Source organism: Autumnicola lenta (assembly GCF_031846515.1).
GTDB lineage: Bacteria > Bacteroidota > Bacteroidia > Flavobacteriales > Flavobacteriaceae > Autumnicola > Autumnicola lenta.
The window spans coordinates 1-179932 of the sequence record NZ_JAVRHO010000007.1 but is presented as its reverse complement, the minus strand read 5'-3'; the positions used below and the strand labels follow the sequence as shown (position 1 = coordinate 179932).

The 179932-nt window shown below is 38.3% G+C and carries 157 protein-coding genes, 3 tRNA genes, 1 other RNA gene, 2 pseudogenes and 1 riboswitch; of the genes and pseudogenes, 73 read left to right on the top strand and 90 right to left on the bottom strand.

Annotated elements, in window-relative coordinates; translation table 11 throughout:
• The first annotated feature begins 373 nt into the window (after nucleotides 1–373).
• The 4 genes from thrS to rplT all read left to right on the top strand — a co-directional run bounded on the left by thrS (nucleotide 374) and on the right by rplT (nucleotide 3686).
• Nucleotides 374–2320 carry a threonine--tRNA ligase gene (gene thrS / locus RM545_RS06930; protein ID WP_311494585.1) on the top strand — a complete coding sequence of 649 codons (1947 nt, stop codon included), beginning with the start codon at nucleotides 374–376 and terminating at the stop codon, nucleotides 2318–2320.
• Between the two features lie 23 nt (nucleotides 2321–2343).
• Entirely contained in the window at nucleotides 2344–2895 is a 552-nt protein-coding gene (infC, locus tag RM545_RS06925; RefSeq protein ID WP_311484962.1) for a translation initiation factor IF-3, read from the top strand.
• A gap of 113 nt (nucleotides 2896–3008) precedes the next feature.
• Nucleotides 3009–3206, top strand: coding sequence for a 50S ribosomal protein L35 (gene rpmI, locus RM545_RS06920; RefSeq protein WP_011708523.1), 198 nt, complete (start codon nucleotides 3009–3011; stop codon nucleotides 3204–3206).
• Nucleotides 3207–3341: 135 nt separating this feature from the next.
• Entirely contained in the window at nucleotides 3342–3686 is a 345-nt protein-coding gene (gene rplT, locus RM545_RS06915) for a 50S ribosomal protein L20 (RefSeq protein ID WP_311484959.1), read from the top strand.
• A gap of 129 nt (nucleotides 3687–3815) precedes the next feature.
• Here the strand turns inward: rplT and RM545_RS06910 are convergent, their stop codons facing one another.
• From RM545_RS06910 to tgt, 10 genes are all read right to left on the bottom strand, one after another.
• Nucleotides 3816–5864 (bottom strand): cation:proton antiporter, encoded by a 2049-nt coding sequence (locus tag RM545_RS06910; RefSeq protein ID WP_311494584.1) that lies wholly within the window; start codon nucleotides 5862–5864, stop codon nucleotides 3816–3818.
• Nucleotides 5865–5884: 20 nt separating this feature from the next.
• Complete coding sequence (locus RM545_RS06905; protein WP_311494583.1) at nucleotides 5885–6319, bottom strand: secondary thiamine-phosphate synthase enzyme YjbQ; 435 nt, start codon at nucleotides 6317–6319, stop codon at nucleotides 5885–5887.
• Nucleotides 6320–6868: 549 nt separating this feature from the next.
• Nucleotides 6869–7372, bottom strand: a complete 504-nt coding sequence (locus tag RM545_RS06900) for a DUF4411 family protein (protein ID WP_311494582.1) — start codon at nucleotides 7370–7372, stop codon at nucleotides 6869–6871.
• Nucleotides 7369–8496 (bottom strand): ImmA/IrrE family metallo-endopeptidase, encoded by a 1128-nt coding sequence (locus RM545_RS06895; protein ID WP_311494581.1) that lies wholly within the window; start codon nucleotides 8494–8496, stop codon nucleotides 7369–7371. The genes RM545_RS06900 and RM545_RS06895 overlap by 4 nt, the downstream gene beginning before the upstream one ends.
• Nucleotides 8497–8619: 123 nt before the next feature.
• Nucleotides 8620–9438, bottom strand: coding sequence for an amidohydrolase family protein (locus RM545_RS06890; RefSeq protein ID WP_311494580.1), 819 nt, complete (start codon nucleotides 9436–9438; stop codon nucleotides 8620–8622).
• Nucleotides 9439–9442: 4 nt separating this feature from the next.
• Nucleotides 9443–10627, bottom strand: a complete 1185-nt coding sequence (locus tag RM545_RS06885) for an asparagine synthetase B (protein ID WP_311494589.1) — start codon at nucleotides 10625–10627, stop codon at nucleotides 9443–9445.
• Nucleotides 10628–10757: 130 nt separating this feature from the next.
• Nucleotides 10758–12317: a replicative DNA helicase gene (gene dnaB, locus RM545_RS06880; protein WP_311494579.1), complete on the bottom strand. Its 1560-nt coding sequence runs from the start codon at nucleotides 12315–12317 to the stop codon at nucleotides 10758–10760.
• A gap of 167 nt (nucleotides 12318–12484) precedes the next feature.
• The gene (locus RM545_RS06875) at nucleotides 12485–13438 is read right to left on the bottom strand and encodes an acetyl-CoA carboxylase carboxyltransferase subunit alpha (RefSeq protein WP_311494578.1); all 954 of its coding nucleotides are present in this window, start codon (nucleotides 13436–13438) and stop codon (nucleotides 12485–12487) included.
• Nucleotides 13439–13536: 98 nt separating this feature from the next.
• A complete protein-coding gene (locus RM545_RS06870; protein WP_311494577.1) occupies nucleotides 13537–14613 on the bottom strand; it encodes an LptF/LptG family permease in 1077 nt (358 codons plus the stop codon).
• 1 nt (nucleotide 14614) lies between these two features.
• Nucleotides 14615–15745 carry a tRNA guanosine(34) transglycosylase Tgt gene (gene tgt, locus RM545_RS06865; RefSeq protein WP_311494576.1) on the bottom strand — a complete coding sequence of 377 codons (1131 nt, stop codon included), beginning with the start codon at nucleotides 15743–15745 and terminating at the stop codon, nucleotides 14615–14617.
• Nucleotides 15746–15921: 176 nt separating this feature from the next.
• Between tgt and RM545_RS06860 the strand changes: the two genes are divergently transcribed.
• From RM545_RS06860 to RM545_RS06850, 3 genes are all read left to right on the top strand, one after another.
• Complete coding sequence (locus RM545_RS06860; RefSeq protein ID WP_311494575.1) at nucleotides 15922–16767, top strand: transketolase; 846 nt, start codon at nucleotides 15922–15924, stop codon at nucleotides 16765–16767.
• A gap of 123 nt (nucleotides 16768–16890) precedes the next feature.
• Nucleotides 16891–17844, top strand: coding sequence for a transketolase family protein (locus tag RM545_RS06855; protein ID WP_311494574.1), 954 nt, complete (start codon nucleotides 16891–16893; stop codon nucleotides 17842–17844).
• A 116-nt stretch (nucleotides 17845–17960) separates the two neighbouring features.
• The gene (locus tag RM545_RS06850) at nucleotides 17961–18563 is read left to right on the top strand and encodes an outer membrane beta-barrel protein (RefSeq protein ID WP_311494573.1); all 603 of its coding nucleotides are present in this window, start codon (nucleotides 17961–17963) and stop codon (nucleotides 18561–18563) included.
• An 80-nt stretch (nucleotides 18564–18643) separates the two neighbouring features.
• On the opposite strand, the gene RM545_RS06845 is transcribed toward RM545_RS06850, so the two are convergent.
• Complete coding sequence (locus RM545_RS06845; RefSeq protein WP_311494572.1) at nucleotides 18644–19603, bottom strand: FKBP-type peptidyl-prolyl cis-trans isomerase; 960 nt, start codon at nucleotides 19601–19603, stop codon at nucleotides 18644–18646.
• A gap of 78 nt (nucleotides 19604–19681) precedes the next feature.
• Here RM545_RS06845 and RM545_RS06840 point away from each other — a divergent pair, with 78 nt between their 5' ends.
• From RM545_RS06840 to RM545_RS06830, 3 genes are read left to right on the top strand one after another with little or no spacing between them, the layout of a single operon-like run.
• Nucleotides 19682–20080, top strand: a complete 399-nt coding sequence (locus RM545_RS06840) for an RNA-binding S4 domain-containing protein (protein WP_311494571.1) — start codon at nucleotides 19682–19684, stop codon at nucleotides 20078–20080.
• Nucleotides 20064–20657, top strand: coding sequence for a methyltransferase domain-containing protein (locus RM545_RS06835; protein WP_311494570.1), 594 nt, complete (start codon nucleotides 20064–20066; stop codon nucleotides 20655–20657). Before RM545_RS06840 ends, RM545_RS06835 begins: the two co-directional genes overlap by 17 nt.
• Entirely contained in the window at nucleotides 20657–21157 is a 501-nt protein-coding gene (locus tag RM545_RS06830) for a phosphoribosyltransferase family protein (protein WP_311494569.1), read from the top strand. Before RM545_RS06835 ends, RM545_RS06830 begins: the two co-directional genes overlap by 1 nt.
• On the opposite strand, the gene RM545_RS06825 is transcribed toward RM545_RS06830, so the two are convergent.
• Nucleotides 21152–21670 carry a shikimate kinase gene (locus RM545_RS06825; protein WP_311494568.1) on the bottom strand — a complete coding sequence of 173 codons (519 nt, stop codon included), beginning with the start codon at nucleotides 21668–21670 and terminating at the stop codon, nucleotides 21152–21154. The two genes, RM545_RS06830 and RM545_RS06825, sit on opposite strands and share 6 nt — an antisense overlap.
• 125 nt (nucleotides 21671–21795) lie before the next feature.
• Between RM545_RS06825 and RM545_RS06820 the strand changes: the two genes are divergently transcribed.
• From RM545_RS06820 to RM545_RS06785, 8 genes are all read left to right on the top strand, one after another.
• A tRNA-Lys gene (locus tag RM545_RS06820) sits at nucleotides 21796–21868 on the top strand.
• A gap of 116 nt (nucleotides 21869–21984) precedes the next feature.
• Nucleotides 21985–22057: transfer RNA gene (locus RM545_RS06815), tRNA-Lys, on the top strand.
• 138 nt (nucleotides 22058–22195) lie between these two features.
• Nucleotides 22196–22278 (top strand) — tRNA-Leu (locus RM545_RS06810).
• Nucleotides 22279–22920: 642 nt separating this feature from the next.
• Nucleotides 22921–23820 (top strand): MerR family transcriptional regulator, encoded by a 900-nt coding sequence (locus tag RM545_RS06805; protein WP_311494567.1) that lies wholly within the window; start codon nucleotides 22921–22923, stop codon nucleotides 23818–23820.
• Nucleotides 23821–23828: 8 nt separating this feature from the next.
• Nucleotides 23829–25292 carry a phytoene desaturase family protein gene (locus RM545_RS06800; protein WP_311494566.1) on the top strand — a complete coding sequence of 488 codons (1464 nt, stop codon included), beginning with the start codon at nucleotides 23829–23831 and terminating at the stop codon, nucleotides 25290–25292.
• Nucleotides 25293–25296: 4 nt separating this feature from the next.
• Nucleotides 25297–26136: a phytoene/squalene synthase family protein gene (locus RM545_RS06795; RefSeq protein ID WP_311494565.1), complete on the top strand. Its 840-nt coding sequence runs from the start codon at nucleotides 25297–25299 to the stop codon at nucleotides 26134–26136.
• 6 nt (nucleotides 26137–26142) lie between these two features.
• On the top strand, nucleotides 26143–26592 hold the full coding sequence (locus RM545_RS06790) for a sterol desaturase family protein (protein ID WP_311494564.1): 450 nt from the start codon (nucleotides 26143–26145) through the stop codon (nucleotides 26590–26592).
• Nucleotides 26593–26609: 17 nt separating this feature from the next.
• Nucleotides 26610–27743 (top strand): lycopene cyclase family protein, encoded by a 1134-nt coding sequence (locus RM545_RS06785; RefSeq protein WP_311494563.1) that lies wholly within the window; start codon nucleotides 26610–26612, stop codon nucleotides 27741–27743.
• A 5-nt stretch (nucleotides 27744–27748) separates the two neighbouring features.
• Here the strand turns inward: RM545_RS06785 and RM545_RS06780 are convergent, their stop codons facing one another.
• Both RM545_RS06780 and RM545_RS06775 read right to left on the bottom strand, forming a co-directional pair.
• Entirely contained in the window at nucleotides 27749–28309 is a 561-nt protein-coding gene (locus tag RM545_RS06780; RefSeq protein WP_311494562.1) for a TlpA family protein disulfide reductase, read from the bottom strand.
• 178 nt (nucleotides 28310–28487) lie between these two features.
• A complete protein-coding gene (locus RM545_RS06775) occupies nucleotides 28488–29252 on the bottom strand; it encodes an XRE family transcriptional regulator (protein ID WP_311494561.1) in 765 nt (254 codons plus the stop codon).
• Between the two features lie 282 nt (nucleotides 29253–29534).
• On the opposite strand from RM545_RS06775, the gene RM545_RS06770 reads away from it, so the two are divergent.
• Entirely contained in the window at nucleotides 29535–29891 is a 357-nt protein-coding gene (locus tag RM545_RS06770) for a hypothetical protein (RefSeq protein ID WP_311494560.1), read from the top strand.
• A gap of 129 nt (nucleotides 29892–30020) precedes the next feature.
• On the opposite strand, the gene RM545_RS06765 is transcribed toward RM545_RS06770, so the two are convergent.
• The 4 genes from RM545_RS06765 to RM545_RS06750 form a co-directional block, all read right to left on the bottom strand.
• Nucleotides 30021–32288: an aconitate hydratase gene (locus RM545_RS06765; RefSeq protein WP_311494559.1), complete on the bottom strand. Its 2268-nt coding sequence runs from the start codon at nucleotides 32286–32288 to the stop codon at nucleotides 30021–30023.
• Between the two features lie 300 nt (nucleotides 32289–32588).
• Entirely contained in the window at nucleotides 32589–33542 is a 954-nt protein-coding gene (locus tag RM545_RS06760; protein WP_311494558.1) for an AAA family ATPase, read from the bottom strand.
• A gap of 10 nt (nucleotides 33543–33552) precedes the next feature.
• On the bottom strand, nucleotides 33553–34983 hold the full coding sequence (locus RM545_RS06755; protein WP_311494557.1) for a peptidylprolyl isomerase: 1431 nt from the start codon (nucleotides 34981–34983) through the stop codon (nucleotides 33553–33555).
• Nucleotides 34961–35821, bottom strand: a complete 861-nt coding sequence (locus tag RM545_RS06750; RefSeq protein ID WP_311494556.1) for a peptidyl-prolyl cis-trans isomerase — start codon at nucleotides 35819–35821, stop codon at nucleotides 34961–34963. The genes RM545_RS06755 and RM545_RS06750 overlap by 23 nt, the downstream gene beginning before the upstream one ends.
• A 386-nt stretch (nucleotides 35822–36207) precedes the next feature.
• Between RM545_RS06750 and RM545_RS06745 the strand changes: the two genes are divergently transcribed.
• A complete protein-coding gene (locus tag RM545_RS06745; RefSeq protein ID WP_311494555.1) occupies nucleotides 36208–36729 on the top strand; it encodes an OmpH/Skp family outer membrane protein in 522 nt (173 codons plus the stop codon).
• A 72-nt stretch (nucleotides 36730–36801) separates the two neighbouring features.
• Here the strand turns inward: RM545_RS06745 and guaB are convergent, their stop codons facing one another.
• The 9 genes from guaB to ggt form a co-directional block, all read right to left on the bottom strand.
• Complete coding sequence (gene guaB / locus RM545_RS06740) at nucleotides 36802–38274, bottom strand: IMP dehydrogenase (protein ID WP_311494554.1); 1473 nt, start codon at nucleotides 38272–38274, stop codon at nucleotides 36802–36804.
• Between the two features lie 126 nt (nucleotides 38275–38400).
• The gene (locus tag RM545_RS06735; protein ID WP_432264576.1) at nucleotides 38401–40878 is read right to left on the bottom strand and encodes a TonB-dependent receptor domain-containing protein; all 2478 of its coding nucleotides are present in this window, start codon (nucleotides 40876–40878) and stop codon (nucleotides 38401–38403) included.
• The gene (locus tag RM545_RS06730) at nucleotides 40814–42178 is read right to left on the bottom strand and encodes an HTTM domain-containing protein (protein WP_311494553.1); all 1365 of its coding nucleotides are present in this window, start codon (nucleotides 42176–42178) and stop codon (nucleotides 40814–40816) included. The genes RM545_RS06735 and RM545_RS06730 overlap by 65 nt, the downstream gene beginning before the upstream one ends.
• A 6-nt stretch (nucleotides 42179–42184) precedes the next feature.
• Nucleotides 42185–43291: an imelysin family protein gene (locus RM545_RS06725; protein WP_311494552.1), complete on the bottom strand. Its 1107-nt coding sequence runs from the start codon at nucleotides 43289–43291 to the stop codon at nucleotides 42185–42187.
• A 50-nt stretch (nucleotides 43292–43341) separates the two neighbouring features.
• Entirely contained in the window at nucleotides 43342–44556 is a 1215-nt protein-coding gene (locus tag RM545_RS06720) for a DUF4856 domain-containing protein (protein ID WP_311494551.1), read from the bottom strand.
• Nucleotides 44557–44682: 126 nt separating this feature from the next.
• Nucleotides 44683–45546 (bottom strand): hydroxymethylglutaryl-CoA lyase, encoded by an 864-nt coding sequence (locus tag RM545_RS06715; RefSeq protein WP_311494550.1) that lies wholly within the window; start codon nucleotides 45544–45546, stop codon nucleotides 44683–44685.
• 116 nt (nucleotides 45547–45662) lie between these two features.
• Nucleotides 45663–46688, bottom strand: a complete 1026-nt coding sequence (locus RM545_RS06710; protein ID WP_311494549.1) for a quinone-dependent dihydroorotate dehydrogenase — start codon at nucleotides 46686–46688, stop codon at nucleotides 45663–45665.
• Nucleotides 46689–46924: 236 nt separating this feature from the next.
• On the bottom strand, nucleotides 46925–49798 hold the full coding sequence (locus RM545_RS06705) for a TonB-dependent receptor (protein ID WP_311494548.1): 2874 nt from the start codon (nucleotides 49796–49798) through the stop codon (nucleotides 46925–46927).
• A 97-nt stretch (nucleotides 49799–49895) separates the two neighbouring features.
• Nucleotides 49896–51596, bottom strand: a complete 1701-nt coding sequence (gene ggt / locus RM545_RS06700) for a gamma-glutamyltransferase (protein ID WP_311494547.1) — start codon at nucleotides 51594–51596, stop codon at nucleotides 49896–49898.
• 93 nt (nucleotides 51597–51689) lie between these two features.
• On the opposite strand from ggt, the gene pepT reads away from it, so the two are divergent.
• From pepT to RM545_RS06685, 3 genes are read left to right on the top strand one after another with little or no spacing between them, the layout of a single operon-like run.
• Complete coding sequence (pepT, locus tag RM545_RS06695; RefSeq protein WP_311494546.1) at nucleotides 51690–52934, top strand: peptidase T; 1245 nt, start codon at nucleotides 51690–51692, stop codon at nucleotides 52932–52934.
• Between the two features lie 19 nt (nucleotides 52935–52953).
• Nucleotides 52954–53289: a DUF1801 domain-containing protein gene (locus tag RM545_RS06690; protein WP_311494545.1), complete on the top strand. Its 336-nt coding sequence runs from the start codon at nucleotides 52954–52956 to the stop codon at nucleotides 53287–53289.
• A gap of 24 nt (nucleotides 53290–53313) precedes the next feature.
• Nucleotides 53314–53550, top strand: coding sequence for a YdeI/OmpD-associated family protein (locus RM545_RS06685; RefSeq protein WP_311494587.1), 237 nt, complete (start codon nucleotides 53314–53316; stop codon nucleotides 53548–53550).
• 132 nt (nucleotides 53551–53682) lie between these two features.
• On the opposite strand, the gene yajC is transcribed toward RM545_RS06685, so the two are convergent.
• From yajC to nusB, 3 genes are read right to left on the bottom strand one after another with little or no spacing between them, the layout of a single operon-like run.
• Nucleotides 53683–53991: a preprotein translocase subunit YajC gene (yajC, locus tag RM545_RS06680; protein ID WP_311494544.1), complete on the bottom strand. Its 309-nt coding sequence runs from the start codon at nucleotides 53989–53991 to the stop codon at nucleotides 53683–53685.
• An 11-nt stretch (nucleotides 53992–54002) separates the two neighbouring features.
• Nucleotides 54003–54461: a DUF1573 domain-containing protein gene (locus tag RM545_RS06675; RefSeq protein WP_311494543.1), complete on the bottom strand. Its 459-nt coding sequence runs from the start codon at nucleotides 54459–54461 to the stop codon at nucleotides 54003–54005.
• A 50-nt stretch (nucleotides 54462–54511) separates the two neighbouring features.
• Entirely contained in the window at nucleotides 54512–55456 is a 945-nt protein-coding gene (gene nusB, locus RM545_RS06670) for a transcription antitermination factor NusB (protein WP_311494542.1), read from the bottom strand.
• 395 nt (nucleotides 55457–55851) lie between these two features.
• Here nusB and RM545_RS06665 point away from each other — a divergent pair, with 395 nt between their 5' ends.
• From RM545_RS06665 to RM545_RS06650, 4 genes and pseudogenes are all read left to right on the top strand, one after another.
• Nucleotides 55852–57609, top strand: a complete 1758-nt coding sequence (locus RM545_RS06665; RefSeq protein ID WP_311494541.1) for an ABC transporter ATP-binding protein — start codon at nucleotides 55852–55854, stop codon at nucleotides 57607–57609.
• A gap of 72 nt (nucleotides 57610–57681) precedes the next feature.
• A complete protein-coding gene (locus RM545_RS06660) occupies nucleotides 57682–58068 on the top strand; it encodes a PUR family DNA/RNA-binding protein (protein ID WP_311494540.1) in 387 nt (128 codons plus the stop codon).
• A gap of 157 nt (nucleotides 58069–58225) precedes the next feature.
• Nucleotides 58226–58435: a hypothetical protein gene (locus RM545_RS06655; RefSeq protein WP_311494539.1), complete on the top strand. Its 210-nt coding sequence runs from the start codon at nucleotides 58226–58228 to the stop codon at nucleotides 58433–58435.
• Nucleotides 58428–58879, top strand: a pseudogene (locus RM545_RS06650) (PIN domain-containing protein). Before RM545_RS06655 ends, RM545_RS06650 begins: the two are co-directional and overlap by 8 nt.
• Nucleotides 58880–58969: 90 nt before the next feature.
• On the opposite strand, the gene RM545_RS06645 reads toward RM545_RS06650, so the two are convergent.
• Nucleotides 58970–59305: a tRNA-binding protein gene (locus RM545_RS06645; RefSeq protein WP_311494537.1), complete on the bottom strand. Its 336-nt coding sequence runs from the start codon at nucleotides 59303–59305 to the stop codon at nucleotides 58970–58972.
• A 74-nt stretch (nucleotides 59306–59379) separates the two neighbouring features.
• Here RM545_RS06645 and RM545_RS06640 point away from each other — a divergent pair, with 74 nt between their 5' ends.
• Both RM545_RS06640 and RM545_RS06635 read left to right on the top strand, forming a co-directional pair.
• The gene (locus RM545_RS06640) at nucleotides 59380–59937 is read left to right on the top strand and encodes a thioredoxin family protein (RefSeq protein ID WP_311494536.1); all 558 of its coding nucleotides are present in this window, start codon (nucleotides 59380–59382) and stop codon (nucleotides 59935–59937) included.
• Nucleotides 59938–60055: 118 nt separating this feature from the next.
• Nucleotides 60056–60697 (top strand): peroxiredoxin, encoded by a 642-nt coding sequence (locus RM545_RS06635; protein ID WP_311494535.1) that lies wholly within the window; start codon nucleotides 60056–60058, stop codon nucleotides 60695–60697.
• 57 nt (nucleotides 60698–60754) lie between these two features.
• On the opposite strand, the gene RM545_RS06630 is transcribed toward RM545_RS06635, so the two are convergent.
• The 6 genes from RM545_RS06630 to RM545_RS06605 form a co-directional block, all read right to left on the bottom strand.
• The gene (locus RM545_RS06630) at nucleotides 60755–61300 is read right to left on the bottom strand and encodes a YfiT family bacillithiol transferase (protein WP_311494534.1); all 546 of its coding nucleotides are present in this window, start codon (nucleotides 61298–61300) and stop codon (nucleotides 60755–60757) included.
• A gap of 116 nt (nucleotides 61301–61416) precedes the next feature.
• On the bottom strand, nucleotides 61417–62349 hold the full coding sequence (locus tag RM545_RS06625) for a peptidylprolyl isomerase (RefSeq protein WP_311494533.1): 933 nt from the start codon (nucleotides 62347–62349) through the stop codon (nucleotides 61417–61419).
• 131 nt (nucleotides 62350–62480) lie between these two features.
• Nucleotides 62481–64106 (bottom strand): amidohydrolase, encoded by a 1626-nt coding sequence (locus RM545_RS06620; protein ID WP_311494532.1) that lies wholly within the window; start codon nucleotides 64104–64106, stop codon nucleotides 62481–62483.
• Between the two features lie 93 nt (nucleotides 64107–64199).
• Complete coding sequence (locus RM545_RS06615; RefSeq protein ID WP_311494531.1) at nucleotides 64200–65324, bottom strand: hypothetical protein; 1125 nt, start codon at nucleotides 65322–65324, stop codon at nucleotides 64200–64202.
• 244 nt (nucleotides 65325–65568) lie between these two features.
• The gene (locus RM545_RS06610) at nucleotides 65569–67314 is read right to left on the bottom strand and encodes a porin family protein (protein ID WP_311494530.1); all 1746 of its coding nucleotides are present in this window, start codon (nucleotides 67312–67314) and stop codon (nucleotides 65569–65571) included.
• A gap of 111 nt (nucleotides 67315–67425) precedes the next feature.
• On the bottom strand, nucleotides 67426–70440 hold the full coding sequence (locus RM545_RS06605; protein ID WP_311494529.1) for a tetratricopeptide repeat protein: 3015 nt from the start codon (nucleotides 70438–70440) through the stop codon (nucleotides 67426–67428).
• A 159-nt stretch (nucleotides 70441–70599) separates the two neighbouring features.
• Here RM545_RS06605 and RM545_RS06600 point away from each other — a divergent pair, with 159 nt between their 5' ends.
• On the top strand, nucleotides 70600–71283 hold the full coding sequence (locus RM545_RS06600) for a cell division ATP-binding protein FtsE (RefSeq protein WP_311494528.1): 684 nt from the start codon (nucleotides 70600–70602) through the stop codon (nucleotides 71281–71283).
• A gap of 974 nt (nucleotides 71284–72257) precedes the next feature.
• Here the strand turns inward: RM545_RS06600 and RM545_RS06595 are convergent.
• From RM545_RS06595 to RM545_RS06585, 3 genes are all read right to left on the bottom strand, one after another.
• Nucleotides 72258–72518: a YgjV family protein gene (locus RM545_RS06595; RefSeq protein WP_432264575.1), complete on the bottom strand. Its 261-nt coding sequence runs from the start codon at nucleotides 72516–72518 to the stop codon at nucleotides 72258–72260.
• Nucleotides 72519–72587: 69 nt separating this feature from the next.
• On the bottom strand, nucleotides 72588–74390 hold the full coding sequence (gene typA / locus RM545_RS06590; protein WP_311494526.1) for a translational GTPase TypA: 1803 nt from the start codon (nucleotides 74388–74390) through the stop codon (nucleotides 72588–72590).
• Nucleotides 74391–74702: 312 nt separating this feature from the next.
• Nucleotides 74703–75188: a DinB family protein gene (locus tag RM545_RS06585; protein WP_311494525.1), complete on the bottom strand. Its 486-nt coding sequence runs from the start codon at nucleotides 75186–75188 to the stop codon at nucleotides 74703–74705.
• 222 nt (nucleotides 75189–75410) lie between these two features.
• Here RM545_RS06585 and kdsA point away from each other — a divergent pair, with 222 nt between their 5' ends.
• On the top strand, nucleotides 75411–76229 hold the full coding sequence (gene kdsA / locus RM545_RS06580; RefSeq protein ID WP_311494524.1) for a 3-deoxy-8-phosphooctulonate synthase: 819 nt from the start codon (nucleotides 75411–75413) through the stop codon (nucleotides 76227–76229).
• Nucleotides 76230–76723: 494 nt separating this feature from the next.
• On the opposite strand, the gene RM545_RS06575 is transcribed toward kdsA, so the two are convergent.
• Nucleotides 76724–77509, bottom strand: a complete 786-nt coding sequence (locus tag RM545_RS06575; RefSeq protein WP_311494523.1) for an endonuclease/exonuclease/phosphatase family protein — start codon at nucleotides 77507–77509, stop codon at nucleotides 76724–76726.
• A gap of 169 nt (nucleotides 77510–77678) precedes the next feature.
• Here RM545_RS06575 and RM545_RS06570 point away from each other — a divergent pair, with 169 nt between their 5' ends.
• The 10 genes from RM545_RS06570 (at nucleotide 77679) to RM545_RS06525 (ending at nucleotide 85611) form a co-directional block, all read left to right on the top strand.
• Complete coding sequence (locus RM545_RS06570) at nucleotides 77679–78320, top strand: hypothetical protein (protein WP_311494522.1); 642 nt, start codon at nucleotides 77679–77681, stop codon at nucleotides 78318–78320.
• Entirely contained in the window at nucleotides 78321–78635 is a 315-nt protein-coding gene (locus RM545_RS06565; RefSeq protein WP_311494521.1) for a winged helix-turn-helix domain-containing protein, read from the top strand.
• Between the two features lie 61 nt (nucleotides 78636–78696).
• Nucleotides 78697–78981: a hypothetical protein gene (locus tag RM545_RS06560; RefSeq protein WP_311494520.1), complete on the top strand. Its 285-nt coding sequence runs from the start codon at nucleotides 78697–78699 to the stop codon at nucleotides 78979–78981.
• A gap of 21 nt (nucleotides 78982–79002) precedes the next feature.
• Nucleotides 79003–79767 carry an oxygenase MpaB family protein gene (locus tag RM545_RS06555; protein WP_311494519.1) on the top strand — a complete coding sequence of 255 codons (765 nt, stop codon included), beginning with the start codon at nucleotides 79003–79005 and terminating at the stop codon, nucleotides 79765–79767.
• A gap of 29 nt (nucleotides 79768–79796) precedes the next feature.
• The gene (gene creD / locus RM545_RS06550) at nucleotides 79797–81176 is read left to right on the top strand and encodes a cell envelope integrity protein CreD (protein ID WP_311494518.1); all 1380 of its coding nucleotides are present in this window, start codon (nucleotides 79797–79799) and stop codon (nucleotides 81174–81176) included.
• 131 nt (nucleotides 81177–81307) lie between these two features.
• A complete protein-coding gene (locus RM545_RS06545; protein ID WP_311494517.1) occupies nucleotides 81308–81955 on the top strand; it encodes a DUF1361 domain-containing protein in 648 nt (215 codons plus the stop codon).
• Nucleotides 81942–82334 (top strand): ribosomal maturation YjgA family protein, encoded by a 393-nt coding sequence (locus tag RM545_RS06540; protein WP_311494516.1) that lies wholly within the window; start codon nucleotides 81942–81944, stop codon nucleotides 82332–82334. Before RM545_RS06545 ends, RM545_RS06540 begins: the two co-directional genes overlap by 14 nt.
• 729 nt (nucleotides 82335–83063) lie before the next feature.
• Nucleotides 83064–83463: a transfer-messenger RNA gene (gene ssrA / locus RM545_RS06535) on the top strand.
• Nucleotides 83464–83575: 112 nt separating this feature from the next.
• Entirely contained in the window at nucleotides 83576–84673 is a 1098-nt protein-coding gene (locus tag RM545_RS06530; RefSeq protein ID WP_311494515.1) for an AbiH family protein, read from the top strand.
• A 578-nt stretch (nucleotides 84674–85251) separates the two neighbouring features.
• Complete coding sequence (locus RM545_RS06525) at nucleotides 85252–85611, top strand: hypothetical protein (RefSeq protein WP_311494514.1); 360 nt, start codon at nucleotides 85252–85254, stop codon at nucleotides 85609–85611.
• A 236-nt stretch (nucleotides 85612–85847) separates the two neighbouring features.
• Here the strand turns inward: RM545_RS06525 and RM545_RS06520 are convergent, their stop codons facing one another.
• Together RM545_RS06520 and RM545_RS06515 are read right to left on the bottom strand one after the other, a co-directional pair.
• Nucleotides 85848–86114: a hypothetical protein gene (locus tag RM545_RS06520; RefSeq protein ID WP_311494513.1), complete on the bottom strand. Its 267-nt coding sequence runs from the start codon at nucleotides 86112–86114 to the stop codon at nucleotides 85848–85850.
• A 198-nt stretch (nucleotides 86115–86312) separates the two neighbouring features.
• Nucleotides 86313–87029: an SOS response-associated peptidase gene (locus RM545_RS06515; RefSeq protein WP_311494512.1), complete on the bottom strand. Its 717-nt coding sequence runs from the start codon at nucleotides 87027–87029 to the stop codon at nucleotides 86313–86315.
• Between the two features lie 122 nt (nucleotides 87030–87151).
• On the opposite strand from RM545_RS06515, the gene RM545_RS06510 reads away from it, so the two are divergent.
• Together RM545_RS06510 and RM545_RS06505 are read left to right on the top strand one after the other, a co-directional pair.
• Nucleotides 87152–87340: a hypothetical protein gene (locus RM545_RS06510; RefSeq protein WP_311494511.1), complete on the top strand. Its 189-nt coding sequence runs from the start codon at nucleotides 87152–87154 to the stop codon at nucleotides 87338–87340.
• A 26-nt stretch (nucleotides 87341–87366) separates the two neighbouring features.
• Entirely contained in the window at nucleotides 87367–87729 is a 363-nt protein-coding gene (locus RM545_RS06505; RefSeq protein WP_311494510.1) for a helix-turn-helix domain-containing protein, read from the top strand.
• A gap of 108 nt (nucleotides 87730–87837) precedes the next feature.
• Here the strand turns inward: RM545_RS06505 and RM545_RS06500 are convergent, their stop codons facing one another.
• The 5 genes from RM545_RS06500 to RM545_RS06480 all read right to left on the bottom strand — a co-directional run bounded on the left by RM545_RS06500 (nucleotide 87838) and on the right by RM545_RS06480 (nucleotide 89896).
• Nucleotides 87838–88041 (bottom strand): hypothetical protein, encoded by a 204-nt coding sequence (locus RM545_RS06500; RefSeq protein ID WP_311494509.1) that lies wholly within the window; start codon nucleotides 88039–88041, stop codon nucleotides 87838–87840.
• A 131-nt stretch (nucleotides 88042–88172) separates the two neighbouring features.
• Entirely contained in the window at nucleotides 88173–88739 is a 567-nt protein-coding gene (locus RM545_RS06495; protein WP_311494508.1) for a hypothetical protein, read from the bottom strand.
• A 52-nt stretch (nucleotides 88740–88791) separates the two neighbouring features.
• Nucleotides 88792–89175, bottom strand: coding sequence for a hypothetical protein (locus RM545_RS06490; RefSeq protein WP_311494507.1), 384 nt, complete (start codon nucleotides 89173–89175; stop codon nucleotides 88792–88794).
• Nucleotides 89176–89259: 84 nt separating this feature from the next.
• Entirely contained in the window at nucleotides 89260–89580 is a 321-nt protein-coding gene (locus tag RM545_RS06485) for an SH3 beta-barrel fold-containing protein (RefSeq protein WP_311494506.1), read from the bottom strand.
• Nucleotides 89581–89599: 19 nt separating this feature from the next.
• Nucleotides 89600–89896, bottom strand: a complete 297-nt coding sequence (locus RM545_RS06480; RefSeq protein ID WP_311494505.1) for a hypothetical protein — start codon at nucleotides 89894–89896, stop codon at nucleotides 89600–89602.
• 160 nt (nucleotides 89897–90056) lie between these two features.
• On the opposite strand from RM545_RS06480, the gene RM545_RS06475 reads away from it, so the two are divergent.
• Together RM545_RS06475 and RM545_RS06470 are read left to right on the top strand one after the other, a co-directional pair.
• The gene (locus RM545_RS06475) at nucleotides 90057–90335 is read left to right on the top strand and encodes a helix-turn-helix domain-containing protein (protein ID WP_311494504.1); all 279 of its coding nucleotides are present in this window, start codon (nucleotides 90057–90059) and stop codon (nucleotides 90333–90335) included.
• A gap of 313 nt (nucleotides 90336–90648) precedes the next feature.
• The gene (locus RM545_RS06470) at nucleotides 90649–90891 is read left to right on the top strand and encodes a hypothetical protein (RefSeq protein WP_311494503.1); all 243 of its coding nucleotides are present in this window, start codon (nucleotides 90649–90651) and stop codon (nucleotides 90889–90891) included.
• Nucleotides 90892–90963: 72 nt separating this feature from the next.
• On the opposite strand, the gene RM545_RS06465 is transcribed toward RM545_RS06470, so the two are convergent.
• The gene (locus tag RM545_RS06465; protein ID WP_311494502.1) at nucleotides 90964–91524 is read right to left on the bottom strand and encodes a hypothetical protein; all 561 of its coding nucleotides are present in this window, start codon (nucleotides 91522–91524) and stop codon (nucleotides 90964–90966) included.
• An 863-nt stretch (nucleotides 91525–92387) separates the two neighbouring features.
• Here RM545_RS06465 and RM545_RS06460 point away from each other — a divergent pair.
• From RM545_RS06460 to RM545_RS06450, 3 genes are all read left to right on the top strand, one after another.
• Nucleotides 92388–92966, top strand: a complete 579-nt coding sequence (locus RM545_RS06460) for an SHOCT domain-containing protein (protein ID WP_311494501.1) — start codon at nucleotides 92388–92390, stop codon at nucleotides 92964–92966.
• Between the two features lie 22 nt (nucleotides 92967–92988).
• On the top strand, nucleotides 92989–93564 hold the full coding sequence (locus RM545_RS06455; protein WP_311494500.1) for a hypothetical protein: 576 nt from the start codon (nucleotides 92989–92991) through the stop codon (nucleotides 93562–93564).
• Between the two features lie 76 nt (nucleotides 93565–93640).
• Nucleotides 93641–94132, top strand: a complete 492-nt coding sequence (locus RM545_RS06450) for a lipocalin family protein (protein ID WP_311494499.1) — start codon at nucleotides 93641–93643, stop codon at nucleotides 94130–94132.
• Between the two features lie 44 nt (nucleotides 94133–94176).
• On the opposite strand, the gene RM545_RS06445 is transcribed toward RM545_RS06450, so the two are convergent.
• The 12 genes and pseudogenes from RM545_RS06445 to RM545_RS17625 all read right to left on the bottom strand — a co-directional run bounded on the left by RM545_RS06445 (nucleotide 94177) and on the right by RM545_RS17625 (nucleotide 104678).
• Nucleotides 94177–96423 carry a hypothetical protein gene (locus tag RM545_RS06445; RefSeq protein WP_311494498.1) on the bottom strand — a complete coding sequence of 749 codons (2247 nt, stop codon included), beginning with the start codon at nucleotides 96421–96423 and terminating at the stop codon, nucleotides 94177–94179.
• Nucleotides 96424–96463: 40 nt separating this feature from the next.
• Entirely contained in the window at nucleotides 96464–96757 is a 294-nt protein-coding gene (locus tag RM545_RS06440) for a hypothetical protein (RefSeq protein ID WP_311494497.1), read from the bottom strand.
• Nucleotides 96758–96868: 111 nt separating this feature from the next.
• A complete protein-coding gene (locus RM545_RS06435; protein WP_311494496.1) occupies nucleotides 96869–97183 on the bottom strand; it encodes a hypothetical protein in 315 nt (104 codons plus the stop codon).
• A gap of 83 nt (nucleotides 97184–97266) precedes the next feature.
• Nucleotides 97267–97842 carry a terminase small subunit gene (locus RM545_RS06430; RefSeq protein ID WP_311494495.1) on the bottom strand — a complete coding sequence of 192 codons (576 nt, stop codon included), beginning with the start codon at nucleotides 97840–97842 and terminating at the stop codon, nucleotides 97267–97269.
• A gap of 60 nt (nucleotides 97843–97902) precedes the next feature.
• The gene (locus RM545_RS06425) at nucleotides 97903–99780 is read right to left on the bottom strand and encodes a toprim domain-containing protein (protein WP_311494494.1); all 1878 of its coding nucleotides are present in this window, start codon (nucleotides 99778–99780) and stop codon (nucleotides 97903–97905) included.
• Nucleotides 99780–100406, bottom strand: a complete 627-nt coding sequence (locus RM545_RS06420) for a DUF6291 domain-containing protein (protein ID WP_311494493.1) — start codon at nucleotides 100404–100406, stop codon at nucleotides 99780–99782. Before RM545_RS06420 ends, RM545_RS06425 begins: the two co-directional genes overlap by 1 nt.
• The gene (locus RM545_RS06415; RefSeq protein WP_311494492.1) at nucleotides 100393–100755 is read right to left on the bottom strand and encodes a hypothetical protein; all 363 of its coding nucleotides are present in this window, start codon (nucleotides 100753–100755) and stop codon (nucleotides 100393–100395) included. Before RM545_RS06415 ends, RM545_RS06420 begins: the two co-directional genes overlap by 14 nt.
• Nucleotides 100756–100759: 4 nt before the next feature.
• Nucleotides 100760–101044: a helix-turn-helix domain-containing protein gene (locus RM545_RS06410; protein WP_311494491.1), complete on the bottom strand. Its 285-nt coding sequence runs from the start codon at nucleotides 101042–101044 to the stop codon at nucleotides 100760–100762.
• A gap of 107 nt (nucleotides 101045–101151) precedes the next feature.
• Entirely contained in the window at nucleotides 101152–102573 is a 1422-nt protein-coding gene (locus tag RM545_RS06405) for a hypothetical protein (protein WP_311494490.1), read from the bottom strand.
• A complete protein-coding gene (locus tag RM545_RS06400; RefSeq protein ID WP_311494489.1) occupies nucleotides 102573–103838 on the bottom strand; it encodes a phage integrase SAM-like domain-containing protein in 1266 nt (421 codons plus the stop codon). The genes RM545_RS06405 and RM545_RS06400 overlap by 1 nt, the downstream gene beginning before the upstream one ends.
• 355 nt (nucleotides 103839–104193) lie before the next feature.
• Nucleotides 104194–104433: pseudogene (locus RM545_RS06395) on the bottom strand (SOS mutagenesis and repair protein UmuC); the annotation flags it as partial.
• Nucleotides 104418–104678: a DinB/UmuC family translesion DNA polymerase gene (locus tag RM545_RS17625; protein WP_432264574.1), complete on the bottom strand. Its 261-nt coding sequence runs from the start codon at nucleotides 104676–104678 to the stop codon at nucleotides 104418–104420. The pseudogene RM545_RS06395 and the gene RM545_RS17625, both read right to left, overlap by 16 nt.
• A 387-nt stretch (nucleotides 104679–105065) precedes the next feature.
• Between RM545_RS17625 and RM545_RS06390 the strand changes: the two genes are divergently transcribed.
• From RM545_RS06390 to RM545_RS06355, 8 genes are all read left to right on the top strand, one after another.
• Nucleotides 105066–105827 (top strand): LytR/AlgR family response regulator transcription factor, encoded by a 762-nt coding sequence (locus RM545_RS06390; protein ID WP_311494487.1) that lies wholly within the window; start codon nucleotides 105066–105068, stop codon nucleotides 105825–105827.
• Nucleotides 105828–105945: 118 nt separating this feature from the next.
• Nucleotides 105946–106707 carry a hypothetical protein gene (locus RM545_RS06385; RefSeq protein ID WP_311494486.1) on the top strand — a complete coding sequence of 254 codons (762 nt, stop codon included), beginning with the start codon at nucleotides 105946–105948 and terminating at the stop codon, nucleotides 106705–106707.
• A 10-nt stretch (nucleotides 106708–106717) separates the two neighbouring features.
• Nucleotides 106718–107128: a hypothetical protein gene (locus RM545_RS06380; protein WP_311494485.1), complete on the top strand. Its 411-nt coding sequence runs from the start codon at nucleotides 106718–106720 to the stop codon at nucleotides 107126–107128.
• A gap of 16 nt (nucleotides 107129–107144) precedes the next feature.
• Nucleotides 107145–107669 carry a nuclear transport factor 2 family protein gene (locus RM545_RS06375; protein ID WP_311494484.1) on the top strand — a complete coding sequence of 175 codons (525 nt, stop codon included), beginning with the start codon at nucleotides 107145–107147 and terminating at the stop codon, nucleotides 107667–107669.
• A gap of 34 nt (nucleotides 107670–107703) precedes the next feature.
• Nucleotides 107704–108645 carry an NAD-dependent epimerase/dehydratase family protein gene (locus RM545_RS06370; RefSeq protein WP_311494483.1) on the top strand — a complete coding sequence of 314 codons (942 nt, stop codon included), beginning with the start codon at nucleotides 107704–107706 and terminating at the stop codon, nucleotides 108643–108645.
• 29 nt (nucleotides 108646–108674) lie between these two features.
• The gene (locus tag RM545_RS06365) at nucleotides 108675–109457 is read left to right on the top strand and encodes a hypothetical protein (protein ID WP_311494482.1); all 783 of its coding nucleotides are present in this window, start codon (nucleotides 108675–108677) and stop codon (nucleotides 109455–109457) included.
• Nucleotides 109458–109490: 33 nt separating this feature from the next.
• On the top strand, nucleotides 109491–109895 hold the full coding sequence (locus RM545_RS06360; RefSeq protein ID WP_311494481.1) for a RidA family protein: 405 nt from the start codon (nucleotides 109491–109493) through the stop codon (nucleotides 109893–109895).
• Between the two features lie 51 nt (nucleotides 109896–109946).
• Nucleotides 109947–110786 carry a nuclear transport factor 2 family protein gene (locus tag RM545_RS06355; protein WP_311494480.1) on the top strand — a complete coding sequence of 280 codons (840 nt, stop codon included), beginning with the start codon at nucleotides 109947–109949 and terminating at the stop codon, nucleotides 110784–110786.
• Nucleotides 110787–110837: 51 nt separating this feature from the next.
• On the opposite strand, the gene RM545_RS06350 is transcribed toward RM545_RS06355, so the two are convergent.
• Nucleotides 110838–112799 carry a histidine kinase dimerization/phosphoacceptor domain -containing protein gene (locus RM545_RS06350; protein ID WP_311494479.1) on the bottom strand — a complete coding sequence of 654 codons (1962 nt, stop codon included), beginning with the start codon at nucleotides 112797–112799 and terminating at the stop codon, nucleotides 110838–110840.
• Nucleotides 112800–113347: 548 nt separating this feature from the next.
• On the opposite strand from RM545_RS06350, the gene RM545_RS06345 reads away from it, so the two are divergent.
• The 3 genes from RM545_RS06345 to RM545_RS06335 all read left to right on the top strand — a co-directional run bounded on the left by RM545_RS06345 (nucleotide 113348) and on the right by RM545_RS06335 (nucleotide 118838).
• Nucleotides 113348–114457, top strand: coding sequence for a nickel-binding protein (locus RM545_RS06345; RefSeq protein ID WP_311494478.1), 1110 nt, complete (start codon nucleotides 113348–113350; stop codon nucleotides 114455–114457).
• 163 nt (nucleotides 114458–114620) lie between these two features.
• The gene (locus RM545_RS06340; protein ID WP_311494477.1) at nucleotides 114621–116015 is read left to right on the top strand and encodes an FAD-binding oxidoreductase; all 1395 of its coding nucleotides are present in this window, start codon (nucleotides 114621–114623) and stop codon (nucleotides 116013–116015) included.
• 498 nt (nucleotides 116016–116513) lie between these two features.
• Nucleotides 116514–118838: an outer membrane beta-barrel protein gene (locus tag RM545_RS06335; RefSeq protein WP_311494476.1), complete on the top strand. Its 2325-nt coding sequence runs from the start codon at nucleotides 116514–116516 to the stop codon at nucleotides 118836–118838.
• A gap of 240 nt (nucleotides 118839–119078) precedes the next feature.
• Here the strand turns inward: RM545_RS06335 and RM545_RS06330 are convergent, their stop codons facing one another.
• From RM545_RS06330 to RM545_RS06320, 3 genes are all read right to left on the bottom strand, one after another.
• Nucleotides 119079–119240, bottom strand: coding sequence for a transposase (locus RM545_RS06330; protein WP_311494586.1), 162 nt, complete (start codon nucleotides 119238–119240; stop codon nucleotides 119079–119081).
• 66 nt (nucleotides 119241–119306) lie between these two features.
• On the bottom strand, nucleotides 119307–119474 hold the full coding sequence (locus tag RM545_RS06325) for a hypothetical protein (protein WP_311494475.1): 168 nt from the start codon (nucleotides 119472–119474) through the stop codon (nucleotides 119307–119309).
• A gap of 408 nt (nucleotides 119475–119882) precedes the next feature.
• On the bottom strand, nucleotides 119883–120170 hold the full coding sequence (locus RM545_RS06320) for a DUF4372 domain-containing protein (protein WP_311494474.1): 288 nt from the start codon (nucleotides 120168–120170) through the stop codon (nucleotides 119883–119885).
• 281 nt (nucleotides 120171–120451) lie between these two features.
• On the opposite strand from RM545_RS06320, the gene RM545_RS06315 reads away from it, so the two are divergent.
• Nucleotides 120452–122797, top strand: a complete 2346-nt coding sequence (locus RM545_RS06315; RefSeq protein ID WP_311494473.1) for a glycosyltransferase — start codon at nucleotides 120452–120454, stop codon at nucleotides 122795–122797.
• A 3-nt stretch (nucleotides 122798–122800) separates the two neighbouring features.
• A complete protein-coding gene (locus RM545_RS06310; RefSeq protein ID WP_311494472.1) occupies nucleotides 122801–123814 on the top strand; it encodes a glycosyltransferase family 4 protein in 1014 nt (337 codons plus the stop codon).
• Nucleotides 123815–123829: 15 nt separating this feature from the next.
• Here RM545_RS06310 and RM545_RS06305 read toward each other — a convergent pair whose 3' ends face one another.
• From RM545_RS06305 to RM545_RS06280, 6 genes are all read right to left on the bottom strand, one after another.
• Nucleotides 123830–125296: a glycoside hydrolase family 130 protein gene (locus RM545_RS06305; RefSeq protein WP_311494471.1), complete on the bottom strand. Its 1467-nt coding sequence runs from the start codon at nucleotides 125294–125296 to the stop codon at nucleotides 123830–123832.
• A gap of 486 nt (nucleotides 125297–125782) precedes the next feature.
• Nucleotides 125783–128428 (bottom strand): PAS domain S-box protein, encoded by a 2646-nt coding sequence (locus tag RM545_RS06300; RefSeq protein WP_311494470.1) that lies wholly within the window; start codon nucleotides 128426–128428, stop codon nucleotides 125783–125785.
• A 303-nt stretch (nucleotides 128429–128731) separates the two neighbouring features.
• Nucleotides 128732–128921: riboswitch (cobalamin riboswitch) on the top strand.
• Between the two features lie 222 nt (nucleotides 128922–129143).
• Entirely contained in the window at nucleotides 129144–130730 is a 1587-nt protein-coding gene (locus tag RM545_RS06295) for a PepSY-associated TM helix domain-containing protein (RefSeq protein ID WP_311494469.1), read from the bottom strand.
• 3 nt (nucleotides 130731–130733) lie between these two features.
• Nucleotides 130734–131033: a hypothetical protein gene (locus RM545_RS06290; protein ID WP_311494468.1), complete on the bottom strand. Its 300-nt coding sequence runs from the start codon at nucleotides 131031–131033 to the stop codon at nucleotides 130734–130736.
• Nucleotides 131033–131365 carry a hypothetical protein gene (locus tag RM545_RS06285; RefSeq protein ID WP_311494467.1) on the bottom strand — a complete coding sequence of 111 codons (333 nt, stop codon included), beginning with the start codon at nucleotides 131363–131365 and terminating at the stop codon, nucleotides 131033–131035. The genes RM545_RS06290 and RM545_RS06285 overlap by 1 nt, the downstream gene beginning before the upstream one ends.
• A gap of 50 nt (nucleotides 131366–131415) precedes the next feature.
• Nucleotides 131416–132132, bottom strand: coding sequence for a hypothetical protein (locus RM545_RS06280; protein ID WP_311494466.1), 717 nt, complete (start codon nucleotides 132130–132132; stop codon nucleotides 131416–131418).
• Nucleotides 132133–132391: 259 nt separating this feature from the next.
• On the opposite strand from RM545_RS06280, the gene RM545_RS06275 reads away from it, so the two are divergent.
• From RM545_RS06275 to RM545_RS06255, 5 genes are all read left to right on the top strand, one after another.
• Nucleotides 132392–132736 carry a hypothetical protein gene (locus RM545_RS06275; RefSeq protein ID WP_311494465.1) on the top strand — a complete coding sequence of 115 codons (345 nt, stop codon included), beginning with the start codon at nucleotides 132392–132394 and terminating at the stop codon, nucleotides 132734–132736.
• A 507-nt stretch (nucleotides 132737–133243) separates the two neighbouring features.
• Nucleotides 133244–133393 (top strand): hypothetical protein, encoded by a 150-nt coding sequence (locus tag RM545_RS06270; RefSeq protein ID WP_311494464.1) that lies wholly within the window; start codon nucleotides 133244–133246, stop codon nucleotides 133391–133393.
• A 560-nt stretch (nucleotides 133394–133953) separates the two neighbouring features.
• A complete protein-coding gene (locus RM545_RS06265; protein WP_311494463.1) occupies nucleotides 133954–135444 on the top strand; it encodes an efflux transporter outer membrane subunit in 1491 nt (496 codons plus the stop codon).
• 18 nt (nucleotides 135445–135462) lie between these two features.
• A complete protein-coding gene (locus RM545_RS06260; RefSeq protein ID WP_311494462.1) occupies nucleotides 135463–136674 on the top strand; it encodes an efflux RND transporter periplasmic adaptor subunit in 1212 nt (403 codons plus the stop codon).
• Between the two features lie 5 nt (nucleotides 136675–136679).
• A complete protein-coding gene (locus RM545_RS06255; protein ID WP_311494461.1) occupies nucleotides 136680–139808 on the top strand; it encodes an efflux RND transporter permease subunit in 3129 nt (1042 codons plus the stop codon).
• A gap of 349 nt (nucleotides 139809–140157) precedes the next feature.
• Here the strand turns inward: RM545_RS06255 and RM545_RS06250 are convergent, their stop codons facing one another.
• The 3 genes from RM545_RS06250 to RM545_RS06240 form a co-directional block, all read right to left on the bottom strand.
• A complete protein-coding gene (locus tag RM545_RS06250) occupies nucleotides 140158–141258 on the bottom strand; it encodes a sensor histidine kinase (protein WP_311494460.1) in 1101 nt (366 codons plus the stop codon).
• Nucleotide 141259: 1 nt separating this feature from the next.
• Nucleotides 141260–142024, bottom strand: a complete 765-nt coding sequence (locus RM545_RS06245) for a LytR/AlgR family response regulator transcription factor (RefSeq protein ID WP_311494459.1) — start codon at nucleotides 142022–142024, stop codon at nucleotides 141260–141262.
• A 245-nt stretch (nucleotides 142025–142269) separates the two neighbouring features.
• Nucleotides 142270–142824 (bottom strand): hypothetical protein, encoded by a 555-nt coding sequence (locus RM545_RS06240; protein ID WP_311494458.1) that lies wholly within the window; start codon nucleotides 142822–142824, stop codon nucleotides 142270–142272.
• A 416-nt stretch (nucleotides 142825–143240) separates the two neighbouring features.
• Here RM545_RS06240 and RM545_RS06235 point away from each other — a divergent pair, with 416 nt between their 5' ends.
• The 3 genes from RM545_RS06235 (at nucleotide 143241) to RM545_RS06225 (ending at nucleotide 145307) form a co-directional block, all read left to right on the top strand.
• Nucleotides 143241–143363 carry a hypothetical protein gene (locus RM545_RS06235; RefSeq protein WP_311494457.1) on the top strand — a complete coding sequence of 41 codons (123 nt, stop codon included), beginning with the start codon at nucleotides 143241–143243 and terminating at the stop codon, nucleotides 143361–143363.
• A gap of 49 nt (nucleotides 143364–143412) precedes the next feature.
• The gene (locus RM545_RS06230; protein ID WP_311494456.1) at nucleotides 143413–143922 is read left to right on the top strand and encodes a hypothetical protein; all 510 of its coding nucleotides are present in this window, start codon (nucleotides 143413–143415) and stop codon (nucleotides 143920–143922) included.
• A gap of 167 nt (nucleotides 143923–144089) precedes the next feature.
• Entirely contained in the window at nucleotides 144090–145307 is a 1218-nt protein-coding gene (locus tag RM545_RS06225) for a DUF4126 domain-containing protein (RefSeq protein ID WP_311494455.1), read from the top strand.
• Nucleotides 145308–145602: 295 nt separating this feature from the next.
• On the opposite strand, the gene RM545_RS06220 is transcribed toward RM545_RS06225, so the two are convergent.
• A complete protein-coding gene (locus RM545_RS06220) occupies nucleotides 145603–146691 on the bottom strand; it encodes a PQQ-dependent sugar dehydrogenase (protein WP_311494454.1) in 1089 nt (362 codons plus the stop codon).
• 391 nt (nucleotides 146692–147082) lie between these two features.
• Between RM545_RS06220 and RM545_RS06215 the strand changes: the two genes are divergently transcribed.
• The 3 genes from RM545_RS06215 (at nucleotide 147083) to RM545_RS06205 (ending at nucleotide 152561) form a co-directional block, all read left to right on the top strand.
• Nucleotides 147083–147619, top strand: a complete 537-nt coding sequence (locus RM545_RS06215) for a hypothetical protein (RefSeq protein WP_311494453.1) — start codon at nucleotides 147083–147085, stop codon at nucleotides 147617–147619.
• Between the two features lie 728 nt (nucleotides 147620–148347).
• Complete coding sequence (locus tag RM545_RS06210) at nucleotides 148348–148899, top strand: T9SS type A sorting domain-containing protein (protein WP_311494452.1); 552 nt, start codon at nucleotides 148348–148350, stop codon at nucleotides 148897–148899.
• 5 nt (nucleotides 148900–148904) lie between these two features.
• Nucleotides 148905–152561, top strand: coding sequence for a DUF8740 domain-containing protein (locus RM545_RS06205; protein WP_311494451.1), 3657 nt, complete (start codon nucleotides 148905–148907; stop codon nucleotides 152559–152561).
• Between the two features lie 124 nt (nucleotides 152562–152685).
• On the opposite strand, the gene RM545_RS06200 is transcribed toward RM545_RS06205, so the two are convergent.
• Entirely contained in the window at nucleotides 152686–161400 is an 8715-nt protein-coding gene (locus RM545_RS06200) for a malectin domain-containing carbohydrate-binding protein (RefSeq protein ID WP_311494450.1), read from the bottom strand.
• Nucleotides 161401–162050: 650 nt separating this feature from the next.
• On the opposite strand from RM545_RS06200, the gene RM545_RS06195 reads away from it, so the two are divergent.
• On the top strand, nucleotides 162051–165113 hold the full coding sequence (locus RM545_RS06195) for an NHL repeat-containing protein (protein WP_311494449.1): 3063 nt from the start codon (nucleotides 162051–162053) through the stop codon (nucleotides 165111–165113).
• An 83-nt stretch (nucleotides 165114–165196) separates the two neighbouring features.
• Here RM545_RS06195 and RM545_RS06190 read toward each other — a convergent pair whose 3' ends face one another.
• Genes RM545_RS06190 through RM545_RS06125 form a run of 14 tightly spaced genes read right to left on the bottom strand, consistent with a single transcriptional unit; the run spans nucleotide 165197 to nucleotide 179852 of the window.
• Complete coding sequence (locus RM545_RS06190; RefSeq protein ID WP_311494448.1) at nucleotides 165197–166042, bottom strand: hypothetical protein; 846 nt, start codon at nucleotides 166040–166042, stop codon at nucleotides 165197–165199.
• A gap of 56 nt (nucleotides 166043–166098) precedes the next feature.
• Nucleotides 166099–166677 (bottom strand): HAD family hydrolase, encoded by a 579-nt coding sequence (locus RM545_RS06185; RefSeq protein WP_311494447.1) that lies wholly within the window; start codon nucleotides 166675–166677, stop codon nucleotides 166099–166101.
• A gap of 60 nt (nucleotides 166678–166737) precedes the next feature.
• Nucleotides 166738–167337 (bottom strand): WcaF family extracellular polysaccharide biosynthesis acetyltransferase, encoded by a 600-nt coding sequence (locus tag RM545_RS06180; protein WP_311494446.1) that lies wholly within the window; start codon nucleotides 167335–167337, stop codon nucleotides 166738–166740.
• Between the two features lie 15 nt (nucleotides 167338–167352).
• Entirely contained in the window at nucleotides 167353–168537 is a 1185-nt protein-coding gene (locus tag RM545_RS06175) for a glycosyltransferase (protein WP_311494445.1), read from the bottom strand.
• Nucleotides 168534–169709 carry a glycosyltransferase gene (locus tag RM545_RS06170; RefSeq protein WP_311494444.1) on the bottom strand — a complete coding sequence of 392 codons (1176 nt, stop codon included), beginning with the start codon at nucleotides 169707–169709 and terminating at the stop codon, nucleotides 168534–168536. Before RM545_RS06170 ends, RM545_RS06175 begins: the two co-directional genes overlap by 4 nt.
• Before the next feature lie 6 nt (nucleotides 169710–169715).
• A complete protein-coding gene (locus RM545_RS06165) occupies nucleotides 169716–171029 on the bottom strand; it encodes a hypothetical protein (RefSeq protein WP_311494443.1) in 1314 nt (437 codons plus the stop codon).
• Nucleotides 171030–171055: 26 nt separating this feature from the next.
• Nucleotides 171056–172312, bottom strand: coding sequence for a glycosyltransferase family 4 protein (locus RM545_RS06160; RefSeq protein WP_311494442.1), 1257 nt, complete (start codon nucleotides 172310–172312; stop codon nucleotides 171056–171058).
• 5 nt (nucleotides 172313–172317) lie between these two features.
• On the bottom strand, nucleotides 172318–173346 hold the full coding sequence (locus RM545_RS06155; protein WP_311494441.1) for a glycosyltransferase family 4 protein: 1029 nt from the start codon (nucleotides 173344–173346) through the stop codon (nucleotides 172318–172320).
• Between the two features lie 7 nt (nucleotides 173347–173353).
• Complete coding sequence (locus tag RM545_RS06150) at nucleotides 173354–174289, bottom strand: NAD-dependent epimerase/dehydratase family protein (protein ID WP_311494440.1); 936 nt, start codon at nucleotides 174287–174289, stop codon at nucleotides 173354–173356.
• A gap of 32 nt (nucleotides 174290–174321) precedes the next feature.
• A complete protein-coding gene (locus tag RM545_RS06145; RefSeq protein ID WP_311494439.1) occupies nucleotides 174322–175470 on the bottom strand; it encodes a hypothetical protein in 1149 nt (382 codons plus the stop codon).
• Nucleotides 175471–175482: 12 nt separating this feature from the next.
• Nucleotides 175483–176412, bottom strand: a complete 930-nt coding sequence (locus RM545_RS06140; protein ID WP_311494438.1) for a glycosyltransferase — start codon at nucleotides 176410–176412, stop codon at nucleotides 175483–175485.
• A complete protein-coding gene (locus tag RM545_RS06135) occupies nucleotides 176409–177602 on the bottom strand; it encodes a glycosyltransferase family 4 protein (protein ID WP_311494437.1) in 1194 nt (397 codons plus the stop codon). The genes RM545_RS06140 and RM545_RS06135 overlap by 4 nt, the downstream gene beginning before the upstream one ends.
• A 46-nt stretch (nucleotides 177603–177648) precedes the next feature.
• Complete coding sequence (locus RM545_RS06130) at nucleotides 177649–178503, bottom strand: hypothetical protein (RefSeq protein ID WP_311494436.1); 855 nt, start codon at nucleotides 178501–178503, stop codon at nucleotides 177649–177651.
• The gene (locus RM545_RS06125; RefSeq protein ID WP_311494435.1) at nucleotides 178500–179852 is read right to left on the bottom strand and encodes an MATE family efflux transporter; all 1353 of its coding nucleotides are present in this window, start codon (nucleotides 179850–179852) and stop codon (nucleotides 178500–178502) included. The genes RM545_RS06130 and RM545_RS06125 overlap by 4 nt, the downstream gene beginning before the upstream one ends.
• Nucleotides 179853–179932: the final 80 nt, after the last annotated feature.

Here is a 179932-nt window from a genome sequence, read left to right as displayed (position 1 = left end):
GTTCCGGCTTTATCCGCTTTCGCGGATTAAGCCACCATCCCTTGAAAAAAGGGAAGGAGCTATATGCGTGGAAAAAAATACAACACTTTAACCTTTTAGACTTTTCACTTTTTCACTTTTTCACTTTTTTTGCGTTAGGGATAGCAGCGGTATCCTTATAGCGGGATATTTGCCCAAATTTGGCAATTATCGGCACTCATTATTATATACCTTACTGGTCCCCCCACTCCAAAAACCGCTATAAGATTTAGCGGATAGCCCGGCCGCGACCTTTTCTGGGAGCGGAAACGCCCAGATTAATATTTTCCCCAACTTCTATATTGCGCAACCAAGTTCAACGGCTTATCTTTGCTCTTCTAATTAAAAATGAGACATGATTAAGGTAACTTTGCCAGACGGCAGTATCAAAGAATTTGAAAAAGGCGCTACTCCAATGGATGTCGCGAACAGTATTAGTACGGGATTGGCCAGAAACGTGATTTCGGCGAAATTTAACGACAAAATTGTGGAATCGTCTACGCCTTTGACTACAGACGGCGCCCTTACCTTATATACATGGAATGACGATGAAGGAAAAAAGGCCTTCTGGCACTCGACTTCTCACGTGATGGCGCAGGCTATCGAGGAACTTTATCCAGGTTCTAAACTTACAATCGGGCCGGCCATCGAAAATGGCTTTTATTATGATGTGGATTTTGGGGAGCATAAGCTTTCTGAAAATGACTTCGGAAAAATTGAAAACAAAATGTTAGAGATTGCCCGCGGAAAGCACGATTTTAAGATGCGGGAAGTTTCCAAGGCAGATGCTCTTGATTATTATAAGAAACAGGATAATCCGTTTAAAGTTGAATTGATTGAAAATCTTGAAGACGGAACGATTACATTTTGTGATCATTATACTTTTACTGACTTATGCCGCGGCGGACATATTCCGAATACCGGAATCATTAAGGCGGTAAAACTGATGAGTGTTGCCGGTGCATACTGGCGTGGCGATGAAAAGAAACCTCAACTTACCAGGGTTTACGGTACTTCTTTCCCAAAACAAAAGGAGTTAAAAGAGTATTTGGAACTTCTGGAAGAAGCTAAAAAGCGGGATCACCGTAAATTAGGACGGGAGCTGGAGCTTTTCACTTTTTCGCAAAAAGTAGGACAGGGATTACCTTTATGGCTACCAAAAGGTGCTGCTTTGCGTGAACGTCTTGAAAATTTCCTGAAAAAAGCACAGAAAACTGCGGGATACGAGATGGTTGTGAGTCCGCATATTGGTCAAAAGGAGCTATATGTAACTTCCGGGCATTATGCAAAATACGGGGAAGACAGTTTTCAGCCAATAAAAACTCCGAATGAGGGAGAGGAATTTTTGCTGAAACCGATGAACTGTCCTCACCACTGCGAAATTTATAACGCCACTTCCTGGAGTTACCGGGATTTACCAAAGCGTTTTGCGGAATTTGGTACGGTTTACCGCTATGAGCAGAGCGGGGAGTTACACGGACTCACCCGGGTACGAGGATTTACCCAGGATGATGCACATATATTCTGTACTCCAGATCAGTTAGATGATGAATTTAAAAAAGTAATAGACCTTACCTTATATGTATTCGATTCTTTAGGATTTGAAAATTTCACTGCTCAGGTTTCTTTAAGAGATCCTGAAAACAAGGAGAAGTATATTGGAAGTGATGATGTTTGGGATAAAGCTGAAAACGCTATTATTACAGCCGCGAAAGAAAAAGGCTTAAATTATGTAGTAGAAACGGGAGAAGCTGCATTTTACGGTCCAAAGCTGGATTTTATGGTGAAAGATGCGCTTGGCAGGAACTGGCAACTTGGCACCATTCAGGTAGATTATAATTTACCGGAACGATTTGACCTGACATATAAGGGAAGTGACAACGAAAGTCACCGCCCTGTCATGATACACAGAGCACCTTTTGGAAGTATGGAGCGTTTTGTTGCTATTCTGCTGGAACACACCGGGGGGAACTTCCCGCTATGGTTAATGCCGGAACAGGCTATTATACTCTCACTCAGTGAGAAATATGAAAAATACTCCCAAAAAGTTTTAACTTTGCTGGAAAATCACGAAATTCGCGCCCGTAAGGATAACCGAAATGAAACCATCGGGAAGAAGATTCGTGAAGCTGAAGTTGGGAAATATCCATATATGCTGATCGTAGGAGAACAGGAGGCGAATGATGGTACGGTTTCTGTACGTAAACACGGGGAAGGCGACATTGGCACAATGCCAGTAGAAGCTTTTGCTGAAATTGTAAATAATGAAATAAGAAAAACGCTTAAGACGTTTGAAGTTTAACCAAAAATAGATTAGCCATAGCAATACGAAGAAAAAAATCGAAAAGGCCCAGTACAAGGAGAAAGGAAGACGAACACAGAATCAACGATAAAATCCGCGCTGAAAAAGTGAGGCTTGTTGGCGATAATGTGGAAATGGACGTTTACCCTATTAAGGAAGCCTTAGCAATCGCTGAAGAATTAGGTGTGGATTTGGTAGAGATATCACCAAATGCTGAACCGCCGGTTGTAAAAGCGATGGACTACAAGAAGTTTCTTTATGAACAGAAGAAACGAGAAAAGGTCATGAAAGCAAAGGCCACTAAAGTTGTAGTCAAAGAAATTCGATTCGGGCCTAATACCGACGACCATGATTACGAATTTAAAAAGCGTAATGCTGAAAAATTCCTGAAGGATGGTGCGAAATTAAAGGCTTTTGTATTCTTTAAAGGTCGGTCTATTGTTTTTAAAGATAAAGGTGAAATCCTGTTATTGAGATTGGCCACAGACCTTGAAGAGCTTGGGAAAGTTGAACAAATGCCAAAGCTTGAGGGTAAACGTATGACTATGTTTCTGTCTCCAAGAAAGACGAAATAATTTCCTCACCCGGAATTTCAAAAAAGAAATTCCGACCTCTCCAAAGGAGAGATGAAAGAAGAAATTTCTATTTGAAAAAGATTAAGAGAGTTTAATTATAAAAGAAGGACAGCATGCCTAAGATGAAAACAAAATCCAGTGCCAAAAAGCGTTTTAAGCTTACAGGTACCGGTAAAATTAAAAGAAAGCACGCGTTTAAAAGCCACATTCTAACAAAGAAGTCTAAAAAACGTAAGCTTGCCCTTACTCACAGTACCTTGGTACATGATGCAGATAAGGATAATGTTAAACTTCAATTACGTTTAAAGTAAACTGAAGCTCTTAACGGTTTAAACAATTTAAAAACCCTGGAGTTGGGCAACACTTCGACTGGGCTCAGTGCGACAGTTTGAAGTTTAAGTTAAAAGTGCCGGTTACCGGCCGCCTGCTACAAAAACAATTAAAATATGCCAAGATCAGTAAATTCAGTTGCAAAGAGAGCCAGAAGAAAAAAGGTTCTTAAGCAAGCAAAAGGTTACTTCGGACGTCGTAAAAACGTTTGGACAGTAGCAAAAAATGCGGTAGATAAAGCGATGCTTTATGCATACAGAGACCGTAAAACCAAGAAGCGTAATTTCCGTTCATTATGGATTATGCGTATTAACGCTGCTGCCCGTCAGCAAGGATTGTCTTATTCACAATTCATGGGGAAAGTAAAAGCCAGCGGAATCGATCTAAACCGTAAGGTTTTGGCCGATTTGGCAATGAACCACCCGGAAGCGTTTAAAGCAATCGTTGACAAAGTAAAGTAATTAAATAACAGATTATACTCTCTTATATCTAAAATCCGGTTCTGCAAAGAGCCGGATTTTTTATTTCTTACTAGTGAATAGCGAAAGTAAGATTCACTAAATATAAATTTCCTGCTAACTACTGCTTTCCTAAACCTCCTGCATCGGGTAGATAAGGATAAAACTGTTATTTTTAAACTGGTTGTTAAGATAAGAAGAAGTTTCTACCATTTTCTGCTGATATGAAATCTTGTTTCTTCGGCTTAGCACAATTATTAAGTTATCGTTCTTTCCAACGTCTTTGGATATATCTTCAAATCGGGACCAATCAATAAACTCCCGAAAAGAACATTCCACAGCATGTGAAACCTGAATATTTTTAATCAGCTTTAAAGTCTCTGTAGTTGCATAGAAAACCAGTTCCGCACCAGAATTTTCAGCAATGTTCCAGATTTTATTTATCCAGAACGGAAATCCGATCTCCTTTTCTGCATTTTCCGGAACAACGATAATATGTTTCTTTATCGTCGCTAATGGCTGTGCAGGTTTATAGATTAGAGTTGTGGTATTACATCTCGCTAAAACCCCTTCAGTGAGTTCACCAAGAAAGGAATCGGAAATTCCCTCTTTTACATGAAGACCAATAATAAGATCGGTTATTCCGTTTTCCTTAACCGCACCTGCAATTCCGTTTACAATATTCAGGTCGTACCTAAGAAGCTCCTGCAGATGATTATCTGTTGCCGATGCTGTAACCGCCGCACGATGCAAAACTTCTCTCGCCTTTTTTTCAGCTTCGGGATTTAAAGAATTATTATCGATAATCGTGAGAGCATAAAGTCCCTTGCTCTTCTTTTCAGATTTTATGGATAGCCCAAGATGAATGAGTTCATCCAGGGTCTCGGTATTACTAACCGGAATAAGAATTTTTTCGGAATTACCCCTCTCCCCTGCTGTTGCTCCTGTTGATAATCCTACTTCTGATAAGGCTAAATTCCGGGCTCCTTTTTGTGCTACAAAAGATGCCACTGTACAAGTCACCAGGATCATTAGAATCGTTCCGTTAAGAACATTTTCATTTAACAGTCGTACAGGCTCCCCGGTTTCTGATTCACCTAAAATTATATTATAGCCAATGATTACGGCTGCCAGCGTTGCAGCTGCCTGGGCATTACTGAGTCCGAAAATCAGCCGGCGTTCATCAATAGAGAAACTGTAGGTTTTCTGCGTAAGCCATGCCGCAAGGAATTTTGCCAAAGTTGCCACGATGGTCATAACCGCGGCTATCCAAATCGCCTCCCATCCCTGGAAGAACACCCTGAAATCTATAAGCATCCCGATTCCGATAAGGAAGAATGGAATAAAGATCGCATTCCCGACAAATTCCACCCTGTTCATCAATGGTGAAGTGCGGGGAATGAGTCGGTTTAAGGCTAATCCGGATAGAAATGCACCAATAATCGCTTCAATTCCGGCAATTTCAGCTAAAATTGCTCCAAAAAAAACTAGCGCCAGGACGAAAATATACTGGGTGACGTTATCATCATATTTTTTAAAGAACCAACGTGCTATAACGGGAAAGACAAACATTACAATCGCACCAAAAGTCAGAACTGAAACAGTCAGTTTCAACCAGAACGCAGTGTTCACTTCCCCTTTGGTCATCCCAACAATTACCGCTAGCACCAGGAGGGCAAGAATATCGGTAATCATTGTTCCTCCTACAGTGATATTCACAGCGCGGTTCCTGGCCACGCCCAGTTTACTTACTAGCGGATAAGCAATCAAAGTATGTGAAGCAAACATACTCGCGAGAAGCACTGAAGTTAATACCGAAAACTGGAAAATATAAAGGCCGGTAAAAATTCCCATTATCATTGGAATACTAAAGGTAAACATCCCAAATACGAAACTCTTTTTAGTGTTCTTCTTAAAGTCGGCGAGATCTATTTCCAGCCCGGCGAGGAACATAATATAGAGCAGCCCTGCAGTTCCCGAAAGAATAATTCCGCTATCGCGTTCCATCAGGTTAAGTCCGTTAGGGCCAATAACTGCTCCCGCCAGGATAAGGCCCAGCAGGTTTGGAATCTTTATTTTGTTCAGCAGGATTGGCGTGAACAAAATAATAAGAAGGATAACCAGGAATTTTAGCACCGGATTCTCCAGTGGCAGAGAAATATCCAGTAAGGCTACAGTCATTATTTTTTTACTGTATTAATTTACCGATTACGACTTACGCCGAAGGCGGTAAGAACAAGTTTTCTCGTCCCACCATGGTTTCTATGCTCGCACAAATAAATTCCCTGCCAGGTCCCTAAATTCAGTTTTCCATTAGTTATGGGTATCTGAACTGAAGTTCCCATCAACGAAGCTTTTATATGCGCCGGCATATCATCAGATCCCTCCAAAGTGTGCCTGTAGTACGGCTGATTTTCAGGAACCATCTTATTAATATGGCTTTCGAAATCGTCCCGCACCGTAGGATCGGCGTTTTCGTTTATAGTCAAACCTGCGGAAGTGTGCTTGATAAAGGCCTGGAACATCCCGCTTTCAATATTGGAAATCTCCGGAAATCCTGATAAGATCTCCTCTGTCACCAGGTGAAATCCTCTTCCTTTTGCAGATAATTTTATTTCTTTCTGAAAAACTTCCATCTATATTTATTTTGATTTAAACTTTCTGTTTTAGTGCTAATATATGAATAGGATGTTTAATGGTGCATTAAAAGATATATCTTGACGAGGAAAGTTAGCTTTCATTGAAAATCCGGTGAGCGGTAGTAAGCTTAAAAGCAATTTTTTACAGATCTCGAAAAAGTCACTTCTTCCTTTCCTTTTTCCCTCTGGGTGACTGAGAAGTCCGCTGCTTGTTGTACTTGTTTATTATAGGCACAAGGAAAATAAGAATATAACCGATAACAAGAATGGGTTTTGTTATATAGTCATTATCCAGGACATATAAAGCAAAAACTGTAACACTTACTACTATAAATAAATATTTTAGATAGTTTAATAATTTCATAGTTATTCAGAAATTGATTTTCTTGGTTTGTTAGTGGTATAGCGGACTAGTATGACGACAAGTTGTGCGGAGTTTTGGATGCAGATTTGTCGGCTTAACCTATTGTTAATTGATTTTCTAAATTACACTTTTTCGCCAATGTTCGTTATTAGCAATGAAGCGAGATTGCCGGCAGTGTGAGACTAAAAACTTTCTCGTAATTCTCGCATCATTTTTATGGTGTCAACATATTCGACACCAAACTGATTACAGACTTCCGGAATTTTAACCCTATTTTTACGATCTGGTTGGCTGACTTCATAAGTAACAATTTTTAAATCATTCTCCATAGCATACGCGACGAGCCAGGGATCTGCTAAGTCAGTTTCTAAAAATTCTTGTATAGCACGTTCATTAAAATGATTACTCATTGAATTAACCCATTGAACTATTTTTATATAATTTGACAAAACATGTTCTGAGCTTTTAAAGAAATTATCATTTAATTTGGCGGTACACCAATCTTTCAAATCATCTTCGTGGGAACTATTATCATAAATTTCTGCCCTTACTTTATCTAAACTAATAATTATTCCTCTTGAAGCTAAATCTTCAGTCTTATTCCAAAAACTTGGTACTATGTCAAGGGGATAAATGGATCTATGGGCTTGTATGAAGAAGTTCGAATCGAGTAAATATTTCTTCATACCTGATAAAGATGTTCATTCATAAATTTATCATAGGTATTACCCTTTAAATTCGTCAATTTGTAAGCATCTCTGTAAAGGAGATAATTCTCTTTTACCGCTTTGTTAACATAATTAGCAAATCTCGGACTAACCCTTTTCTTAGAAGTTGCATAGAAATCTCCACCGGAACTTTGTTGCTCTTTTTTAGCCTTAAATTCACTTATGTAACTATTGTAAAAACTAAAAAAGGAATCTTTGGAAATTAAATTTAGATCCAATGCTCGCCTAGCAATAACGATTGGACTAACCTTAAAATGTCGGCTTAAAATTTTAAAATCCTGAATTTTCTTCCATTGATCAATGAAATAACTCTTTGGTACTAAAAATTCGGCAGCAACTTTATCACATAAAATTTCAATAGGGTCATTAGCAGGTAACATGAAATTGTTGTCAAAACCAGCACTTTCTCCCAGCCAAATATGTGCTAATTCGTGTATTAAAGTAAACATTTGAGCTGCTTTAGCATCTCCAGAGTTTATAAATAGAAACGGAGCTTTTTTATCAACTAAAACAAATCCTCTACATTCATCTACACTAATTTTTCTTTTAGTATTATTTCCTACCACTCCATTAAAAGTTACTATAACTCCGATTTCTTCTATCTTGGAAGTAATATAATTTAGAGTATCCTGCCAATTTTGATGTCTACTTGCCCAATTTTCTTCTAGCCCCAGCTGATTTCTTATGTCATCTACAATATCATTATAGCTCTCATTAACTTTAAATTTACCAACAAAATTTAAATCTTGAAATCCGTTTTCATCCAAATATTCCTTTAACCAGGCTTGTCTATCCTGTAACATTTGGACAGTATGATATGTATTTAAAGAAACATTTTGTTCTTCTTGATTTCCAGTTCTAAAAAAAGGAATTTCTAATTCTTCTTCTGGTGGTTCATTTAAAAAAAGATATCCAAATGGAACGTGAACTTTATGAGTGAAATCTTCTAATTGTTTAATAGTCGGATTTTTAGTACCATCTATCCATTCTCGTACTCTCGGAAATTTTACAAAAAAATCATGTAGTTCATAACCAGCTCTGGTTATTGCCCACTCAATTAACTTAGAATTTATATTTTCCACTCTATTTACCACGATACAAATATATGCAATTTAAATCTTGAACTCGTATTGCCTACTGTCACCCATATGATCCCACCAAAAGCTTCCAATAACCTATAAGATAAATTATCCAGCAGGATCCACTTAGGAAATATTATAAAATTCACATGCTGTACCGCCCATGACCTTTTTCAGATCTTCTTCTGAATAGGCTGAGAAATAATCTTCTACGATCTTTACGCTCTCGTTGTAACTTCCACCGCTTAAGGAAACCGGCCAGTCAGAGCCAAACATCAGCCTTTCAGTTCCGAAGGATTTAACCACCACATCAAGAAAAGGAGAAAAATCTGAAGAATTCCAATCTTTTCCGGCTTCACTGAGTAATCCCGAGATTTTACAGAACACGTTCTTATTTGCTGCCAACTGCTGAATATCCTGTTTCCATTGCTCTGACGGTGCTTTTGAAAAATCGGGTTTTGCGAGATGATTCAAAACAAATTTCTGATCAGGAAATTTTTCAGCTAAAGCTATGGCTCCGGTTAACTGATAAGGGAAAACAAGGATTTCATATATAAGGCCGAAATTTGCCAATTTTGATACTCCGCTTTGAAAAGCAGGATCTGTCATAAATTCTCCTTTTTCATCATAAACCGTGTTTCTTACGCCCTTAAACAGCTTATTTTCAGAAAAACGGGCCAAAGAAGCTTCAATTTCTTCGGAATTCAGGTCTACCCAACCTATAACAGCCTTAATAAAATTGTTTTCAGCTGACAAATTCAGTAAAAACTCTGTTTCCTCTTCAGATTGATGCGCCTGCACCAGAATAGTACCCTCAAAATTGACATTTTTGAGCATCGGCTTTAAATCTGCCGGTAAAAAATCCCTGCGAATATGCTCATCACTAATCCAGGAATATTTTTCAGGATCAAAATGCCAAAAATGCTGATGCGCGTCAATCTTCATAAGATCAGGTTTTCTGTTTTTTCTTCCTGGCTGCCGGAAAGAGCACATTATTCAGAATAAGTCGGTATCCCGGCGAAGTTGGGTGTAATTCCAGTTCGGTTTTGGGATCTCCAACCCTGTGCGTATAATCTTCGGGATCGTGGCCGCCATAAAATGTGAAAAATCCTTTGCCTTTTATTCCGTGGATATACCTGGCTTCGCCGTTGAGTTTGCTTTCCCCCATTACCAGCACATTGGCTTTAATATTTTCAGGATTATAAGCGGTGGTCTGTCCCATAAAACCTTTCACCAAACGGGTGTGATTCTGGGTAAGCATCGTTGGCACCACATCCCATTTTGCAGAGAAATCCATCAGCGTGAAATAATCACTTTCGGCCGATATTTGCCTTTTTTGGGTCATATCTATAGAGGAAAACTCATAGACCATCGGGCTGCGTTCAAGAATAAAATCTGTAAAAGCGAAGGTATTGGAATAATCGATTTTGGACTGGTAACCGGGTTCGCTGGGGTCACCATCGAACATTGGTTCTGCGATATCCACACCTTCTGCAGACAACGCAATATCAAAACTGTCTGTCGCGCTGCACATCGCGAACATAAAGCCGCCGCCCACTACGTAATCCCTAATCTTAAGCGCCACTGCCAGTTTTTCTTCAGAAACTTTATCGTAACCCAGTTCTGCAGCCAAAGCTTCGGCTTCTTTTTTATCTTCTATGTACCAGGGCGTGGTTTTAAAAGCGCGGTAAAATTTGCCATACTGCCCCGTAAAATCTTCGTGGTGCAAATGCAGCCAGTCGTATAAAACCAGCGCATCATTTAGAACTTCCCTGTCGTAAATCGTTTCATAAGGAATTTCAGCATAAGAGAGTACCATCGTAACCGCATCGTCCCAGGGTTTGTTACCCTGCGGGGAATAAACTGCAATTTTTGGAGCTTTTTCCAGCTCTACAGTTTCCATATTTTGTGACGGACTGCTGATTTCTTCCAGGATCTGCTCCGTTTTACTATCGCTGATGACTTCAAAAGAAACTCCGCGAATCTGGCATTCTCTTCGCAGGTCTTCGGTATCTGAAATAAGAAAAGAACCTCCCCGGTAGTTTAAAAGCCAACGGACTTCAAGCTGCTTTTCGAGGGAATAATAAGTAATTCCGTAGGCTTTTAGGTGATCTGCCTGCCCATCGGCATCCATAGGGATAAGAATATTGGAAGACCAACCCTGAAAATTGGCAATTATCAGCCATAAAAAAACCGCCAGAAACCCCTTCAGTTTAAAAGGAATTCCGGCGGATTTATTTTCTGCTATTGTTGTTTTTCTATTCTTAAAAAGGCACGTCGCTATCGTCATCATTAAAGTCATCGTTCATAGAGCTGCCAAAAGCTTCATCTGCCGTTGGGCTGGGTAAATTTTTACTACCAAAATCATTTTCGTCTTCCCCTCCACTGTTCATTTTCGAATGAAATTCAAATGGAGAATCAAACTCCTCCAAGTTATCAAATTTACCAAGATGTCCAATAAATTTCAACCTGATATTCTCGAGTCCGCCATTACGGTGTTTCGCCACAATAAATTCTGCCTGGCCATCTGTAGGAGTACGTTCTTCATCATCCCATTCATCAATTTTATAATATTCGGGCCGGTAAATAAAGGAAACAATATCGGCATCCTGCTCGATCGCTCCAGATTCCCTAAGATCAGAAAGAAGCGGCCTTTTACTACCTCCCCTGGTTTCCACGGCACGGGACAACTGCGAAAGTGCGATAACCGGAACACTTAGTTCCTTAGCCAGCGCCTTCAGGTTACGGGAAATTGTAGAAATTTCCTGTTCCCGGTTTCCTCCCTTCTGGCTTCCTCCAGCCGTCATTAACTGCAAATAATCCACAACAATTAATTTGATTCCATGTTGTGAAGCGAGACGTCGTGCTTTCGCCCTGAGGTCGAAAATTGACAAAGACGGGGTATCATCTATAAATAAAGGCGCTTTTTCAAGATCCTTCACTTTTACGTTTAGCTGTTCCCACTCGTGCTTTTCTAAGTTTCCGGTTCTTAATTTTTCTGAAGACAATCCGGTTTCAGAAGAAATTAAACGGGTGATAAGCTGTACTGAAGACATCTCCAGGGAGAAAAATGCTACGGGCATATTTTGTCCCACTGCAATATTTCTCGCCATAGACAAGGTAAGAGCCGTTTTACCCATACCAGGACGTGCTGCCACGATAATTAAATCACTGGGTTGCCATCCTGAAGTTAACCTGTCCAGCTTTTCAAATCCTGAAGGAACACCACTGAGACCTTCTTTATTGGAAATCTCCTGAATTCTATTCTTCGCCTGAATTACAAGGCTTTGCGCAGTTTCTGTAGATTTTTTTATATTACCCTGTGTGACTTCGTATAATTTTGCTTCAGCCTGGTCCAGCAAATCGAAAACATCGGTAGATTCATCGTAAGAATCTTCAATAATTTCATTAGAAATTTTTATAAGGCTTCGCTGTATATATTTCTGAAGAATAATACGTGCGTGGAATTCAATATGCGCTGAAGATGATACTCTCTGGGTTAGCTGAATCAGGTAATAATCGCCTCCAGCCTTATCAAAATTGCCGTCTTTCTTAAGTTGGTTAGAAACGGTTAATAAGTCAATCGCCTCTGTATTTTCAAACAGCTTATGTATAGCCTCAAATATGAGCTTATGAGAACTTTTGTAGAAAGCTTCTGCAGTTAAGATGTCGATGATTTCATCTACTCCCCTTTTATCAATCATCATCGCCCCAAGCACAACTTCTTCTAAATCAACAGCTTGAGGAGGCAATTTCCCTTTTTCTAAATTAACGACATTACTTTGTTTGTAACCAAAACTTTGCGGCGCAGTGATATTTTCCATATAACGAAAGTAAAAAAAATGTTAAGACAACCTTATGAATTAACGGTCAACTTAATTAACCGGTAATGAACAATTGCCCTGTTGAAAACTTAATTATTTTGTTGAAAAGGACAAAAAAATCCGAAACTTTAGCTCCGGATTATATTCGTGATGCGGTATAGAATGTATTAGCCTTCAAAAACACCCATTGCTAAATATTTGTCCATTCTTTTTTCAACCAAATCTGCTGGTGATAAGTTTTTAAACTCATCATAAGAGTCCGATATAGATTTTTTTACAGTTGCAAAAATTTCCTCCCGGTCACTATGTGCGCCACCAATTGGTTCTTTCACTATTTCATCAATAAGTTTCTGTTTCTTCATGTCTTTAGCAGTAAGTTTTAATGCTTCTGCCGCAACTTCTTTGTATTCCCAGCTCCTCCAGAGAATGGACGAACAGGATTCCGGAGAGATTACAGAATACCAGGTGTTTTCCAACATCATTACTTTATCTCCAACTCCTATACCTAAAGCACCTCCACTTGCGCCCTCTCCAATAATCACAACAATTATCGGTACTTTTAAGCGTGTCATTTCCAGGATATTTCTTGCTATCGCCTCTCCCTGTCCTCTTTCTTCGGCTTCAAGACCGGGATAAGCACCAGGTGTATCTACTAAACATACTACGGGAATACCAAATTTTTCAGCAGATTTCATAAGGCGGAGTGCCTTACGATAACCCTCGGGGTTTGCCATTCCAAAGTTACGATACTGCCTTGTTTTGGTATTATATCCCTTTTGCTGACCAATAAACATGTAGCTCTGATCATCAATTTTTCCAAGGCCACCAATCATGGCTTTATCATCCTTTACACTGCGATCCCCATGAAGTTCAAGAAAAGTATCACCGCAAATGGCTTTTATATAGTCTAATGTATAGGGCCGGCTTGGATGTCGTGATAACTGAACACGTTGCCATGCAGTTAAATTCTTATATATGTCCTTTCTGGTTTCCCTGAGCTTCTTCTCAATTTGTTTACAGGTAGCAGTTACATCAACATTACTCTCCTCTCCTATATTACAGGCCTTCGCGTATTGTTCTTCTAACTCTTTAATGGGTAATTCAAAATCCAAATATTCCATAAGAATTATGGTGTTTTTTAATTAGCCCACAAATATAACAAACTTTAAAAGGAAGATTTCTATAGTTTCCGTTTAAATTTCAAGTGCACGATATGCGCTTATCTCTTAGACGTAAACAGCAGGTAAATGGCCAAAACACCAAAAACTATATTCGGAAACCACACTGCAAGTAGTGGTGAAAAGGTAGATTGCTCTGCCATTGTACCAAAAACTTTATCGAAAAAGATGAAAATAAAAGCCAGGGTTATCCCTACCGCCAGATTTACGCCCATTCCTCCCCTCCTTTTTTTAGAGGAAACTGCAACCGCAATCACGGTAAGAATAAAAGCTGACACCGGAAGACTCCATCTTTTATAAGCAACAACAAGATACCTGTTAATGTTACCGGCACCACGACGTCGTTCTGTCTCAATAAAATCGTTTAATTCAGTATAATTTAAAGTCTCTGCGATATAGGATTCCGGTGTAAGCTCACCAAATTCAAATGGAAGAATAGTGTCGACGTTTCTCTCGTGGATGATCTCATCCCCATTCTCTCCTACAATCCTCTTATCGAAGTTAGTAAGGCTATAAGTTGAATCTGCTTCATTAAATTCCAGATAAGAAGCACTTATCTTAAATTCCAGTTTATTGCCGTTAAAATGTTCCAGCGTAAAGTTTCTCGCAGTTTTTGTTTTTGGTTGAAAATTACTTGCGTAAATGTATTCATCATCATTGATCTGCCGGTAAACATCACGTGTTTCCTGAACCTGGGCTCCCCTTTTGAGGTATTCATACTTAAATTCGTTAAAACCTTTACTTGCTCTTGGCGCAAGATACATCCCCAACACCAGCGCACCGACACATACTATGGAAGCTCCAATAAGATAAGGACGCAAAAACCTCCAGAAGGAAACACCACTACTTAAAAAGGCAATAATTTCTGTATTATTCGCGAGTTTTGAGGTAAACCAGATTACCGATAAAAACAGGAAAAGCGGAAAAAGGAGATTGGCAAAATAAATAGTAAAATCCAGATAATACTTTGCCACCTCAACGAAAGGTACCTCGTTTTCAAGTATCTTATCGATCTTCTCAGCGAGGTTTACTGTAATTCCAATAGGAATAAAAAGTAAGAGCATCAAAACAAAAGTGCCCAGGTATCTCTTTAGTATGTACCAGTCTAATATCTTCAAGTTATAAGCGTTTATCCATTTGCTTCACCATCTGGTTCTTCCAGGTGGCAAAATCTCCGGCAATAATATGTTTCCTGGCTTCCCGTACCAACCACAGGTAGAAGCCCAGGTTATGTATGGTAGCAATTTGCTTGCCAAGCATTTCGTTTACAGTAAACAAATGGCGTAAATAGGCTTTTGAATATTCGGTATCAACATAGGTCATAGCCGTATCATCAATAGGAGAGAAATCTTCCTGCCACTTCTTATTCTTAATATTTATAGTTCCATGAGCCGTAAAAAGCATTCCGTTCCTTGCGTTTCGGGTCGGCATAACACAATCAAACATATCCACGCCCAGCGCGATATTTTCAAGAATGTTTATCGGAGTACCTACACCCATTAAATATCTCGGTTTTTCCTTCGGAAGGATATCTGTTACAACTTCTGTCATTGCATACATTTCTTCTGCTGGTTCTCCAACAGAAAGCCCTCCAATGGCGTTACCTTCAGCTCCTACAGATGCAATGTATTCTGCAGATTGTTTTCTAAGGTCTTTATAAGTACTTCCCTGAACTATTGGAAAAAGCGTCTGATTAAAACCATACAGTGGCGGAGTTTTTTCAAAATGGGTGATACATCTATCCAGCCACCGATGCGTCATATGCATAGAACGCTTGGCATATTTATAATCACAGGGATAAGGGGTACACTCATCAAAAGCCATTATAATGTCGGCACCAATTACACGCTGGATTTCCATCACATTTTCTGGCGTAAAGGTGTGGTAAGAACCATCTATATGGGATTTGAATTTTACACCGTCCTCTTTTATTTTTCTACGTGCAGATAGAGAATAAACCTGATACCCCCCACTGTCCGTAAGAATATTTCGGTCCCATTTCATAAATTTATGAAGACCTCCGGCTTTTTTAAGCACTTCGGTCTGAGGTCTTAAATAGAGATGGTAGGTATTCCCAAGAATAATGTCAGGATTAATATCTTCTTTCAATTCCCTTTGGTGCACTCCTTTAACAGAAGCAACGGTGCCAACGGGCATAAAAATAGGTGTTTCAATTTTACCATGATCTGTTGTAATAGTACCAGCTCTGGCATTACTGCCGGGATCGACAGATAATAATTCAAAATCCATATATACATTTAAGTGCCGCAAAGATACTCAACATTTGTTGGAAAGAAAGAATTGTGACAATTGATAATTTATGTGTGCTTTTAACACTTAAGGTTATAACTCCTTCAATTAAACTTTGAAAAAGGGATATAATAACCTATTTTTGTTTCAATATCATAACAACAACAACAACCATAATGTCAGACTTTAAGAAATTAGAAGATTTTGCTACACAAGTGCGCAGGGATATTTTAAGGCAGGTTCATAAGGTGAATTCGGGACATCCCGGGGGCTCTTTAGGCTGTACTGAATTCTTTACAGCACTTTATCAGGAAATAATGGAGCACAATACAGATTTTGATATGGATGGAAAAGATGAAGATTTATTCTTTCTTTCCAACGGTCATATCTCTCCTGTATTCTACAGTGTACTTGCCAGGAGCGGGTATTTTCCGGTTAAAGAACTTGATACCTTCAGACTTATCGATTCAAGACTGCAGGGACATCCAACTACACACGAGGGGTTACCGGGGATACGTATTGCCTCAGGCTCACTGGGACAGGGAATGTCTGTAGCTCTTGGTGCTGCACAGGCTAAAAAATTAAACGGAGATAAGCACCTAATTTACACCCTCCATGGAGATGGCGAATTACAGGAAGGTCAAAACTGGGAAGCCATTATGTACGCTGCAGGAAATAAAGTGGACAATATTATCTCTACCGTAGATTTAAATGGACAACAGATAGACGGTAGTACCGAAACAGTGTTACCAATGGGAAATCTTAAAGCCAAGTTTGAAGCTTTTGGATGGGATGTTTTGGAAATAGAAAATGGAAATGATCTTAAACAGGTTATTGATGGCTTAAAAGAAGCTAAACAACGGACAGGAAAAGGAAAGCCGGTTTGTATCCTTATGACCACTGTAATGGGGCATGGTGTCGATTTTATGATGCACACTCACGCATGGCACGGAAAAGCTCCTAATGATGAGCAGCTGGAAAAGGCACTTTCTCAAAACCCTGCAACCCTGGGAGATTATTAAAAGCCCCTCCTGGCCTCCCCAAAGGGGAGGTATGGAATATCATAGGAATGAAGAAAGATTTTTTATTAATTAATTAAATTAACCTCAGCTCCCCTCCTTCGGAGGGGATGGGGGAGGCTTATTATGAAGAAATATACAGATACAGGAAAAAAAGATACACGCTCAGGTTTTGGAGACGGACTTACAGAACTTGGACGCAGCAATCCTAATGTAGTTGCCTTATGTGCCGACTTGGTAGGATCTTTGAAAATGCAGGATTTTATAGATGAAAATCCGGAGCGCTTCTTCCAGGTAGGTATTGCCGAAGCCAATATGATTGGGATGTCTGCAGGACTTACTATAGGAGGTAAAATACCTTTTGCCGGAACTTTTGCAAACTTTGCTACGGGTAGAGTTTACGACCAGATTCGCCAGAGTGTGGCTTATTCAGATAAAAATGTGAAAATTTGTGCTTCACATTCCGGAGTTACACTTGGAGAAGATGGTGCAACACACCAGATCCTTGAGGATATTGGTCTTATGAAGATGTTGCCTGGTATGACTGTAATTTGCACCTGCGATTACAATCAGACCAAAGCAGCTACAATTGCAGTAGCAGAACATAAAGGACCTGTTTACCTAAGATTCGGACGGCCAAAAGTGGCAAATTTCACACCTGAAGATCAAAAATTTGAGATAGGAAAAGCCGTTCATCTTTATGAAGGTAACGATGTTACCATTATCGCTACAGGACATTTGGTATGGGAAGCTGTACAGGCTGCAGAAAAACTTGCAGAAAAAGGTATTAGTGCTGAAGTTATAAATATCCATACTATTAAGCCTCTTGATGCTGAAGCTATACTGAAGTCTGTAAAGAAAACAGGATGTGTAGTTACTGCTGAAGAGCACAACTTCCTTGGTGGATTAGGTGAAAGTGTCGCAAGAACATTATCTGAAAATCACCCGGCTCCCCAGGAATTTGTAGCCACACAAGACACTTTTGGAGAAAGTGGTACACCAGAACAGTTAATGGACAAATACGGCCTGAATGCTGAAGCCATAATTAAAGCTGCAGAGAAGGTTATTAAAAGGAAATAAATCCTTTTAAATATAAATATTAAGAAAAGCCTTTCAATTTTTTTGAAAGGCTTTTTGCTTTGAAAATAAAACCGGAAATTTTATCGTTATCCTCATACAAACTAAACAATGCAATTATGAAAAAATTAATGTTACTCGTGTTACTTTTTTGTGGATCCATAATCATGGCACAGGAAGCGTCTTTTGGGATTAAAGGAGGCTTAAATTACGGAGCTACCGGAGAATACAACGGGCATCAGGAGGCGGCAGGTGATTTATCCTCAAACTTCACTGAAGACGGAGAGAACCAGAGAGGGTTTCACGTAGGGATTTTTAGCAAATTTGAAATCGTAGGCATATTTATTCAGCCGGAACTTTTATACACAAGTTTAAATACTGAGTATAGTGACTTCGATTATAAATTAGATAAAATAGATCTTCCGGTTCTGGCGGGAGTAAATGTTCTGGGACCGCTAAATATCAAGGCTGGTCCTTCTTTTCAATACGTATTGAGCAATGAACTTGAAAATACCAGTCTTCAGATTGGCGATGTTGAGAATGAAATTAGTGTTGGTTATCAATTAGGAGCCGGATTGGAGCTGGGTCGCCTTGGAATTGACGTGCGCTACGAAGGAGCTTTTCAGGAAAACAATACTTTTGGAGAAATGGCTACAGAAAATAATTTCACCATCGATTCCCGCGCTTCACAATGGATCCTGAGTGCTTCCTATGCCTTCTAAGATTAGCTAATCCCTCAACATCCGAACAAAAAAGAGCCCTATTTCGGGCTCTTTTTTTTGTTTATTTTCTTGCAGAGAATTTACTTAAAAAAATCCGGGTCAAGGTAATCTGGAGTTCCGTCATTGTTCGTGTCTGTAAGTTCTAAAGTACCATCTTCACGAATTACTATTTCATCACGGGTAGGAGTACCATCTCCGTCATCATCTGCGTCAGAATGATCAGGAAAATTATCACCGTCAGTATTATCATTAAATACATTTCCATCGTTATCCAGGTCTTCCATCCAGGAAGGGATTCCATCTTTATCGTGATCTGCTTCTACAGTCCGATAGAGGTTTATTTTAAAGATAAGCGGAGCATAACCCGGTATCCCAGAACCAGAAGGAGGAGAAGAGAAATAAGCAAGACCTGAAGGCACAAAAACAGCCCCTATTCCGTAGTCATTCTTCCACGAGATTGTATTATCTGGATTCACATCATACCCTGTAGAAGATTTAAACTCCACAAGACTTTCAGAAAAGCCGGGGAGAACTCCTCCCGCACGTCCAGGCCTCCCATTAGCATCCAAAATAATATATCCCGGTAAATCAAACCACACCGGCGACACCATATTCTCGTTAAAGACAGTTTGATTCATCAACTGTCCGGTATAAGCAACAAGAGTAGAATCTGCCATAGTTGGACGATCGCCCTCTCCTTCCCGTACTTTCAGAATATATAAATCGTACTCAACATCATCACGGGTCACAGATTTTACCATTAAATCTTCAGATTCAAGGAGGGATGTTTTTTCAGAATTCTCTCCCGAGATAGTGTCGAATTCAATACTGTAATCGAAACCTTCAGAAGGATTCTGAAACTCTTCATAATTATAAAAATGAGTAGAAAGGAACTCCACCAATCTTTCATCATCTTCTATTGCCTGCTCTCCCCTATCTCTTTCTTCAAATGTAGGCGTCTCATCATCGTCATCTTTGTTACAGGAGATAAATCCAATACTCATTGTTGCACAAATAAGAAATAACTTCTTTAACCGCATCGTCTATAATTTTAGGGCGCAAGATACAATATTCTTGTATTTTTGCTTAAAGAATAAGATGACATTTAAAGCCGATTTATGAGAGTTGATAAATATTTATGGTGCGTCCGGTATTTTAAAACGAGAAGCATTGCTACCAATGCATGTAAGCAGGGAAAGGTGAAGATGAATGGCGCCAATGTTAAGCCTTCTAAAGAAGTTTTTCCCGCAGATAAAATCCAGGTGAGGAAAAACCAGGTAAATTATGAAGTAGAAGTTCTCGATCTTCCTCCCAGCCGGGTAGGTGCAAAACTTGTAAATTTATATCTTCACGATATTACCCCAAAAGAGGAATTTGAGAAAAAAGATCTGCTGAAATACTCCCAGGACTACTATCGTAAAAAAGGAGCCGGCAGACCAACTAAGAAAGATCGCCGGGATATAGACGACTGGTTCGAAACTGCTCCTGAAGATAAAAAAAATGAAAAGGAAACTTAATCAAAGCTACTGGAGTGAAAGGTATTCATCAAATGATACCGGTTGGGATATAGGTGAAATTTCAACTCCTATTAAAGAATATATAAATCAGCTTCAAGACAGGGAACTAAAAATTTTAATTCCCGGAGCTGGAAATTCCTATGAAGCCGAATATTTATACAAAAAAGGTTTTAAAAATGTTTGGGTGGCAGATATTGCAGAAGCACCTCTGCAAAATTTCAAAAGAAGATTACCGGATTTCCCTGAAAATCAGTTACTACATGTAGACTTCTTCAGACTTCAAGGTAGCTTCGATTTAATCCTCGAACAAACTTTTTTTTGCGCACTGCCCGTAGTCCAAAGAAAAGATTATGCTGAAAAGGCTGCTCATCTCTTAGCCGAAAATGGTCAAATTTCAGGTCTCTTCTTCAACTTTAAATTAACAGAAAACGGTCCGCCGTTTGGTGGAAGCAAAAAGGAGTATCTAACGTATTTTAATCCTCATTTCGAAGTAGAAGTACTGGAAAAGAGCTATAATTCTATTCCGCCAAGACGGGGGAACGAGTTATTCTTTATATTTAGAAAAAAACAGAAGTAATGAAAGACAAGGTTCTTATTTTAAACAAAGCAGAAATAAAACACAAAATTAAAAGAATTGCCTATCAAATCCTGGAGAACAATATTGACGAAAATGATATTATTCTGGCGGGAATTGCCAAAAACGGATTCGAACTTGCAAAACGTTTAAAAGCCGAATTGGAAATTATCTCATCTGTTAGACCGCGGCTTTGCGAAGTGAAAATTGACAAAAAGAATCCCCTGGCTGAAATTACTACTTCCCTTACACCTGAAGAATACAGAGATCAATCGGTAATCCTGGTGGACGATGTACTAAATTCCGGAACAACGCTCATCTATGGTGTCCGGCATTTCCTTAATGTACCTCTAAAGCAGTTTAAAACAGCTGTACTTGTGGACCGGAACCACAAGAAGTATCCTGTAAAGGCAGATTTTAAAGGTATTTCCCTCTCCACCTCCTTAAATGAAACTGTGAAATTAAAATTCGAAAAAGGGAATGACCGGGTAGAACTTCTATAATTTTTCTACGATATCCCGGGCAATTTGTTCCGGATTCCGATTATCGACATTCACAATTATATCTGACTGGTTATAATAGTAAGCCCTTTCAAACAAATGTTTTCTCAGGAACTCTTCCAATTCCGGTTTTGTCTGAAGGTGACTAATCACAGGCCGGTGTACCTTCTCCAGAAATAAACGATCTCTAAGGGTATTTACCGTTGCCTTTAGATATACCGTCTTGGTTCCGGCAGTTCGCTGGATCCAATCAAGATTATTGCCGTAGCAGGGCGTTCCACCTCCTAAAGACACGACCATATCTTCTTTTTTCTCCAGGATATCCCGCAACACTTTATTTTCCAGGTTTCTAAAATAAAGCTCTCCTCTTTTTTTAAAAATACTCTGGATATCGGTTTGTTCTATAAGTTCTATCTGATCATCCAGGTCGACGTAATTATAATTTAAAACTGCCGAAAGTTTATGTCCTATGAGGGATTTTCCTGCTCCCATATAGCCATTTAAAAAAATCTTCATACGCTACTTCGCTAATTTCTAGGTTAATTGAAAACATTTGCAAATTTATGTCATTTTAATCTTGAAAAGTAAATTATTGATATTATATTTGCACCCGCATTCTGGAAAAGCCGAATGCACATTTTGATCTGGTAGCTCAGTTGGTAGAGCATCTCCCTTTTAAGGAGAGGGTCCTGGGTTCGAGCCCCAGCCAGATCACTTTTTTAAGTTCTGATTTTGTTGGGCGAGAATTTTATTGGAGTGAAGCGAAACACAATGAAGCTGAACCGAAGAGAGTCGCAAACAGATCATTTAGGTTATTAAAATATTGTTTAGATCTGGTAGCTCAGTTGGTAGAGCATCTCCCTTTTAAGGAGAGGGTCCTGGGTTCGAGCCCCAGCCAGATCACATTTTTTAAGTTCTGATTTTGTTGGGCGAGAAGTTTATCCTGAGTGAAGTGAAACGAAGGAAACCCCAGCCAAATCAATTTAGTTTAGTTAATTTACTAAGCTACTTTAACAGCCTTTAATTGAGAATTTCAATTACACCCGGGTGCTGGAATTGGTAGACAGGCATGGTTGAGGGCCATGTGTCCTTTGGGCGTGCGGGTTCAAGTCCCGCTCCGGGTACTTTACAGAATTACTTCTGCTTTCTACAATAGACTTCCTAAAGAAAAGCCACGAATTCACTGATAAGTTTTTGCTTCCGTAGAAAAACTCATTGTCGCAAATTCTAAAGAGGTATGCTGAAAAAACCAATCATCGATCTATTCTAGCATTTCTGAACAAAAGTCACGAATTCACTGATAAGTTTTTGCTTCCGTAGATAAAACCCATTGTCGCGAATTCTAAAGAGATTTGCTGAAAATACCAATTATCGACCTATACTGGCATTTCTGAAGAAAAGCCACGAGTTCACTGAAAAGTTTTTGCTTCCGTAGATAAAACTCATTGTCGCAAATTCTAAAGAGATATGCTGGAAACACCAATTATCGACCTATACTAGCATTTCTGAAGAAAAGCCACGAGTTCACTGATAAGTTTTCGCTTCCGTAGATAAACTCATTTCACGGTTTCCAAAGAGATATGCTGAAAATTGCCATTATTGATCTTCAGAAGTTTTACACCACCAGGTAAGGAGTTTCTCTACCTCCCTACTTCAATTAAAGACAAAACTGTTTAACCAATATTTATTTTTATTAAACATTTAACTTTCTGAAGGTTTTCAGAAGCGACAAATTATGTAGTTTTACTTCTCTTGTTAAACAAAATATGGAACTCGTAAAACAAAATTTCAGCATTAAGGACCTGGAGCATCTTAGCGGAATTAAAGCTCACACCATCAGGATTTGGGAAAAACGGTATAACATTCTCAATCCAGATCGCACTTCAACAAACATTAGAACCTATGACAGCTCCAATCTTCAGAAAATATTGAACATTGCTTTTCTTAACGAACATGGATATAAAATTTCCAGGATTTCCAAACTCTCTGAAGAAGAAATAGGAAAAATGGTAAAGAGGATTTCAGCCTCCTCCAGTGTGGAAAACCGGGCTATCAACGCGTTTAAAATGGCGATGATAGATTTTGATGAGGAACTCTTCAACAGGACATATGAAAGCCTTCAGGAAGAGAAAACATTTCAGGAAATATTTCAGCAAATCTTTATTCCTCTTTTAGGTGAGATAGGTACTCTTTGGCAAACCGATACTATTAAACCCATACACGAGCACTATATTGTAGAACTTATAAGAGAAAAGATATACCTAAACATTGCTGCTCTAAAGCAAGAGAGGAAACCAACTTCAGACAGGCTTTTTGTTCTCTTTCTACCAGAGAACGAAATCCACGATGTAGGCCTGCTATATCTTAATTATCAGTTACTTTTAAATAAGAAGTCGAGTATTTTTTTGGGTTCAAATCTCCCTATTTCAGACATAAAGTATCTCCTCGATAAAAGTGATAATATTACATTTATGAGTTACTTTACTATTGCACCACAGGATATTGTTGAATTCGTAAGAGAGTTTCAGGAAGAGATTTGTTCAGAAAAACCAAGGGAGCTTTTCCTTTTTGGAAATCGCGTAAAACAGTTTGAAGAACAAAAAAAGAATTTTTCGGCAAACATAAAATTCTTTCCTTCAATCCAGGATTTTATCAAAACCCTTTAATTCCGTACATGAAAAGAAAGGTTTCAATAATAGGCTCGGGTTTTGCATCTCTTGCGGCGTCCTGTTATCTGGCAAAAGAAGGGAATGATGTTCATATTTATGAAAAAAATTCTGAAGTTGGCGGAAGGGCGAGACAGTTAAAAAGGGAAGGTTTTACTTTTGACATTGGCCCCACTTGGTACTGGATGCCAGATGTATTTGAAAGATTCTTTGCCGACTTTAATAAAACTCCTGAAGACTACTATCATCTTGAAAAATTAAATCCTGCATATCAGGTGTATTTTGAAGATGGTGAGAAAATTACAATTGGTGATACTTTAGAAAAAATTTACCATGCCTTTGAAGCTGAAGAACCGGGAAGTTCTAAAAAGCTTAAAAAATTTATAGGTCAGGCTGAAGAAAATTATAACATTGCCATTAAAGACATGGTGTATCGTCCCGGTGTTTCTCCGCTGGAGCTGATTTCCATAGAAACTGCAAAAAAACTCGGACAATTTTTTAGTACCATCTCCCGCGAAGTTCAAAAGGAATTTGAGAATGTAAAACTTGTTCAAATACTGGAGTTCCCTGTTCTCTTTCTTGGCGCTAAGGCAAGCAACACACCTGCTTTTTACAGTTTTATGAATTATGCCGATTTTGCTTTGGGCACCTGGCATCCAAAAGGAGGAATGTACGAGGTCATTAAAGGCATTAAGGAACTTGCAGAATCACTGGGAGTCCAAATACATACAAATTCACCTGTAAACAAAATAAATCTCAATGGGGACACCGCAACAAGTATCATGATTAATGGGGAGCATATTAAGTCTGATATTATCCTGAGCGGTGCAGATTATCACCACACCGAGTCTTTACTCCCTGAACATAAAAGGCAGTATCCTGAAAAATACTGGGAGAAGAAAACTTTCGCTCCCTCTTCCCTACTCTTTTATATTGGTTTTGATAAAAAGCTACAAAATGTTTCTCATCACACCTTATTTTTTGATACCGATTTTAAAAAACATGCAGATGCCATTTACGATAATCCGCGGTGGCCGGAAAATCCCCTTTTCTATGCCAGTTTTCCTTCAGTCACTGACGCTGGTTGCGCTCCGGAAGGCAAAGAGTGTGGAATATTTTTAATTCCTTTAGCACCGGGTATAGAAGATACTCCGGAATTACGAGAAGAATTTTTTCAGAAAATTATAAAACGATTTGAAAAATTGACGAAGCAAGAAGTGAAAAATAATATTATTTTTAAGGAGTCCTTTTGTATCAATGATTTTAAAAGTGAGTACAATTCATACAAAGGAAATGCTTACGGACTCGCGAATACTCTTTTTCAAACTGCTTTCCTGAGGCCAAAATTAAAAAGCAAAAAAGTTCATCACCTGTTTTTTACAGGACAGTTAACCGTTCCGGGTCCTGGTGTTCCGCCTTCATTAATCTCCGGAAAATTAGCAGCAGAGCTTATTCAGAACTCAAAATTTTAATGCTATGAAATCCATTTTTGATGTCGTATCCCACGCCTGTAGTAAAACCGTCACAAATTCCTACAGCACATCTTTTTCTACAGCTACAAAGATGCTGGCTCCCGGTATTCGCCAGGATGTTTACAATATTTATGGATTTGTTCGGTTCGCAGATGAGATTGTAGACACCTTTCATGATTACAACAAAAAAGAACTTTTTGATGATTTTGAGAAGGATCTTTATAAAGCAATTGAAGCAAAAATCAGCTTAAACCCAATATTAAATTCTTTCCAGGAAACTGTTCACAAATATGATATAGAAGAACCGTTATATCGTTCTTTTATGAAGAGCATGCGTCAGGATTTAGTAAAATCTGAGTATCTTACCGTAGAAGAATACAAAGAGTACATTTACGGTAGCGCAGATGTTGTGGGTTTAATGTGCCTAAAGGTCTTTGTAAAAGGTGATCAAAAACAGTATGATGCCCTTAAGGAGTCGGCAATGAGCCTTGGATCGGCATTTCAGAAAGTGAATTTTCTGCGGGATTTAAAAGCAGATTATGAGGATCTTCAGAGAAGTTATTTTCCGGATGTTAATCTCTCGCAGCTGGATGAATTGAGTAAATCTAAAATTATAGAAGATATAGAAGAGGATTTTAGCAGAGGCTTACACGGCATTGCAAAACTCCCTGTAGAAGCAAAATTTGGAGTTTATACAGCGTATGTTTACTATAGAAAGTTATTACACAAACTTAAAAAAGTACCGTCGCTGGAAATTAGAAACCAAAGAATTCGTGTTCCGGATTATCAAAAGGCGGGACTCTTGGCAAAATCATATATTTCTTATAGATTTAACCTTATTTAAATAATTATGGATACTTTGCTTTGGATCTTAATTTTCCTCGGTACTTTTGTTGCCATGGAAGGTATGGCGTGGTTTACCCACAAGTACATTATGCATGGGATTTTGTGGAAACTTCATAAAGATCACCATCATAAAGACCACAGCAGCTGGTGGGAACGGAACGATTTATTCTTTGTTTTCTATGCGGCGGTAAGTATTACATTTTTTTTACTGTGGCAATACAATGGATTTTGGGCAGGTCTACCGCTGGGTCTCGGCATTCTCGCTTACGGGATCACTTATTTTACGGTGCATGATATCTTCATCCATCAGCGCTTTAAAATTTTTAGAAATGCAAATCACTGGTATGCAAAGGGCGTAAGACGGGCTCATAAGATGCATCATAAACACCTGGGCAAAAACCACGGGGAATGCTTCGGAATGCTTTTTGTTCCATTCAGGTATTTCAAAAAATAAATATTTGACATTTCTTTATGGGGATAACCTATTTTTATGTGATCGTGGGAAGCGGACTTGCCGGACTGCAGCTCGCTCATCAACTCAGTAAAGAAATATTCTTCAAGGGTAAGAAAATTGCAATTATCGATCCTTCAGAAAAAAATACCAATGATAAAACCTGGTGTTTCTGGGAAAAAGGACAGGGTAAATGGGATGAAATCGTTAGCAAAACCTGGAATTCTACAATCTTTCTTTCTGCCGAAAAAGACCTGACGCTTGATCTTACCCCATATAAATACAAAAGAATAAAATCTCTCGATTTTTACAATTTTATAAAGAAAGAGCTAAATTCTTCTCCTGACATTGTCTTTCTAAGAGACAAGATTTCCAGAATAGATCCTGTTACCATGCAGGCGATTGGCGAAAAAGAAAATTATTCCGCAACCCATTTTTTTGACAGCAGATTACCCTCTTCATATCTTGATGACAATAAATACACGAAGATCTTCCAGCAGTTCAGGGGTTGGTATATTGAGACCAAAAATAGCCATTTTGACCCCTCCACTTTTACGATGATGGATTACCGGCTTAAACACAAGAACTCCACCAGTTTTACCTACGTTTTACCAGAAACCAGCACAAAAGCACTTATAGAGTTCACTTTTTTTACCCCATTCCTGGCGGAAGATGATGTTTATGACGAAATGCTGAAAAAATATCTTTCAGAAATACTGAAAATTGAAGATTACAAGGTATCATCAGTTGAAGCAGGGGTAATACCTATGACTGATTTCCCTTTTGAAAAAATAAACACTAAAAAAATTACCAAAATTGGCACAGGAGGAGGTTGGGTAAAGCCCAGTACAGGCTATTCTTTTAAAAGCACAGAGAGAAAAGTAGACAAGATCATAGATAATATTAAAAGAGGATTAATTCCGGGGAAAAATCTTATTAAAAAGAAATTCCGCCGTTATGATGCTATTTTTTTAGATGTTCTGGCAAGACATAATGAAAAAGGAGATGTCATTTTCAGTAAGCTCTATTCCAAAAATTCCATGGAAGATATCTTTAAATATCTTGACGAAGAAACTTCACTTTCAGAAGAAATGAAAATTATGTTTTCCCTTTTCGGTACCGAATTTATAGAATCCTTCTTCAGAAAAATATAAAAATATCAGGATTTAAGAAGCTCATCCAGCGTGTTTCTCATACTATTGCTATTCCAGTCTGCCGCGCCCACTTTTTTGATGATAATGTTGCCTTCACGATCTATCAAATAAGTTGTGGGAAGTGTAAATCCGTCCAGAGGTTTAGGGTCTGTTGTAAGCATCCTGTACGTAGGAAAACTATAGCGGTTCCGCTTCAGAAAATTGGTTGTGGTTTCATGGTCTTCACCAGAGATGAAAAAGAAGGCCACTTTATCTCCATAATCTTCATAAAGCTCCTGGAAACTGGGCATTTCTGCTATACAGGGAGGACACCAGGTCGCCCAGTAATTCACAATTACTACTTCATCTTTATATTCTGAAAAGTCTACACGTTCTTCATTATTCTTTTCCAACACCCAGTCGTAACTGGCAATTTGCTCCCTGTCTTCTTCGTCTGTCACTGATGGGCTAAAGGCGAAAGCTTTATTTGCGAAAATCTGCAGTGGTTTTCTGATTTGCGGAATAAGGAGAGCCAAAAGAATCACAATTAAAATAATATTGAGCCACTGGTTCTTGAATAGTTTCATTACTTTATAATTAAAAACCGCCCGCTAAACAGGAATTATTGGTTTAGAAAGGACGTAAATTTAGTTGTGTTTGTAAAGAAACAAAACAGCCGCTAATCTTCAAGGAAATTGTAGTAGAATTTATGTGCGGTGAGCGTTTGCGACAATGTCGAATGACGCTCTTAAAGAAGGAAAACTGTTAGTGTGAAATTGTAGCTATTTTCTTATTAAGTTTGTAGACTTCTTTTTTAAGCATCTCTAATGCATCTTCCAAAGCTTTAATTTTTCCCTTGGAAGCTATTTCATGGTGTGGCACAAGGACACTACTTATTTTACCTCTAATCATCATTAGTTCACGAACATCCTGCTTCTTTATCTCCATTTGTTCCCTCTCACTTTCATCTTCAACGTTATCGTTTTCCAAAGTTAGGGAAGCCGGATCTTCATTTAAGCGAATACGCTTTACCAGGATGGAATCTTTAGTAATAATTAATACCAGCGAGCCATCTAGTATGTTCTCCAGTTTTTTTTGCGTCTGGCAAATTACCACATCTCCGGAAAGTATTGTTGGGGCCATACTGTTTCCTTCCACCTCAAAAAGTTTTTGATTTTGTGTGGGATTAAAGCCGGGAATACGGTACCAGCCATAATTGTCCAAAGGTGCTTCGCTGTCATAATTTTCTATAAAACCTGCATGTGCCGAAACGGTTATATATGGCACGAATCCATTTGATATTGACATTTTGATTGTAAATTTGTCTCCTTTTAATAGAAAATCTGTAGTTACATCGTACAACTTACTAAGATTAATGATATGCTCTGCTACGATCCCGTTTTGTGAATTCTCGATAAGCGAATAGGCTGCCTGAGAAATAAAGAGCCTTTCAGCAACATACTTCTGCGAAAACTTATGTTCTCTCCTCAGTTCTTTTATTCTTTTACCTATCTCCTGTCTTCCTTTCATATGGTCTGGTTCTCGCCCTCATTTTTATAGGGAAATTCATTTTAACAAAGATCGTGTATTAATTAAAGACTGTAAATCTTTATAATTAATAATGATAATCTAAAGGTTTAATCTTCAGGACTCAGTTAAACACGTGTTAAAAGAAAATAGTCGTTTGAAATAAGTAGTCCCTTGCCATAATTTTACGCTCCGTTACAACCTGATAATACTCAATAAATGAATTATATCGCTCTATGTCATAATGCTTTAAAGTTAATCAATTCTAATTTAAATTTACTCAATATGTATTACGCTATACTTGGGGATGGTACAAATGAAGAATATGAGGAAATAGAGAGTTTAATACAAGAGCGCATAAAAATAAGAGAAAGTATAGAACTTGAGTTGAAGGATTATCTGGAGAATTTAAAGGAAAGCAATGGACACTTTGTATTTGCCCTTTCTCCTTTCATTAAAATGGAGTATTTATTAACGGGAGCCTTGCGAAAGAATACCTGGAAAAATTGTGAAGATTGTGAATTATCTAATATAGGTCTTTACTACGATTGCCTATATAGGAGCACACGTTGCAAAGATTTTACAGATTTGCTACTCAGGCAAAAAGGAAGAATAGAGAATTTTCTAATAGCACAAATGTAACAGATTGGTTATTTTAACTGGGGAGTAAAATAACCGATTAGAAAGCCCGGCAAACGCCGGGCTTTTTTTTATAAAAAAACTCCCGAAAGATTTACTTTCGGGAGTTTTGTAATTGAGAACAAACAAAAATTAAGCTGCGTTTTGTTCTTTTATAAGATTTAAGGCTGAACCTTTTCTATACCACGCAATTTGCGGCTCATTATAGGTATGGTTTGCCTTAATAGTATCTTTACTGCCATCAGCATGTACTACTTCTATAGTCAGCTGCTTGTCGGGAGCAAAATCTTTAAGATCAATAAAGTTGAAAGTATCATCCTCCTGAATAAGATCGTAATCTGCTTCATTATCGAAAGTAATTCCGAGCATTCCCTGTTTCTTAAGATTCGTTTCATGAATACGTGCAAAAGACTTCACCAATACAACCTTTACTCCCAGGTGACGTGGCTCCATTGCCGCATGCTCTCTGGAAGAACCTTCCCCGTAGTTGTGATCTCCAACAACTATTGTAGGAACACCTGCTTTTTTATATTCCCTTTGTACTGCAGGAACACCGTCAAATTCTCCGGTAAGCTGGTTCTTTACAAAATTCGTTTTCTTATTGTAGGCATTAATAGCCCCAATAAGACAATTATTGGAAATATTGTCCAGGTGACCTCTGTAGCGCAACCATGGTCCCGCCATAGAAATATGGTCTGTCGTACATTTCCCTAGAGCTTTGATAAGAAGTTTTACACCTGTAAGATTTTCACCATCCCAGGGCTCAAAAGGAGTCAGTAATTGAAGACGTTCACTGTCTTCGGCTACTTTTACTTCTACAGAACTTCCATCTTCTTTTGGCGCAATATATCCTGCATCTTCTACAGCAAAACCTTTTGTGGGTAATTCAATCCCCTTAGGTTCGTCCAACATCACTTCTTCTCCGTCTTCATTGATCAATTTATCACGGGTTGGATCAAAATCCAATCGTCCTGAAATTGCAATCGCAGCAACCATTTCTGGAGAACCTACAAAGGCATGTGTATTCGGGTTACCATCTGCCCGCTTCGAGAAATTTCGGTTAAAGGAGTGAACAATGGTGTTCTTCTCGTCACCTTTACGGTCACTCCTATCCCACTGCCCGATACATGGTCCACATGCATTTGTAAATACAGTGGCATCAAGGTCTTCAAATATCTGAAGTAACCCGTCTCTTTCCGCAGTGAACCTTATCTGTTCTGATCCCGGATTAATACCAAAATCTGATTTAGCTTTAATTTTCTTGTCAACCGCCTGTTTCGCAATCGAAGCAGCACGCGTTAAATCTTCATAAGATGAATTGGTGCAGGAACCGATAAGTCCCCAATCCACATTAATAGGCCAGTCTTCCTGTTTTGCTTTTACTGCCATTTCTGAAATTGGAGTAGCAAGATCTGGAGTAAAAGGTCCGTTAAGGTGAGGCCTTAATTCTGAAAGATTGATTTCAATTACCTCGTCAAAATATTGTTCAGGATTAGCATAAACCTCATCATCTCCTGTTAAATGCTCCCGAACTGCATTTGCAGCCTCGGCAACATCTGTACGGTTTGTGGCTTTAAGGTAGCGTGCCATTGAGTCGTCATAACCAAAAGTTGAAGTGGTTGCACCAACTTCAGCTCCCATGTTACAAATTGTACCTTTACCGGTACAGGACATAGCTGTCGCGCCTTCGCCAAAATATTCTATAATCGCACCGGTTCCCCCTTTTACAGTAAGGATTCCGGCAACTTTTAAAATCACATCTTTGGGAGCAGTCCAACCAGAAAGTTTTCCGGTTAATTTTACTCCAATTAATTTAGGGAATTTAAGTTCCCAGGCCATTCCGGCCATAACATCTACAGCATCTGCACCACCAACACCAATGGCAACCATTCCCAATCCACCTGCATTTACAGTATGAGAATCGGTACCAATCATCATTCCACCGGGAAATGCATAGTTTTCCAGAACAACCTGGTGAATAATACCTGCACCCGGCTTCCAGAATCCAATTCCGTACTTATTTGATACTGATTCCAGAAAATCGAAAACTTCGCTGCTTGATTTATTTGCACTCTGAAGGTCAATTGCAGCACCCATTTTAGCCTGGATAAGGTGATCACAATGTACCGTAGTTGGCACTGCCACCTGTTTTTTACCAGCTTGCATAAATTGCAGCAGAGCCATTTGAGCAGTCGCATCCTGGCAGGCAATCCTATCCGGAGCAAACTCAACATAATCTTTACCCCTTTCGTAAGCCTTAGAAGTTTCGCCGTCCCACAGGTGAGAATAAAGAATTTTTTCTGAAAGTGTCAAAGGTTTTCCAACAACTTCACGTGCTTTATTTACACGATCTGCCATTTGGCTATACACCTTTTTGATCATATCAATATCGTATGCCATGTTCTAAAAAGTTTTTTGTTCTAAAAAGTCCTGCAAATTTACGAATTTCAGCCGGATTTTGAAAGTTATAAGCAATATTCAGAAATTAATAGAAATAATATACCACTTGTTGTTGTTTACAGATAATAATTTCCTGAATATAAAAATATCATCTATAAATTATGAATTTATTAGTTTGAGTGGAAATACTCAGGATATTCCAAATTAATTTTATCTATTTAAAAAAAGTTAACGAGGAAATTAGTGCTGGAAAAGGTTTAAATTGTATCGTTAAGGCAAAATGTGCTACCGTAATAATTTTTAGAGCAGTTCCTTAATTATCTTCTCTTCGGAAATACCTTCTGCCTCTGCTTTGTAATTTTTTATTATCCTGTGCCGAAGAATTCCAGTGGCAACTGCCTGCACATCTTCAATATCCGGAGAGAATTTCCCGCTGACGGCTGCATTTGCCTTTGCTGCCAAAATAAGATTCTGAGAAGCTCTTGGTCCTGCACCCCAATCTACATAGCTTTTAACAAGTTCAGGTGCTGTTTCTCCAAGGGGACGTGTTTTTCCCACCAGACCTACAGCATATTCTATAACATTATCTGCTACCGGAATCCTCCTGATGACGTGCTGAATATCTGATATTTCATTTGCACTAAAAAGCGCCTGTACCTGCGGCTTGTTATCTGTAGTTGTACTTTTTACCACATCTACCTCTTCCTGGTATGTAGGATACTCCAGATTAATAGCGAACATAAACCGATCGAGTTGTGCTTCGGGTAAAGGATAGGTTCCCTCCTGCTCAATCGGGTTCTGCGTAGCCAGAACAAAATAAGGAAGATCAAGTTTATAATGGTGGCCAGCAACAGTTACCGCGCGTTCCTGCATTGCCTCAAGTAAGGCGGCCTGGGTTTTTGGCGGAGTACGGTTAATCTCATCTGCCAAAACAATATTGGCAAATATGGGTCCTTTAATAAATTTAAACTGACGGTTTTCATCCAGAATTTCTGATCCCAGAATATCACTCGGCATTAAATCTGGCGTGAATTGTATTCTCTTAAAATTCAATCCTAACGCCTGTGCAACAGTGTTTACCATAAGTGTTTTTGCCAGTCCGGGAACACCTATTAACAAAGAATGCCCCCCGGAAAATATAGAGAGCAAAATTTGATGTATAACTTTATCCTGACCTACGATTACCTTGGCAATCTCCTTTTTTAACTGCCGGTTTTTTTCAACCAGCTTTTCTACAAGTGCAACGTCAGACATTAAGTGTAAATTATTTCTTTAACCAGTTACCGGCATAGGTGCAGTCCCTGAATTTGCTATTAACTTTAATATAGGTATCTGCAATTTTTTCTGTTTGCCATTCTTCTATAGCTTCCAGTTGTTTTGCCTGCAATGCCAAATCTTTAATTTTAAGGTAATCTGTGGCATAATTTGCTTTATGTTCAGGAATACGTTTTACAACCTTAATAAGCTTAAAGAAAGGCTTTCCTGTATCATCACTATCAGTTATTCTTAAAGACATTTCACCTTCTTTGAGGTTTACAATCTGATTATAAATCTTTGGATCCAAATCTGTCTGCTCAAATTTTGTATCTCCTGTTTTCGGATTTCTTAACTTCCCTCCGTCATTCCGGGTCTCCTTCTCATCAGAAAATTCTTTAGCAGCCTCAGCAAATTCCAGTTTCTCTTCGCCAACACGTTTTCTAATACTGTCGATTTCTGCCTTTGCCTCATCTACAGTTGCATTAGTAACTCCCGGGATTAAAAGAATATGCCTAAGGTCTACCTGCTGCCCTCTTATTTTGTCAATTTCGATGATATGATAACCAAATTCTGTCTCAAAGGGTTCGCTCACTTCTCCTTCCTGAAGACTAAACGCAACATCTTTAAATTCTTTTACAAAATTATCTTTTCGTCCTAAAGAAAGAATGGTGCCGCCGGTATTTGTATCATCAGAATAAAGTATTGCTTTAGTTCTAAAACTAGCATCATTATCCTCTACATCTGCCTTAAATTCATTTAAGCGGTCTATCACCTTCTGTTTTTCACTTTCAGGAATTTCAGGACGCACAACAATCTGGGCAATTTCTACCTCATCTCCAAAAATCGGAAGTTCATCCTTCTTCATCTCTTCAAAATAGGCTCTCACCTCTTCCGGAGTAACTTCTACGCTCTCCACTATTTTTTGCTGCATCCTGGAAGAAAGCTGCCTTTCCTTATTGATCTCGAAAAGCTCCTTCCGCAGTTCAGCTTCAGATTCTTTATTATAATATTCAACAACTTTTTCAACAGATCCAAGCTGCCTGCTCATTTCAGCAATTTGTTGATCAATATAACTTCTTATATCTGCATCTAATACTATAATACTATCCTGAACAGCATGATGTGCATAAAGCTTATTCTCCATTAAAGAACCTGCCAGCTTACATTCGGTTACATCTGCAGTAGACATGTTCTGGCTTTGCATTTGCTTGTACATAAGATCAATATCACTATCAAGAATGATATAATCTCCAATAACAGCAGCAATTCCCTCTACTCTTCTTCGCTCATTGCTGCTCTTGGTGATGCTCTCTGCCACCTCTTCTTTAGGCTGGATGGCTGTGCTATCTGTAACAACAACCTCCTGAGCCTGCATTTCTACTACAAAAAGCATAAGGATTAGACCTGTAGTAATTCTAGTTATATATTTCAAATTCATTGTTTTTAATTGCATCTTTTGTAATATCTTTTTCCAATTCTTTTACTAAATCCTGTTTCCGCTTATTCAGCAGTATTTGTTCTATAGTTGCTGAAGCGTATTCCAGAGGAGCCTGCTCGTTACGACTAAGCACATCATTTACATAGATCAAATATACGCTTAGGGAATCTTCAAGCTGCAGATAATTTGATTTTTTTAATAACCGGGAACGATCATCTGCAGAAAGAGGTCCTATTTTATCATAAACCGCTTTCGTCCTTACCCAAATAGAATCATTCATCGAGTAATTTTTAAACTGAAGAGCAAGCTTTTCCAACTCTGTTTTATCCTCATCATTAAAACGGGTAATCCAACTTTTAATTTTATCCAGGTTGGTATAATTTTTATCCAGGTTGATATACCTGAGTTTTACCAAATCCTCATTAAGCTTAAAATTCTCTTTATTCTGTTCGTAATACTCTTCAATTTCATCCTCTTCAAAAGCAGTGTCCAGTTGTTTGGATACTACAGCCTCTGTATAAGCATTGGTATAAATCTCGTTTCTGTAATTTTCTACCAGGTTGTTGAATTCTTCCTGCTGTTTATCGGGAAGGTTAAGCAGCGCACGATCTATAAGCAGTTGTTGGGTGGCCCAGCGGGTTATATAATTTGAAACAATTAAGCTGCTATCTTCAGGAGATGTATTCTCGTCTACAAGGGCTTCAATATCTTCTTCATAGAGATAGGAATCATTTACCCTAACAATAATCTTCCTTTCCTCTGCCGCACTAAAGTAGTCACAACCTGTTAGTGGAAGTAAAACCAATATAAAGAGAAGCTTACTTAAAACTTTATTCAAATTAATGCTTTTTAGGCTTACAATTTAACTACCAAATACATGCCATAAATTTCTACCCATAAGTATGGAGCAAAAATAAGAATAAGATTAGGTTCTGCAAGCTAAGCTCCTATTGAAAATTCAGGAGTGTAATTTTCATTATAAACCAACGTTCTGGGATCGTCATAAATATAGTTTTCCCAAATAAATGTAAACAACTCAGGAATCAGTAATACTCTTTATGTAATGCCGAAAACTGGCATTTTTGGGCACTCTCTTAATTCAGAAAATTTGAAACATTGGAACAATTAATATTTTTTCTTCGGAAGGGTCCATAAAAACTATTTTAGTTTTTCTATATGTTTAATTGTTTGTGCCTCTTATATTTGCAAAAAACTTATAATAAAATGAAAAAATTTGGTTTAATTATTACACTTCTCTTCGTTAGTGTAATAGCAAATGCACAAACAAAGACAGGTACAATTGATCCGGAATTTATTCTTTCCAAAATGCCGGAAATCACAGAAGTTAACACCGGACTGGAAGGTTATAATACTGAATTACAGGGAAATCTACAGGAAAGTATAAGCAGTTACGAAACATTAATTGCTGATTACCAGGAAAATAATTCTGCATTAACTGAAGAAGAAAGAAAAGAGAAGGAAACTCAGATTATCGGACTTGAAAATGAAATAAAAGGCTTTAGACAGAAAGCTTCTGTTATGCTACAGATGAAAAGAAATGAACTTACTGAGCCTCTTTACCAACAAATTGATGCTGCCATGCAAAAGGTTATCCAGGCAGAAGGTTACACGCACATAATCAATGCCGGTGGAAATAGTCTTGCTTTTGCCGCCGAACAATATGATATCACTATGTTGGTAATGGAAGAACTTGGAATCCCGACAGAAAATATAGAAGAACAATAAAATACCGATAATTGCCAAAAAAAAGCCTCAGCTAAAAACTGAGGCTTTTTTGTTGTTCTATGAAATTTATTTCTATCTGCTGTAGTTTGGAGATTCTTTGGTAATTGTTACATCGTGAGGATGACTCTCATGTATTCCTGAAGACGTAATTTTAATGAATCTGCCACTTTCCTTCAGGGTTTCAATATCCTTGGCGCCGCAATAACCCATTCCGGCTTTTAAACCTCCAACGAACTGATGTATGCTTTCTTCAAGCTCGCCTTTATAAGGAACCCTACCAACAATACCTTCAGGAACAAGCTTTTTAATATCATCTTCCACATCCTGAAAATAACGATCTTTGGAACCCTTCTGCATAGCTTCAACAGATCCCATTCCGCGGTAAGATTTAAATTTTCTTCCTTCGTAAATAATAGTTTCCCCGGGAGATTCTTTGGTCCCTGCAAGCAGAGATCCAAGCATTACCGTATCTGCGCCGGCAGCAATTGCTTTTGGAATATCTCCTGTGTACCTGATACCACCATCTGCAATTACGGGAACGCCGCTACCTTTAATAGCTGCTGCAACTTCCAGTACTGCCGAAAATTGAGGAAATCCGACCCCGGCTACAATTCTTGTAGTACAAATAGAGCCCGGACCAATTCCTACCTTTACAGCATCTGCTCCTGCATCTACTAAAAATTTCGCCGCCTCGCCTGTGGCAATATTTCCAACCACCACTTCAAGATCTTTAAATTTTTTCTTAACTGCTTTCAGTACTTCCACCACTCCTTTGGTATGGCCATGGGCGGTATCAATAATTACGGCATCCACACCGGCTGCAACAAGAGCTTCCACTCTGTCCACAGCATCCAGGGTAACTCCAACTGCCGCTGCTACACGAAGTCTTCCGTAGTTATCCTTATTAGCCATTGGCTTTTGCGTAAGCTTCGTAATATCCCGAAATGTTATTAGACCTACGAGCTTTTTGTCCTCATTTACTACCGGTAGTTTTTCAATTTTATTCTCCTGAAGAATATCTTCTGCCTGGTCCAGTGAAGTTCCTTCAGCAACTGTTACCAAATTTTCAGAAGTCATCACTTCCGAAATTGGACGGTCATTATTTTTTTCAAAACGTAAATCACGATTGGTAACAATCCCCAGCAATTTGCCTTCGCCATCTACAATAGGAATCCCGCCAATGCTAAATTCTTTCATATGAGCTTTGGCATCTTTTACTTTTGCCGAAATTGGTAAAGTAACAGGATCTATGATCATACCACTCTCTGCCCTTTTTACTTTCCGAACTTTCAGTGCCTGTTGCTCAATAGTCATATTCTTGTGAAGCACTCCAATACCTCCTTCTCTGGCCATAGCTATAGCCATACGGGATTCTGTAACAGTATCCATAGCAGCGGATACAATAGGTACATTAATAGAAATATTTCTGGTGAATTTTGTACGGATACTAACTTCGCGTGGTAAAACTTCAGAAAATGCGGGAACCAGGAGTACGTCGTCGTAAGTAAGACCTTCTCCAAGGATTTTAGATTCGTGTGCGGTCATAGCAATTAAGGATTTAATTGCGTGCAAATATAAGAGGAATAAGTGAGAAAACAGACTTTATTAATTTTAACTCACCAGAATTCCAATAAAGAAAATAATTACTGTATTTTAAATTTCCTTATAAAATTAGAGCCTGAACTGTAAGGTGGTATACCAGGTTATGGGTTGCGCAGGAATGATTCCGGGACCGGGATAACCGGTGGCGCGCCTTGTAAAATAGGAATTATCAAGCAGGTTGTTTATTCCCGCTTCAAGTTTAAACCTTCCAAGACTATATGAAGCTGAAAAATCCAGAATGCCATATGCCGGAATACTTCCTTCAATTCCCCGCTGATTATCATTCACATCCTGTGGTGCATTGGTCGCATCTGTATATTGTTTGGATAAATAAGTGTACTGAAGGCCTGCAAGGAAATTATTATAACCGAAATTAAGACCTGATTTCAAATTGAGGTATGGTATAAACTCAACCTGGTTTCCTTCTACATTCGTTTCAGGAGAAGAGGTATATTCAGAATTGGTAAACGCAGCATTTATAAAAAGGTTCAAACGTAAATTTTTATTCTGTTCAAAAAAGGTGTTTTTCAGATCCCAATCACCAAAAGTTTCCAGACCATATATAAAAGCATCTCCTATATTAGCTCTTTTGCGCACAATAAAACCATCCTTAACTTCCAAAACTTCGCCAATCCTATCATTGTACCATAACCCGAAGATGCTGGCATCATAGGAAAGATATTTGTTAAATCTTCCCCGCATCCCAATATCTGAAGTAAACCCTCTTTCTTCAGAAATATTTGGATCTACCGCAAAACTCGGATTAACAATCCTGATATCACTAAAGGTCACCGACCTGTAATTCTGTGATAAATTTGCATAAAACTCGTTCGAAGCATCAAGGTTGTAACTCGCGCCAACCCCAAATAAGGCAAAACTTCTTTCCAGATCTTTAGTCTCTTCTACGGTTTCATTAATTAAGGGATTACCGGCGAGATCGAGAATAATCCTTTTGTAATAGCCGTTTGCTTTTGTATTGATGTACTCTACCCTAAAGCCAGGAGTAATGCTGAAATTATTGGTCAGGTTGAAAATATTTTCCCCAAAGAACGCCAGGTTCCTGTTCGGAAAATTATATGCCGACTGCCTTGGGTAATTTGGATATTCATCTTCCGTAAAACGAAAATCGGGTTTGGCAGATGTAGTTCCTGAACCTTGTTTTTGAAAATTATCGGCATCGTAATATTTACTTCCCAGTAATATTACTGACTCTTCATCAAAAAGATCATATTTAGTTAGTATCCTGGCCTCTGCTCCCCAGTTGGAGAAGTCGTCTACAAGCAATTCTCTTGGGGAAGCGTGATCATCAGCCTGAGAAACCCGGTTTTCCCGAAATCCAACAGCCTTTCTTGAAGCATCAAGACCAAAAACGTTTAAGCTGAAATCTGTTTTTTCTGAAAACTGGTGTTTAAACTTTAGTGCATATAAATTCCAGTTGACATCAAACCAGTTACGTTCCCTATTACTGAAATCGGGATTTTCATAAAACTGAGCATCAGTTAAACCTCCCGGCTGTTGTGCTAAATAATCCAGGTAAGTATATTCAAAACTTATTTGGGTGCGATCACTAAATTTCCAGCCCATATGCGCATACGCATTATGAGAATCATATCCTGAATTTGGCCTGAAACCCTCCCCTGTTTTATAATTGTAATAAGTATAATAATTGAATTTCCCTATTGTACCACTTATACTATTGAAGCTTGTATACAGATTGTAAGATCCCACAGATTGTCTCGAGATAAGCTCAATCTTTTTATCGGGAACCGGTTCTTTAAACTTAAAATTTATGAGTCCTCCAAACTGAGTTCCATATTGTAATGAAGCTGCACCACGAATCACCTGAATTTCTCTTAGTGCTTCCGGTGGCGGAGTATAATAGCTCTCAGGGTATCCCAAAACATCTGCTGATATATCATAGCCATTTTGCCGCGTATTAAAGTTTTGTGTTCTGTTAGGATCCAGACCACGGCCTCCAATATTCAGTTGTAAGCCGGCATCACCATTATCGTAGATATTCAATCCAACCACCTGGCTATAGATCTGCCGTGCATTATTGGCCGCCATGTTTCCCACGACCTTATCCATTAAGACTACTTCACTTTTTTTACCGGCATAGATCGCCGTACCTTCAACTTTCCTCAATTTTCTTAAAGCAAACAGCTGTTCTCTTCTGTTTGTGATCATCACTTCACTTAAACTTTCTGCGAGCGGAGAAAGTTTAAAATCGATTTTAAGGTCTCCGTTAATAGTAATCTCTCTTTCTACAATGCCATATTCATAACTAAAAACTGCAAAATCGTAAGTACCTGATTTGAGGTCCTCCATTTCAAATTCTCCGTTTACATCTGCCACTGCAACTTCAGACTCTGTTTTGTTCCAAACCTCTGCATTAGGAATAGGTTCTCCTGTTTCAGCAGAAATCACTTTTCCGCTAAAGGTATGCTGAGCCTGAGCAGAGAGAATTGAAAAAAATAATATGCTAAAGACCTTTAATTTCATCGTTGAATGGTAAAATAAATGTTTTGCGTTTGAATGAATCTTCATATTCCAGAAGATTTATATCGGGATCTATATACGTCGTGCTTTTTCTTCCGTTTAATGCCGCATAACTTTCAACATATACTTCTATATTCTCGTGACCGTCTTTCCTAAAATGATCGGCAAGAAAATGAGCATACTCCAAAATAAAATCTGGCTGAAAGGACATTTGTTTCTCCTGAAAAGGTGTGAGGAAATCTGAATTATCCACGTAAAATCTCTTTCCTGTCTCACCGTTAACTACTTTAAACTGTGCATAACCGGCTTTTTCCATAAGCATTACTCTCCAGGAAAAACGAAAACCTTCTTCAGTCCAGAATAACTCCCCGGGGTAAAGAAGATATCTCCAGGGAAGTAACAACTGAATGAAAAAGAAAACTGAAACAATCCCAACACTTACCTTTTTAGTAACCCCTGAAAATTTGAAGGTTCTGGAATTATCAAATGTTCTTTTTGTTATTCTAAACCATTTAGAAATGTATTCCAGAATCCTGTGATGAACTTTTGGACTAAAAAATACAAGTGCGCTCACGATCATTATATAAGGAAACATCCCAATAGGAAATAAAACACGTGTGAGAAGATGAAAAATAATTACCAGGAGAAAGGCGAAGAGCCGGGTGCGTTTCCACAGTAGAAGAAAGGGAATAAAAAGATCATAAAGCATTCCGCTCCAACTGAAAGCATAATGAAGCCATTCTTGCTGCATAAGATCACCCAGAACAGGCAGATCATACTTAGAAGGCAACCAAATCTTTAATGGCATTGCACTGAAGAGCCAGTCCGAGTTTAACTTGGCTAAACCTGCATAGAAATAAACAATCCCGAGGAGTAGTTTAATGGCATCGATACACCAGCGAGGAACTCTTTGAAATCTTTTTCCAGGATTTTTTAGTGCATCTACAGAGTAATAGACATTAGCAGGAAGAAAAATCATTAGAAAACTAAGGATACTAATGAAGTAGTAATGATTGAGATAAGTTGTTTTGTCCATCAATTCGATATACGTAAAACTGAGGAAAAACGAAATAATGGCAACGCGATATTTATATCCTGCTGCAACCATTACAGCTGCAACACCGCAAAGTATAAAAAGTAAATAGGTAAAATCACCCAATGGTTTTACCCATTCAAAACCGTAATATGAAAAGAAAAATTTAGGAGTTATATACAATTTCTCAATCCAGCCATTGAACCAAAATCTGACTATACTGGCAAACATTAAAATTCCAAAAAACAAACGAAAAACTGCCAAAGGGGCAGCTTCCGTAGTCTTTTTTAGATATTCACCAATGGAATAGCGCATCAGATATTAATCTCCGTCTGAGTCCACGTAATCAACACTTATAGAAAGCGCCTGCATCATGTCGACTTTGAGGAGAATAACCTCTTTTTGCAATTCATCAAATGCTGACAGCATTTTTGAATTATTGGTTTTAACCTGTGTATTAAAGTCGTCATCCAGATTAGAACTCTGGGTCTTTATAGCTTGGAATTGTTGACTTATTAAATCATCAAGATTCTCTCCATCTTTTAAGCTATCCAGAAATTTAAGATATTGGGAATAACCGGGGCCATTTCCGTTAGATCCAAAATGGGACCCTGAATAAAAATCCTGAAAACTTTTGATCGCCTGAAGGTAAAGTTCTTTAGAGTTACCCGCATAAAGGGCTTCAACATTCCCGGGAGAAGGTGTTCCTGTAAAGGCCCCAGCGGGGTATCCAATCTTACCAGATCTCAGGATCTTTTCAAAATACATCACATAATCGTTTGTAAATCTATCTACAGAACCTGTACTTGAAGAACTGGTATTATCTACAAAAGTATTTCTGAAATCTCCCTGCCATGACGCAGTAACCTCAGAAGTTAGCGCGTTTATTCTTTCAGTAATTGCTATAACATATTGAATATACTGTTGGTTATCTGAAAATACTGCCAGGGTTTCCTCAGCATTACCATACCCAAACAGCAAATAATCCAGTGCAGGAAAACCTTGTTCTGCAAAGCTCGATGGCAATTCAAGATTATAACTTCCTGATGCAATTTTAGATTCTATATTTTCCTTGTTGGCCGGATAAGTATTCAGAAAACTCCGGTAGTTGAGCTCTTCAGCTTTTCCAATTTCAAACATAGAAACCGTTTGAAAATCGACGTAGGCTTCCTTGTATTGCGTCCTGAGAAGGCTTAGTTCAGTAGCATCTGGGTTTTCAGCAAAACTCTTTGCAGCTTCTTCCAGTTGTTGAGTCTCTTCCTGAAATGCTTCAAAAGAAGGAACGATGATATTATCGGCCCAATTAGCCAGCATTGCCCCCCTGTCAAAACTATCAGTATCGCCACCGTTTTCGGCCTCCTTATCCTCCGTAGAACAGGCTGTGAAGAATAAGGTAGCTATAAATAAAAATCTTAAAATCGCATTCATAGTTTTAGAAAAATAAAAACCGAAGCAGATATCCTGCTCCGGCTTATTTATTATTCAGCAGCCTCAGCCACTGTGAAGTCAAAGGCTGTAGCAATCTCTTCAGAAATCATATCCAGTGTTTCAGGAGTAACGTCCCAAAAACCGTTTCCGTCAAGCAATTGCTCTTTGAATTCGTTAATTTTTTCCATTGAAAGGTATGGCATATCAGTAGCCGGATTATGAGTAAATCTTAAGCTATAGATAAATCCAAATCCTTCTGACAGTTCATGGAAAGCCGCACCGTAATTCTCTTCACTTAAAGCGTTTTTACCTCCCTGAAGGTAATGAACAGCTCTTACCGCAATAACTTCCGAGATATTTTCTCTTATTATTTCAACCTGCTCATCACGAACTTCGTAATTCCCGGCTACGATCGCAGCACGACCTTCTTTAAAAGCATCGAACGTGCTTTCTGCAAGTCCGGCAAAATCTTCATCGGCATCCACCTGCCCCAGATAGCTGAAAAGCAAATGATCTTCGCTTTCGTTTAATACCGAGTTTGGATTGGCAGCAGGAATAGAGGGATCTCCATAAAGGTATCCGTAAGCTTCATCCCACTTGTGCTCCATAGTTGTATAAGCTTTTCCTTCTTCAGTAATGCCGTCATTATTATTTTCACGATTATCAGCTTCATCAAGGACCGGTTGGGACAGATAATTATTTAATATCTGATCTGCCAAAAGTCCACCGATTAAGCCCTTTGCAAAAGCCTGATTAAGTTCAAGACCTTTTTCATTTACATACCTTACTCTTGTTCCCTGGGCAATCTGCCCCGACTTGCCGGGTTCTGCAAGTTCATCTTTGTTCATCTTTACTGTAGTCATCTGCTCACTGATCCAGGAGGCAAAATCATTTTTAATTTCCGAACTTTCTACTGTATTAGCTGAAAAGTAAAGATTAGAAGCAGCAACTTTAGATTTTACGCTTTTTCCGGATTCATTTAAAGCAGCATTTTCAAAAGGAGAGTTTTCATTAGCAAACATATTCAGAAGCATTTCTTCTGAAGCACTTTCAAAGTTTGTGAAATTTGAAAGTATTTCCTTAGTCATTTGAAGTCTCGCAGTTTGACCACTATAACTTACTGTAGAATTATTTCTTTCAAAAGTGTAATTAGCAGGAACTTCTACCTCGTTTCCTCCGGAAATAGGTTCGTTTGCATCATCACCTGAACAAGACACAAGACTAAGTCCTGCAAAAATCATTGCTGGGTATAACAGCTTTTTCATATTAGTTTATTTAGACTGGTTTAAAACAACACGACAAATATAGCAATGGACGTGCAGCCACCAAATTTATTTAGATTAATTTTAAATAAAATAAAATGATGAAATATACCTAAACCATAATTTTAATTAATTATAAGTATCAAACAGTTTTATAGCTTCGTTGTAAGAAGATTCGAAGCTCCCCATCCTGATACTGGTATCTGCCTTTTTCGAATTAAAATAGGACACCATTTTTTCTGTTGGCATATTCCCCGTCAACTCGTCTTTAGCCATAGGACAACCGCCAAAACCCTGGATTGCCCCATCAAAGCGATAGCAGCCGGCTTTATATGCGGCATCTATTTTCTCGTGCCAGCTGGAAGGCGTGGTATGTAAATGTGCACCGAATTCGATATTTTTAAATTTCGGAATAAGATTGGAAAACAGGTACTCTATAATATCTGGTGTGGAACTTCCAATAGTATCTGATAATGATAAAATTCTCACCCCCATCGCTGAAAGCTTTTCTGTCCACTCCCCGACAATTTCTACATTCCAGGGGTCACCATATGGATTTCCAAAACCCATTGAAAGGTAGGCGACAACTTCTTTATTATTGTCTCCGGCAATCTGGATAATTTCCTTTAGAACCTCTACAGATTCTGAAATTGTTTTATGGGTATTCCGCATCTGAAAATTTTCAGAAATTGAAAAAGGATAGCCTAAGTACTGGATTTCCTCATGAGCTGAAGCATCTTGTGCACCACGCACGTTGGCGACAATCGCCAGAAGCTTGCTTTTTGTTCTGGAAAGATCAAGCTGCTTTAAAACTTCTGAAGTATCTGCCATTTGCGGAATAGCTTTGGGAGAAACAAAACTTCCAAAATCTATAGTGTCAAATCCACACCTTAATAAGGACTGGATATACTGCACTTTCTTATCTGTAGGAATAAAGGGTTTAATCCCCTGCATTGCATCCCGCGGACACTCAATAAGCTTTATTTCTCGCATAAAACCAAATATAGTATTTTAGGATTTATAAAGAAGAAACAGAAGATCGGCATGTCCTAAAATTTGTCGATAATTGCCATTTCTACTACCTCTCCCTACCTATTTATCTTCAGAATTTATTTTATTTCCCGCTCAAGAATCTTCTTATTTATCGCTTTCACAAGCGACGGACCTTCATAAATAAATCCAGTATACAATTGTACAAGACTTGCCCCGGCATCAAGTTTCTCCAGCGCATCTTCAGGAGAGTGAATTCCACCCACGCCAATAATCGGAAAGGCTTTATTGCTTTTTTCAGATAAAAACCTGATCACTTCAGTAGAACGGTTTTTTAAAGGTCTTCCGCTCATTCCGCCCATTTCCTGCTTATTTTCAGATTTTAAACCATCCCGGGAAATTGTGGTATTGGTAGCAATAATACCGGCGATTCCGGTGGCCTGCACAATTTCAATAATATCGAGCAATTGTGAATCCGAAAGATCTGGTGCTATTTTTAACAATATCGGCTTTTGCTTCGGCTTTGCCAGGTTTAATTTTTGAAGAGTATTCAGCAGATTTGTAAGTGGCTCTTTATCCTGAAGCTCCCTTAAATTTGGCGTATTTGGGGAGCTCACATTGACCACGAAATAATTTACGTGCTCATAAAGTGCCTCAAAACAGATTTTATAATCCTCCACTGCTTCTGCATTAGGAGTGAGCTTGTTTTTACCAATGTTACCTCCAATAAGCACACCTTTATTCCTTTTTAGCCGTTCCACCATGGCCTCTACCCCACCATTATTAAAACCCATCCTATTAATGATTGCCTCATCCTCCCGAAGGCGGAACAGCCGCTTTTTTTCATTGCCCGGCTGTGGTTTGGGAGTCACAGTGCCTACTTCTATAAAACCAAAACCGAAATTGGAAAGCTCCTCAAACAAGTTGGCGTCCTTATCAAAACCAGCAGCAAGACCTACCGGATTCTTAAACTTTAATCCGAAAACTTCACGTTCAAGCCTTCTGTCATTTACATGGTATTTTTTCTTCAGAAGAGAAGAAATTCCGGGAATACTATTTATTTTTTTTAGAACATTAAAGGTGAAATAATGGACTTTTTCGGGATCATATCTAAAAAGTGCAGATCTTATTATTGATGTATACATAGTAGCGGGTTTGTACAAAAGTAGACTAAATTCTATATTCTGAAAACTACTTTAAAGACTTCTACATATTCTACAGTTACAAAACCTAAACCTGAAGTTGAGTCTCCCTTCATTACATAGATAATTATGCAATGAATTATTTGTAACTGAAGAACAATTGTTTTGATCTAACAACAAAAAACCCCGAAGCAGAGCTGTCGGGGTAATTATTAATTGGAAATAAATATCAAAAAATTCTACAAAGTAAGACTGAGCCTGGCGAATAAAAACCTTCCACCAATTCCAAATTGCTGCGCTCTTCTTGACCAATCAAACCTTCCCTCACTTCTATTTCCAAACTCCGGTGCGGCCCTATCCGGATACACGTCAAACAGGTTGTTTGCTCCAAGGGTAAATCTTACAGCATCGGAAAAAGAGTAGCCCGCAGAAAGATCTGTCACCACTTTAGAACCAAAAACCTGCTGATTCGCCTGGGTTGTGACAGCTTCGGTCACTTCACCAAAAAAGACATTTCTAAGAAATACATTAAACCTGTTAATCGTAAGATTATTGGTAAGGTTGATCTTCGTTCTTGGCACGGCTTCTTCAAGATAAATCCGGCTATCTTCAGGAAAATAGGTGCTTACCAAACCTGCCCGTTCCAGCTGAGGGGAAGCATTTATTCCTCCAACCTGATTGGTTTTTGAAAGCGTAGCCGCAAGATCAGATTTTAACTGAAATTCTTCTGAAAAATAGGCATTATGGGTAAGTACAATATCTAACCCTTTAGATTCGGTATCTATTGCGTTTGCAAAAAACGAAGCAGCAGTAGCATTGGCCTGGGTCAATAAATTGTCCAGCTCGGTTCCTGTTCCTGGTCCCTGGAACTGTCCTGTATATACGATCCTGTCATCAATAGCAACAAAATATCCATCTACCGTAAGGGTGAGATTTGCATCAGGAATTGTTGCCGTAAAACCAACACTTATACTTTCTGAAGTCTCCTCTTTCAATTGCGGGATACCTAACAATTGTGCTGGTCTGCTATCATTGGAAAAAGTCCCGACTTCCTGAGGATCACCATTATTATCGAAAATGGTAGAAGTGGAATTGAAGTATAACTGGTGCAATGATGGCGCTCTAAAGCCTGTATTTACAGCCCCTCTTATATTGATATTATCAGTTAATTTATAGCGGGATGAGACCTTAAAGTTTATAGTAGAACCAAAATCGGAATAATCTTCGAACCTGGTTGCGAAGGTCAGCAGAAACGCCTCTGTAATATCGGCTTCAATATCCAAATATCCAGCTATACTGCTACGTTGGCGCGAAAGCTCATTTTTTGGACTAAATCCAGGAAAGACCTGCGACCCTCCTGGCCGGGCATTTCCGAAGAAATCTGTTGCCGGCATCTGATCTGCCCTTGTCACCACATCTCCATTTTGAGTATATTGTTCGTAAGAAGCACGTTCTCCCGCAACAATCTCGTAAGTTTCCAGTCGATACTCGGCTCCAAAAGCTACATTCAAAGCTTCAAAAGTATCCTCGTATAACTGCGAAACATCAAGATTTACAGTGTTCTGGGCAAAAGAAAATCCTCCGGCATCAAAAGTAGTTGGACTCGCTCTTAGCAAGGAGGCATTGGAAGTATTGGAAATTAAGTAAAGAAACTCATTCTCCCCCCAGGTATTACTAAAGTCTACGTCCCATTCACCCACCATTCCACGAATTCCCACGGCTAAAGATTTATCACTTATTTTAGAGTTTATCTCTGGAAGAAATCCATCAATATAAATTGGAGTGTAAGTCCTGCTTTGGTTTGGTAACCTGTAAAATCCTGCCGAATTTCCTTTCCTGGAACTCATTCCGGCAAAAGAATATAACTCGGTTCCCTCATCATCTATTGGCAAAGACATATTAGCAAACAATCTTCCCCCACGAAGCGCAGATTGGCCCACTCTCATATTAAAATCGCTCCTCACCATGCCTCTCGCGTCAAGTTCATTTTCTGTAACATCTACATTAAGCAAAGACTGTAAAGTAGATCTGTCTTCTGCATTTGCTATATTTTCCTGTAAAGTAGCATCAAAATAAGATACATTTTGAGCATATTGCTGAATTTGCTCATTAGATAGATTAGCAATGTCTATCCCGGCATTAGATGCCTGTCTTTCGATTGCATTATAAGCATTAAATATACTACCTTCCCATTCCTTCATTCGATTATAATCTTCCCTATAGTCAAAATCACCGGCAAAAGTGATAAAACCTCCGTTATCTCCTAATTCTATCCCATAACTTGCCGCAACATTTACAGTTTCTCCATCTACCCCTCCCGTCTGCTCATTAGCGTTTTCTGTAAAGTTTGCACCGGTAGTGACATCCAGCCTTAACTCATTTACGACATCTTTAAGCACAATATTTATAACCCCGGCAATAGCATCAGAACCATATTGCGCTGCCGCTCCATCCCGTAATACCTCAATTCTTCCTATAGCAGCAGCCGGAATAGCATTTAAATCTGTTCCCACACTACCACGACCAAAAGTACCATTGACGTTTATTAAGGAAGAATTATGTCTTCTTTTCCCATTGATAAGCACCAGTACCTGATCTGGCCCCAGACCTCTAAGTGATGCGGGATCAATATGATCTGTTCCATCTGAAATAGTTTGCGTGTTCGAAGAAAAGGATGGAGCTACATAATTTAACATCTGATTAAGATTAACCTGTGGTACTGAAACAGAAATTTGCTCCAGATCTAATACATCCACAGGAACCGATGATTCTGTAACGGTACGTGCACGATTGCGCGATCCCACTAATACTACCTCATCAAGTGCCATTCCTGAAACCAAAGTCACATCAATAACATCCTGATCTACTTCTACCTCTCGTGCGTCAAAACCTACAAAAGTAAAAACCAGTGTCTGCCCAAGAGATGCCGCTATTCTATATTTACCATCAAAATCAGTTGCTGTTCCCTGATTGGTTCCTTTAATAGCCACAGATACTCCAGGTAGCGGTTGTGACTGCTCATCTACTACTGTACCTGTAACTTCCTGAATTTGTCCCTGCATTAAAGTGCAAATAAGCAGCATGCAAAAACTTAACAAGTAATTATTTTTCATAATTTTCCTAGCTTTAGTTAATAAGTTAAATATAACTTAATGATTTAACAAAAACTATTAAAATATAAACATAATTTTGAACTAGTTTAAGAAATAACTACAAGCCCACTGCAACATCATCCCCCCTTCGGTCTGCTCCTCCTTCCAGTGTTCCATCTGGCAGAACTCGTATGGCATCTACTTTTCCTATTATAGTAGACTCTCCTTCATCTATATGGTATCCTTTATTTTGTAGACTCTCCAGAACATTTGAGCTAAAAGCATTTGGTTCGAATAATATTTCATCTGGTAGCCATTGGTGATGGAATCGTGGTGCATCTACAGCTTCCTGCATCGTCATCTTATATTCTTCCACATTAAGTATCGTCTGCAAAACTGAAGTAATTATGGTAGAGCCACCCGGGGAGCCCAATGTTAGCCATAAATCATCATTTTTTTCTACAATTGTAGGGGTCATAGAACTCAACATCCTTTTTCCAGGGGCTATAGAATTTGCTTCGGCACCAATCAAACCGAACATATTAGGTACACCAGGCTTGGCACTGAAATCATCCATTTCATTGTTCAAAAAAAATCCCAGTTCCTGAATATAAAGTTTAGAACCGTACGCCCCGTTTAAAGTGGTAGTAGCAGCAATGGCATTACCATATTGATCTACAATAGAATAATGCGTAGTCTCCATACTTTCATATCCGGAAATTTCTCCATAATCCATTTGAGAGGAGGGAGTGGCTTGTGAAAAACTAAAATTTTCCATTCGCCTTTTTGCATATTCCTCATTTAGTAAAGAGTCTACTGGAATTTCCACAAAGTCTGGATCTCCCAGGTAAAAACTTCTGTCCGCATATGCCCTTCTTTCAGCTTCTGTTATTACCTGAATAGCTTTAACCGAATTATGTCCATATTCATCAATAGGATAATTCTCGATCATTTTGAGAATCTGCCCCAAAACAATGCCCCCGCTAGATGGTGGAGGCATAGAAATTATATTTAAATCATTGTATTTAATATTTATAGGCTCCCTCCATTTCGCTTCGTAGCTTTCCAGGTCTTCCATCTTCATTATACCATTATAATCCTGCAAAAAAGCTATTACCTTTTTACCTGTGGTGCCGTTATAAAACTCCTTTCTTCCATTTTCTGAAATTCTTTGAAGTGTATTGGACAGTGCCAGGTTCTTAATAGTATCACCTTCAGCAAAATCTTTAGAAAAAAGAATACTATCATTGTTAACTTTAACAAACATCTCGCTGTATCGTTGCAGTGTTTCTGCCTGCTTCGCGGTTACCACAAAACCATTTTTAGCCAGCGCAATTACAGGTTTCAAAATTTCTGCCACAGCCATAGAACCAAACTTCTCATGTACAGCGAACATACCGGCTATCGTTCCGGGAACTCCTACTGCCATTGCCCCCACTTTGCTTTTTTCAGAAATAACTGCTCCGCTTTCATCCTGATACATGGTTTTACTGGCTTCTAAAGGAGCTTTTTCCCTGTAATCCAGTGCACCGGTTTCTCCATCGGCAAGACGATACACCATAAATCCGCCGCCTCCGAGATTTCCGGCAAAAGGATAACAAACCGCCAGAGACATTTCGGTAGCAACCATAGCATCAAATGCATTTCCACCTTTATTTAAAATTTCAACACCTATTGCTGAAGCTTCTTTTCTTGCAGAAACAACCATTGCCTTTTCAGCAGTTACTCCCAGCCTTTCCCGGGTATTCTCATTGGTATTAAACTTTGTTTTACAGGAGGTAAATATGGTTATAATCAGAAGAAAGATTAGTTTTTTCATAAGTTTAAGGTAAAAGGATTCCCGATCATTTATCTTTGTTAGGCGAAAAGATTGATTACAATTTAGTCCAAATTCTTTAAAAAAATTATCGTAATGGTTAACAAAGATAGGCTCATTAATAAATTTATAAAATACATAAAGATTGACACCCAAAGCGCTCCCTCCAGTAATTCCACCCCCAGCACGGCAAAACAATGGGATTTGGCAAACTTACTCGTAGACGAGCTAAAGGAAATGGGGATGCAGAATGTAAGCATAGATGAGCATGCGTATGTAATGGCCACTTTGCCAGCAAACGTTGCTCATAAAGTACCTGTGATTGGCTTTGTCTCTCATTTTGATACTACGCCAGATTTTAGCGGAAAAAATGTGAATCCGCAGATTATAGAAGATTATGACGGCAATGATATTATTCTAAACCAGGAAAAAAATATAATTCTCTCTCCCGATTATTTTGAGGATCTGGCTCAATATAAAGGTCAGACGATTATTACCACCGACGGCACAACACTTCTGGGGGCAGATGACAAAGCTGGAATTACAGAAATTATGACAGCCATGCAGTACCTTCTTGATAACCCTCAAATAGAGCATGGTGAAATAAAAGTTTGCTTCACGCCAGATGAGGAAATTGGCAGAGGTGCTCATAAATTTGACGTTCAGAAGTTTGGCGCTGAATGGGCTTACACGATGGATGGTAGCCAGATTGGTGAACTTGAATATGAAAATTTTAATGCAGCTTCTGCAGTAGTGAAAGTAATTGGGAAAAGTGTACATCCCGGATATGCAAAAGACAAAATGATCAACAGTCTTTATATTGCCCAGGATTTTATAAGCTCTTTACCAAGGCTTGAAACTCCCGAACATACTGAGGGGAGACAGGGATTTTTTCATTTAAGCAACATGAAAGGAGATGTTGAAGAGACAGAACTTCATTACATAATTAGGGATCATGATAGAAAACACTTCGAAGCCCGTAAAAAAATGATTCTTGATCTGGGCCAGGATCTTTGTACACAGTATGAGCGGGATTGTATAAATATAGAGATTAAAGATCAGTACTTCAACATGAAGGAAAAAATAGAACCGGTAAAACATATTGTTGACCTTGCTGAAAAAGCCATGAAAGCTGTAGGCGTGAAACCTGTCTTAAAACCTATAAGAGGCGGAACAGATGGTGCCCAACTAAGCTACAAGGGACTTCCCTGCCCTAACATCTTCGCCGGCGGACATAATTTTCACGGAAAATATGAATATGTACCTGTAGAAAGTATGCAGAAAGCCGTTGAAGTGATTGTAAAACTAGCAGAGTTGACTTCAGAAAAGTATAAAAAATAATCTAATAACCTCTACAGCTATGCCCGTACAATCAGCAGATCAATATGTGGAAATACATACAAAATGGCGGGAAGAACTTTCAGCCTTAAGAAAGATGCTTCTTTCTACAGAACTGGAAGAAGAGATAAAATGGGGCGCACCGGTTTATACCCTCGAAGGCAAGAATGTAATAGGATTGGCTGCTTTTAAAAATCACTGTGTCATGTGGTTCTTTAATGGTGCCTCTCTTAAAGAAAATACCACTTTACTTGAAAACGCTCAGGAAGGAAAAACCAAAACACTACGGCAAATCAAATTTAAAAAGGCGATGAAATTAAACCTGAAGTTTTGCTGCAGTACACTGCGGAAGCCATAGCAAAACAAAAATTAGGAATTATTTATTGTAAAACCTGAAATAAGTAAGCAACTGGTTTTACCGCCTGCTCTAACAATGGCCTTTAAAGAAGACAAACAACTCAAAGCTTACTTTGCAAAACTTCCGGATTGTAAGCAAAGGGAATACACTGAGTATATTATTGAAGCAAAGAAGGAAAGCACAAAACAGAAAAGGATGGAAAAAATAATTCCGCTAATTAGAAAGGGTGCTGGTCTAAACGATCATTACAAAAAATCATGAAAATTGGCATTTTGCATTATTCACTTTTTTAGCTAAATACTAAGCGTCAAAAATACACCACAAAAAAACCTGTGAACTATTTCACAGGTTTTTTATTTTTACATTGGCCTTTTCAGGCAATACAGCAGAAAGTTATTTTTTCTCTTTTACTGCCGGTTGTTTTACAGGCTCATTCATCTTCTTACTCATCTCCATAGATATGGAAGAACGATCAAAAGTAATTTTCCCTGCTCCGGTTTCAATAATTACTGCGTTATTTTTTTCACTGAAATCTAAAATTTTGCCGTGCATCCCGCTTTTTGTAACAATTCTGTCACCTCTCTTAAGGTCTTCGACAAAGGTTTTTTCCTGCTTTGCCTTTTTCATTTGAGGTCGTATCATAAAGAAATACACCACAACGAACATTAAGATTATAGGGGCAAACTGCGCTAAATTATCCATATACTTTTCTTCTAGCTAGTTGTTTCTCCAGCTTCTACAAAAGCTTTAATTTTCACTTGCTCTTTTCCTTTTTCAGTATTTGCAGAAACAGTAACAGTTTTTGTCACCTGTCCATTTCCTGAACCATTATATTTCACAGTCATCTCAGCAGTTTCTCCAGGTGCAATTGGCTCTTTTGGGGCATCTGGCACTGTACAACCACAAGAACTTGTAGCATTGGTAATAACAAGAGGCGCTCTCCCTGTATTAGTAAATTTAAAGATGTGCTCTACGTTTTCTCCTTTTTGGATAGTTCCAAAATCAAATTCCTCTTCTTCAAAAGAAATCTCCGGATACACTGTTTCCTGAGCGTCACGTTCTGCAGCTGTTTCCACATTTTCTGCTCTCACTTTGTCTGAAGCATTGTTATCCTTACAAGAAGAAAAAAGCAGCGCTCCTACTGCTGCTATCATTAAAAGTCCTTTTTTCATGGTGATTTATTTTAAAATATTCAAGGGGTAAAATTAATAAAAATTCTTTACTACATAAGGCCGCGACCCATTTTATTTAATTTCCCTTCGGTTTTATACTCCCGGGATAATTTATCCAGGACCCCATTAATGAAAATGCTACTCTTAGGAGTACTATATTCCTTCGCAATCTCAAGATATTCATTGATGGTTACTTTAACCGGAATCGACGGGAACTTCATAAATTCACAGATGGCCATTTTGATAAGAACCATATCCACTTCAGCAATTCTATCCTTATCCCAGTTAGGTGTTTTTCCCAGCATTTCTGCGGAAAGAACCTCATCGTTAAGATAGGTTTTTCTGAATAACTCAATAGCAAATTCCTTGTCCTCCGGACTTTTGAAAAGCTTTGTAAGCTTTAGTGAATCGGCTGAAGTTTCTTTTAGCTTCTGAAGCATTTTCAAAATAGCCGTATTAATTAATGGAAGGTCATCGAGCCAGGTTAATTTTTTGTCCTCCAGATATTCGTAAAGCTTCTCGTTGGGTGCAATAATCTGCTTAAAAATTTCAATTACAAAATCCTTATCTTCTTTAAAAGAGGAATTTCTTGTTTGCATATATTCCTCATAAAGCTCACTTTTTTTGATTTCTTCCCAAACGATCGTCACATACTCGTCATCTCTTTTCCAGTGCGTAATTTTATGATCTTCTATAGCCTGACGCAAATGTTCGTTCTCATCCAGAATCTGGATAACCTTATTGTCAAGAAATTTTTTATTGGGATCTATATCTTCCTGGGTAGCCAGGTGCTTCTGCTGGGATTTTTCAAGAAATTTTTCTGCCTTGCCCCTTATTTCAGTAAAGAGGTTTAGCTGCAGCAGGTAAAGATCATACATCTCTTCCATACTTTTCTTCAGAAATTTTTCTTCAGTGGCAAGCCTGTCATTTTGGCTTTGATTAAAGGCGTATAGCGACTGCATAACCTTAACGCGAATATGTCTTCTTGTCAACATAAGTGTAAAAGAACTTTTATAATTAAAGAGAGCGGAATTAATTCCGCCCTGCAAAAATACCAATAATTTAAAACTGACTACTGCAAAATAGATTTTTTCTTATTCAAACTTATTGGTACTCCAAATCTCATTCAACTAATTCTCAAATTTCTTTATAACTCAAGCGTGATCAGCGTAGATCAGTGGCAGTAAAACACGAACGCGTATACTCATATCTACTTATAATCCCTTATCTTTGCACCCGAAAATTGTATACGACTTAAAATATGTTGTCCCAAAAACCGGATGCATCTTTTTCATGTTCTTTTTCGGTAAGGCAAACACATATAAACCGACTGGTTCTGAAATTGAAGGAGTAACTTTTAATAAATTGGATCACTGAACCTCCAGGCTTAATGAAGCATTTAAAACATCTTAATAAATATTTCTATAAATATAAATGGAAACTTCTTAGCGGACTCATTATCACTATAGCCGCACGAATATTTGCCATTTATTATATTCCTTTAATTGGCGATTCTACCAATGTTATTGAGGATTATATAAAAGGAAATATTACTGATATTTCTGTGGTTCGCAGTGAACTTGCCTACAACATCATGATCATCGTGGGTGCTACTCTTATTTCTGCATTTTTCACATTCCTGATGAGACAAACATTCATTGTAGTTTCACGTCACATGGAGTTTGATCTTAAAAACGAAGTGTACCGTCACTATCAGGATCTTTCCCTTAATTTCTATAAGAAAAACCGTACCGGCGATTTAATGAACAGGATTAGCGAGGATGTTTCCAAAGTGCGGATGTATCTGGGCCCGGCTATTATGTACAGTGTAACTACTTTTACCTCTACTGTGGTGGTTTTAATCTATATGATAGATGCTGCGCCAGAACTTACGCTCTATACCGTTATTCCTCTACCGGTGCTGTCCTTTGCCATTTATAAATTAAGTGTTGCCATTCATAAACGTAGTACTGTGGTACAACAGTATTTATCCAGGTTAAATACCTTTACTCAGGAAAGTTTCAGCGGAATTGCGGTGATAAAATCTTACGGAATGGAGCAACATACCAACCGTAACTTTGAAGAACTTTCCAACGGGAACCGGGATAAAAATCTTGATCTTGTAAAGGTTCAGGCATTCTTCTTTCCGCTTATGGTCCTGCTTATCGGTATAAGTAATATCCTCGTAATTTATATAGGCGGAAGAAAATATCTCAATGGAGAAATTGAAAACCTTGGAGTAATTGTAGAATTCCTGCTTTATGTGAATATGCTTACATGGCCTGTAGCTTCTATAGGATGGGTAACTTCCCTGGTGCAACAGGCCTCGGCTTCCCAGGAAAGAATTAATGAATTCCTAGACCAAAAACCGGAAATTACAAATAGGAAAAATACTCCCGATAATATAAAAGGAGCTATTGCATTTAAAAATGTAAGTTTTACTTACGACGATACAAATATTACAGCTTTAAAGAATATCTCCTTTGAAGTTGAAAATGGAGAAACTTTGGCCATCATTGGAAAAACAGGTGCCGGAAAATCAACAATTTTGGAACTTATTGGCCGTCTTTATGATGTAGAGGAAGGCGAAATAACTATTGATGGAGAAAGTATTCAGGATTTAAATCTGGAGAGCCTAAGAAAAAGTATAGGTTATGTGCCCCAGGATGCTTTTCTATTCAGTGACTCTATTCGTAACAATATAAAATTTGGTAAAACGGATGCCAACGATGAGGAAATATATGAAGCTGCCAGAAATGCTTCTGTCCATAAAAACATCAAAAACTTCAGCAAAGGATATGACACCGTACTTGGAGAACGGGGAATAACCCTTTCCGGTGGACAAAAACAACGGGTTTCCATTGCAAGGGCGATAATTCATGACCCCGAAATTTTGCTTTTTGACGACTGTCTTTCAGCTGTAGATACAGAAACTGAAGAAGAAATCCTGAATAACCTTTTCAAAATTTCCAAAGAGAAAACTACAATTATTATTAGCCACAGGATCTCTTCAGCTAAAAATGCAGACAAGATAATCATCCTGGAAGACGGGCGAATAGTACAACAAGGTACTCATTCCCAATTAATAAACCAATCAGGATATTATAAAGAGCTCTATGCAAAACAGTTAAATGAAAAAGAAATGTGAAAATTCTTTGCTAAATGTTAATAATTTTTAGATTTTTGAAGAGCAAATAAAAACCAACTAAAGCATTTATTTATGAGCGACAAGGGAACGATGGAGAAAGAGGAAATATTCTCTAAAGTGCTAAGAGCCGGAAGAAGAACTTATTTTTTTGATGTAAGGGCTACCAGGGCTGATGATTACTACCTAACCATCACAGAAAGTAAAAAATTTACTAACGATGATGGTTCCTTTTATTACAAGAAACATAAGATTTACTTGTACAAAGAAGATTTCGCAGGATTTAATGAAATTCTTCAGGAAATGACAGATTACATTCTTGATGAAAAAGGTGAAGAGGTAATTAGTGAGCGCCATCAGAAGAATTTTAAACCTGAGGAGCAGGAAGAAACCAACGGTGTACCGGCTGCTGCAGCTACCTCTCCAAAGGCTTTTACAGATGTAAGTTTTGACGATATCTAGAAAAACTACATCTTCAAAATTTTAACCGCCCTTTACTCGAGGGCGGTTTTTTTATGCTGTTTTGTCAGAAGAAAATCCTATGGCTTTCCAGGTTTTCGACTATTAAATACTAATCTTAGTTTAGATGACGAAATAATCTTTAAATTTGAAATAAAAGATGAGAGTTGAACGCCAAAATAACGAAATTGTAGTAAGATTTTCCGCAGGAACGAAAGTGTCGAAAATTCAATCTATTCTCGATTATTTAAGATATGAAGAACTGACATTAAAATCAAAAGCTACAGAAGAAGATCTTAATGATTTATTAAAAGACGCTAAAAAAGGAAGATTAGAAAAAATAAGAAAAGAGATTGGATTAGATGATTAAAATAATTGTTGATTCTAATATCATTTTTAGCGCCTTACTAAATATAAATAGCCGGATTGGTCAGATTTTGATTAGTGGTAAAAAGAATTATGATTTTTACGCACCAAAATATGTTCGGACTGAAATTCTTGAACATCAGAAAAAAATTCAAAAAATAGCCAAATTAAACAATGATGATTTTTTTGAAGTTTATGAGTTGATATTGAAAAAATTACAATTCTTGATCATTCAATCCTTCCAATCAAAAATTTTAATAAACCAACTGAAATCTGTAAAGATATTGATGTTGATGACTCTATATTTGTAGCATTTTCAGACTATTTAAAAGCTGACTCATGGACTGGTGACAAAAAATTATTACAAGGACTTACCAAAAAAGGATATAAACGCACAATTACAACGGATATTCTGTATCACGACTTTTCTAAAAAGAGTAAGCTTTAGCTATTAAATTTTGAAAGCAAGAACGACTAACAACAAAAACGATTATCTGTCGTAGGGAGTTGGTCAAATATTAGTTGGGTACTGAGACTATTATTCCACTCTTAAGCCGTTTGCTACTTTAAGACCAGGCTCTAATAGAACAATATCATCGTCCTCTCCCACCGCTCCCAGCACCAGGCATTCACTCATAAAGTTTGCAATCTGTTTCTTCGGAAAATTAACCACAGCAACAACCTGTTTTCCCTTGAGATCATCAATGTTATAGCGGGCGGTTATTTGCGCAGAAGATTTTCTAAAGCCTATTTGTTCTCCAAAATCTATTTTTAACTGATAAGCGGGTTTTCTGGCTTTCGGAAAGTCGTTAACTTCCACGATTGTTCCCACACGCATTTCCACTTTTTCAAAATCCTTCCACGACAGCTCCATATCTGTTACTTTTACAACCTGAAATTACTGAAAACTGCCAAATTTCGGTATCTATTCGTAACTTTAAACAAAAAATGTCACAAACACCTTCCAATATGTTGCCATTGGGTACTAAGGCACCGTCTTTTCGTCTTCAGGATAGCATCACAGATCATTTTTACGCACTAAACGACGTCAAGGGCGAAAAAGGAACAGTAATTATGTTTATTTGCAATCATTGTCCGTTCGTTAAGCATGTAAATGATGAAATAGTGCGCCTGGCAAACGACTACCGACAGGCAGGATTCGGATTTGCGGGAATTATGAGCAACGATGTTGAGAAGTATCCACAGGATCACCCGGTTCTAATGAAAGAACACGCCATGAAAGAACAATATTCTTTCCCTTACTTGTACGATAATACACAGGAAGTGGCGAGGGCGTACAAAGCAGCATGTACACCTGATTTCTTTTTATTTAATGATGAACTAAAGCTTATTTACAGAGGTCAACTTGATAATTCCAGACCCGGAAACGGGATTCCGGTAAACGGACGGGATCTTCGGGAAGCTATGGATGCTGTGTTAAATAACCGAAAAGTTTCTCTGTCTCAGAAGCCCAGTATTGGTTGTAATATTAAATGGAAAGAATAATTTACTGGTCACAAATAGAAAAGACTTATTTAGTTTCAGTTAATTCCTATCGGTTTACTAGGTTTTCCAGTTTATTTTTGTTTAATTTTATTACTTCAACACTAAAAGAGATATAGATATGAGCGACTTAAAATTAGGAGACAAAGCACCAAATTTTGATGCAGAAACATCTGAAGGTAAAATTAACTTTTATGACTTTCTGGGAGATGGATGGGGAATATTATTCTCCCACCCTGCAGACTATACACCGGTTTGTACTACAGAACTTGGAGTTACGGCAAAGTATAAAGAGAAATTTGAGAAGCGTGATGTAAAAGTCATGGCTTTAAGTGTAGACGGAGTAGAGTCTCATAAAGGCTGGATAGAAGACATTAACAGCACGCAGGATACTACTGTAAATTTCCCAATTATCGCCGATGAAGACAGGACAATTGCCAATTTATATGGTATGATACATCCAAAAGCAGATAACACTCTTACGGTAAGATCTGTTTTCATTATAGACCCGGATAAAACAATCAAGCTAATGATTACTTATCCTGCAAGTACCGGAAGAAATTTCGACGAGTTGTTACGGGTAATTGATTCCTTACAATTAACGGCAAATCATAAAGTAGCAACACCCGCAAACTGGAAAAGTGGAGAAGATGTTGTAATAAGTCCTGCCATTTCCAGCGAAGATGCCAAAAACATTTTCCCAAAAGGATTTAAAGAGGTAAAACCTTACCTAAGAATGACTCCGCAACCGGACGCGAAATAAAGAATAACAGAGTTTAAATGAGAAAAGGCTGCATAAAAAATTTTATGCAGCCTTTTTTTATAACCAATCCCTTCTTTTCATGAGGTGCTCGATATGCGCACAATGATGGCGGCAGTGCCAGGAATACATTGCAAGACAAATTAGAAGACGAACTTCTTTCTTGCTCTCAGGATGGCGAAAGGTTCTTTGAAAATCAGTTTCCTGCATTCCTTCAAGTAAAAATACCCATCTTGCGTGCAGGGCTTTTAAATGATCCAGAGAAAGGGCTACCGGAGCTTCTTTGCTGTCAAAAAGTGCAGCATAAGCCTTTTCATCATACGCCTTTATCAACGGATTATCCTCTGTTAAAGCCCATTTAAACCGAATATACGCATGACTGTGGCTATCTGCCATGTGATGCACCAATTGTCTTATAGTCCAGCCGCCCGGTCGGTAGGTCGTATCGAGTTGATCGTCTTCCAGATCTTTTACCAGGTTTTGAAGCACTTCAGGACAGGCTGCGATGTCTCCTATCCAATCCTGAATATAATTTTCAGGACGGCACTCCGGAAAATACATTTTTCCGATAGGATATTTTAATAATTCCAGTTGCTCTGAAGTCATTCTTAAAGATAAAAAAACGTGCTGAAAAAATCAGCACGTTTTATCTTCAAAATTTTTGGTTATTATAATAAACTGCAGTTCGATATTTGCCATTTTTCGGCACGCATCAAATTCAGCTATTTCACATCCATAAGTTCTACATCAAATACCAAAGCAGCATTTGGTGGAATCACTCCTCCTGCTCCACGTTCTCCGTAGCCAAGATGCGAAGGAATTACAAACCTTGCCTGATCACCAACCTGTAGCATCTGGATACCCTCGTCCCAGCCTTTGATCACGTGGCCCTGTCCAATAGGAAATTCGATTGGTTCTTTCCTTTTATAAGAAGAATCGAAAACGGTCCCATCGGTAAGCATTCCTTTATAGTGTACAGAAACAGTCTTTCCTTTTTCAGCTTTTGCGCCGTTTCCTTTTTTCTCGATTTTATACCTTAATCCGCTATCAGTTTTTTCAAAACCCTGTGAAATCTCACCTAAAAGTTCTTCCTGCTGCTTTTTTGCAGCCGCTTCACGTTCTGCTTTTGCTCCGTTAAATTGTCTGAAAGATTCTACGGCATTAAAATTTCTAGCAGCTTCTCCTTCTCTTATAATTTCCAGTTTTTCGATCTTATCTCCCTGGGAAATTTTATCGACAACTTCCTGTCCTTCCACTACATTTCCAAAAACAGTATGTTTCCCGTCCAGCCATGAAGTTGCGCCATGAGTGATAAAAAACTGACTTCCGTTGGTTCCCGGGCCGGCATTGGCCATAGAAAGTGTTCCCGGTGAGTCATGTTTAAGATCGGGATGTATTTCGTCTTCAAACTGATATCCCGGCCCTCCGGAACCTGTCCCTTGCGGATCTCCACCCTGCACCATAAAATCTGGAATCACACGGTGAAACTTTAATCCGTCGTAGTAAGGTTTTCCCTGAGGAAAAGCATCATTTTCTATGTTTCCTTCAGCCAGACCAACAAAGTTTCCAACTGTTCCAGGAGTCTTCTCAAATTCTAAATTGACTAAAATTTCACCTTTTGAAGTGTGAAACTTAGCATATAAACCATTATCCATTTCTTCTGTTTTTTTATTGAATTGCAAAGATACCGAAATAAAATATTAAGGTTAAAGGTTGAATGAAAAACAGCCTTCAAACTCATCTGAAATGTTTTTTCACAGCGAAAATATTTAAGTACGTTAAATTACTAATACACCCTCTCCCCGTTTACATAGGTTCCAAGCACCTTTATTTCCGGAATTTTTTCAGCTTCCACCTTCATAATATCCTGATCCAAAACTATAAAATCTGCAAATTTACCTTTTTCAATACTGCCTTTTTCATCTTCTTCAAAATTACTGAAAGCCGCCCAAATAGTCATTCCCCGCAAAGTTTCTTCCCGGGAAAGTGCCTCATTCGCCATAAATCCTCCTTCCGGATAATTTTCAGTATCCTGACGTGTTACAGCAGCATAAAAAGTAAGAAATGGACTTACCTCTTCTACCGGAAAATCTGTTCCCAAAGCAATTATTCCAGCCTGGTCCAGCAATTTTTTATAAGCATAAGCTCCTTCAAGACGTTCTTCACCCAATCGCTCTTCAGCCCAGTACATATCACTGGTAGCATGTGTTGGCTGTACAGACGGAATTATATTTTTACTGAAATATTCAAAATCTTCTTCATCGATTACCTGCGAATGTTCAACCCGCCATCGCCTGTCTTCGCTCTCACTTAGCAAATCAGCATAGGTATTCAATACAAGAGAATTCGCTGAATCGCCAATAGCATGAGTATTTAGCTGAAATTCTGAATCTGCTATCTTTCTTGCCGTCTCCTCAAAATCTTCAATTGGGGAAAGCAACGCACCAAAGTGTGCCGGCCTGTCGGTATATTCTTCTTTTAAAGCAGCTCCCCTCGATCCTAAAGCACCATCTCCATAAAATTTAAACGACCGCACATTTAATCGCTCAGTTTTATATAGTCCTTTCTTTAAGAAAAAGTCTAGGTTCTCTTCGGTATTGCTGATCATTGCATAAATACGGATCTTCAAATCACCCTGTTCCTGAAGTTTATCTATTAATTCTATCGTGCTTTTGTCGATTCCGGCATCGTCTACTGTGGTAAGGCCATATTCAAAGCATATGTTCTGTGCTGCCAGCAAAGCTGCAGTTTGTTCTTCTGTGGTCGGTTCTGGTTGAGCATCGGTAACAAGGCTCATTGGATTATCTACAATTATCCCGGTAAGCCTGCCGTTTTTTTGCTCAATATCGCCCCCTTCAAAAGGAGTTTCTGTAGTAATTCCGGCAGCATCCAGAGCAGCCTGATTAGCGAGTAGTGCATGACCGTCTATTCTTGTTATCGCTATGGGAGTATCGGGAAACAGCCTGTCCAGGGTATCCTTTACAGGAAATTCCTTCTCCTTCCAGTCGTTCTGATCCCAGCCTCTTCCGGTTATAAAATCTGATCCGGTTTTCTGCTGAAACTCTACAATTCTTGTAATTACCTCTTCAAAACTTTCAGTTCCTGTAAGATCTACCCGGTTTTGCTGAAGTCCCAGTCTGTAGAAATGCGCATGAGCATCAATAAATCCCGGGAAAACAGCTTTTCCTTCAGCATTAAAAGTCTCTGCGTACTTAAATTTCTCCCGAAGTTCTTCGGAAGAACCAATCGCCAGGAACTTTCCATCCCTCACTACAAACGCTTCTGCTTTACTGAAGTTATTATCTACAGTATATACTTCAGCATTAAAAACCAACAGGTCTGCTGATTCTTTTTCTTCTGAACATGCAGTAGAAATTACCGCAAGAATCAACATGATTAAAATCTTTTTCATTTATTCGTTTTGTGTAAAAATAAAAAATACGCCCGATGAAGGGCGTATTTTCAGAATTATATATTCGTTTACTAGTTTAAAATAGTCGGAAGCTTAAAATCCCATTCCCTCCCAAAGAGCTGTACGAATATCTGGATTTGCAGCTGCGGCCAATGCAACTGATACAAAAAGCCCAATCATCGCATAAGAGAAATCTTTGAAAATCATTACTCCGGCTTTTTTGCGGTGCTTTTTTCCTTTCTTTTTACGTGCAAGGCTAATAGCAATTTCGCGTCCTCCAATCACCCCAAGGAAAACCCATGTTGTACTCATAGGAACAGTACTTATAAAAAGTTTGTAAATAAGCATGACAACATAAATTAAATCTACCAGCGTAGCCGCCCGGATATCAGAAATCCTGGTTTTCTCACTTACCACCTGCTGAATTTTATCACCCCGCAGGTAAAATAAAAGACCAAGACCTAAAAATATGGTGGTGGAGAAAATAGCAAACTGAAATACATCCAGCTGCCGCGGCAGGAATACCGCAATATTGGCGCCGTCCTGCATCACCCATACGCCCCAAAGTGTACCGCTTACAATCCATTGTGCAATCGTCCAGCTATTATTGAACTTCCGGCTTTTAAAGTATTTCCTAATAAAGTTATAAGATAGGTACCACACCAAAAATGACAGTACAAACGCCATTATATAACCGGTCCAGCTTTTCCATACCACAGAGGTAATTCCCGAAGTATCTGCACTAAAAACGCTTAGAATAAGGAAAGTCGTGGAAACTGGCATCCGTAACCTCGTCAAAATCAATAAGATTAACGGAGCTATAATCTGGAAGAAACTAAACTGCTCAGGATGAGGATATGGCGTACTTCCATCGGGTTTGGTAAGCCGCTGAAATGTCACATCTCCGTCGTACTGAAACCAGCTCCAGGTAACTACCCCCAGAAAAATAGTGCCAACATAAAGCCACAGAACCCACCATTGCTTTCCTTTATTACTTTCAATAAAAGTTCCAAGGGACTGGATACTATCGTTTGCCACAGTTGCATAAGCTGCAAAAAAGAAGCCCAGCCACATCGCGGCCCGGGTGTTACCAGTGAAAATTCCGGCCATTATAATCCCGATTATAATAATTGCCAGGAAAGTCTTTTCCTGCACTAAGAAATCGAGGATATTTAAGTAGGGTCGATCGCGGTTAATCCGCCTGAATTTCTTTGCCATTTAGAATTTTAGATTACTTTTTAATTCGGATTTAATTTTTGTTTTTACGGGTGCAATATTAACTTAATTTTAAGTTCCCAATGTTTACTAATTGTTAAGTAATGGAATTTAATTAAGATAACAATTTTCTGAAAAGCAATGACTTAAGCAGTACAGGCCGAAAATTGGCAAAATAGCCTTACCATTAAAAAAGCACCCCGGAAGGTGCTTTTACAATTAATTCTATAAAATCGTGATTTTTCTTCTAGAAATCGAATTTATAAGTTGCCCCGGCCAAAACCTGTAATCCCTGAACCTGAAAGTTCGTCCAGCGTTCATAATCGTTGTTCAGCAGGTTATTTCCTCTTACAAAAGCTGAAAGTTGCTCATTAAAACGATAACCCAGGTGGGCATTCAGATCAAAATAGGCGTCCAGCGTTACAATTTCTTCAAGTAAAGAACCGTCTACCGGCGTGTTGTCGATAATTGTCAAATCCTGACGTTCGCCTCTAAAGAAGATATTTCCACCTGCATACCATTTTTCAGTAATCTGATAATCGGCATTAAGAGAAGCCTTCACATTTGGCAAATTCCATGCTTCTGCTTCTTCATCGGTAGAATATCCAAGATATTCTGCATTCAGGGAAAGATGAAAATTCCTGTTCACATCAACATTCAGTTCTCCAAAGAATGAAAATGTATTTACATCATCATAAACGACCTGGAAAGAGTTTCCGTAGCCATAATTTTCTATAGAAGCGAGAGGTCCTGTCGGATTTCTTCGGAACAAAGCTTTGTTGAACTCAGAAGCATATCCGGCTCGTGCATTGTAACCCAGAAAAGTGGTTAACCTTCCTTTTGCTCCTACGTAAGCATCATATTCGGTCTCTGTTGGCTGGATCGCCAAACCCGGGGATACATAAGGGTTTTCCTGGAAGAAATCGTAGTAGGTATTTTGCTCAAGATCTCCTTCAATCCCTGCATAGGCAGTTAAAAGATCTGAAAGTCTGTAACTACCCGTAATCTGTGGATACAGATAAAAATTATTGTCGCTGTTTTCGGGATCAAGACTGTAGAAAAGTCCAATTCCTAAATTTAGAGTAAGATCATCCCGAAGCACCAATAAACTCGGACTAAAGCCGAAATTCATAAAAGTGTAATCCTGCGCGGTACCATCCAAAGCGGCCTCTTCAAATTGCCCATTTACGATATCTGCGGTAATGTCTGAAGTAATAAGTTCTCCGGCAATATTTACTTCAAACGTTCCTTTGGCATCAAAATGATTTTCTGAAGAGCTGTAAGAATCTCCTGAATGTCTGAATTTTGCTTTTGCTTTATCAAAAAAGGAATCATAAAGGTCTATTTCACCACCTGCATAAACTGAAAAGTAATTTTGTGTTGGATCAATATCCATTACCTGATCATTGGAAAGTGCAGGATTTTCCGGCAGCCCATACCAGTTAAAAAGCTGGTGCTGCCCTCCTACTTCTGTCTTCCAGGACAGATCGCGATCCCGGCGTGTGTAGCTTAAATTAAGCTCAGTATCATAAAACTGGTCATCCAGGCGAACTCCTTCTATCCCACCCTGCGAGGAATTATGGTTAAGAAAAATTCCGAAGTTATCGGTACGGTTTACTTCCAGGTTGCTATAGAATTCGGCTAAAACATTAGAGTAATTTCCGAAACCAAGAGTGGCATAGTTGTCAAAAACCTTTGGTGGTCTTTCCCTTTCCACAGTGGTCGCACGACCTTTGGCCGGCGTAAAAGTGGAAGCCACCGGAACTGAAAAAATGCTGTACTGAACCGGCTTCTTTGCTGTATTTACTGAATCTGCCCGGGTAGGTGTTTCCCGTATTTTGGAAGCATCGCGTACAGAAGGCGAATACGGTTTTACCACCGTTACAGTTTCGCTGCCAATGGGATCCTGGGCAAAAAGAACGCCGCTGATTAAAAACAAGCCTAAAACCAGGTTTCTTTTTATTATCGCCAATGGGTTAAATGTATTTAGCATTAAGCTGAATTTAGAATATGTTTTTAGAGTCATACTATTTGGATTTGCAGCGCGGTCCTTCATTGAGAAAATTCGCATATAGGAGTTTCTTAAATATTAAATTGAGTATGATTAGTTTTGTACTGAAGAGTTGGTTTTGGATTCTTTTGCTTTGATCCTTGCCAGTTCAGATTTGGCTTCAGCGACTACTTCAGGTTGATTTCCGAAGTTTTTAATCACATTTTCCAGAATGTAGGTTGCCTGGTAAGCATCTCCCAACTGATCGAAATTCTTAGCCATTAACACCAATCCTTTTGCTCCCCAGCGCTTGTATCCTGAGAAATCTTTAGCCAGAATTTGTACCGCAGCATTTGAGGCTTCATAATTTCCGCTCTTGTTTTTAAAGTAAGCGTCATAATATAAAGCTTCGGCAGCCAGTTCTCCGGTAGCAGTCTTTTGGACTTCAGTATAAGCAGTTTTTGCCCTGCTTTCGTTTCCGTTTTTCATAGCCGCCCTTGCAACGATTACCTGCGCATCTGTTTTCGCCTTCTCTTCGGCTCCGGGATTCTGAAGAACCTTTTCTGCATAAGCCTGAGCCTTAGCGATATTGCCTTCTTCAAAGTAAGATTTCATAAGATTCGACTGCGCAAAAATCACGTTTTCCTGTGCTTCTGCCTGTTTTTCCAGTCTTTCCAGCAACGGAGTAGCTTCAGCATAATTTCCTTTTTCCAAATAAATCTGAGAAAGCCTTGCCAGCGCCTGTTCGGTAAACTCATTGTTAGGTTTACTAATCACAAACCTGTAATAGCTCATGGATTTATCTCTATTCCCTTCACGGAAGTAAAGTTGAGCAAGGTAAAAATTGGCATTTATCGAGTGGATTCCGTTAGGAAACTCCTGAATATAATTTTCAAATCCTCTGATTGCCTGTGTTGTTTTATTATTGAGGTATTGATTTTCTGCAGCTTCGTAAGAGGTATTATCCAGATCTGCATCAGAAACTTCAACAAAATCTATATTTCTTACCCAGCTCGCATATTCATCTGTTCTTCCCAAATCAACATAAACATTTCTTGCTGTGGAAACTGCCTGCATAGCTTCCGGAGTATTTGGATAATCTGCAACTACCTTTTTAAGACGCTCCAGAGCTTTATCACCTTCATTGGAATTGTAATAGATCAATCCCTGTCTCAACATCGCCTTCGGAACCAGAGAACTGCCGGGGACGTCACGTATTAATCGATTGTAAGACTGGACTCCCTGCGAAGTGTTGTTCATGGCAACATAGGTATTCCCTAACTCAAACAGCGCATCATCCCGGTAAGAAGAACGTGCATATTTGTTCATGAAGTTGTTCAATTCTTCAATTTTAGTTTCGTTCCTGTCAACAAACCCATAGCTGATTGCCTTTTGGAAAGCGGCATAGTCACTATTTTCCACATTATTGGCAATTGCGCTGTTGTAGGCTTCCATTGCAGGCCAGTACTGGCTATTCACGAAATAACTATCTCCAAGCCTCAGATAAGCATCGTCGCGCCTTGGCCCGTCGTTACTCGTATTTTCAGCATATCTTTTAAAATAGTTGATGGCCTGCGCATATTCATTCTTTTTGAAGTAGGCATAGCCCAAATTGTAGTCCAGGTTTTTCATTTCTTCTGTACCGCGTGCAGCCGTCATTCCGCCAAATTCTTTATAACCAATGATGGCGTCATCTATACGATTTACATTGAATTCACTTTCTGCTTTCCAGAAAGTCGCTTTGGCCGTAATCACCGGGTCACGTGGTTCAGCTAAAGCTTTTTCAAAGTTTTCCAGTGCTTCGTAATAATCTCCTTCTTCATAAAGTTCGAGTCCGTAATAAAAAGCTACCTTTTGAAAAGCCTGCTTATCACCAAAATTCCTGTTGTTTTCCAGCAACCGCATCGCTTCTTCATAATTTCCGGAATTGATGAAGGAATCTACAAGTAAAGTTTCTACCTCCTGCCTTGATTCTGAATCAGGATATTTTTCCAAGAAATTGAGCAACACCTGCGACGGACTCTCATAAGAGTTACCAATCTCATAACTGAGTTTAGCATAATTCAGATAGGCATCTTTCTGAATTTTTGCATCAAATTCCATTTCGCTGGCATTCTTAAAAGCATTCAGCGCCTGTTGTTTTTGATCAACATTCAGATAAGATTGTGCAAGATGATAATAGGCATTTTGGGCAATAGAGTTATTTCCGTCAATAATTTTATTGAATTCAGAAATCGCACTTTGGTAATCGCCCTGTTTGTAATACGCATACCCAAGCTGGTAATAATCGGTATTGTTCCATTTACCGCGCAAGCCCTGATATTCCTTTAAGTAAGGAATTGCCTGTTCGTATTGTCCAAGGTTAAAATAGCTTTCCCCGATTATTTTGTTAAGCTGAGATTTTTCCTGTCGGTTAGAACTTGGCAATTGCTCGAGTCCAAGTTTAATGGCCTCTTCAAAATTGCCCAGTTTAAAATTCATATCTGCCTGGAAGTACGAAAGATCTTCACTATAGCGGTCGTTATCCTGTACCTGTTCAAAATTTTCATTGGCTTCTTCGTAATCATCGCTTTCGTAAGCCATAAATCCGATGTAATATTTGGCCTGGGAACCATATTCTTTGGAATCCCTCACTCGCTCCAGATAAGTCCGCGCCTGCTCATAATCGTTTGAGCGAAAATATGCGTAACCATTATTGAAGTAAAAACGCTGCCTGTCCTTACGGCTCATCGCGTTTTCATCTACTTTATCGTACCATTTTCTGGCCAGCGCATATTTACCGGTATTAAAGTAATAATCGGCAACGTCTAAATAAGCAGAATTTGTTTTTGTACTGGTGGGATAACGTGTCACAAACCTTTCCATAAGCCGGTCTGCTCCTTGCTGATTTAGCCTTACAGCAGCATTTGCAATATAATATGCCGCATCGGCTTCAATTTTTTCATCTTCGGTTTCATCTTTTACATCATCAAAAAGATTTTGTGCTGCCAAATATTGCTGATTATTATAAAGTTCCAAGGCGCGGTTAAAGTCGGCCAGGGTATTTGTAAAAGCAGCACTTTGCTGGGAAAAGGCTTGAAATGAGAGTAGTAGTAAAACAACAAAAAGGAAAGGTTTACTGGTTGTCATTTATAGTTTTTTAGGTTGAAGTTCAAAGATAATTTAATAGTCTTTTTTATAACGAGGAAAGCGGACTATAATTATGTTAATATGAAAAAAAGTAAACCGCCACTTTTTGAAAAATGTATATTTACAGATAATTTTACAACCTAATTAGTTTTACAATTTATGTCCCAACCTGTTCTGGAATTAAAAAATGCAGCTATTTATCAGCGTGAAAGTCTTATCCTTTCTGAAGTTGACGTGACCGTGAACAAAGGTGATTTTGTTTATCTTATCGGAAAAACAGGCACGGGAAAAAGTAGCTTTATGAAAACGCTTTATGGGGATTTGCCTTTAACTGAAGGAGAAGGCCATATTGTGGATTTTAACCTGCGAACGCTGAAAGAAAAGGAAATTCCTTATTTGCGCCGAAAGCTTGGGGTGGTTTTCCAGGATTTTAAATTACTTACGGACAGAAATATAAAAGATAACCTTCTTTTTGTACTGAGAGCTACGGGCTGGAAAGACCAAAAAGGAATGGACAGCAAAATAGACGAAGTTCTGGACAAAGTAGGCATGAAAAGTAAGGGTTTTAAGTATCCTTATCAACTTTCGGGTGGGGAGCAGCAAAGGGTTGCCATTGCACGTGCCCTTCTAAACGATCCGGAATTAATCCTCGCCGACGAACCTACCGGAAATCTTGATCCGCAAACCTCTGTTGAAGTAATGGAAGTACTTCAGGAAATAAGCAAAAATGGAAATACGATTTTAATGGCTACACACGATTATGCTTTATTGCTAAAATATCCATCCAAAACCCTGAAATGCGACGGACAACGGGTTTTTGAAGTGGTGCAGAAAACAGTTTAAAGTTCGGAGTTTGTAGTTCGGAGTTCAAAGTTTTTAAAAAAGCATCTCGACAAGCTCGATGTGACAATTCAAAACGAAATCCTGCGAGGTTTTTAAAACCTCGTAGGTTTGTGATGGAAATATAATTCCATCTCTGGTTAGACCTACAAGGTCAAAAAAGACCTTGCAGGATAGTAAACATTTTCCGATTACACTGGAGGGGACAAATTCCGAAGAAAAAAAGATACTCTAAAATTAGCAGTTTTCGGCATTGAGGAAATTCAGAATTAAATTTTAAAAATCTTCAACGGAAAAAGCATCCCGACAAGTACGATTTTACTAATTCAAAAAAAGTAAGGCTCTAAAAATGGTAATTATCGATATTCTATTAGTTCGTAGTTTGTAGTTCGTGGTTCGAAGTACCTTTGTCGGTTTAGCGTTTATGTTTATTAGAAAAAAATGGTGTCCTTAAAATGGCAATTATCAACTTCAGTAAGTTCGTTGTTTGCAGTTTGTAGTTCGGAGTCGCTTTCAGTTAGAAACCTTTGTCAGTTCGCAGTCGAGAATCCATTGTGCCGCTTTTTATAAATTAATGTTTATTGCTTTTAACTTACCCCTCGACTTTGCTCGAGGAGACATTTGAATTCTATGCCAAAGAGAAGAGCAGCCTCAAAAATGTCAGTTTTCGGCATTGAGGAAATTCAGAATTAAATTTTAAAAATCTTCAACGGAAAAAGCATCCCGACAAGTACGATTTTACTAATTCAAAAAAAGTAAGGCTCTACGTTTAGTTGAAAAAGATGGTGCCCTGAAAAGGCCAATTATCGACTATAGTTAGTTCGGAGTTCGAAGTTCGGAGTCTGGTTTCAGTTCGGAATCGGTTTCAGTTCGAGCGCATTCGAGAACAATAAAAGATAAACTTCTTCACTTCTTCACTCCTTCACTCCTTCACTTCTTCACTCATCCACTTCTTCACTTTTTAACTTTTTACAGTGTTAAGGCTTCACTTCATCTGCAGGAACGGGTCTGTCCTTCTTATTAATGAAAAGGTAGTAGAAATTTACCCCAACGATCACAGCATTGGTAATGATTACCGGCCACGAATCGATCAAACTTCCGTAGATAATAAATAAGATGCAACCCAGGCTGTTTACAATTCTAAGCTTTATGATATTTTTCATAAAGAAAGAAATTGCTACGAAAAAAGAGGAAAGGTAACCTATCCATTCTGTTGCTGAAATCTCTAATATTTCCATGTGATTTTTGGGTATAAAAAAGGCCGTCAAGAAGTAAAACTCTGTTGACGGCCTACTGCAATGTAACAGTTACATTATTTTGTTACGCTTACGATCATTTTCTGTAAGGAAAATTTTTCTGATACGAATATGGTTTGGTGTAACCTCAACATATTCATCTTTCTGAATATATTCTAAAGCTTCTTCCAGTGAAAATTTAATCGCCGGAACAATCTTCGCTTTATCATCTGCTCCTGAAGAACGTACGTTGGAAAGTTTCTTGGTCTTAGTAATGTTTACCGCCATATCATCCTGACGGGAGTTTTCTCCAATTACCTGACCTTCGTAAATATCTTCTCCCGGATCTACGAAAAACTTACCTCTGTCCTGAAGTTTATCGATAGAATAAGGAATAGCCTTTCCTTTTTCCATAGAAACCAGGGATCCGTTCTGTCTTTCAGGAATACCTCCTTTTAGCGGCTGATATTCTTTATAACGGTGCGCCATAATGGCTTCTCCGGCAGTCGCTGTAAGCAACTGATTCCTCAAGCCAATAATTCCTCTGGACGGAATAATAAACTGGATCACCATACGTTCACCTTTTCCTTCCATGCTCAACATTTCACCCTTTCTCATCGTCACCATTTCTACCGCTTTTCCTGAGACATTTTCAGGTAAATCGATAGTCAGTTCTTCAACAGGCTCACATTTAACTCCATCAATTTCCTTGATAATTACCTGTGGCTGACCAATTTGAAGCTCGTAACCTTCACGACGCATAGTTTCGATCAAAACTGAAAGGTGGAGTACACCACGCCCAAATACCATAAATTTATCGGCACTATCCGTTTCTGAAACTCTAAGGGCAAGGTTTTTCTCAAGTTCCTTAAACAAACGGTCTTTAATATGACGGGAAGTCACAAATTTTCCGTCTTTTCCAAAGAAAGGAGAATCGTTAATTGTAAAAAGCATACTCATTGTAGGCTCATCTATAGCAATAGTCTTCAAACCTTCAGGATTTTCGATATCAGCAACGGTATCTCCAATTTCAAAACCTTCAAGACCAACAATTGCACAAATATCGCCTGCCTGTACTTCTTCAATCTTTCTACGGCCTAAACCTTCAAAAGTATGTAATTCTTTAATTTTTGTCTTTTTAATGCTTCCGTCTCTTTTAACAAGGGAAACCTGCTGATTTTCCTTTAACGTACCTCTCTGAAGACGGCCGATAGCGATCCTTCCTGTAAAAGAAGAGAAATCGAGGGAGGTGATCAACATTTGAGGCGATCCTTCAAGGTCAACTTTTGGAGCCGGAATATGTTCTATAACCATATCGAGAAGAGGCTCCACATTTTCAGTCTGATTTCTCCAGTCTTCACTCATCCAGTTATTTTTAGCTGAACCGTAAACGGTTGGAAAATCAAGCTGCCATTCTTCGGCACCAAGTTCGAACATAAGGTCAAAAACTTTCTCATGCACTTCCTCGGGAGTACAGTTTTCCTTATCTACTTTGTTGATTACAACACAAGGCTTAAGGCCAAGGTCAATCGCCTTTTGAAGTACAAAACGAGTTTGCGGCATAGGCCCTTCAAAGGCATCAACCAAAAGCAAAACTCCGTCTGCCATGTTCAACACACGCTCTACTTCTCCCCCAAAGTCGGCGTGACCGGGAGTATCTATAATATTAATTTTTGTCTCTTTGTAAGTAACCGAAACGTTCTTGGAAGTAATGGTAATTCCCCGCTCTCGCTCAAGGTCATTATTATCCAGGATAAGATCTCCGGTATTTTCGTTGTCGCGAAAAAGCTGACAATGATACATGATTTTATCAACCAGGGTAGTTTTACCATGGTCAACGTGTGCAATAATTGCGATATTTCTGATAGCTGTCATATAAGCCTGTTTTAAAAGGCTGCAAATGTACACCTATTTTTCAGGAATTTACCAAACTTAAGGGAGATAATTGTAAAATTCGGCATTCCCATTAAATGCAGGCAATAAACTGTAAATCAAAGCGCTATATTTTGATGCTAAAAAGAAAATATTCTAATCATTGAGCTATTAGAAAAGCAAACTTTCCCCAAAATTGGATTAAAGGGATCAAAAAAGCTCTAGAATGCATCAATTTCTAATTTCATAAGCACCCATTTGATATTTATTTATTGAATACAGAACAGCTCTCAGATCCACCTTCAAATTTGGCAATTATCGCTCATCTGCAGAGGGACCGTAGGTAGATGGCACCGGAATATCCAATAACCGGAAGTAAACACCCATTTGTGCCCGATGGTGGGGAAGCTGATTGAGAACCATTACCCTTAGAACTTCCAAACGCTGCATTTCCATAATTTTGTTTCCGTTTTTTAGCATCCGCCAGGTCTTTTCATATTCTTTATCTGGTTTTTTCAGGGCATTTTCTGCCTGGGTCAGATTAATTTTAAATGCTTTAGTTATTTCCGGAACTGTATCAAAGTCGGGAGCTCTATAAGCCTCCATGTCCATTTCATCCAACTCCATTGTGGCCGTGATCCAGCTTGGGATTTCGGCCATATGATTTGCCAGTTCTTTAAAACTCATCGATTTTGGATGAGGCCGCCAGTCAATTTTATCCTGCGGGATTCGGCTGAAAAATTTTTCTGTTAATACCGCTTCATGCTGAAGCTGGGGAAGAAACATGTTCTCGATAGTCATTATCTAATAATTAGGGTCACTGCTGTGAATTTACAATAAATTCTACACCCTAAATGATAAGAAACAATGAAAATTTTTCAGAATCAATCCTGCTGCCAATGAAGAAGAAAGAAAGTTTAATTTATTTTATCTTTGCTTCAGAAATCTTTAAATCGATTTTTCCAGGAATTCTGAATTTTCTGATGCGCTGGAGATTAAATTTTACCCTCAATTTTTATAAAAATGAAGCTGAATACTATCCCGAAAATAAAAAACACAGACTCTAATAATTTCTTTTTGCTTTGCGGCCCCTGCGCGATTGAAGGTGAAGAAATGGCTTTAAGAATAGCCGAAAGAGTTGTGGAAATCACCAGCAAACTGGAAATTCCTTACGTTTTTAAGGGTTCCTTTAAAAAGGCAAACAGAAGCAGGATAGACAGTTTCACGGGAATTGGGGACGAAAAAGCATTAAAAATATTAAGAAAAGTCTCCGAAACTTTTGATGTTCCAACCATAACCGATATTCACGAAATAAGCGATGCAGCACTTGCTGCGGAATATGTTGATATTCTGCAAATTCCGGCTTTTCTTGTAAGACAAACAGATCTTGTTGTTGCCGCCGCCGAAACCGGAAAAACAGTGAACCTGAAAAAAGGACAATTTATGAGTCCGGAAAGTATGAAACACGCTGTTACAAAAGTCCGCGACTGCAATAACGAAAATGTAATGGTAACGGACAGGGGAACGATGTTTGGCTATAGCGATATGATTGTGGATTTTAGAGGAATCCCAACGATGAAGGAATACGCAACAACTGTTCTGGATGTAACACATTCTCTGCAGCAGCCCAACCAGAGTAGCGGAGTAACCGGTGGGCGTCCAGATATGATTGAAACTATTGCCAGGGCAGGAATTGCTACCGGAGTAGATGGTTTATTTATGGAAACGCACTATGACCCTGCAAATGCCAAAAGTGATGGTGCAAATATGCTTCACCTGGACCATTTAGAAAATTTGTTGAACCATCTTGTGGCAATTAGGAAGACTATAAACGAATTTTAGATGATCCTTCAGTAAAAGCCATTTATACGGTAATGTTTACCCCGAGCTTATAAACACTAAATCCATTGTAAATAAATAACTTAAAAGCTATGATTTCAAAAATAAATGAGGAAACCATATTTTATTCGGCTGTTTCTATTTTCTGTTATTTTATTTTTCTGTTTTATAACCAATACGTGCTGAAGTCGGAAAATATAGTAATCGGTTTTTACAGGAGCTCCTAACAATTCCGTTTTTGGTGCTACAATTCCTCCTTTTTTTGTTTGTGCTAAATAGAATAGTTACTAAAAAAGAGTTCTCTATAAGAAGATATTCTTTCTGGGCATTTTGTATTCTACTTGTTAGTAATTCTATAACCCTAGGAAGTTTTTTCCTGAATATTGGTTAATAATTATTTCAGAAAAACCCGAACTTCTTACCAGAGACAATTAATTAAAAAAGAAAACTTTAAACCAAAATTGCTCTCAATGTCGAAAATTGGCATTTTGAGAGGCTCAGTTTTTAAAAGGTTTTTTAAGCTTGAGCTCCACCATTACAGGAAAATGATCTGAAGGATATTTTTGATCGTAGGAATTGTTCAGCACCCCGTATTTTGCCACTTCTACTCCTTCTGATGTAAAGACATAATCAATCCTTGAGATTGGAGCTTCACCATATTCGTATGCGTTAAAGGTTTTTTCCGGACCAAAAGCAGCTTCTTTAGTAATCGTTTTGCTGTCATTCAACTTTCCGGAAAGAAACCTGATGCCTTTGGAATCAGGTTCCAGATTAAAATCCCCTGTAAGTATTACAGGAAAATTTTCCCGGTTTACCTCTTCGATTTTCTGCCAAAGAAGTTTTGCGCTTTCATCACGTGCTTTGTCCCCCCTATGGTCGAAATGTGTATTGAAATGCCAGAATTTATTGCCTGCTTCCTTTTCCTGAAACAGAGCGAACGTGCAGATGCGCGGATAAGCAGCATCCCAACCTTTGGATGGTTCTTCAGGAGTTTCGGAAAGCCAGAAAGTATTGTTCTGCAAAACATCAAACTTTGCAGTGTTGTACAGTATTGCAGTAAATTCTCCTTCGGCTTTCCCATCATTTCTTCCAACTCCTAAATAATTGTACTGCTTTAGGTGAACCTGAAAATAATCCAGCTGTTCCTTCTTTGCCTCCTGTAACGGCAGCAGATCAGGTTCATAAAATTGAATAAGGCTGGCTAGCGCCTCTTTCCGTTTTGACCAGCTGTTTTCGCCATCATTCTCGTTGGCATATTTAATATTGTAAGTGATTAATCTCATTTCCTGACTTTCATTAGTAAAGGGACCAGAAAAATAAGAGGAAAATTCCGGTCTGCATACTAAATTTTCTTAAAGATAAAATTAGCTTACCTGTTCAGAATAAATTCTTCGGAAAAAACAAGAATAAATAAAAAATAATCCTTTACTTTGTATTTCAAAGTACTTTAAAATGGAAAACAAAAAGTATCTGAATGATCTAAGTGAGATCAGGGAAATGATGAGCCGCTCTTCACGATTTATTTCCCTTAGCGGCTTAGCCGGAGTATTCGCAGGTATATATGCGATAATCGGCGCCGTAGTTGCAAAAATCCTCTTATCCAGCTACGGCAGCTTTTATGGAGAGGCCTATAACTCTTTAAATGTTGATGTAAAAGATCCTGATTTAAGAATAAATCTGATAATTATTGCCATTTGTGTCCTGGTGCTTGCTATTGCCACTGCCATCGTTCTTACTACCCGAAAAGCCAAAAAGAACAATCAGAGAATATGGGACAGCACCAGCAAAAGATTGCTTATTAATTTCTTTGCGCCCTTAAGTGCTGGCGGACTGTTTTGCCTGGTTCTATTGCAGAACGATCTTATTGGGCTAATTGCTCCCGCCATGCTACTCTTTTATGGTTTGGCCCTTATCCACGCGAGTAAATATACCTTTGGGGATTTAAGGTCGCTGGGGTATGCCAATGTGCTGCTTGGCCTTATTGCTACACAATTTATTGGCTACGGACTTTATTTTTGGGCTCTTGGTTTTGGAATTTTTCATATTATCTATGGTGTTGCGATGTACAACAAATACGAGCGAAAACAGGCCTAAATGAAGAATATAATCAGCAACATAAATAAAGCTTTTGATCACCGAATCAGGCTGGGAATTATGAGCATTCTTATGGTGAATGAAGCTGCTGATTTTACAACGCTGAAAGAACTTTTGGGCGCAACAGATGGTAACATCGCAAGCCACACCAAAGCATTGGAAAAACAACAATATATAACAGTGGAAAAATCATTTATTAATCGTAAACCCAACACCCGCTATCTGGCAACAGACAAAGGCCGAAAAGCTTTCCAGGAGCACCTGGATGCCCTCGAAAAGCTACTTTCTTCAGGAAAAAAAATTAAAAAAAAATAAAAAAATTTATTCATAAACTTTGAATTTCAAAGTACTTCAATTAACTCTAAAATCAATTATTATGAAAACTAAAAGAATTTTATTCATTGTACTAATAGTTGGCGCACTATTGCTAATCCCATTAATCGCTATGCAGTTCAGCGATGAGGTAGTATGGGATCTTTTCGATTTTCTTGTGGTCGGCATATTACTTCTGGGAACGGGATTTCTCATTGACCTCGTGCTGAGAAAAGTTTCCACCACCAAAAACCGGTTCATTATCTGCGGAGTTATTTTCGCGGTCTTGTTCATCATTTGGGCAGAATTAGCTGTTGGTCTTTTCGGCTCTCCCTTTGCCGGAAGTTAATCTTAAAAAAATAAAAACAACATGGAATATTTTGTAGATAAAGATTCGATAGTACGGCAGATATGGGGAAAAGCAGATACCATTCTTTTTATTTTTGCAGGTGCCTCGGCTGAGTTTGCACTTAACAAAGCTGTTGACTGGCTGTACTTTACCGGGCGGCTACCTGCCGATCCTCTGGGAAGGCTTTTCTCAACTGTATCCTACGCACGGGAGATTGTTTTTTCTGAAAAAGATGAAGCCCTTTGTGCTATTGAACATATTAACGCCATTCATAATTCAGTAGAAAAAAGCCGTAGTGCAAAAATTCCGGATTGGGCTTACCGTGATGTCCTTTTTATGCTCATCGATTATTCTATCAGGTCTTTTGAATTACTGGAACGCAGGCTGACTTTAGCTGAAAAACAGGAAGTATTTGAAGTCTTTTTCAGAGTCGGAAAACACATGAACTTAAAAGACCTGCCGGAAACTTTTAGAAGTTTTGAAAAGATGCGACAAATCCACCTGCACCAGGACCTGTATTACGGGGAATATACACGAGACCTGTTCAGGCAGTACCGCAAACATTTGGGCTTCGGCCGGTTTCAGTTATTAAGGGAAACCCAGAAACTGATTTGCCCTAAAAAGGTGCGCCATTTCCTGGCTTTAAAGGGAATTTTATTACTAAAACCTGCAATCTTCTTTTTTAAAATTAGCAGAAGTATAAAAATTGATGGGCTTCTAAAAAGACTGATTCTTCCATCATCATATAAAAAAGAAATCCGGTCTCTAAATAGCTTACCGGTATAACAAAAATCATCAAATAAGTCAATCATAAAATGGACAATCAATCATCACAAAACACCGGCAGTAAAATTATCTACTGGCTCAAAAACTCTATTACCGCAAGAATGTTGATGATAGGAGCTCTAATTCTTATCCTGCTTATCCCTCTACTTTTTGTTCAGGATTTAATAAGGGAAAGGGCAATACGACAGGAAAGCGTGGTTTCCGAAATAAATGATAAATGGGGAGGTGAAGTCCTGGTTTATGGGCCGGTACTAAAAATCCCTTACCGTACTTTTCGGGAAAAATCGATTACCAATTCCCAGACTAAAGAAGTTACTACGGAAAGCTTTGAAGAAGTAAAATATGCTTATTTCCTCCCAAAAGAGCTCAACATTAAGGCTCTTGTAGATCCTGAATTGAAAAAACGCGGAATCTACAAAACTGCAGTTTACAAAAGTAAAACTGAATTAACCGGAAAATTTTCTGTTCCCGATTTTAATGAAGAGGATGTGGCCGAAGATAATATTCTATGGGAAAAGTCAAGGGTCATATTTCAAATCTCTAATTTAAAGGGAGTAAGTGAACAGGTGAATATTAGCGTTGCGAACAATCAGTACAATTTTACTTCTAAATACCGGGAACAGCCCACACTTTCCAGGTCTGAAAAACAATTGTTTTCGATGGAGAGCGAAACACTGGAGGAAGTGGCACTTCCAAAAATGAAACCTGTTTCTTTTAGCATGCAACTTGCGGTGAATGGCAGTTCCCAAATTAGCTTTGTCCCGGTCGGAAAGATCACGGAAACTCAGATCAGTTCAAACTGGAAAACAAATAATTTCACCGGGAATTTTCTTCCGTATAATGAAGACAAGCTGACTGCTGAAGGTTTTGACGCCAAATGGAAAATCCTCGATATTAACCGGCCTTTTCCACAGACTTTCATAAATTCCTTACCAAACCTTTCCGAATATGCTTTTGGAGTAAATTTTATGATTCCGGTAGATGAATACCAGAAAAGTGAACGGGCAGCCAAATACGGCTTTCTGGTTATCGGGCTCACCTTCCTCCTCTTTTTCCTTATTCAGACGCTAAGTAAAATCCCAATACATCCATTCCAATACGTTATGATTGGCCTTGGACTCGTTATGTTCTATACTTTGCTGATTTCTATTTCAGAACACAGCAGTTTTTTAAGAGCTTACCTTATTGCTGGAACTGCCGTAATCTTACTTATTACATTGTACTCTAAAAGCATCTTGAAAGGCTGGAAATTCCCGGTTTTTATAGGTCTCTCCCTTACTGCGCTTTATGTTTTTATCTACATCATCATTCAACTGGAAAGTTACGCGCTGTTGGTAGGAAGTATTGGTTTATTTGGGATTCTTGCCGGAGTGATGTACGCCTCAAGAAAAATCGACTGGGGTGATTAAATTATGAAGCTGAAGGCTTAAAGATATTCTGCATCTGTCCCGGTTTCCGGGGCAGGTATTAACTGTAATCTCTCGATCCCTGGCTCCCGAATTATGAACACAGAATTTTAATTCTAAAAAACCAATTGAATATGCGATTAGTAAAATATGTAGAGCGTAATAATAAACTTATTTTTTCAGGATGTTTTTGTTGCTCACTGGTAATCTTGAGGTATTTAATAAGCTTTGACTTTTATTATTTCTTCCTGATCTGGAACCTGTTATTGGCAGGTATTCCGTTTCTTCTTTCTCAATTCCTGGAAACCATTTGTAAAAATAAAAGCACCTTTTTTGTCATCATGGGAGTTTGGCTTCTATTTCTACCGAACTCCTTTTACGTAATTACCGATCTGATTCATTTAAAGACTTCCGAAATGAAAATTTATGACAGCCTGATGATTTCTTCATTCGCCCTGTTATGCCTGTTTCTAGGTTTCTCTTCCATGCAAAAAGTAAGTTTAATATTGTCACGGAAATTTTCCAGCCTGCATAATTTTATATTGAACAGCTTAATCTTGTTTCTTTGTTCCTTCGGAATTTACCTTGGAAGGTTTCTCCGCTATAATTCCTGGGATCTATTTAATAATCCATTCAACCTGGTAAAGGATTGCCTTAATTTTATCAGGTTTCCTGTCCAGCATCATTATGTTTGGGTTTTCACATTTGCCTTTGGAGCAATACTCACAGGTTTTTATTTTATTTTTCAGAAAATGATTCCGCAAATAGATGAGGATAAATAGAAGTTCAAAAATAGCATATCTCGTCTCTTTCGTTTTACTGCTAATTATTGAAATAGCAATTGGCGTATGGGTAAAGGATGATTTTGTGAGACCCTATGGCGGGGATTTCCTGGTGGTGATTTTAATCTACTGCTTTTTAATGACAGTCACCAAACTTTCAGTTTTTAGAGCTCTAATTGCCGTTTTACTATTCTCCTTTGCGGTAGAATTCTTTCAGTTGATCAATATTGTAAAAGTTTTGCAGTACCAGCCGCCAAAAATCGTAATGATCATCCTTGGAAGCAGCTTTTCCGCTTGGGATCTGGTGGCCTACAGCGTCGGAATTCTTTTTACCGGAGGAATTGAATATTTCAGGAGTTCAATGTTGAGCAAAACATGAGTGAAAAATTTATTCATTAAGGAGTTCCAACCGGATGGTCCAGATAACCAATTTGAAATGCCAATGAAGTTACCATCAGAAAAGTGTAAGGTCGAAAATTGCCATTTTCAGCATCGCTTCTGAAAAAGATTCGGGAAAATGTTTTTCAGTTTAATCAAAGATGAAAAATAAATTTTATTTGATTCTGGCAGCGTGGCAAGTATAATTTTAGCATAGCTTTTTAAGCTTTAGCAAAGCCGAAATACTTAAAATGATTAATTTTCTGTATATTTGCAGGCTCCGGATAGGAATAATGTCCGATTTCTTTGAAAAATTGATATTGTATTTTCTGTGGGACATCATTTTAAACTGGTTTCAGAATTTCCTCAAACAAAAGCTGAAATAAGTTCCTTTTAATGTTTTTGAAATGGAATGAAAAGCAGATGGTGAAATTTCCATTTATGGGCAAGTTACTTGAAAAGGTCTTCAAAAGCCTTAAGCAAATTGAAGAAACTGGAACTGGTGAAAATTTAAAAAATTTGACCATTCTCCTTTGCGTTAGAGATTGCAGCGAAAATCCTTTTTTTGAGGCATGCTGTGAATGACGAATAAAAAGATTGAAGCGAAAAGCCCGGCCACTGCAGCTCCTGAGCTTGTCGAAGGAAGCAAAAAGTGGCAACGCCCAGATTATTAAAAGGATTAAAGGTTGGCATGAAAAATGCAATTAAGAAGATAAGTTCTTTACATAATGGGGTCGACTTGGTTTTGACAGCGAGTCTAATTGAGTTGTAAGCACGTCGAGCGCTGGGATATAGCTCGTAAATCTCATATTTCACACTTTTTTAAACGGCGAGAATAACTACGCCTTGGCTGCGTAACCGAATTACAGTAGGTTACACTTAGTCCCTGCAAGGCAGGGAGCCGAGATGTCCCGCGAAGGCCTTGATTTACGGCATTTGCAACAGGGGCACCGATAAAGTAAATATAGGAACTGCAGGACCTTGATGTAGTTCTGAAATTTAAGCGAGGATACGTGTAAAGTTGGTGGTTTTCGGCCGGCTTTGCATCGACAACCAAACGAAGACTAAGCGTGTAGAAAGCATCTGAATTGCTTGTTTGGACGAGGGTTCGAACCCCTCCGACTCCACTTTGATAAGCCGTACATCCTTAATAAATAAGGGTTTACGGCTTTTTTATTTCCTTTTTTGTACGGTTTATGTACGGTAATGTGTTTTTGCACTTAATTTTCTATTTCTCCTCCTATGAATAGATTAATCTTGTTAGGCAATGGTTTTGATTTAGCCCACGGACTTAAAACTAGTTATAAAGATTTCATAATTGATCTAGTTAAAGCGGAAATTTACGCCTCCCTTCATGAATGTGATTGGGATAATTACACAGAGAAAGGCACTTACAAAAATGGTCCTATAACAATAGTTATTGATGGTCATAGAAGAAGAGACGAAGCTGAATTAGGTAAAATAGAAACTTTTGATGAGTTGAAATTATTTACAAAGAGATATTCCATTAAGGTGTACGGATCACCAGGCAACGGAATATTTCATAAAACCTACTCAGATCTTACGTCATACAATTGGGCTGATATAGAATCTATTTACTATGAAATCCTTTCAAGCATCTTGGAGAAGAACAGCTCCAGAAAATTGAAGGAAGGCTACAAAAGACAGGTCATTGATCTAAACAAGGAGCTGGACTTTTTAAGAGAAAGACTGGTAGATTATTTAAATAAAGTACAATCTGTTCCTACGGTTTTAGAACCATCAATGATCAAGGGCTTCTGGGAAAGGGTGTGCGGCAGGCATAAAGGATCAATTCCAGGCAACATTCAGATATTAAACTTTAACTATACTGATACTGTAGCGAACTATGGAGAACTTCTTAATATTTCTAAAGCTAGAGGAATGGAAATAGATGTTAACCACATCCACGGAAAATTAACGGAACCTGCATCTGTCATTTTTGGATATGGTGACGAAGTAGATTCTTATTACAAACAAATGGAAGACCTTAATGATAATGAATTGCTACGACACGCAAAATCTTTTGGGTATTTCAAAAACAGCAACTATAAAAGATTATTAGGTTTTATCGATTCAGGTCATTTTGAGGTGTGGGTAGTAGGTCACTCTTGCGGGTTATCTGATCGGGTAATGTTAAAAAAAATATTTGAACATCCTAACTGTCGAGTCATCACAATTCACCATTTCATCAATAGAGAAGTCAATGACCATACAGAGAAAACATATCAAATTTCAAGACATTTCGACAACAAAGAACTAATGAGGGAAAGAATTGAACCTTTTGACCCAAAGAATTGTATTTCTGAGTGGATTGGGTAATTATCTTGAGAAAAATATTTCTTCGCAGATCTCGTCCCACCGTGAACCGAACCCTCGTCCAAGCATACCTCTACTCCTTTAAAAGAAGTACGTTCTCTCAAGAGAGCTATTAAAAAAACCGTAGGATTTTCTGGCGCAAATTTTTTGGACATACCCGCCTGGGTAAATTCATTTATCTTTTATACCCCAGGGAGAGAGGGGATACCTTAAGATCAATTCTAAAATGAGGTTCTGATTTATAAATAATGATTCAACCAGGGAGGGAAGGTGCTAAACAGGAAGGGAGGAGGTAAAGACGCCTTCAGGAAATAATTCATTTTGATATCTTAAATGGTGTTTAAGGACAAGGCAGCTTATTTCTTTGATTATAAGGGGTTTTTGCTATTTTCACCCCTGCTTTTACTCGTCATAGCCCTCTCAGATAGGTGCAATAAGGTACACATAAAGGAGCTTTAAAAGCCATTTTTTCACATAATCCATCCTGCTTATGAGCGTACAGAACTTATTTTAAGACGGTTCCAGAGCATTAAACGAAATGAGCTTCTTATATTTAAAAGAACAAGTCTATTATTGAAAATATGTACGGCCTTTCGAAATATGATAATCCGCCAGGTGAAGAAATTCAGAACCCCCATCACGGAGTGACCTTTGATTATTACTTCATGGGTAAAAAAGAAGGGAGACAGCCACAAAGTACATACGTAAATCTTATCCTATGTTCCATGGTCTATGACTCCAATGGTAATAAATTCACTAGGAAAGAACAAGTGGGTATTAATAGATCTCTGGTGAAAGCTCATATCGAGGAAAGAATAGAAAAGCACTTGGCTGATTTAGGAGTTGATCCAATCATCGTAAAAGGCCTAATGCGAGATTTTAAAGTTGATGTGATTAAATGTCGGGAATATGATCCAGAAGAATTTAGGCCGCCGCTCTAGTGGTTAAATTTCACTAGAATATTTGTCGAGCAAATCCCCTGTGATAAAGGCTCTTTTATGTACTATCTTATTCGTGCTGCTTTTATACTCTACTTCAACAAAAAACCTGTACAACGCATAGAGAACGAACCTCTTTTCTCCCTCAATGGATATATCCAGATAATCCCCCCGTTGAAATATTTCGTCATATTGTTCCTGGTCAGATAATGATAAAAATTCGTAAAGGGATAAATCTTTCATTCTATCTGGTCAACCAAGAATCTCTTTTGCACTTTCTCATTTGTTTTCAAAGATCGATAATAGTAATCAATCACTTCGATAGGTTCCTGCCCCTGGGGTATTGCAATTGTTATTTTTAGTTTGCTGCTATTCTGGCAAAGAAATACCATGTTTTCATTCACAACATCCACCTCCTGAATATACAAAACCTCAACTTCCTTACCTTCTTTAGTATTTGTTGCAATGGTTATTGTTTCAGGTTTAAAGACTATTCTACGATTCACTGTTTCGGTACTGTTTGTGAAAATAGAGGGATAAGTTTGAGTAAAGGGAGAAAAAAACACCTGCTGCCCTGAAAGAAAAAGGGGCACTAGAAGTAATATGAAGCAAAGGTTTCTCATTTCCTCTAAATATAGGGATTTATCTTCAGTTTTTAGAGAGCCTATGGACCTGAGGAAATATTTATTATAGCAATGACGTACTTACCTATCAAATAAATTGCCTAAATCCTCCACTTCTTCAATGACTCTTGGAGTGTTTGTATTAATGTCTCTTTTGTATAAATCTCTGGTAACAGGATGTGCTTTGAATGGCTCCCTCATAAAGGAAGTGGCTAAAACTTCCTGAATATCATTATCATCTAAATCTGGGTTGATCCACTCCCCTTCAAAATCTGGATCTAGTACAAGCGGCATTCTTTTTTTCTTATTATGTATTTCCGCAAATAAAGAATTGGCTTCTCTGGTAATTAAACTAACATTCCAGTAATCGGGTTTGTATTCGTTATAGATGCCCGCAAAAGTAAAAAGTTTTCTTTCTTCCAGATAACAGTAATACGGTGTAGCCGAACCCTTAAGGTTCTTATAATGCGGTTCAAAAAAACCGTCTGCGATAATTAAACACCTTCTTTCCCTGGTAGGTACTTGATACATTTTTGAAGTTAGTAGCGTTTCGGCCTTTGCATTGAGGGTATTGTATTTTCTTCGGAAGGATAAAACATCCCGCTCGCCAAACGGTGCAATAAGCCCCCATTCCATGGGATAAATTTCTTTAGGGTTCTCCATTGGTATGCAAAATAGATTTGGGTGGACAAACCCTGAAACATGATACCACGGCTCGTAAAGCATTGGCACCTTCATAGGTCCATACCTAGCTTCAATCTGTCGAGAGGTTTTAGTAAGTGAGGTTTCGTAGCACATATTTCTATTTTTTCGGAAGTAAAATACGAAATCTCCGCAGAAACTATTTTTCTGTCATTATCATAATTCCTGTTCAATGTTATATTTTCACTTGATAATGTGTAACTCTAATTTTAGATACAATGAAATATCCTCCGATTGACATTTATGATTTTAATAAACACCACATCATTCACCTTACCTCTAAAGAAAGAAAAGAATTAGCCAATCTTATATTAGAGGAGGAGGAGCCAACGCCTCCAAAGCCCATGACGTACAGGGAAGAGAGGATTCAGTATTATAAGGAACGACTTCTTAGAGGTAGGCATTGAAAGGTTTCTTTAAATAATTATAGTCAATGGAAGACCTGGTAGATGTTAAGTTATTTCGTTTAAGAGCTGGACTCACTCAAAAAGAACTAGCGAAGAAGATTAATTGTACAATAGGAACAATTTCTTTGGCAGAGCGTGAAAAGCCTTCTAAAAAATTGAGCTATAAAATAAGAACAACTTTTCCTGAATATTTCAGAAAATGGAAACGTGAAAAACCACTGATACTGAAAAACCCAGAATTGGAAATGGAGTTAATGAACTTACGGAAGGAGAATAGTGAACTAAAGAGATATAAAAACAAGTGCATTTGGCTGGAGAAGGAAAAAAAGTCGCTTATGGATCATAATGCGGAATTACAGGAGAAATTAAGAAAATTGCGTTCTAGTTAATAGACAACCAGCCGTTATCCCAAAGCCAGTAACCTATGAAGAAAAAGAGAATGGACCGCTTTTGTGCAAAGGAATTAAGAAAAATTAGTACGTCTACACTTGTATCCTTTATTCTTTCTCTTTCCTTTCTACAGGAATTAAGGCATTATCGATATCCTCTATTTTAAAAACTACATTCTTACCCTTCTTATATTTTGTAATGTTCATGTCTTCTACCCATTGGATTGTAGATTGAAGTTTTGCTCCTCCTAAGTAGTTGCATAGATTTTTCCATCCACTTATGTATTTCGGCTGTAAAGGCTCTACTTTCATAATTGCTATTTTATTAATTTATTGAAGCAAAAATAGAACTTACATAGTCAGTATCCATTATGTCAAGAAAAAAGCCGCTAACATTACGCTAACAGCCTTTTTTCATCAAGAGTTGCTTACTAAGAGTGCCGTTAAGCTGCTTTAGATTTCTTTGGGTACAGGATCCCCTGAACAAGCTTTTGACCTTGTTCTATAAAATCTTTAATGGTTATTGTAGACTTAACCATAGCGTCTTGAAGATCGCAATAGCTTTCACCTTGTAATTCACCATTACTATTCCATACCCTTTTTATTTCCTCTTCATCATAACCAAGGATAAGCAGATCCAAATCAGGATCTATCCAGCTTTCATCTATTCCAGGTAAAAAATCTATACTAGCATGCCTAAAATTCTCGTATTCTCTTAAGAACAGGAAGTAACATTCTAGTTCTTGCTGGTCAAAGGCTCTTCCTTCCAAAATAGCGTTCATTGCTGTATACATAATACTAGCGTCTAATGTGGATCCTAATTCTAACTTTTTAAACATGGCGTTTCTCCTGGAGACTATTTGGCATACATCCAATATTTTTATTACTGTTTTCATTTTCTGACGGGTCTCATAGCCCAATTCTTTTACGTCGAGAAGCATGTATCTCCATTTTTCAGATCCTAACAATTCAATTCTTTCTCTGCCGCTAAGTTGTTCATCTACTAACATAATTTTATTTTTAAATTTGAGGTTAATTTTCTACAGTCTATACATTTCAGGTTCACGCTGTTTTTAACTGACTATCTGTTCTATCAATACAGAATTTCCAATCACTGTAAATCTTTTCAGCTAAGTACACTGCCCTCTCTCTATCCTTAAAAGGCTTGGCTAAATCCGCATTAAAGCGCATGTAAAACACCTCTGAAAGTTCATCCTTAAGACTTTCTTCTACTTCATCTGGCAGTTCATAGATTACCAAGAATATCCAAACATTTGCAAAGCCATTATAAAAGCTTACTGGATCCCAATCTTCACAGTCAGGGTTTGCAGCCTTTAATGTTTCCTGCATACCATTGTAAATCCTTTCAAATATTATCGCATCGGTTAATATCTGAACAATTGTTTCATCTCGTTGGTCTGTGGTAAAATCCGTAGGTATTCTCATAATTTGTAGCTTTTTTATTGTTGTTTATTGATTTCTTTAATTTTTAATCTTTTAGTAAGGGAGGCGTTAACCTCCCCTCTGTTATTAATATGCTGCAATAAAATTCTCTACTTTAAAGGATCTGAAACCACCTGCCTCAGTATCCAGATACTTTACAGTTTTATAGTTGGGTGTTCCCGTGCCTTTGATTCGTGTAGCAGATCCTTTTAAAGTTGCGTAGGCGATTTTTAATGAGCCATCGGCTTTTTCAAAAGCTATTTTAACCGTCTCTGTAGTCATTCTTTTGCGAAGACGGTACAAAGCCCAGGCTTTAGCCAAACAAACGGCAAATGCTTTTCCTGTAGCTCTTACAAGTTCGTGTGCCCAGTTGAATACTCTTGTTCTGAAGTTGGATGTAGTTTTCATAATAAATTGTTTTAATGGTTTATATTTTTACTGTTGTGGCCAGAAAGAAAACTTCCTTCCATACGCCTCTGTTTAATACTTCCGTGAATTGAGAAGGCTTATAAATACCTTTCTGTGTGAAGTCATTCCCTACTTTAATAAATCCGAATCCTGCGCCTTTGGCCTCTAGTTGAAGAACAGCATTTCCAAACGCTCTAAGTGAGGAGAAGGTTAATCGTTCGATCTTACTTCCGTTCACGAAATCAATTCTTAAAGTCTTTCCCTTCAAGCTTTCCTTTGCTTCTGATATTGCTTTTTTGAATTCTGCTGCTTTCATGAGGTTTGTTTTAAAGTTTTCCTTAATTCTATACCGCTAAATTAATGCTTTCTTTAATAACCACCAAACTATATTTAAACTTTATTTTAATTTTAAGCTTAATAATTAATCAATACTTTAATTTTACTATATTTGAGCTTAATCTATAATTAGCAAAAACATGGAATACCTAAGGATCAAAGAGCTTCTTAAAGAAAAAGGAATGACTGGAAAGGAACTAGCTGAGAAAACTAACGTCTCTAATGTTACTATTTCAAATATTGCAAGTGGCAACTCCTTTCCTAAACCACAGATATTACAGAGCATTGCAGAAGCTTTAGGGGTGCGACTAAAGGATTTGTTTGCAGCAGAGGAAGGAATGCGCCCTATTTTTATCAAGGAAGGTGATAAGTACATTAAAATAGGGGAAATAGATAAAACCCATTTGAATGAAGGCTGAAAGCGTTTTAGATATAATCCAGGCCTTGGGAACCTATTGAAAAGAAAAAGCTGTTTACTCAGCTTAATTTAAGCGGTAAAGGTCCTGCGTTGGATGGATCAGAAGAGCAGTATAAGAAATGGACTTTAGAAGCTTTAAGGCTCCATGATTCTCATAATGTTTGTATGAAAATAGAAGAGTGTGCGGAGTTTCTCAATGTTCATTCCAAAACAGTAAAGAACAGGATAGATAAGGGCATAATTAAAACCACGTACAAGCAAGGTTTACACCGCATCCCTAAGCTTCAATTTTTACAGGAAATAATATCAGAGGCATGACAGATAAAGAAGTACGAGAAATTGTACTGCAAACACTCGAAGACTATAAATTCAGTATTTCTGGAATAGTTTCGTTCAAGCCGAAGATGAAAACTTCTGAAGTGGCGAAATACTTAGGGTTTAGTAATGATTGGGTTTTAAATCACAAAGAGTTATTCAATCCTAGAAGAAAAAATATGAGAGGTGATTATGAGTTTGATACTTCGGCTGTTGTATCGTACAAAATGAACTACAGGTAAAACGAAGCTAGGCCAGAAATTGTACGAGTATTTGAAATTAGAGTTTATCGGCATTACCAAAGCCATTCTGCCTTAGTTAGATGCCATGGCTATACAATATGCCCCTGAACACCCATCGTAAGCGATTGATATGTCTTCATAAAATATCTCAACGGTTACCCCTCCATGTTCTTGATTATTTTGAGCTGAAATATATTTAAAATCATCATTGAATTCTCTAAAGGAGATGTTTGAAGGAATATTAACGGTATATTGTCGGGTTCCTCCAGAAGAAGTACCATAAGTAACATCCGCGCTACTCGCGTTACCCGTTATGGAATATCTAACTTTATAATTAAAAGCTGTAATTACATTAACTCCTTGGGAGTTGAAATCTATCCCAAAAACTTTCTCTGTCTCCGAAGACTTTACATCAAAAATTCCGTAAAACTCATTTGTTCTATAGGTTTTTTCTTCTCCTGGAGCTACAGCTAATTCGAAATAAGGAGAGTCCGTAGATTCCTGGTTTATTTCGTGCGGAAATATGGTTATATTATATTCAGTATTATTTTTAAAAGTGTGTAGATTACTGAATTCTTCTTCAGAGCAAGAAAACAAAAACAATAGTGAGAATAGGAGTAAAAGCTTATTCATAATATGAAATTGAAGTTGAACCCAAATGTATAAATAAAAGCGCTACAAAAAAGCTGGAGGAAAGCCAACTCGCTTCTACATAAAATATATCACGTTGGTGCCAATTAATTTCCCTAAAGTATTCTTTTACAAAGGGAAAAATTTTCATCTAAGTGCCAACGTTGTGACCTCGAAAAAACCTTTCTGCGTGTCCGCGTCGCAACTCCACAAAAAATTTAGAGAACATTTTATGCTCAAACAGATAATGCAGTAGGCCAATTCTATCTTCTCTTTTTTACCGTGTTAAAAACGATTTTAGTTACGCGTAATTTCTTTTCGAAAGTTTCTGAGTTCTATCAGGTTTCTTCAGGTTTTCAACTCTTTTACCCTTAGGTAATCTTAGGGTCTTTAAGATCACGGGCGTACTGGATTTTATTCTTAGATATCCTTAAATACGTATATTTTCACCCTAAAACCCTTTGGGTAATCTTTGGGTAGTTCTCTGCTCTCTACACCTGTGTTGTGATTCCGACAAAGTCTTCATGTTATCTTTGGGGTCGTAACTTGAACTTATCAAAATTTAGGATCTTTAACCTTACCTTTTCTTACCCAATTGTGACTTTGATTTTTAATTCGAGTAATTTCGAGTAGTTATGTCAGTTTTTCACAAGTTCAGTTCCATTTCCTCCTCGCATAACGACCGTTACAAAACCTTCTTTTATGTCGTTCATTTCGTCAGATTCCTGGCGAGCCTGGGGGTGTCTGGAAAAACAGATGCGGTTAATGCATGCAAGTGAAAAGGGGGGATTTTCCCCTTGCGTATGCCTTAAAGACATTCTTTAATATTTGTGCCTATATTTGGTACCTGACCTAATAACTTAATTATGATAATAATAATTCTTTGGATAATATTTTCTTTTTTAATAGGAGCTATTGCTAGTAATAAAAAAGTTGGGTTCTGGGGAGGTACTTTTTTGTCGCTCCTGCTAAGTCCTTTAATAGGTTTAATAATTGCCCTCGTCTCTTCAGAAAAAAGTACAAAATCCGAAGCAACAAAATATCTAATAAAAGCTGACAAGGAAATGAGGCAGGGCTCTTTTCAACAAGCTATCCAATCCGCAAACACCGCTGTTAATCTCAACAACAACTTCCCTTTAGCTTACTATAGATTGGCTACTCTTCACTCCATCCGTAGCGATAAAGAGAGCGCCTTTTTATGTTTAGAAAAAGCTGTTTCACTAGGGTACAGTAATTTTGATAAACTTAATAAGGATCCGAATCTAGAGTGGTTAAGGAGGCGGCCTGAATGGGAGCAATTCAGAACAGCAGGATATAAAAAAACCTCATCTAATTCTGGATACATTAATGAGCTTAATGAATTATCAAATTTAAGAGATAAGGGGATAATTACAGAGGATGAGTTTATTGCTAAAAAACAAAGAATTTTGAATGAAACGAAATGAGAATAACCAAAGAAATAAACACATGAAAAAAATAATTCTACTACTGACCTTAATTCTTCCGCTCCTTTGCTCTAGCCAATTAAAAAAAGATGATGATGGAACCCTTTATTACGAAGAAGTAATTGAAACAGATCTATCTATTGCCGAAATTCACGATGCTATTGAACAATACTTAGCTACCTATTCAGATAATTCTAATTACGTAATTAAAATTAATAAAGAAGATCAAATTCTAGCCAAAGGAGATATTCCGATAATTGGCCCAAATGAATTGAATATTGTTTTAAACACTGAGTTTAAGGAAGGTCGCTATAGGATATTCATAAATGAATTGATGCTTAATAAAAAAGATCCTTTTACCAATGATGAAGAATTAAATACAAAGATCGCTTTAGATCAAATGGAGAAAAGGTACAGCAAGCAAGGTAAGTTATCTGAATTTCAAAAGCTCAAAAAAAGTGGTGAAGCGGAAAAACATGTTTCGGGATTTGTGGAGATGAATAAATTCTTTTATCCCAAAGGTGAAACTAAGCTTCTTGCTTTTGTTGAAGACCTAAAGCAATACATATCTGATTTCAATAGTGATTCTGATTGGTAAAAAAGTACGTTTTTATAACTCAATGCCCGTTACAAAATCTTCCTTCGCACATGTTAAGGTCTAAAATTCTGAAACAATGATAAAAAAACTACTACTTTTCACTTTAGCTCTAACAACTCTTTCTTGCTCCTCTGAATCCGAAGATGTTCAAGAACGATCAGATATAGATCCTATTATCGGCACTTGGAGCTTAGAGAAATTGACAGAGTACCCGACTAATGCTCCTGAAATAGTTTCTTATCCTAACGACTGCGAAGCCCGGACTACTGTTACCTTCAAACCTGATGGAACTTACAATACTATTACTTATGACAAAATTGACGGGGAGTGCGTAATTTACGAGGATGAAGATATCCTGAGCTCAAGCTGGGAAAGAGTAAATGAAGGAAAGTACAGGTTTTCTGAGGAGTACGATAATAATGGAGAAGTGCATTTTAGTAGCGTTACCCCCAAAGCTGTATCTTTCCCTGATAACAACACCATGACTTTTACTTATGAAGGCACCAACCGTCCCTCCAGTGATCCAATTCATGTTGAGTATTATGTGAACACTTTTACGAGAAGATAATTATAGATTGTTGCTCCTAGTCAATTTCTTGTGATGTTCGTCTTTTAGAAGCCGTAAACTCTTAATAATTTAAATTCAAATTCATCTCCTATTTTAGTTGAAAACATGAAGGCCCGCTCTTCTATGCCTGTATCCGAGGGGATGTATTTGAACATTCCATAATAATTATTTACTGGTTTTCCATTAATACGAGTGTGTCCCTGGATATCACTTAAGATATTTTGGTTAAAAGGTTTCTTAGCTTTTATCCATTCTGGTTCAAATATTGGCCTTTCCATTTTTTCTATTGGAAAGTCAGCGTTTTCTTTCACAGGATCCTGCCCTAGAAATTGTGTAGTAAGTTCACTATTACCTTCGCTAGAAGTAAATCTCAAGTAGTCATCAGACAAAGAATACAACCCGCCATTGAACCATTTAGAATGCCGTAGTAAGTTATTTGCTGGAGTTAACCTCAAATTAAAAGCGGTCTTAGGAGAATAGACTCCTGTTGGTATTCCCTCAAAGTCATCCTCCCATAGCCTTGGCCGAAATATCGCTGCTGTACTTCTATTTTCTCCTTGAATAAGTGTAGCATCTATTAGAAAATTGTCTTTGTCGTAGGGGCTATCTTCTTCCACAGATACTGCATATTGTCTTCTCCTGGCATCTTCTACACCGTAAGAATCAGTACGGGATGGGCTTAATAATTGTAGTTTATTCCTCTGAACCGTGATTGGTGTATTCCAATTAGTTTGCGTGTTATATTCGTCTAATCCCAAAGGCTTTTCATAGTTTCCACCTTTAGTATATCCTGTGACAATTGAGGAATAGTAAAAATCTGAAGCTGTTCTCCTCTCCTCTACCTGAATTTCCCCTAAATCTACAGTAACATATCTTTGAAAGAAATAATCTATATTTTCAAGTACTATTTTCTGCTTGGCTCCTTCGGTAACTATACCGTAGGCTACGGGCTCAATAGCGTGGAGTGAATTATAAAAATCTTCCCAACTATAGGTTATCGGCCAGTCTTCCTGGATATGTCCAGTAACGTTACCGAATTCATCTTTAAGCTCTACTTTCTTTTTGAGGTTTCTTAGTAGTCCTCCAGAAGTAGCAAGTAAATCCTTCCATTTTCCTTGTGATAGAATAGAACTTTCAAAACAAGGACTTCCTGTGTATATCTCGCTTAATCGTTCTCCTACTTCGTATAAAGTAAGTGCTTTTGCTTCGGTACGTTCGTAAAACGAATCCACAGCAACGGTTAAATCTGCGTTATAACCTGAGTAGTGAACATCCGCCCATCCATCAAATCTAACAGGGAACCCGCCCCCAAATTGACCTACCATAAGAAGTCCTAACGCAAAACTTTCATTTTTCTTTGGCTCTAACTCAATACCCTCTGGCGAAGAATAACTAATCAGTTCATCTGGATTAATACTTCGTGGATCTCCTAAATCTTTTAGAACGGTCCTGCCATCTTCCTGCAATCTCAGGTTGTCCCCATTATCATCACAGATGTACCTATCAAAAACTAATTTCAGGTTTAAATCGTTTATTCTGTTCCCTGTCACATCAAGTTTAAAACTTGTGTTGATAGAAAACCTCGTACGCCCCATATCCCGCTCTGCCTTGTAATAAAACATATTGGCCATACTTGGTTCGTTCCATCGGTCGTCTAATTCATACGTAGGAAAAGGAGGTTGAATATTTTCAGGGTCTGCATTAGCAATTACCTTAAGCGGTAACGGATGAAATGAAGTTCTGTCTTCATCTATAGAATTCCACTTTCCACTATGGGCAGTAAACTTATCTATATCTTTGTTTCCTAACTTACTGAGTAAGTAAATATCCCTGCCTTCTATGGTTAGTTTGTGTGTTTCTAGCTTTGGAATAGAATTACCCTTTATATCAGTGGTTCGGTTCAGCTCGAATTTCTCTCTAATGTTCGCAGTAAATAATTCCCTTAATCCACCCTCCAAAAAATCACACTCAAAATATCCGTCTTTTATTCTTCTTGAGGTAAGATCCAAATATCCACTGAGAGCAACTATCCATTCATCGGTCTGTGGATGTTTTATAAGCTTAGTTAACTTTACATGGCCCTGAACTTTATAAGCGTCATACACTGTATCTAGGTATTCCTTCGCCCTTCCTGTAAACCTCAGATTATTAGAAATAGCAACGAATATACCATAGGTTTTTTCGCTTCTGCTTATTTCAGTCTTCGTATCATCCCATCCATCGGGATCTTGATCTAGTTCTATGCGGCCAAGTTCAGATCTTAGGATAAATTTATTACGGTTATCGAACATTATTTTCTGTATTTGTGTGATTTAGGATAGGGCCCTGTAATTAAACGTTAACTAATTTGTCTCGCGATCTTTGTTTGCAATCATAATTATTCTTCAATTGGTCGAGAAGGTAATCAAGGGGTTCCCCTGGTAAAAAAAATTTGCGGGTCATCTCCATAGCTTCAGTAAAGGAGCTAGGAGAGTTTGGTATTTCCTTTTCAGCTAGAAAGATTCTGAAGTTTTTAAACAGATGGTTTGCATCATCCAGATCGATAGCTAAATATTTTATTTTTAGTAGATTTTGAAAGAAAGCTTCTTTAAATAGGATCTCGTTTGTTGTCGGTGTGGTGCTCATTGCTTTGGGTTTTTAATTGTTACTGCTCTTTTAAGTGGTATAATTAGCACTTATAACGGTTTGGTGTAAAATAAACTAATGTGTTCTGTTTTCTGCTTAAACACATCCTTACTACCCTTCTAATAATTTCTTTTTAAGCTGTGCTATCTTTTGGGTTCTCTCTTCTGGAGATAGCTTCTCCTGTTCAATCTTCAGTTCTTGCCTGGACAGCTTAGGAACTATGAAGTCACTCATCTTGATCAAGATATCAAAAGCCTTTTCAGGGTTTTCTTTACCTATACTCTTTAACCAGGCCGTCATGTTATCCAGGTTATTCTCAATAAGGAGCTTATAGGATTCTCTGATTTCTGAAGTAGCCTTATTTGGAATACCCCTGCGGGATGAACTACTTCCTGCTTTACTGGCTGTCTCCTTAGTAAATGGCATGTCGTTAGGATTATGTTACTCTAGCATGGGTAAATGTAAGTAATTTTTGTTATTTATAATCAATCTAAATAAGGAATTTATATTTATTCGGTACTAAATTCATCCTTCACCCCCATGGCTTTGCTTTGAAGCTTAATCAACATCAGCAATTCATCTACAGTTAGGTGCTCCAAGTTGAGTTCTGGTTCAGGATTAGGGTTTTTTTGCTGATTGTTCTTCTCGTAGAAACCAATGTGTTTACTGATTAAATCCGCTGCCCGTTCCTTTGATACAAATTTCACGTCAATTGTTTCTTCCGTTACAGGCCTTCCTTCTTCAGAATATGTTTTGCTGACGTGTTTATAAGAGGCTATTAGCTGCCTAACTTCCAAGGGAAGAGCTTTTACTTCCTCAGGGGAAAGTCCTATGAGGACAGTAATGTCTGATTCAAACCAGGTTTTAAGTCGCTCCAAGGTTTCTTGGTGGGTTATTTCTGCTTTCTTGGATATCTGTTCTTTCAATTCGGAAATGTAATATTGAATGTCAAGTTTTGACAAGTTTTCGGAACCTATGCGATTTGCTGTTTTCTCAGAATATCCTGCGCGTATGCACGCCTGGGTTGCGTTAAGATCCAATACATACTCTTCACAGAATCTAATTTGTTTATTTGTTAAGTCCATTTTATTTAAAGTTTTATTATTTACGATGCATTTCGGAAAGATAAAGATGGTCCGACTTAATTAGAATGGTACATCACTATCTTCATCGTTAACAGTACTCCCAAATGCCTGATCTAGGGATGCGTTTTCAGGTCTTGGAGGTATGTAATTTTCGATTTGTTCTTGTGGCGTAGCGTATGCAATACCTAATCTATCGGCATCTATTTTGGAGAAAGGCGAAGTGCCATTAAACAGGTAACGGTTAGACTTAATCTCAAAATCAATATCTGTGACTTCTTGAGGTCTGCCCACTAGCTTTTGTTTCTTTATTTTCTGACTCAAGAATGCTACGGAAGTATCTTTGAAATCTACTGCTCTATTAGGCCTCCAAATGGAAATTACATTGTCGGCTTTATCTGCGAAAGTTCCACCTCCTTTGATATTATTGGCATCAGGTTTAAAGTACCTATTGCCGTCATTGGCGTTCTTACGGGCTGTTAGTTGGTGGGCTACTAAGTGAACAGAAACATCATATTCGACCGCAAATCTTTTTAACTGCGCCATAAATCGGGATATGTATAAATCTTCTCTTTCCCCTGATTTCATCCTGTGTTCTATAGTGTTGTAAGGATCGATAACCAGCGTTCTAATCCCGCTTTTCTTCACTAAAAACTTCGCTCTCTCGAATATACTTTCTATAGTAAAATCCTTTTCAGGATAAATCAAAAAGAAGTTATTCGTAACAAATTCCATCCCCTCCAGAAATTCTTCTTTGCTCATGTAATGGTTCTTGTAATATGGATCGGCACTTTTCCCAATAAACATCTCAATGATATCCGTATAGAAATCATCCAAGGGCATATTCTCAGGAGAGAATACAGCTACTTTCGCATTCTCCCAATACGCACGAATAGTACATAATTGGCTAATCATTGCGGATTTACCCTCGTTTTGATATCCAGTCCACAAATTAACCTCTCCCTCTCTCCAAGTCCAAGCAGGATCTATTTCTTCAATATAGGTGGTCGTCCCTCTTTTCTGGCCATTGTTGTAGCTGTCCAGCATACTCTCCCGTACATCGTTAGCCGTAAAAATCCCTTCCATTCTCACGTCTTTAGCAAGGGATATAAGATTGGCTAATTTCTCTTTTCCGTGCTTTACCAGGTAATCATTTGCATCTTTGCAATCTTCAAAGTTCACAAGCTTTACTTTGTCAGCTCCCAATCTTCTGATAAGCTCCTTTTCTCCTTTCCTTCCAGCTTCATCATTATCTACTGCTAAATAGATCGTTTCTTTATTTTCAAAGTAATTCAGGTAGTTATCCAGATAGTCTAAAGATATATTACCCTGAAGGTTAAAACCATTTGGAACGCTTACGCAATTGGAATACCCTGCGGTATGAAAAGCCAGTACATCAAACTCCCCCTCTACGATTATGCAGTCTTTTTCAGTTGCAATATTGTCAAGGTTATAAAATATCTTTTCAGCGCCCTTGAATAGCTTAAAATGCTTTTTCCCGTCCCGATACTTTACGTTAATTACTTCTCCCTCCAGGTAGTAATCAAAGCAGATGCAGTTTTCCTCTTTTTTGGTTTGGGGCATCCATTCTTTAGCTTCACGTATTTTTAAGGCCTTTAAAGCGTCTACACTTATTTTCCGAGTATCTTGTATGTAGTTCGTAAGATTGTCGCTCAGTGGGCTCAAAATGGGCTTTACTTCAGGCTTATTGTATTTCTTCACTTGTTCATTTTTCTTGTATGAATGCAACTGTCCTTCTTCTCCGCAATGATTACATTTGAAATACCCTGTATCCAAATAAGCGGTTGCGCACTTATCATTTTTCTTCTTCCGTTCATGGGAACAAAAAGGGCAGGTACAATAAACTTTTCCAGTGGTCTTGCCTTTAATGTCGAAACCATGAACATTCCATTGTTCTATTTGAAATCCATTCAACTCCATTACTGTATTTGATTTGATTTACCTATTGGATTTTTCCTGTGCATGGATAGGTCCTGTTTATTAAACCAATGGACGAAATGCTTTTTAAAATCCTTTTCGCTTTCTTTCTGTTCTTCCATCGTGATGAGGTGATCTTCAAAAGTGCCTATGTATATTTTCACTACATCGGGTTTTACTTTTTGCTGCATGGAAATAGTTTCCAACCACTGAATAGAGCTTTTTGAATTTTCAGCAAAGGCACTATTATTAATAATAGTATCCTTTTCACTTTCACTATCCATTACACTTTCACTTTCACTATCACTATCGGCTTTTTTGGGTTTAGCGTTATCCGCTTGGTTGCCATTTAACCCATTGGGTTTTGTGGGTTTTGGTGGTCTACCTCCTTTTTTACCATTGATCTGGTTACGTTCACAGATAGATTCATATTTTTTTAAATCTCGCTTAAGGCTCTGTTTTATTGGCTCAAAGGCAAGATCTACAAATGGATCTTCCACATCTGGATTAAGGTCATTCACATATTCCAGGATTGTAACAAATAAATCTGCTTGCTTATCCTTCGGTAATTTTTTAACCGTGTGAATTATATCTTTATAAAGAACGAATGAATTTTTACCCTCTGCCATTGCGTTCTATTTTAGGTGATATTTCTCTTTTAGTATCCATAGCCTCAAAGAGGGTTACTTGGTTAGACTCTGGAAATAGTTCTGGATCTGTCGTATAGTATCCTGCGGGAAATTTGGTAATCTTACAGAGATCAGTTTTCACCTCTGCAATTCTACCTGCTTTTTCCCATGTTGCTACGTAACGACAGATGTTAGCTCTTAAAACGCCCGTTTTCTTTGAGATCATCAGCATAGTGGAAGGTTGCTCCTTAAAAGCTTTAAAAACCTTTACCATTTGTGCTTCGAAATGCTTATCTTGCCCCTGTCCTGCGAAAGACTTTATAAGGCTTTGTTTACTCTCTGTATTCATAGCCTTATTTTTTTAGTTCAGTTAAACATTCCAATAATTCACTTCTCTTGTAGTACCGCCTGTTAGCAATACCATACGCTTTCACCTTTCCTTTATTAGTCCATGACCATAGGGTTGATGAATTGATGCGCAGAAAGTCGCAAGCTTGCTCACGAGTTAAAAGTTCGTCTTTAGCTTGTTGATGACTTAGATTCTTAGCCAAAGCCTCAAACTTGCGGTCCAATTCCTCTGAGAATAGATCTAACAACTTGTCTGTTGTTGTACCTTGTAAAATAATTGAATTTTCCATTTGACTTATGTTTTAAATTATAAGCCAAAATTGCGGGAGAGTTCGTGCCATGAACGGCTCGATTTCGTGCTTTTTACGGCACGATGTATTTTTCTTTTGGAATAAGTTTACTGCTTTATAAGTTCTTTAGCACTTTGATATGCCTCTTCTTTTATCTGTTGATATCCAATCTCCGCTAACCTTTTAATTGCACTCGGCAACACAAGGGCATAATTTTTTTCTTCGGCTAACCATTTTCTGAAGACTTCGGGTCTTTGAAATTCTTGGAGCAGGTTGTCTTTCCACATTCTCCTGTAAATAAAGCTGAACTCTGCTAAGGGGGTGGAACTATCCTTTTTGTTTTGGTATAGACGATCAAAGATTTTATAAGCTTTAATATCTACGAATACTTGGGGATAAGGATTATTGTCACTATTCCCAGAATCCGTTGATGTTTCTTTCTCCTTTTCTTTTTGCTCCAGACGACGATTCCTTTCCATTTCAATTCTAACCCTGGAAAAAACATTATTATCCGTACCTACGTGACCTCTTTCGCCAAAGGGAGTAGTAATTTTCCGTATAAAATCTAACAGCTTTTCACAATACTGAGATAGTTCAATATTAGACGTAAAATAATTAAACTCTGAAGCCTCTTGAAATTCTTCGCCAAAATTAATATAATCTGGTTCCATTGAGTCCACAACAATTAACAATGTATGATGGGTCCAATATTTCTTTTGTTCATTGAGAACTTCGGGAATGTTAATTTTAAAATTCTTGAAGCAGGTCGATTCAGGGGAAAGCTCCTCATGATAATATGAAAGAATTTTCCTCATTTTAACTTTAATTTCGGTGAGCTCTTTCTTTAAAAGATTATTATTTCTTAATTTTTCATAACGTTCAGTATATTTTTGGATATGGTGCTGAAAATTGAAAAGCGGCTCAGAAGACGCTATTTTTATCACTCCACTATACCGTCCATCTTTATGCAATAAAGGAAAGGAATTCATGGTTTGTGAAGCTTTCATTTTTTGACTTTCAAAAATCCATGCAATTATATTTAGTTCTTTTAATATCCTTTGGGATGTGGTGAACTCCACATCTGCCGAACTTCTAACTGCATTAGGTTCCATCAAAGGTACAGGCTCCTTCTCCCTATCTTCCATAAAGTTAACTTCTTCTCCCTGAGAAGACATAGAATGTAATATGGTGGGATCCAAAAAAGTAGGATTATCTAAATACCCCTTGATTTGGTTATACCTGACACGTACTGCTCTTTGTTCTTTTTTGGGGAATTTTTTCAGGTAATGCTCTAGAATAGAAAGGTATCTCTCATAATCTTTGTTCATTTGGTTTGAAATCCTCTCATCGGCCCAAGATTGTTTATAATTCTTATGTATCTCAACCAACACCTGATTAAGATCATAATTCTTCAAAGAATCCATTTGTTGGTCTGGCCAAGGAGAAGAGGGATGGTCTTTGGTAGCTATTTTAAAACTCAGTTGTAATACAAAATTGAGAAATTTAGCTATTTCAGTATAGTTCATCATTATTCAAAATAATTGAAGGAGTCAAGGGCTAAATCTTTATTGCTCTTCTTAATGTAACTCAAAAACATTTTTTCACTCCCGTGGCCTGTGATGTTGATCAGGTAAGTAGTGGGAACTTTCCCGTAATAATTTGTCGCAAATGACCTGCGGCCAACATGAGAGGTGACTAATTCCCATTTTTTAAAGGTGTCTAAGACATCTCTATAATCATTCTTAGTGGGCTCTACTCCTTCAGGGGCTATACATACCCGCCTTTTTCCTTCTACCTCTTCATCTAATCCCGCTAATTCGCATACTTGCTTAATATAATCGTTGTAACGCTGTTCTGATATCGCCCTGGGGAATTGCCCCCCTCGCCTATCTAAAACATTTTTAACCTGTTCTAAGAGGGGAATACTCATTAATTTATTAGTCTTCTGCTGCTTAAACTCCAGTAAAGATTTTTCATTCTCCACTCTTATCATATCAGGAGTAAAGCGCATAAAGTCGCTAATCCTTTGTCCTGTGTAACAGCTAATAACTAGCCAATCACGGGCATTTTGAAGATAATCGTGCGGGAGGTTGAGATTCTTTATCTTTTCTATTTCTGAAGGGTTGAGATAGATATGTTTAACCTCTTCCCTTTGTAGTTTTAATCCTTCGAGTTGATGGTGCGTCTTTAAACCCAGATAACGAGCATGAAAACAGATAGTTTTGATTAGAACTAATTCTCGGTGCTGAGTGTTCTGGGAATAATCTATTTCATTACTGAAATCTACGTAGGCTTTTTTAAAATCCTCATTGATTTCCTCAATCAGGATTGTTTTACCCAAATATTCTTGCAGCCTCAGCATCTTATTCTTTGTGACATTCACCTTCTTTTTATTGCTAGTGCTAATCTCATTCTTTCGGTACTCTAAATAGTAATCGATATAATTAATAAGATCTTTTGGTATTTCTGGTTTGCTCTCTTCTGGATTGTAAAAATTATCTATAGTTGTTTTTAGCCAAGTTTTACTAATTGCTGTTATAGGCGTGGTTTTAAATTTCCGCAGTAGGTAATTTTCCAATTCAGCTAAGGTATTGTTAACCTCTGTCTGAAGGTTTTTTACATCAACATCCTTGATCCTCCTCTTTGTATGGTAATTGTTCCAGTAATCTCTTGAAACCTCAACCTTAGTTTTAGCACCTAAAACGAAATCCTTATTTTGATCTCTGAAGAGAAGGCGAAGGTTAAGGTTTGCTTTAGGCTTAGTTGATCTGTAAAGAAAATTGACGGTAGCCATAGATGTAGTAAAACATTTGAATAAACAAATATAACTAATTGTACGGTACTTGTACGGCTAGACACAAATAAAAACAAACTCAATAGATCTATACAAAACATTTATAAATCTTCAATAGACTGTTTTTATTGGTAAAGGCTTATATTAGCCTACAAAGACAAGGATTTACCACTTCTGCTATTTTGCACCATTGTGGTGCCTCCGACTCCACTCTATAGCCCCGAATCACCTGTGATTACGGGGCTTTTTATTTTTAGGTGACAATTCAACTCCAATAATTATATATTACAATTTTTCAGAATCAATTCATTTAGCCGAGTAGAATACTTATTGGACAGTCTCTCCTGCTTAATCTTCAGGTACGTCCAAGATCCTGCCCACCAAATTTCATTTTTCCATTTTCCCTGAAGTTTAATTGATCTATCACCTTCATCAATTGTTCTTGCTTAGGATTTTCTTCTGAGAATAATTTCAACTGTTTTTGTTTGGCAGGAGTAAGTTTCATGGCAATGATCCCGGCCTTCTTATACTGATAACCTTCTTTAAAGATCATCTGGAGACCAGTCAAAGCCGATTTGACTAGTGTAATGCTCGAGTTAGTTGAAAAGGAGTATAAACACTTATACTTTCCCGATACTGCTTTAGATCATTTTTAAACGGATTCGTAAGTAAGAAAATTTGGAGCAAGTAACAATTGCTGTCCTGTCTCCTTAGTTTTTCTCCAATTTTAATGGCGTATATGGATACTCTTTCTTTAAGTCCGGCATAATCGCTGTACATACTTTCAAAAGCTATGGTGACAGCAAAATCTTTTTTAATAGCAGTAGCTTCTAAAGACAAGGTGGAGAGGCCGGGTAGATCTCTTTTTAAATATAACCTGAATACTGAAAATTCTTTCCGAACATACTCATCATGTAGCTCTACGAACTGTAAATAAACATCAACTACTTTAGAATAAGGATCATAGTTGAAAAAATCTTTAATGTAATAATTAGATCGTACCTCATTTCGACAATTTCCCTTTGCTTTTTTGTTTAAATACTTTATTGCCAGGAATTTTCACTAAATTGGAATATTCAAATCTAAAATTAAAAGCTATTTGATAAAGGATCTGGATAAGCTCCCACCTCTAAATAATGTATTAACCTATAGCTGTAGATTTTCCCAAATATAAATCGGAAGAATTGTCTATCATCTTATGGAGAAAAATTTCTTCATAATCCTGTTATGCCATTAGAAAAAAACGCAATGATTCGACCAGTAAAAATATTAATTGTTGAGGACGAAATGATCATTGCCGCAAATATTTCTCTTCAGATTACTGAAATGGGCTATGAAGTGTCAGGTGTTGTTCCAAGGGGGGAAGACGCCTTAAACCATCTTAGAGACAACCTTCCGGATATTGTTCTTATAGATATTCAGCTTAAAGGTAAGCTAGACGGAATAGAAACCGCACAAAGAATGAGGGAGTTCCATGATGAATTAGCAATTATTTATCTCACCGCTAATGCCGACGAGGTTCATTTTAACCGCGCTAAAACTACCAATCCTTTCGCCTTTATTTCAAAACCATTTAAGAAGCTGGATTTACAACGCAGTATTGAGCTTACCATAAACCAGCTAAAAGATACTACTACGCCTAAAAAATCTAAAATAGAAAACTCAACTTTTGTCTTAAAGGAATTCCTTTTTATACGCCACCAGGAAACGATGGTGAAGGTAGATATTAAAGCCATTAGATATATAGAGGCCGATCGTAATTACTGCCGGATATTTTGTACCGAAAAAGAATACTTATTGGTTACAACTCTTAAGGATATGGATAAAAAACTGCCTCAAAGGCATTTCTTCAGGATCCATAGATCTTACATCATAAACCTCTCAAGAATAGACGAAATAGCAGGCACTCACGTGGTTATTGCTAAAAAAGCCATTCCAATGGCCAAAGGTATGCGACCAGAACTGTTAAAAAAATTGCAGACCATTTAGTCTTAGATAAAGATAATGTCGTTTAGGACATGATTTTAGGTCATTCATCCTAACACGCTTGTATCTAATTTTTTACTGAAGTAAATTGATTTTGTAAATAATTTTAAATCAGGAAATTATGAAAAATGTCAATCTCTTTGCAGTTCTTATTACAGTTACCATATTGCAGACTGCCAATCTCTTTTGTCAAAACACTAATCAGGCTTTTTGGATACATGAAGATCAGGTAAAACCTTCTATGTTAAAAGAGTATGAAGCCGTCACCAAAGATTTTATTAATGCCTGTAAGGAACACGATCTTAAAGATGCAGACTGGGCTACAGCGCGTATTGAGGGAGGAACCTATTTAACTATTGCTCCCATTAATAGTATGGCCGATTTTGACAAAAATCCTATGGCTCCTTTAGCTGAAAAAATGGGAGAAGAAAACTTCAAAGCGATGTTTAGTCGATTTGATAAATGCTATGATATCCATCGCGATTATATAGTGCATTTGATAGAGGATATGTCATATATGCCTGATGGTGTTACCACAAATACTGTGGGAGAAGATTACAGGAAGTGGCATTTCTTTCACGTTGCACCACAAAATGTGTCTAGTCTTCGAACTAAAATGATGGAAGTTAAAACCCTCTACGAAAAAAAAGCTGCTAAACAAAACTTCAGGATCTATCGCAATGGTTTTGGAAGTTCAGGAGATTATTTTCTCGTAGTAATTTCAGCAAAAGATGCACAATCATACGCAAAAACATCTAAAGAAACAGACGAAATTTTAGGAGAAGAAGGTGAAAAATTATTTGATGAAATGATGCTATACGTTCATAAATATGAATCTAAAACTGGCCGTATGCGCCCAGATTTAGCTTATACCGCTAATTAAATCAGCACCTATGAAAAGCTTACTCCTTTATTGTATCCCTTTATTTACTATACTAGTTTCTTCAAACTACCTGCGTGGTCAGGACAAAAGTGATCAGGTTATTGTAAAACAGGTATATGAGGTTTTGCAGAATAAGAATGTGACTTCAAATGAGATTGCGGCCTTAACAAACCACAAAAATTGGGATAAAATCGAAGATACAAAATCAACTAACCACTCCATTTCTCTAAGAGCAATTATAAAAAATGAATGGCAGAGCATCCTATTCAAAAATCTCAGTTTCCAGCTATCAGGTAACAATAAGATAATAGTTACTGGCATAGTAAATGGGCGCAAATCAACAGAATGTGAATATGTCTCCACGAGATTCAAACATTACTGGTCTTTAAAAGATGGAAAAGTAATAGGATTTCTGGAATAACGAAAAACATACACTCATGAAGGAATTAGCATCATTGGGGCTCGCAGTAGTCATATTTATAGCCTGCAATCAACAAAGCAAACTCTACACTCAGCAATCACCAGAAATAGAAATTTACAAGGAGGTATTGGAAGCCTATGAAGAAAGGGATTGGAAAACTATGGAAACACATTATGCCGATTCCGCTAAAATAATTAACAACGTGATGGAAAAAGATGCTAAAAACTTAAAGCAATTTTTAGCACAAAAAAAAGAAGATGCGAGCCAGTTTTCAAACTGGGATTTTGCAGTTACTCAATCTGAGTATGAGATGGTGGTTAACGATAAGGGCGAAACCTGGGTAAATTTTTGGGGAATATGGAAAGGCACTTACAAAGCAAATAATAAAGTTTATACCATTCCTACTCATATCACCACACAATTTGTTAACGAGAAAATAGTGCGGGAATTTGGTTACTGGGATGTTTCGGAATTGACAAAAGATATTCAGGAGGCTAAGATTGATGAAATAAGCTCTTCAGAAGAAATACCCGAGAATTAAGCTGTTATTATACTATTACTAACTAAAAGCGGAGATGATGAAGACAGTAGGAATTATAGGCGGTTCGGGCTTTATTGGAAGCTACATAACCAGGAAATTTTTGGAAGAAGGTTACGAGGTAAAAGTCTCGGTTACCAGTATCCATAAGAGCGAAAAATATCAGCATCTTTTTGATCTTCAAAATTCAGAAAACCTCAACATCCGGGCCTTTAAGTTGGAGGATCTGGATACATTAAAAGATTTTATAAAAGATTGCGAGATCGTAATTCACAGTGGCACCCCCTTTCAACTGGATGTGAAAGACCCGCAAACTGAACTTTTTGATCCTACTATAAAAGGAACCCAAAATTTTCTTGAAGCAATAAGCGAAGTTTCGAATATTGAAAAAGTAGTTTTTATTGCATCTGTTGCAGCCTGGAATACCAATTTCCCTATGCCGGCGGGTGGCAAAAGCTTTTCCGATACTTTTGATGAAAAAGAGGACAGGTACACTAGTGAAGATAGCCATCCATACTCTCAAGCCAAATTTATTGCCAACCAGGTCGTTGAGAAATTCATCGCAGATAACCCAGAACTTAGATTTGAAATTTGTTCTGTTTCCCCCGTAATGGTAATGGGCAAATCTTTGTCTAATAGAGAAGACTCCACCTCTACCGGCTTGCAGTTTCTTATAAAAAACAAATTAGCGCCAGATGATTTTATTCAAACACTCTACGATAATAATGTTCCTTTTGCCGTGGTAGATGTTGAAGACGTGGCTAATGCCACATACCAGGCGGCCACGAAAAAGGGGTTACACTGCAAAGATTACCTTTTAACGAGTGAAACCTATAAAGTATGGGATATTCACCAAATGTTGAATCATAAAGAACCCAAAGAAAAAGCACAAGTCGTTTATAAAAACGATCTCGCAAAAACGGATTTAGGAATTCAGTTCAGGCCAGTAAGAGAAACCCTGAGGAGTTATTCTAAATGAGAAATTACCGAAATTAAAACATACTAATCATGAAAAAGTTACTAATTATTATGGCATTAATGCTAGTTAGCAATACCGGTATAGCCCAAGACAAACTTTATTTAATTTTCGAATTTATGAAAGTAGATAATGAGCAGGAACAAGCCTATATGGAAACCGAAGCATTCTGGGAAGAAATTCACGTACAATGCGTTAAAAATGGAGATATTCTGGGTTGGGATCTTTGGAGTTTACAGCCTGGTGGAGAAGATCAGGGCTATCAATACCTAACCGTAAGTATTTATAATGATCCCTTAAAAATGATGAGCAATGCCGGGAATTTTGAAGCCGCCCTTAATGCAGCATACCCAGACATGCCAGAAGATGATCTAAATGAAAAATTCTACAATACCGCAAAATCAAGAGACCTGGCAAAGCGTATATATCTAGAACAAATAGCGGTTACCGAAGGGGATTTTGATATGCCCCTGGGAACAGTTGCAGCAATTAATATAATGAAAGTTCCACAGGAAAATCACAGCATCTTTGAGCAAAATGAATCAGAACTTTTCCAGCCCATGCATCAAAAAGAAGTGGATGATGGCTTCAGGGCAAACTGGGATTTACTGCGTTATATGTTGCCTGCGGGAAGTGATGTTTATGCAACCCATATCACCGTAGATATGTATGAAAATTACGAACAACTTTTTAGCTCCTGGGCTAATCAGGGACCAGCTTTATCTGAAGAACAGCTTGGAAAAATTGAAGAAGCATTGACAATGCGTGATTTAAAATATAGATACATGGCTACGCTTCAAAGAAAGGTGCGGTAAAATGAAATATCTTTTATTCGATGAATTTTAATTATGGAAAAGTCAAACCAAAAGCCTGAGTATTTTTTACTCAGACCAGAAGTAGAAAAATCTTATGGCTATTCACATGCTGTAAAAATCGGAAACAGCATAAAAATTTCCGGTGCCGTGAGTATGGACATTGAAGGCAATCCTACCGCTGTGGGAGATTTTGAACAACAAATGAAAAACTGCTATTCCGATTTGGAGAAAGTGCTGAAACACTATAACTCCAGTTTTGACGATGTGGTTGTAGAAAATATATTCACCACCAACATGCCCAAATTTCTGGAATTTGCAGGCTATAGAACTAAAATTTACAAAACGCATTTCCCCACTGGATCCTGGCTTGGCGTAAAAGAACTGGCGCTTCCAGAATTTTTAATTGAAATAGAACTGGAAGTACATAAAACGCATTAGTCAAAATAATACAATGCAGATCCAAAAAAATAACTAAAAAAATTAGAAATCATGAACAGTCTAAAAACTAATTACAATATCGTTATTGTGCTATTTGTTTCAATATTTTCCTTTCAAACAAATGCTCAAAGTGCAGCAGTTGACCAATTGCATCAACTTTATATCCAAACTATAAATACAGGCGATCCTGGTAATTTAAACACTTTATATACTGATAATGTTTCCATTCGGAATTCGGATGGGAGTTTATTAACGGGACTTAATAATGTCAAAAAACAATACCAAGCCACATTCGATAACGGGAAGTACGATATCACTCTAAAAACTATAGAAGAACAAGACTTGAATGAAGATTATATGTTTGTGAGTGGCTCTTTTGTCTTTACCAAAATTGATGAACCTGAGGCAGTTCAAAGAGGCACATTTGTAAATATTTTGAAAAATATAGATGGCGAATGGAAAATTTATAAAAGCTATCGATATCCTGAAATTACCAACATTAAAAGTATTGTTGATGGCCTTTACAAATCCTTTGCACAGGGTGATATTCCTTCTGTTCTGGAAGCAATGGACGAAGAAATTATCTGGAACGAAGCAGAAGGTAACGCCTACGCCGATGGTAACCCATACATAGGTCCAGAGGCCGTTTTAAAAGGTGTTTTCGAGAGGGTTGGAGCAGAACATGAATACTTCAAACTTGATGACATCGAACTACATGAAATGAGCAACAATCAAGTTTTGGCCACCTTACGCTATGATGCTAAAGTTAAAGAAACGGGGAAAACTTATAACGCACAAGTTGCTCACCTTTGGACTATAAGAGATGGAAAAGTTAGTGCCTTTCAGCAATATGTAGATACCAAAAAATTAAATGATGCCATGAGCAAATAGGAAAATTCTGCAGGCTCCTCAACGTTTAAATCACAATTATCGGGTATAAAATCAGGAAGATCCATCTACTTTAAAATTAAAAAAATATTGAGTACCAGGAGTATAAATCACCTTCATAGTTCCATCTAATTGTCGCGTAAGTAGGTCAATAAGATTTTTTCCGAAACCCGTTCCTTTTGCAGGTTCTCCTTCGGTTTGTCCTATTCCATTGTCCATTACTAATAATTGAATTTCGTGATCCGATATTTTATCTAAATCGATTGTTATTTCTCCCGCTTTTTTATTCGGAAATGCATATTTAAGACTATTCGTTAATAATTCATTCACTATTAATCCCAAAGGGACAGCGGTATCAACATCAAGGTGTAATTCTGGCATTTCGTAGTGGATCTTAATACGCTCTTCTTCTCCAAAAGAATCAAGAATATGACTACCCAGATTTATAAAATAATCTTTCATTTCAATAGAAGACAGATATTCGTTCTGGTATAATCGCTGATGAATAATACTCATAGAATATACCCTGTTTTGACTCTCCTTCATCGCACTTATAATATTAGGATCTTTTATTTGAGCCGTCTGCAATGCTAATAGGCTGGAGACTACTTCAAGGTTATTTTTTACCCTGTGATGTATCTCTTTTAATAAAAACTCCTTTTCTTTATTCTTTATTTTCAATAGTTTATTCTTCTTACGATTATTGCTGAAACTTATGAAAAGTACCAATAACATGAGGAATAACAAACCTGCGATTAGACTTATTAAATTTTGATTTGTTTGCTGCTGCAGCAGCTCAGTTTTCTGCAGTTGAATAGTATTCTCCTTTTGGGTAACATTAAATTCTGTTTGGAGTTGAGAAATACGTTGATCTGCTTCCGCAGTAAAAACGATGCTATTCAGTGAATCATACTTATTAATCGAATGAAAAGCATCTTCAAATTGTTCATTCTCTGCATAAGCTTGTCCCAAGCTCTTATAAGCTTTACTCAAGAAAAAGCCATCTCCGAAATTTGGGGTGGCAACCTCAATAGACTTTTGAATATTTTCTATTGCAGCAGGATAATTTTCATTCTGGTTTTGCAACTCTCCAACAGCAAGATAAGAACGCATAAGCATAAAAGCATTATCTAAAAGATATGCATATTTTATCGCATTTTTTCCGGCTGCTTCAGCTTCACTAAAGTGATTTAGATAGACATTAAGATCTACAAGTGAAATATAGACATCACTCAAATTATTATAAAAGCCATAACGTTCCCCAATTTCTATGGAATGTTCATAATATTCCATAGCCTTATCGTACTGCTGAAGGCTTAGGTAATTATTTCCAACTACATAAAGCGTAAAATCGTAATCAAGATCAATTGTATTTCCTTCTTCAAAAAAAGAAAGTGACTTTAATCCATAATCAAGACCTTCCTCAAATTTACCTTGTTTCCAAAGCAAGTTACTGAGATCACTATATGCAAGGCCGATTGCTTTTTTGTCATTCAACTTTTCTCCTAAACTCAAGGACTCCAGGGCGTAGTCTGCAGCTTTGCCTAACTGTCCCCTTCGTTCATATACATAGCCCAATTGAGTGTTCAAGAAAGCCAGATCGCTTTCCTTTACTTTTGTTTTGGCCTCTTTGAGAACTGCTTCTGCTAAATCTAATTTTTCCTGTCTTAATAATATAGAACCTTCAGTAATTTGGAATCTTCCATGCCAAAGGCTGTTGTTTTTTTCTGAAGTAAGTTCTAATCCTTTTTTTGTAAATTCCAGTGCAGTACCCAAATTTCTGGTATGCCAGTAATAGGCAAGATCATTTAAGACTTCAAATTTTAGACTATCCCTGTCTATTTTCGCCAGAGCATTTTCCAGCTCTTGTAAATAAGAAACTCCAAAATTATCAGTTTTTACAAATACTTTTTTATACGGATCAGGTTTACTAAAATCAAAAATTTGTCCATAGGTTAAAGGACTGGCTAGCAATAATGAGAAAAATGCTAAAATGATTTGCTTCTTTAAAATCAAGGATCATAGTATTGAAGGTCCTAATAAATATAACATTAAATTACTGTTTTTAAGCCTCTTATTAGCTTATTGCTTTAAAATACCCTAAAGTAAATACAGCACAAGTCTATTCTAAAAGCTTTTACACGGTCAATTGCTACCAGATAGTCAGCATTTCTCACTCCGTTCCTGTACACCAATTTTCTTCAATTTACGGGGATGATGCCACGTTTCAAATAATGTTGAATAATTACATTCGCCTCTTAAGAGTGAAAATCTTTTAGTTTTTAAATATAACTTTAAAAGAACTCTTTATGTACACCGATTTTTATTTAATTGACAACGGCGAACTTAAAGCTCTGAAAATTAAATTGTTTCAAAAAATTAGGTATATTTAATAAGAAGCGCACGCTGGGTTTCTGATAAAGGTATTTCTGAAAAAGGCTATACCGGGCACGGGTTAAAGTAGGGGTTGAAATTTTTATTTCAAAATTCAGAATGGTTTACGGTCCGATAAATGACTACTCCGTTTACTTTCAAGCTGAATAATTAAGCTAAAATATTAAATCATGCCTATTTACATGGACCGTCACGATGTATCCAAAGATGTTACAGCTGAAGTTGTTGCAGACCTGCATCAAAAGGATTTGAAAATACAGCATAAGTTCAAATGTACCGGGTTGACCTATTGGTATGATGATAACAGAAAAACAGCTTTTTGTTTATATGAGGCGCCAAATAAGGAGGCAATAAAGGAAATGCATGAAAAGGCTCATGGCCAGGTACCGCATCAAATTATAGAAGTGGAGCCCAGCATTGTCGAATCTTTTTTAAGCAGAATTGAAGATCCGGAAAATTCAAAGAACACAGCATTAAACATTATTAATGATCCCGCTTTCAGAACAATAATGGTAGTGGGCTTGAAGGGTTTATCATTGCATCTTCAGAATTCATCTCAGTTTAAATCTTTACTTTCTAATCTGGATAAAAACCTCCTATGCGGACTAATCAAATACAAAGGAAAACTGGTAAATCAAACTGAAGAATGTTTTTTAGTTTCTTTTAAATCCGTTTCAAATGCTGTGCATGCAGCTTTTGATATCAGATCAAAATTTAAAAAGTCTTTGGAAGCCGGTAAGGAAAAAAGCATTTATTTAAAAATCGGAATAAGTGCAGGTGTTCCGGTAACGGAAAAAAATTCAATTTTTGAAGATTCTATAATTTTAGCAAAACGTATGTGTGAGTTTGTTAAGGGAGAGATCATCCTTTCATCTGAAGTTAATGATATTTATAAAAGTGAAAATTCCAATACAATTATAAAAATTGAGAATCTATGCACCCTGACAATGGATGATGAATTTTTTTTAAATCATTTAATGGATTACGTTGATTCCAGCTGGACAGATGTGAATTTAAAAGTAACAGATTTCAGTAAACCCCTTGGGTGCAGTAAATCCAAATTATATCATAAAATAAAATCACTTTCAGGTAATTCTCCCAATACATTTATCAAAGAATACAGGTTATCAAAAGCTTTAGGATTATTAAATAAAACCTCCGGAAATATTTCAGAAATTGCTTTTGATACAGGTTTTTCCAGTCCATCCTATTTTTCCAAATGCTTTCGCAAAAAATATGGAAATTCTCCCTCTGCTTACCTGGATTCCAGAATTAACTAACCCCATCTGGATCGAAACCCGGTAATTTGATCCAAAATTACCTGCATTATATCTAAATGTTACAGCCTTCAGATTTAACAGGTGGTATCTTGGATCAAAAGGATCTAAGCTTTATGCACCTGGTTCTTTGCATTAGTTTAATCACAAATTAAAACTCAAAATTATGTTCAATCTAACTAACGATTCAGAAGCAAATGTAATGCAGGATTTAAAATCTCAGATAAGGGGTGAAATTATTCTTCCTGCAGATGAAAATTATAATGAGGCAAGAAAAATTTACAATGCGATGATTGATAAACTGCCGGCTATTATTGTAAAATGCAAAGGTGTTGAAGATGTTATTACTACTGTAAATTTTGCACGGAAAGAGGGCATTGAAGTTGCAATTAGAGGTGGGGGGCATAATGGCCCCGGACTTGCACTTGTAGATGACGGGCTGGTAATCGACCTGTCACTTATGAAAGGCGTTCACGTGGATCCCGAAAACAGAACTGTGAAGGTTGAACCGGGATGCACCTGGGGAGATGTAGATATCGCAACACACAAATATGGTCTTGCAACCGTTAGCGGAATTATTTCCACTACCGGGGTTGGTGGTCTTACTTTGGGAGGTGGACACGGATACCTGACCAGAAAATACGGATTGACCATTGATAATTTACTTAGTGCAGATGTAGTACTTGCAGATGGAAAATTTGTGCATACCAATAAAAATGAAAATCCCGATCTGTTTTGGGCACTACGCGGAGGCGGTGGTAATTTTGGGGTAATCACCGCTTTTGAGTTCCGGCTTAATCCTGTTAAAAATGTAATTGCAGGACCAATGTTCTGGCCAATTGAGGAGCTGGAAAATACCTTAAAGTGGTATCGCGACTGGCTCCCAAAAATGTCCAATGATGTTTATGCTTTTTATCTTGTAGCAGAAGTACCCGCAGGAGATCCATTTCCAAAGGAGATTCATGGAAGAAAGGTTTGTGGCCTGGTATGGTGCTATACAGGTCCCGAAGATCAATTTGAAAGTATAATTCAGGAGGCCCGCAATGTAGCTAAGCCGCTATTCGAACATACCGGTGATATGCCTTATCCTGTGTTGCAAACATTATTCGACGGCTTATATCCTCCGGGTTACCATTGGTACTGGAAAGGTGATTTTGTAAAGGAGATAAGCGATGCTGCTGTAGAAGAACACAAGCGTTTTGGAACGGTACCTACAACCTTTTCTACTATGCACCTGTATCCAGTAAATGGTGCCGCTCACGAGGTAGGGAAAAGCGAAACTGCATGGAGCAAACGTGATGCTCGCTGGTCAATGGTAATTGCAGGGGTGGATCCGGATCCTGCAAATGTTGATGTTATAAAAACATGGGCCAAAAACTACTGGGAAACTGTGCATCCTCATACTCTTAAAGGATCTTATATAAATTTTATGATGGAAGAGGGACAGGAACGTATCGAAGCTTCATATGGTGGGAATTACAAGCGCCTGCAACAGGTAAAATCAAAATACGACCCGCAAAACTTTTTTCATATCAACCAGAATATAAAACCCAAAGGATAATCCGGTAGATTTAAAAAAGTCTAAATTGAAAGTTATACGAAAAAGTTGGAGCTGAATCTGGAAAAGATGCAACAGTTTTAACCCGGAAAATTTGAAAAATTAGTGGCAGAACCTGGCCTAATTTTAAAACCTGCAAAAGTGGTATAATGAATTAAACCTGCTTAAGTTGAATTCCAAACTTTATAAGCAGGTATAACTTCAGCGAGTTTTCTCGGTCCCATCTTACCTACAACAACTTCTAAATTTTCCTTCGGACAATAAACCGTCACCTTCGGACAACAAATCAGGGGGATCGTCCCTGATCGCTTGGCTTTTCCTCTAATAATCGCTTATTTAAAAGTGCTGCTAAGTATTTCAATTTTTTCCAGAAGCAATTAAAAAATTAAAATTTATTCATTTATAAATATGATTATGAGTGTTTTAAAAATTTTTATTATTGCCTTTTTCTGTGGATATTTACAAATTTCTGCTCAGTCAAAATTTAAAGTAACAGGCTTAGTGAATGATTCTAGGGGAGTTTCGATACCTTTCGCTAATGTACTTTTATTAAACCCGGCGGACTCCACGCTTGTTCTTGGTACTGTTGCATCTGATGATGGTTATTATACTTTAAAAAGCATAGTACCGGGCAAATATTTAATCATGGGAACTATGATAGGTTATAGTTCAATATATTCCCCGCCTTTTGATCTTATTTCAGATTATTCAGCAAATCCCTTAATTCTTTCTGAAGGAGAAAATCTTGAGGAGGTAAATATTTCTGTTGCCAAACCATTGTATCAGCAAAAAATTGACCGCTTGGTTATAAACGTGGAAAGCAGCATTGTTTCTGCCGGAGGATCTGCCCTGGAAATTCTGGAACGCTCTCCCGGGGTGCTGGTGAACCGGCAGAGTAAACTCATTTCCATTTTAGGTAAGGAAGGAGTGGTAGTCATGATCAATGGAAAAAACAATTATGTTCCTGTATCTGCCTTAATTCAAATGCTTGAAGGAATGCGGGCAGAAAATATTTCATCTATAGAATTAATCACCACACCTCCGGCAAATTTTGATGCAGAAGGAAATGCGGGGTTTATAAATATTGTGCTTAAAAAACGAACTGATCTAGGCTTTAACGGTTCCTTTTCATTATCGGCAGGATATAGCAATGACTACATTACCTCTAATAATATTAATCTTAATTATCGTACAGAGAAAATATATCTTTTTGGAAACTATTCGTTTTCCCTTGACGGCACCAATCAATCCATGGAGTTTTACAGAGAATATATCCAAAATGGTGATATGATTACAACCGAAACTTTTTCGGAAAGAGATCCTTTACAAAGAAATCACAACTTAAGATTGGGAATGGATTACCAGGTCACCTCAAAGACTATGACAGGATTTACCCTAAACGGTTATGACAACCGGTGGAGCATGGATGCATTGAACAGCAGCCTCACCACCGTGAACAAAAATCCTTCTTTTTATGTTGATCTACTGAATGAGGAGGTGAACCACTGGAAACATTTTGGGGTAAATTATAATATTAAACACAATTTTACAGAAGACCATTTTCTAAGCCTGGACCTGGATTATTTGTACTACCGGGATAATAATCCTACCAGTTATGAAAACATTTTTTTTGACGGGGACAGGAATTTCTCCAACACTCAGTTTACCCGCAGTGATAAATTTACACCTATAAAAATCCGCGTAGCAAAACTAGACCACTCCTTTATGTGGAATGCAATAAAAATTGAAACCGGTATTAAGGGTATAAAGACCCATTTCGAAAATGATGTGAAGGTGGAAACTCTTAGCAGCAGCGTATGGATTCCGGACCCGGGCCTTACAAATTTTAGTGAACTGGATGAAAGTATATATGCCGCTTATGGAGCTATGGACTTTATTATAAATGACAAAACTTCTTTTAAAGCTGGTTTAAGATATGAATTTACAGATTCCCAACTTGTGACGGATACTCAGGGGAAGGTAGTGGACAGGCAGTACGGGCTTTTTTTTCCAAGCATCTTTTTTAACAGAACAATTACTGAAAATTTTAATATAAATATTTCCTGGTCCAGAAGGATTACCCGACCTACTTTCAATGATCTGGCCCCCTTCGTAATTCTTCTTGATCCTAATACCTTTATCTCCGGAAATGCTTCCCTGCAACCCGCAATTTCAGATGCTTATAAAATTGACCTGGGTTATAAATCGGCCGTTTTATCTTTTCATTATACAGATGAAGAATTTACAATAGCAAGTTTTCAGGAACGTATAGATGAAGAGACCGGCAGACTTATTTTTGAAGCTGCCAACCTTGACTATACAAAGACTATGGGAGTAACTTTGGGTTTTCCGCTAAAGATCATCAGCTGGTGGCGCCTTCAGAATAATTTTAACTTAGTAAGTCAGAAAGTAAGGGGGTTTTACTATGAGGAACCTGTAGAAGTAAGTCTTAACAATGTTACAGCCAATATAATCCAATCTCTGAACTTTAGTAAAACATATACTGCCGAACTTTCGGGATTTTATACAAGTAAAAGTTTTTTCGGAACTGCTATTTACGACCCGGTTTACCGATTAAACTTTGGATTGCAAAAAGAGTTTGGAGAAACAGAGGGCATCCTTCGGTTTGCTGTAAATGACATCTTTGATTCTTTTGAATTTCGCGGTGGTACAAATTTACCAGCACAAAATCTAAGAACCCGCAATTTGTTTGATTTTTCTGCCCGTACCTTTACCCTTAACTATTCCCGATCTTTAGGTAATAAGAATCTTAAATCCCGCACCAGAGAAACAGGAGCAGAGGAAGAGAGGCGCAGGATAAATTAAATATAAAAGTTAGCAGGTAATTATAATCCAAGAGGTTTAAGATCAGTAATAGATCCAGGAGCGTTTTATTATTACGGATTAGTACTGATGCGTTAATTTTAATTATCAAATAAGTTCAGTTGTTCTTTGTCATTTTGATTTGTTTGATATTCGGTTAAGATTTCGTTCAAAGGAGTTTGATCGAATACTGAGATACCTAATATTTGCACGATTTCATAGATTGAAAGCTTTCTTTTCATTTCATGCTTGACACTTGCTACAATGAGGTAGGTGCATATGGCAATCCAAATGTAAATGTTGACCGCGTTTTCTGAATGTCCCCATATTTTTAATTGTTAGGTTTTGTTTTATCCATTTAAAAAAAGTCTCAATTTGCCATCTATTGCGGTAAAGTTTGGCTATTTCCAGAGCTGAAACTTTATGATTATCAGAAAGAAAAGTAAGCAGGATATCATTTTGATCATCGTATTATTCAACCAGCCGTAGCGGTTTGAGATAAAGTTTACTTGATTTATAGCCAGCCAGAAGGATCGTCTTATCGCTTTTCAATCCAAATCTAAGATCGATGTTGTAATTATGTTCAATAACAGTATAATCCATCTTAGTCTTGGCTCTGGAAACGAAAAAGGCGCCCATTTCATGCATATGTTATAATGCTGCAAAATCTATATATGCTTTATCTATAAGTTATAAGGTATCAAAGCAGAGCGCAATCGGCAAATTCTGGCAAATCGGTAGTTGGTTTTGGCTTCGGGAAGAAAAAAAGCTACGTGATAAAACATTACTCAGCCGCAAGTGGCGCTTTTTTTCGGTAAGTTTGGAAAGTTCCAGTTTGTGAATAGCGGACTTTTAGCCGGTGCCGATCAAGGAAATTAAGGTCGAAAATTGCCACTTTTCAGGCTCCTTTGCGGCGAACAAAAAATTAAAGACGCCTTATAACAAAATATAAAAACAATGCTCAAACCTGTTCCAAATCGAAACTTCGTGCGTGCTTGCTGCGCCTGATTTTCCTTCGGAAAATCGCGCTTGCCCGCAGCACGGTTTTTATATGGGGCGATATGTGCGCTCATTGGCTCGTGATATACTTGATTGATTTACTCGCTTTCTGATTCCGAGGTGGTACCGTTTGTTTTGGTAGGCTTTCAGGCAAGTACAAATATCACGTAAGGAGTTTCGGGCTGTTAGTTGACCAAAGAATAATTGAATAAATTGATTCCAACAATTGAACTTCCTAGTTCCGTGGTTACCGTCGTATTTAGAAACGCACTTTTCAAACTCATAGCGGTTGATAAAATGTAAAAGTTGAGCGAAAATATATTTACCTGTATTCATAGCTTGCCTCAAAAGAGAGCAAAGCTACAGATCAATTCAAATCAAAAAATCAAATAACATCGATAAGTATTTTACTATCAGATAATTATTAGCATTTTTAAAAAATCAACTGATCACTAGTAAATTGACAATACAAATTGAAGCATAGAACGTAAAGAAGGTTTAACAATACTTTACCAGAAGGACCACCTCTGTATAAGGCTAAATAAGAGTATCTTGAAAATTAAAACAGAAAGCTGTGTGACAGGTTTCTGTTTCAACTTAAATAAAGGCGGTGGGTGATGAAGACAGCAAATAAGACCAGAAGCAGGCAAAAATCTTTGTCCGGTCATGAAGATACAGTGGCAATTGCTTCTAAAAAAGAACTCCAGAAAATTTTAATGATTACTTCTTTTCCTCCCAGGGAATGCGGAATAGCCACTTATTCACAAGACCTCATTAAAGCTTTGAAAAACCATTTTGGTAATTCTTTTAAAATACAGATTTGCGCACTTGAATCTAAATTTGAAAAGCATGATTATGGAGAAGAAGTAAAATTAGTTCTTGATACCGATGATATGGATTCATATCATTTTGCTCTAAGCCGCATAGCAGCTGACACTACAATTAAACTCGTCGTTATTCAGCATGAATTCGGCTTCTTTAAGAACACCGAAAAAGAATTCCTCCTTTTTCTTCAATCTTTAAAAATTCCGGTTGTTATTTGTTTTCATACCGTACTTCCCAATCCCGGGGAAGATTTAAAAGCACATGTAAAGCAAATCGCCCAAAATGCTGAATTTTTAACGGTTATGACAAAAAATTCTTCCCGAATTCTTCAGGAAGAATATGGCATAGCGAAAAATCATATTAAAAGAATCCCGCATGGCACTCACCTGGTCAAGCATACTGGTCGTGACATCCTTAAAGAAAAATATCATTTTGAAGGAAGACAGATCCTGTCAACTTTTGGTTTGCTGGGCCCGGGAAAAAGTATCGAAACCACTTTAGATGCCCTTCCTTCTATTATTCAGGAATTCCCGGATGTACTCTTCCTGATAATTGGCAAAACTCATCCTTCTCTCCAAAAGCAGGAAGGAGAAACTTACCGGGAAATGTTAAAGCAGAAAGTGGAAACACTCCATCTAAATGAGCATGTAAAATTTATTGACCGTTTTGTAGAGCTTCCTGTACTACTCGAATACTTACAACTTTCGGATATTTACCTGTTCACTTCCCGCGATCCCAACCAGGCCGTTAGCGGCACTTTTTCTTATGCACTTAGTTGTGGCTGCCCCATAATCTCTACTCCTATTCCTCATGCCATAGAAGTATTGGGCAACGATAAGGGCATTATAGTCGATTTTAGAAGTCCCACTCAGTTAGGACAGGCAGTGAGAAAGCTTTTAAGGGACAATAACCTGAGAAAAAACCTTTCTTTTAATGCTTTACACGCCACTGCTCATACCGCATGGCAAAATGCTGCTATTGCACATGGCATTTTATTTAACAAAGCAGTCAGCAATCAACTGGAATTAAAATTTAAAAAACCTGAAGTTAACCTTGATCATATCAAAAATCTGACTACAGATTTTGGGATCATACAATTTGCGGTAATTTACCTGCCCGATATTTCTTCGGGATACACCCTCGATGATAATGCCCGTGCATTGATCGCCATGTGCAGGTATTATGAAAGTTCGGGCAAAAAAGATGCTTTAAAGTACATCAAAATTTACTTCAACTTTATAAAATACTGCTATCAACCTGATGCTTCTTTTCTAAACTATGTAGATGCCGATAAAAATTTTACTGAACAAAATTCCACTGTTAATCTGGAAGATTCTACAGGGCGGGCCATATGGGCATTGGGATATTTTTATCACATGGCAGATTTACTTCCTGAAGAACTTCAGCAAGAAGCAAAAGAAGCCGAAAGGATTATCGAGGAAACAGCCCAAAGAATTTCAGAAATACATTCTACCAGGGCCATGGCTTTTATTATAAAAGGACTTTATTATTATAACCAGAAAAAAAGATCGGCTGTTCACCTTGCACTTATAGACAAATTTGCCGACAGGATGCTTCAAATGTTCCGTCATGAAACTGACGAGGTGTGGCGGTGGTATGAATCTTATTTAACTTATGGCAACTCTGTCCTTTCAGAAGCAATGTTATGTGCTGCCCTTGCTACAGGCAACGAAACTTTTAAAGAGGTGGCTAAAACTTCTTTTGACTTCCTGCTATCAAAAATTTTTCAGAATGATCGTATCTGTGTCATTTCAAATCAAAATTGGTTGCATAAGGGTGATGATGTAAAAGAAGTAAGTACTGGAGGAGAACAACCCATAGATGTAAGCTATACCATACTTGCCATGGAAAAATTCGCTAAAGTTTTTCAGAATGACGGATATGATTTGAAGAAAAAGCACGCGTTCAACTGGTTTTTGGGAAACAACCACCTGCACCGCATAATTTACAACCCGTGTACCGGGGGATGCTACGATGGCCTGGAAGCTACTTATGTAAACCTTAACCAGGGGGCAGAATCAAGCGTAAGTTATTTACTGGCACGGCTCTCTTTTCCCGCAGTTTCTTCGGAAGCTACCGCAAAAACAGAAAAAGCCTTGCTTAAAAAAGAAGATTAAGCAATGAAGATTGCCATACTTTCCCCCATCGCCTGGAGAACGCCTCCTAGAAACTACGGACCTTGGGAGCAGGTAGCTTCAACGATTTGCGAAGGACTAATAAAATCGGGAATCGAGGTCAGCCTTTTCGCAACCGGAGATTCCATAACTTCCGGAACCTTAAAGTGGGTGTGCGAACGCGGCTATGCCGAAGACCCGGCAATTGATCCTAAAGTTTGGGAAAGCCTCCATATTAGTAACCTTATGGAGCAGGCTGGGGAATTTGACCTTATTCATAATCATTTCGATTTTCTACCCCTCACCTATTCGTCTTTAATTAAAACTCCAATATTGACCACTATTCATGGTTTCTCCTCCCCTAAGATTTTGCCGGTTTATCAAAGATATAATGCTAACACCCACTACATATCCATTTCAGATGCTGATCGCCATCCATCTTTGAATTACCTGCGAACAATACATCATGGAATAAATCCTGAAGATTTTCCGTATTGTGAAGAAAAAGAGGATTACCTGCTTTACTTTGGAAGGATACATCCCGATAAAGGTACTCATACAGCCATAGAAATTGCCCGGTTAAGCGGAAGCAAATTAAAAATAGCAGGGTTTATACAGGATAAAGAATATTTTGATGCCCGGGTAGGTCCTCATCTTGACAGCGGAAAGGTGGAATATGTGGGAAATGCAGATCCCGAATCAAGAAAACAACTTTTAGGTAAGGCAAAAGCCCTTCTTCATCCAATATATTTTGATGAACCATTCGGCCTTAGCGTGGTTGAAGCTATGATGTGCGGTACCCCTGTAATAGCCTTTAACAGGGGCAGCATGCCCGAACTTATTCTTAATGGTACAACGGGCTTTTTGGTAAACACCGTGGAAGAAGCTATAAAAGCGGCAGAATCTCTGCATCTTATTTCTCCGGAAAACTGCAGGAAGCATGCACTACGCAATTTTAGTACGGGGAGAATGATAGAAAACTATCTTGAAGCATACCGGGAAATTCTCAGAAGCCGGTGATATTTCAACCTGATACTAATGGTCTGTGGTTAAAGCATGTAAAAGTTCATCCATATTAACCACAGCGTAGGTTGAAGAATAATCAGACACAGCATAAGGCAAAATAAGGCTTTCGTTATGGATAAGTGCGCCGCAGGAATACACCACATTAGGCACATAACCTTCCCGCTCTTCTTCCAGGGGAGAAAGTAAAGGTTCTTTGAGCCTGCCAATTTCTTTGGAAGGATCTTCAAGATCAAACAAAGAGGCCCCAATACAATACCGCCTCATTGGCCCTACGCCATGGGTAAGCACAAGCCAGCCTTCTTTGGTATATAACGGAGGGCCGCAATTCCCTATTTGGGTAAACTCCCAGGGAAATTTTGGCTTCTGAATAATCTCAGGATTGGTCCACAACGTAGTTCTATCAGAATACATCAGGTAATTGTTCACCCCGTCTATCCTGGCAAGCATGGCATATTTACCTTTTATTTTCTTCGGAAAGAGGGCCAGATTCTTATTTTGGGCGCCATCTCCATGCATAGGCATAATTCGGAAGGTGTAGAAATCTTCAGTACAAATTAGCTTCGGAATTATGGTATGTCCATTAAAAGCTGTATAGGTGGCATAAACCTTCTGCGACCCGTCATCTTCAGTAAACCGTACAAACCTTGCGTCTTCAATCCCGCGACTTTCAGAAGCAGAAATAGGAAATATTACCCTTTCAGAAATATCGGAATCCATCTTAAATTCTAGGTCGTAATAAGAATCTACAAGCCATGTCATTTCTTCAAGAGCCATTCTCCTGTCCTGACTGATATTACGGTCTTCCAGAAAATTTTCAACAGTATCTTTTAGCACATGATACTCAAAACGCTCAGGAAGTGAATCCATAATTACTGAAGAATATTTATCGGGAATATCCATCTCCTTCATTTTTTCTACAAAACGTTCCTTATTATAGGACTTCTTTTGCCCAATAGTTGCCGCATCAATATGATTGCGGATCTTCATAATATGGAGGTCGTTATTTTTGTCCAGGATACCCCTGCGAAAAACTATGGAAGAGAGGTGACCTTCTCCTGTAGCCCTAAAAGAAAAAAGCACTCTCTTTTCCCCTTCTGCCAGGAAGGACTGATCAAAATCTTCAATAATGGAAGGATTAAAAAACGCGGCAGATTCAATGGAATATTCCATGGTACAATAGGAACCAATAAGCATTTTTCTTTCATCAGAAAGTTCCTTATGATCTACTTCCATGGCTTCCAGTGTACCACGAATATTCTCAAAATGCCTAAAAAAGATCCTGGAAATATTTCTATGCCGCCCGCTAAAATCCCGCAGCGTATGCTCCAGCTCGTGGTTCAGCTCCTTTTGGCCCATAGCCATAATGCGGGTTATAAGATTTCGGGTACGGGATTCTCCGTTGTTAAAGAAACGTGCTACAACCCGGCTGGAATCCGGTAAAAATTTGAAATCTTTTCTTTCTACTCTAACGCGCATATTCTGTAAGGACTTTTCGAGCTCCTCTAAATGTACTTTAATTTATTCTATTAAATGTTTAAAATTTTCACAATCAATCACCTGGAAATTTTAAACACAACCTATCTTCTCAAACTTCGTTAAGCTTTAAGGTCTAAAAAAGAATTCCCGATGACACCATATTTTGTCTTGCCTATCAATATCTTAGTCAGGTAAAACAAATAACATGTCTCAACGCCTCCTCACAAAATGCCGACTTAAACTAGCTTTTAGAATGTTATAACAAGCTCTTCTAAACTAAAAAGGCAAAGTACGTCAACAGTAAAATGGAAGATCCCTTATTAGAAGCTCTGTCCTAAGGCGGATTCCAGATGGAGGAACTGGCGCGACTACGTTATCCTGATGGTGTATTGATCTAGAACTCCACTATTTGAGTAGCAAACTCAATCAAAAATATGATTGAAACTGCATAAGTCAGAGAAATCACATAATACCAAAAAATATCTTTTAGTCCTCCAAGGCTTCAAGCAATGTAAAGGTGAATACGGAACCCTTGCCCATTTCACTTTTTACCCTAAGTGATCCACTATGCCGTTGAATGATCTCATTGGCGAGATATAGGCCAATTCCAAAACCGGAATATGTTTCTTCATTATTTCCATCTACACGGTAGAAGCGTTTAAAAATTTTCTTCTGACTCTCCTTTCCTATACCAATCCCGGCGTCCTTTACACTTACTGAAACTTTACTTTCGTTTGCTTTGTTTATCCTTACTTCAATATCGGGATTAAGAGGTGAATATTTAATAGCATTTGTTACAAGGTTAATCAGGACCTGTCCAATACGATCCTTATCTCCGTAAACGTCACATTCATAGTCCCCGGTGATATAGATGTTATGTCCTGTATTGGTATAATTGATATCCTGAACAGTCTCTGCTATAAGGCTGTTAAGTGAAAAGGTCTCCTTCTGGAGATCTAGTTTATTTTTTTCTATACGGGATAAGTCCAGCATTTCTGAAATAAGTCTGGTCAACCTGTTAATCTGATGATCTACGCGCTCCAGGTACATTTCGTAAGGCTTTCCTGAGATCTCTCCTTCTTTTTCCTTTTTTAGAAGGCTCAATAACAACTGCACATAACCTTTAATAGAGGTAATAGGGGTTTTAAGCTCATGACTCACCATCTTCAAAAAGTCTTCCTTACGCTTTTCCTCCAGCTTTATTTTCTGAATCTCTGTAGCAGTACAAATCCACATCTGAATTTTACCATTTTCATCTTTTACCGCCTCTGCCCTACTAAGATGCCATTTGTATTTGTTTTTTTTGTTCAGGTAACGGAATTCCATTTCAAACTCTTTTCCCGATTTCAAAGAATCCTGCCAGTTTTTAAAATAATCTTCCTTTTCATGAGGATGGATATAGTTCATCCAGCCCTTCTCTATAAGCTCCTCAGCTGTAAGCCCTGTGTAATCTAACCAACCCTGGTTAAAATAAACAAAATTACCATGAGCATCAATATTAGCCACTTTTTCGGGCAATAAATCTGCAAGTTGTTTAAAACGGGATTCACTTTCTTTTAGAAGTTCTCTGGATTTCACCATCTCGGTAACGTCTACAGCCATGTTTAAAATTCCGTAAATTCCACCTTTTTCATTACGCAAAACCTTATAGGTGAAATTAAAATAACCCGTTTGAAGTTTGCCGTCTATCATTAAATCTACAGGATCTTCTTTGCCCCAATAAGTCTCCCCGGTCTCATAAACCTCTTGAAGCAAATCATGAAAGGGTTGCCCTTCCAGTTCGGGTAATGCTTCTCTTAAAGTCTTTCCCACAACCGAATGATCTTTCCCCCACAGCTCTATCATAGCATCATTAGCTATTTCAATAGTCATTTCCCGACCAGTATATAGTGCTGTAGCAACATCGGCTTCTTTTATAACAGATCTAATGCGATGTTCCTTTTCCTTAATCAACTGCTCCTTTACCTTTTCTTCATGGACATCTACTACAGTTCCTATCATTCCCTCATATTCACCCTCGGCACTGTAATTTGGACTCCCGCTGTCCAAAACCCAGCGATAAGTTCCCTCCCAATTCCTCAGTCTAAAACTTATAGTGAAATCTTCCTGATTATTATTTGCTTTCGTAAAAGTTTCCCTTATTCTCTTTTCATCATCGGGGTGTACAGCCTTTAACCAACCAAAATCTTTACTTTCGCTCTCGATCTGGCCTGTATATTCGAACCAGTTTTTATTCAAATAGTGATTCTGACCGTCAGGACGTGTAATCCAAATAATTGCCGGTACAGTGTCTACTAATTTTCTTAGCTCATTTTCACTTTCTTCCAGTTTTTTCCTTGCCATTACTTTTTCCGTCACATCTACAGCATGCACAAAGATTCCATCTACCTCATTTGAAGCATCCAGGATTGGTTGATAAACAAAATCCAAAAATGAATTTTTTAACTCCTGTTTACCTACGTAAAGCTTGATTGGTAGTTCACTCCCGGTAAAAGTTTCTCCGGAATTATAAACGTTGTCCAGCATTTCAAAAAATCCCTGATTTTCTATTTCCGGCAAAGCCTCCCTTACAGTTTTCCCCAGGATTTCCCTGTTCCCTACCAGTTGAAAATAATTATCATTAGCCAGTTCAAAAATATGCTCCGGCCCGCGTAAAATACATATCATGGCAGGGGCCTGGGAGAAAATATCATGAAAATTTTCGAGATCATTTTTCTCATTTCTTTTCCCAACAGGTTTAACATCAACTTCATTAAATGAAATTAGAATGAAATCTAAAGAATTTCCCTGTGGATCCAGAAGACCTGCATTAATAAGGAAGTTCTTCTTTCCTTCATTAGGAAGCTCCAGTGAAATATTTAGATCTGTAATACCGTGCTTACCACGCTGTTTGTTTTCCAAAACCTGGTTTAGCTCCTGAAAAAGCGGAATATTTTTTAAACCAAATTCAAAATCGTTGTTCCTTTGCAGTTGAAATGTGCTATAAAACTCACTGTTGGCTTCTATTATACTTCCATCTTTATCAACCACTACCACAGGTTCTTTTATGATATTAACAATGGATTTTGCACGGCTCATTTCTGCAGCCCTTTGTTTCTTAGGGATATTAGCATCGTTAATAATATTCTTCATGGAAATACTTCTTGTAGTGATCTTAAAAAAGAAATTCTTATCAAAATTACTATTTAATTTAAATTATGATTTGTTATTCTAAATGTAAAAAGCTTACACTTTAAATAGATAAAAATAAAGTTTGCAATTACGGCGGCTCTTATTTTACTTACTACTGAAAATGGGCTGAAACTTACAGCTTTTGAAGCAGTAGTCCAAGAAAGCTTAATTTTACAATTGAATACCAAAATTCACAATATTAGAAAAAATTCCTATTCGACTAATTTGTTTCCGTTCCTTTTTTGTAAAAGCTCGTTCATTATTTCTTCATCAACCGGAAAAGGTTTTACTTAGCTGTAAAATAATGGGAATCGTGCGAAAATTAAGAACTGTTGCACAACCGTAAATAACATTCAGGCTTTTGCGATTAAAGAGCCACTGTTCTAGTAGTAGATTTGGAAGGCCAGGTAAAAACGTTACAAGTCGGGATAACTGTCTTGTTAAGAATCGAGAATGGTTTTGCGGTTTGAAGCTTTCCTGAGCGAGATGTGCTATAAAACAGTCTATGCGTTAAAATGGCAATTTTCGACTTATTAATCTCGTGCTTCTCCTTCCTCAATTCTCCTGAAGCTTCCCATTAGGCTTAAGAACAGTAAATAAAAGACTTTTTTACGGCAACTTCTGCTTCCGAAGAAATTATGAAAAATACTATGATCGATTTGAAGTCATTTATAAATCACTTTATAGAAGTCCTGGAATCTCCGTTAATTCTCTTCAGCCTAATCCCTACCATAAATGTAATTAGAGCCAGAATTATCCAGAAAACATCTATAAAGAGGATATCGTGGTGTGCTTTTGCAAAAGATTTCCAAAACCAGTTGCCAGAAATGACTCCGTTTGCTACAGGAATCATTAATCCCAATATTGCACCTAAGATCAGCGTATATTTATTCGTAAAGAAATTGTCTTTCTTCAATGTAAAGAGAAGGATAAGTACCAGCCAGGCATAAAAGAAGATCTGGTAAATGCTGGTCATTCTTTCGGGATCAAAATCGTATATAAACAACTTGACAGCGACAAATGTGAAAGCCGTAGCAGGATACATCGTTAAGCAGATCGCAATAAAACTCCAACCCAGCCAGGCATTAAACTTTCTTTTTTTCTCAGTAATATGCTTTTTATCTCTGGCAACCAGCCATATCAGAATTCCGGAAATAATCACGAAGCAGGAGATAATCCCGAGAATAAAATAGATAATTTTTAACCCTAAGCCTCCATAATCACCAAAATGTAGACGTTCCATAATTCCTGTGGCGCCATCAACATAAGATGTATTTTCAAACGGATTTTTTTCTGATACAATTTTCCCTGTTCCCGCATTAAAGACCAACTCGCCTCGTCCAATAAACTGTTTTCCATATTGAGGAAATCCTTCTACTCCAACGTGCATGTTTTCGTCACCGAAATTGTAAAAAGTAACTTTTTCTATATTAAAATCGGGCCAGTAAGATTCCGTTTTCTTGACAAAACTGTTAAGATCTGGGGTTGCTTCAGACTTTTTCATTGCCAGGGGAAAATCTTTGGTACCCACCCCAAGATCTTCAAACATTTTTTCTGAATCACCCTCATAAACAATGGATATTACAGGCGGTGCCACAATTGCAGTAGCGATAATAAAGAAGATTCCTGTAACCGCATAGATAAACTGAAATGGAAGCCCAATAACTCCCAGTGCAGTGTGGGCCTCGGTCCAGATATTTTTAAGACGGGCTTTCGGCCTGAAGATGAAGAAGTTTGAAACTATCTTTTTCCAGTGAACCAATATCCCTGTAATAATTGCAAAAAGAAAGAAGAAGGCAATGCTGCCTGCCAGAAGATATCCACTACTTCCATATAAATTGAGCTGCGCCAGGAAATGTAACCGGTAGAGAAATTCTCCTATTGAATAATTACTGGCATAGTCATAGGTGTTTTGAGAATTTATATCCATGTAAAAAAACTCTCTTCCAGAAGCGTCTTGTTGTACTGTTGTATCCTTAGAGGGTGTCAAATTGACGCTTAGCCTTCGCTCTTCAAAGTACTTCGTAAAGGATATGTCACGACCGTAGGTGGAATGCGTCTGGTCTAGCGAATCCATCATCGTATTAAAATTCGCATTACCAAAACCTTTTTCTATCACAGGTTCATTTCTCTCCCAGCTAATAATCTCATCCCGAAAAAAAGAAAAAGAACCGGCAAAAAATATGATATAAAGGCCTACACTGATAATAATTCCGCTTACCGTGTGCGTGTGGAATAATATATTATAAGTTCTATTAGTCATCACTTAAATAATGGGGTTATAGCTTTTTCCGAAGTAAAAAAGGATACTAAAAAGTAACGTAAGCAATAGATAGATTCCCCAGATTTTCCATCCGTTTTTTGCAAGGAAAGCAATAATTAAAAGTGCGGACCATAAAATAAATCCTCCAAATCGAAGCGTCATAAGCACATGTACATGATTCACCCAAAAAGCGAGTGCAATGTGAAGGGATTCCATCACCAAATAACCACCGATTAGGCCGGCCGATATTTTCGCAAAGCGTTGGCTTTTTAATTTCGTCAGGTATTTTTTGTTTGCCGGCATCAGATGAAAATAATTTCGGTAAGAATGGAAATCATGAAGATAATCGTGAGAGTGCTAAATGTCAGGAAACCCAGCGGTGCCAGAAGTACAGTAGTACTTGCCACAGTCATAAGGATTACTATACCTGCGAAACTACCAGATCCAACACCATAAAAAATAATGCTGAGAATAAGCGCTATAGCTATGAGACCATAACCTAAATATTTTGAAGGTAGGCGATGATCCCGAACCCACTTCTCAAGAAACAACGAGCTACTTAACTGTACCTTCTCAGAGGTGTGGTATAGGACAAAAAAACCTAAAAAAGTAATGGAAATGATGAGGGTTAGCATAAACAAAAATTCCTTTTTAGCTCGTACAGTAAAAATTAAACTTAGCTAGTTTACAGTACGATTTTTTGAGTGGCACACCTCCATGTAGCCTTATATGAAGCTTTTTCAGTTCGTCCAGCTTCATTTTCATCATAAGTTGTCGCCTCAATAAAGTGAGCGCCTTTTTCCTCCAGATTGAATGTAATTACTCCTTCAGAATTGCTTTTTTCTTCTTTCTTTTTACCCGATGGCATAAAAACTGTCGCCGTAATTCCTTCTTTCGGCTCTCCTTTAAAATAAGTTTTAAAACTACGTACTCCGGAATCTTTGGACTGTTGTTCTTCCACTAAACTTAATTCAGGATTTTCTTTAGTTACCGGTAGTACACCTGAAGAATTTCCTGCCCAAATATTCGCAAAGGCATTAAATTGATAAGCGGTTCCATCTCCGGGATCTTCAGCAGTATGTGCTATTTCCAGTCGGTATGCTCCTTCTTTTTCAGGTGTAAAGGCCGCAGTAAAATGATCTTCATGGGCGGTGGTTTTTAGTTTTACCCTCTCCCCATTTGGCTGTACCATGTAAAGTTGAAATTCTGCTACGTTGGAGTACCAGTCTACTACTTTTTCAACACTGCCGTCAGCAAATTCACTGTAATAAATTTTCACTTCCTGCTCCTTTCCTGGAACAGCCCGAGCTTCAGTATCGATTACAAGAGCATGTGCATGAGCAATAACTGCCTTTAGGAAGAGGAAACTGAATAACAATAAGGTAGATCTCGTAGTTTTCATTTTAAATATTATTTGTTGCTGATTAGATTATTTTTTATTCCAGACCTCCCGACTTGCTCAACATGTAATTGACTAACAGAAGCCGCAGAAGCATTCTTTTCGCTTTCGCATCTATTTATTAAGACTAAGTCTAAATTAAAACAAATGTAAATATTTTCCTGAAGGAAAAAAGGAAGCTTATAACTTTTTTCATTTTTATTAATATCAAACTCAGATCTTCTGTCCTATAATGGATCTCTTAACGCATTGGTAACTAAAAATGCCGAACCTTAATTTACTGATAACGTGCATCAGGGAAAACACGATTATTTTTGACTTAAATATTAAAATTGACGATATGATCTTAGAAAAAGAAAAAAAGCTAATCCGTGAGACAATTGAATTTCCAGTACAATATGACCGGGTACAACAAACCATCAGAGATGCCAAAAAAATGATGGTGTGTGACATTAGAGGATGGGGAAAAATCCAGTTTATGAATAAACCTGAACAGCGGCAGGATGCAATTGGTGAAGTAATCGCTAAGCTTCTGAACGAATATCATTTCAAAGAAAACCTGCGTTGCGATGATGAACAATTAAAAGAGGATATGGTTTTTATATAATCAACCCCTCTTTTGGATGTAGCAGCACGTAACTGAATTATTTAAAGTTTAAAAATGGCAATTTTCGTGCTCCGGTTTCCTTTTTAAACAGCCAGGATATAAAAGTCTGCACCGTTCTTTCTTCATTTTTACTGAAAAATTAGCTTTTCTTCTAAAAAGTGCTGAAAGAAATCGAAATTCTACTAAATAAATCCTCCTTTCAGCATATCAGCAACCTCTTATCTTCATTTTCCTGAGCTATATGCTTACTTTTTTCTAAAAAAAACCTTTCGGAAGCCGAGAGCAGCTTTTTTTTACCCAATTATCATCTGAAATTCTTCAGTTTAGATGCAGGCTTAAAAACGACAATTTGAAGAAAAAAGTAAGAAAAACTACAACTTAAATGTGGAAATAATTCCAAAAGAACCCTTAGGCTAATATTCCTACCCTTCAGCGAAAATTATTCCTTTTACAGATTTTTATCTTTAAATTTAAGATAAACAAAGTATTAACTTAAAAATTATCATCATGGAACTCTTTTCTGCTTTTGCTGATAATTATAAAGTTACCATGAAGGGCATTAATGTTTATGTGAAGATCTTTTTCACTCTTGTCCTTGCTTTTATTCTTCTTGCAGTGATTAGTGCTGTTGTGAATGTAATAATAAATGGAGCTTAGAACTTTATAATTATTCACTGCCAAATTAAATACTGAAGCCTTAATTTAAAAGTCTACAGCAGATTTTTATTGGCATCTTACAACCTTCTTCTTTTAAGGTTTGAAAAATTTACTGATTTTTTTCAGATGCTTCATTATGGACCTTGAATTAAAATTATAGAATTTCAGAACCTAACGGTATCAAAACCTCAAAAGATCAGCGTTTGTTTACTTCAGGTGTCCTAATAGGATTGAAAGGTAAATGGAAATCTGACCGTGATACTTAAAAGAGGTAGTCCAAAAGGGCAATTATCGATCTAAAATTTGTGTTTATTAATGATTTTGTTATTTAGGGCTTCTTACCACTGAAGATTTCACTTCTCTTCCTCATTTTATTTTCTCCTCAAAAATTAAAAATAGAGTTGTCAATCTCCAGCCTATGTGTGATATTTCATTGACTTCATTAAAGAAATTGAACAGATCATAAAGTTTTTCCTACCAGATAAAGCATTGTTGTGAACTTCTAAAAAAATAGTAACTTTAAGAAGTAGCAATGTGCAAAGAATTAAGAACCTGGAACAGTGCGTAGTAAATGCGGCATTTTACACGCTGCAGCAATACCCGTTTCTATTGAACCTGAAATTATTTTACCTCTAACAATATTACCGACAAAATCCGGACTATCGGCTGGAAGGTCTCCCTTCTTGCTATGGATGCCCCTACTCTGCTTTTGCATTCTCAGTAGCTGTGCGCCAAAACTTCAGAATGTAGAGCCCCCCATTGAGGAAGCTGGTGCGTTTTCCTACACCGGGAATGAAGCCATTCCGGAAGAATGGTGGAAATCATTTAATGATCCCGATCTGGATTCCCTTATTAACATTGCGTTAACAAAAAATCTCAACCTTGCCGCTACCTGGGAGCAATTTAAGGCTGCTCAGGCTATTGTAAGACGTGAGAAATCCTTTTTATGGCCGGAAATAGATCTTGCCGCCCGGAGTGCGATAAGCCGTCCGGAACCCGACTTTGCGGGAGGTGAAAACTTCCAGGCAGGTCTTGCTGCCGGTTACGAGCTGGACCTCTGGGGAAGAATACGATCTGGCATACAGGCCGAGAAGTTTAGGGCAGAGGCATCCTTTTATGATTATCAGGCAGCAGCCATGACACTTTCAGCAGAGATAAGCAACACCTGGTTCCAGCTGCTCACTGTGGAAAAGCAACTGGAATTAACGAATCGGCAAATTGAAACCAACGAAGAAATTTTAAGGCTTATCCGCGCGAGATTTACCAGCGGACAGGTTAGAGCCGTAGATATATTGCGCCAGCAGCAGTTATTGGAAAGTACACGGGATCAGAAGATTTTCTACGAAACACAATTGATGCTACTTCAAAACCAATTGGCGGTGCTTCTGGGACGTCCTCCTCAAAATCTATTGATAACGCCAGAAACTGCCCTTCCGGAATTACCTCCTCTTCCCGAAACAGGACTTCCACTGGAACTTATCAGGCGCCGTCCTGACGTTCAGCAGGCTTACAATCTGGTTTTGTCTGCAGACAGGGAAATGGCACAGGCAATAAGAAGCAAATATCCCCGCCTCACATTCGATCTAAGCGCCCAATCCAGATCAAATAACTATGGTAACCTCTTTCAGGACTGGGCATATACGCTTGCCGGTAACCTTGTCGCCCCATTATTGTACGGCGGACGCATACGTGCAGAAGTTGATCGCACCGAAGCTTTAAAAAACCAACAGCTCTACTTATACGGGCAAACGGTACTTATTGCTTTTAGAGAAGTAGAAGATGCACTCATCCGGGAACAAAAACAAAAGGAAAGAATTGAGGTTCTGGAACGCCGATTGGAGCTCGCACAAAAAACAAACAAGCAATTAAGAATAGAATTCCTAAACGGCCTTAGTGAATATCTGGACGTGCTGCTTTCACTGGACCAGGAACAGCAGTTACAAAGAGATATTCTTGAAGCCCGGCAAACACTCTTAGAACACAGAATCACTTTATACCGAACATTGGCTGGCGGATTTGAAACAGAACGAACAGATTCCGCAGAATTTTAAATAAAGAGAAAGGCGCTTATGAATACAAAAAAAATATTGATCATCTGCCTCGGCATCCTTCTTCTTGCGGTGGTCGTCACTTATTTAATTTTTTCCACCGAACCAACGGCAAGTTCTGAAGGTGCCACAAAACAAACAGCGATGCTGGTAAATGTTGTGGAGGCAGAAGAGGGTGATTTTCGGCCGGTCATTGAGGCCACCGGGATGGTGCAACCGGTAGAGGATGTGATGCTTAGCCCTCAGGTGAGTGGTCAGGTAATACGCAGGTCTCCGGAATTTATTCCCGGAGGATTTGTTCAAAAGGGAGCGGTTCTCTTACAAATCGATCCTTCAGATTTTAGAAATACCCTGGAGTTAAGGAAAAGTGATCTTTTACAGGCTAAAACAGACCTTAATATGGAAATGGGCCGACAGGAAGTGGCAGAACAGGATCTGGAACTCGCCGGTCTCGATTCCCTTTCAGAAAACCAACGTTCTTTAGTATTACGCAGGCCACAGCTTGATGCCATAAAAGCCAGGGTAAAAGCTGCCGAAGCAGCTGTGGCACAGGCGGAACTTCTATTATCGCGCACCACAATAAGAGCGCCTTTTGACGCCCATATTTTAAGTCAAAATGTAACTGTGGGTTCACAAGTTGCACCCGGGGACGAGCTGGGCCGTTTGGTGGGCAGCGAGCAATACTGGATTACCCTCACGGTTCCTGTAGATAAACTTCAATGGTTGTCTTTTCCCAAATCTGATGATGAGACCGGATCTACCGTAGAGATAAGAAATTCGGGCTGGCCAAGCGGTGTTTCCCGGACAGGTTACCTGGATAAACAGGTAGGTGCACTCGATGACCAGACAAGACTTGCACGCGTGCTCGTAAGAATTAATGATCCCCTGGCACGTCAAGACACTACAGATACCGAACGGGAGCTCATAATAGGAGGTTTTGTAGAGGCAGAAGTACAGGCGCGGGAGATAGAAAATGTGGTACGCTTAGACCGGGATTATCTCCGCACTAACCAGACGGTATGGGTAAATGAAGATGGAGAACTGTCCATCAGGAAAGTAGATATTATTCTTACCGACGCGCAATATGTATACATCAGCGACGGTCTTCAACAGGGAGAAAAAGTGGTCACAACCAATCTAAGTGTAGTTTCCGAAGGAGTGAAACTAAGAACGGAAGGATCTGGAAACACTTCTGAAAATACTAATGAGGAAGAACCAAATACAGAGGAATAACAGCCATGGAGAAGCCGGAGGATAAAAATGTGCGGAAAGAAGGAGCTATAGCGTTTATGGCCAGGAATTCCATTGCTGCAAACCTGTTAATGATCATTTTAATAGGTGGCGGGATCTGGACGATGTTCAATATTCAGAAGGAGGTATTTCCGCAGTTTCAGCTGGACTACGTAGAGGTAAATGTTGCATATCCAGGTGCTGCACCTGCCGAAGTAGAACAAGGTATTTTGCTCCCCGTAGAGGAAGCCATACGCGGTATCCAGGGAATTAAGGAAATAACTTCTACCGCTAACGAAGGCTCAGGAAACATCCTTGTTGAACTGGTTGCCGGTACAGACCGGATGCAGGCTTTTCAGGACATAGACCAGGGAGTACGGCGTATCCAGACCTTTCCCGATGATATTGAGCGGCCACAAGTAAACCTCCAGTCGCGCCAGCGGGATGTAATGGAAATAGCCATTTACGGGGAAAGCGACATCTGGACGCTGCGAATTTTGGCAGAACGCTTACGTAACCGACTATTAGGTGATCCTCAAATTACACAGGTAGAGATAGGAAATGTACCAGACTATGTGACCCATATTGAAATTCCGCGGCACAAGCTTAGAGAATACAACTTAACACTGGGACAGGTGGCCGATATTGTTGCCCAGTCTAGTGAAGATGTGCCGGCAGGTGCAGTAGAAACACATTCAGGAGAAATTTTACTGCGAATGCAGGAACGCAAACAATGGGCAGAAGAATTCGGAAATATTACCATTATTTCCTCTGCTTCCGGCGCAAGGGTTACTCTTCAGGATATAGCTACCATTACCGACGGGTTCGAAGAAACCGGCTTCCACGGACAATTCAACCAGAGTCCTTCCGTAGATCTGAGCATCTATCGAATTGGGGATCAGTCTCCGCTAGAAATTGAGGAAACTGTGCTCGAAATTATCGAGGACTTTCAGTTACCTCCGGGAGTGCAATTCCGTATAGACAGCAACAGTGCAGAAGATTATCGTGAAAGGCTTTCCTTACTTACAGAAAACGGAATCATGGCCATCGCTATCGTACTGGTGATCCTGGCGCTGTTCCTGGAATACCGCCTGGCATTTTGGGTAATGATGGGAATGGCAATTTCTTTTATTGGCGGCATTATTTTCCTCCCCCTTTTCGGACTTAGTATTAACATGATTTCTATGTTTGGTTTCCTGGTGGTTCTGGGGATTGTTGTGGATGATGCTATTGTGGTAGGAGAAAATGTTCATGAATACAGGCAAAAAGGAATGAATCCCATAGATGCTGCCATTGCCGGCACCAGAGATGTTTCCAAGCCGGTGATCTTCAGTATACTTACCACTATTATTGCTTTTGTACCACTGCTTTTTATGCCAGGAGAAACAGGAAAATTCTGGTGGCCACTACCTGCAGTGGTAATTGTTATTCTAGCCGTTTCTCTTTTAGAAGCTCTTTTTATCCTGCCTTCCCACCTTGGCCATCTTAAAGCAAAAAAAAGAACAGGTTGGGCAGCGAAACTGGAAAAACTACAGGAATCTTTTGCTAAAGGCTATGATAGGATTATTGACAAATATTACCGGCCCTTACTGGACCTTTGTCTCAAATATCGGTATATCACCTTAAGTGCGGCTGTAGCCCTCCTCCTTATCGTTGGCGGATATGGTTACAGTGATCACATGGGAATGATAATGATGCCTGAAGTAGCGGCAGATGAGATTGAAGCGGGCGTGAGACTGCCGGTGAGTACCACTCCCGAACAAGCTGCTCGTGTCGCTGAAGAAATTACCGAGTCTACGCGCAGGATGTTTGAAGAACACGACCTGTACAAAGTGGCAGAAGGCGTAAAAACTAATGTTCGGGGGCAAAACTTTATTGACGTGGAGATCGTAATGCTCCCACCAGACGAAAGGGACATGACCGCAAGGGAGCTTATCGCACTGTGGCGCGACAATATTGGCGACATTGCCGGAGTGGATCAAATCACTTTTGAAGCAGAACGTGGCCCCGGCGGTTATCAACAGGATATTAGTGTCGACCTAAGTCATTCCGATATTGATGTGCTGGAAAAGGCAAGCACAAAGTTTCTTGAAGAGATGGAAGCTTTTGAAAACACCCGCGATCTTAATGATAATTATAACAAAGGAAAGGTACAATACGATTTTAAGCTTTTACCGGAAGGCAGGAATTTAGGTCTTACCTCAAATGAAGTGGGCCGACAGGTACGGGACGCTTTTTTTGGCGCTCTTGCCATGCGGCAGTTAAGGAGCACCAATGAAATTGAGGTACGCGTAAAGCTTCCACTGGAAGAACGACGTGATATCGATAATCTTGAAAACTTTTTAGTTCGTACTCCCGCAGGTGTTGAAGTACCTCTTCTTGATGTAGTCGAGGTGGAACAGCGGGAAGCATTTACCAGCATTAATCGAAGAGATGGCCGCAGAGTTGTGAATGTGGGTATGGACGTAGAACCATCCAACGCGGTGAGCCAGGTACTGGCTTCTGTTCAAAACGAAGTTTTACCACAGCTAAGGGCAGACTACCCTGGGCTTACCTGGAGCTTTGAAGGAAGCCAGGCAGATATGCGTGAATCTACTGATTCCCTTTGGAGCGGTTTTGCTATGGCGATGTTAATTATTTACGCTCTTTTAGCTATTGCTTTTGGCAGCTACAAACAGCCACTTATTGTATTGTCTGCAATTCCATTTGGGATCGTTGGTGCCGTAATAGGTCATATTTTATTGGGCTATGATCTTTCTGTGGTAAGTTTAATGGGTGTTATCGCCCTCTCGGGTGTGGTTGTAAATGATGCTTTGATTATGATCGATTTTGCCAATAAACGAAGGGAGACCTCATCTATATACGATGCCATTCACGAAGCCGGACTACGCCGTTTCCGGCCGATTATGCTTACCACCCTCACCACTTTTGGGGGCCTCACTCCTATTATCCTTGAAACATCCAGCCAGGCCGAATATCTTATCCCTATGGCAATTTCTTTAGGCTTCGGGATCGTTTTTGCCACTTCTATTATCCTCGTGATTGTGCCATGCCTGTACCTCGTGCTGGAAGATGTAACCTTACTTATTAAAGAAGGACGAACTGTAAAACGTAAAGCGGAACCCTCAGGAGTTTAGAGAATTTTAGATAAAAAATGCCAGTTTTTATATCCTCAGGTTGACCCTACTCAAACTGAAGGTCGAAAACTGGCATTTTAAGCTATTGACTAAGATCAACAAAAATTGGTTGGTAGTTGGTCTTTTCTGAGTAATAAATTTCGGAAGAAAAATGCTAATTATCAATACCCAAAATGTGGTAGTTTATGCTGAAGATGTTCTACGGAAACTTTTAATGCTTCTGTTCCCATTTTTTATTATAAAAGAGCTATTTAAGGAGGATTTTTATCCGTTTTTACCTGAAAAAGACCAAAAACACCGAAAAAAGAGACTAATTGCACTGAAAATGAATCTAATTCAGGAAAAAAAGCTATTTCAGCGGAATACGAATTATTGTTTCCACTCCGGCACGACTTTCTTTGTTGCGCATTTTAAAGTAGAAATCATTTCCGTAGAGATTCTCCAGCCGATCTTTAATATTTGCCAATCCCACTCCTTTTTTTTGCAATTGAGCTTCTGACAAACTAATTGGTTCGCCGTTATTTTCAACTTTTATCTGCAAATAATCCCCTTCTGCATGTATAGAAATATCCACATCCAAATCTGTATGTTCGTAGGAGTAACCATGCTTTATCGAATTTTCTATAATTGGCTGAAGAATTAGTGCCGGCACCTTTTTATTGAGCAGCCTTTCATCTATATCCTTCCGAATTTTTAAATGATCTGAAAACCTAATATTCAAAATATTAATATAATATTCTAAAGTCCTTAGCTCTTTTTCCAGGGTGATTTCATTTTCATCATTACTATAGAGAATCTCACGTAGAAAATCACTGAGATCTGCAATGGTATCCTTCGCTTTGCCGGCATCTAAATCTGCCAGAACCGAAATGCTGTTAAGTGTATTAAAAAGAAAATGCGGCTGCAATTGTGAAGAAAGCATCTTCATCCTGGTGTTCACCAGCTGACTTTCCAGCTGACTGTGGCGCTTCTCTGCTTCTTTTACCTGTTTTAAATAATAATAAGTATAAATAATAAAGATCATTGCAAAATAGATCAAAAAATTCAGCTCTATTACTGCCATAAACCTGTGGAAACTTTCCTGCAGTTCATATTCTGAAGGGTCTATTTGGCCCACCAGTATGCCAAAAACATCAAATATCAACCTGATAATTAATCCAATAAGTATGGAGAAAAGGGTATGAATAGAGATGATTTTTACCCACGAGTAATTTTTGTTCAGCAGCTTTTTGGTGCTGATAGCGATGAGCGTCATATAAGTCACCACTACCACCCAATCCAGTAAGATATTATATAGAAGGAACTCGCGCCAAGGGAACTCCGGCATCCTTGGGGAATAATGATGCATATAAACAGCTTTACCCACATACACTATATTAAACAGCGCATAAAACCCAGATAAAAGCAGGATTAGGTTTATGTCCAGGTATTTTTTAAGGAAGATTTTCATACTAAATTCCAATTTTTTCCAGAAACTGTTTTTTGTTAGACTTGCTTATGTGCAACAGTTTATCATCGGTCATCCGGGCATCTATTTCGGAATATTCTGAGTGTACAATCTCTTTTACATGATTAAGATTAACAATCGTGGATCTATGAATTCTAAAGAAAATATTCTCATCCAGCATCTCTTCGAGATTATTTAATGACTCCCTTAGCACATACTTTTTGTTATTGGTGAATATTTCCGCATAACAACCAGAAGCTATAATGTAGCTTATTTCTGCAGGATCCAGCAGCATCGTTTTATTGCCTTGTTTTATAGGAATTTTCCCCGGAGGCGATACTTCCTTCGCCTCCCTGGAATAAACTTTAAACAATTCCTTTATTTTCTTGTCAAAACTACTGTCTGCTTCGCTGCGGGAAATGTTCAGAATCTTACTAATAGTTTTAAAAAAGCGCTGATCTTTAAAAGGCTTAAGAAGAAAATCAAAAGCATCCACATCAAAAGCTTTGGTGGCATAATTATCATATGCGGTAACGAAAATTACTAAAGGTTTTGGAGAAATATTTATCTCCTGCAAAACTTCAAAACCATTCATATCCTTCATGTTAATGTCCAGGAAAATAAGATCAGGTTTTAAATCATTGATCCGTTTTATGGCTGTTTTCCCATTGGAACACTCTCCTGACGCCTTGATTTCCGGCACCTCTTCTAAAAGATTTAAAATCCGCTTTCTTGCAAGCTCTTCGTCGTCTATTATTAATGCTCTCATAATCAGTAATTATTACTACAATTTTATGCTTTTTCTAAACAACCTGTTCTTAAAAGCTAAAACTAATTTTCCTCATTATTTCTTCTAAGAAGATTATAATGCGAAGAATATAAATATAATCGCTGTTAAATGTGGATTGATGCAGTGAGACTGAAAAAACGAAACTTGTTCAGAACAACATGGAGACTGCATAAAAATCAATAATTTGATTTTTATGCAGTCTCTTATTCTAAAGCTGACTCTACTTAATTAATGGCTAATTCAACTGATGTCGCTTCAGTTCTGTCAATTCTTACATTTTTAGTTTTATTTCCGTTTTCCAGTTTAAGCCGGTAAAATTCTTTATCTATACGGCCGTCTCTACCCCTTGCTACGTGTATATTTTTTACAATGTTCCAGCCTTTATAGTCTCTGTATATCTCGTGAGAAAGGTCATTGGGTAGTTTAATATTTCTAAACCTCTGATACATTTTTACCATTTTGCCTTCTTTGTTAAAATCTACTTTCAGCATACCTTTTCCGGATACAAAGCTCACCTGGCATGCATCCAGATTCTTATCCTTTAACTCCAGTATAAAACGATTTATATCAAAGTTTTTTTTCATAAACGTTAATGGATTCGATTCAAATTCTCCACTATAAATTTCATTTATACTAAATGAATATACATTCCCGCTATTCGTAAGATTTGAAGAATAGGGAGCATAAGAAACAGTAGTTTCGCTTAACTCTACCGTTTCCTGGCTATTTGCGGGGACTACCCACATAAGTAATACAAGACTGAAAATTGAAGCTTTCATAATTTTAAATTTTAAATGTTGGTTTATATTTTGGTTTTATTTAATTGCTATTAAAGGTTTACAGTATTAAAAGTATCATATACCTACGCTATCTTTAGATGAAAAGATTTGAACTGTTGATTTCTCGTTCCAGAATATACTTTTGATGTAGTAAAGCTTTTTAGAAATCTTTTTCTGAAGAACAAAGCGTTTTAAAGCATATTTGAAGTTGTTCAGGACAGAGAAAGGATATTCTACTTCAAAAGAAGTCGCTACAACTCTTTAGATTGTCAATCAGGAAATTGTTCTTGTTGGTGAAGTAGTAAAAAATCCTTCTCATATATAACCTTTCAGAATTATAGAATGAAATAAAGTTCAAAACTTTTCTTAAATTTGTCTTAATATTTAATATTACTTAGCCCCGAAACTATTCACACATGAAAAACTACTTTTACTCTGACGGGAGCAATAACCACGGCCTCTTTACTCTTGAAGAATTTTGTGAATCGTTAAAAATATTTCATGCGTTTGGACAACAGATTAGCGCTCTAAAAGCCTAATTTTCGATAACCTGAAAAAAATTAAAATTACTGAGTTACCCCTTACGCCATGAAGAAAGAGAGAATGAAGGCTTTTGTAAAACAGTTTGTTGATCGTTCTGGTGTTTTTGCAGCTACCTGTGTAGGAGTTTTTATGCTTCTTTTTTCGGTGTATACTTTCGCTTTTCCAGAACAAGACGAAATACCGGAAGAGGAGTTAAAAACCATAATTGCAGATTATTACCACGCAATGAACTTCAACAAAATAGAAACCTTACCAAGGTTCCTAAGTCCTAAAGTTTTAGACTGGTACGGCAACAAAGATTTTACTCTTAAAGAAATAATGAAAGAGGCCAGAAAACAGCGTGTGAGATTTCCTTTTGCTCATTCAGAAGTAGACTGGGATTCTTTTAAAGTTGAGCATTTGGAGAGTGGTGAATATATCGCCACCTACAATATGCTTCACAGAACAAAACGTAATTTAAACGAGCATTACCAGGTTTACCATTTAAAGATAAGGACATATTGGGATGCAAATTATAAACTGCGGGCCATATCACAAACAAGACTTACTCAATAAAATTTCACAACAAATTATCTTTCCAGACATTTCTTCTAATAATTTTAGAAACGAAATTTTACAACTCTTCTGCTAGATAATTGCCAAAAAACGGGTGAGCTTTTTTCTGGTCATTTATTGTCTTCAAAATTAATTTAATTTTACCTTAGAGCGTGTAAAATTAAAAAATGTCCATAGTTCAAATCATTACCATCATTGGTTCAATTCCATTGTTCTCCTTAAGAACATTTCTCCCGGCATTTTTGACCGCTCTTTTACTAACTTATCCTGACTATTTTCCCGGCTTAGAAGATGTCCCTCCAGTTCCGGAAGATGCTTTTATTAGTAGAAACTGGGTTCTGATTGTTCTTGGCAGTTTGAGCCTTCTTGAAATTATCGGTGATAAAAGTACTGAAGTTCGCAATCTCTTAAAAAATGCGGAAACTTACCTCAAGCCAATTTCCTTTCTGGCCATAAACCTCAGCCTTTTGGATGAATCTTCTGTAGATGTTCTTCAGGAAGTACAGTGGGCGGCATTTGATCCTCTTTGGATACTACTGGCTTTTGGGACGTTATTTGTGCACTGGCTTGCCACTTTAAGAAAGGATTTTTTAGATTTTCTTGAAAGCATAGACGAAGACGATAATCTTTTTATCGGAAAAATCACCAGCTGGATAGAAGACAGCCTGGTGCTCTTTGGTTTCCTATTGCTCATTTGGACCGGAATTTTAATGGTGATTCTCTACGCTACAGCCATTACGTTTTTTGTATTTATGAGGAAACGCTACAATAAAAAGCTTGAAAAGCAAAAACTAAAATGTCCTGCTTGCGGCGAAAAGAACCTGCCATTTGCCGTAAAATGTAGGAACTGCAAACAGCTTCAGCCTCAAATTTATAGTATAGGAATTTTTGGAGAAAAGAAGAAAAACCTTGTTTCCAATATTCAGAAGCATCAGTTAAACCTCATCTCCCATAGAAAGTGTGCCGAGTGCGGGAACAAACTTAACAGTACCAGGTTGTTCCAAAATTGCCATTTTTGCGGGAATGCCCATTTCCAGTCCCCCACCGTAAAAGAGTTTATAAAATATCAGGACAAAAAATTCTATAAATTAGCGGGGTTATCTTTTTTGATCGGTTTTGTGCCGGTTATAGGTTTTCTTACAAGCGCCTTAATGGCTAATATTTACCTGTTTTCGCCCTACCGCAGGTATATATCTAAAGGAACTTCCTTTCTTACCAAGATATTCATTAAATTTATCACTTTCCTGTTCTTTATAATTGGAATAGCTTTAGGATTTATAGCTGCACCGGCATATATCGTGCTTAGGTATTATATCTGGAAGAAGAAATTCACTTCAAGAGCAAGTAAGCCCCATAATTTTCCTTCTTCAGTTGAAAAAGTCTGATTTTTCAGAGAAAAAAATCGGTTTATCAATAATATATTCTGAAGTTTTCAAATATTCCTTCCTACATTCAGTATTTAAAAGTTCTTGTTATTACCTATGTAATGAAAATCGATATTTGCCATTTTGGAAGGAGCCTTTGTTTGCTGATCTACACAACTTTCAGTGTTTAACAAAAAACCCGCAGCTTATAACCTGCAGGTTTTTGATGTTTTTAATTACTGAAGTGCGAAAATTGCCAAAATAACAAGTCGGTTTAGATTCCATTTATCAACTTTCGTGGTGTCCTTTAAATTTCTTACTCCGTAGCCTTTAGTCGCAATATTTTACCGTTATCCTCATCTGTAAGAACATAAATTGACCCATCTGGAGCCTGTTCAATATCCCGAACCCTTATGGTTAAAGGAATTCGCTCCACTTCTTCGGCTTGTTCGCCATTTACATCCATTCTTACCAGTCCGCTGCTTGTTAATCCGCCAATGAGGGCGCTATTTTGCCATTCCGGATACATGCTTCCCGTATAAAAAATCAAACCTGAAGGAGAAATTGTAGGTGTCCAGTGAACCACAGCATCAGCAAATTCCGAATCAGGCTCAGGATCTGGAATTTTACTTCCATCATAGTTGTCGCCCCAGCTTACCTTAGGCCATCCATAATTGCTTCCCGCTTCCGGTTGGTTGAACTCATCACCACCCAATGGCCCCATTTCTGCAATCCAAAGCAGACCACTTTCAGGATCTATGGCCGCACTTTCTATATTGCGGTGACCATAAGACCAGATTTCATCTCTGGCATTCTCATCACCTAAAAACGGATTGTCTTGTGGCACGGATCCATCTTTATTGATTCTCACAATCGTACCAAGATGACTGGAAAGATCTTGAGCAGGCTCGAATTTAAATCTTTCGCCCAAAGTAAGAAATAGCATTCCATCGCGTGCAAAGACTATTCTTCCACCAAAATGATTAGGGCCTTCTACTTTTGGCTCCATTCTAAAAATAACCTCAAAACCTTTAATCTGGTTATCTTCAAAGCGGCCCCTACCTAAAGCAGTGGATGCAGTACTATCCTGCCCGGGCTCAGCAAAAGAAAGATAAACATACTTGTTTTGTTCGAAATCAGGATCAAGTGCAACATCCAGCAAACCTCCCTGTCCCTGACTAAAAACTTCAGGAGTACCTTTAATGGGTTGAGAGATACTATCCCTTTCATCATATATTCTCAACGTCCCTGCCCGCTCTGTAACCAACAACCGGTTATCGGGTAAAAACGCCATTCCCCAGGGATGATCTAGATTCTCTGCGAGTACATCGACTTTTATATCGCCGGCCTGGGTCCTTACATTTCCTTTTTGCGCAACACCGGAAAATGAAAATAATGTGAGCAATAAAACTACTTTTATTGATAAGTATTTTTTAGCTAACAAAGACAAGAGTTGCTCTTGTAAAAAAAATACGATTTGTTTGTTTTTGATCATGGCTTCAGACATTTTGTTATATATACCTAATATAGTCAGAGTTAGAAATTTGACCAATAACTTAGCATAGCCTTAACAGGCGTTAATGAATTTCATTGAACTACAATTTTCACCTCTTCACTTGTAAGAATTTCTTACAAAAAGAATTAATAATTAATAATATTATCCTCTCAAACGGTACAGACATCTGTAAACCACTCACGGCCAAACACTTATTTTCTTACAAATCGAGTATTTTTTCATATATATAGTTGCACTTAATCTATATTTTACTATATTTAGACCTGAAATACTGATAGCCATGACAGAAAATTCTGAAGCTTTATGCACATATCCTAATCCTTACCTGGTAAGAAATGAAGATTCCAATCTCCCAGTTAGCCGATCAGTGAGCTTAAAAATCGGTTTAAAAAAACCTAAAAAAGAAGATCAAAAACCTTTAGGAATATCGTTGGGCAAAGTCAGCAATAGCTTGGTTAATTCTTTTTTAAACGCCTGGCAGAAATTAGTTGACGCTCCTCAAAGCTTTCCAGAACAGGAGCTAACCCCGGTATCTACATATGTCATTCGTGAGGATAGCCAACAAGCAGAAGAAGGTATGCTACGTGAAATTCTTTGTAATACATTAAATCTGGAATCTGGTTCTTACGAATTAACACGAGCTCTCGAAGTAACAAATAAAATCTACCACGAGGATTTTCCCGGAAGTTATATTTTAGAATATAAAGGGGACCGACTTGGAATGTTTTTTCTTAATATCAGAAAACGTGTAAATGGAATTTCTGAAGTTAATTACGAATTTCTTCCTGAAGTCAAAACGTTTAAATACCTTTTCTAGAAATCAATTTTTGTAAGTAAAAAACTACATGTACAATACTGTCTTCCAGAGGTGTAGGTTTTAGATTACAATAAATTTTTAACTTTAATTTTTTTTTGAAAACATTTATTTCTGAGTAATTCATTAAAAAAAAGTTTACCTCTTTTCATTTTAAGCATAATTTACTGAAATCCATTTCTCGTTGTTTGGGTAAATTTCTCATCTAGCAAATCCCTGATCGTGCCCCTTTATACAGCAGCAAAAATCTGCTTCATGTGTTCAGTTAAATCATATTATACGATTTTATAATTGAAAGGTATTGCACTTGATCCTTTCCTACCACTAAGAGTTATATATTTACAAAAGTCTGATTTTCAGATACGCAAGAATAGTATTGAATATAAATTCATTTCTAACCACGTAAGAAGCTCCTAAACGTTTAATAATTGTTAGCCTCACAATTTTATGGTAATGAAAGATGTAAATTATTCCTATATCACCTCCAATTTTTAAGATCAAACTTCTACTAAGGAACCTATTTCTTCAAAAAAGCGACTCTGAATTTTCTCTCTAACTTTGGTTCTTTCTTCATGTTGAAATCAATTCTTTTCCACAGTCAAATTTTCAATTAGGGTATTTTGTCGATTATTATGTTTGTTTTATCAGATATTATTCTTGATGTTTGGCAAATAATTAACAATAAGAATAGCAGGAAAAATTTTTAAGAGTATCTGCCCCTAACCCTACTTATGAGATATTTGCCCCTATTGCTCACTTTATTCTTAACATTTTTAGCACAGGCTCAAGAAGAGGAACCTGAAGCAAACGCAGGTGAAATATTTCACAGTGTCCTAACTCCTGCGGGAGGAGATGCTTATAGTAACGCTGGTTCTGCTGCTTATTCTATAGGCCAGGTCTTTTATCTTTCTCACGATAATGCCGACAATTCAGTTAACGAAGGGATACAACAACCTATTTCATTATCATCTGAAGAAGTCCCTCCTGTTGAGGAAGAGACGAAACCTCCCGGACAGGAAACCGATAAAAATCTTCCGCCAGTTATTGATGTAATTGCCTACCCGAATCCTATGACGGAATTTTTCATTATTGAAATTGAAAATTTTAAAGCTGATCGTTATTCCTATCAACTCTTTGACTTGAACGGAAGATTAATGACAACAGGCTCTCTGGAAAATTATAGAACAAAAATTAGTCCGAATAACCTGCAATCTGCCATGTATATTCTAAAGATTTTTAGGCAGGCCAGAAATATTAAAACGTTTAAAATTATTAAAAGATAAATGCAATGAAATGGATCCCCATTTTCCCCCTACTGCTCCTGACCATCAACAACCTCTTTGCTCAAACACCTGAGAAAATAAGTTATCAGGCGGTAATAAGAGATAACTCCCAGGCACTTGTAACCAGCTCTGATGTTGATTTAAAGATAATTGTAAGACAGGGTTCTACTAAAGGCACGGCTGTCTATGAAGAAACACATTATACTACAACCAATAGTAATGGATTAGTCTCCCTGCAAATAGGTACGGGAATAGTAAACAGCGGAAGCTTTGCAAATATTAATTGGGCAAAGGGATCGTATTATATAGAATCCCAAGTGGATCCTACTGGCAGCAGTAACTACACAATAACCGGGGTGAGCCAGATATTAAGTGTGCCATATTCTTTACACTCTAAAACAACTGAACATTTTGCAGGCACCATCTCAGAGGCTCAAATTTCCGATCTTTATCATTATTCTGATGGCGATATTAATGGATTTGAGGTTGCTTTTGAAGGCTGGGACAAGGATGTTTCCGATGATTTCGACGGAAAATATTCCAGTCTCACCGGACTACCGGATATTTATACGAAGAGCGAGATCATGCAACTTCTTTCAGGAAATGAAACTCCCGGACGGTTTACCCAGTCTTTAACCCTTACCGAAACTGAGCTTTCCATCTCGGGTGGAAATAGCATTTCGTTTGAAAACTGGGATAGAGATGTTTCTGATGATTTTTCCGGAAATTATGCTGATCTTAAAAATAAACCTCAACTGTTTAGTGGTGATTTTAATGATTTAATTAACACCCCCGATTCTTTCAGCGTAAATTTTGAGGACTTGCAGGGTCTCCCACGACTATATACAAAGTCAGAAATTGACAGTTTGATGATAACCAGAAGTGAATCTGAAGGAAGCATTCAGTCACTAAACCTGGAAGGAGATCAACTTTCAATTTCAGGAGGTAACACAATCTCTCTAGGTGAATTGACGGGTGATTTTTCAGGAAGCTATCTTGATCTCGAAGATAGGCCTGAGTTGTTTAGTGGTGATTTTACAGATTTGGCTAATACTCCCGAAATCTTTAGTGGTGATTTTGCTGACTTAGATGGTATTCCCCAACTTTATACAAAATCACAGGTCGACAGTCTTGTTGTAACCAGAAGTGGATCTGAAGGAACCATTCAGTCACTAAACCTTGAAGGAGATCAACTTTCGATTTCAGGAGGTAATACGATTTCTTTAGGTGAACTGACGGGTGATTTTCCAAGAAGTTATCTTGATCTTGAAGACAGGCCTGAATTGTTTAGTGGTGATTTTGCAGATTTGGCTAATACTCCCGAAATCTTTAGTGGTGATTTTGCTGACTTAGATGGTATTCCCCAACTTTATACAAAATCACAGGTCGACAGTCTTGTTGTAACCAGAAGTGGATCTGAAGGAAGCATTCAGTCACTAAACCTGGAAGGAGATCAACTTTCTATTTCAGGAGGTAACACAATCTCTTTAGGTGAATTGACGGGTGATTTTTCAGGAAGCTATCTTGATCTCGAAGACAGGCCTGAATTGTTTAGTGGAGAATTTGCAGATTTGGCTAATACTCCCGAAATCTTTAGTGGTGATTTTGCTGACTTAGATGGTATTCCCCAACTTTATACAAAATCACAGGTCGACAGTCTTGTTGTAACCAGAAGTGGATCTGAAGGAACCATTCAGTCACTAAACCTTGAAGGATATCAACTTTCAATTTCAGGAGGTAATACGATTTCTCTTGGTGAATTGACAGGTAATTTCTCAGGAAGTTATCTAGATCTCGAAGACAGACCGGAGATTTATAACAGGGTTCAGGTTGACAGCTTGATTGTAACCAGAAGTGGATCTGAAGGAACCATTCAGTCACTAAACCTTGAAGGAGATCAACTTTCGATTTCAGGAGGTAATACGATTTCTTTAGGTGAACTGACGGGTGATTTTCCAGGAAGTTATCTTGATCTCGAAGACAGACCTGAGTTGTTTAGTGGAGATTTTGCAGATTTGACTAATACTCCGGAAATTTTCAGTGGTAATTTTGCAGACTTGAAAGATGTTCCCCTGCTTTATACAAGATCACAGGTTGACAGCTTGATTGTAACCATAGAAAGTTCTGAAGGAGTTGTCCAGTCACTAAGTATGGAAGGAGATCAACTTTCTATTTCAGGAGGTAACACAATCTCTTTAGGTGAATTGACGGGTGATTTTTCAGTAAGCTATCTTGATCTCGAAGACAGACCTGAGTTGTTTAGTGGAGAATTTGCAGATTTAACCGGTCTCCCTCAACTTTATACCAAATCACAGGTTGACAGCTTGATTGTAACCAGAAGTGGGTCTGAAGGAGTTGTCCAGTCACTAAGTCTGGAAGGATCTGAATTGAAGATATCTGGTGGAAACGGTATTTCCTTTGAAGGATGGGATATGAATAGTTCTGATGATTTTTCAGGAGATTATCTTGATTTAAGAAACCTTCCACAAATTTATACAACGTCACAAGTTGATAGTTTGGTTACGGCTAATGCAAGTGAAGGTGGTACCGTACAAGCTTTAACTCTGGAAGAAAGCCGACTTTCGATTTCGGGAGGAAACACTATTTCTTTTGAAAAATGGGACACTAACGCTGCCGATGATTTTTCAGGTTTCTATGATGACCTTCAGAATAAACCGGAGCTTTTTAATGGAGAATTTAATGCCCTGAAAAATCTACCCAACTTATACACTGCTGAAGAAGTAGATAATCTTATTAATGGAATTGAAACAAATGGAGGGGTTTCGCAAAACCTAAGTTTGGATCAAACTACCTTATCCATCTCAGGAGGAAATTCCATTTCTTTTGAAAATTGGGATACCAATGCCAGCGATGATTTTTCAGGAAGCTATATCGATCTTCAGAATAAGCCAGAACTATACAACAAATCAGAAATTGATAACCTTTTACAAAATATAGAAACCACCGGCGCTTCACCGCAAAATCTGAACCTGGAAGGTGAAACCTTATGTATTTCGGAAGGAAATTCCATTTCTTTCCAGAATTGGGACACCAATGCCAGCGATGATTTTTCTGGAATTTACAATGACCTGAAAAACATTCCCGAGCAATACACAAAAAGTGAGGTTGATGTCTTGATCAGCAATGTTCAAACAACAGGGAGCCAACCTCAGATATTGACTTTGGCGGGTCGGGAATTATTAATTTCAAACGGGAATAGCATAATTTTTGATAATTGGGATACAAATGCCGCTGATGATTTCAACGGTGAATATTCTAATTTAAAAAACGCACCAAAGGTTTATACGCAAGTGCAAGTGGATAGCATAAAAGCAGATCTTCTGGAAGAATTGGAAAAAAAGTATACTAAAAAAGCTAAAATTATTGACTTCAGTTCTTCCAGGACTTTAAAAGATACAGACATAGAAAATACTGTGGTATGTAAGACATCTGCGACACTCAACATTCCTTCTAATTTCGATGCTATGGCTGTGGGCCAAACAATTAATTTGGAAATTCATGGCACGACACTTACTATAAGCGGAAACTCTGGCGTTACTTTAAATGGCAATCCGGGAGGAAGCAAATCTCTTGGAAATAGCGAAGCTTACACAGGTGGTATTCTAAGAAAGACAGGGACCAACACATATGTTGTGCTGTAAATAAAGATGGCTTAGCGTTAATCTTTTAAAGCTTATTCATTTTATTAGAAGAGTTAGCGATAAAATAAAAGCCCCATAAAGGATATTGTATGGGGCTTTTAATCATAAACGAACTGCATAAGAATTACTTTATAATTAACAATTTTTGTATTTCTACTCCCTGAGTGTCCAATAATCTTACAATGTAAGTTCCCGGAGAAATATAATCTATTGGAACTTTATAAGCATTATCATCTTTAACTTCATTAGCCCTAAAGCTTCTAATCATCCTGCCACTCATATTATAGATTAAGATGGTTTCCAAAACATCATCTTCTGAAAAATAATTTACATTAAAGTAACCTGAAGCAGGGTTTGGTGAAATAGAGGCAACAGCTAATTCTTGCTCCGAAACTTCCATGGTTCCCATAACCACGGGTTCCCCGGCTTTCAAAATTTCTGACTCATCAAGAACGGATTTTGCCTCCGCTGAACTTTGCAGCTGAATAAATTGTTGTTCACCAAAACCATAATTTATTACTACAGTTGCGGTGTCTCCCTCTAAAGCACCTAAATGTTCAACTGAAATTGTTCGCAGAGAATCCGGATGTATCAGCACATTGGAATATTCTTCTGAGAGTATTCTGAAATTACCAGCATTACTTCCTGAAATTTCTATAGAACTCACGAATATTCCCACATTACCACCACTTACTTCCATCTGAATTGTCTCAGTGGTTGACGGCTCAATGGTAACGGTATCAGGCACTACAAGGTTACTTCCTATACTTGGTAATCCTTGAGGATTATCTTCTCCATAATTCTCCATATTTCGCTGAGATCCTCCTCCCAATTCATAAGAACCCGCTAAAATAAATATTGCATCACCGGACACTACTGCCTGCGTACCATGCCTTTTATAATTCATATTGGGTAGTCTCTTCCAGGTTTGTCTTACCGGATCATACTCCTCAGTAATTTTAAGAGCATCACTTACTGCCTGACCGTCTATTATTTCAGCTTCAACTTCACCGCCAATTACAAGTAACTTATCCCTATAATTAACTGAGGTACAACCGGCGCGTGGCGTAGGTAAATTTTTTGCTCCCGATAATGTACGCCATGTAGCTGAATTAAAATCATAAACATCCACCTCGGCTACAAGAGGTTTAAAGGTACCTCCAGTCCCTCCGGATAAGCGTCCTCCTGCCACGTATAGTTCATTTCCAATCATTACAGCATGAAAATGATCCCTCACATGTGGTGCATCCAGCATTGGAGTCCAGGTGCCCGTTGCAGGGTCGTATTCATCGAACCAGGCTACGGCTCCTCCATTATGCCCAACAGTATTACCTCCAACAACATAAAATTTATCTTTGTAAACAACAAGACCTGCAGAACCCCGTTGACGGTTTAGAGGAATTTCGGGACCCTGTATCCATACCCGCGCAGCAGGGTCAAACGCCCAGATAAACTCAGCAGGACTTTCCCTTGGGAAATGGTTATCCTTAAAAGCACCTATGATCCAGATCAAGCCTTTATATTCTGTGGCCTGAAAATGATTAAATTCTACAGGTGCTGAATCCACAAGCGCTTCCCAGCTGTTTGAAGAATAATCGTAAACATCGATAGTACCTGGATTTTCCCGTCCTCCCATTAGATAGAATTTATCGCCTGCCTGCACAAAAGAGCATTCATGTCTTGGAGTATAACTTTCGTTTTCCTGCCTATCCGTCCAATCATTCGTATTGACTACGTTAGTTATATTCCAGTTGAAGCTTATTGAGAGGGTATCTTCTTCCTGGCTGCTTTTATCTATTAAGCTTACCACTACTTCCTGATTACTTCCTAAATTCCTACTTGTATAATCTATAAATCCAGATATTTTTCCCGTTAGAGTATCTATTTGGATACCATCAGGCTGTCCCTTCATAGAATAGAGATAATAGTTGGAGTTGCCTCCACTGGCCGCGACCTCGAGAGCAATAATATCTCCCGGATCATTTTGCCGGTCAGCAATCGCGTCCAGAATTAATGGATTTGGCTTATCAATAGTCAGAATTTCAATAGCATTTATCAGAGGATTCTGGACTTCATGAGCCCATGATATATTAAGCGTTCCGTCGGTTACTTCAGTTTCAAACTCAATCATCGCGCCTTTTCCAGAACCAAAATCCCTTACCAGGTCCAGATTTTCAACCATTACTGAATCCTCCAGAAGCACATCAAAAACCCGCCTGCCCGGCGTATTTGTTGAGCGGTTTGCATCTCCCATAAACAGCCGTACCGTATAAATCCCATTGGGCAGAGGTATGGCAACTTCCATTTCAGGATTAGCGCCTCCGTCCCAGCGTTCATTTGCAAAAATTGCATTAAACGTGGACTGATCTATATATTCAGGAATGGAAGAATGGCGGTTAGCATAACTAAAATTAGTTGAATAGGGATTGCCTGTATTAAAGAAAAAATCTGTGCTTACTGCACCACTATTATTTGCCTGCCAATCGGGTCCCTCATCACTGGCAACCACTAAAGTACCTCCTGCGTTTATACGAAGTACAGTTATGGTTTCATAAGCAACTATCCAGTCAAATTCTGTACTAACAGCATTTACTCCCGGTTTTTCCACACTTACTGTTACGGAGTGAATGCCATCTGCATTATCTCCCCCGTTTATTGAACTTTCTGCTATAACTCCAGAAATTACTCCTGTAGCAGGATCGATATTTATACCATCTGGCTGCCCTACCATAGAATAAACAAGATCGGAGTTATTACCACCATTAGCCGCCAGCGCCAGGCTAACCTGATCTCCCGGTGCATTTTGCTGTTCAGCAATTGGAGCTATGGTAAGTGCCTGAGTTGCATAAACCTCAACTGCATTAATTATAGGATTTTGAATCACATGCCCCCATGCTATTGTTAATTCCTCGTCCAGAACCTCAACCTCATATTCAAGCATGGCGCCTTTGCCTGGACCAAATTCCAAAGCTAAGTCCATACTATCCGCAACCACCTTTCCTTCCATTAGAATATTAAATACGCGGCGGCCGATGCTATTTGTAGATTTATTACCATCACCAATATAAAGCCTTACAAAATAGGAGCCGTTACTTAGAGGAACATTTAATTCCATCTCTGGAGAGGCACCGCTGTCATAACGTTCATGCCCAAATATTTGGCTAAAAGTTGTTTCATCTATATATTCTGGTATCGAGGTGTGACGGCTCTCGTAAGTGAGCCTTGCAGGATATGGATTACCTGTATTAAAGCTAAACTCCTGACTAGCAGAAGTGCTGGTATTTGCCTGCCAGTTGGGGCCTCCATCTGTGGCAGTCACAAGCGGTCCACCGGCGTTTACCCTTAATACCGGCAGGAGTTCATTCCGGATTATCCATTCGAATTCTGTACTCACTGGCTCTGAGTCTGCTTTTTCTGCAGTTACTGTGACAGAATGTACTCCATCAGCCAGTTCACCTCCAGACATGGCTGCTTCTTCAACAATTCCTGAAATTTCTCCCGTTATGCTGTCTATTGTTATTCCGTCGGGTTGTCCAGAGATCGAGTATTTAAATGCAATATCCTGATTACCTCCTGTGGCTAGCGCTTGTAAGGAAACCTGATCTCCCGGATTATTCTTCTGCTCTGCAATGGCATTTATAGAAACTGCTTCCCTGCCATAGATTTCAATAGCATTAATTAAAGGGTTTTGAACCTCATGTCCCCATGATATGTTGAGCATTTCATCAGCTACTTCTACCACATATTCCAGCATCACTGCTTTTCCGAAACCATAGTGTGCGGTGAGATCTATGTTATCACTCAGTAGTTTGCCTTCCATAAGGATATCAAAAACACGACGGCCTGGGTCGTTAGTTCCTCCATAGCTATCTCCCATGAACAACCTCACAGTATATTTACCGTTGCCCAGCGGTATGGCTACTTCCATTTCAGGCTCCGATCCAGGATCGTACCGCTCGTAATGGAACAACTCATTAAAAGTTGCTTCATCTATATACTCTGGTACGGAAGAATGTTTATTGTTGTAGTTAAGACTGGAAGAAATTGAATTTCCAGTATTAAAGATAAAATCGAGGTTTGTTGCGCCTCCTGAATTTGCCTGCCAATCAGGTCCATTATCTGTGGAGATTACTAGTGGCCCTCCTGCATTTATTCGAAGGATGGGGAATTCTTTTCTGCTAACTTCCCATTCAAATTCTGCAATAACCGGGTCTGATCCCGCTTTTTCTGCTGAAACCACCACGTTGTGAACACCGTCTATCATAGGTCCTCCTGACAAGGCTGTTTCCAGAATTATTCCTGAAATTTCACCTGAAAGAGAATCTATCTCCACACCATCAGGTTGGCCGGTAATAGAATAAACGAAATTCTGATTCTTATCGCCGCCACTTGCAGTTACCGCTAAAGAGATTTCATCTCCGGGTATATTTTCCTGGTTTTCGACTGGTTCTATAAAAAGTTCTTTAGAACCATAAATTTCAATGGCATTTATAAGGGGATTCTGTGTTCTATGAGCCCAGCTAATATTTAATTCTTTATCTAACACCTCCACCTCAAACTCTAACATCGAACCTTTCCCAAAACCATAGTTTGCTACAAGATCTACGTTGCTGGCCAGACTTTTTCCTTCCAGAAAAATATCGAAGACACGTTTACCTGGAGCGTTTGTACCACCATAGCCATCACCCATGTAGAGGCGTACAGAGTATATTCCATTATTTAAAGGAATGGTCGCTTCCATTTCAGGATCGTTGCTCGTATCATAGCGCTCAGAACCGAAGATTTGATCAAATGTTTCCGCATCGATGTAAGCCGGTATGGAAGAATGCCTGTTCGCGTAAGAAAGATTTGCAGTAATGCTATTACCCGTATTAAAGGAAAAATTTTCACTGGTATCATCCGTACCGGCGGCTTCCCAGTCCGGGCCGTAATCTGTAGAGGTCACTTGCGGGCCTCCTGCATTAATTCTAAGTAAAGGGAAATTTTTTTCTGTAATTTGCCAATCAAACTGAACACTTACAGCTTCTGAACCAGGTTTATCTGCCGTTACAACTACCCGATGTATCCCATCATGAGCGGCCCCGCCGGAGAGAGCAGTAAGATTGATTTTTCCAAAAATCTGTCCGTTAGATGGCTCTATGGAAATACCATCTGGTTGTCCTGAAATAGTATATTCAAAGTTCTCTGCAACACTGCCACCTCTTGCTACAACAGCAAAGTCCACAACATCCCCCGGGGAATCCTGCTGATTTACTATAGAATCCACCACAATTTCTCCGAATTCCCCTGCAAAAATTTCAATAGCATTTACAAGAGGGTTCTGTACTTTGTGCAGCCATTCAATATCCAGTTTGCCGTCTGCCACACTGGTTTCAAATTCTAGCATCCCCCCTTTGCGGAAACCAAATTTCTGTACCAGGTCTATATTTTCGGCGACGGTATCTTCTTCTATTTTAACATGAAAAATACGGCTGTTTGGAGTAACAAAAAACTCGTAACTTTCACTCATATACAGCCTCACTTTGTAGTTACCATCGCTGGCGGGAATGGATAATTTCATTTCAGGCGTTGAGGAGGGATCCCACCGCTCCTGTGCAAAGATGCCATTATAGGTCTTTTCATCTATGTAGTTAGGAATGGAAGCATGTCTTTCAGAAAATACAGGAACAGTATTTAAAATATTACCAATATTAAAAGAAAATGCGGTACTCACTGTTTGTCCACTTTTCGAATTGGCTCTCCATTGCGGCCCACCGTCTGTTGAACTTACAGCATCACCTCCCGCATTGATACGCAACAGAGGAACCTCCTCTAAAAGCTGTTGCACCATTGCAGAAAGAGGCACCAGTAAGGGCGAGTTTTCTCCATCATGAAAAATTTCTAAAGTGGCATCTTTATAGCCAAGAGCAGATCCTGAGGTAAAGGATACAGAAAATGTTCCCTTGGTGCCTGGACCTATCTTTTGCGGGCCCGACTCCATAGCAAATGAGGCCTGATCGGGACCTGAGATCGCAGAACTATCAATACTAATAGTACCATAATCTGGACCGCCGTCGTTTAGCACCTCAAGCTCCAGGGCTATTTTACCAATACTATTAATTCTAGTTCCAAAATTAAGGGTATCAATTTCTGTGCTGAGTGTATTTAATTTACTTTCTGTAACATTAATAAAATCCCATGTAGCTCCAAATGCAGGGCCTGCTCCTACAGAAGTGCTAATAAAGCCTACGGCCATCCCTTTTGCATCTGTAGGATCCAGGAAAGATATTGGCAGGTTTACAGAACTACCCACCACCTGCTGAGTAATTCCTCCATCCAGTGATATATACACTTGAGCAGTGTTTGCCTGAGGATTGATGCTAATGTATAAATCAACTGCATTATTTGTAGTAATATCAGCAACATCATATACCTGTTTTTCTGGAACAGCATTGTCCTCTACCAATATTTCTATACCATTCAAGCCATCTCCTGCAGCAGTTCCTTCCATGAGAACCACTTTTAGATAATTGTCCTGATCACCGTTACCTATAAAAATTCCATATGACTGTTCTTGCAAAGGATCTGTCTGATTACCTTCAATCGAGAAAAATGGTGACTCCAGCCTTGTGTGCACATTAAAAGGACCGGAATTTGAATCTACATTAACACCAAATTGAAACCCGTTATTTTGAGAATTCACATTTCCCACTGCATCTCCTTCATCAACAAAATCTACTGTTGCTTTCCCCGCAGCTCCTCCAAAACTTAAATTAGGTTCCTCATACTGATCCAGGTAATTTGTAGGTGTGGGATTTAACATTAAGCCGGTAAATCCCAGGCCAAAAAGACCAGTACCGGGATCATTGTTCCAAAAAGGGTAGAACACAGGAAGATTAGTGTCCATACCATTATTAGAATCAAGAGCAAAAGCATCGAAAATATCTTCTACACCATCATCATCATCATCTTCATCCCAAAGATCTGAGATCCCATTTTTATTATTATCTGAGGGGGAACTTCCGCCAGAACAAATGTTAGTACCATTGGCCTTCTCATCATCATTGGTATAACCATCAAAATCATAATCTGCAGTACCATCATAACCTTCGTCCCCGGGCTGAAGACAACCGGTTACCGCATCTCCCGGTTCGAATATGGTAATTGCATTAGCCCCATAAGTCGCAGACCATACTGTGCCGGGAAAAATATCCTCATCTCCCTGGGCAATAACATCTAAAGGAGTAGACCCGAAGCCCTGAAATGTTTGTTCCTCACTCTCCACTGCATCCCCGGTAGCGGAGAGGGTATACCTGTTAATATCTCCGTTGAAAGATGCTGTTAAAAGATTTCCCTGCATCACACCATCAAAATTTGATGCAGTATATACGCAGATTCCATTTGTGGAAGACCCTTTTATATCTAATACGTTAGGATTAGCTTCATCTGCATAAGAATATTCACCCTGTCTCGGATCATCAGGAAAATCATTTATAGAGAATGACGAATTAAAATACCCCGACACATCTGCCAGCAGTTCGCTCAATTTCAAATTCCCGGTCAATTCCCATTTCCCATTTACCTGTTCGTAAATCATAATCCCCGCCTTTTCAGGAAAGGCCCTGCTTGGATTAGGATGCCCCCCATAAAAATAATTGTTCTCATCATCTATAGTACCAATATAAACCAATGCATCTCCCAGAGTATTGCTGGCACTCTGATTATAACCGTTGGTCACGTAGTCCCCCGCATCGGGATTATAAATTAATCCTGGCTCCCCTTGATAACCTTTATAGCTATCATTAGCATCATAGATAAGAGGCACCCCACCCCAACCCTGGTTTGGACCATTATCTGAGGTATAAATCCTCCCTTCTTCAGTAATTACGATATCATACCCATTTCTATAGCCAGGTGAGAAAATCTGGACTGGACCTCCATCTTCAGCAAAAGCCTGATTTAAGCCATTGTTGCCGCCAAAAGGATCACCAATATCAATTATTGAATTATACAATGGATGACCCGGAGGATAAGGAAATTCCACATGGGTATTATCAATATCTGCACGCTCCGGATCATTAAGAGTAGGAAGATCGTAAACATACTTTACCTTATTTACCGGATCATCATAAGCAGGCATGGAGTGCAGTGAAGTTAAATCCATGACCAGAACAGCTCCAGAAAGAAAATATTCAGGAGTTCCTGCAAAGTTATTACTTGGCGCCCCCTTGTTAGTATGTCCACCCTGCTGCAAGAGCAAATATGTTCTTCCGCCTTTTTGAAAGATATCCATTCCATTACTGGAGTGATTTTCTTCTGCACGCGGAAGTCCCCTTACCAGTTCCACCTTCTCCCAATTTTCGCCATTCCAGGTGAGCTCGCTTATTACTCCCGAATTGGTATCCAGGTTCGTATCAGTCCCGCCTCCACTACCCCCAATACGAGAATCTGAAGAACTAACAATAACAACGGGATTAAGAGAAGTACCAGCAGTAACGATTCCTGTAATCTGCCTTTTTAAAGCTCCATAAGCAGAACCATCATCATTGTGATTGGGTGTTGACGTGCGAATAAGTTCAATCTTTTCAGCCTGAGTCACGGTGTAAGTGCCTGCACCGGCTGCAGCATCTTCTCTTTCTATCCGCAGCGCCCAGATTACTCCGTCTTGTTGTGCAACATATAAACGACCATCAGGTCCAAATTCGAGTGAAGTAGGCTGGATCACTTCCAGGTTTTGAAGACCTGAAGCCCGGAAATTAATTCCTTGTGAAAAAAGCGGTCCTGCTACGAATAAAAGAGTGAATAATCCTATAAGGCTTACAACCCTCCTCAAATTCCAATACTTGTAAAAATTTGCCATATCCAGTACATAATTATATTTAAAAAAATAATTTTATTCAATTGGGCTTTCTAAAGGTGGGGCTCTGAAAAATTGAATGTAATAAGGGGAAGATTTGGTACTTAAATTCATGTTAAATGTATGATACATAAGGATTAAAATCAAAACAAAACGATAAAGGATAGATATATTCGATGAAGTTATTCTCACATAATTCAAATTAGACTAAATGGTTTTTTAACACTGTCACCAAACGTTGAAAACTCAATAAAAGCGGGTAATTTCAAATGATAACTCCTGCTTCGCCAAATTTTTGGAGTTACGAATCTTTAAATAAACAAGCTAGAATTCCATTTTTAAGCAATTTTATAGCTTTAATAACAATAAGAAGAAGGCAAAAGGAGGTATATATAGTAGGTGTTTTTAAGAAGAAAGTGGCAGAACGATTAATAGTAATAGAGCTTTTGTAAGATAACACTTTCAATTAGGACCTATAAATTGTAGAAAATATTCACACCTTTGATTTACAGTGAAATAAATATGCATTTTGTCGAATATTTTGTTGTCTCACCGAGAATAATATTTTAGTTTTGCCGGCCAATAACCTGGAAAATATTCCCCAATTTTAGTATGAAACATAACAACTTTCCAGATCGTTAAATTTAAGTAGTATGAAAATTAAGTTCTTTATCTTTTTCTCCTTCTTTTGCTGCACACTTGCAGCCCAAAGCTTTTATTACACCCTGGATGAAGTAGCGACTGAGGAAAGAATAATTCCGGAGGATGGCTTTTCTCCCGCATCAATAGAAGGTCTGGCAGCCTGGTATGACGTTTCTTTATCAGAAAATTATATTAGCAATGGCAGTAGTGTTTCCCGGCTTAATGACCTTTCAGGAAACAATCGCCACCTCCTGCAGAACGACAGCGGCAAGCAGCCTCAGGTCGTGAAAGACAACGGGAAACCCGCCTTAAATTTTGATGGAGTTGATGATTACTTGTCAAACAATTCCCCGTTTATATGGAATTCAGGCACGCAATCTATTTTTATTGTGATGAAGGCTCCCTCTCAAAATTCCAAGAAAGTTATTTTTGAAGGAAGTTCATCTAACAGTACTCCCCTCTTCAGCTTTGAAGCCCATTATAATGGGGGGATGAAGACTCTTGTAAGAGATGAGTCCAACGTGGTTCGCCTGGATAAAGTGCTGGAAGAAGAGAATATTTTCAATGATCAGGTTAATGTAGTTTCAATCATGAAAGGGCATACCCGGTTGTACGGAAATATAAACCGGGAGATGCTTGGGATGTCCGGAATTACTGAATATCCTGAAAAGGAGATTAATCTGGATATATTTTCTGTTGGTGCAAAAGCAGGATCTTCAGTTAGAGATTATTACAACGGACAGATTAAAGAAATTATCATCTTCGATAAGGAGATAGGAAGTGGGGACGCATTACTTCTGGAAAATTACCTGATTGAAAAATGGCAGGGTACGGTAATGACCACCACAAGTGCAGGAGTTTATGCGGAAGACGGAACTTTATTAAGAACTCTCTGGAACAATGAATTGAAGGACATAAACAGTGTAGTTCCCTCCTGGGACGGGCTGAATGATGAAGGAAATAATGTTGAAGATCAGGGCCACGAGATAAGAATGATCTCAAATAACATAACGGCTAATTGGGAAGGGGTAATTGGCAACACCTCAGACCAGGCCTCAGGAGATGGTGTTCACGTGGGATATTTTAGGTTTTACGGGATGGCTATAGCAAATGGGTTTGCATATGTTTGCAATGGCTTTAATGAAGGAAATCCCGCACAATGGAAGTTTGATCTGAATCAACCTAATACAAAAATCCGTCTCCCGGGAGTGGAAAACTTTAAAAAAGGCCAATATAGCACGGTCGTTTGTACCGACGGGGAAACCGTATATTACGGTGGCCATGATGCCTTCAAAGATGATGAATGGTTCATCTTTGGACTGGATACTTCAAATGACGAGCAGGAAATGTTTAGCAGTGGAGAACAATACATTACTCACTGGGGAAGCTATAATTACAAGAGTGTTATAGGACAGGAAACTAATGCAGACGGTTATATATCAGGACTCGTAGTACAACGAAACGGAGATCATCTTATAGCATCCCACCGCGATCTTAATCGAATAAAAGTTTATAATAAGAATACGGGTGCATTGGTCACAACTATTGACGATCTTGATAATCCATCACAAATTTTTATTGATACTCATGGTAACGGGAATCTCTGGATAAATCATTCTTCAGGAATTGAAAAATTCAGGATTAACAGTGACGGAAGTATTTCCAGCACTGGTATCAAATTGGAAGGGAATCAAAACTGTCTTGCCATAGGTGGTGAACATAATGGCTCTACAGTTTCCATTGTTGATGGTAACACTCAGCAAGTAAAAACCTTTGATGCAGAAAGCGGCAGGCTCCTCAGTACTTTTGGTCAGAACAATGGATATGCGTCATCTCCCCTGGTGCAAAATGACAAATTTTACTTCTATGATGGAAATGATGAAGCCAGAAAAGAAAAAGGGCTTACCTGCCTGGTTTATGAAGAGGACGGTTCTTTTTGGATAGAAGATTCTTATAATTACAGGCTAATGCACTTTAATGAACAAAAAAAATTAGAAGAGCATATTATGTTTATGCCTGTAACCAGAGTGGTTTCTGTACACCCTGAAGATCCTGCCCGCATTTTCAGTGTTTATCTCGAGTTTGAAATTGATTATAACTTGCCTCTGTCTCCAGACAACGGCTCCTGGAAGCTGAAGCGCAACTGGCAATATTACTCTCCTAAAGTAGGCTCTAACGAATATAGAGGTGATGGGATCCCCAAATTAGCCGTAGTTCAAGGCAGGACATATGGACAAATCAGAAAGGAAAAAGATGGAAAATGGGAGATTTATGAATTGGTAAATTCCAAAGGACTGAGACCCACCGGCAGAGAGCTGGGAAGACAGTCCAGAGAAGGGCATCTTTATCCGGATGGCTCTATACAAAGAAGCGTTGAAGATGATAACCTATCTGGTACTAATAGAAAATGGACTATTGAGCCGATACTGGGGCTGGATGAAAATGGTAACCTGAGACATGGTCCCGAAAAAACTCTTGCCTATATCGAAAACATGGAGCCTACTGAACCTTATAGAAGATATTCCACACAAATTGGAGAGGCAAATCCAATGATAAATCAAAACAACAAGCTTATTTCCTGGCATGCCAATGATAACCCGGACTCAGGATATCACCTTGGAGCTATAGATCTAAACGGCGACACAAATGATTGGCTCTGGAAAGCTGCTCCCAGCACCAGCAGGGATTATTCAGGGCCCTATCCTACAGACGGGACTTTTGATATAGGAAATGGCGTCACCTATGCAGGCGGCCCTGCTGTAGTCATAGATGACTATATTTTCTGGCAGTACCATGGAGAATTCTGGAAGCAGGGACAAACGAACTATTGGCATATTTTTACTGATGAAGGTCTTATGCTCAGCCTATTTGGTACAGATCGAAGTAAGACGCGAGACCAAAGACATCCTGCTGAAATGGCCGGAAATGTTTTATCTGCCGATATAGTTAAAATTGGTGAAGATTATTACATCTACCATTCTGATGAGGCGGACCATGGAGGAATTCATCGGTGGAAAGTATCAAATATGGAGAGTATCCAGAAAAAAGTTATCCCTATCTCCCAAAACAATTAAAAAAGTCTACAAAAAAAACCGAACAAGAGTCTTCACTCCTGTTCGGTTTTTTCTTTTATTGATTACTCTACTCTTCAGGTTTTCTACCCTCCGGCTTCAAAAAACTTTTGAAAAATTGTGTTATGATTATTAATGAGTCTCGAGATTTGAGAGAACCCAATAATCACAAGATGAGTGAGGGTAAACACACCATACATCCAGCTAAATTTCTCAAGTGAATATCTTGAAAAGTAAGCTGCCGGTGCCGCCAGAAGGAAAGTAAGTAGAAACCTCAGCCAAAAATATTTTGGCTCGTATACATTTATAAAACGTAGTTCAAGTTTTCTGCTTGCATAAGAAATGGAATAGAAAATAGAAATTCCCAGAAGCAGAAAGCTTATAACCCATATTTCTTCGGGCGCCAATAAAAATATGAGAAAGGCATAAGGAATAAAGCCCTTATTAAAGCGAAGACCAATAAAAGTGAAAATTCTTAATTTTTCTGTGAGGTGCGCATGCAGTATAAAAATAAAAATGCCCATCGCGTACAAGAGAACTATAAAGTAATTCAGCCATGCTTGCATAATGAATAACAAAACACTCAGCACTACCAGTCTGATGATCATGGAGAGGTAAATTTCTTTATCTGGTACTGGCTCTTCATACACCACATTCCTGGTGGTGATTTTCTCTCTTTTGATGCCTATGTTATCTGCATAAATATACCCAATTTCGTAGGCTATGCTGAAAGCAATTAGATGAAGAAATGCACCCAGAATATTGAGACTACCAAGACCTTCCACAGTCCAGAAGACATAAATAGGAATCCAGACATAATCTCTTAACATGGAAGAAAAAAATCGAAGAGTACTTCGAACAACAGTATTGTTCTGACGGATCATGTCACGCTTTATGGTATACCACAGCGGAATTAAAAATTCACTTTTCATAAAAGGTTAGATTAAGATAAATAAATAGGCCGTAATTGATGTTTCGGGGACTTCAATCAGACTTCTACTATTTCGTCCATTATGTCAACTAAATGTTTTTCGGATGGCAGATCGTCGGTATAGTAAATCATTTTTTCGCCGCAACGGGAAACGTATTTTCGCTTTAGATTTCCGAAGGTATCGGTCTTTATGCCAACCACTTTACCTTTAGCATAATTAAATTCTGTTGAAATTACTGATTTAAAATTGAACAATTCTCCTATCTTTTTTGCCGGTATTTCTGTACATCCGGTTATAAGTACATCTGTGGCAAGTGCTTTATGCAGCAACTCTTTGCCCAAAGGAGTTAAAGAATTTAGAAATCTCTTCTTGTAAATTTTTTCGTAGTAATCCTCAAGATGGCTTTTCTTAAGCCCTCTAAAGAGAATATTTATTCTCACGGATCGATGCTTATAAGGATCATAATAACCGGTAACTCTAAGAACCTTATTCACTGCCTTGGCAAGAAAGATCCTGTGTGGTTTTTTCTTGTACTTTAGATAAGCTTCTATGAAGTCGAAAGTACTGTTGAGTGAGGAAAGAGTACCATCCAGATCATAATAATTCTTTACCTCAACCTGATCTATTGTGTTCATATAAATATATATTCGCCAGGAGATGAAATTTTATTATTACCTGGCCGTAGTTTTAAATTCCTAAATTTCTACCTGCACCTCTGCAGGAACCGGGCTCTTCCAGCGGGCTTTGGAAAATTCCCTGGGAAATATTCTGCAAACCAGATTATCTCCAATGCTGGAAGTGACAATAGAGCCTACTGTAATTACAGTATCTACCCCAATGGTCACGCCGGGGCCAATAAAACAGGAAGCACCTATCCAGCAGCCATCGCTTAGGGAAATAGGACCGTTCCTGTATGGCATAGAAGGAATTCTAAAGTCATGGTTACCTCCACAAAGAAAAGCCCGCTGAGAAATACATACGTTATTTCCAATATGTACAGGTTCAAAATTCAATATGGATACCTCTTCTCCAAGCCAAACGTTATTTCCTATTACCAGCTTCCAGGGAAAATGGATATTTACTCTGGGTTTAATAACAACACCTTTACCAACACGAGCTCCAAAAGCTCTTAAAAAGAAAATTTTTAGATTTGTAGGATAAGGCAAAGCAGAAAGAAAGAAAATCACCTTAACGAGGTACCAGCAGATTTCCTTCCCCTTTCCCGCTCCTCTGTCTAAGCCCATGCCCGGGTCAAAATGGTCAAGCCGAACTTTTGATTTATTAATTTTGGCCATAAAAAAACTATGTATTTAGGAAGAAACAGCTTCCAGCAGTTGATGGGCTGCATTTGCTATGGAAAAATCTTTTTTGTACGCCATTCTTGCTTTTTTCCCCATTTCCAGCTTTTGCTCATCCTTTAGTTTCTCCCAATTTTCCAATAAGCTGAATATTCCAGAAAAAGCATCAGAAGCCACTAAACCTGCTCTCTCTCTGTCAATTTCTCTCCAAATATTCACCTTGTCAGAAATCAAAACTGGTTTGCTGCATGCCATGGCTTCTACTACAGCTATTCCAAAATTTTCCTGATGGCTTGGCAATATAAAAGCTTCGCAGTCGTAAAAAGCACCCCATTTGGCCATACCGGTGAGCATACCCGTAAAGTGAATCTTATCTTCCAAAGCCGGGTTTGCTGAGATCATTTGCTTTAGCCTTAGACCAAAAGCTGTATCGAGTCCTGGACCGGCAACAACCAGGCTTGGTGTAATTGAACTTCTAAGGTTCAACCACTTTGCATATGCTTCTATTAAGACATCAATACCCTTTTTTGGATGAATTCTACTAAGAAAAAGAAGGTATGGACCTGACAATTCCGGACACTTCTTTTGAAATTCCCTCCGCATCTGAAGAGAAAAAGCCGGTGGTTCAGGTACGCCATATCCAACATTGATCTCCTGTTTTGGCGCATAGGCATTAAATGTTTTCTTGGCCAGGTTTAATTCTTCCCTGCAGGTAAAAAGGACACCCGATGCCGACTTTACTACTTTATTTTCAATAAGATTCCAGTAACACCAGTTGCGTAAAGCTTTAATTTTTCGTGATGGATCTTTTTGGAAATACGGGTCTAACATGCCATGCGGCATAACATAAAGAGAAGGTACAGAAATTGCTTTTTCTTTTTTTAATATCCGGATAGCTTTATAGGCCGCGTAGGAATAGAATTGCCACAAACCATGAACAATCAGTACATCATACCTCCTGATATTTTCCAGAAGCCACGGCAATAAAGTTGCAGAATATCCCCATGCGCTCCTGGCTGGTCCCAGAGCATAGACAGTAAACTTTTCTTCTTTTAGAAAATCAGAGTCAGGTGCATCTACGCAAAGAACGTCTGTATGAATTCCTTTGTCCTGATGTTCAGGCACCGAATTTCTTATACCCTGACAAGGTCCACCGTAGGCAGGATCCATACTCGCTACAATTCGAAGTATTTTCATAATTCCGCTGTTTCTGTTTGCCTTACCCTGGTATAAATTTGCTCAATTTCATCCAGTGCAATCTTACTTCTAAATCTTTCAGCATTTCTAAGACCCGCTCCAATAATCTCTTGGTATGCTTCAGGAGAAAGAGTAAGAACTTTATTCAGGACACCAGCTGCTTGCTCATAGCAGCTCCCATCATCATGGTCTTTTTTTCTTTCAATATAAAAAGCAGCGTCTCCTCCCACCTCGGTCATAGGAGCTTCTCCGGTGGTGATGACGGGACAGCCAGAGGCCATGGCTTCTGCTATTGGCCAGCCGAAACCTTCTGCCAATGAAGGATACAAGAGTACGGTTGCTGCTGAGTAGGCCATTCTTAAATCCTGGTCCTCTACTCCTGTCATAAAATATATATCCTCTTTAAAATTTGAAGAATTATACACCTCTGCCAACCCTTTGTTGGGCTTCACTCCAATTAGTATTAAAGGAAGTTCCAAAGCGCTCTTCTTTCGCCAGGAATTGTAAATCTCAATAACTCCCTTCCGGTTTTTATACCATTGATTTCCGCCTACGTGCAGGATAAAACCTTTACTTAGATTAATTCTGAATTTTTTACTAAGAACTATTCTTGATTCGTTTTTATCCTGAGGCGCAAAAGATTGATTTAATCCGTTATAAACTACTTCTGATAAAGAAGGAGCCGTGAGAAGGAACTCGCCCAGATCCCTTTGGGTTTTTTTTGAAATAGCTATAAAGTTCCTTCCGTACCTATATCCCCAACGGATGAATGATTGATATTTACGACCTGTCCATCCTGTTGGATTCTCAGGAACCTTACCAAGAGCAGAAATTTGTGCAAGAAAGTCATGACAATGTATTACATGAGGATAATTTCGTACTAATGGAATCCATGGCCCCAGAGCTTGATCTGTAAAAACAAATAAGGTATCCTCTTCGCACCTATTAATTCTCTTTTTGATCTCCCACGGAAAGAAAAAGAATTGATCAACATACCCCAACCATTTTTTTAAACTTTCCGGAGAAGGTATATTAAAAGCTCTGGCTTCCGGCGACCAGATCTGTACCTTATGCCCCCGCTGCTCCATTCCAATTTTCAACATACTGGCAAAGCGGGGCATGCTCTGGGATCCTGTAAAAGAAGGATGCGTAAGTAATACTATATTCAACATTCGTAATTAAGATTTGGTCTCCAGTTCTACCTTTTGTCTTTGCAGAGAAGCAATCATTAAGCCGCCCATAATTGTACAGAACCCAAGGGCAGTGGGCTGCGCACATTGTCCCTGGGGCACAATAAGTAATCCAAAACTTAAAAGCATCCATGGCAGGACATCTCCCATCTGTAGCTTTTTCAGGCTCAAAAGAAAAATATGCCCACACAAGGCCAGACGTATAATAATAATTGCCAATCCCATTAACACCCCCATTTCGCCTATGAGTCTTCCCCATTCTCCTTCAGAAATTAAAAAGCTCCTCTCCCCGGTGAGCAGCATACTACCCACGTTAGTTCCCAGCCCCATACCATAGCCCAGAAATGGTAAATTTCCCGTTTCAGTAACCGAAGCAATTAGCCCCCCCAGATATCTCTCTACTAAGGTTCCTTCAAGACCTCCTTCAGTATTGCTTGCATTAGTAAATCTTGCAGTAAAAACTTCAGTAGCTGATTGAAAAATCTCTACCTGGCTAAGAACCAGCAGTACCATAACGATTCCCACTCCTCCCACTATGAGCTGTGTGATATACTGTGGTTTCTGCAGAATAGTAAAGACTGCAAAAACTACAGAAATTCCAACGGAAAAAAATAAAGTTCGGCTAATTGACAGCGGAACAGCTACTAAAAGACAGGCCGTAGCTGCAATAAGCAATATTTTTTTAATTTCACCCGGATTCAACCAGAAATAGATCAGGAAGCAGCCCACCATGCTGTAAAAAAGTGAATTGCCATTAGTAAAAGAAAATGTGCCAGGAGGCCGGTAAAAGCCCATAGCACCACGGAATCCCGCACCTTCAAGGTCCCCTCCCACTCCACGGTTCACCCAGGCAGACTGAGGACTATAGAATTGCAAAGCTATCAGAATAGTCATTGGTATGGCAATCAAGAGGGTAGCTTTACCCATTCTAACCACGTCTTCGCGATCAAATACATTACCCATAACAAATATTAGAGGAAAATGAAGCAGTAGTATACGTGCTCCAAAAGCCGCTACCGCTAAATTACCGTGGCCCCAAATAAGGGCAGTTCCCATCCCTATTATTCCAAGAGCAATGAATGTATTGGAATAAGATATTTGCGGAAATTTGCCCTGTCTTAATGCAGTTATTAACAACCATAAGGCCAGTGGGTCCCGAACAACAAGTAAAGGAGCTGAGAGTCCAGGCAGGAGCCACTTGCGTAGAGCACCTTCAAAAATAAGCAGGAAGAAATATGCCCAAAGCCCCAATTTCAAAAATCGGTAAGGGTCATTCTTTTCTACCAGTTTTAATAACGGCATTATAAATCTTCGATTAAGGATGAGTTCTAATAAACCTCTGCAAGTTTTTGAGTGCGCAAAATAGCTTGGGCAAGCTCCTGCCCGTAAACCTCCCATGGTCTTTGGCGTGCAGTTTCCAAAGCTGCTCTTCCTGCCCTGCCAATCTTTACCGGGTTTACCAAAAGATCTTCAAGACAAGCTTTTAGGGCAGAGGTCGACCCTGCTTCTATTAACCAGCCATTTTCATCATTTTTGATTATATCTGGCCCCACAGTTCTTTCAGTAGTTATAACGGGAGTGCCCTGAGACATTGCTTCTGTAATTACCAGCCCAAAACCTTCGAAAAGTGAAGGAAAAACAAAGACATCATGACTTTTCATTAACGCAAGGATCTTATCATGAGCTAAACTTGGTATCCAAGTGTGTCTGGCTAAATTACTATCCAGGGCGGGACAGGAATTTTTACCTTTACGGCCAACGACAGTTAAGGAAATGTGTTTTTGAAGACTATCAACAGCCGCAAATAAGTTTGCAATACCTTTTCTCTGGGAGAGGCCTCCTACAAAAAGAACTTTGAGAGGTTTCTTTTGAGAATTAGCAGAATAATTTTCCTTTGGATTAACGGGCGGAAAGCCATAGGGAATAACTTCTACAGGAGCCAGTTTTCCCGCGTAAGAATTTAAAGTTTTGGCGGTAAATGAGCTGGCTACCAAAATTTTATCAGCAAGCATTAATTCTGCGTCTTTCCTTTCCAGTTTTTCTTCAGAATCCTGAAAGCCTGTAAGCGTTGCTACCCAATCCGGCCACTTTTCTCTCTCATCAAGCAACAGCCTGCGGGCTTCCCTCCAATATCCAATAGGCAGATCATAAAAGCACGTTAAACCAGATCTTTTAGCTTCTTTAAAAGAATGCAGTGCACCATCCTCATAAGCATAAACGACATCGATAGCATCTTTTTTTTCTGTAATGTAATTTGCTACTCTTCTGTCCAGATTGCGATAAACAGCATCAATACAAAAAACACCTTTTTCATGCTTTACTAGATTAAACATACCAGTTTTAGTGGATATCATGCGTCCTCCTTCCTTCCAGGGATAAGTCCTGGTTAAACTTTCAAGACTTGCTGAATAGGCTCTCCTCCTGAATTCAGAAAACATACTGATTCTTGCCAGGCGATCCAGTTTGCTCCCCGGAAAGCAGGCTATTGAGGTATGAAAACTTTCCAGAACACCTGCATTCTCCAAACCACTTAAAGCTGCCCGAACATTTGCATTACCGGTTGGATGCTGAAAGACTAATTTCATTTTGTTTATTTTGTTACGGTTGAAGCCTGCTGTAGAACCTGAAGGTATTTTCCAGAAATTAGTTCTGGGGTATGAGCAGCTAAATGTTTAATTGCAGCATTGCGAAGACTTTCTTCCAAGGTAGCGCTGCCAGAAATCTTCTCAATTTGAGCTACCAAAGATTTCACATCACCTCTTCTGAATAAAAGCCCGGCATTTCCCACTGCGTCAGGCAGTCCACCACCGTCAGAAACAATAGGTATGCAGCCACAGGCCATTCCTTCTAAAACTACGTTCCCAAATGGCTCTTCCCACTTGGAAGGCACAATAATATATTTATGAGCATTTAAGGCCTCGACAAGTTCCTGCCCTCCCAGGGAACCGCAGAAAGTTACTTTCTCTTCCAGGCAGCTTTCCTTCACAAGTTTTTCTAATTTTTTTCTTTCAGGGCCGTCTCCTATTATTGTAAGTGAAAACTGACTGTTTTCATGTTCAGTAGAAAGTTCATCAAGCGCTTTAATAGCAATGTCTGCTCCTTTATCTGAAACAAGTCTGCCCAGGAAGACAAAGGTTTTGTTTCTGTTGACACCTGGAATGATCTTAAATACATCTTTGCGGTAAGGATTTCCTATCACTGTGGCGGAAGGCCACGACCGGGTTTTTACAGCTTGGCTAACCGCGATAACCGCTTTAGCTCTGGTAAGCCATCCAAACTTGAGTCTGTCCTGCAGCCCAATTGTACCGTCCATTCTGGATATCCATGTCCTGAGCGCAACCACGCCAGGTGTGGGAATAAACAAGCTTGGCCAGGAAAGTCTCAGGCAGGGATTGTTTTCATAGATCAAATCCGCCCATAGATGTTCTTTTATCAACCTTCTCCTGGAAGGCTTTCTTATAACTTCAAAAGCAAAATTTTTCTCTCCATCTTTTTCTGTCCATGTCGCCAGGTGTACTTCGTTCCCTGCTTCAGAGAAAGCAGTTGCAAGTATCTCAGAATTTACTTCTATCCCGCCAATGTCAGGATAAAATTTATGTGATAAGAAGAGAATTTTCATTAAAAATTTATCTTATGCTTTTTACCCAATGAGCCACTTCAGCAATACCCTCCTTCAATTGGTAATCGCAGCTAAATCCAGTATCTTTTAAGCGGGAAATATCGGCACGCCAGTTTACGGGATCTCCTTCTCTCACTTCACCATCAAACTTTACCTTAACATTTTCATTTAGAGCCTCTACAATACAATGAGCAACTTCTGCTATGGTATTTTCTATACCTGACGCCATATTGTACACCTCAAAGGAATTTGTTTTCTCCATTTGAAGAATTTTTAGAACAGCATGGCATAAATCTTTAATATAAATAAAATCACGACTTTCCTGTCCCGTACCAAATAATTTGATTTCGCATGAATCATCCTTTCCACAGCCGAGAACACGCTGACTTACATCCCATATTAACTGTTTTTTTAAGCCAGGCCCGTAAACTGAAAAAATACGAAACACTGTAGCCTCAAGCCCTATAATTCTTGAGTAGTGAGATAGCAATACTTCTGCCGAAAGCTTATGCACCCCGTATGGTGAAATTGGCTGTACCGGCGCCTCTTCTGAAATGGGTAATTTTTTTGGATCTCCATAAACTGCAGCACTGGAAAAAAGAAATAGGCGCGCTTTAGGATGATTTCTGGCAATGTGAATTGCCAGACGAGCAGTACCCGGGAGCAGATTTGCAAAATCTCCGTAGGGATCACTAACAGAAGCACCTACAGAAGCACCTCCAGCAAGATGCCAAACCGCAACCAGGTCCCTTTTTTTAATAAGTTCAAAGAAATCTACAGATTCTAAAGATGCGGTGGAAAATCCAGACCAGATTTCAGGATCACTGGGAGCTCTCAGGTCAATTCCTATTATTTCGTATCCTGCTTTTACCGCCGTTCTGGCAAGCCAGGAGCCAATAAAGCCTGAGGCACCTGTAATTAAAATAGTTTTTAAATGCTGCATATAACTAATCCTTTCTGATTTTAAAGTTCGACTTAAACTTTTTGTTCAAGGCTGGCGTATGTTCTGGCCACTTCCGAAAGGCCATTACTTATTTTAAATTGCTTTTTTGCTTTTGCTGCAGTTAATAATTCCTCCGCACTTTTTGCCTGAAAAATGCCATCAGAAGACATCTTTGAACTGCAGTATGTTTTATCTGAAGCCATGACTACTACCGGAATGCCACGTTCCAGCCATGCCCCAGCAGTACTGCTTTTTTTTATGATATTTGCAGGTGTACTGGAAACTGCTATATCCACCAGGCACATACTCCTGTTAATCATTGGTGCAGATATTTTACCAGTTTTCCAACAGGAAACATTGTAGTTCTCCTTAATATACTCCCCAATATCACCAGCTCTGCTATGGCCAATAACCAGAATACCCAATTTTTTTCCTTGTTGGTGAGCCATAGTATTAGAATCCCTAACTAATTTGTCTACATCTGGAGTGTACTTTACCGTACCGAAAAATCCCATGATAAAGTAGGAATCTCTGGTTTGAATTAAAGGCTGTAAATCTGCTCTATTTAGAAGCTCCTCCCATTCATCAGGAGATCCTACATCTCCTACCGGAATATTCCCAAAGACCGGGGCCAGTTCAGACTGGATTCCTATATCTTCCAGCAAAGAAGCATAATGTGTATTGTTCGTATAAACTACCTTAGGTTTAGCTGTGTTTAGCAACATGCGGGTAAAAGCTTTTTGTGTTTTACCCAATACCTTTTCTTTAAAACCTGAATTTACACCCATACCGCACCACAACTCCTGAAACATGATATGAAAACGCGCATTACCTACTATTTTCTTCAGGTATAACAACATATCCCAGGGAAGACCATACTTCTGAAATCCGAAGTTTACAAACTGCAGGCTTACCCAATCGGGGTCGAACTCAGCTATTCCTGAAGCTGCACGATCGTAACGTTTTTTTGGAGACCATGTAGAAGGTAAGCGCAGAACCGATAAAGCAACTCCATCGGCATCCTGATTTTCTGATACTGCTTTGGAGATGTGTTTATCATAAATACCCACAGCAGATACCTCATGCCCCATTCTAATTAATTCTCCTGCAAGGCATCTGGCTTGATCTCCAGCTCCATCACGACCGGGTTCCAGAGTCCCGCATAAAAAAACTATCTTCATTCGTGTATTTAATTAGTTTATATAAGATTTCATGATTGTAAGGAATCTACCTATTCCCTGCGGAGTAAATATTTTTTCACGATGCCATTTACTCAAATAGATAGCAAAAGCATCACTACTCTTTTTTTGGTGAACAGCTTCAACAATAGCAAGAGGAGCTTTCCGCCTTAAAACCTCATCTATTTTCGCTCTGTACTGACTCCTGTAAGGTTCTTTCGTTTTCGAAACAATCTGGAAAACTCTGTAGGCTGCATCATATGTGCTGCTTCGGGAGACAGAAACAGCAGATATCCTGTATTTGCTCACATATTCATCAATATACTTTATTTGATGTCCTGTTAAACCCAATCTGAAACCAAAATCAAAATCCACGGCATCTCCAACTTCAGACTCCACGCTGTATTCAAGCTCCTGTGCCAGGTGCCGGTCTATCATATAACAGTTATTCGGGAATTGCTGAAGAAGCCCTGATTCAAATGTGGAAAGAGGATATTCTTCATAATAAGAGTTCTTACAATAGGTTTGATTAGATTCTTCAGTGCTGCTAACATTCACATTCCCATTCTCGTCCATCAGGTAATGCTTGCCAAAAACAGCTTTAATCTTTTTGTTTATAAAACCCTGCAGCAATTTTTCCGAAGCCTGCGGCATAAGTAAATCATCGTCATGTAACAGCACCAGTTTGTCACCTTTGGCATGCCGAATTAAATAATTGACATTTGCCGCCTGACCGAGAGAGGGCTTATGATGAAAGTAGCGAATTGCAATTGGCTTTTTAAAATTTTGCTTTAGATTATCAATGGTATCTTCAGTTTCATCATTTTTTGAATCATCACCAATCAAAATTTCAATTGGAGGAAAAGTTTGGGCGAAACACGATTCCAAAGCCTGAACTAAAAGATCAGGCCTGTGATAAGTGGGAATACAAATTGAAATTTTCATAGTTCAAAAAGGGTTTTTGCTCTTCCCAGCCGTGCTTCTTCTTTATGTGCTTCAATTTTTAACGTAAGTTGCTCTCTATAAACCTCCAAAGTCTCTTGTGCTATTATATGCCAATCGTATTTTTCAGCATGTTCTATAATTTCCCTCTGTGAACCTGCCAATTCTTTACTATTTTCTAAAAGATAAACAACTTTATGAGCCATGCTCCTCCAATCTCCGGGTTCAACCAAATAGGTTTCGGGAAGAGAGCTTGACGCACCCGGGGAGTTAAACGCAATAACAGGTATTCCTGCAGTGATGCATTCAATTATAGAAAAAGGGAATCCTTCAAAATATGAAGTAAACATTGCTAACTTGATCTTTTTTAACAGTTTTGGTAAGTCATGTGCTTTAAAAGTTGGAATTATTTTTACTGAAGAGCGAATACTCTTGGGAAAAAAACGCAATATTTCTTCCTTTTCTTTAAATAGACCTTTACAACCTAAGAGAGTGAGATTTGCGTCGGGCACCTGCTTTTTCACTTCTATAAATGCTTTAACCAGATCCAAACAGCCTTTTCTAAAATCAAAAGTACCTAAGAAAACTATTTCATTTCCATTCTTTGAAATTGAGTTTATTTTCCTTAGGTCCCTTTTTTTTTCTGAATTAAGGGCATACGGTGCTTCAAAAATTTTTTCTGAACCATAGCCGTCCTCCAATAATTGCCTTACATCTTCATGATTACTAACTGAAATTATATCTGCACGATTTAGAGATTCATAATAGCGACTTATCTTCCTCTTTTGAGAATTACCCTGACCTTTTAAATATTTTAACAGAGCACCTAAATGATTTTTTACCGTTTTCTTTACCGGCCATTTAATATGACTAAGATGTGGTATAAAAAGAACAGACCTAGCAACGAATAGAGTATTTTTTAAATTCGCAACCTCAGTCTTATAGAGATGATTCCCATCTACATCAACCACGTCATAATCATCACCAATTTCTTTTAGTAGAGTATTTATATTATCAGCATAATACGAATTGAATGAGAGCCCTTTTTTCTTTAATAAGTTCTCTACCTCATGAGGACCTAACACCTCAGTATGGTGACCTAACTCTTCTATAGCTTCTGCTAATTCTAAAACCACCTTAGGACCACCCAACTCCTTACGCAGAGCAGCCTGAGCAAAAAATAAAATCTTCATTTCTAATATATTTTCAGAGTAATTATTATAGCATATTCAGAATTTCCTAAATCTTCCAGAATAAATCTCTCCAGAATAGATGCCTAACAGGTGTAACAAAATGTCTAGCCCCCAATTTTTTATACATATTTTTGATGGGGAACAAATGATATTTATCTTTAACCGAGCACATTATCCTTTTCTCCGGTATAATTTCAGATTTAAGATCAAGTACCTGCCTAGCTATCATTGTCTGTTCTGTCCAATGCCCTCCTTCTACTTGGGACTTTTGTAAGATTTTTTCAGCAAAACCTACTCCATTGGCAAAATTATTTTTAATAATCACCACTCCCGCATTCAAAGGAGGCTTTTTCTTCATATCCTTCCAACTACAAGCTTCTAAAAGTTGTTCATCATACCCATACATATAGTCATAGCACATGGTAAGTTTGTTTTCACCCATTTCATTTACCATTTCCTGGATCGAACTAAACCAAAGAATATCTGTATCAGCATAAACAACATATTCATACTTGCTTTTGTAAAAAAGAACCATGTATTTTTTTATCATAGGTAAATGAGAGTACATCATGAGGTATTTTCGAGAATGAAACTCCATCATTAATTCTGGCAACTCCACTAGTGAATAACCATTGAATTTCTCTAGAATTGGAAGAGGCAGGTGATCCTCAGTCAAAGAACCATCACTAAATATTTGAATGTGAGGTAGCTTCTTGTCAGCTTTTAATATGGAGAGCAGAGAATATTTTAATAAAGTAGCTTGATTTTTTCCACAAAAAAATCTCAATTCAAACTTGTTACTATGGCCATACTCTTTCTTCAAAACAGAAGAAAACTTCAGTTGCACCAACTTCTCATAAACGGGTACTAATCGGTAAGATAAACTAGCTTGTAAATTCATTTATTTTCTTTTACTTCTAGATTAAGGTTCATTTTTTCTTTCTTTTTGTAGAGGTAATAACCATATCCAAAAAGGGTTAAATTAAAGAGCAGTACAGGAACTTCAGAAAACCAGTTAAAAATAAGCACACTATAGATGGATTTTAAGTTCATGATACTAACTAATATAATCTGTGTACACAAAGTAATTGGAATATATAACCACCAAAAATTTGACAACCATCCCTTATTAAGATAGATTTTAGACAGTATGCTTGATAAATTTGTAACCCCCCCTATTAGCAATATTAGTAGTAATTCATTATTCAATCCTTTATACATTGGACCCAAAATCAAAAGTAAAAGATTAGAAAAATAGAAAGCGACTAAAGTTACTAAAACACTAAATCCCAAGGAAATTGCCATAGTAATAAAACTTAAATAAAATATCTTCTTTGGCTCCTGACTCTTAACAATTTTTGTCACTAATACGGTAGTGCAAAAAGAGCCCAGTACTACGTAGATCATACCAAACCTGCTCAAAGCTCCAACCTCTGCTATTCCATTAGTATTATGAAAATAGCTAAGAATAAAATAGTTAAGCTGTCCCTGAAGGGTGTAAAAGATTGCATTTGCAACATTGCGCCTGATAAATTTGGTAATTTCCTTCTTATAGCCACTATAAACTGAATCTTTTTCAACCGTTTCTAAGTTTACTTCAGTTTTTATCTGCTTTCTATAGTAAAAGAATTGGACAGCAGAGGCAAGAATAATTACAACCAGCGCATAAATGACATTTAATCCCAATAGAATCAAGGCTCCTCCTATTAAGATTAACCTCAGCAGGTTTACTTTAAGATCTATTTTTTCAACATTTACATATTGTTCTTTAAGGTTAAGTGCTGCTTTATATAGACCATTCTGAATCAGGAAAAAGACGTTGGCAATGGTGATGACTAGTGCAAAAGCTATTTGAAAAAGTGAAAATTCATTTTTAAAAAAAGCCCAGATAAATATTGGCGATACTGCAAAAACCACTATCAGGAAGAATTTACTGCGGATAGAATTTCCCGCATGCACTAATTTGCTGAAATTCTTTTTTTTATTTATTCCACTGCCAATTGCCATCATTCCTATACTGATTCCGGAATCGCTGAGCAGTGTAAAAATGCTTATGAAAGAATTGGTAAGCACGTAAAAGGCATAATCTCCTTTCGTTAGAGCTCTCACAATCAGAATCCCAATAGTTACTGTGATTGCCTGATTTATTGTACGGTAGGAGAAAAAATTTAGTATGAGCTTTGCCCAGTAACTGGTTTTTTCTTCCGTAGCAAACCTGGACAAACCTATCTTTTGTAATAAAGTTGTCACCAATTGAAAAATTCTTTTTGTGTAAGTACTAATAAAAGTTCATTTTCAGTCCTTTTAAGCCAACAAGAAATATTTTTTAT

Excerpts from the sequence above, each read along its gene's own strand:
- RM545_RS06795 (WP_311494565.1), top strand. The coding sequence starts at position 25,297 with ATGAAATCCATTTTTGATGTCGTATCCCACGCCTGTAGTAAAACCGTC.
- RM545_RS06510 (WP_311494511.1), top strand. The coding sequence starts at position 87,152 with ATGAAATATCCTCCGATTGACATTTATGATTTTAATAAACACCACATC.
- RM545_RS06625 (WP_311494533.1), bottom strand. The coding sequence starts at position 62,349 with ATGGATAATGGTTTATATGCTAAGTTTCACACTTCAAAAGGTGAAATT.
- RM545_RS06320 (WP_311494474.1), bottom strand. The coding sequence starts at position 120,170 with ATGAATACAGGTAAATATATTTTCGCTCAACTTTTACATTTTATCAAC.
- RM545_RS06375 (WP_311494484.1), top strand. The coding sequence starts at position 107,145 with ATGAAGGAATTAGCATCATTGGGGCTCGCAGTAGTCATATTTATAGCC.
- RM545_RS06835 (WP_311494570.1), top strand. The coding sequence starts at position 20,064 with ATGAAAAGGAAACTTAATCAAAGCTACTGGAGTGAAAGGTATTCATCA.
- RM545_RS06905 (WP_311494583.1), bottom strand. The coding sequence starts at position 6,319 with ATGGAAGTTTTTCAGAAAGAAATAAAATTATCTGCAAAAGGAAGAGGA.
- RM545_RS06490 (WP_311494507.1), bottom strand. The coding sequence starts at position 89,175 with ATGAGAATACCTACGGATTTTACCACAGACCAACGAGATGAAACAATT.
- RM545_RS06755 (WP_311494557.1), bottom strand. The coding sequence starts at position 34,983 with ATGAATTTGAAATATATAACTAGAATTACTACAGGTCTAATCCTTATG.
- RM545_RS06805 (WP_311494567.1), top strand. The coding sequence starts at position 22,921 with ATGGAACTCGTAAAACAAAATTTCAGCATTAAGGACCTGGAGCATCTT.
- RM545_RS06300 (WP_311494470.1), bottom strand. The coding sequence starts at position 128,428 with ATGAAGAATATTATTAACGATGCTAATATCCCTAAGAAACAAAGGGCT.
- typA (WP_311494526.1), bottom strand. The coding sequence starts at position 74,390 with ATGACAGCTATCAGAAATATCGCAATTATTGCACACGTTGACCATGGT.
- RM545_RS06315 (WP_311494473.1), top strand. The coding sequence starts at position 120,452 with ATGAAGACAGCAAATAAGACCAGAAGCAGGCAAAAATCTTTGTCCGGT.
- RM545_RS06270 (WP_311494464.1), top strand. The coding sequence starts at position 133,244 with ATGGAACTCTTTTCTGCTTTTGCTGATAATTATAAAGTTACCATGAAG.
- RM545_RS06465 (WP_311494502.1), bottom strand. The coding sequence starts at position 91,524 with ATGAATAAGCTTTTACTCCTATTCTCACTATTGTTTTTGTTTTCTTGC.
- RM545_RS06240 (WP_311494458.1), bottom strand. The coding sequence starts at position 142,824 with ATGAAAGCTTCAATTTTCAGTCTTGTATTACTTATGTGGGTAGTCCCC.
- RM545_RS06460 (WP_311494501.1), top strand. The coding sequence starts at position 92,388 with ATGATAATAATAATTCTTTGGATAATATTTTCTTTTTTAATAGGAGCT.
- RM545_RS06655 (WP_311494539.1), top strand. The coding sequence starts at position 58,226 with ATGAGAGTTGAACGCCAAAATAACGAAATTGTAGTAAGATTTTCCGCA.
- RM545_RS06140 (WP_311494438.1), bottom strand. The coding sequence starts at position 176,412 with ATGAAAATTTCAATTTGTATTCCCACTTATCACAGGCCTGATCTTTTA.
- RM545_RS06725 (WP_311494552.1), bottom strand. The coding sequence starts at position 43,291 with ATGAATGCGATTTTAAGATTTTTATTTATAGCTACCTTATTCTTCACA.
- RM545_RS06310 (WP_311494472.1), top strand. The coding sequence starts at position 122,801 with ATGAAGATTGCCATACTTTCCCCCATCGCCTGGAGAACGCCTCCTAGA.
- RM545_RS06770 (WP_311494560.1), top strand. The coding sequence starts at position 29,535 with ATGTATTACGCTATACTTGGGGATGGTACAAATGAAGAATATGAGGAA.
- RM545_RS06885 (WP_311494589.1), bottom strand. The coding sequence starts at position 10,627 with ATGGATGCCGATGGGCAGGCAGATCACCTAAAAGCCTACGGAATTACT.
- dnaB (WP_311494579.1), bottom strand. The coding sequence starts at position 12,317 with ATGGAAAATATCACTGCGCCGCAAAGTTTTGGTTACAAACAAAGTAAT.
- RM545_RS06690 (WP_311494545.1), top strand. The coding sequence starts at position 52,954 with ATGCCCGTACAATCAGCAGATCAATATGTGGAAATACATACAAAATGG.
- RM545_RS06600 (WP_311494528.1), top strand. The coding sequence starts at position 70,600 with ATGTCCCAACCTGTTCTGGAATTAAAAAATGCAGCTATTTATCAGCGT.
- RM545_RS06720 (WP_311494551.1), bottom strand. The coding sequence starts at position 44,556 with ATGAAAAAGCTGTTATACCCAGCAATGATTTTTGCAGGACTTAGTCTT.
- RM545_RS06525 (WP_311494514.1), top strand. The coding sequence starts at position 85,252 with ATGTACGGCCTTTCGAAATATGATAATCCGCCAGGTGAAGAAATTCAG.
- RM545_RS06385 (WP_311494486.1), top strand. The coding sequence starts at position 105,946 with ATGAAAAATGTCAATCTCTTTGCAGTTCTTATTACAGTTACCATATTG.
- RM545_RS06575 (WP_311494523.1), bottom strand. The coding sequence starts at position 77,509 with ATGAGATTAATCACTTACAATATTAAATATGCCAACGAGAATGATGGC.
- RM545_RS06565 (WP_311494521.1), top strand. The coding sequence starts at position 78,321 with ATGAAGAATATAATCAGCAACATAAATAAAGCTTTTGATCACCGAATC.
- RM545_RS06495 (WP_311494508.1), bottom strand. The coding sequence starts at position 88,739 with ATGTTAGTAGATGAACAACTTAGCGGCAGAGAAAGAATTGAATTGTTA.
- RM545_RS06710 (WP_311494549.1), bottom strand. The coding sequence starts at position 46,688 with ATGTATACATCAATAATAAGATCTGCACTTTTTAGATATGATCCCGAA.
- RM545_RS06185 (WP_311494447.1), bottom strand. The coding sequence starts at position 166,677 with ATGAACACAATAGATCAGGTTGAGGTAAAGAATTATTATGATCTGGAT.
- RM545_RS06200 (WP_311494450.1), bottom strand. The coding sequence starts at position 161,400 with ATGGCAAATTTTTACAAGTATTGGAATTTGAGGAGGGTTGTAAGCCTT.
- RM545_RS06640 (WP_311494536.1), top strand. The coding sequence starts at position 59,380 with ATGTCACAAACACCTTCCAATATGTTGCCATTGGGTACTAAGGCACCG.
- RM545_RS06400 (WP_311494489.1), bottom strand. The coding sequence starts at position 103,838 with ATGGCTACCGTCAATTTTCTTTACAGATCAACTAAGCCTAAAGCAAAC.
- RM545_RS06470 (WP_311494503.1), top strand. The coding sequence starts at position 90,649 with ATGACAGATAAAGAAGTACGAGAAATTGTACTGCAAACACTCGAAGAC.
- ggt (WP_311494547.1), bottom strand. The coding sequence starts at position 51,596 with ATGAAAAAACTAATCTTTCTTCTGATTATAACCATATTTACCTCCTGT.
- thrS (WP_311494585.1), top strand. The coding sequence starts at position 374 with ATGATTAAGGTAACTTTGCCAGACGGCAGTATCAAAGAATTTGAAAAA.
- RM545_RS06855 (WP_311494574.1), top strand. The coding sequence starts at position 16,891 with ATGAAGAAATATACAGATACAGGAAAAAAAGATACACGCTCAGGTTTT.
- rpmI (WP_011708523.1), top strand. The coding sequence starts at position 3,009 with ATGCCTAAGATGAAAACAAAATCCAGTGCCAAAAAGCGTTTTAAGCTT.
- RM545_RS06910 (WP_311494584.1), bottom strand. The coding sequence starts at position 5,864 with ATGACTGTAGCCTTACTGGATATTTCTCTGCCACTGGAGAATCCGGTG.
- RM545_RS06430 (WP_311494495.1), bottom strand. The coding sequence starts at position 97,842 with ATGGACTTAACAAATAAACAAATTAGATTCTGTGAAGAGTATGTATTG.
- RM545_RS06435 (WP_311494496.1), bottom strand. The coding sequence starts at position 97,183 with ATGCCATTTACTAAGGAGACAGCCAGTAAAGCAGGAAGTAGTTCATCC.
- RM545_RS06355 (WP_311494480.1), top strand. The coding sequence starts at position 109,947 with ATGAACAGTCTAAAAACTAATTACAATATCGTTATTGTGCTATTTGTT.
- RM545_RS06365 (WP_311494482.1), top strand. The coding sequence starts at position 108,675 with ATGAAAAAGTTACTAATTATTATGGCATTAATGCTAGTTAGCAATACC.
- RM545_RS06630 (WP_311494534.1), bottom strand. The coding sequence starts at position 61,300 with ATGACTTCAGAGCAACTGGAATTATTAAAATATCCTATCGGAAAAATG.
- RM545_RS06225 (WP_311494455.1), top strand. The coding sequence starts at position 144,090 with ATGTCCATAGTTCAAATCATTACCATCATTGGTTCAATTCCATTGTTC.
- RM545_RS06545 (WP_311494517.1), top strand. The coding sequence starts at position 81,308 with ATGCGATTAGTAAAATATGTAGAGCGTAATAATAAACTTATTTTTTCA.
- RM545_RS06455 (WP_311494500.1), top strand. The coding sequence starts at position 92,989 with ATGAAAAAAATAATTCTACTACTGACCTTAATTCTTCCGCTCCTTTGC.
- RM545_RS06280 (WP_311494466.1), bottom strand. The coding sequence starts at position 132,132 with ATGAAAACTACGAGATCTACCTTATTGTTATTCAGTTTCCTCTTCCTA.
- RM545_RS06760 (WP_311494558.1), bottom strand. The coding sequence starts at position 33,542 with ATGTCTGACGTTGCACTTGTAGAAAAGCTGGTTGAAAAAAACCGGCAG.
- RM545_RS06900 (WP_311494582.1), bottom strand. The coding sequence starts at position 7,372 with ATGAAGAAATATTTACTCGATTCGAACTTCTTCATACAAGCCCATAGA.
- RM545_RS06610 (WP_311494530.1), bottom strand. The coding sequence starts at position 67,314 with ATGCTAAATACATTTAACCCATTGGCGATAATAAAAAGAAACCTGGTT.
- RM545_RS06410 (WP_311494491.1), bottom strand. The coding sequence starts at position 101,044 with ATGGAAAATTCAATTATTTTACAAGGTACAACAACAGACAAGTTGTTA.
- RM545_RS06275 (WP_311494465.1), top strand. The coding sequence starts at position 132,392 with ATGCCGAACCTTAATTTACTGATAACGTGCATCAGGGAAAACACGATT.
- RM545_RS06735 (WP_432264576.1), bottom strand. The coding sequence starts at position 40,878 with ATGAAGATTCATTCAAACGCAAAACATTTATTTTACCATTCAACGATG.
- RM545_RS06615 (WP_311494531.1), bottom strand. The coding sequence starts at position 65,324 with ATGGCAAAGAAATTCAGGCGGATTAACCGCGATCGACCCTACTTAAAT.
- rplT (WP_311484959.1), top strand. The coding sequence starts at position 3,342 with ATGCCAAGATCAGTAAATTCAGTTGCAAAGAGAGCCAGAAGAAAAAAG.
- RM545_RS06195 (WP_311494449.1), top strand. The coding sequence starts at position 162,051 with ATGAAAATTAAGTTCTTTATCTTTTTCTCCTTCTTTTGCTGCACACTT.
- RM545_RS06135 (WP_311494437.1), bottom strand. The coding sequence starts at position 177,602 with ATGAAGATTTTATTTTTTGCTCAGGCTGCTCTGCGTAAGGAGTTGGGT.
- RM545_RS06175 (WP_311494445.1), bottom strand. The coding sequence starts at position 168,537 with ATGAAAATACTTCGAATTGTAGCGAGTATGGATCCTGCCTACGGTGGA.
- RM545_RS06765 (WP_311494559.1), bottom strand. The coding sequence starts at position 32,288 with ATGGCATACGATATTGATATGATCAAAAAGGTGTATAGCCAAATGGCA.
- RM545_RS06660 (WP_311494540.1), top strand. The coding sequence starts at position 57,682 with ATGAGCGACAAGGGAACGATGGAGAAAGAGGAAATATTCTCTAAAGTG.
- RM545_RS06585 (WP_311494525.1), bottom strand. The coding sequence starts at position 75,188 with ATGACTATCGAGAACATGTTTCTTCCCCAGCTTCAGCATGAAGCGGTA.
- RM545_RS06165 (WP_311494443.1), bottom strand. The coding sequence starts at position 171,029 with ATGCCGTTATTAAAACTGGTAGAAAAGAATGACCCTTACCGATTTTTG.
- RM545_RS06325 (WP_311494475.1), bottom strand. The coding sequence starts at position 119,474 with ATGGGCGCCTTTTTCGTTTCCAGAGCCAAGACTAAGATGGATTATACT.
- RM545_RS06790 (WP_311494564.1), top strand. The coding sequence starts at position 26,143 with ATGGATACTTTGCTTTGGATCTTAATTTTCCTCGGTACTTTTGTTGCC.
- RM545_RS06500 (WP_311494509.1), bottom strand. The coding sequence starts at position 88,041 with ATGAAAGTAGAGCCTTTACAGCCGAAATACATAAGTGGATGGAAAAAT.
- RM545_RS06825 (WP_311494568.1), bottom strand. The coding sequence starts at position 21,670 with ATGAAGATTTTTTTAAATGGCTATATGGGAGCAGGAAAATCCCTCATA.
- RM545_RS06405 (WP_311494490.1), bottom strand. The coding sequence starts at position 102,573 with ATGATGAACTATACTGAAATAGCTAAATTTCTCAATTTTGTATTACAA.
- RM545_RS06485 (WP_311494506.1), bottom strand. The coding sequence starts at position 89,580 with ATGAAAACTACATCCAACTTCAGAACAAGAGTATTCAACTGGGCACAC.
- RM545_RS06145 (WP_311494439.1), bottom strand. The coding sequence starts at position 175,470 with ATGAAGATAGTTTTTTTATGCGGGACTCTGGAACCCGGTCGTGATGGA.
- RM545_RS06605 (WP_311494529.1), bottom strand. The coding sequence starts at position 70,440 with ATGACAACCAGTAAACCTTTCCTTTTTGTTGTTTTACTACTACTCTCA.
- RM545_RS06620 (WP_311494532.1), bottom strand. The coding sequence starts at position 64,106 with ATGAAAAAGATTTTAATCATGTTGATTCTTGCGGTAATTTCTACTGCA.
- RM545_RS06345 (WP_311494478.1), top strand. The coding sequence starts at position 113,348 with ATGCCTATTTACATGGACCGTCACGATGTATCCAAAGATGTTACAGCT.
- RM545_RS06230 (WP_311494456.1), top strand. The coding sequence starts at position 143,413 with ATGAAGAAAGAGAGAATGAAGGCTTTTGTAAAACAGTTTGTTGATCGT.
- RM545_RS06450 (WP_311494499.1), top strand. The coding sequence starts at position 93,641 with ATGATAAAAAAACTACTACTTTTCACTTTAGCTCTAACAACTCTTTCT.
- RM545_RS06445 (WP_311494498.1), bottom strand. The coding sequence starts at position 96,423 with ATGTTCGATAACCGTAATAAATTTATCCTAAGATCTGAACTTGGCCGC.
- RM545_RS06785 (WP_311494563.1), top strand. The coding sequence starts at position 26,610 with ATGGGGATAACCTATTTTTATGTGATCGTGGGAAGCGGACTTGCCGGA.
- yajC (WP_311494544.1), bottom strand. The coding sequence starts at position 53,991 with ATGGATAATTTAGCGCAGTTTGCCCCTATAATCTTAATGTTCGTTGTG.
- RM545_RS06285 (WP_311494467.1), bottom strand. The coding sequence starts at position 131,365 with ATGCTAACCCTCATCATTTCCATTACTTTTTTAGGTTTTTTTGTCCTA.
- RM545_RS06480 (WP_311494505.1), bottom strand. The coding sequence starts at position 89,896 with ATGAAAGCAGCAGAATTCAAAAAAGCAATATCAGAAGCAAAGGAAAGC.
- RM545_RS06420 (WP_311494493.1), bottom strand. The coding sequence starts at position 100,406 with ATGGCAGAGGGTAAAAATTCATTCGTTCTTTATAAAGATATAATTCAC.
- RM545_RS06715 (WP_311494550.1), bottom strand. The coding sequence starts at position 45,546 with ATGCGAGAAATAAAGCTTATTGAGTGTCCGCGGGATGCAATGCAGGGG.
- RM545_RS06260 (WP_311494462.1), top strand. The coding sequence starts at position 135,463 with ATGAATACAAAAAAAATATTGATCATCTGCCTCGGCATCCTTCTTCTT.
- RM545_RS06665 (WP_311494541.1), top strand. The coding sequence starts at position 55,852 with ATGAAGCATTTAAAACATCTTAATAAATATTTCTATAAATATAAATGG.
- RM545_RS06845 (WP_311494572.1), bottom strand. The coding sequence starts at position 19,603 with ATGCGGTTAAAGAAGTTATTTCTTATTTGTGCAACAATGAGTATTGGA.
- RM545_RS06380 (WP_311494485.1), top strand. The coding sequence starts at position 106,718 with ATGAAAAGCTTACTCCTTTATTGTATCCCTTTATTTACTATACTAGTT.
- RM545_RS06295 (WP_311494469.1), bottom strand. The coding sequence starts at position 130,730 with ATGACTAATAGAACTTATAATATATTATTCCACACGCACACGGTAAGC.
- RM545_RS06235 (WP_311494457.1), top strand. The coding sequence starts at position 143,241 with ATGAAAAACTACTTTTACTCTGACGGGAGCAATAACCACGGCCTCTTT.
- RM545_RS06180 (WP_311494446.1), bottom strand. The coding sequence starts at position 167,337 with ATGGCCAAAATTAATAAATCAAAAGTTCGGCTTGACCATTTTGACCCG.
- RM545_RS06255 (WP_311494461.1), top strand. The coding sequence starts at position 136,680 with ATGGAGAAGCCGGAGGATAAAAATGTGCGGAAAGAAGGAGCTATAGCG.
- tgt (WP_311494576.1), bottom strand. The coding sequence starts at position 15,745 with ATGGATTTTGAATTATTATCTGTCGATCCCGGCAGTAATGCCAGAGCT.
- RM545_RS06305 (WP_311494471.1), bottom strand. The coding sequence starts at position 125,296 with ATGCGCGTTAGAGTAGAAAGAAAAGATTTCAAATTTTTACCGGATTCC.
- RM545_RS06340 (WP_311494477.1), top strand. The coding sequence starts at position 114,621 with ATGTTCAATCTAACTAACGATTCAGAAGCAAATGTAATGCAGGATTTA.
- RM545_RS06675 (WP_311494543.1), bottom strand. The coding sequence starts at position 54,461 with ATGAAAAAAGGACTTTTAATGATAGCAGCAGTAGGAGCGCTGCTTTTT.
- RM545_RS06530 (WP_311494515.1), top strand. The coding sequence starts at position 83,576 with ATGAATAGATTAATCTTGTTAGGCAATGGTTTTGATTTAGCCCACGGA.
- RM545_RS06850 (WP_311494573.1), top strand. The coding sequence starts at position 17,961 with ATGAAAAAATTAATGTTACTCGTGTTACTTTTTTGTGGATCCATAATC.
- RM545_RS06800 (WP_311494566.1), top strand. The coding sequence starts at position 23,829 with ATGAAAAGAAAGGTTTCAATAATAGGCTCGGGTTTTGCATCTCTTGCG.
- kdsA (WP_311494524.1), top strand. The coding sequence starts at position 75,411 with ATGAAGCTGAATACTATCCCGAAAATAAAAAACACAGACTCTAATAAT.
- pepT (WP_311494546.1), top strand. The coding sequence starts at position 51,690 with ATGGTTAACAAAGATAGGCTCATTAATAAATTTATAAAATACATAAAG.
- RM545_RS06645 (WP_311494537.1), bottom strand. The coding sequence starts at position 59,305 with ATGGAGCTGTCGTGGAAGGATTTTGAAAAAGTGGAAATGCGTGTGGGA.
- RM545_RS06540 (WP_311494516.1), top strand. The coding sequence starts at position 81,942 with ATGAGGATAAATAGAAGTTCAAAAATAGCATATCTCGTCTCTTTCGTT.
- RM545_RS06360 (WP_311494481.1), top strand. The coding sequence starts at position 109,491 with ATGGAAAAGTCAAACCAAAAGCCTGAGTATTTTTTACTCAGACCAGAA.
- RM545_RS06250 (WP_311494460.1), bottom strand. The coding sequence starts at position 141,258 with ATGAAAATCTTCCTTAAAAAATACCTGGACATAAACCTAATCCTGCTT.
- RM545_RS06555 (WP_311494519.1), top strand. The coding sequence starts at position 79,003 with ATGGAATATTTTGTAGATAAAGATTCGATAGTACGGCAGATATGGGGA.
- guaB (WP_311494554.1), bottom strand. The coding sequence starts at position 38,274 with ATGACCGCACACGAATCTAAAATCCTTGGAGAAGGTCTTACTTACGAC.
- RM545_RS06190 (WP_311494448.1), bottom strand. The coding sequence starts at position 166,042 with ATGAAAAGTGAATTTTTAATTCCGCTGTGGTATACCATAAAGCGTGAC.
- RM545_RS06875 (WP_311494578.1), bottom strand. The coding sequence starts at position 13,438 with ATGGAATATTTGGATTTTGAATTACCCATTAAAGAGTTAGAAGAACAA.
- RM545_RS06390 (WP_311494487.1), top strand. The coding sequence starts at position 105,066 with ATGCCATTAGAAAAAAACGCAATGATTCGACCAGTAAAAATATTAATT.
- creD (WP_311494518.1), top strand. The coding sequence starts at position 79,797 with ATGGACAATCAATCATCACAAAACACCGGCAGTAAAATTATCTACTGG.
- RM545_RS06170 (WP_311494444.1), bottom strand. The coding sequence starts at position 169,709 with ATGTTGAATATAGTATTACTTACGCATCCTTCTTTTACAGGATCCCAG.
- RM545_RS06730 (WP_311494553.1), bottom strand. The coding sequence starts at position 42,178 with ATGCGCTATTCCATTGGTGAATATCTAAAAAAGACTACGGAAGCTGCC.
- RM545_RS06780 (WP_311494562.1), bottom strand. The coding sequence starts at position 28,309 with ATGAAACTATTCAAGAACCAGTGGCTCAATATTATTTTAATTGTGATT.
- RM545_RS06705 (WP_311494548.1), bottom strand. The coding sequence starts at position 49,798 with ATGAAAAATAATTACTTGTTAAGTTTTTGCATGCTGCTTATTTGCACT.
- RM545_RS06245 (WP_311494459.1), bottom strand. The coding sequence starts at position 142,024 with ATGAGAGCATTAATAATAGACGACGAAGAGCTTGCAAGAAAGCGGATT.
- RM545_RS06505 (WP_311494510.1), top strand. The coding sequence starts at position 87,367 with ATGGAAGACCTGGTAGATGTTAAGTTATTTCGTTTAAGAGCTGGACTC.
- RM545_RS06210 (WP_311494452.1), top strand. The coding sequence starts at position 148,348 with ATGAGATATTTGCCCCTATTGCTCACTTTATTCTTAACATTTTTAGCA.
- RM545_RS06440 (WP_311494497.1), bottom strand. The coding sequence starts at position 96,757 with ATGAGCACCACACCGACAACAAACGAGATCCTATTTAAAGAAGCTTTC.
- RM545_RS06745 (WP_311494555.1), top strand. The coding sequence starts at position 36,208 with ATGAAAAAATTTGGTTTAATTATTACACTTCTCTTCGTTAGTGTAATA.
- RM545_RS06635 (WP_311494535.1), top strand. The coding sequence starts at position 60,056 with ATGAGCGACTTAAAATTAGGAGACAAAGCACCAAATTTTGATGCAGAA.
- RM545_RS06890 (WP_311494580.1), bottom strand. The coding sequence starts at position 9,438 with ATGAAGATTGACGCGCATCAGCATTTTTGGCATTTTGATCCTGAAAAA.
- RM545_RS06570 (WP_311494522.1), top strand. The coding sequence starts at position 77,679 with ATGGAAAACAAAAAGTATCTGAATGATCTAAGTGAGATCAGGGAAATG.
- RM545_RS06775 (WP_311494561.1), bottom strand. The coding sequence starts at position 29,252 with ATGAAAGGAAGACAGGAGATAGGTAAAAGAATAAAAGAACTGAGGAGA.
- RM545_RS06215 (WP_311494453.1), top strand. The coding sequence starts at position 147,083 with ATGACAGAAAATTCTGAAGCTTTATGCACATATCCTAATCCTTACCTG.
- RM545_RS06130 (WP_311494436.1), bottom strand. The coding sequence starts at position 178,503 with ATGAATTTACAAGCTAGTTTATCTTACCGATTAGTACCCGTTTATGAG.
- RM545_RS06160 (WP_311494442.1), bottom strand. The coding sequence starts at position 172,312 with ATGAAATTAGTCTTTCAGCATCCAACCGGTAATGCAAATGTTCGGGCA.
- RM545_RS06370 (WP_311494483.1), top strand. The coding sequence starts at position 107,704 with ATGATGAAGACAGTAGGAATTATAGGCGGTTCGGGCTTTATTGGAAGC.
- RM545_RS06415 (WP_311494492.1), bottom strand. The coding sequence starts at position 100,755 with ATGAATACAGAGAGTAAACAAAGCCTTATAAAGTCTTTCGCAGGACAG.
- RM545_RS06150 (WP_311494440.1), bottom strand. The coding sequence starts at position 174,289 with ATGCAGCATTTAAAAACTATTTTAATTACAGGTGCCTCAGGCTTTATT.
- RM545_RS06290 (WP_311494468.1), bottom strand. The coding sequence starts at position 131,033 with ATGCCGGCAAACAAAAAATACCTGACGAAATTAAAAAGCCAACGCTTT.
- RM545_RS06595 (WP_432264575.1), bottom strand. The coding sequence starts at position 72,518 with ATGGAAATATTAGAGATTTCAGCAACAGAATGGATAGGTTACCTTTCC.
- RM545_RS06425 (WP_311494494.1), bottom strand. The coding sequence starts at position 99,780 with ATGGAGTTGAATGGATTTCAAATAGAACAATGGAATGTTCATGGTTTC.
- RM545_RS06205 (WP_311494451.1), top strand. The coding sequence starts at position 148,905 with ATGAAATGGATCCCCATTTTCCCCCTACTGCTCCTGACCATCAACAAC.
- RM545_RS06830 (WP_311494569.1), top strand. The coding sequence starts at position 20,657 with ATGAAAGACAAGGTTCTTATTTTAAACAAAGCAGAAATAAAACACAAA.
- RM545_RS06840 (WP_311494571.1), top strand. The coding sequence starts at position 19,682 with ATGAGAGTTGATAAATATTTATGGTGCGTCCGGTATTTTAAAACGAGA.
- RM545_RS06475 (WP_311494504.1), top strand. The coding sequence starts at position 90,057 with ATGGAATACCTAAGGATCAAAGAGCTTCTTAAAGAAAAAGGAATGACT.
- RM545_RS06560 (WP_311494520.1), top strand. The coding sequence starts at position 78,697 with ATGAAAACTAAAAGAATTTTATTCATTGTACTAATAGTTGGCGCACTA.
- RM545_RS06860 (WP_311494575.1), top strand. The coding sequence starts at position 15,922 with ATGTCAGACTTTAAGAAATTAGAAGATTTTGCTACACAAGTGCGCAGG.
- nusB (WP_311494542.1), bottom strand. The coding sequence starts at position 55,456 with ATGTTGACAAGAAGACATATTCGCGTTAAGGTTATGCAGTCGCTATAC.
- RM545_RS06155 (WP_311494441.1), bottom strand. The coding sequence starts at position 173,346 with ATGAAAATTCTCTTCTTATCACATAAATTTTATCCTGACATTGGCGGG.
- RM545_RS06515 (WP_311494512.1), bottom strand. The coding sequence starts at position 87,029 with ATGTGCTACGAAACCTCACTTACTAAAACCTCTCGACAGATTGAAGCT.